The following is a 230,686-nucleotide window of genomic DNA, read 5'->3' as shown; positions in this document are numbered from 1 at the left end:
CTTGTTATATAGCGCCACCTCATTTACTAGATTAACTAACCAGCCGTAATTAGGGTCATCAGGTGTTACCTCCTTAGCTCTATACATAGCGTTAATTAAATAAGGTCCGATTAACCATTGAATTATATTAAGAAGAGCAACAAAAATTAGAGACGCGACTATAACGAAAGGAGCAAACGATCCATAGAAGTAACCTAGTACGCCATACACAAGAGCGAATCCGGCGACAAAAACGGCTAGACTTAATAGAATCATCCCGAGTTTAAGCTTAATTGATATAATGTTCATAGATATCAAATAGTTATTATGGAAGGGGGAATAAAAAGATTTTCAAGATATCGTTTAATCGATAGTTTAAAATACCTGAGTCATCACCCTATGTAGTATCGTAAGATCTGTTATATTGTCGGTAAAAGACTAATTTAAAGATGCTCATAATCAAACTGGTATCGCGGTCCCCTCACTTCTAGGATCTGCCGCTCCTATATGCATTCCTTTCTTGCTCTTCAATGCTTGGACTATACCCACTTGGGGAGAGAAAGGCTCCAGTTTAGTAGATGGTGTACCTAGTCTACTCTCGGCTATCACTTTGTTACCAGTGAACATGAACCTGGGAGCGTTAACCGCTTCATCTATTTCCATCATGTAATCGACGTAGTATTCAAAAACCTCAGAGTGAATTTGAGGCCTCAGATCAGCCCCTGCACATCCTATAATGATCTCTTCATCTCTGCCCTCAGCGTAAAGTATAGACAGGGTATGTAAGGGTCTCTTCCTACCTTCTGGCTTATTTCTACCTTCTGTGAAGTTATCTCCCCTGTTGTTAAAAACTATGTCCTTGACCATTATCCCAGATCCAAATGACTGAAAAACGCTCTGTATCATTCCAATTTTATTCTCTTCATCAGCTACTACAAAGAACGTCGTGTCGCCATCTGGTTTAACCTTTGCCTCCATTCCAACATCCATTAACCTTTGCGTTAGGAAGCTCTTTTCCAACAGGAAATGCGGAACAGGATAGTACTTTGGGTCGGCTACGTACTGATCTCTATCTTCATAGGCAAGGGAGGATATCCTAACGTGCTCGTTTATCCTTCTAACGTCGTTATAAGGTAACTTGTTTATATCTGTCATATCCACCATTTTCAATATCTCCAAAGTTGTAATTCCCTGAGTGTTAGGAGGGAATTCGTAAACCGTGTAGTCCTTGTAATCAGTCTTCAGTAAGTTAACCTTCTCTGCTTTGAACTGACTAAAGTCTTCCAATTCCATCGGCGATCCCTTCTCCCTTAGTCCTTTAACTAACTCTTCAGCTAGTTCACCTTCATAGAACGATCTAGGATCTCTAGCTATCTTTTTAAGCACCTCAGCAAGGCCTCTAGTCTTTATCAAGTCTCCGAACCTCTTATCTCCGTATAATTGCTGCCATTCAGGACTAAGTTTTTCCGAACTAACGATAGCATGATGTAGGGCTCTCCCTACGTAAAACCCGTTTACAGCTAGGTTTATAGCAGGATCTAATAATTTCCTCAAATCCATCGTGGTGTAGTCCTCTATCATTCTCCAAAGGTCAACCAAACCAGGGACTACTATTGACCTAGGGCTCCTCTTCTCTATCCTATCACTTCCGATGTTCTTTGGCGCCCATCCTGTCGAATTGAAACTCAAGAGCCCTTCTGGAGTTCTCGCAATTAGGAGACCGTCTCCCCCCAGCCCACTGGTGTGAGGAACAACCACGGAGAGGACTGCGCTTATTGCTATAGCTGCATCAAACGCGTTTCCTCCCTCCTCTAAGATTTTAGCACCTACATGACTTGCGACATAGTTTTGAGAAGCTACTATTTTTTTACCCGCGGCCGCTGGCATATCTCCTTAATATCAAGACGGAAAATAAACTTTAGATATCTTGTGCAAATATCTAACGATTTCCTCAAGACCATGATAAGAGGTACGTGTAAGCCATATGAAGGAAATCAAGTAGTTTGTTTAAGTGAGGACGTTCCTATCAAAGATGATCCAGAAATCTTGGTTGAGGTGGATAGAGAGGACAATAACGTCCTCCTTAGACACATAATTCTTGATGACGAAGAAAACTCTCTTTATGTAGAGCACTTCATTGATAGAGACTTTCTTAATGTGTTAGAGAGGACCAATCGTGTTATTATTCTCTTTGTGAACGAGAGGGGAGAAGTTCTTAAAAGGATTGCAGTCACATTAACATCTGAAGATGTACAGACATTGAGGAGAGAGATGAGACTTGGAATTGAATGAGTTACAATCCAGACTTAAGGACATGTACTTCCAAAAGGATAAGGAGAGAGGGATTTATGCAACCTTCACATGGCTGACTGAAGAGGTGGGAGAACTTGCAGAGGCTCTCCTTCAAGGCGACAATAAATCTATCGAGGAGGAGTTAGCAGATGTTATTGCCTGGACAATTTCAGTTGCTAACCTAACTGGTGTTAACGTAGAGGAGGCTTTAAAGAAGAAGTATGGATTGTGACACTATGTTACGGGACGATTTTCTGACAAAGTTAAAGGAGTCACTCCTGGATTCTAAAAGGAGGTTCTATAGGAACCTTGTATATATTGAGAAACGGGATTATTTAGACGACCTGAGGTCTGTCCTTTCGATTTATAATGAGACCCTTAATGGGGATACACGAGCTTACGCATTTCATCCTTGGGTTACTGGATCAAAGGAGAGGTTCAACTCTATAAAAGGCTTGTTAGGAAACGTAGAGGACATAGACTACTCTAGTTCTGAGTACTATTTGGGCAAAACGTACGACTTAGTGGTGATGGATCTAGTTGATAATTTTCAGCCGAATTATCTGGGCCGTCTTACGGACTTAGTTAGAGGTGGAGGACTAGTAGTTATGTATACTGACGACTTAACTAAGAATAAGATCTTTAGGAACTCGATAGCTAGGAACGGTGAGGTGTATGATTATTATGAGCGAAGATTTAGGAGGAAACTAAGAGAGCATCAAGGTATCTTTATTATAGACGAGAGTTACACATCAATCCCCTTTACGGGAGAGGTTAGGCCTACGACGGAGAAGAGACCTTTGAAGAGCATTTATTTTCCGAAGGAGATACATGATCTATGCCTCACGGACGAACAGGATAAGGTGCTTGAGGAGTTCAGGATAATGTATCGAGGAGGTAAAAGAATACTAGTTTTAACTGCCCCTAGAGGGAGGGGCAAGAGTGCAGTAACTGGTCTAGGGATAGCCGCTTTCATAGCTGATTCTGATAGAGAGAGAAGAATAGTTATTACAGCCCCTTCATTAGCCTCGGTCTCTCAAATAATGGAGTTCGCGAAGAGAGGTCTCGATGTCATGAATATCCCAAACGAAGTAGAGAAATCAGACATGGGGATAATTAGGTCAGTTAGGGGTGATAGGTTCTCTATCGTTTACGTCTCTCCTGAAACTGCTGTTGGTGAGGATGGGGACATTTTAGTTGTGGATGAGGCGGCCGCAATTGGGATCAACCTTTTAGCTCAATACTTAAACAGATGGAGGAAGGTAGTCTTAGTTTCCACCGTTTATGGCTATGAGGGATCTGGAAAGGCCTTCCTTAAGTACCTTAAAAGCGTTCTGGAGCAGAAGAACGCTTGGACTAGATGGCTTACGATGAGCAAACCTCTTAGGTACGCAGAAGGAGATCCAATAGAGAGTTGGTTATACGACTCTCTTCTTCTTAACGCTGAGATAACTAAGCCTAAGACTCTGGATACCGCTGAGTATCTAACGCTTGATAAGGAATCTCTGTTCCTCGATGACGCTCAACTCTCTCAAGCTTATGGTATTTTGATTTCAGCTCACTACAGGAACAACCCAGACGATCTTATGATAATGGCCGATGGACCTCATCACATCCTTAAGGGCATTAGGACAAATGAAGGCTTCATTTCGGTAGCGCAAATATCCATAGAAGGTAACTTATCTGGCTCTATGATAGACCTAGCTTTAAAGGGAGGTACTTTCGATGGGGATCTCATCCCAGACAGGTTATTGAAGCATACCAGGATTAGAGAAGTAGGATCAATGCTCGGATGGAGAGTAGTAAGGATAGCTACAGTACCAGAACTTCAAGATAAAGGGTTCGGAAGTTATCTGCTAAGAATGATAGTCGAGGACGCTAAGAATCTAAAAGTCGACTGGATAGGTTCCTCATTTATGGGAGATCCAAAAGTGCTTAGATTCTGGACTAGAAACGGCTTCGTTCCAGTTCACGTCTCCCCAAGAAGAAATGAGAAATTTGGTGATTTTCCTGTTGTCGTTATAAGGCCGCTCTCGGAAATAGCTGAAAAGATAGTTAGCATAGCCTCCTTCATCTTTAAGGAGAAACTGCTTAACACTCTCCATGATGTTTACTTTAACATGACACCCGAAATGAGTATGTTGCTCTTAGAGGCCTCTAAATCCTTTAAAGAGGTCAAATTGAGTATGATACACTTGGCCAAACTGGCCGCATTCCTTCAGGGAACGAGCCCTTACGAGTCTTCCGCAGATTCGATTCATCTCCTTACCCTAAAGTACTTTTGGGACGGTAGAAGGGAATGGAAATTAGACGAGGAATTAGAGAAAGTCCTGATAGCTAAAGTTTTGCAAGGCATGCCATGGTCATACCTTAACTCCACAGTGGGAAAGAGTAGAACTAACTCCATTGAAGCTATCCACGAAGCAATTAATCTCCTCGCAAAAAGATATTATAACTTAGATGACAGTTCTTACTTAGGCGTTTCGTTGAGCTCATTAAATGATGAGTTCACAACACGATGACAGGTGAATTGATGCATCTCAACTGATTTAATACACGATAGCCAAGGAGTTGAGGATAATCGCAACGACTGTTAGTAAGGAAAATAACTGATGTAAACCAATTGTTATGCCTGGTTTGCCCGGGTTCTTATTGATTGACCTATAAACCAGAAGACCAACAGCTACCTCAGCCACTGTAAATGCTAAAGTTAACCAAAAATGTAGATAAATCACAGCAATTACAAATATTAAAGCGAGAAGACCGTGTATTGCCCAAGCCCATTGCAACTTGCCTTGAGGCTTCTTAACTTGGCCTATTGGCTTTGTCATTCTTCTCAATCCAGTCACTACACCTCCCATGAATATGACGAAGTAAAGGAAATGCGGAGGTATTATAGCCTGTTCTAGGAACTGGACTATATTTACGTTATATCCTAAGCCTTGCAGAAAGATGAGAAGATAGGTTACAAAAGTGGTGTAAGCAGCTATATCATGAAGGCCCTGAAAGATTGAGGGTAGTTTACCGGCTAACACATAAAGTGTAGCCATACCCAAAAGTGCAGTAAACACTACAGACACGAATCCTATCACGGTGATGACCGAAGGAGAAAGAATAAGGAAAGCTAATGATAAGAGACCTACAATTGTTGCGCTGATCCTGTGTAACGCCTCTGGATCTCCTTTCAAGGCAATCTGATGAATATCTCTCGTGTAAGGCCACTTCGTTCCTAAAGACAAACCGTAGCCATATCCTTCAACTATTCCACCGAGTATAACGGTTAAACCTGCTAGTCCAGACGCTACTATTCCGAGTTGTGAGTATATCATGATTTACTCAATGAAATGTGGGGCTAAAATAGTTTGATGAGAATCGTGTTAATATTGAACCTCTCTTTTTCTACCTGGAGCTGGTTTCCTTGGAAGTAGATATCAAAAGTTACTCATAAAGAGTTTGTTTTCTCCCTTTCAGATCTGCAATGAGAGGTAAAAGGAATAGTCCAACATCGTTCTCTTCCGTTACAGGTATTGAAACACTTATCTGAAAAAGTTTACTAATTTCTTTATTTATTTTATATTCTCTCTGAGTTAAGTTAATAATGAGGCCATATTTTCTAAAAAATCTTTCACTGTATTCCAGCGTGACACGAACGTTGAAAGGATCAGTAACGAAGATTGGTAATGAATCAACGTCTAAGCCTATAATTGGGTTTTCTGGAACGGCACAGGAAAAATTATCTATGACCACATAATCCCACCTTTCTTTGTACGCTGATATTAGTTTCGACTTGATGCTATCTTCATCCAACTCTTCTATCCTAAAGGGCCTTTTAAATAACTTGAGGAAACATAGTTGTCCTTGACAAGCGAAGTCCCCATCCAGGCCTATCTTCCTCCAAAGCCCACAACTCGGGGTTTTATCAACGAGTAAGGTTCTGCCCTCTTTCGATAGCTCTTTAGCCAACGCCAACGATATAGTGGTCTTACCTATGCCCTCCTTTATACCTAAAACGCTAATTTTAATCAATATAATAAGGTTTAAGGTTACTAATATAAAATATCTTGCATCTTCACTCTAAGCCTAAATCAGAGAGACAGAGAAAGTCACTGAGTACTGTGGTGAGATTTTATAATCTATCGAGGAGAAATACCACGAGATGATCATGGATACCTTTATATCTAAAGTTTGGAAGTTAATCGATCTTCAATTTCCTCTCCTGATGGAGGATCTTAACTCCTTTCTTCTAAAGGAGGGAAACATCTCACAAGAGGATTATGAGAAGGTTAAGAAAGTAATAGCGTCAGTAAAACTATCCTACTACTCGGGAGATTTCAATAAATTACGTATGTCTCTAAAAGATGGATTAAATCAGTTAAAAAGTGTTCAAGTAAAGAAACCCTTTCCACCTGAGATGAAAATTAGGTTTGATTCAGTTATTAAGACCATTTCAGAACTTGTAGAAGGAGACAAAGCGGTCACATAAAATACTTATCTGTTCATGAGTCTAAAAGTTTTCCATCTAGCCCAGGTAAAATATAAAGAGATACTATTTTTCCTTTAAGCCTATTTGAAACTTTTCGAGGATAACTCCCTTTAAGCTTTCATGAAAAGAGTCAAAAAAATTAGGGAAATTTTTTAAACTTTTAGGATCGAAAGGCTTATAGGGAGATTATGAAGCTAAACCGTGGAGCTATTTCTTTAAAAGAAACGTACGGGCAGGCAATGGCAGTTACGGCACCCCTAGGAAGTGTAGTTTCAACTACAACTGCAGCTATAGCATACGCTGGTTACTCTGTTGTATTTACTACCTTACTGGCACTTCTTGGCAGTGCCCTGTGGATATACACTCTCACAAGTTACACGAAGAAGATAGCCTCTCCTGGAGGATTTTATACGTTTGGTTCGAGCGCTTGGCGAAAGAAGTCCGTCTCTTTCTTTGAGGCTCTAACCGAGGTGTTCGCTTACTCGCTTCTTAACGCTGTGAATGCCCTAGCTATATATCTTCTAGTTAATACTGGGCTAAAGGTTATCGGAATCAGCTCGCCTTGGTGGTTAGCTCCATTAACTATAGCGTTGGGGTTAATCTATCCCACCCTAATATCCTTGACCGATATAAAGAAGGTTTTAGGTTATGTAGTGACAATCAGTGCTACGGCAGAAGCTGCCCTGCTTGTGGTGCTTTTCGTGATCTCCCTTTTCAGACCTTTTTATCCCGAGTACTTTACCCCGCATGACGTGAGCGCGAGCAATGTAGCGCTCGCTTTCGTACTCTCAATGGTTAGCATTTCGGGAGCTGGCGCAGCCTCTTATCTGGGTGAAGAGACAAAAAAACCAACTAAGAACATAACTCAAGGCATGTGGTTAGCTCTAGCAATAGGAGGTGTAGCTATGTTTTTAGGTACTTATGCGTTGGTATCTCTTTGGAACGGATCGCTCTCCGATCTAGCGAACTCAAATCAACCTATTATTTATGAAATGTATAGATTCGGAACCATCCCTATGATCGCAGTTCTAATTCTAGCCGTAAATAGCCTTCTAGCATCAAACATAGGGACTACAATAGGGTCCTCTAGGATACTTTTTAACCTAGCTAGAGAAGATGCGGCACCTACTTTCTTAAAGCACAGTATGAAAAACGGTGAACCGGTAGTTGCCACTTTACTTATTGGAGGGCTATCTGCTCTATTTTCTGCGATATTCACTATGGGTTTAGGAATCTCTAGTGCTTTTACTGACGTGGCAGCCATATCGGGAATCTTCTGGCTAGCCGGCAGAATAATAGATGGAATAGGAGTTCCCTTCTTCTATTATAGGATCAATCAATTGTCATGGAACACGATCTTAATACCTTTGATAGCTACAGCTATCAATAGTTCTGGAGTAATTCTATCTCTACCATTACCTGATATGTTCTCAACTGCCATGTTGATAGGTCTAGTTTCTGTAACAGCTGTATGGTACATAGCTAAAGGCAGGAAGGGCAAGCCAGGATCTCTAGTTGTGGACGAAAATAACCAGGTTATAACAATTGAAGAGTATATGAATGCCTTAAAGAAGAAAATCCCAACTTAAATAAACTTAAATAATTTTATTCTGCATTTAAATATTTGTTTGTAAGTAGGCTTCCTAGTACTAGCATAAATAAGGAGAATATTGCTAGATATAACAAATAATTCCAAGACGGATCATTATACAGTAAAATTTCTCTGTTTAACTCTGCTGCGTAAGTTAACGGGTTCCCATCACTTATTATCTTTAGCCAGCTAGGGAAGAAGGCCTCAGGGAAGAGCGCAGTGCTAGAAAACATAAGAGGTAAATTAATTAAATTAGAGATCACGCCTGGAGCCTGCCAATCAGCAGTCTTTAATGTAAAGAGCGAGTAAAGGGAAGAAAAGCCAATACCAACAAATGCGAGTGAAACGAAAAGCACAGCTATAGAAAGAGGCGTAATGTTTATTCTAACGCCTAAGATGAAACTTGCGATTAGTAATATGGGAACTTGCAAAAGGCCTCTCGTCATTCCGCCTAGAGTTTTAGAGAGGAACACATAATACTTTGGAGTAGGCGTTATTAGTACTCGTTTCAGATATCCGAATCGTTTATCTTGAATTAAGCTCATTGAACTAAACATTCCGACGAAAAGCATGGATATTGACAACTCGCCAGGGAGGATAAATGCGATGTAGTTAGTTGTATGAAAGAAGCTTGTAAGTACTTGAGAAGGTACTCCAGAGAAGCTACTTCCGAAGAACACTAGCCACATGACTGGCTGTGAGATTAGCATTATCCACATGTATACGCTCCTAAATATTCTCTTAACTTCCCTCATGTAAAGGGCATAGAGTTGGTCTATCATCTTCTCGCCCTCCTTATCATAGCGTAGAATTTCCTGGGATCGAAGTCCTGTTCGTCCATTGTCCCTCCCGTTAGATTAATGAAGACCGTGTCTAGACTAGACTTGTTTATCTTTATTCCCTTTATGTTGTTATCTCCGATCTGTTTAATGATATCAACTATTTTGTACTCAGCGTTGTCGACCTTAATCCTTATCTTATTATTTGTAATAGTAGCGTTATCGATATTTAATTTCATGTTTCCTTCTTTGAGTTCTATCTCTATGATGTCACCCCCAAACTTAGCTTTCAGTTCGTCCGGACTTCCTAACGCTATTATTTTACCTTTATTGATTATTCCAATTTTGGTGCAAAGAAAATCTGCCTCCTCCATATAGTGAGTGCTAAGTAAAATTGTCACTTGGTAGTCCTTGTTTATCTCCCTCACTAAGTTCCATAATGAAGCTCGAGTGTTAACGTCAAGGCCTATTGTAGGTTCGTCCATGAAAATCACCTCTGGGGAATTAAGTAACGCCATGGTTATCTCTAATTTTTTCCTCATTCCTGTAGAGAACTTTCCTGTTCTTCTGTCTTTAAATTCTAAAATCTCAAAATATTTCAACAGTTCTATTGCTCTCTCTTTCCAGTTCTTAACTCCAGTAAGTCTGGCTTGAATCTCTAAATTTTCCCAGGCAGAAAGCTCATCATCCAATATGACTTCTGAGGAGAGCCAACCTATTCTAGATTTGACTTCTTTTGGGTTCTTCCTAACGCTGAAACCAGATACTATTGCATCTCCGTCTGTAGGAGGCGTGAGTCCTGTCAACATTTTTATCGTTGTGGTTTTGCCAGCTCCATTGGGTCCTAGTAGGCCGAAAATCTCTCCCTTCTCTACTTGGAAGGAAATTCGATCAACAGCTACAAAGTCCCCGTATTTCTTTGTGAGGTTCCGAGTCTCTATCGAGTACATAAAAGCAATATCGGTTTATAGATAAAAAAGATATATCTCTTTTCTACTTAACGACTAAAACAGGAATACTTGACTTATTGACCAGAGAGCTGGATACGCTACCTAATACCACTTTCTTCAAGCCCGTTAACCCTCTACTCCCTGTAACTATTAGATCACACTCGATCTTGTTGCAATAATCTATGATGGAACTCGCAACGTCTGAGCCCTCCAAGACTTTTGAAACTACCTTGTAACCTTGTATCTCCCGCTTTATTTGTTCTAATGACTCCTCCGCTTTCTTTTCACTTTCTAAAACCACTTGTTCAGGACTTCTAGGGATTTCCTTAATTATCGATATGAGATGTAGCTCATCCACTTCCCTCATTATTTTTAGCGTGAACAAAACTGCCTTTTTAGCGTAGTCAGAACCGTCATACGCCAGAACTATTTTCATTTCAAGTGGATATTTAGCTGTATCAGTATAAGAATATTTTATCATTATAGTTAAAAAGAATTCAAATTGATGGATTGCTGTTTTAGGAAAGCACTTTACTTTGTGACGACACCTCTATTGGAGTTAGGTTAACGTCGTATCCTTTATAGTACCAAAGGATTGACGCGATTGCCCCAAGAGCCCATAGCCCAGTATTGTACAATACGTAAACTACTGGGGAGTTAGAGAAACTAAGGAAGTATACGGAGATAGAGTTAAGCGTTATAGGGAACACCCTTACTAGCCCTATTAAGAAAGCCCTGTTATTATTTGGTAAGATCAATGGTTCATAAATGGTTCGTACTGCCCATCCGAACTCACTGAAAGCCATGTTCAGCAGAAGAAGCCCATAAAACAACGTCATGTCATACGTGATTGAGTCTATCGTCAAAAGGATAGCTATCATAGTGACTGTACCTCCTAAAAAGGAGAACAGAGAGAACATCTTGCTCTTTACATAGTTTATTAAGAACCCAGCTAAGAAACCTGCTGCGCTGGCCCCAACGTTAGCGATCAACACTATGTAATTTTCCAAGCTAGGGAAGTAGAAATCTCCTATATAGTACGCCATCAGTCCATAGGTTAAGTATTGGGATATACCAATAGCAACTAGAAACCAGTATCTTGAAAAAAGGCTCACTTTCCTTACTTTCTCCTTTTCCTGAATGTCTTCTGTCTTCTCTCCTAGCTTTAAGATCTCAGCTTTAGCCTGCTCTATCTTCCCCTTTGAGTAAAGCCAACGAACTGACTCTGGAAGCCTGAACCTGACTAGAGCTAAGAACAACAGTCCAATTAGAGCGGTTAAGGACAGGGTCAATAGCTCCACTGACGGACCTAGGGAGGAGGATAGTATAACGACAGCTGAGGCTATCATAGCTCCCACGTTATCGAAGTTAGGAGCAAGTATAAGGATCTGCTCTCTTCTCCTTAACGGCATCATTTCGGCAGCATAAGATAACATAACAGGTACTTCCCCTTCTACACCTAGGACCCCCAGGACTATCCCTACAGTGAGGGGAACTAACATCAGCGGAGAAGTTAGCGATGTCCTAGTTACTATCGATAATACAGATATAATCCCTATAATAAGAGCTCCAGCTCCATACATTGACATTGTGATCATGAAGGTTTTCTTCCTTCCATACCTCCTGTCTGATATACGAGGGAAAATGAGCGTTCCAGCTAGGGTGGCTAAGATTGGGGCTAAAATGAAGAAGACGTTATTGACAGACGGATATAATAGAGGTGCAATGGTGCCTATAGTTCCCCACATGAAGAATCCTAAGATAAGAGAAGTGAAGAGTAGAGTGTGAGTTTTGGTCCATTCTACTTTATCGACTTTATCCAGGATATCCATATTTTCCCTTAATATAACAAGGTTATAAATATGGTTATTATCAGGTTAGAGAACACTTATATTTCTTCGTAAAATTTAACTAGTTCAATAGTTCGGCTCAAGTAACGATAGCTTTGAACGTATGATCTAGAACTTTAAATGCGGAGTCATGAGAAAGGTTTTATAGATATCTAAACCATCATTTTTAAGGAGACGTTTTAACTTTATAAGAGGCATGTTCTCATATTTTCGAATCCGGACTAACTCAGATATCATTTTAAAACACTTTGCCCTATAGGGAAGTGTTATGACAGAAAGCCGGGGGAGATTGAGTTGGAGTCGTATAAGGTGTTGGTAACTAGGAAGTTGCCTGGGCCCTGGATTGACTCGCTTAAGGAAATAGCAGAGGTTGAGGTATGGGATGGGAGCGAATCGCCGCCTAGAACTTGGATCATGTCAAGGATCAAAGATAAGGACGGAGTTTTAGTAACTTTGAGCGAGAGGATTGATAAGGAGATCATAGACGTTTCAAGCAAATTGAAAGTCATAAGCACATATAGCGTAGGCTTTGATCACATTGACGTGCATTACGCTAAGAGTAAAGGAATCAAGGTAACCTACACTCCAGAGGTCTTAACTGACGCTACCGCGGATCTCATTTTCGGATTAATTATCACGGTAGCTAGGAGGATAGTCGAGGGAGACAATTTAATAAGATCGGGTAAGTGGAACGTTCCTTGGAACCCTGAGTTCATGTTGGGTAAGGAGGTTAGTCATAGCGTACTTGGAATAATAGGCATGGGTAGAATAGGTAGAGCTGTGTTGAAAAGGGCGAAGGGTTTCGACATGAACGTCATCTATTATAGTAGGAGGCCTCATGATGTTGAGGCCAAGTTCGTAGACTTAGATACTTTATTGGCTAACTCTGACTTCGTTGTAATTACGGTTGATCTAAATAGCGAGACATATCATTTCATTGACTATGCTAAAATTTCAAAGATGAAAAGGACGGCGTTCATTATAAACGCGTCCAGAGGAGCGGTGATAAAACAAGACGATTTAGTGAGAGCTCTGTCGGAAGGAAAGATAGCAGGAGCAGCACTAGACGTGTTTGAGCAGGAACCATTACCTCAGACAAATCCGTTGACTAAATTCCCCAACGTAGTGTTAACACCTCATCTGGGAAGTGCAACCCGAGAAACTAGAGAAAAAATGGCCATGATAGCTGTCACCAACCTGGTGAAGTGCCTGAAGGGAGAGAGTCCACTTTATGAAGTCAAATGAGTTAGTGAACCTTTTCCTCGATTCTAAAAAGGGATACTTCAGATATCTTGCCTTCATCGAAGGCCCAATTGAATACTCTCTTGAGGTTTTACGCGAATATCTGAAAGTTAACAATAACCCGTCAACTGGTTACTTCTTTCACCCTTGGATTGAGGGTAGTAAGCAGAGGTTAAAGGGCTTCCTAAACTATCTCCCTCAAATAGTTGATATTGACTATTCCTCCTCTCAGAAGTATTTGGGTTCAACATTTGACTTGGTCATAATAGACGCAATGGACGATTTTAGACCGTCCTACATAGCTAGAGCAATCGAAACGGTTAGAGGAGGAGGTTTAGCGTTAATATATTCTGATAACATCGACAAGGGTAAATTGTATAAATCCACAATAACGAGAGACGGTAAAGTTAGTAACTTATTTGAAAACATGTTTAGAGAAGAAATAAAGAAACATAGAGGGGTGATATATTACCATAATGATATACATGTAAAGCCCTTCTCTAGCCAGGAGGTTTCAAGGCCAAGAAGATCTAGGTCAGGTAAGCATCCAGAAGTCGCCAAGCTATGTGTTACGGATGATCAAGTAAAGGTCCTAGACGAAATAGATTTCATTTTAGAGGAAGGAAAGAGGTTATTCATTGTTACAGCGCCACGTGGTAGAGGGAAGAGCGCTTCGGTTGGGCTATCGCTTCCGGTTATTATCTCATTAAGTAAATATCCTCTCTCTATCGTTGTGACCTCGCTTAATTATTGGTCTGGAGCTGAAATTATGAAATTCGCTGAGATGGCTCTCAGAGCGATGAAGAAAAGGTTTAGGAGGAACGTGTCTAGGGATGGGAAAATTCTCTCGCTGGAAATTGGTGAGAGTTGGATCAGATGGCTCCCTCCGGACCTGGCCAAAGATTATCATGGGAACATCATCGTTATGGATGAGGCGGCAGCCTTAGGTAAGGAGTTTATAGACTATGTACTCAGGAGATGGGAGAAAGCGGTTTTGGTTACTACTGTCCACGGTTATGAGGGCTCTGGAAAGATCTTCCTAAAGGTACTAGAAGCTTATGAAAAGGAGAGAAACGCTCAAAGGTTAAACCTGGAGTTCCCTATAAGGTATAGCAAAGGGGATCCAGTAGAAAAGTTCCTCTATGACGTTTTCCTGCTTAACGTTAACGTAGAGAGCGGAGATTTCCAAGGGAGAATTATCGAGGTAACTCCGGAATCGCTTTTTAATGTTAGGGAGAAGCTGATGAGAGTTTACGGTATCCTAGTCACGGCTCACTATAGGAACACGCCAGACGACCTTATGGTTTTAGGAGATGCGACCTTTCAAAGGATATTTTTAGCTGAAAATGACGTCGGCGTAGCTCAGGTGGTTGAAGAAGGAGGACTTTCTGATGAAAAAGTTGATTCTCTTTCTGCTGGGGAAGAGAACTTAGGTCATTTGATCCCCCAGAGGTTAGTGAAGTACTCTAGGTTAAGAGAGTTCGGCAAGCTCAGAGGCTGGAGAGTGATGAGGATAGCAGTGGTCCCCGATCTTCAGAACAGGGGAATAGGTTCTAGAATTCTATCTGAAATCGAAAAGGAGGCAATCCGAGAGGGGATAGACTGGATAGGTTCCTCTTTCCTGGCCAACTATAACGTTGTTAAGTTTTGGACAAAGAACGGATTCATTCCGGTCTATATGTCCACAAAGAAAAACGAGAGCTTAGGAGGTTATTCAGTGATAGTTGCGAAAGCGCTAAGCCCTGAGGCTACAGGTTTAATTAGAAACGCGTCAATCTTTTTTAAAGATAAACTATTGAGAACACTACATCAGGTTTACTTCAACGTAGATCCACTTGTTATTACGAGATTACTAAAATCCACACCTTCAATCGATGAGAGATTTACCATTCCTGATCTTTATATCAGGAAGATCAACTCCTACTTAGATGGCACTTTACCTTATAACGCAGTAGCTGAGGCAGTTCACATGCTAGGTGAGAAGTACTTTAAGGAATTGAAGTTCACGGTAGATGACGCCCTTTTGGCTGGGTTAGTCTCTCGAACTTTTCAGGGTAAGAGCTGGTATCACGCGGGCGTCTCTTTAGGGAAAAAGAGTGCCGAGGTAGAGGAAACATTAAGGCAAGCTATACGCTCAATCTTGAATAAATATCAATTAAATTAGCTTATTTTTGAAAGATTCTTGATATATACCTATTAAAAAGTTTAATCTTATATCAAGTTTTTTAAGTTGTATAGAGATGTAAGAGGGATCAAATTGAGGAGAAACCTTTCCATATTATATACGGCCTTAACGCTTTCATTGATGACGATAGCTGCTAGGTCTACAAACAATATGGTGACTACTACAGTAGGACCCTTATCAAAATACGAACTAGGGTTCTCAAATTCTCTTGTCGGTGTAGTTACAGGCTTGATGTTCGTTGCAACCCTATTCGCCACGTCATATCTTAATCCTAGCCTCAAGTCATCTACAAGAAGAAAGGTTTTCATAGTCTCCAACTTGGCTATTCTTGCGTTACTTCCGCTCTTTTATCTATCTAACAGCTTTACCATATGGATTTTCTCAGCATTGATTGGTCTAGCGTTTGGGTTAGTAATGCCAAATCTAATCACTGCTGCCTCTTTAGTGGAAGATAGAAAAACTGCAGAAAGGCTGCTAGCTATTTACTCTGCTAGCCTTAGCGTAAGCCTAATACTTGGTCCTCTTTATGAGACCTTGATTTTAAGTAAGTTTCAATACAATTTCGTATTTCTGGCTTTCATTCCGATTGCGGTTATAGCATTCATACTATCGTGGACAGTAAGGTTTCCCGATACGGATAAGGAGATAAGCGGTTCGAGAGCTTTAAGAAACAAAGGATTATCGTCCTCGATACTTGCGATTACTACTTACAACGTCCCTTTCGCAGCTATTACCGCTTTCCTCACTATACTAGCTATTGAGAGGTTCCACGTCCCTAACGATCTGGCATATTCAGCGTACATACCTTTCTTTACATTGTCCTTTTTAACGAGGCTGTACATGAGTATAAGACCTTTCAAATCCCTTAGGGTACCTATGCTCATCTCTGTCTTAATAACTATGATTACGTTAGCAGGTACAATAGTCTCTCCATCCTACTCAGCGTTTCTGTTATTGATGGCACTACTAGGGATACCTCACGGATCCGTCTTTCCTATGTCAACCATAATGATCCAAAGGGCGACATCTAAGGAGGAGAGGAACGCTGTCAATTCGTATTTTCTGGCGTATAACAATTTCCTCTTCATAGCAGTTCCAGCCGTAGTTGGCTATCTCTCTGAAATAATCGGATTACCGTTAACCTTCAGCTTACTAACTGTGCCTGTAGTTATAACCAGTGTCGTCTTCTTCATGAAGTTTTGGAACGATGAAATTCTTACAGCTCAAAGTCTTAAATAAAAGGCTCTTGATGCGTGATAAAACTTAAGTGCCTTCTTTTAAATTCAACTATGATTCAAAGGCACCCCTTTGTAGAGTAAAGGTCAAGTTGTAAGCCTCTGCCTGGAAAAGTTATATAAATATCTAAACCTGGTAACCCTCATGTTAAGGCCGTTAATAGCTATAGACCTGAACAGTAGGATAGGAAACGCTAAAATATTTAATTTCGTCAAATATGTTCTAAAAATTTTCGGAATTGCTGATGTGGTCTTTATAATGGATGACAACAGCATTGTGGAATTTGATAACTCTAGGATATTTCCTATATCCGACGCTGAGTCCGTGGTTTCTCTAGTAGATAACCTTAAGGCATTGTCGGAGGAGAAGGCTAACCTGGATTTAAGAAGCGTAATAAAGGTGAAAAGGGAACTGGGTAGAAGTGTACTCATAGTCGTCTCGGACAGGAAAATAGCGCAGAGTGACGAACTTATCTTTAACTATAACGGGAAAAAAATTAAAAAAATTATTCATAATCTACCGTATCGGCAGTACTCTTAATAAAAGTACCATCCGCGAGTTCCCTGAAGGCCTCCCTGATTTCGTACTCGTAGTTCATTACTATCGGTCCGTACCAAGCTATGGGCTCTTCCAAAGGTCTTCCAGAGAGAACTAGTATTCTTAAAGGTTTTTCCTTGGCTCTAATAGATATAAGTTCTCCGTCTCTGCCGTATACGGCTAGTTCTCCTTCCCTTATGAGTTTTTGTCCGCTGGGATCAGCTATCCCTTCTCCTGAGAAGGCGTATACTAGCGAGGTGTAGCCTTGTTTGATGTTATGCATGAAAGTAGTCTCAGGAGGTATATATACGTCCAGGTATTGAGCGTCCACTAATGTGTCCTTAATCGGACCCACAAGATCTCCAGCAGTTCCAACGACTACCTTTACTCTGACCCCGTTATCTAGCACAGTCTCTGGTATTCCGTCTTTTCTAAGATTTCTATACTTAGGTTTAATCATTTTCTTCTCTCTAGGAATGTTAAGCCATAGCTGGAATCCTCTCATTTCACCGTCAGGACTAACCTCTGGCATCTCCTGGTGATATATTCCTGACCCTGCAGTCATCCATTGTATATCTCCCGTATCTATCACTCCCTTATTTCCTGTGCTATCTTCATGTTTTACTCTACCCTTTAACATGTAAGTAACAGTTTCGATTCCCCTATGAGGGTGCCAAGGAAATCCAGCCACATAGTCTTTAGGATCTTTTGAGCCAAAGAAATCAAGAAGTAGGAAAGGATCGGTTAATTCTGTTGTACTGGGCCCACCAAAAACTCTATACAGCTTTACCCCAGCTCCGTCTATGGTATAACGCCCCCTGATTATTTCAAGGGCTTTTCTAATCTTACTTGTACCTGGAAAGGTCATAACATCAATATTTACTTGGTTAAATAAAAACCTTTCTAGATTTTGGGCATTGTAAATCTAATATAAAAGATATTTAACTATGAGTTAATACCGATTTCATTGAACTATATTATCAAAATTAAAGAAAAATCAAAAAGGGAAACATGTTATTTTATTCTAAGTTGCGGTTCACCATTGCGGAAGACGTTAGGAAAATGGCAGCAACTCTAAACACTAGCTTAGCTATGGGAATAGATTTGAGTAAAATCGAGTTCATAAGGAGCAGCGGCTCTCGATCCAGAGCTTACGCTAGGACCTTTTCCTTGCCGAGCCAATGGAGATTCGTTTTAAATACTGAAAAATTCTATATTGTAGAAGTAATATCGGAAAGATTCGATAACTTAACATGTTATGATAAAGTCTATGTAGTGACTCACGAGTTGATGCACATACCAAGAGGTATGACAGGGGGACTTAGGAATCACAGCTTTAAAGGGTTTAAAAGGATAAGGTCAATGCTGTCTAAGACTGATGTCTCTGACCTTTGCTAGTTTAAATGTGAGCGTGACTCGAGTTTATATTTTTAAAAGGGCAATTCTCGTGATCGAGTGTGGACAGCGTTAAGCTCTCGGCGGCATTGATTGCGTTAACTTTTATCTTGGCTACAGCGTTGCTTTTAAACATGAGATCATTATTTTTAACCTCAACTACTCAATTAATAGAATTGAAAAACTCTATCAGCGACGTTAAGATAGAGGTTACGCTTTCTCAAAGCAATCTGACTATGTCTATAACCAATCCGTTTAACATCTCAATGTATGCATATAACGCTAAAGGCGATTACGTTACCCTAGAGAGGCCAGTTAAAATCGATCCTATGAGCACAGGGAACTTAACCTTTATTATTAATAATACAACTGGGTTCTTCTCGCTAGAGAAGACTAACAGGGAAAACATTACTTTATTTCTAGGATTAGGAAAAGTTAACTTCACCCAGAGCGTGAATATCTAGATGAAGTATAAAATCACCACCTTATATTACATTCTAGCGACTGTAGTTACCGTGATTCCGTTACCTTGGTGGTACTACAATGCTGGAGACATAATTAGGGTGGAGGACTCTCCTTTCCAAATTTTGATAACGTTTCTAGGTGATAGGTTGATATTGTCCGACGTGATTACTTTCTTATTGACAGGGTTTAGAATTTATGTCTTTGTAATTCTAATAAGCTACGCAGTACAAGCAGCCAGAGGTAATCCTAAAATCTATTCAACTATGTTTTGGTTACCCGTGCTGTATCTTCTAGATCCTGTAATATTATATGTATTATTTAATTTTATTCCACAACTTTTTGATGTACCAATGAACTACCCTCTCTTCTTTTTCGGTACTGAAACTATTAGCTCTAACATTAAAGGTGAGCAAGTCAAAATAGAGTTCGTCATGTACCCCACATATGTGTACTGGCTCTCATTAGCTACAGCACTGCTTTATCCGTTTTCAAGAATTGAGATCAAGAGAAGGAAGTAGCAAATTCACTTAACTCATTTTTAATTTTTAGATTTTCTATAATATCTCTGTATGAGAGGGTGTCTTTACTAAAAATTGCAGGCAAGCAAGTTACTCTAAGTAACATTCTTTCGAGGTGCAACATAATAATTTGGAATTTCCGCTAACATTATTGAGATTAAAATAAAGAAATATGGATACTTAAAACAGAGAAATTTACGTTAATTTTGACCGTATATAATTATTTAATTATGTTAATAGATTTTACGGACTCGCAGTATTGTATTGTGCTCCTTTCTCAATTGTCAGCTTTAGCCCTACAGATTAATATAGAGAATTTAGCACTGTAATCTCTTATTAATCAATAAGAATATATTACTGTAATACAATATATATTAACGAGAAAACTCAAAGTTATTAAACCACGTCATGTTTATTAAAAAGCTTCTACAATTGCCTTCTATGAAATTTCATTCGCTTAAAGATTTACAGTTATATTTAGAAGAAGGGGATCCAGTGTTCAGAATGCTAGAAGCTAAGATAATATCCATTGAAGAAAACAGAGCTATCGTACAGGTTCCATACAAACATGAGATAACTAGGAGAGGCGGGGTTCTTAACGGAGGGATGATAATGACCGTTATGGACTTCACCGGAGGTATAGTTGTAGCTAGCGTTAACGATGGTGATGACCAGGTGACACAAGAGTTAAAGGTGAATTTCCTGGAGCCTATGTATAAAGGCCCTTTCATCTGTCAAGCCAAGATAATAAGAAAGGGAAATACTGCAGTTGTAGTTGATATAGAGTTTACCGACAGCGAGAATAAGTTGGGAGCAAAGGGATTAGGAACTTGGTACATCATAAGGGGAAGGAAAATAAAGCTAGCCTAGTTTTGATTGACGGCCCACTTTTTACCCCAGTCTCCCATCATTTTAAAAACTCCCTCCAGTTCCTTACCCTTGGCCGTTAAAACGTATTCTACTTTGAAAGGTCGGGTGCTAACTATCCTCCTTTCTACGATCCCAGTCTCCTCCATAAACTTTAGCGTCGACGAAAGGGTCTTCGAACTCAGCCCAGATTCCTTTAGAAGTTGATTGAATCCCTTTGGACCTTCAAAGAGATATCTTAAAACCAGCAATCTGGCCTCAGTCCCTATAATCTTTATTGTCTCTACTATAGGACATACGGTTTTGTTTTGTTCATCACGTGAAACTGACTCCATCTACTTACCCATATGAAATCTGCTATCTTATATAGTTTATCGTTTACAGTTGGTTTAGAAAATAAAAGGTAATATATTGAGATATCAGTTGAGGGTTCTGCCAAGTATGAGATCGAATCCATGTCCTTTATCCTAACATCTCTTGCCTCCTCTTGGATGGAGAAATTGTTTCCCTTAAAGGCCGACACATTAATCCTAGGTGTGGCATTAAGTGATTAGCACGTGCAATTTCCATGCTTGGATCCTAGAGATACACGTCCCCAGATCAGGATTTTGTTTATGTATTAAAATTTTCACGTGTTCATTAAAAAAAGATCGTAGTCAACAGCTATATTTAAACGAGATAGACTAAGTTTTAGGTAAACGTTCTTTTTATGAAATCTAGAGATCCAGGATTTTCTAGTGAGGATGTGTCCCCCAAGTCCTTCCCTAGTATCGCGTTTCTGATAAGCCTTCTCATGATCTTTGCGTTCCTTGTTTTAGGCAGCTCTGGTACTAGCTTTACTGAGGAGGGAGCTATAGCCTTACCAAGTTTACGCTCTAAGAATTCTAGCAACTCGGCTTCCAGTCCTTCCTTTAGTCCTTTTGGTATTGCGAAGCAAACTATCCTCTCCCCTTTTAGCGGGTCAGGTATCCCCACACACGCGCTTTCTATAACATAAGGATGTGAATTAAGTACAAACTCTATCTCCCCTGGACCGATCCTCTTCCCTGAAGTCTTTATTACATCATCACTTCTCCCAATTATAAAGAAGTACCCGTCTTCATCTCTCATGGCTAGATCTCCGTGTACCCAAACTTCTTCCCACTTGGACCAGTACGTGGATATGTATCTCTCAGGATCCATCCAGAACCCTCTGGTCATTCCTGGCCATACGCTTAGTATTACTAACTCCCCTTCCTTAAAGGGAGGCGAAGATTTACCTTCCTCATCGAAGATATCAGCCCTTATTCCGGGAGATTGCCCATTAAAGGAGGAAGGTTTCATTTCCTTTATTACGTAGTTTCCAAGGATCCCTCCGGATATCTCGGTTCCACCTGAGTAGTTTATTAACGGCGCGTCTGAAGCCTGTAAAATCCATTTCCAACTCTCTGGGTCAATCGGTTCGCCTGTATTACCCACAATCCTCACGTTGACTTTCATATCTGGGCTAGCGGACCTAAGGTTTCTTATTAAGCTAGCCGAGAGCCCAAGAATTTTAACGTTTGTTGTGTTTATCAATCCGTCAATGGCCTCCGGTGAAGCGTACCCATCAAGTAATGATATTTTAGCCCTGAGCAGAAGAGATCCGAACAAAAGCCAAGGTCCCATCATCCAGCCCATATCTGAAATCCACGTAACCGTCTCATCCTTCCTAACGTCAAAGTGAAAATACATATCGGCTGCAGCCTTTATCGGAAATCCGCCATGGACGTGAACGCATCCCTTAGGTTTTCCTGTAGTACCTGAAGTGTAAATTATCATGAGAGGACTTTCAGACTCCGTGATCTCATATCCGTCTCCTCCCTCCTTTATAACCTCCTTAAAATCGTAATAGTCCTTTAACTCATGGTAATTTTTAATTGCAATCTTTATGACGTTGAGCTCATCGACGTTCCTAAAGGACTCAATCGTTTTCCCCTTTCGGGTGTAATTATCTACAGTGAATATTGCCTTGGCACCGCTGTCGTTAACTCTAACCCTTATTGGTTCGATTCCATAACCTGAGAACAGAGGAACAACAACCATTCCAGCTCTAACTATGCCTAGAATTATGGGGACGATTTCAGCAGTCATAGGCATGTACACTGCGACTCTATCTCCCCTAGTTAATCCCACTCTCTTGAGCCAACTTGATATTGACTTAGACCAGCTGAGCACTTGATGACTTGACAACTCCTTAACTTCTCCCTCTTCATTCATTGATGCTACCATGGTTCGAGAGGAATCCTCGAGTTGGTCCGTTACATTAAGCTTCGAACCTACGAACCATTTGGACCACTTTTTCCCAAGAGAAAGATCTAAGATCTTGTAAGGCCTGTCCCTGAAATTGAGTCGAATCTCATTTAGAAATTCTTCCCAAAAAACTTCCGGCTTACTCCAGGTTGACTCCTCAAATTGCGATAAGCTCTGTCCCCTCTCTATGGTCCATCTACCTATGTTGCTCTCCTCTAACCAATCCTTGTCGGGTTTCCAGCTCATCTTAGCTTCCTCCTTGACCTGAGTGCCAACCAAGCGGTTAAAGATTTCTCGATAGAGTTATGAAACTTTAACTCTAAGTGGGATATCGTATTCAAGAATTTCAACGTTTTTACCAATATCAGGCACCCCATCTACTATCGCCAATAGACCTCCTTTAGCGTTTCTGAATCTAACTAACCCTATAACCAATGGACTTTCCAGTTTGTTCCCCTCATCGTCATAGTAGATAACTGTAAAGCTATCTAAATAAGGTTCGCTAACCTCAACGTAGCTATCGTTTTGCCTAAAGCAATCCTCACAGTACATCCTAGGTGGGACGTAGACTCTTCCACACTTGGGACACTTCCTCCCCAAGATCTTACCCTTTTTCAACCCAAGTAAGAACTCTTCACCATCCATACCTAGAGTGTACACGTACTTCTCTACCTCCATTACGTCCTTCCATGTCAGCAGTTCGCTTTCCTTTCCTCTTTTATCCCAACTCGTCTAGATCACCTCGAAGCACTCTATGTCATTTATGCTACCTTCCCTTTCGTTCTCTGGCTTCCATTTAGCCTTAACTCTCTTGCCAAATATGTTCATGCTCTTAACATCATCAAACGAACAGCAAATTCTATGGAACAGACCAGGGTAAACGTAATCTTTGGCTGAAGAAGGAAGTAACCTGATAGTACCAACTATTTCCGGCTCTTCCAGTCTGTCTCTAGTCCACGAGATGAAACTAGCCACGGCTGTCATAACTATTCCCTCATCTTTGACCTCCACCCACTTTGAAGTGGGATAAAAGCAATCCTCACAGTACATCCTAGGTGGGACGTAGACTCTTCCACACTTGGGACACTTCCTCCCCAAGATCTTACCCTTTTTCAACCCAAGTAAGAACTGGCTCAAGGCCTGACCAGCAGTGTAGGAATACTTGGCCTCAGGCTTGTACTCTACAACAGGGTGTTGCTTAATTTCTCCTTCTTTTAACGAATGAACCATGCCCTTCAACCTCAATTCCTCATGATTATCACTGTCGAAGCCTGCATAAGATCACCCCAAGCTTGAGCTAAACCTGTATGAACTGGCCTTTTCACTTGCATCTTTCCTGCAGTTCCTTTAAGTTGCCAGTAGATACTTATTACCTTCATTAAACCGGCGGCAGCGATCGGATTTCCTACACCTAAAAGACCTCCCGAGGGACTACTTGGTATATCGCCATCGACATCAAAGAAGCCTTCCTTAAGTAAAAGTGGGGCCTCTCCTCTCTTGGCCAACAGTAAGCCCTCTATGTGATGTAACTCTTTATAATCAAAGGGATCGTAAGGTTCAATAACGTCTATCTCTTTCTGCGGTCTTTCTATTCCGGCCATTGTGTAAGCCATCCTAGCAGCGTTCTCTAGATATCTAGGATAAGCTAACTCCCTATCTGGCCAACTGGTGTTATCTAATGTCCAGCCCACTCCCTCTATCCAGACCGGTGTGTCCGTGTATCTCCTGGCGATGTCCCCCTCAACGAACACCATCGCTGCTGCCCCGTCACTTACAGGACTCACGTCCAAAAGCTGAACTGGCCACACTAGAACTTCACTTTTAAGAACGTCGTCCACGGTGATCTGTCCTCCCAGTTGTGCGTACGGATTATTGATTGCATTTCGCTTGTTTTTAACTGACACTAGCGCTATCTCCTCTTTGCTTACCTTATTCACATACATGTATCGATGCATTTCCATGGCGAATATCCAGATTAGGTTGGGGTTTAGCGGCTTCTCTGTTATTGGATCCCAAATATATCTAAATACAGCCTGAGGATGAGGTCTTCCTGGGCTCATCTTTTCCTCCGCTACCGCTAGAACATTCTTACAGAGCCCGCTTGCGACGTGATACCAACCCGATATTGCAGTCATAACACCTGTTGCCCCTCCAACGTAGACTCTACTTGTGGGCTTCCTTATCCCACCTGAGCCGTGAGATAAGTACTCTCCCTTCATGTGTACCCCATCAAACGCATCAGGAGCGCTACCGATAACCACGCAATCTATATCCCTAAGTTCCAAACCTGCCTCGTCTAATGCTTTCCTTGAGGCCTCCCAAGCTAACTCCTGCGGCGTCTCTAAAGTTCTCCTTCTGAATTCAGTCAAGCCTGCTCCGATCGCAGCCACTCTTCTAAACTTAAGGTTGGTTCTCATCTGCTTAACACCACCGTACCCCCAGTGAAAGTTGGAATCCCTCTCCAACTACCAACTATGGCCGATTCGGCTCCCTCCCTTAAGTACTCCACCGCGTCAAGGACCAAGGACAATCCAGCCGCCTCCAGCGGATAGCCTTTGGCCAAGTGCCCTCCAAACGGATTAACTGGCAGGTAACTGCCTTGATGGAAGTAACCTTCTTTCAACTTTTCAGCCACCTCGTTGATTCCTAAAGCCTCCAGATGTTCTAGTTCCTTGTAACTATACCTATCATCTACGAAGATTCCAGAGACTTTTAAAGGAGATTCAATGTTGGCCATGTCATAGGCTATCGATGAGGCCACTCTCATGTAATTGGCCTCGCCTAACGCGGCCAACTCAAAGTTAGAACTATCTGTGGCGTATCCTATCCCTTTTATCGCTATAGGTGTATCGTTGAACTTTCGTGAGAAAGAATCTGAGGCTAAGATAACCACTATCCCTGCGTCGACTGGTCTAGCTATGTCCACGTCGGTGAACGGATAAACGATAACTTCTTGAGACATCACGTCCTCTTTAGACAGCCTAGAGGAGAAAGGTGCCCTTGAAGTTTTCAATCCATTACCCTTGTTCTTAATTACCACAGACGCTAGGTCTTCTCTACTTATTCCAGTCCTACGCATGTACTTTACAGCGTCAAGAGCTGCTATGAAATGGTAGTTCACCACTTTTCTCCCTCTTAAGTAGATCGGGTCCATAGCAAGTTCTACTATCTTATTGAAAGTAAGAATATCGCTTGGCTTAGCGTGCGATTCGACTACGACCACATCAGCTATCCCAGTTTTTATCAACATCACACCGTGAGCCAATCCCTCTATTCCGTCTCCTGCAACCGTCATAGTAGGTCTCATAGAACCCCCTATAGGGTCAGGGGCGAACTCGTCTGAGATAGATATGCCTTCCCAGAAATCTTCTTGGCACGAGATGAACGCGTCAACTTGTTCTCTCGGGTTCATCGCTCCAGCGTCCTGGAAGGCTCTCGTTGCTGCCTCAAACATCATCTCTCTGAACGAGTGATCGTGCACGTTAGGTGAGAATCCGAACCAGCCCACACCTACTATATCAACTCCTACCACATTATCACAATCATTATTTATATTTAAAAACTATATAAATTTTTCTAACTTTGTGAACACAATAAAAATAGGATAGAAAAAATTTAAACTATTCTATCGCATTATATGTATTATTAATCATCTCACGTAAATGCCTAGATAGGATTAGGCGCTGAACTTCATCCGTTCCTTCTCCTATTCTGGTAAGCCTCACGTCTCTGTATGCCCTCTCTGTCCTTGTCGATTTAGCGTAACCCATACCCCCCATTATTTGAACCATTCTGTCAACTACGTTGTTTGCAATTTTAGAGGAGACGAGCTTTAATGCGGCGATTAGGGGTTCAGCCATCTCCCAGTTATTTTCAAACGCTTTACATGTGACATCTAAGAGCGATTTTACCGACTCTAGATCAGCTATAGAATCTGAGAACATCCATTGAACTCCCTCATGTTCTAGGAGCTTCTTCCCGAAGGCAGTCCTCTCTTCTGCCCAACCGTAAGCCTCCTCCGTAGCTCCCAGTGCGAGACCTATTGCGATGGCCGAGATCGCAATCCTACCAATTGATAGGGCGTACTTTGTAACTTGCCAACCTCCAATGAGATCCGCTTCACATTCATTTAACCTAATCTTTGCAGTCCCTGTACCTCTGTTGCCTGAAACCTCGATCTTCTCCCTTTCAACGCAGTCTTGCTCTCTAACTAAGAACGTGCCTATTTTTTCACTTGTCTTCGCAGCGACTAGAAACACATCAGCGTACATCCCTTGAGTAATCCACATTTTCTCTCCGCTAACTCTCCACACTCCGCTTACCTTCTCAGCTCTGGTTTTCATTGATCTGGTATCGGAACCGCAACAAGGCTCACTTAGAGCAAAAGAGCCTATTTTCTTCCCTTTGGCTAAATCATCTATTAAGTCGTCTAAATCGTGACCGAAAGTCCTTAGTGGGGAATTCACTAACTCCCCCTGAACGTCCTGAATCAGCGCAACAGATCCGCTAACCTTAGCTATCTCCTCTAGACATAACATAGAATCGTAGACGCTTGCTCCGCTATATAACGGGTCTAAGATCCCTAAATCTCCCATTTTAGTTATGAGATGCCTGGGGTAGTAATCCTCCCTATCTATTTTCTCAGCTAGAACCTGGATCTCCTTCCTCGCAAAATCTTGAACACTCGAAATGAGCACTCTGTCCATGATTAATAATTACAGATTAACAACTATTTAAATGTATATTACATTAGTTATAAAAAATTACTGAAATAGTTCCCTTTATAACCTGGTGTTGAGCAATTTAATCATGAATTTCGTTGAAAGGTTAGGAATTAAGAAAGAGGAAGAACGTATGGGATACGTAAAGATGTCTATGCAGACCGGATCCGATCACATGAACATTCATGGTACGGTACACGGGGCTGTGATCTTCTCCTTGATAGACGCAGCCTTCGAGGTCATAAGTAATCAAGAGAGAAAAGCTTTTGCGTTAAACGTCGAAGTGAATTATAGGAGAGTAGTGAAACCGGGAGATTTACTTCTAGCTGAGGCTTGGCCTGAGTCCACGGGTAGAACCACTTCAGTTTATAGAATTAAGGTGACTAATTCCGAAGGTAAAGTTGTGGCTCTGGCTACTGCTCTATCCTTTAATGATGAGAAAAATTGAACACTTGAAGTGTAAACTTACGCCAGCGCATTATGACAAAATTTACGTAAGGACTTTCTCTCACTGAAATAGTCTCTTTGAGATTATCAACTTCATTACGTTCATAGCCCCTTCAGCCCCAACAAGATAGGACATAGCCCCTCTGAAGCCCATCTCAACAAGGGCGTCCTTGGAGTAGCCGTAAGCCCCCATCCACATCATCACGCTCTTGGTTATCTCAAAGGCTACCTGAGGTGCGGTTAACTTGCTCATAGCGGCTAACATGGCGGTCTCATCAGAATTAGGCGACCTGTCCATCATCCATGCAGCTTTATAGTTCAACAGCTTCGCCATCTCAAGTTTTGTTTTAAGCTCTGCTGCCTCAAACGCGATCGCTTCGAAATCCTTAAGTTTAGTTGAGAAAACCTCTCTTTGTTTTATATATTCTAGCCCAATTTCTAATATAGCCTCGGCCGCCCCTATACAGGCTCCAGCTACTAACACTCTGGCGTGATTGAATCCGTCCATCGCATAATAAAACCCCTTATTCAATTCTCCTACAAGGTTCTCTTCCGGGATCTGGGCATTTGAGAAGGTTATAATACCTGAGGAGATGCCTGCTCTTCCCATGTTCTCTATTTTAGAGACCTCTACACCAGGGGACGAAGTAGGTACGTAAAACATTGATATTCCTCTATGCTTAGCCTCTAGGTTAGTCTTAGCTAAAGTGAGATGTCCGCCTCCCCAATGGAGGGCCTCAAGTACTCCGCTTATGTATATCTTTTGTCCTCCTAGGACGAATTTAGTTCCCTCCTTTTTTGCAGTTGTTCTAATACCAGCCACATCACTTCCTCCTGACGGTTCAGTTGATGCGATACCTAAGAACCAATCCCCTGCCGTTACTCTAGGGAGTATATCCTCCCTGAGATTTTTAGAACCGTATTTATCTAGCACATATCCCCAACCGCTTTCCAGAAGGAAAAGGACAGCGGTTGCCATACTGAAGTCTGCCCTTGCGATCTCTTCAGACGCTATTGTGGAGAGAAGAAAGCTAGCTCCTTGTCCGCCCACATCTTGAGACGTTGTCATAGCCCAAATTCCAAGGGAGGAGGCCTTTTTTACGAACTCATGAGGTATTCCTTCCTTGTCTATCTTGCTCACTATAGGTCTGAGTTCTCTGGACAGGAAACTTCTCAAGTTGTCCCTGAAAATTAGTTCATCCTCTGAAAACGAGAAGTCCATATAAATAGATTGTTTATAGATTTATAAAACTATCTTTATGATTTATAGTTTTGGAAGAAATTTTAAAGCTAGAAGAAGTCTCACGTCACTACATGTTATTGCTATGATACTATACGAAGAGGCTCTTGAAAGGATGACGGAGGTTTCCTATCAAACGTTAAGACGGTTTCGAGCTTTAGTATGGAACAAGATCTTGAGGATAACATGAAACTTCGCTAACGAGTAAGAAGCCCTAGTTAAAAGGCTAAAAGAATTATGTGAATTTTTATTTATGGGTCTAGTATCAACTTCGCAGTTCATGGTTTAAGCGAAGGCGTTTAGGTCAGTTCTGAACGCGTAAACTTTTGGAGTGATCTTGGATCACGTAATTAACGCAGGCTGTGGCCCGAAGCTTGAGCGTTCTGCTCTACTTTCCCTTTTATCAAGATAATATACTAAGATAATTTCGAGAAAAACAATTGAGACTAGATTTATATTATTCATGACAGATTATATATTTATGAGCTTATCTTCAAAGATAATAGAGGAGGATTCAAGATACTTAATGCAATCCTTCAGTAGATGGTATCCGCTAGTTATAGATCACGCGAAAGGTTCCATAGTATATGATGTAGAGGGGAGGGAATACATTGACATGAACGCAGGGATTGGGGTAATGGCATTAGGTCACGGAAACGAGAAGGTTATCAACGCGGTTCAGGAGCAGATGAGGAAGTTCTTCCATTATAGTCTAACAGATTTCTATTACGATTTGGCCGTGAGGGTAGCACGTAAACTGGTATCTTTTTTCCCATTCCAAGGAAAGGTCTTTTATACTAACAGCGGTACTGAGAGCGTTGAGGCCAGTCTTAAGATAGCGAGAGGGCATACTGGAAGGCAATACATCATAGGCTTCACCAATTCGTTCCACGGAAGGACTTTCGGTTCCATGTCTTTCACCTCTAGCAAGTACGTTCAAAGATCTATATTCTCCCCTCTACTTCCTTCTACTCTTCTCGTGCCTTATCCGGACAGGCATAATCCCCTATGTCAGGGAGACTGCAGCTCCGCCATTCTTGGGTACATTGAAGACTGGGTTTTTAAGAAGATTGTGGATCCAAACGACGTTGCGGCCTTTCTTATTGAACCTATCCAGGGCGAAGGGGGAGTAGTTGTCCCACCGAAACAGTTCTTGCAAGGGCTTGAGAAGATATCGAGGGATAATGAAATCCTCCTTATTCTGGATGAGGTTCAAACTGGAATAGGGAGAACTGGAAGGATGTTCGCCTATGAGCATTTCGATGTAAAACCGGACTTAGTCTGCTTAGCGAAAGCTCTAGGAGGTGGTTTACCTCTGGGCGCAGTGGTAGGTAGGAGCGAGGTTATGGATCTACCTAGAGGATCTCACGCCAACACTTTCGGGGGTAACGCTCTGGCTTTGGCCGCCGCTGAGGTAGTGTTGGAAGAAGTTCCAAGGATCTTAAGTGGGGTGGAACGTAACGGTAAGCTCATATTTGACAACTTAGCCTCATCTAACTCTCTTTATCTTGAAGAGGTTAGGGGCAGGGGACTAATGATAGGAGCCGATTTGAGGAAAGACGGTAAACCGTTCGAGGAGGGATTGGAAAAGGTTCTACACAAGTCCTTCTTAAGGGGAGTTCTTGCCATAGGGGCTGGGGAATCAACAGTGAGATTACTTCCACCTTTGATAATAGAGGAGGAGTTAGCACAAAAGGGTAGCTCTATTATAGCCCAGGAGATAAGTAAGTTGTGAGATCATGGTTTTCCCCTTCAAAGGGCTAGAGGACTTCAAGATAGACCTAAGTCAGGACCATGAGATTTTGAGAAGGTCTTTGAGGGAGTTCTTGGAGAGAGAAGTCAAGGATAAGGTAGAAGAAGGAGAGAGAAAAGGAGACCTTTTGGAAGTAAGAGAGAAGATTAAAGAACTAGGGCTTAATGGTTTAGACGTTTCAGAGGAGTATGGAGGAGCGAGTGGAGATTACTTATCTCTCTTGGTGGCCACTGAGGAGATGAGCAGGGTCTGGCCTTCACTCTCTACCTTTTTCCTGATAAACTGGATGTTCACAAGTGCCATATTGAGGTTCGGAAGCGAAGATCTCAAAGAGAGATACGTTGTCCCTGTAGCTCGAGGGGAGCGGATAGCTGCCTTTGCAAACACCGAACCCGGTGCAGGAACTGACGTGGCAGGGATCACTTCTGTAGCGAAGGAAATAAATGGAAATTATGTGATTAATGGAAGGAAAATATTCATAACTAATGGGGATCTAGCGGACTACATAATACTCACAGCTCGAACTTCACCTATTTCTGAACCTAGATGGAAGGGTATAACCATGTTTATTATAGAGAGAAACTATGAAGGGTTTAAGGTAGAAGGACGTATAGACACAACTGGACTTAAGGCCTCTCACACAACAGAGATCTCACTAAATGAGGTTAAGGTTCCAAAAGAGAACGTGGTTGGGAAAGTGGGGGAAGGTTTCAAGTACGCCGTATCATCCTTCGACTACGCCAGAACGATAGTTGCGGCTCAAGCTCTAGGAATAGCTCAAGCGGCGTTAGAGAAGATGATAAGCTATTCCTTAGAGAGGAAGAGTTTTGGACAAAGCATAGCTTCTTTCCAAATGGTTCAGCAAAAGGTGTCTGAATCTATGGCTGATGTGATCACTTCCCGACTGCTCGTGTATTGGGCCGGAACTCTCTTTAAGAACAAAATGGAGAACGAATACGTAATGGCGGCTTCTTTGGCTAAGTTCTTCGCTACGGAGTCTGCCGAAAAAGTAGTTTTAAGAGCTATGACGGCTCACGGAGGCTATGGAGTTACCACATCCACAGGCTTAGAGAGGATGTTAAGGGACGTACAGATACTCAAGACTTACGAAGGAACTAACGATATACAGAGAATCTCTGCAGCTAGACATTTCTACAGAAAATTCATGGGGATAAACTTATGATAGGTAAGCCGGTGAGAAGGGTTGAAGATCCCAGATTCATATCCGGCAGAGGAAGATTCGTGGACGATATCTCCCTTCCAGGAGAACTTTTCCTGGGAGTTATCAGATCTCCCTATCCTAGGGCTAAGTTTAAGATAGCTAAGGTCCCTGCAGGAATTGAGGTAATAACCCAGGAAGACCTTAAAACCGAACCCTTACCGAACTTTTTTTATGAGGGCGCACCAAAGGAGTTTCCTTTAGCTGTTAGGGAGGTAAGATACGTTGGCGAGCCCTTAGCTTTGGTAGTGGCAAAGGATAGATATGAAGTAGAGGACATAAAGGAGAGGGTGGAGGTGGAATACGAGCCTCTTCCACCAATCGAATCAGCACATAATGCGCTTGAAGATAAGGAATTAGTTCATGAGGAGTTAGGTACAAACGTAGTGTATAAGGACACGTTTGAGTACGGTCGTATAAGCGGTAACTACAAGGTCGTGCAGAAGATCTTCAGGGTAAACAGAATATCCCCCATGCCAATCGAGACTAATGGCGTAATAGCTGACTACTCTCCTGCAAACGGGAGTCTAACAATTTATGCCAACACGCAAGTTCCCCAGGTCTTTAGAACGGCCCTAAGCATTGTTTTCGGAATACCAAAAAGCAGGATAAGGGTTATTGTACCGGACTCAGGAGGAGGATTCGGAGGTAAGATATTTTTAAAACCCTTAGTTCTAGCTACCATGGCGTCCATATACGTTGAAAGACCAGTGAAGTACATTGAAACTAGGACGGAACACGTTACGTCAGCTGTCCAAGGACCCGATAGGGAATATCAGGTATCAATGATGTACAGGGATGGAGAAATTTTAGGAATGGAAGTGAGCCTTCTAGAGAACTTTGGGGCATATATGCACACTTATCAACCGCTTCCAATCCTGAGACAGATATACCATCTAACTGGAGCGTATAACGTGAGTTACCTTAAGTTTGACGTAACTGGTGTCCTCACGAACATGCCACCCACTGGTCCCTATAGAGGTTTGGGGATCCCACCAGCAGTTCTAGTTTTGGAGAATATGGTAAGCTCTTTGTCAAGGAAAGAGGGATATAATCAGTTCGACTTTAGGAAACGGAATTTCATTAAGACGTTACCCTTCACGACTATAACCGGAGCCATTTATGATAGCGGAGATTACGCTAAGTCCATAGAAGTCCTTAGGGAAGCCCTAGGAGATAAGGACGCTGGGTCCGGATTGGGAGTAGCCTTTGCCCTAGAGCCAGGTTCCTCCTTAGCCTTCCAAACTTTAGTAGTTAAGAAGCCCAGGACACCTTATTACGAGGGCGTCTACATGAAGATGGATAGTAGCGGAGACGTCACTGTCTGGTTAAGCACTAACTCAATGGGAACCGGACACGAGACTTCTGTTACTCAAGTCGTATCTGATGTGCTGGGCATTTCTATGAACAAGATTAACGTTGTTTTAGGGGATACCGACGGACCTCCTGGCACTGGATTTTACGGTAGCCGCTTCTCAGTCGTATCCATAAGTGCAGTTTACAAAGCCGCAATAAAGTTAAAGGATAGAATAAGGCAACTAGTCTCCCAAATCCTAGACGTCGAGTTAGATAACGTGGAGCTGAGGAACGGAGTAGTTAAGGTAGGGACTAAGACCTTCACACTTGAAGAGATCGCGAACTTAGTTTACAACAAGTTTCACACTCCATTGGAGGACATGGGCATAGAATCTACAGAGGTCTTCAATTCGCCTAACGTAAACGTGGCCGACGATTCAAGGAAAGTTAACTTCTCCAGCACTTATGGAGTTAACGCCCACGGTGCAATAATAGATGTTGACCCTGACACTGGATTCATAAAGATTAGAAAGTACGTTATAGTTAGCGATTGTGGTAACATTATTAACCCAATCATAGTCGATGGGCAGCTCATGGGTGGCTCCGCTATGGGTATAGGGGCTGCACTTTACGAAGTCATAAGGTACGTCTCTGGTTCGCCTCAACAGACCAATCTAAGCGACTATTGGATGCCGACAGCCAAGGAGATACCCAGGATGGAGATAAAGCACTTGGTCTCGCCATCTCCTTTTACACCTCTTGGAACTAAAGGCGTGGCGGAAGGAGGAGCTACAGTCCCTTACGCTGTCATAGTTAATGCGCTTGAGGATGCCCTTGGGGTCACATTGGACCACATAGAGGTTCCAATAACTCCTGAGTTCGTTTTAAAGTACGTAGATAGAAGCAGGCTCGTTAAAACGATGTAAAATGAGCCCTAATTTAAATAAAGACGATAGCTTACTAGTTTTTCAGTAATATTTTAAATTGAGTTGTATAAGTATAAAACATGGAGCTCGCTTCGATTTTCTCGGAGTTCGTTACCTCAACTACGTTCTCAGATCTTTCAGACAAGGCCATTCATGAGGCCAAAAGGAGGGTTTTGGACTCGTTGGGAGTTGCCTTTGCGTCGAAGAACTCTCCTCCAGCACGAGTTGTTAGATCCCTCTTTCCCAGTTTTAAAGGAGACGGTCTCTTGTTGGGTGGAGGGAACGTGTCTCCAGACCTAGCAGCGTTTTACAACACTCTCCTCATCAGGTATTTGGATTTTAATGACACTTACCTTTCTTTGGAACCCCTTCATCCATCTGACATGATAGGAGGGCTACTGGCAGTCAATCCGAATCTGAGCGGTAAGGAATTAATAAGAGCTATAGTCCTTGGGTATGAAGTTTCAACAAGACTTTGCGACTCTTTTTCCTTGAGGAAAAGGGGCTTCGATCACGTAAATTTCTTACAAGTCGGTGCTACAGTAGCTCTATCTTCAGCATTAGGTCTGAATAAGGAGCAGATAATAAACGCTATCTCAATGACTCTCGTGCCTCATATAGCCTTAAGGGAGACAAGATCGGGAAGCCTAAGTATGTGGAAGGCGGGAGCGGCAGCGGAGGCCGTAAGGAACTCTGTATTTGCCACAACGTTGGCCAAAGCAGGGTTCACCGGACCGTCTACACCCTTCTCAGGAAAGATGGGGTTCAAGAGCGTTATAGCTCCGGAGATGTTAGAGGAGCCCTTTACTAACATGGGGACAGAGAAGATATTGGAAACGTACATAAAGAGGTATCCTGTAGAGTATCACGCTCAGGCCGCTGTTGAGGCGGCGCTCACGCTAAGATCTAAAATAAGGGGAGATATAACTAAGATAGAGGTCGAGACATATGAGGCAGGAAAGACCATATTAGCGGATGAAGAGAAGTGGTTCCCTCAAAATAAAGAGACTGCTGACCACAGCCTACCATTCATAGTCTCAACGGCCTTAATCACAGGTAAACTGTGGCTAGACTCTTATGATCTTATAAAAGACAAGAAAGTGATCGAGACTATGAAGAAAGTTGAGGTCATAGAGAACGAAGTTTACACTAAAGTTTACCCGAGCGAGTTGCCCACTAGAATCACCGTTAAGACAACTTATGGTTCGTTCTCAGAAGAGGTCAGAGTACCTAGGGGTCATTTTAAGAATCCCATGAGCGACGCCGAATTAGAAGAGAAGGTGAGGAAACTAGGCTTGGATGACAGTTTAATAAGTAGGGTCTGGAACCTCGAAAACCTTGAGGTGAAAAACGTTGTCTCTTGGTAAGGAGTTCATGATCATACCAGGCGTATTCAACCCGTTCACTGCCCTACTTGCAGAGAGAGTTGGTTTTAAGGCAATCTACCTATCAGGAGGAGCTTTAACCTCATCATTAGGGTTACCTGACATAGGAATAATAGATCTAATGGAACTAGTGGACATGGTCAGGAGAATAAGGGAGGTGACTTCAATACCGATGATAGTAGATGCGGACACAGGTTTCGGAGAGGCCATAAACGTTTACAGGACAGTCTCCTTGTTGGAGAGAGCTGGGGCCGACGCGATACAAATCGAGGACCAAAGGATGCCTAAGAAGTGCGGTCATTTGGAAGGTAAAGAAGTGATATCTGATAAGGAAATGGTGTCCAAAATTAGGGCTGCGGTGAGAGCAAGGAAGAAAGCCAAAATAATAGCGAGAGTAGACTCTAGAGCAATCTTAGGTCTTCGAGATAGCATAGAGAGGGCTAAAGCTTATCTAGAGGCTGGGGCGGACATAATATTTCCCGAAGCGTTACAGAGCGAGGAGGAGTTTAGGGAGTTCGCGAAAGAGGTTCACGCTCCGCTCCTAGCTAATATGACAGAGTTTGGGAAAACACCCTTGATTACAGCGGAAGAGTTTAGGAACATGGGCTACACTTACGTCATATTTCCAGTAACGATATTTAGAGTCGCGGCAAGGGCTATGGAGGATGCCCTTAAGGTACTTATGAAGGAAGGGACGCAGAAAAACCTAATGGACAAGATGATGACGAGAAAGGAACAATATGAGGTAATTAATTATGATTATTATGAAAGGTTAGATAAGGAGCTGGCATAACTTTTATTATAATCGAAATGTATTATATCAAATATGACAAGTATTGTAAAGAATCTGATAAGTAAAAATCTCTTTACCTTAGAGAAGGGAACGCCTACAGTTAAGGCTATTGAGGTCATGGCTTCGCACAATATAGGATCAGTCGTTATAACTCATAAAGGAGAGTTGGCTGGCATAATAACAGAGAGGGATATCATAAGAGGAATAGCGAGGGGAATAGACGTTAACCAGCCAGTAGAGGAGTTTGGAACTATGAAGAACTTAGTCGTGATAGGGGAGGATGAGACTATCTATAACGCGGTCAAGAAGATGGCTGAAAGGAACCTTCGTCATTTAATCGTTGTTGATAAGTATGGTAAACTAAAGGGCGTTATATCCGTGAGGGATATCATAAGAGAGAGTCACGTGCTGGCCGCGATATCGAACATTGAGAGAGAGGAATTCTTAGGGAGTGATTAATATGAGCCAGATAAGCCGTGGTTTAGAAAACGTATTCATTAAGACAACTTCTCTTACCTATATTGATGGGGAAAACGGGATATTAAGGTACGGAGGTTACGATATAGAGGACCTGGTGGAACACACAAGCTTTGAGGAAGTTATTCACTTGATGTTATATGGGGACTTACCTACTAAGTCACAACTTCAAAAGTTGAAGTCCTCCATTGATGAATCTTATGAGGTACCACAACAGGTAATAGACATGATTTACTCCCTACCTAAGGACTCTGACGCGATAGGTATGATGGAAACTGCGTTCTCCGCTCTTTCCTCGTTGTACGGATCTCCGTGGAATAAGAACAACAATAGAGAGAACGCAATAAAACTAATAGGGAGGGCATCAACAGTAGTGGCTAACGTTCTAAGGGCCAAGGAAGGTAAAAAACCAATAATACCGGAACCTTCAGAGAGCTTCGCTAAGAGCTTTCTGAAGTCATCCTTGTCAAGGACGCCATCTAACGAGGAAGTGAAGGCCATGGACGCTTCACTCATCCTCTACGCAGATCATGAGGTACCAGCTTCTACCACAGCAGCCTTAGTAACATCGTCTACGTTATCTGACATGTACTCGTGTGTGGTAGCAGCTTTAGCGGCTTTAAAGGGACCTTTACATGGAGGGGCAGCGGAGGAAGCGTTCAAACAATTCGTCGAGATAGGAGAACCGCAAAACGCAGAGACGTGGTTTAGGAACAAGATTACGGAGCAGAAATCCAGGTTGATGGGATTCGGGCATAGGGTGTATAAAACTTATGATCCGAGGGCAAAAATCTTCAAGAAGTACGCGAAGCTTCTATCTGAGAACAACGATAACGCCAGGAAATACTTCTCGATAGCCCAAAGCGTTGAGGATTTGGGGATCAAGACGTTCAGTGAGAAGCGCATTTATCCTAATACGGATTTCTACTCAGGGGTCGTGTTCTACTCTCTAGGCTTTCCAATTTACATGTTCACCTCCCTGTTCGCTCTTTCAAGGACGTTAGGTTGGGTTGCCCACGTGATAGAATATGTGGAGGATCAACACAGACTCATTAGACCAAGGGCTTTATATATAGGTCCATTAAAGAGAGAGATAGTTCCTATTGAGTTAAGGGGTTAATTTTCAATTCATCCCATTCAAAATCTGTGCAGTTTTTATTGATAATCAGCTTTGATCATGCGTCTGGTCACAAACTCTATATATTTTAGTGATGAAGCGATATCAATGCCGAAAAAAACTAGACTTAATTTATCCGTTTACGACAGAGTTAAACGAGCATCTCTAGCTCTTATACTTTTTTCAACGTTTCTCGGCATGTCCTTTGAAATTCAACAAACAATTTTTTACTTTATCCCCCTCTCAATTTCATACTTAGCATTACTAATATTCGGATGGTTGAATAGAAATTCGTTCTCACAATTGGATGAGAAGTTCAGTTTATCTGTAAAACTTTATTACGTTATGATAGTAGGCATTATAATTTCAATTTTATCAGAAGTTGTCACTTACCTTAAAGTGGACATCGAACTTTTCTCTATTTTGCAAATTGTGGGAACGCTTCTGATCCTAAGCTACCTTTTCGATTACTCTCTTGAAGTGATTAGATTGGGGGACGACTTCAACTCAAGGGGTTTAAAAATAGCCTCATTAATTATTGCACTTTCTATCCCGGTTTATCTTATTATTGGTGCTATACCTTTCGCCTTACTTATAACGTCAGGTGGAATGTATGAGTACATAGAATTAACAAAAATAATCACTCTTTATAAAAGAAAATAAAGTTATAGCCTGTATGCGAACCTAGTTTTAGACGACAGAATCATTATCAGGGATATTATCAGTATCAACGTAGGTACGTATAGTCTTGGTAACGGGGCGAAGTAATCTAAGTAAGCAGTAGCTAGGGCCATGTAATATAGGGCAATTGAGAGAATAAGTAGAACTATTCCTAAGGCTAACCATCCCTTCAAATAGACGTAATGTACAAACAACTCCTGCCAGTCAGCCTTGCTCGTCTCGACCAATATAGCTTCCCCTTTCATGAAGGCCAGGCTCTTCTTCGAGCCCATCATTGCGAAACCATTCATCTTGCTGAACCCTAGTTCCTTAGCCTCTTGATTTCCTTTTTCTATATTGTACTTAAGTATGTCAGCCAGTTTCTCATCGACGCTTACTTTCTCAATCACTTCCCCCTTATCATTTACTTTAATGTGACCTAGGTATCCCTTAATTTTCATTTAAGCTAACACCTCTTGGAAAGCCTCTAATACTTTGTTCCAGTTTGTCTTAAGGGCATCAACGAAAACAACGTAATTTCCCATGAACGCTATCCCTAGGTCGTCTAAAATCATAGCGAATCCCAACAGATCTCCCATGTCCAGCTTTTCGGCTTCATCCTTACCTATCCTATAGTTCTCAGCAAGGAAATCAGCCAACTTCTTCAGGTCCACCTTGATGTCCTCCCCAGCCACCTTTCTCATTTCGTTGCCGTTGATCAAGTAAGCCGCTTTGAATCCAGGTATCTGATCAAACTTCATATCTATTCATTTATATTATTAAGTCTTTTTAACCTTTAAACTTTTCTTAGTTAACATAATGTACCTTTTTAATTGTAGTTTAAAAAAATAGTTTTTATATAAAGAAATCTAATAAAATATACAACCGGTAGAGCAGACATACGCTCCTAAAAAGGACAAAGCCATTAGATAGGAAAAGGCGTAATTTAGAGTCCCATAAAACAGGAGTCCTCCTAGCGCAGCTATTGCAATGAAAATTACGTTCAATAAACCTAGTAACCGTAATCCCCTTCTGTTTTCCTTGGCCGTAGCGGCGTAGAGAGCAAGGCCGAAGAACGCCGTAAGCATCACGAAACTTATATGAGCGGAAAGGATAAACGATTGCCAGCTAGCAGCGATTGGAAACTTATCGTATAGCAACGCAGCTACTCCTGCGATGAAAGCGCCTGTCATAAAAACTGTTTCGACAACTGCCAAGTTCATCGTTACTCTAGACTTAGGCCCTACGTTAATTATAGACATGACTAACCATGAATATGTTGAAAATAAGGTTTTAAAAATTTTTATGTTATCTTTCATCTAGATAGACAGTAGAACAGAACGGCCGAGCCAGAGAATAACGTACCTACAAAGCCTATAGCCATTCCTAGAGCGTAGGAAGGATCTATAAAGCCTCCGAAGTAGAACAGGCCCTCAAAAGCTGCAATGAGGACGAATATTACGTTAATAAAAGACAATACTTTGAGGCCTAGTTCGTTAGTCCTCATTGCGGCAGCTAGAATCAGGACATTAAGTATGGCTATCGTTATGGCTCCATAAATGTGTGCTGTTATGGCAGAGCCTTCTAAACCTAAGTTGAAGATAGGGATTGACATTCCCGCCGAGTAAAGACCTATTAACGTTAGAATCTCTAACATTGAGAGGCCTGTAACGTAATTATGACGAGAAGCTATGTCCATCAGTTTGTACACTCTGTTCTCTAAACTCATCTCCCCTCATTATTAACATATTCTTTAATCTAATAAAGTTTTCATAAACATTTCCGTGAATTTAATCTTAAAACCATGATGATTTAAAAAATTTATGAATTAAATCTTCTGAACACAAGGATAAACAATCCGGACATTAAGATAATGTATACTGCAACAGCAATCTCTATTGCGGAACCTACACCAAGCAATAAACTAGAAAATATGTTCATGGGTATCGACAACACGATGAAAAACAAGACCCCAATTACTGTCAACAAAACTACGAATTTGGTGTTCATTATATTCACCTAATGGGGGACGTGTTCCATAGCATGTTATAAGCTATAAAAATGGCATAAGCTGCGGTTCCTCCGAATATCATCCCAAGTATCATTAATCCTAACTTTGTCATTTCTTACACCTAACTAGAAAATGTGTTCCCCTCGTTATTAAGCTTTGAATAGCATTCAGAAGGAGTTTGCCCTTTGCTGAGTAACATCTTCGGACATCCAGTCTGTTCATTAAATGAGGATAAATAGGCGAAGCTAGCTAGGTCTGACGGTTGTCCCATAATTACTGGAGCCTTTAGGTTCATCTCAGTAGCGTAGAGGTAATCAGTATCTTGGTCCCAGTAGAGCTCAACGTAAGGTAAAGGTCTCAAGGTAGGTCCTGTAAGCACTGCAGCTCCTCTCCACGGATCATATGTAGATCCATGGCAGTCACAGTGTATTACAGATGCGGCGTTCGCGCTCTGAGCAGCTTGATAGGCTACTGGAGGCAAGAAATTGGGCACTGTACCTCCTGGAGTGAGATACTTAGGAGGATAGAAATGAATTTCTGGTGGCTGACAACCTAGATGTTGACAGATCGCACTGTAAGCTACTATGGATTTGTTAGGTCCAACTCCCCCAGGAAAGGTGTAGGTAGTACCGTTCTCTGGTATTACTACAGTAGTTGGAGGGATAGATACCGGGTTATCGTTGGCGTCACCCATGTTCAAGAGGAAGGTTATGTCCCCCTCCATAGGATATTGGAAAAGAAGTATCGATGGATCGTTCACCGTTAGTTTGCTAGCCTCTATTGGATTCCCATCAGAATCTACTATTATTATCCAGGGGAAGTTTTTCAGATAAACAGGTGGTTGATTTAGGTAAGATATTACAGGAACCGCGCTAGCTACAGCCAGAACACCTATGCCTATTAAAATTCCTTTAAGGAAAGATCTTCTTCCCTTATCTAAGGGTCCCACCTTCTCCTCAGCGTAGTTGTAGAGGTAATCTCTACCCTTCTCCGCGAACTTCCTCTCATCGAACCTCGTTTTAGGGTCCTTCATCCTTCTTATCAGTCTTGTGGCGAAAACGAAGTCCTCTCTCTTAAGAACGAAGTGCCTACCCATAACCATCACAATTAATTATTTACAAGCTTGTAAGGTTTAAATATTTTGTTATAATGGATCTTATCAAATTTATCTCTATCACTCTTTTTCATAAAAACTAAATAAAAAAACATTATAATCAATGAAATAACATCCTCTACTTTTAGTTAATTTACGTTTATGTTAAAACTATTTTTAAAACATAAAAAGGTAAGCTAGTTAAACTTAAATTAAGTTAAAATAGAAAAGTTAAAAAGGGGGTCTATCCTTCATTTTAAATGATAAAAGGGTGTTAAAGATTGGCTGATTTCAGAGAGAGGATATTTCACCACGCTGAGCTGGCATGGTTCATAGTAATGTTAATATTGGTAGCTGTTTTTTTCTCGTGGTCAGTTCTGGAGGTAACAAAAGGTGAGAGCACTAGCATAAGATACGGTTTACCATTATTTTCTGGTCTACCTCCCCAAGCTCAGGAGGCTGTAAAGATCTTCAATAGTTCTCCCCCATCCAATAGGACCTCTGAGGTAATAAATGGAATTCTCGTAGTCAATATGACGGCTGTTCAAAACGGTACTTTTAACGATGTGTTTCACCCGAACGTAATTGTAGCCCAGCCTGGCGAACCTATAACAATAATCCTTAACTCTCCTCAGGTGATTACGGGTTTCTTCATAAGACTTCCTGACGGAGTTATAAACCTTAACGCAATTCCTGAGGAACCTAGTTACGTTTACTTCGTCGCCCCAACCCATCCAGGGAATTACACCTGGAGAGAGCCAGAGTACGCTGGATACGATTTCTCATATATGACTGGAACCTTGGAGGTGGTGTAATTGAGTATGGAGATAAAAAAGGAAATTAAAATCATATTTAGTTCTCTTGGAAGTGTTTTTTCTCCCTCTAAAATTAAGGCATTCCTTTTCCCTAACTCAACTGTAGGAATTATATGGCAATATTTTGGGGGATCTCTAGCTTGGCTAATAATAGTTGGTATGGCCGCTATGAACCTTAGGACTTACCTAACGTTTCCATCAAATTCACCTGAGATAGGCGTAACTTACTATACCTTCCTAACGTTGCACGGATGGTCAGCTATGTTGGGCTTAGTTCCTATGGCAGCCTTAACTGTGATAGAGTACTCTATGTTGAAGGACGGTATGAGCATTAGGAGGACCAAGTTAATGAGCTCCATGTTCTGGTTAGCTAACTTAACATTGGCTTTTGCACTGTTGGGAGGTCCAGATATGGGCTGGTATATGTATCCTCCGTTAGCTGTGGAGGACAACTCCAACTTCCACGCTTTCCTTAACTATCACGGTCCCATGATGGGGATAGCCTATCTAGCTTTGGCAATAAGTTCAATCGCTCAGACCGTAGCTACGGTTAACTTAGTTAGCGACGCTTATGCCACAAAACCTAAGGGACAGAAGTTAGGTATATTCTCAGCTTATGGCGTGGCCTTTGCGGTTATTATAGCCTTAACTCTACCGGCTTTAACAGCCGCAGAGCTTTGGTACACTCTAAACATACTAGCAGGTGTTCCTATTAACACCCTATTGTGGCTTGTTCTATTCTGGTTCTACGGTCACCCTGTCGTTTATTACGTGCCATTTCCGCTGTTCGGGGCGCTTTACTACTTCGTTCCCAAGTTCTCGGGTAGACCGCTATTTAGTGAGAAGTGGGCCAGATGGAACATTTATCTCCTTGCCATAGGTTCTATGTTGATTTGGGTTCATCACATTCAAACGTTCCCCGTTCCAGTTCCCGTTAGGCTTTGGATAAACCTATCTACATTAGTTTTAGCCTCCGGATCAGGGCTGACTGTGCTGAACTTAGGTCTAACCGTTCTAACTAGTAAGGGATACAACTACAAAGATCCGGTAGGTATGGCTACGTTAGTAGCTTTGATCGGTTTCATTCTAGGAGGTGTACAGGCTGTACCCTTACCAATGTTCCCGATCAACCCGATAGTTCATAACACTTACTATGTAGTTGGACACTTCCATTTGGTGATATGGACACTCATCCTTATAGGTTTCACGGCGGTCGCACTTGACGCTTTACGATCAGTGAGAGCGGGATTCAATTTCAGTCCTACCACTTCCAAAATGATAAACGCAGGGATACTTCTTTGGACCATACCGTTTGTAACCGCAGGATACTTGATGACGGTTGAGGGTTATCTAGGTATGTTAAGGAGAGTTATAGCCTATCCTTTGATGTTCCAACCTTACAACTTAGCCATATCTATATTGGCTGAAATTGGAATAGCTGGGTTAGTAATGGCTCTAGGTTCTGCCCTAGTTGAATTCTTAACTTACAGAGCGGGAGGAGCTGTTAGCGTCTCAGGTTCTTCAACTCCTTCGCTTTCCATGTCTTATCAGAATGAGTCCAAAAATATAGAAAATTTTAAACTAATGCTTAATAACAGTGTTTATGGGAAAAGTTCACAAATAAAGAGGTTGAGCTGAATGACTGAAACTCAACAAAAAAGGAAGGGATTGATAGATCAAATCCTAGATAGAGTAGGTGTCACCGAGGCTCCTTTCTTTAAGACCCCTGACTACATGTATAACATTTCCTACTGGCTAGGCGCTATGGTTTCAGGAGCTTTCATTTACACTGTTATAACAGGACTCTTCTTGCTTCTCTATTATATGCCTGCAAATCCTTACGTTCAGACTCAGACCATTATAACCTCCGTTCCGTACGGTTCAGTAATCCTGTTTAGCCATTTATATGGAGCTTACATTATGATAATTTTAGCGTATATACACATGTTTAGGAATTTCTATAAAGGCGCTTACAAGAAACCTAGGGAACTTCAGTGGGTCACAGGGGTTCTTCTTCTCGCACTAACTATGGGAGCGTCCTTCTTCGGTTACAGCTTAGTGAGCGACGTTTTAGGAGTTAACGCAATAAACATAGGCGAAAGCTTACTTGTGGGAACAGGATTCCCAGGCGCATCAACTATAGCGAACTGGTTGTTTGGACCAGGTGGTGACGCGGCTACAGCAAGTAATCCTCTCGTTAAGTCCCAACTTTTCGATAGACTCTTAGGTTGGCACATAATAATGGTATTCCTAATAGGAGTCCTCTTCGGCGTTCACTTCCTCATGTCAGAGAGATATGGGATGACTCCGTCCTTTAAGGAGAAGCCTAAGGTTCCAGCTTATTACACTAAGGAGGAGTGGTCTAAATTTAATGAATGGTGGCCAAGGAACGTAGTTTACATGTTATCAATCGTTTTGATGACATGGGGCATAATTCTCTTCATTCCCGATTTACTTGCTAACATAAACGGACTTCCCATTGTGATAAATCCCTATCCTGCCCCGGAGCCAGGTACCGCAGCCGCGCTGTCTACCCAACCCTATCCTCCATGGTTCTTCCTTTTCCTTTATAAGTTTGTGGACTTTGAGCTACCTAACGGACAGGCGATGAGCCCTTCGTTAGCTCTATCTGTTCTCACCATCCTGCTCTTGGTGATAATCCTAATGCCGTTCTTTGAGAACAGCGAGTATATGTTCCTAAAGAACAGAAAGTTCTGGACATGGCTTATGACAGTGGCGTGGGTTTCATTGATAGAGCTCAGCGTATGGGGTTACTTAGCTCCTGGCGTTCCAGCTCCAACAAGTCAGCAGGCAATAATATTAGGTATTCCAGGCGTAATTATTGGCGTAATTATTCTTTCTGTAGGAAGACAAAAAAGCACAAAGTCTTCACCTTCTCTTAATACACCTCAAACCGTGCCAAAAATTGGACCAACCTCGATTCTAGGTACAGCAGTAGTTTCTCTCCTCTTCGCGGGAAACTTTGGGATTTGGTTAATGCACCCCGCTATGATAAACTTGATAACAATGATTCCATTAGGAGGATTAGCTGCCTTCATGATTTACAGAATGGCGTCGGGCTTAAGAGTTAAGGTGTCAAAGCCCTCAGGAGTAATGAGTTGGGAGGAGGTTAAGTTTAGGAAAACTATTGCTTTGTTTGCTATCCCAGCCATATTCGTGGTGACAGCCATACAGACGGCGATCATGTGGAAGTTGCCTAGCGTGGGTCCTCAGGCAACTTATGCGGGGATGGACTTGGGCATTCTATTGTTCCTGTGGGGAATCGCTATTCAACTCTACCACTACATTGTGTACGTAAGGTGAGGAAATGAAATTAAAGTCAAAGATTTTTTTCCTCTCCTCTTCTTTTGTGATCATCGTGTTGACTGTTAACCCTTATACTTTGAGTTTACTTCCTAGAGATCCTGTAGTGTTGATGGTATCACACTACACGCTTTATCTTGCTGGCGTTATAGCCGGATACTCTTTGTTCAGGTTTAGCAAGCTCTTTATAATACCTGCGGTAATACCTCCAATAATTTTCCACTTACCTTACTTTTTTGTCGAATCTGGGATTAATCTGGGGTGGACTTTCATAGACTACCTTTCTATGGTCGTAGGAGGGGTACTCCTAGGAGGGGCTTTAAGGAAGGCAGGAACGTTCACAAAGGCCTTGCTGTTCGTCCTATATATGGTAGGGGACACTACTTTAGCTGTACTGTTAATACTCGGGTTTCCTGTCTATTCACCACCTGTAATACAGTTCTCACCTTATACTCCGGATCAGCTTGTCATAGTTTCCTATGTGATGTTCGGAGTGATGAACGTGATATTGTTTGTTGTGGTTGGATACACTTTAAGGAAACTCTTAAGCTAACACAGAAAGGAAATAATTAAAAAGTTTCAACGTACTCTCACTTTATGGATCTCCTCTTAGTCAACCATAGAGACCCTCGACATCCGCAAGCTGGTGGAGCTGAACAGGTGCTCCTAGAGGTGGGAAAGAGGCTTGCAAAGCACATGTCGGTAACTTGGTTAGCCGAATCTGTACCAGGTTTACCAGGCGAGGAGGAGATCGATGGTATATTAGTGAAGAGAAGGGGAAATAGGGGCTCTCTACATCTCCACTCACTGATGGAAGCTAAAAGACATGAAGTTGTTATAGATAGTGTGGCTCACGCGGTTCCCTTCTTCTCTTATAAGGTTAACAAGAGAACGATAGCGTTAATTCATCACGTTCACCAAGGGGTTTTAGACCTTGAGGCGGGTAAACTATCTCCTATACTGAAGTGGTTGGAGAGAAGAGTAAAAGGGTATAATAACTTTATTGCAATCTCAAACACTACAAAAAGGGACTTAATTAAACTAGGTGTAAAGGCAGAGATCAGAGTTATCTATAATGGGGTCGACCATCAGAAGTACAAGCCAGGACCTAAGGGAGAACCGACGGTATTGTGGATAGGCAGGTTAAAGAGATACAAGAACCCTCTAGACGTATATGAGATCGCTAGAGATTTGGACTTTGAGTTCCTCTTGGCTGGTGGAGGAGAGCTGGAAAGTGAGATAAGAAGGCTAAATGAACCTAACGTAAAATTTTTAGGAAGAGTGAGTGAGGACGAGAAGGTAAGGCTCTATCAGAGATCTTGGGTTCTCATCTCTACCTCATATATCGAGGGGTGGGGAATGACAATAGTTGAGGCTAACTCATGTGGAACTCCTGTAGTAGCTTACGCCACCGGATCCGTTCCCGAGATCGTTAAGGAGGGTATTAACGGTTACCTCGTCCGTTATAAGGATGTGAAAGCTATGAGAGAGGCGATAGTTAGAACGATCTCACAGGGAGAGAGACTCTTCAAATCGTCTTACTCCGAGTCGCTTAATTACAATTGGGATAGATCTGCAGAAGAGTACAGGAGCTATGTAGAGGCTTTAGCCAGACGATAATCTAGCATGATCAAGCTCATTTCATAATTTAATTTAAGTTCTGTTTAAAATCTTTTACTAAAAATAACCTAGAGAAGATAAAGATTTATCATAACCTAGAAGTCCACAGAGATGCTAAAGTTTGCATTTTACGCTCAGCGTTAAGTTAGCGCGTTCCTATTTACTTTTAGGATAGTTCCTCTTTTAAAGTGGAGGCTACCTGATTAATCGCTACCCTACCAGCTTTAAACCAGTCGTAAAAGCTGATAAATCCATGTATCATTCCTTTATATCTAACGCAAACCGATTCGTTACCTGCCTCCTTTAGAGCTTGTGAGTAGGTTTCTCCTTGATCGCGAAGAGGATCGTATTCGGCCGTTATGACAAGCGAAGGGGGTAGATCATTTAACTTTCCCAATGCAGGAGAGGCGAGAGGATTAACGGCCTCCCTTCCTGAAGAGAAGTAGAGCGAACCGAACCAACTCATCAATTTCCTCGTGAGGAAGTAACCCTCTGCGAATTCATGTACTGATGGGGAGTTATCTACCATGTTAACTGCTGGATATAACAGGACCTGAAATTTGACAAGTTTAGTTTTGTTATCTCTATCCATTTGTGATACTACAGCAGCTAAGTTCCCACCGGCGCTATCCCCCATAACGGCTACTTTGGAGATTCCCATTTCCTTTGCTATCCAGACTAAGGAATCCCAAGCGTCATTAACAGCCGTAGGAAACTTGTGCTCTGGGGCTAACCTATAACCAATTGAGATTACAGGAATTTCCGATTCCTTGGCTATCAGTCTAGATAATCCATCGTAGCTCTCCACGTCACCAAAAACGAACCCACCACCGTGATAGAAAACTATTATCGAATCGGTTCGTTTAGGGAGGTAGAGCCTTGCGCGTATTCGATCATCCCTGGTTGGTATCTCTAGGTCCATAACCTTCTCAATTTCTACCTTTTTTCCAGAGAAAGCAGAGTTCCAATTCCTTCTGAGCTCCTCCACGCTAGTTGGAGGGTTCAACGTAGGGAGTCGGGAGAGGAAATCCCTCACCTTGGGATCTAAAGGCATAACGTATCTAGTTTTAAAAAAATAAAATCTTTAATTAAAGGCTTGAGAGTTACGTTTTTGATTAGCTCTGAGTTGCTGTAGTCTGCACTGGAACGGTCAATGGTGGGACTATGGTCGAATAGCTTATCGAATATCCGTTGGATTCTTGGAGGGATAACTGAAGCTCAACATATGAAGGGAAGGTAAATTGCCCCTGATCAGGCAATCCCTGGGGAGGCAATCGAGTTTGGAAAAATTCTGAGGTTACAGGGATAACAAGTTCAGTTTGATAATTTTCGACGCTTAAAGGTGGAATAACTATTGGATTTTCTAGGGTATCGTTAGCGGCTCCAAAAACGGGTCCGGGAAAACTACTAGTCCCTGAGACTGATGATGTGGAAAACACCAATTGCACCAAAGCGTTTACCTGGATACTATCTATTACCAACGTACTATTACCGGGATTAGCTATGGATAGGTTTGTAACAAGCACTAAGGGTGTCGTAATTGATATGAAGGATGGAGATACGGACGGCTCATTAGTTATATACATATTATTATTTCCTTCATTATTTAGGGATAAAACAACTGGTGGCATACCGAAATCCCCTATATGAACTTCATCAGCACTCCATGTAAGCTTCGTTTATCAAAGTCCTAGCCAACTCTTCATTAATCTTAACGTTTACTCTGTAATTTTCATGAATGACTAATACCTCCATATTAGTGTCCTTACTATTCTCCAAATCAAAAGTTAGGAATTGTACGGTACTGAACTCCTCTCCTTGCTCTCTACCACTCTCAGGCTCCCCTTTTATTAACTTGTTACCAACCTTCATGAAGACGCTATCATATATCTTTGGTAGAGTCTTGAAGACCTTTCTTAAATCTTCCTCGTTTTCAGCATATATGTAGAGGCTCGCCTTTATCTTACCGTCGCACGGAAGAATGCTCTCATAGATCTTTATCTCCCTCATTATCTCCTCTGGCTTGCTAAGTCTATCAAGGTAAACCATCTCCTGGATCTGTTGCAACACGGTGTCTTTATTTTCAAAGAGTATAGACATCCTTTCTCCTAGTTCTATCCTCCTGCTTTTCTTAAGCTGGGCAGATCTTCTGACCCTTTCAAGTCTAACCTTCTCATACTCGTACCAGGGTAGTATTTCACTTACTTGGATCATTTTTAATCGCCTCTTTCAAGAGCGAAATAGGGTGAACAGGCTTCTTACCTGACGCTTTCTCTATCTGAAGACCAGCGAGTGGACACTCGGTAGCAAATATCTCTGCGTCTTTGTGGGCGAACGCATCCATCATCTTGGCTCCCACGACCTTAGCCTTATCGTAATTCCTTAGTCCCCAACCTCCATCTATTCCAGAGCATCCCATGTTTGATATCTCCACGTTGAGTCTTAGGCTCCTCATAGCCTGGACGCCAGGTACTCCTACCTTAAGGTATTTTAGATGACAGGGAGGATGATAGAAGACCTTCTTCTCCATCTCCCCGCTCCAGTTAACCTTCCCCTCTTTCTTAAGTTTCATAAGGTATTCCATTACGTCATAGACCTTTATCTGTTCCTTATCCAAGATGTATTGATATTCCTTTGTAAGCATTAGAGTACAGGTGGGGATGGGTGATACTACGTCATATCCCATCTCTACGTACTTCTTAAGTATGTTGTAATTCCTCTCTGCGGTCTTCTTGAGTCTCTCAGCATCTCCTACATCTAACATTGGAGCTCCGCAACAGGAAAAGTTATCAGTTCTGACCTCAATGTTGAGTTTATTGAAAACTTCAACTACATCCTTACCTATCTCAGGGTAGAAGTTTTCAACTAGGCAAGTGTGGAAAAGGACAACCTTTGCAACTGGATCCTTTATCTCACGAGGTTTAACTTCCTTAAGGAAACCTCTATCATCTATTCTAAGAGATGGGGCTTCCTTGCTGATCCCCATGAGTTCCTTTCCGTTGTCTAGGAACTTCTTAGCTATGGGTCTCACAAGGGATGCGCTATCAAGCATCTCAAACAGTCTATCCCTTAAGGAGAGACCTTTCTTGCTCTTATAGTAGAGCCACGCCCAGGACATCAGATGAGGGAAGTCCATGTTAAACTCGTGTGGAGGAGTGTAGGGACAGTTGACGAAACACATGTTGCAATGGAAACAGTCTGAGGCTATGTCGAATAGATCCTCAAGGACTAACTTAGCTGGCCCCTTCTTATCAGTGTACTCAAACATTTTAGGAAATGCAGGACAATAATTGAAACATAATCTACAACCGTGACAAACTGAAGCTTGTCTAATGAACTCAGATTGCAATTTTTCTGAATCAAAAAAAAGTGGATTTTCCTTATTTAATGTAAACAATTTAACTCCCTTTAATCATCTTGAGCGCGTTGGTGAACTTCTCAGCGTGGCTTTTCTCAGCCCTAGCTAACGTCTCGAACCACTCACCTGCCTCGTCAAATCCCTCTTCTCTAGCCGTCTTTGCAAAGCCTGGATACATTTGTGTCCATTCATAAGTCTCTCCTGCAATAGCGGATTCTAACATTTGCTCAATAGTTCCTATCGGTTTGTCCGTAGCTGGGTCGACCGAACCTCCTTGCCTAATGAAGTCTAAGTGTCCGAAGGCGTGAGCAGTCTCTCCTTCTGCTATACTTCTTAAAAGATTAGCTAATTCTGGATATCCCTCCTCGTCGGCCTTTTTCGCGAAGTATAAGTATCTCCTGTTAGCCATGGCTTCACCCATGAAGCCATGCTTGAAGTTCTCCTCCGTTTTTGTTCCTTTTAAGCTCTTCATAGTCTCTAAATGTAGTAGTTGAATGTAGTATAAAAAAGTTTCGAATACATTATTCATTGTATTTAGGAGTAACTTTAATTTAACAGGGTTTAAGGCCAAGCATCTTGCTGATTATCCGGTGACTTCATAGACAGTCCCACGAAAGAAGCTAAGGTCAGCAGCAATATCCCTATGTAAAGCGGCGCGTCAGGTGACTCACTGAAGTAAGTGATCTTTCCTAATGTACCCTCTATCATAATCACTATCCCTAACACAGCAAGTAACGAGCAGGAACAGATTTGCTTCACTTTCATTGTATCACAAGTAAATATAGGTTATCAAATCTTATAAATTTTGCTATATTTGTTAGAAAACTGACAAATAGAAATACAATCATGATGTCAAATGACAAAAAATATATTTTTATATATAAAAGTCCACGTGATGCATAAAACGTATACAAAAATTGAGGTAAAATGGTAGGCTATTGGAGGATGTCCTCTGGTAACGCCGGAGTCTTATTCAACTTCTTCCCAGTGGCGTCCTCTAAAGCTCTAATTATTGCTGCGGGGCCAACTATAAGGGCTGCCTCACCTACACCTTTACTCTTAGTTAGGTATGCAGAGGGGTGATACTTTTCAGCGAAATAGCTCTTGAATTTCGGTGCCTCAACCGCTGTAGGAACGTAATAGTCAGCATAAGTTACTGCGAGCTGTCCGTTTTCGTTGATTGTAGCTAGCTCGTATAAAGCTTGTCCAACAGCCTGAGTACCTCCACCGTGTATTTGTCCCTCTGCCAAGGCTGGATTTATAACCCTACCTATATCATCGTATGCTCTGTACTCGATTACCCTAGCTATACCGTAATCGTCAACCTCTACTATTGCCATGTGTACACCGTAAGGAAATGTAACGTCACCTTCAAGAACTACGCTAGCTGACAGTCCAGGTTCCTTTCCGCCGTAAGCCTCCCTAGCAATAACGTCCCAGCTCACTTTTCTTCCCTCCTTCTTATGTATGAACTCTCCGTTTCTGTAATCTATCTCCTCAACGTCAGCGTTCATGACCCTCGCAGCCACTCTCCTCATCTTATCAAGGACTTGTTTACTTGACGATATGGCAGCGCTACCTGCAGTAGCTAAAGTCCGGGAACCGTAAGTACCCAACCCTATAGGGACGGTGTCACTATCTCCCCAAGTAACCTTTATCCTTTCGATTGGGATTTGCAGCTCGTCCGCAACCAACTGGGCTATTGCGGTTTCAGTTCCTTGGCCATGTGGCGTCCCACCTATAGACACGATTACGCTCCCATCGCGGTTTATCCTCGTTTCTGCGAACTCGTAAGGTCCAAAACCACATATTTCGAGGTAATATGCCAATCCCACGCCTACCTTCCTACCCTTAGCTCTCTCCTGGGAGGCCCACCTCTTCATTTCATGATACTCCAAGACCTTAACACCTTCCTTGAGTAGAGTTTGATAATCCCCTGAGTCATACTTCAAGCCGAACGGGTTAGTGTAAGGTATCTGATCTTCCCTTATCAGGTTCCTCATTCTGACCTCCACATCATCCATTTTTAGCTCGTCCGCTACGGTGCTCATGATACGCTCTATTATGAAGGTAGCTTCAGGTCTGCTCGCCCCCCTATACATAGTTATCGGAATAGTGTTAGTGTAGATGGCCTGACTTTTTATCATCAAGTCTCTGACCTTGTATGGGCCGGGTATCATGGGCGGTATTATTGTAGGTTGTATGCCCTCAGTATAAGTAAGGTAAGCCCCCAACTCTACATCCAACGTTCCCTTAATCGCAGTTAGCGTGCCATCGCTCTTGAATCCGATCTCCCCTTTGAACACGTTATGCCTCGAATTAGTTGCCATCATTTCTTCAGTCCTGGTTGCGGTCCATCTAACTGCCCTGCCTAGTCGAATTGACGCAGCTATAACCGCGAGCTCCTCAGGCAATATGTGAGCCTTGCTTCCAAAACCTCCACCAACGTCAGGCATTATAACCCTTATTTTACTCTCAGGAATACCGAAGATTCTGCTGAATTCTGCTCTAGCGAAGTGAGGTATTTGTGTAGAGTACCATATAGTCAAGTTACCGTCATAGTGTGACACTATCCCTCTGGGCTCCATAGGAGAGGGTATAAGTCGTTCGTTGCTTATCTCCACCTCAACTCTCCTATCGGAGGAAGCTAACGCCTTATCTGCGTCTCCGGCGTTGAAGTTACCTACGAAGCCGTAGTTAGTTCCGAGCTCCTTGTGTACTAATATTTTATCCTTTTTAGCCTCTTGTAAATCAATCACAGCATCCAAAGGCTCCAGATCCACTGAGACCGCTTCAACTGCATCCCTAGCAGTGTACTTATCTTGAGCTAAAACCATAGCGATAGGTTCACCGTTATACTTTGTCTCTCCTTGGGCGAACCTCCACAGAGGTATCTTCCACGGTCTAGGATCTACATAAGTGGTCCAAGGGCCTATACCCTCCTTGATCAGCTGATTAATTTCCTCTCCGGTCAGTACTGCAACCACGCCTCTTATCTTTAACGCGTCTTCCTTGTTCACTTTCTTTATTCTCCCGTGAGGTACGTTACTTCTAACGAAGCCCGCATAAAGGGAGTTAACCTTTATGTCATCGACGTACGTGCTTCTCCCCGTAACGAACTTGTCGTCGTAAAGCCTTTTGATCGATTTACCTGCGTAACTCATGCCCTCATCCTCCTTGAAGCGTCTAGTATAGCGTTAACTATGTTCTGATATCCTGTGCATCTGCAGATGTTACCGTGAATCATATCTCTAACCTTCTCCTCTGATAGATCTCGCTCATGAGATAGAATGAAGTGGGCTTGCACAATCATCCCTGCAGTGCAATATCCGCACTGAAGTGCGAAGTTGTCCTTGAAAGCTTGCTGAATGGGGTTGAGTTTCGAGTCACTGGACAGTCCTTCAATGGTCAATATCTCTTTTCCGTTAGCTTGTATGGCCAACATTGTGCACGACTTGACTGACCTGCCATTAACTAGAACTGTACAAGCTCCGCAAGTGGTAGTATCGCATCCTATCTTCGTTCCAGTGAGGTTAAGGTTGTCCCTTAAAAAGTCCACTAGAAGCGTCCTTGGCTCTACCTCGTCTTCGTACTCCACTCCGTTTACTTTAACCTTTATCTTAACTTTCTCTCCGGGTTTAGCTAGCGTTTCTCATCTCCTCCAATGAGTTTTTAAGTAACCTTTTCATGACTTCTTTTCTGTAATTTGAGGATCCTCTTGAATCAGATGGCGGATTAATCCCCTTTACTGAAGCTTCAACAGCCTTAGAGATGTCAGAGTCCGTTAACTTGGTGTCCTTTATCTCGTTCTCTGCCTCCCTGGATCGATAGGGCTTGTCCCCAACACCGGTAAAGGCTATCCTAGCGTCCTTAACCATTCCAGAATCAATTTTAATTGCTAGAGCTAGACCTACTAAGGCGTAGTCTCCTGCCCTCCTAACGATTTTTTTGTAAACCTGCTTGTAACCCTTAAGAGCCTTGACCTTCACCCGTTCAAGTATTTCAGACGGATCTAACGAGGTGGTAAAGGGCCCCTTAAAGAAATCCTCAGCTTTCTCTTCTCTTAACCCTCTCCTTGATCTTATTATCATCGTGGCATCTAAGGCTGTAAACACCGCAGGGTAATCAGATGACGGATCGGCATTACTCAAACTACCACCAACTGTACCTACGTTCCTCACCTGTACGTCTCCCACTTTCGAGGCCGCGTTCTGAATTATTTCTAATCCGGATATTCTTTTTGACGCAAGCTCCCAGTGCTTGGTAGTGGACCCAATAGTAGTCTCTTCTCCCTCCTTAATGAAAGAAAGTTCCGCGAGCTCTCCTATGTCAACCAAGTATTTGGGCTTGAGTATCCTTAGCTTCAACATGGGAATTAGACTCTGACCCCCTGCTAAAATCTTGGCATCGTTCCCCTCCATAAACTCAAGTGCTTCCCCTACGTTCTGGGGTTTATAGTAGCCGATTTGTGCAGGATACATCTATATCTTATTTAAACTTTTGTTAATAAGGAGATATATTCATGATCTTGATAGTTGTAATATAAGGTAAACTAAAGAAAACGTGGAAATCTTCCGATTATATAGAGTAAACCAAGATCAGAAAGGCTTAAATTTTATATGTTTTGTCAGGTATATTTCAATACTTATCTAAGTCAATCATATAATTAACCTCTTTTGGTTAAATTATATATGAGCTACGTTCCTCCAGGAGAGTCTGACGTTAATTAGAAAGAGGATACTTATTAAGGGAACGTGAGAAGCACCATCCTAAGAACTATGTCAAATAAGTGACGCTAATTATTTCCTTAAGATCGAGGGTTCACTTTTGGATGGAAATGCAGAGCTACACATTAGAGGAGTTGGAGCTAGAGAACAAAGAAGGATTTAGAACAATACTGGATGAAGGCAACATAGTCTTCAGGAGGTTGCACGAGAAGGGTGACAGTTCTCTAACCTGATGAAAGCCTTGCAGGCGGGGAGGAGGTCAGAACTTCATTTTAGATATGACCTTAAACGGAGAGACCATTCCAGTAAGGGAGGCCGCTACTAGATGATTAGGTAAATTCGGAGACAAGGAGGCCTATTCCCTCTCTGTGATGATTAAGGACAAGTATCCTAGTGTCAGATCTTCCGCTGTAGAAGCTTTAGCTGACACTGGAAGCGTAAGAGCTATACCTGTACTTCAATCTGTCGTAAATGACGAGGAAGGGAGGATAAGGGCTATGGCCTTAAGGAAACTTACCCCAGGGAGGTAGAAGAGAGAAGTTAGCGCTTCTCTATGACTTCCTGTAATAATTTTTCTATCTTCTCATTTTCTAAAATTGATATCGATTTATCGTTAGCATATATGGAGAACCTCTCCCCTATGATAACTCTCGGTGTTTTAAAGAAGAACACCTTCTTGTTGCAGCTGCTCTCTTCACAAATCTCGATTCCCTCCAGACGAATTCCTTTCCTCGTTAACTGGAAAGGTATACCTTTGCTCTCAAGCAAATCTTTGATTCTCCTGAGAGTAGCGTTCTCAACTACAGGGCTATCCATAGGTAACAACTCATTTAAGGTCGTCTCTATCCGGCTCACTTCCTTTTTAAATTCGTCTAATTTGTTCAATAAATTCAAGGCAATAGCTCCTTTAGGAGTCAGATAAAGTTTCCTATCTCCCCTTTCTTCAATAAGGCCCCATTGATTTAGAAGATACAAATATTTTTTCAGTAAGTCGAAACTTATTTTAGCTCCTATCATCAAGTTAGTTCTCATAACTCCTTCTTTGCAAAGACTCAGCATGTCTCTAACTATATCGTAAGTTGTTCTCTTATTTCCCATTGTCTCTCACGGTATTACTTTCCTTAAAGGAGGGCTAGATAATAAATTTTTGCCATAATTCTCTATAATGATATATAAAAAGTACTGCCATTAAATTCAGGAAATGCTTTCTCAAGAACGAATAACTTGTCAACTTATATTCAAATTATTTCTCGAGGAGTTTGAAATTTATTAGAATATCTGTTTAACTAGATACGTTAATTCAATCAAGCGATAGGTATATTACACTCTGAACAGGCTTAAGAAAACCAGTACTCCCACCATCATTAGGACCGAGTCCTGAAGCTTTATTTCACCGTTCATGATTAGTAAATATGCTAACACACCAACAAAGAAGGAGATTTCAATCAAAGGCATGAGAGAGGTTAGCGCTATGCCTTCTATACCTGATGCGATACCAATTATGGAGAGAAGGAGTGTAGAGCTCATAAGGTTTTCGTTAATTATCCCTAAGAGCAGATCTCTCATCACCGTCTCTCCCCTAGACCTTAGAGCTGAAGATATTTCCTGTAGGTTAGACATTAAAGGTACAATGAGAATGGCAACGTAATATGGCGGTATGTGAAGAGATGAAGATATTGAAAAGATCCCCTGAAGTAACCATTGAGAGGAGAACCATATAGCTAACCCACCGATAAGCAGTGCAGGAATCGGCTTGGGGTCCCTTAGGACATTTTTACTAGCTTTTTTGACACTAAAAACTAGGAAAACCGCTAACAAAACTAATCCCCAGTATACGTTTAAAGACCCTGATATTCCCATAAGTCCCATAAGCAACGAAATTATTAAAATAAAGAAATAATCACTCCTCCTTCCTATGCTAAAGTCCCTTCTCCATCTCAAGAAGTAGAGAAACCCATAAAATGAGACCCCTATTACGTAAAGGGATATTACGCTGCCCAACACTGTCGAGAGTGCAACGTAATAGTTTGACCTGAGAGACGCTTCCAGCGTTACTATTAACTCTGGTATAATTGAAACCAAGGCTATCATGTAGGGCGAACTAACCTTGGCTCCGCGATAGATCAGCTCTACGCCCAGAAAAAACAGAGGTAAAGACATTAACTCGCTCAGTAACACATTAAAATTTTTGTAGTGATTCCCTATAAGCTTTATAGTACTCATTTTTGATTATTTAAAACTTCTAAGTCGGGCGGTCTAACCTGGAGTATGAAAAAGTTTGTCTTCCAAGGTTTTGGATCAAACGGTTTTCATTCAACTGAATGATAAAACTCCATCGAGAACGTGCTGTTAAGCGTAGCTTACACTTACGCTTTCCGAAGATATTATTTAGCGTTGCAAATTAAAACTTCTATCTGCCCTGTTTCCTCACGATCTAAACGCCATCTCTTTTGCACCATTCAATGATCTCCTCACTGATCTTCTTTAAGTCATCAGGTCTCAACTCCTTACCTAAAATGAACTCCGCCGTAGACTCTATGAGCGATTTAATTTCCTCTTTTGAACAAGAGCACACTCTACTTCTGTCGCTCTCGCCGGCCTCATTTAGTGCTGATAGCCCTTGGTCAATGAATTTAGTCAGGAAGTTCCTTATCAGAGCCTTCCTATAGAACTCACTCTCCATATAAATTGTTTAAATATATAGGTAATAAACCTTAATATTATAAGTCACGTAATAGAATTTATGGAAGTTGCTAAGTTATCGGAAGATGATCTTAAGCTAGGTTTCACTTTTGATCATAACAAATGCATAGTGTGTGGTGCATGTGTGGACGCCTGTAATAAGGCGTATGGAGGTAATTGGAGAGCACTTCCAACTTTCGAGACTGAGGGAGCTAAGACGGCCCTATCTATATCCTGTAATCACTGCGATAATCCTGTCTGTCTGAGCTCATGTCCAGCCAACGCTATAACAAAGGACAAAAACGGTATCGTAAAGATAAATTCCGAGAAGTGCATAGGTTGCGGATATTGTCAGTGGGCCTGTCCTTATGAGGCCTTGCACTTCTCTAAGGATGGTACTATGAGCAAGTGCCACCTCTGCTTCGACAGATTAGGTAAGGGATTACCTTACTGTGTTGAAGCCTGTCCTACTGGAGCTCTAACTTTCGGTTGGCTTAAGGAGCCTGACGGGAACGTTAGCTATCTAGCTCCCGCTTCAATAACCAAACCTAGGCTAAAGGTAATACCCCCGCACGTACAGATCAAGGCCACACCTATAAAGCGAAAAGCTGAGAAGAACTCTATCGGTCTCATCTCCTTCACTTTGGGAAGCGAGTTGGCCTTAACTTACACGCTGTTTAAACTTCCCTTCTTTCAGATAATTTCTTTAGTTCTTTTAGCCTCTACCTTAATCCTGTCCCTAGGACACGCTCGAGTTTCAGCCAAAGCTTTAAGGGTAGTGTTGAACCTTTCGACATCGTGGTTAAGCAGGGAAGTCCTTTTTGGAGGCCTATCGATCTTAGCTCTCCTCTTCAACATAATCATACGAGACGCCTATTTCGTTGCGTTACCCTTACTAGCTTTAACGGTGATATCATCTATCATGATCTACGTCCTACCTTCTAGACCATCTTGGTATCACATAGATACGCCTGTCTCATTTATAGGAACTAGCTTTACAGTGGTCCCTCCGTTAGCCTATTTATTCATCCATAGCTACTTACTCTTAGCATTAGGCGGAGCCTTTGCACTAATTGAGATGTTAACTGCGAGGATGAAGCTAAGGATGGGATTCAAGGACAAGAGGTTACTAAACCTGCTGTATCTGGCACTGCTGGTAGTCGGAGCTTTCTTCATTCCATTAACTCTGTTGGCTTCTGTGATCGCCCTTATCTCGGAAGTCATACATAGAAGAGAGTTCTATCAAAAGGTGGTATATTACGGCGTTCCAACTGTTTAAACTTTTCAGTAACAACCTTTATTAGACTATCAAATTTAATTACATATTGGGTGGAACAATCGCTTGAGATACGATTCCATGGTAGAGGAGGACAAGGAGTTGTCACAGCCTCGAACTTACTCGCTGAGGCGGCGGGTTATGAGGGTTTGTTCGCCTCAGCTTTCCCTATTTACGGCGCTGAAAGAAGAGGAGCCGAGATAGAGTCCTATTGTAGGATCTCTGAGTCTCAAATTAGGGAGACCTCGCCTATTGAGGAGCCCGATGTTGTTGTAATTCTTGATCCAACAATTTTGAAAATATCTGACCCACTTAAGGGATTAAAGGCTAACGGTAAGGTCGTGTTAAATTGGAAAGGATCACCCCCAAGAGTTAAAGGAGATCTACATGTGGTAGACGCAACAGGTATTGCAATTAACCTGAAGCTAGTGAAGTCCGGTTGGCCTCTAGTTAACGTAATAATGTTAGGGGCTCTGGTTAAAGTGATCGGATTACTTTCCTTGGACTCACTGAAGAAAGCTATAGACTCTGAGTTTAATGGAAATGTTGCAGAGTTGAACAAGAAGGCGGTAGAAGAGGCTTATCATGAGGTGAGAAAGGTTGAGCAGCTTGTCGTTTGAGTACCAGTTCTTCCCAGTCTCGCATCCGGCTGAAGGGGCTGGTGGCAAAACTGGAAATTGGAGGGTTGTTAAGCCTATAGTAAGTGAAAGGTGTATTGCGTGTAATGCTTGTTTCCTTTGGTGCCCGGAGGGAACTATTCAGGTTAGAGGAAAGAGGGCCGAAGTCAATTATGAGTACTGTAAGGGATGTGGAGTATGCGCTAACGTTTGCCCTGTAAAAGCAATATCTATGGTGAGCGAAACATGATGAAGATCATGTCAGGAAACGAGGCCGTAGCGTTAGCTGTGAAGTTTAGTAGAGTAGGTGTGGTTGGGATATATCCTATCACTCCTCAAACCACTATAATTGAGGAACTAGCTGAGATGAGAGCTAGAGGAGAGATAGACACCGATATAGTTAGGGTAGAGAGCGAACATTCGGCAATGGGCGTAACTTTGGGAGCTGCGGTAGCTGGCACAAGGGCTTTCACCGCTACCTCCTCCCAAGGTCTCCTTTACATGCATGAGATGATATGGTGGACTGCGGGGAGCAGAGCTCCTGTAGTGATGGTAGTTGCTACCAGGGCGGTAGGAGCGCCTTGGAACATTTGGAACGAAAATACAGACTTCATGAGTGAAAGAGATAGTGGTTGGATAATGTCGTTCGCCTCAAGTCCGCAGGAAGCTCTCGATCTAACTCTTCAGGCCTTCAGGATATCGGAGGACCCGAGGGTTTTTGTTCCCATGATGGTTGGTATGGATGGGTTCATACTATCTCATACTAAGACGAACGTATATGTTCCATCTCAAGAAGACGTTGACCAGTTCATTCCTCCCAGAAGGCAACCGTATGTCATAGATCCGGAAACTCAGGAAAGTATGGGTAACATTTTTCAACCGGTTCATTACATGAAGTTAAGGCAATCAATTAACGATGCCATTCAAGGCTCCATCGATGTAATTAAGGAGGTAGGTAGGGAATATGAGAAAGTTAACCCTCTATCGGACTATAAAACGCTCAACGTCCAGTATAAACTGGAGGACGCCGATTACGCGATAGTGACTATGGGAGCTTGGTCACTAGACGCAATGGAAGCCATAGATAAGCTGAGAGAGAAAGGGGTTAAAGTGGGTCTTTACAGGATCAGGTATATAAGACCTTGGGCAGAGCAAGAGATAAGGAGATCACTAGAGGATAAGAGAGCTATCTTAGTGTTTGATAGGGCAACCTCATTAGGTAGAGCCGGTCCTCTTTACCTAGAGATGAAGGCGACTCTACAAAGCCCAATGAAAGGCGTTATAGCAGGACTCGGAGGAGTTTCTATGAGCAAGAAGGACTTCTATGAGGTCATATCGAACTTTATTGAAGAGGTTAAATTTGGTAACCCGAATAAGGTCGAGTGGTATTATCCAGGTGAGGTGAAATACGTTGAGCTTGGGACTCCAAGATCTGCGTACTAACTCGCTACTTCCTGGGACATCAGCGTGTCCCGGATGTCCTGAGAACATGGCTATGAGAATGGTAGGCATGGCCTTGGGTAAGAACGTAGCCATGATTGTGGTAGCTGGTTGCTCTTCAGTGATCCAAGGTATAGGGCCTAAAAACGCTTACGGCTATCCTGTGCTTAACATAGCCTTCGCCGCAGGCCCCGCTGCGGCATCAGGTATGTGGAGAGCTTACAAACAAAGAAACAAAGACGTTACGGTTGTGGTTTGGGCCGGCGATGGAGGAACTGCAGATATCGGTTTCGCTTCTCTTAGTGGAGCCGCTGAGAGAAACGAGGACTTCATTTACCTTTGTGTAGATAACGAGGCTTACATGAACTCAGGGGGACAGAGAAGTGGTTCCACCCCTCACGGCGCTATCACTACTACAACCCCTGAAGGAAAGAGGGGGAACAAGAAGGAGCTACTCTTTCTAATGCTAGATCATAACGTTCCGTTTGTTGCCACCGCATCTGTGGGCTATCCTCAAGATCTAATTGATAAATTAAAAAGGGCTAAAGACGTCAATGGTTTTAGATACATTCAGATTCTTACGCCAGATCCTTACGGTTGGTTATTCGATCCGTCAAAGACAGCTGAGGTTGCTAAGTTGGCAGTTCAAACTTGTTATTGGCCGCTTATAGAGGTAGTTGAAGGTAAGGTGAAAGTGAGCAACGAGTCTCTTCATTGTCTGAAGAAGGAGACCAGGAGGCCCTTGAAGGATTTCCTTTCCGTTCAAGGGAGGTATAGGAGGATCTCTGAGAAGGACTATGAGGAGCTAGAGAAATACGTAGATAGCCTATGGGATAGAATTAAGTCGATGTCGTAGTTTTCTAGAGAAAAATTAGTTTAGAAAGGTTTATTAACACGTCGTAAGTTTTTTTCGGATGATAAGAGGTTTAAAAACGAATAGAACGAAGTGATAAGATGACTTTACTAAAAGAAGTTACCGCAGCATTAAAGGAGAACAGACCCTTGTTCGCTTTTATGCTTATAAAACAATACGTTGAAGACCATCAGTTACTAGATGAGTCAGAGGAGTGTCTTAACCTAGTGAAGGCCGTGAAAGTGATGCCGTGGCTGAACGATGAGTCTTGGAGGTATTTCGTACCCTCTCTCCCAGAGGAAGAAATAAAGCTCTTAGCTCTTAGGATTCAGAACTGTATTAAAGTTGAATAGCACGGTTTTAACAACTATATCTTAGCCTAAAGCTTTACTAAGTTCATGAGTTATATACAGATATGTCTTTAAGTTTATTTTGTACCTACAACATATATAATAGTAATGGACAGAGCAGGAAGAGACGTTTTGTTACTGCTCGTATGGGGCGACCTCTTAATAAATTACGTGGAGACCATGGTAGTCCCAGCTATACCTACAATTCAAAACGATTTCTCAATTAGTTCTACCTTAGCCTCATGGATAACTTCCGCATTTATTATAGTTGGGGCGGTAGTTTCCCCGATCTTCGGCAAGTTAGCTGACATGTTTGGGAGGAAGAAGATCTACCTGATATCTTTAGCTGGGTATTTAGTGGCAGTAGGTATTGCAGGTTTCTCTCCAACAATTTACACTTTAATAGGGGCGCGAGCGGTTCAGGGAATAGGTTATGGGATATTTCCTGTTGGGTTAGCAATTATAACAGACGTGTTGTCACCTGAAGAGGTTGCGACAGCTCAAGGACTTCTGTCTGGATCCGTAGGCATAGGCACGGCTCTGGGATTGATTGTGGGTTCATATATAGATCAGAACTTCGGCTGGCAGTACGCTTTTCATACAGCTTTCGTTCTCTCACTTATCTTTTTCATTGTCGTTTTGTTAAAGCTAAATGATACTGGAGTCAGGGCCGCACGATCTGTAGATTACGTCGGTACATCCCTTTTGACCATTAGTACTCTACTCGTCTTAATCTATATAACCGAGGGACCCTCTATGGGCTGGTTAAACTTTGAGAACTTATCCTTCCTGGTTTTAGGATTGCTTCTAATGGCTGGGTTTATTTTTGTTGAATTGAAGGTGAAAGATCCCTTAGTTGATATGAAGCTTATGAAAATAAGGAACGTGATGGTAGCTAACCTAGTCGGAGTGGTGAGCAGTATAGCCTTAATGATAATGTACTTCGGGATTATATATTACGCTCAGTTGCCACCACCCTTCGGGTTAGGGTTGGATATACTTTCCGCCGGTCTAACCCTAGCTCCTGCAACTGTTGTGATGTTAGTTGTAGGGCCCATCGTAGGTAAGCTGACCGGAGATGCAGGGCCTAAACCTCTCCTTTTATTTGGTTCACTCCTTTCCATCTTTGGGTTTTCCCTCTTAATAATTAACAGGGGATCCCCTCAAGATCTGGTTCTTGACGTAATAGTTGCAGGTACCGGGATGATCTCAATAATTATACCCCTCATTAACATGATAGCAGTGAGTCTCCCTGAAACGTCTAGAGGAATAGGCTTAGGGGTTAATACACTCTTGAGAAATTTAGGCGCCTCTATAGGCCCAGTTCTAGCTACTTCAATAATGACGTCGTACAAGAACCCATACGTTCTAATGCTAGGTAATAGGATCCTTGACGTTTCGTTTTATCCAGGAGGGGAGGCGTTTGATGTGATGTTTGAAGTAGCGATAATTGTGATATTAACAAACCTGGGCATCTCCTTGTTTACCCAAAATTATAAGTTGAAAGGAAGGGGGAGAAACGTTAGCTTATAAGAGATACCTTTGTGCTTTAAGGATTTTTAAAAGAAATTTTTCAACGTCTTTAATTTTGAAAGAAGAGGAGGTTTAACCGATAGGTATTAGATCCAACTATAGGTTATCAAGTTTAGTAGGTAAGGTATTAAATCTACTCGTATTAAAAGATAATAGAACAGTTTTTAGTCTTTTAGATTCTCAACGATTTAATGAAAGTACTCAAGTACCTGATACCCTATATAGTATTTGGCTCACTACAATACAGGTTTACTAAAGACGGATTGTACTTCGCTTCTCCCTTCGTTTTTATGGCACTGAGGTACTTCATTGCTGGGGCCGTATTACTACCTTTAGCAAGGAAGATAGTTCTAAACAAGGAGACCATAACGCTAACTATCCTAACTACGGCCAGCTCAGCTCTTTGGGCTTTGGGGCTTTTATATGTGGCTCCCTCAGAGTCGGCCGTGCTAAGCTATACGATGCCACTCTTCTCAATACCTATAGCGCTTGTTTTACTCTCTGAGAGACCTAAACTATTTGAGGTTCTTGGGGCGTCTATTGGATTTGGAGGAGTTGTTATATATGGCTTTTCTCTCTCAGGTCACATGTCCCTTCTAGGGGGAATCCTCACCGTGTTAAACGCCGTCTTCTGGGCTTCATTCACGGTTTACTACAGGAAGATGAAGAGTATGGATCCCGCAGTAGTTAACGCGTCTCAACTTCTCTTGGGCTCTGCTATATTCCTAGCTCTTTCACCAATAGGATTCAGGTTCGATCCAAGTGTGACGTTCATTGAGGACTTATTGTTTTCAGCGATATTAGGTGGTAGCGTGCTTTTCTACCTGTGGAACTTGATGCTCAGGCTCGAGAGGGTGGGAAAGGTAACTGTTATGGCCTTTTCAATTCCAATTATTAGCTCCATTGAGGACCAGCTTACTGGAGAGATCGAGTTGAACCGCGACAGCTACTTAGGGATGACAACTATGTTATTAGGAATATTGTTATCAAGAAAAGACGAGATGGTCTTCAAACCTAAGTTGAGAACTCATGTCGTTAAGACGTAAAAGTAGTGTAAAGTATTAAGAAATATAAACTATAATCCCATCTTTATTAAAAAGTTATTCATCTATAGTGAAATTTATAGGTCAATTTACATGTTCTACTTCTAAGGTTTTAAAATCTCTAAACTTAGTTTTCCTATCGTGGAACTCTACTTAGGAGTCGATAATTTAGCCAAAGGAAGAACGAGGTGATGAGAGGAAGACCTATAAATATTGTATCCACGACGCCCTTCATCAAGTCGTTGCTAACCTCACCGCTCAGAATAGGATCGTAATATGCTACAATAGAAGCTATGGATATACAACACGTGCTTCCTCCAATAATTCCTATCACAGGTATGGCTAACTTTGTTACGTTCCTAAACTTTTTCGTTTCCAACAGATTTCCTAAAACTAAAAGGCCAATGACAATCCCCATTAGAATGGCGAAAAAACTCAGATCTATGTAGGCGCCTGCACCTATTGAAATTGATGGGGAGAAGAGCAACTCGATCAGGTTTGAGGGATTTACTGAATCCATAGGTGCGTAGGTTAGGGCAAGTAGAGAAGGTGATGAAACGCCTAGTATCGCATTAAGAAGTAAACTATAAGCTAGGTAATGAGCAACAATATAAGGAGAGAAGATCATCCATGAACGTTTTTCTTTCAATTTGGATGTCATTGTCCTAAGGGGATATTTCAGGATAAGGTAACCGATCCCAAGCCAGAAAGCTAGACCTCCTCCCAATTGAGCTAAATATTGATCTGGGAAGTTAGGGGAGTACATGTAAAAGAAAAGCCCTAGAATAGATAAGATTAAGTAAAAAAGGGGATAGACTTTCACGTTTAATCCCTGTAGTACTCTTTATATACTACAAAAATTAGTGATGAAAAGAGTAAAATCATTAATCCCACTAGTAGGCCTAGGCTAAATTGATACAGTAAAACTTGTGAAAAATACTGAGAAATGGAGTAAGCTAACGCTATTCCTGAAACGACTAGAACTGTAATTACCACCTTAGTTACATCTGTTTTCCTCATCTGTTTCTCTTGAACCGTTTCAGAGTATCTGAACCTAATTGAGAAGAAGATCAAGGAGCCCATAAACACTCCGAAAACTCCAGAGGCGCTAATGTACATCAGCCTCCATAAGTTCTCAACGTAACTCGAGATGGGAGACTGAGCTAGATAAGATAGCGATCCGAAATCTCCTATCCATAAAAACACTAAGCTCATTATAATTATCGTAAATATCCAAGCGGTTATATCTAAAGGTCTCAGTTTCACGGTCTCACCCTGTCGAGTTTGTGACTATCATAATTCCCTTCATAGTGTAATGCCCAGGTCCGCAAAATTCGGCACACCATATATTGTACGTTCCAGGTTGATTAACTATGACATACAAATCGTAAGTGTAGCCAGGAATTGCCTGCATCTTCAAACCTAGCTGTACAATGTAAAAAGCGTGAATTACGTCATCTGATGTGAGCTCAAAAACGTAAGGTTTTCCTGCCTGAATGACTACCTTGTTGTAGGAGACCGTTCCGTTTGGGTAGATGAACTCCCAAACGTACTGTTTTGCGATGACCTTTATTGGGACGGCGGTCTCATTTGAAGGAATAAAGGAGCCGTGGGTTATGTCACCTAAGTATTGGAACGAAAGAGCCCCTAAAAAGACCAGGATCGCTATAGCGAACACTATAGTTGAGATTTCAGCTACTCTCTCGGCTTTCATCTAGATTCACCCTTTAAAGTGTAAATTAAGACGAGGTAAGAGAAAAGCAACATATTAATTCCAGCCATGAAACCTAATTGAAATTGGTCCAGGAAGAGGTTTGTTAGAGTCAACATCTTCACAGTATTGTAAACTATTAGACCTAATGTTATCAAAATGCTTATATCAACGCCGACTGAGACCTGTCTAGGTATTACTATCTCAGTTCCTTGAGTTACGCTCTTACTGAACCCCAGTCTTTTCCCAATATTGAAAGAGTCGGTTGAACTTGATCCCCTGTTCTGAAGGTACCTTAAAAGAGGGAAGACCGTGATAAATATCAGGAGGAAGATTAAAGAGTCTACCTCGACTCCTATAGTTCCTATATCTCTTCCTGGAGTCAAGTAAGCCCACACGCTGTTCACTACGAAAGAGACGATGAAACCTGTGCCTAGAGCAACGGAAGCGGGCCTCATAACTGGATGAGAACTTCTGTGTCCAAAAACGTGCTCGTCTATGAAAGGGAAGAGGAGGGTCACTGCTCCCCATCCAAGGAAAATTAGCGAAGCCATTGATGGAGGTACAGATTTGTAGAAGAAGTAAATGAAGAGGAAATACCAATCTGGTATAGGTGGAGTCTGTGCCGCTAACGCTGGATTATATTCTGGCATGATATATTTTATTTGGTCACCATCAATTGATATTTGAAACGGGAGGGCAGAACTTATTAAAAATATGGCCCCAAAAGTCATTAAAAGTGTGACAAGGATTATACCAAACGTTCTAGTGAGAGGCTGTAGCTTCCAATTTGGATCATATCTCAGTTTCTCAGGATAGTTGTCTATGAGTTCCGACCTGTCCTTCTCTTTAGATAATGGAGGTGTTATTCCATGCTTCTCGAAAATGTAAAGATGAAGACCCAACACCAACGCTATTAAAGCTCCAACTATCCAATGGAAGATGAAGAACCGATCCACCAACGGGTCTACCCCGCTAGCTATACCAGGGAGTTGAGGAAGAAGTGTGAAAGCTGCAATCAAGTTGCTTAGTCCGAAAGGCATGTATGTGAAAAGGTTCAGTCCTGTTGTCGTTGCGGTCCACGATATCAGGTTATATGGTAGAGAGTACCCAAGGAAAGCCTCAGTTAAGGTAAGCGCAGCTAGAAGCGTCCCCACCATCCACATCACCTCCCTGGGCCTCCTATACGCTCCTACAATGAAGTTCCTAGTCATATGCACTAAGAGTAGGAAAACCATCGCGTAAGCCCCCCAACTGTGAAGACTGAAAAGGAGAGCTCCCAAAGGCACGTTGGAGATTAAATAAACTGTAGAAGCGTAGGGATCAGCTGGTACGTAGTATAAAGCTATAAGCATACCAGTCAACACTTCAAATAGAAAGGCGCCGAGAACGAAGGATCCCAGCCAGAAATCTAACCTATATGCGTATCTAGGAGCTTGTCTAATGGTGTGTCCGTATATGCCCGTTCTCTCGTCGAGCCACTCTAAAACCCTATCTAGCCAAGTTCTCTCTTCCTCTTCCATTAACTCACCCTAACGCAAGCCGGATTTGTTGGTAAAGAGTAACTATACCTAGGGTCATAGATCAGGTTATCCTTTGGCCTTCTCCTAGGTACCGCTTCTGAGAAATACGGAGCGTTATTTCCTATAGCGTATATGTCTCCAGAGCTCTCGTCGTATTCGAGCAAGACCATGGGAAGAGGTCTTGGAGCAGGTCCCCCAACAACGACTCCACCTTGATCGAGCTGATACATAGATCCGTGACATGGGCAGTGAAGGACTGAAGTAGAAGGGTTAAGGCCAGGATCGCTTGAACTGGGCACTAGGGCTTGAGCTGGTAACTGGCAACCCAAATGGACACACACAGCTGAGAACGCACATATAGATCTCTTGGGTCCTACGCCAACTACGTTCTTGAACTGAGCGTTTATCCTGAACTGATTATAATAGGGGTTCTTGAACTCTACGTCCTTCATGTTATTTAGTTTACTAAAATCCACTAGGAAGCAAGGTTCGTCTGTAAGCGGATATGAAAAGAAATAAACAGGACAACTAGAATTTAGCTGGTTGATGTTAGCTATCCTATATTTAGGAAAACCCTCCAAGCCTTGAGAGTTGTTAGCTACAAGATATTTAGGGGATATTGACTTCAGTTCACCATAATAGTACCCCATGTAATCTAGGACTGGGGTAATGAGAGGTGAGACCGCAATCACCCCTCCTAGCACTAATGTTAACCTAAGGAAGTCTCTCCTATCCAACACACTCCACTAAAATAATTACACGATAAAGCGACCTATATCTATTTTATTAAAACATTAGTATATCTTATTTTTTAATAAAAAATAATTAATCATTATAAATTTTATCCAACAACGTATGGAGAGCTCACGTTCTGTGAAACGATCAAGTTGACCCACATTCCAGACTCTGCATGACCTGATATCCCGCAGGCCAGCCAATATGTACCTTGTGGAGGATCATTCAAAAATCCTATCGCAGATTGTCCAGAGGATATACCCTGTATTGTGTAGGCTGAAGAGGACGTACCCACATATAGTAATATTTTACCGTCACTTGCTAAGTCTGCAGCGTTAGGAGTAGGCGTGTCATTCATCACCAAGAGAACGTTGTGTTGAAGCGACTCCTGGTTAGTGAACTTTATCTCTATGTTATCTCCGAAAGGCACATAAATGGTCATCTGGCCGAATGAGGTTCCATTGAAGTTAAAAGGGGTAGCTGAGGAGAGCGCAACTAGACTGATTACAACGGTTTTGTTAGATGAAATAAAGGGAAGAGTTATCTTACTAGGACCAGTAGTGGTGGTTTCGTTTGACATAGAAGGAGAAGATAACATATGGAATTGAAGTATTGATATAATTGCTGCCGAGAGGACCACGATCGCAACTATGAACGCTACCACATACGAAAACACAGGCGATACGGCCTTTCGCATTTTTATCATGATTATCTAGTTTCACATTTTATAAATGTTTTTTATAAGAGTTCCAAGAAATGTGAGCTTTACGAAACTAATATGGCTAAGACGTGCGTGAAGATTAGGGACCTTGAGGCCGATCTAGCTTAGATATCAACCAAAGGGCTTAGCTTTCCCCTTCTATTAAGGCTATTATTTTTCAATCCTAAGCGATAGATCACATCGCTGATAAGGCTTACTTAACTATAACTATAGTCCAAGAGTATCACATCGTAATAGAGACCGTTTTCATATTGTTTGAGGACTTTGTTTGAGGCGGTTCAAATCTGTTCTATACGTATTTACTTGAAAAAAGATGTTAAGCTTATTAAATCCTTTTACTTTATTAAACAACGAAATTCTTAAAAAATTATGATCAAGTATAATATCAATCATAAAGTATATAAAAGTTTTCCTTAGTTTTTATGCATTTAATGCTAACTTAACGAAAAGTATATATGTAAACATTAATTCCTGTTAAAGTAGTAATTAATGAGAGTATGGACGAAGAGAAAAAAAGAGCTGGATTTAAGGAAACTATAAAGATTGCCTTTACAACTACTAGTGCTCATGACATAGGGATCATGTATATTGTTATAGGAATAGTGAGCTTAATTACCGGTTCACTTTACGCCGCCCTTATAAGGGATCAGTTGACCTTGAACAATTTGGGGGCAGAAGAATATTATAATGCCGTCTCGTTGCACGGCATATTTATGATTTTCTTTATGGTGATGCCTATTTCCACCGGTTTCGCCAACTACCTTATACCTAGGATGATAGGAGCTAAAGACCTCTACTGGCCTAAAGTGAACGCATTGTCTTTCTGGATTTTAGTGCCCGCGGTGACTATGAGCATAATAGCCCCCCTCTTTGGTCCCATAAACACAGGATGGTATATGTACGCTCCTCTTAGCACTGACCTTCAAGTTAACGGAGGTTTCGGTGTGACTTTGATAGAAGTAGCTCTAATGATAGCAGGAGTTTCTTCCACTCTCACTGGTATAAATTTCATAATGACTATATTGAGGCTTAGGAAGGTTCCTTTCTTTAAGATGTCCTTATTCACTTGGTCCTTCTTCGCCACAGCTATACTATTGATGGTAGCGTTACCTCCTCTTACAGCAGGCCTAGCGATGGCCTTCTTAGAGAGAATGTGGAACTTACCCTTCTTTAATGCAGCTTTAGGTGGAAATCCATTGCTCTGGCAAAACGTCTTCTGGTTCTTCGGTCATCCTGAAGTTTACATATTAGTGTTGCCCGCAATGGGACTAGTAGGAGAGATACTTCCAAGGGCTGTGGGTAGACAAATATACGGATACAAGGCGTTAGCTCTTTCGTCCATGGCTATAGCTTTCCTATCCGTTCTAGGTGTTTGGATGCATCACATGTTCACTGCACTAGACAGTGACGTAGTGAGAGAGATAGCTGCCGCCACTACTATGGCAATAGCTATACCTTCAGGGGTGAAAGTTGTGAATTGGACAATAACGTTTTACGGCGGTAAAGTAAAATTCTCAGCCCTAACGATTGGCATGATAGGCTTCATTTCACTTTTCTTGGTAGGCGGCATTACTGGAGTTTTCTTCCCGCTCATCCCAGTGGATCTAGCGTTTAATGGAACGTATTTGGTCGTAGGACACTTCCACTACATGGTGTTCGCAATATTAGTAGGACTCTTGAGCGGTCTAGTGTATTATTTCCCTTATTTTACAGGAAAATGGTTTGATCATGAGTTAGCTAGGACCTCAATGTTTATGATTGTAGTGGGAGCCTTCGTTGTCGCTACCGGAATGAGCATCGATGGGGTCTTAGGGATGCCTAGAAGGTACGCTGTAGTGCCCTCTCCTATCTATCAACCTTTCCAAAATTTGGTTACAGTTGGTGGTGTAGTGGAAGGGATAGGGGCCCTCCTATTGTTCGGGACTTTAATATACGCTTGGTTGAGAGGTCCCTTAGTGAGAACCATGGATCCTTGGAACTCGGAGCAATTGATCGGAATCCCAGACTTTGTGATAAGGCCTATAGCTCTCCCACTTTCTTTCGGGAAGGAAATGGACGGGTCTATCCCGGAGCACAGGCACGGATCTTTCTTCCCCTCTGTGTTTGGCCTCTTATTATGCTTCCCTCCTTTAGGTTTCATGCTGATGTTGGCAGGGATCGTCACTCCTGGTATCCTCATGGTCCTAACGTTTATAGGTGTTGGGATGGCGTGGCTATATAACGATTACTTCAGGCAACCAAGGCCCGTCTCTGGATTTGGAAACATGGGTTTAGGAAAGGTTTTGAGCTCCTCCCCTCCGAGCACAGCGGAAGCCTCGTTGGGAGGCGTAGATAACCCAGTAACACAACAGACCGGGCTAGAGATATCTAGAAAAGCTAAAACTCCCGTCCTTTTCTTCATAATTGCGGAGATATTCTTGTTTGGAAGCTTTATCGGGGGGTACATATATGACATAAATGAAACTCCTACTGTTGCAACTTTACCAAGGTTGGCGGTGGATTGGTATCCATTACCTTTAATCATGACAGTTATTTTGTTATCTAGCTCTATACCCGCACATCTTGCTTACCATAACTTCATGAAAGGCAGGATGAGAGCGTTCAAGTATTTTGGGGTTCTGACAGCAGTAATGGGTTTCTCGTTCCTCATGGGACAACTCTACGAGTTCACTCACATAGTTAAGTTCTCTCCTCAATATGACGTCTACACTGCCTTCTTCTTCACTATTGTGTCCTTGCACGCTTTTCACGTGATTATGGGCTTAGTTATTTGGGCTATAACCCTGCTCAGGACTAGGATAACGATACCCTTCCAACTGTCGACGGCCTCCTCTTTCTACTGGCACTTTGTTGACGCAGTATGGGTAATAGTGTTTACGATGTTCTATTTGCAGTTACCGATATATCATCCGTGAGTTTATGAGAAGGGTAAAACTTTTCCTTATATTTCTTTTCACATTTATTTTGCTAAATCCAGTGTTTGAGCGAGTTTACGGAGAGAACGCTACAGCTTTCATGGCCTCTCACTATGTCCTCTTCGCGTTAGGGTTTTGGTTAGGTCTATCTTTTAGAAGCTTGAAGCATAGATTGATAAGGACGATCGTAGGTTCAGCTATAGCCGTTTTAGTTCACACGCCAACCGTTTTTGATGCCTCTGCATACTATGAGATATTAAGGATAGTCTTGGAACTAGCTCTATTCTCCTCTGGTTATCTAATTGGCTCTTCCCTATCTTTCGGCTGGGATAGGTACGCTTACTCTCTGTTAGGCGGATGGATGATAGGCGATACGTCGTTATCTATAGCTTTCATGATCGGGGATCCTAATTACTCCTATCCTCTATCACCTTTTCAGACGTGGCAGATAAAGGATGCTGGGATGTTCATGTTTCTCTTCATGAACTTAGTTGCGTTTTTCATTGTTATGAGGATATTTGTTTCTTATGTAGAGAGAACCTAGAGTTTTCCTTCAAGTAAGGTCTTAAAGGAAATGTAAATAACACCAGCTAATATCAAGTTCATTACGACTATCATAGAGATCCCAGCCAGAGGTAAAGAGTCAGGTGGATAAGGAGAGACCCCATTTCTATTGCTATATAGGGGACTTGCGATTACGAACAAGATGCTTAGCACAGTATCACCTATCATGTAGAGGGCAAATAACGTAACCTTTACCCACTGTGCTACGCTGTGTAAAGCCGAACCTAACAAAAACCCACCTAGAAATATTGATATCTCTAAAAGAATCCTGAATTGAATAAATGAAGCTCCCAACGAGAAAGGTACTGGTAGATGCCAGAAGGTTATAGGTAAGATGCCTAAAACCAGGTTATACCAAGCCGATCTTAGTAACGTATATCCTAATAAGGAACCGGAGGCAATCAAAGCGTAGTGCGATAACATATAAAGAACTGGGGATTCAAACTCCAACCTCTCAACGAAAGGATTAATAAACGAAACTGCTAATAAGATTGAAATTATAATAAGTTTAACGTTCACATGAAAAATTATATGGACGCGTTAAAAACGTTGTTATTAGAAGGGCAAACGCATTTATAAGACTGGGCGAAGTAGGTTGGGCAATATTTATTTTGCACCTCATTTTTAATAGATACTTTTATTAAAGTAGTTGAGTTAGCTGTAAACTTTTATATATAGTATTTATAGAATTAGTTACTTTCTCAAAGATTACTTAGTTCGTCATATTATAACCTAACTAAAAAGATGGCTGCTAAAAAGAGATTAGATCAAGGTAAGGATGTTAGATATGTCTGCCAAAGCGAAGAGCCCTATTAATACTAAACTAGGTAAGAGTACTGATCTCTTTATGAGGAAGGCAGACCCTATTATAGCCACGACCTTAAGACCAGCCATTACTAACACAAACAAGAACGGATTTCCCTGGAAAGTATGTAAGAAAGCGTTTTGCTCGGCGTAACCGTTCTCAATTCCTATAAAAGTGGTTAGGATATCCATGAGTCCTAGCCCGCTTAAGATCGGCACGAGTAATCTTTGAATCATAAGATATCATCATAGTTTAATATTAAAAGTTACATATGTTTAACTTCAGTGATATATAGTAAAAAAATCATTAAAAAACATATTAGTACACTAATATGTTCATCTTAACATAAAGTTTATTACCCTATTTTTGTTAATTGATATAATAATGGTGAAAAAGTTTGAACTCAGGTCTTAGAGTAGGAGAGGTAATAGCGATAATCCTAATCGCTGGTGCTCTCTCTTTAGGATTTCTGGGAGGAAATCCATCGGCTCAGATCCCTCAAGTTCCATCTCTATCGGTTATAGACCATTATACTGGTTTAAACTGGGTAGTTCAGAGCTCCTATAAAGGTGTGGCGGATAGCGCTCCAACTCCTTTTCTGCAAAGCTTCGGCTCGGATGTTATCTCATACTCGAACATGAGCGATAACCAGGGAGATACGCTTGTGATATTTCAGGCTTACTTCCCTTCAAGTCAAAGCGCTCTTAATTATCTTAACTCAGTCTCTCCTGTAGCTCCTCAGTTGGTTAATAATGTGTGGGTCTCTGTCTACTCATTGGGTCAAGTGGAGATAGTTTATATGGTTAGTGGATCTCATTTAGTTCAAATATCTTATGTGGGGAGCTCTGAGAGTCTCCCGAACACGTCTTCTCTCGAGAATCTAGCAAGTTATATACTTTAAATTTTTGTTAGAAAATTAAATAAAAATCTTTCTTTTAAGCTTGAGCTATTGTACCTGGCTGAACGAATTGATAGACCACGACCATGATGTAGACTTGGTAGTCTCTCTGATAGAGCGGATACATCGAGATTTGAACGGGCTGGAAATATTCCATAAAAACTCCAGGTAATGGTTTCCCAAGGTCTATAGACGAGGGTGAGATATTAGCGGTAAACGGAGCTATTACAGTGTATCCCTGAACCTGTAGACCTTCTATGAACATGTTGGCTATTAAAGAATTGTACGTTTTATTGGTCCACGCCATGGTATAGGAAATGGATACTATAAACTTATGAATATCATTACTACTACTTAATTCCTCTAATTATGGATGGTATGTAGGACCATCCCACCCGCTTTTAGACGCTTTCACTCAAGCAGGAATATTTGTAAAGAAAAATGAAAAATGAAAAAGAACGGCAATAGCACATTTCAGCTACGATAATCCAGTAGTAAATGGTTTAGCATATTAGTAGGAATAATAATGCTAATCATATGTGCAAAAGCGTATTAAAAACGAAAATCTTTTATGAATTTCAAAGAATTGTAGAGATCATTAACTGAGATTTACCTAAATAGAAGAAGATTAAACGGTTTTTCAAATGGGGAAAAACTATTATATTGTGGGAAATAATATGATACTATGGGATATGTGGTTAAAGTTGATGATAGAGGTAGGATAAAATTACCTAAGAAGTTAGCTAATGCCAGCTCAGTTATAGTTATTGATACAGAAACGTTTTTCGTAGGAATACCAGTACCTAAAGATCCATTAGCTGCAACAGCCGATATTATTAAAACTGATTTAAGCGTAAAGGAATTGAAAGAATTAGCTGAAAAAGAGGCTGAAAAAGACGCCTTAGAGAGAGCTAAGAGGAGACAGTGAATTTTAATGTTAATTGAAAGTGATATTTTGATAGCTCATCTTAAGACTGAAGACAGATTAAAGGAAATATCAGAAAGGGTTCTTTCAAAAATCGTTAAAGGCAAGCTTAATGTAATAGCTAGCAGAGAAACTATCCATGAAATATATTATGTTTTAAAAAACATGAACCTTCCTATAAATGACGTATTAAACAAAATAGGCGCATTAACTACAATACCAAATATTGAATGGGTACCAACTACAATTGAGACTGACCTTTTAGCATTGGCATTAATGGCTCAATATAAACTCACATCGATCTTTGATACATATCACGCTGCAACTTGCCTACTTTATGACAAGCAAAAAACAATTATATCAACTGACCACATTTATGATAAAATCCCAGGAATTAAGAGAATTGATCCTAACAATTTAGTATAAAGAAGAATATTTAATCATTCATTTAATTCCTCAATCTTCCTCAATGCTTCTTTTAAATTTTTAACCCTATCCCTTAACCTCTGGATAAAAAATCATACCTATCAAGAAGTATAGGATCCACATAACCCCTCTTAGCACCAATATAGTCCAAGTCATAAATATCACCGATATGCACAGCAGGATAACCAACCCTCATTATAGCAAAACCAAATATTTTAGGATTGGGCTTTACTGAATTAACTTCAAAAGGTAAGGCTAGTTGCCCTGACTTAAACATCTCGACCTTAAGTAGAGAATAATTATCACTTCATCAAAATCTTAATTACTTGAGTCACTTCATATCATTAATATATTAAATTTAGTCAAAAATTAGAAACTTTCTGTTTTTATATTTCTAATTATATCGATAAAAATAGTTAGATCTATTAACCAGAGCCCTTCAAATTGTTATTTAATGATAAATGTAGGATTATATTACAAAGTAAAACCGGGGTATGAAGAAGAATTTGAAAAAATCTTCACACAAGTATTAACATTCAAACAATGTAGAGGGATTCAACGATGCTAAACTCTATAAAAACGTTAATGATAACCGCGAATATTTAGTGTATTCAGAATGGGAATCCATAGAAACATTCAAAAAATTTATGCTAAGTAGACAATTCACACAAACAACTGAGTATGGAAAACAATACTAGAAGGAATGCCTAGACACAAAATACTAAAAGAAATAAATGAAAAAGGAAAAATAATATTTTATAATATTTTTCAAAGAAACTTAATACGACGTTAAAAACCTTATCCAAACAGAGAAAAGGCCTCATTCTAGTTGAGTAGCTTTAAGATGTGAGAACCTACGATTTTGACCTTTACATATTCATCATTGCGTTCTTTAGACTACTAAATAACTATTAAGTAGTTAAAATTTGGAGATACTAATTTATGTATCTCTACTAATATTATGGTAATGTCAGTAGTTGCATGTTTTAAAGTAGTCCCAGATGACACCTCAATAAGGGTTGTGGGAGGCAAAATTGATACCAATGTACAGCTGAAGGTGAGCACTTATGATAAGAACGCAATAGAGGAGGCCGTGAGGGTGAAGGAGAAAACGGGATGGAAGGCTATAGGTATAACAGTCGGGAACACGGACAGAAAAAGCATAAGGGACGCACTATCCATGGGACTAGATGAAGTAATTGCAGTTAATTCAGGTTACTTAGACGTTCCGGCCACCGCAGAGGCGATTGCTGAGGCCATAAAGAACAGGTCACCAAATCTCGTAATAACTGCTGAGACAACCACTGACAGTAGTACTTCGGCCTTACCTCTCTACTTGGCGCAACAGTTAGGATTTAATGCAATCTCATACGTTAGATCAATCTCGATTAATGGGGATAAGATAACGGCTGAAAGAAGTGTTGGAGACGTAGAGATTGTGGAGGCTCCTCTTCCAGTTGTCATATCGGTTACGGGTGAAATAAACACTCCTAGGACCCCCTCAGTCAAGCAGATTATGGAATCAGCGAAGAAACCTGTGACACAAGTGAACACCTCTGCTAGGCCTTTATCTGAGATTATTGAGTTGACGCCCTATTCGGTTTCAAGGAAGAGGATAGTAATTGAGAAACCTATGGAACAAGCTATAGATCAATTGATAAACTACCTTAAGGGAGACGGTGTATTATGAAGATATTAGTCGTGTCTGAGGATCCTGAGTACTTCCGCTCAGCTTCAGCTCTAGCCCAAAAGCTATCTGATGACGTAGAGGGGATTCACCCTTCGGAGAGTTCATACGTGAAGAAGCTTTATCTGCCTAAATTAGATGGGTTCTGGGAGCTCTCCCTTGTGGATGTAGCTTTTAAGATAAACCCTAACCTAGTGATAGCGGGAGGAACAAAGAGAGATAAAACGTTCGCCTTCTCGCTCGCTGGCAAGATGAAAAGTTCAGTTGCCTCAGACGTTTTCGACGTTAGATTGGACAACGATGGCCTTATAGTGAAGAGACCGGTTTACAGCGGAGTTGGAATAGCAACTATAAGGTTAAAGTTACCTTCCGTAATAACTATTCAAAAGAACACTCTTGAGCCAAAGACGTTTAACACTCTGATAGAAAAAGTCACTCTTACCAATTCTAACGTTATACTTAAGGAAAGGAAAGCAGTTCAGCAGACGGTTAGTCTAGATAAGGCGAAAATTATCGTCTCGGTTGGCAGAGGTATGGGTTCAAAGGAAAACGTTAAGTACGCTGAGGAGCTCGCATCAGTCTTAAAAGGAGCTGTAGGAGGAAGTAGGCCCGTTACTGCGGAGATGGGTTGGCTGCCTGAGGATAGACAAATTGGTTTATCTGGAAATAAGGTTAAACCTCAACTTTACCTAGCTCTAGGAATTTCAGGCCAACCCCAGCACATAGCGGGAATAAGGGATTCCAAGATAATAGTTGCGGTAAATAAGGACAAGAACGCTCCAATATCTGAGAATTGTGATTATCTCGTTGTAGGGGATGCGATAGAGTTCTGTAAGATTATGACTAAGAGGCTGTCAAAATGAGTTATGACGCAGACGTTATAGTGGTTGGAGGGGGTCTAGCTGGACTATCTGCCGCTATACAGGCTAACAGAGAGGGGCTGTCCACTCTAGTTCTCGAGAGAGGAGAGTATTCAGGAGCTAAGAACGTTAGTGGAGGGAGGATGTACGTTCACGCGCTTAAGGAGCTGGTAAATATTGAAGATGCCCCGTTTGAGAAACCTATTACAAAGGAAACGTACGTGATATCATGCGGAACTAGGAGAGTAACGTTCTCCTTCAGTGATCCAGAGTCCAGGAATAGCTACTCTGTTCTAAGGGCTAAGTTTGATCCATGGTTGGCGAAGAAGGCTGAGGAAGAGGGGGTAATTATCTCGTACGAGACCCTAGTGAGTGGAGCAATGAGAGATAACGGGATAACACTAAGGACGAATCGAGGTGACCTGAGGGCTAAGATAGTTATAGAGGCTGATGGCGTTACTGCAGGAGTTTCGAGGTATCTAGGGCTAAGAAACCTGTCGCCCGATTCGCTTATGCTAGGGGTAAAGGAGGTGATAAAACCTGACGTTATATCTGACGAAGGAGAGGCTAAGGTCCTAGTAGGATTCGTTGATGGGTTACTAGGCGGGGCGTTCAGTTATGTAAATAAAGACACCATATCATTGGGGGCGACAGTAAAGGTTAACTCTTTACAAAGTGAAAGAGTGTTAGCTAGAGATCTAGTTGAGCTAGTGAGAGAGAAGCTAGGGATAGAGGGTGACATACTTGAATACTCAGCTCACCTTATTCCATACTATGGATACGATAAACTCCCTCCAGTTTACGCGCCTAACCTCTTGATAACGGGAGATGCTGCAGGCCTATTGATAAATGACGGTTTCGTAATAAGAGGGATGGACTTGGCCATAGGCTCCGGAATGATAGCAGGTAGGGCCGCTAAGAAGATTTTAGATCAGGGAGATCCGACTAAAACTCAGGTATATGAGGAAATGCTTAACGACTCCTTCGTAATGAAAGACATGATTATTGCAAGAAGGGCGTTTAGTCTAATGAACAACGAAAGGCTATTCAATGCATATCCTGAAATCCTTTGCAGCGTTTTATCAAGGATGTTCACAGTTTCAGGAAATAGACAGAGATTACTTAACGTTTTAATTGAGGAGATCAAAAAAAGGGATCTAACCCTAACGGAAACGGTGAAAGATTTAATGGAGGTGCTATAACGTGGATCTACTTAAGAGGTTATCATTAAACAAATACAGGGTCGATAGAGAATCTCACATAAAGGTAAACCTGGACATATGTAGAACATGCAAGGAGAAGCCTTGTATAAAAGTGTGTCCAGCCGGCACTTACGAACGATCTGGGGATGTGATAGAAGTACACTATGAGAGATGTCTTGAGTGTGGAGCTGCACTAGTGGCCTGTCCGTTTGATGCGATAAGTTTCAAGTTCCCAGAGGGTGGAGTAAGCTTCAGATACGGGTAATCTACATTTTCCAGTAACCATTTTGTAAAGTTAACTATAGCTTTGAATATTTTCAATAAGTCTAAAGGACTTAATGCACTAGATGATTATAAACTCTTAAAAGATATTTGAAAAGTGCAGAATATCCATCGTTAAAATTGAAAATAGAACGGTCTCATCAAGATTCTGAACTAAGTATAACATCAAGTTCTTGTGGCTGTTAGCCACCTTTAAGGCTCACCTATGTTTACGGGAAACTCATCGCTACACATTCTTAGTCCTGCATTTGCAATTAGGACTTTAAATTCCCTTCTGAGTCCTCATCCCTGTATCTGGAGGACTTTGGTTAAATACTAAATTATTTTCATTTTTACTAATATTTAACATCTCTATATTGAAACCCTTACTGATGGATAGATAGGCCTGACTTTTAGTCCTGGTAATCAAGAGGAGTGTTAACTAATTTAAGCACTCATACTTTGTTTGAGATCAGGAAACTGGTCACAACTCTGGTTAAAGGACCTAAAATGTAGAAGCCGAGTCGCTCTCCATTTGATCTTTGACGATCACAAGTATAAGGGTTAGTTTTGCTACATGTGACTACCTGACCTTGTTAATCAACTTTACTACAGATGTTTTAAGATGGCTTCAAAGTTGTGTTAACGTTCACCCGCAGAATAACGACCTAGAAGTAGCGGCTGGATAAGTAATCTGAGATAGCTAGTGTATTAAGTCCGCATATTGATAACTTCTTTAGGTAACCAGGAAAAGGTGTGGAGTTTCATAGATCGTTTTTAAACAGTAATCTTAAGGAGATAACGAATTCTCTTTATGCCTTCTTAATTAACACTCCCGGTAAGAAAGTTAAGAACACACCAAGTAGAGTCACTGCAGATCCTACCACTTCAGATATGGTTGGAACTTCGTTCAAGATCAAGTACGAGAAAAAGTATGAAGACACAGGAACCAGTAACACGAACGTGCTAGCCTTTATAGGCCCTATAGACTTAACCGCATTAAACCACAGGATGAACCCTAAGGCTTGAGACGTGATGGAAACTAGGAGAGCTAGTCCAATCCCCTCAATGCTAGGATCTATCCTGAAATCCGTTAAGGAAATAGGCAAAATAAACAATGTAGAGAAAAGTGACATGTAAGAGTTTAACGCCAACACGTCTTTCTCCCTTAAGTATATACGATAGTAGAGTGTGCCTAAAGCCCATATGAAACCTCCCAATAGGGCTATCAAACTACCTATGTTGAACCCTGTGATTCCTACCGTGCTCAGGACTCCTAGAAAAGCTACTAATGTTCCGAGAACTTGTAACGCATTCAATTTCTCCTTTAGGATTAAACTTGATAGGACCAGAACAAAGACTGGTTGAGTGTAAATTAAGGTTGAAGCTAGCCCAGGGTTGGAAGCGTATTGAATCCCTAGATTTAGGAGGATCAAGAAAATCCCTATGTTAAGTAAGGCAGAGATAGACTCCTTAACTCCATACTCTAACTTCCTAACGTAAAGGTATAAAATGGTACCCCCTACCACAACCCTAATTAAGGCGATTACAAGGGGTGACATGAAAATCAAGGTAAGCTTGATTATTGGGAAAGCCGATCCCCAAAAGACTATCAACATAATTAAACCGATATATTGCTTAGATAACACAACGATGATATGGATAACGTGCTTAAAAATCTCTCCTCCCTGGCGATCTTAGATAATATAAGTGAGTTCTCTAGATTTCCTTTCATGAAATCTATAGTGCTTCACGGGAAAGGATCATCTCCTCACAAGGTGGAGTGGCTATCTAATCCACTTAGGACTTTTGGGCAGGTCGATACGCCAGACTTTGATTACGACGTAGAGGAAGGCTTGAGGATCGTACTAAGTAAGGAATTCGATTTGATAGCTGGTCACTCTAGGGGAGGTACTGTAGCTCTTTTGGCCGGAGCCAAGAAAGGATTACCTGTTATAGCTGTCTCGGCTCCTACAGATAGGCTACTTCAGTTGGAACATTTATCTAAGTTTCCAACGGAGAGTGAGCAAGGAAAGCTCTACAAGTATCTCTCTACGTTTCCGAATGAGAGATTAATAGAGACCTCACCCATAACTTACGCTAAGGATCTGAGAAACGTGCTTTTAATCCACGGTGAAAAAGACGAGGTGGTACCAAAGATCCACTCGGAAGTTTTGTGCGAAAAGGTAAAGGAAAGTGGAAACAGATGTGACTTAGTTGTTCTAGAGATGAGACATTCCCCTCCTAAGCATTTATATAATAAAATTGAAAGGATAGTTCTTGAGTGGGTGAAAAGACTCAATGAACGGTAACACCAGATGAAAAAATATAACCGTTTATAAATATCTGTGACTCGGTTTCGTGATTATGGAATCTGCAGTGGTAGTGGTTGTAGGGGCTGATAAGCCTGGTATAGTAGCTGGAATATCTTCAAAATTAGCTGAGAATAACGTGAACATAGTCGACATCTCTCAAACCGTGCTAAGAGGAGTGTTCGCCATGATCATGGTAGTGGATCTAGACACGTCAAACGTTTCAATAGGAAAGCTGCGCGGGGAGTTACAAAAGAGGGGAAAGGAGTTAGGAGTTGAGGTTCTTGTGTTTCATGGGGAAGTATTTAAGTACATGGAGAGGATATAAATGAAGTATACGGCAGAGGAGATAACAGAAGTCATTAACATGCTTACACATGAGGACCTGGACATCAGATCTGTAACGTTAAGCGTAAACACGCTGTTCGCGTTATCTGATAACCCGGACAGAGCCTACTCTAAACTGCTTTCATTAGACGGGATCTTCTCGCGTTTCTCGGAGGTAGTTGATTACGTTCAAGATAAGTTAGGCGTAAGAATAGTAACTAAGAGAGTTTCCGTTTCTCCGGTTCAATATTTCCTTGAGGCTTATCCAGACGTCAATCACGCCATAAAATTGGGGGGAATAATGGACGATCTAGCGTTAAGATCTGGGATAGATTACATAGGTGGTTTCTCAGGCTATGCGGATCGTGGGTTAAGTAGAGGAACGTACGTTTTACTCGAAAGCTTCTCGAAGACTTTCAACTCCACATCTAGACTTTCAGGAATGTTAAACGCAGCCTCCACCCAAGAGGGGCTTAACATCGACGCGGTGAAGCTGTTTACGGATCAAATTATGAATATGACCCCTAACGCCTCAGCTAGGGTGGCCATTATGGCCAACTCTCCACAGGATTCCCCGTTCGTTCCCTCAGCCCATCATGGAAGAGGAGTTCCAAACTCTTTGATCAACATAGCAGTTAGCGGTCCCGGTGTGATAACTGGTGTAATAAGGAGAGCCAAACCTTCAAGCTTTCAAGAGCTTTATGAGTTAGTTAAGAAGGCATCGTTCAAGGTTACCAGGTTAGGAGAGTTAGTTGGTCGCACAGTTTCTGAGGAGCTTGGAGTTCCTATGGGCTCGGTAGACCTATCGTTGGCTCCCTCACCCACAGTGGGTGACAGTGTGGCTGAGATAATTGAGAGTATGGGGGTGTTAAAGGTGGGAAGTCACGGTTCCATTACCGCCTTAGCCCTATTGATGGACGCGGTAAAGAAAGGCGGTTCAATGGCGACCAATCTAGTCGGTGGTCTAAGTAGCGCCTTCATTCCCGTAAGTGAAGACTCGATCATGGCGACAAGGATGAAACAAGGTTACTTGGAGATTAACGACTTGGTGGCCATGTCAGTTGTGTGCAACAGCGGTATAGACATGGTTGGTGTAAGCAAAAAGGAGCCCAAAGACAAGGTTACTGCTCTGATCCTAGACGTACTATCCATAGGCTTAATCCTGGGAAAGATATTGGGGGTTAGGATCATTCCTTTGGATGGGAATCCAGGGGATGAGGTCGATTTAGGAGGGATTTTAGGCAAGGTAGTTATAGCGAAATTAAAGCAAGGCGAAGTTACTGACTTCGTTTCAAGGTCCGGCTTTATACCCACACCAATAAAGAGATTAGAGTACGGCTAATCTAAGTTATGCAAACCTTTACCTCTTTCATACAAAAAACCCTTATTATCTCAGGGCCCCACCTCAATATCATGTTGCAAGACATTCTTCAAAGATACAAGAAAGTTTGGGCGCTTAACTACTCTCAATCCCTTCTAGCTTGGGACATTGAGACTTACATGCCTGAAGATGACGCAACGCTTAGAGGAGAGGCCTATGCCCAACTTTCGACTCTGGTCAGAGACCTGATTATGAATCTCAAGGAAGAAGTTAACTCTATAAGGGAGGAGGACCTGGACGATTTAGGAAGGGGAGTACTCAGACTACTCAAGAGATCAATAAGGTATTACACTGCGGTTCCAAAGGAGATCACAGAAGAGTTAGAAAGACTTACTTCCCAAAGTGCAGTAGTGTGGCGAGAATCAAAGAGGAGGGGAGACTTCGCCTCGTTCAAGCCTTACTTAGAGAAAGTTGTAGAACTTGAGAGACAGATAGCTGAGAGGTTAGGGTATGAAGGGCATCCGTACAACGCGTTAGTTGACCTTTATGAGGAGGGTATTACAGTAAAGGACTTGGATAACATTTTTTCATCTCTCCTTCCGGGACTTAAGAGGGACTTAGATAAGATAAGCTCAGAGGGGTACTTCACATCTCCTCACCCTTTAACTAAACTACCTTACGAAAGGGGCGTTATGGAGGATGTAAACCGTGAGATATTGAAGTTGCTTGAAATGCCATCAACTTCATTTAGGATGGACGTTTCTGCACATCCTTTCACAATAAGGATATCTTCAAAAGACGTCCGAATAACCACGCGATATGAGGGTATAGACTTCAGAAGCACCATTTTTTCAGTTGTACATGAGTCTGGACACGCTATGTACGAGCTTATGATAGACCCTTCATATGAGATGACTCCAGTTGCTACGGGAGCTTCAACGGGAATTCACGAGTCCCAATCTAGATTTTGGGAGAACATCGTGGGGAGGAGTAGAGAGTTCACTAAGCTAATTTATCCAATGATTAAATCTAAACTAAACATTACTGAAGATGAAGAGTCCCTATACAGGTACTTCAACTTAGTAAGCCCAGGCCTGATAAGAGTGGACGCTGATGAAGTTACATATAATTTTCATGTTGCTCTAAGATATGAGATAGAGAAGGACCTGATCTCTGGAAAGATATCCGTGAGCGATCTCCCTTCAATATGGGACGATTTTATGGATAAATACCTTGGATTGAGGCCTAAAAACGTCAGCGAGGGGGTGCTACAGGACATACATTGGTCCCAGGGCAGTTTCGGATACTTTCCGACTTACACCCTTGGAAACATTTTAGCGGCTACTATAGCAGGGTTTATAAGTGATCTACCGCTAAGGATTAAGTCTAAAGACTTTAAATCGATCAGATCTTTCCTGGCGGACAGAATATGTAAGTTCGGTGCAGTTTATCCTCCTAAGATTCTTCTAACTAAGGCATTCGGGGAGGTTTACGATCCCAAGAGACTATTAGATTACATTGAAAAGAAGTACTTAACCTTTTAAGACCACAGAACTTCATCAATTTATTAACGAGAGCTTCTACGAGCTCCATATTTCATTGTAACACACTATCTTTCTCTGAGCGAATATTTTCCTCTATCTAGAAAGTTTTATATACTTACTATAAAATTGATTTTAGAATCTTTACGTAAATAATATGACTTTGGAAAAAGTTTTTAAACCAACATGTAGTTAATGTTATATGGGACTCTTTAAGAAGGAAAAAATGTATAAAGTAAATGGTGATTTACAGGAGATTGTAAACAAATTCGTACAATACCTTCAGATGGACGGATGGAAAGTTCAATCTAAAGTTGAAGGGGATAAGGCAGTAATTCAAGCACAAAAGGGAGGTATATTAAGAGATGTGATAGCCGCAGACAGAGCGTTAACTTTCACTTTTGAAAAGAACCAGGAGGGGATAAAGGTGACAGCAGGAGTAGGCAAATGGTTACAGAATTTGGCGGTAACCGCAGTGGAAGTCATTTTGCTATCAGAGCTGTTCTTAGTTGTGGACGTACCAGAGATGCTATGGAACTCTCACGTTGAAGACAAATTGCTCAAGGAGCTTGATAACATAGTGGGTATATCAACGTAACTTTTTTGTATTAATAAGTTATAACTTACTTCTAGGACAGTTATAATATGAAATCACTAAAGTACTCAATACCTTTAGCTTTAGCTATATGGTGGGTGCCTATTATTGACGGAGTGATAGTAGGTGCTGTTACGGGCTTCTCGGAGAGGAGAAGGGACAGCGCCATTGCATCTTCTTTTATTGCCTCACTTATCGCTTCCTCTCTGTATGTCTACCTAGCTTTCAAAGTTCTTACTGTTCCCCTCTTAGGTAACCTCCTACCGATCCTTTCAATAATATTTTCAATTGTGGGGATAGCAGTTAGCGCGTTAGTGTCGTACGTCGTATCAGGTAGAACTGCGATCTCAGTTGTTACCCCTGATGGAGCGGAAATGGAGTTTTACGCCAACAATAACGAGGAGATAGAGCAGAGATTGAGCTCTTTAACTAACGGCTGTGGGGATCCCTCATACAACGTCATAGATGAAAACAACATGGAAGTCACAAGGGAGTGCAACGGCTATCAACTGCAGTACAAAGTGTCGAAGGAGGGGAGAGGTTATAGGGTTAATATCAAAGTTAAGACAAAATTTAATTAGTTCTCCCTCCACTTGGCTAGCTTTATTGCTAGAAATAGAAAGAAGGGACATTCTACTAAAAATAGAACAACAGAGAGCAAATAGAAAGGGGAGAGTCCAGTCAACCCTTGTTCAACTATTGAGGCTGGGGTAGATGGGATAATCAAGGAGAGGTACTTCACTGAACCTTGAAGCTCGGTAAAGGGGTAATATATTGGTGGCAATATCGTTAGGATCGTTCCTAAAACCCCTGATACAGCCCAAGAGTGCCTCGTGTATGGTATTAGAGTCCCTATGATGAATCCTAACCCCGTCATTGAGTAGTTAAGATAAATCGACACCATCAAGCTAAGGAAAGCCGTAACAGGACTTAGTATATGTAACCACAGACCTAGAGCTAAGTAAGCGACGACTCCAACTGATGAGAAGATGAGGTTTGCACTAGCCAAACCTAGCATGTACTCAAGGGGACCTATCTTAGTGGCAACAAGCATGTCATGTAATTTCATCTCCTTTCTTAGCATGACGACGTCCGACAAACTAATGATTGAGTTAGTTACTATAACGGAGATCAAACCTCCTACGACCGCGTAAGGGAGAAGTAATCCCCTAGAGAGTACGTAGACCAGGAAGAGTATCGATAGCGGGGTTATCAAATAGCTAAAAACGTAAGTGAATCCTCTTTTCAAAAAGGAGTAGCCGTAAAACCAGGCGAAGGTTAATACGAACTTAAGGTTCAATTTCCAACCTCTCCATAAAGTATGAACAAGTCCTCAAGGGAAACCGGTTTAATAATGGCTTTTCCTATGACTTCCTTCGCCCTATTTTCGTCCAGATAGGAAATTTGAGTCTTTCCTATTATCTTCTCTCCCACCCCTTCAACTCTAACTTTTCCCTTTAGGGGAGCCAGGAGATCCTCCTTACTGCCTTTCGCTATAACTCTTCCCTTACCTAACATTACAATATCGTCAGAGAGCTCCTCTGCTTCCTCCATGTAATGAGTAGTTAATATAACTCTAGAAGAGATATTCCTTATTATTGACCAAACCTCTAACCTTGAAATGGGATCTAAACCTGTTGTAGGTTCATCTAGGAATATTATTTCCGCATTAGAGGCTAAGGCCATAGCCACGAACACCTTCCTTTTCATTCCACCTGAAAGGTCATCACAAGGCTTATCTCTAACTTCCCATAGGCCTATCTCTTTAAGTGCTCTTCTGGCCTCCTCTAGGGACGTGGATATGGACATACCCCTCGCTGTCAAAAACATGGTTATGTGCTCAAGGGGGCTAGCGAAACCTATCGGCTTAGCCTCCTGAGGAATAGAAACTATGAGAGATCGAAGTTTCTTAGCCTCCTTGACCACATCTATACCTAATATCCTAGCGCTTCCAGACGAAGGAAGTAACTGAGTAGAGAGTATTCTCATCATCGTGGTCTTACCAGCTCCGTTTCTACCAAGGACTGAGAGAACCTTGGCTGAGGAGCTAAAAGACACAGAGTCTAATGCTACCGTTCCGTCTTTGTAAACCTTAGACAGACCATTAACATCTATCATAAGAACCACTTGTAACATGAGGTTAAATAATCAATTTAACTTCTCGCTAAAAGGTAAAAAATAGTCGACAGGGATCTTCATCCTGACGAAATAAAAATTAGCTCACTATGTTGGGGAGAATTAATCAAATTAGAACACATATATTTAAATACTTAAATTGCTTAAACATACTAATGAAAACCTATTTCACTATAAAACAAACATCCACTTGTCCAACAAATTACGGATTGTATGAGTGCAGTATAACTTCAGGAGAAGAAAATTGCAAATTGTTAGCCTGCGTATTACCTAGGCTAGCCACCCCTCTAAATTTTGAGGGAACAAGGGAAGAAATGCGTCCTCTATTTTAAGGGACTTTATTTTTATAAGTAAAAAATTATGGTTTGTAATTCTTTCCTATTACTTTCAGTGCAGCTATCATAACCCCGAGACCCCTTTGGACGTCCGGGTCTTTCATCGAGCTTATTAATTTACCAAGTGTTATATTCTCTGGATTTGACATAATTTTCTTAACTTCTTCTCCAGACCAAACTTCTAGTAAGGAGCTCAAGGGAGGACTCATGATCTTATTAAGGAACTCTAAACCTTTAGGTAAGAACTCTAAGACTAACGAAAGGGTTGTAGCTAGGTTAGTTATCGCGTCGTCGTTCAGAGCATCTCTAAGTGACTTGAGAGCGTAGGACATGTTCACTAATACGTCTAACGTTCCACTGTTCTTAAGCTCCGTCAACCTGTTCAATATTTCATTCAACTCAGGAGCTTTAGCTATGATCTCCTTGAGTCCGTCAGTGGACTTAGGGTTCATTGAGCTGAGTATTTCCATCAAGTTACTCAAGGTGCTACCTAGGTTAGTTATCGCGTCGTCGTTCAGAGCATCTCTAAGTGACTTGAGAGCGTAGGACATGTTCACTAATACGTCTAACGTTCCACTGTCTCTAAGTGCCTTTAGACGAAGTAATAGGTCCCTTAACCCATCCAAGTTATCTAGAACCTGCTCTATGTCGCTTTGCTTCCCTTTCATATTTCCAGCAAGTAACGTTAGACCTGATAGCATATCAGCTATACTTTGAATCGCGTCATCGTTAAGGGCATCCCTTAACGATTTAGCTCCATAACTGAAGTTTATCAAAACATCTAGTGCACCGCTCTCTTTCAGCCGAGCTACCTTTTCTAGCACTTCGTTCAAAGTGGAGAGGTGGTCCACAAGGTTCGCTAGTTCGTCTAATTTCTTCTCATCTAATTTAGTAAATATCTTATCTAGATTTAATTCAACTGTCAATCTCTCACCATACTGTTATTATTTGGCTTCCTTCAACTTCAAGGGAAAACGACGTTATACCGACTATGTCATCTACGAGATCACTGTACTTGTCCTTATCCAGGCCGTGGATCTTACTTGCGTATGAACAGGCTAAGATCTTCAGTTTTCCGGACTTCTTAGCCTTCTTGAAATGTTCGAAAACGTTCTCCCCTTGTTCCTTTATCACCTTTGACGTTTCTCCGCTAACTTTCAACTCAGGATCTTTAAGGAAAGCCTTAACTCCATCCATTGTGGCAAAAATTACGACTTCATTATCAAGCGAGGCCGCTATTAAAGCGTGCATCCCAGCGTAAGCTACTCTATCCAGTTCATTAGACCCCAAAATAATTCCTAGTTTCATGAGTCATCCCTATACTATTGCCTTAGCTGTTACAGTCCAGTACATTTTGTTATACATTAGTTTACCCCACCAGTGGACGTACGACGGTGGTGGAGGAACTGGCGGTGCGGCGTAGTTGAACCTGATGTAAGTTCCTGAGTCCAAACCGGTCGCTATGTAGCAGAACACAGAGCCGTCATAGGTTTTCTTAAGACCGTTTCCCCTTATCTCGTTAGTTACGTTGTTAGCTATGATGTACGATTCAAAGTCAGCAGTGGATCCGGCCTTAGAAATCGGTATATCTGTCGTGTCACCTATCACGAAAACGTTAGAGTGATCCTTCATTCTCAGCGTGAATTTATCAGTAGGTACCCAATTCCTTTTGTCTCCTATACCTGAGTCGCCAATTACTTTAGCTCCAGTGTGAGGCGGTACGCCTATAGCTAGGTCGAACTTTATCTTCTCGCCTTCTTGAGACTCCATGATCTTTTCCTTAGCGTTCACGTTAGTTACATTAAACGGTGATATTATCTTAATACCTCTCTCCTGGAATATCTTTATCATAACGTCGTTAGTGGTTTTAATACCGAATATTCCAGGCACAGGATATGTATAAACGATCTCTGTCTTGTCCCTTATACCTCTCCTCTTAAGGTAGTCGTCTAACATCAAGGTTATCTCCATTGGGGCTACAGGGCACTTATGGGGTAGTTTAGCAACGTTTATCACCACTGTGCCACCTGAGAACTGATCTAAGGCCTCCCTCAGCTTCAACGCACTCTCGAAATCCCAGGGCGAGTAAACAGCGTCGTGATAACCTGGAACTTCATCCCATCGTAAGTGGGAACCCGTCGCAATAACTAAGAAATCATAATGATGAGAAATCCCGTCGGCAGTAACGACTGAGTGATTTGCCGGATCTATTTTAGTTACTTCACCTTTCTGTCCATGTAGGAACTTGATCTTATGATCCAATAGCTCCCTCTCGTTCCTTACTAGTTCAACTGGATCTTGAACGTTGAAAGGTACCAGAGCTTGTCCTGGTTGATACGTATGTTTTTCATTCTTATCTAATACTACTACCTCGGCCTCTCCCTTTTCCATCTCCTCAGGCATCATCCTTGCAATCCTATTAGCAACTATAGTCCCTGCTATACCACCGCCTACAACTATTACTCTCTTCATTTGGATATCACCACCACGAACTTACCATCCTTTTGACTCTCCGAGACAACCTTATACCCTTTCTTCGTTACGAAAGCCACAACGTCTTTCTTCGTCGCCTCATCTCCCAATATAGCCTCAACCGCTTCTCCTGGACTTATCTCCTCTAGAACTCCTGACAGTTCTCCGAGGGGTCCAGCACACGATTGCCCGGTAAGATCTAACTTTTTATATATCTTTAAGGACATTTTTATCATTATATACATCTTAGCCTAGCTTATAAACTTTTATTTAAAAGTGTTTATTATGGTTTATTCAATACAAAGTTGATAAATAAGTTAAAAAGTCATATCGTGCTATGCGACTTAAAAGCTATTTCAATTCGATAAACTATGTATGGATTTAGGTTCGTTAACGTTGGATTCAAACGACGTTGTTAGAAAGTGCGTCTCAATCCTGGGTATAAGAGGTTCAGGCAAGTCGAACACTGCTAAGATATTCGCTGAAGAGTTGATCAACGCCGGGGTTCCAGTTATAATAATAGACCCAGACGGAGAGTACAAGGGACTGAAAGTTACAACATTTGATAAGTTTTCTGAGGACCCTGAAGAGATCGTAAACCTAGTTCATCTTGGGAGAAGCGTTGATCTGGATGTGAACGAGTGGAATGAGGAGGTCTTTAAGTTCCTGACAAGCCTAATGAATTATCTCTGGGATGTCTCTAAGGTGAGGAAGAAAGACCTATTCATCTTAGTTGAAGAGGCTCATGAGTTCATCCCCCAAGGTGAGAGAACCCCCCTTAGCGATATCTTGACTAGGATAGCTTTAAGAGGAAGAAAAAGGGGTTTGGGAATGATTTTAGTTAGCCAAAGATCAGCTAAGGTGAACAAGGACGTGCTTAGCCAAAGCGAGATTTACTTCTTGCACAAGGTAGTTCATCCGGTAGACATCAAAGTGTACAAGGAGATATTGCCTCTGAAGACTAAGGACGTAGAGAACGAAATCAAGTCATTGACAACTGGCGAAGCTATATTCTACAAAGATGGCGAGTTAAGAAAAATAAGAGTGAGAAAATTTGATGATCAATTTATAGTTGCAAATGATTTAGATAAAGTTGAAATTTAAAATCATCTCTCTACTGGTACTCCCACCATGTTACCCCATTCCGCCCAAGAACCGTCATACAGTCTGACCCTGGGGAACCCCAAGAGGTATTTGAGATAAAACCAAACTAGAGAAGCTCTGGCCCCGGTCCTGCAATATACTACAGTATCCGTTTTCTCGATTTTCAGGTTAAGCCTATTTGGAGGAATGAGCTCCTCAGTGACCTCGTCAAAGAAGACATTCCACGGGACGTTTATCGCGCCTGGGATGTGACCTGTGGTCTGGCTTTCCTCATTAGGATGCTCTGGTGAAGTCCCAACATCTCCATAATATTCCTCTCTATACCTTACGTCAAGGAGCTGAAACCCGTCAGCTTCTTTCAGTCGTTTTAGAATTTCCCACACCATTACCCTGTCACTCCAATCTGGGGTATTAGCTTCATATTTAGTGGTAGCTCTCCTCCTCATCTCTCTCTCCTTGGGCAGCCCCTTTACTTCCCATAGAGTCTTACCTCCGTTTAATACGTATAGCTCTTTATGTCCAAAGGCTTTCAACACCCAGAATGCGTAAAACGCATATCTATTGTTAAGGTCGCTGTATAAGACCAATCTATCCTCATTAGATATCCCAACGCTACCAAGGCCACTTTCTAAATCCTCCTTTGATGCGAAGTCTCTTTTAATAGGATGTCTGAGAAGTCTCCAAGGGAGCATTATCGCGTTTGGAATGTGCCAGTCAATGTAGGAGTCCGTATAAAAGCATACCTCAACTACAGTAAAGTTTTCATTTTTTTCGAGGTCTTCGTAAGATAGTAGAAGTGACATTTGCTAATTGCTTGATATATATAGTAAATAAAAGATTCGGTCATTTTCGCAAGTTAATTAAATCATAATAAAATTGAAATTAATTTACTTTAATTCGTTTAGGAAAAGTTTAAGCCAAATAACGATGGGCAGGAAAAGATTTCAAAATCGGCGCGTCAATGTCCTCGCATTGAACACTTTGTGTAATTTTCCCTAGCGTAAAACGTCGAAACTAATATATTCAATTAACTGCATGTTTCTAAAGATGCCCATTCCAAAACTTTCGTCATTACCCTATTTCGAGAAGTGGTTGATATTGGGTATCATACTCGGAATTGTGGCTGGCCTGGCGTCAGTAACCTTCTATCTCTCCCTCAAGCTATTTGAGTTCCTGTTTATCGAAAAGTTAGTAGGTATGGCGATTCCGCATCCAGTCGGAGAAGGGGGTTCTATCAACTTTTCATTTCAACCTGGGAGATATCTGCTAATTCCTGTTTCCCTCATGATAGGTGGGCTGATTTCAGGTTTAGTTGTTTATACGTTCGCCCCAGAGGCAGAGGGCCACGGTACGGACGCTGCAATAAAGGCGTATCACTATCTTCAAGGTAAGGTCCGGTGGATTGTAATTCCGGTTAAGATATTCTCTTCCGCGGTGACCATAGGTTCGGGAGGGAGCGCTGGAAGGGAAGGTCCCACAGCTCAGTTCTCATCAGGAGTGGGTTCACTCATCGCTGACATCCTAAAGCTATCTCCAGAGGACAGACGTAGGGCACTGGCAGTAGGTATAGGTGCAGGAATAGGAACTATATTTAAGACCCCAATTGGGGGTGCAATCTTAGCGGCTGAGATACTTTACAAGAGGGACCTGGAACCCGAGCTAATTTTCCCAGGGCTCGTAGCCTCTGCTATAGGATATTCAATCTTTGGTTCAATATTTGGATTTACTCCTATATTTGGTTACTATACGGGTACATTTTCACCTTTAAGATTACCTCTTTACGCTATATTGGGTCTAATTTCAGGACTTATGGCTATCTTGTACGTCAAATCGTTTTATTCATTTTTTTCGCTTTTCAAAAAAATTCCGATCCCCAATCATGTGAAGCCCATGATCGGTGGAGGAATAGCGGGTTTAATAATGCTAGCAGCCCCAGAGACTTTAGGTACAGGTTACGGTTGGATAAACTTAGTCGAGTTTCAACGTTTCTCATCGCTCTACTCTCCTGTATTTCCGCTCATTCTACTTCTCGTCCTATTACCTTTCATAAAGATAGTAACGACGTCTCTGTCTATAGGGTCCGGAGGGAGTGGAGGAGTGTTCGCCCCTGGACTTTTCATAGGGGCGTTTCTAGGAGCAGATGTAGGTTTGGCCTTCCACTATGTTTTCCCCGATATAGTTCCAAATATTGCAGCTTTTGTAATAATAGGAATGATGTCATTCTTTGCAGCTGCAGGGAAAGTTCCGCTCTCTGTTATAGTTATGGTTACTGAGATGACATCGAGTTTGCAACTACTACCAGGTGCAATGATAGCGGTTGCAATCTCCTATTTAGTTTCAGGAAACTACACAATATATAGAAGTCAAGTCCCAACAAGGAAGGACTCCCCAGCTCACAGAAGTGAGTATGAGACTCCAGTAATGGTGAGATTGAAAGTAAGTGAATGCGAAATAAGCGATATAAAAGTTAAGGCTTCAGACACTGTGAGAACCGCATTATCTATTATGAGAGAAAATAACGTCTTGAGCGTTCCAGTGATCGATGATGGCTCTAGATTCCTAGGTATTATATATTTCCAGGACATCTCGGAAACCGATCCGGATGAGAAGGTGAACAAGTTCGTGATCAGGGGATCTCCTTACGTCACTCCAAACTCCACTCTTGAGCATGCGTGGGAAATAATGGCAATTAACAAAAGCAGATGGGTCCCTGTTGTCGAGAACGGTAGATTCATCGGAGTGGTGACGCTAGAGTCGTTGTTAGCAACGTATGATAACGAGGTAAAGAAAATCCATTAAGATAACTGCACTATTCATGTCATCACAAAACATATGGAACTTTTCTGCTACGAATAGCTTTTAATCTAAGTTCTCTTATAAATTTTGACTATAATGAATGAAATTAACGCCCTTTATTTGATCTTTGGCTCAATTACGCTTTCCCTCTCCTTAATTTACTTCTTATTGAACTCGTTCCTAGCTCTAAACTTAAGGGAGCCTAAGAGAATTAAGGTAAGTAGTCTCTCCGATGTTACCGTTTTAATTCCTGTATATCAAGAGAGGGCAGACATTTTCGAGAACGTGGTCTCCTCGGTCTCAAGGCAAGGTGTAAAGTTCATAGTGGTAGGAGACGGATCAGACGAACCCTATAGGTCAATTACGACCAGATATGGGGGCGAATTCGTTTATCTAGAGAAAAGAGGAGGTAAAAGGAACGCGCTTTCGAAAGGTATTTCATACGTCCAAAGTAAGTTTGTCCTTCTCCTTGATAGCGACACCGTTTTACCAAGAGATGGCATACACAACATGTTAACTTTGATGACTGAAGACGTGGCGGGAGTGAGCGTAAACGTTAGGAACGTGAAGACGGGAACTACGTATTATATGGCCGAACTTATAGAGAGATTAAAAGAAGCGACAATGAGAGCTGTAAACAGATCTGGGTACGCTGTCTTACTTAACGGTAAATGCTCTATGTATAGAACTGAAGTCGTTAAGGACTTCATGAGAAGTGAAGAGTTCAAGAACCCGAAATTTATGGGCAGGAGATCAATTATAGGAGACGATAAACAGCTAACCAATTACGTTATATCAAGGGGATATAAAGCTGTAGTGGACTTCAATACGGTTGTGCTAACGTATCCTCCCGAAACGATAAGGAAGCTTTACAGACAGTTAACTAGGTGGTCAAGGGCAAACTACTACTTCTTCTTCAGGGAGCTCTATGATGGAACGATGTTAAAGAGGGGCCCAATCTACATTTATAACTTTATTTACACAACAATTCTACCCTTCCTCATTCTCGGAATTACGGTTTTCGATACTATATTTTTGGGTAGAAAGGTGATGGATCTTAATCCAGCGGATTATGAGATGGCGATAGTGTACGGAGGTCACTTTCTCCTTCATCTGCCTTCTCTGCTAGCAAAAAAGATAATCTTCGCTCTAATTTTTGGACAGAGCACATTTCCCTTCAGCGCACACGCTCACGTCAACTACTTCCCGCGAATAAGGTTCACTTACTCGGTCATTCTCATTCACCTAGCAAGCGACCTTACGGCCATTCCTTTCATTTACGCTTTGTGGAAACTTCTACATGACGAGAAACTTAAGACCTTGACGGTGGGGTCTTTAGCCCTTCTTATACAAATGATAGTCAGCATTTACGCTCTCATTACAGTATGGAAGCAGGATACCTGGTTAACAAGGTAATTTGCTTATACAATACAAGCTTTTTGATAAACTGGTTTTATATCCTAAACCTTTCAATTTGAAGTTATGCCAGAAATAGGTGAAAAGGCACCGGACGTGGAACTTGTAGACACAGACCTTAAGAAGGTGAAGATATCAGATTTCAAAGGGAAGGCTGTAGTCTTGGCCTTCTATCCAGGAGCTTTCACATCTGTCTGCACTAAGGAGATGTGTACGTTTAGGGACTCTATGGCCAAGTTTAACGAAGTTGATGCGGTAGTGCTAGGAATAAGTGTGGATCCTCCATTTAGTAATAAAGCGTTCAAAGAGGCAAATAAACTAAACTTCACGATCTTAAGTGACTACAAAAGAGAGGCCGTTAAGGCCTTCGGAATAGATATGGAGTTCCCACTGCTTCCTGGTTACATCTTAGCTAAAAGAGCAGTGTTCGTTCTAGACAAGGAAGGGAAGATAGTCTATAAGTGGGTTGGAAAGGAATTAGGAAACGAACCAAACTATAAGGAGATAGAGGAAGTTGTAAGAAAAATCAGGTAATTTTTTAACCTGATCCGTTTTTAACCTGATCCGGTTCCGCAACCGCATAAACCGAACTCATCTATTTCTAAATTACAAATTGGACAGACGTATCCCGTAGACCCAGTTTCATAGCACATCTTCCCGAACTGAGATAAATGAGGGTTCATAAGGCTCTGCATCTCATCTGAACTAACACTCACTAACTTTATTCTCCATATTGCCTTGTCCTCCTTTATTAGGCTGAACTGCATCAATCTGATTTCCCCTTGGTCCGAAGATGAGTCATATCTGATGTAAGTTTTACTCATAATATCGTAATTATCTTTGGTATTATTAAACTTTCTTATAATTGCTTGAAAAGTTTTAACTATCTCCAGGCAATTATAAAGTATAAACTTTTTAAGTGTGAAGCCTTTTATCAGAGTTAAATGAAAATTTTATGATTAATTTAAAAATTTAACACTTATATATTATATAATTTTAGTTTCTTTAATAAATTATCTAATTATAATAAATAATATTATAGAATTTATTTCTAATCTAGTTTAGATGTCATCTTCGCTATTAAGTAATACTTAAATAGTTCGAAAGCTCTTCTTTCCTCTCATGTCTGGAGATAAAGGTATGAAAAAAGAAATTAGTTTATCCTCGTTGATAATAATAGGTCTAGCATCTGCTGTAGCGACTGCAATATTCTTTAGTCCGTTGCAAATGTCAGCTGTGGCAGGTCCAGCAAGCCTCGTCTCGTGGATAGTAGCTATCCTATTCTACATAACGATCTCAATTACGTATATTGAGTTATCTCAAACATATCCTGAGGCGGGTGGGCCATCTAGATATTCCATTTATAGTCACGGCTCTGTTACAAATCTTATAAATGCCATGGCCGACTTACTCTGGTACCTTTTCATTCCTCCGATAGAGGCTTTCGCGACCATTGAGGGGCTAGATTACGTCTTCCCTTCGCTCCTAAACTTACGGGGTTTCCCTACTCTAGAGGGCGCAATAATTGGGGTAATACTAATGTTCGGTTACATTCCATTTAATTACTATGGAGTGAAAACTTTTTCAAAAGTGACCTCGAGTTTCGGTACGATAAAATACATCATATATATACTTCCAGCTTTCCTACTCCTGGTAAGTTTCTTTGACGTAAGGAACTTGACGTCCTATGGATTTATTCCTTTTGGCGTTTCAGGAATTTTCGCTGCCATGCCTTACGCTATGTTTGCCTTTGGTGGGGCTAGAGTGATTCCGGATTTCGCAGAGGAGGTGAAAAAGAGATCCTACTTGGTGTATGCTCTCATAGCTACAGTTATTGGCGAAGGAATAGTTTATCTGCTATTTGATTTTACCTTTCTAACTAACTTGAATTGGACTAAACTAGGTTTAATACCGGGTGAATGGTCATCGTTAAACAGTTTGGTAGGCAATCCTTTCATAGTCCTGGCTAGTCACTTACATTCCGGTCCTGGAGAAGTTGCGTTAATATTACTCTTAATAGGTGGCATAATAGGACCCTTTCTGACAGGTTACGTATATATGGGTGGCGGAGCCAGAGTGTTATTGGCGTCAGCAAGATCTGGGTTTCTTCATGAGAAATTTAAGGCTTTGCATAGCAAATACGCTATACCATATTGGGGTCTTATAGTGTTTGCAGTTATCGGAGCGTTAATTGCGTTCCTGTTCGCTCCAGTCCCTAGCATTTACGGGCTGATCGACGACGCTACGGTTGCAGGATACATAGGTTTCTCAACTAATCCTGTTGCAATGATGGTTCTCAGGAAACAGGGCGTAACTAAGTGGAAAATAAAGGGCGGTTCAGTGGTTTCTCCGATAGCCTTCGCCGCTTCCTCTCTGATAGTGTTCTGGAGTGGGTGGCCCGCAGTACCTTATTCTGTGATAATCCTAGCTGGAATAACAGCTATATTGGGCTTTCTAGGAAAGGTTAAGGAAGGGCTAAAAGAGTCATTATGGTACGTTGGATATATCGCTTTCCTTACTTTTATGACATATATAGGATCTGACGGAGCGCTCAACTTGATCCCGTACCTCCAGGCAACCCTCTTAACAGTAATTCTCTCACTAGCGTTGTTTTATCCATTAGGGATATATCAAGGTCTAAAGGAAAGGAATTACCTGTACCATAATGAAGTCTTCGAACACAAAGATTAACTTCCAATAGAGATCTATAGGCGGAGATCTATAAGATTGGTCTCTTTTTTGAATGCCTTCCCCACAATCCCTTAAATCTCTCCTCTTGCCAAACGTCTCCCCTTTCGTGATAGCCTCTCTCCTCCCAATAACCATCAACGTAATCCTTTATGAGCTCCATTGAGGTTACCCACTTGGCGCTCTTCCAACCATACAGTGTGGGAAAGAACGGTCTAGCTGGAAATCCCTGTTCCAAAGTTAGTGGTTTTCCATTCATATATAGAACTAGAATGGAATCCTCTCTTTTCACCTCCTCTAAGGGTACTGTAGTCGTGTATCCGTCAAGAGAGTAGAATAACACCCATTTCGCTTCCGGTTTAGGAACGCTCCTGCTCAGTAGCGTGGAGAGCCTTATCCCTTTCCAGTCCACGTTTAGTACGCTCCAGCCAGTTACGCAATGGAAGTCCCTTTTGTAATCAACGTTAATCATTGAAATGAGATCTTTATAATCGTAACTCATTTCCCTCTCTACTAATCCCGACACTTTGAACCTGTAGTCGTTTAAGTCCACTTCGGGCACTCCCAGCGCCGCATAATAGATGAACCTCTTGACGGCCCTTTGACCTGATGGTAACTGAGCTTGATTTTCCATAAGGTCAGATTGTTTTTGGGTTTTTTAAGGATATGTTAGCTTTTTCAAAACAGCTTTTATGTAAGATCCTCTTAGATCTTCTAGTACAACCATATACTTATTAAGCGAAATAATATTTATAGAGACTATTTATATAAATATTGGCTTTAATGTTCAGATATCTAATACTAAGATATTCAAGTAAAAATTATTTATACTTTATTAACTAAAACTTTAAATAAGGTTTTTAGTAAGTTTACACGGTGATAATTTTGGCAGAGAAGCAATTAAATTCGGGAAACTCAACAAGGATGGAGTATCTGTTTCCAATTAGATTTGCAGTAGGTTGGATGTTCTTGGACGGAGGATTGAGAAAGGCCGTTTTAAAGCCCGCTAAGTTAGATCCTAACTCATCATCTTTCGTTGGAGGTAAACTCGTCAATTTTCTGCCTCATTCGGGACCGTTCAAGTCCCTTTTGCTTATGACGCTTGAGAACAGATCGCTAGACGTTTCTTTCCTTACAGCATTTAGTTACATTGAGATAATAGCTGGCTTACTCCTCGTTCTAGGTTTACTAACCAGGTTAGCAGCTTTAGCCTCTCTGTTCATGTCCGTAGGTTTTGCCCCAGCTTACTGGTTAGGATCTACATGCGAAGACGAGTGGCAGATAGGAGCTCTATTGACCGCAGGTTCGATAGTTCTAATGCTCACTGCTAGCGGAAGGGTTATGGGATTGGACAAGTTCCTCTACGAGAGGCTAGGAGATAGACCTATCTCCAAAAAAGTTCCAATATTAAATATGATTAAACTCTGGTGATGAAAATGGATAAGACGGTTGTTTTAGCTATATTGGCTGGAGTATTCATTGTAGCGTGGATTTTAGGAACTGGACAATGGGCTTATGGTAACGTTGTAGGACCTTTAGTTAACTACTCGAAGCTCCCGAAGTTAGAAATCACTTACGTCAACGCCGAGAGCTTAGGAAACAAGACTCTGTTAATTATGAATATAACGGACGTGAATGGTCCCGACGCTTATCCGGCTTCTGCTCCTCTCATGGAGATCTACAACTCCTCATGGCACCTCTATCTGAACTCGTCTCAGATAGCTAATTTCACGGTGAAAGTCATTCAGGCTCCCTGGAATGAGAACAAGAAGGATTATGTGAACTGGTACACTGGATTTGCAGTGGTGTTAGGTAGCGAGGCCCAATTCCAGTTGCTCATTCCCATTCATCTATCTCCAGGGAATTACACAGTGAAGTTATACACTCCTGCAATTAGCGAAGATTCTATGGCTAGCCACACGTTCTACGTTTAAAGGCTTAACTCAACGGTTTTTATATAAAGTTAATAGATATTTATTCATGAGAAAAAACATAGTCGTAATAAGCCTGATAGTTCTTGTCGTAGGGCTGGTATTAGGAGTTAGCGGTTTCCTAATCGCTAAAGGCTCGATAGATATAATTTCTTTCAATTTATCACCTGGTCAAGAGAAAACGATTGAGTTAAGGAGCGGTGAAAACACGGTAAACGTCGGTTATAACTCTTCACTTCCTCCTAAGATATTAATCGAGGGTACAGTTAGTAACATAACTTACTTATCGAACGGACAGGCTTTCATAGTGAGTGGGACCTCACCAAGCGTTAATGTGGAGAACAACCTAACCGAGCCAATATCCGTAACGATTGTCTCTACCGAGATATCTAAATCCCTAGTTTTAGCTAGCCTAGCGTTTTTAATAGGTTTGATAGTTTTCTTTGTAGGTATTGGCATAACCATTTACGGCCTAGTTAGAAGATGAAAGGTGTAATAACGCTTTGCTTTGAAACTAGATCTAATTACAAGTTTTACAGTTTAATTGTTTCTAACAAATATTTATAGTCAGAAAAGGACATCAAAGATTATGATACAGAACGTTGAGATAAGGGCTGTCTCAAAAGATAAGGCCATGATGTGTTTGGGCAATCCCTATTTTATAATGGGGGCTACAGGACATATAGCTGCTCTTAAAGTATACGATAAGATAACAGGAGACTTTGTTTATCCTTCACAAGGTAAGTCTCTTACTAACAAGTTCTATGTGGCATACCTGTTCGGCTCTAAATCGGTATTCCTAGCCCAGTCAATAGTTAAAACGGGAGGAGGAGTCAAGGCCGTGACGGGATACTTTGAGGGGCCTATTTACTCTGGTGCAGGGGTGAGCTACAAAGGAGTGACCCTAGACGAATCCGAAAGCTTTGAGATGCTATTCGCGTTTTCCTCAAACGACAGCACGCTAAGAATAATACTTTCCACCAATCAAAACTTGAACGTAAAATCAAAAGTGACAGGCACTGAGTTATCCAAGCTATTGGGGCACATCATTAACGATCATATTTTCCCCGCGCTTAAGCAGTATGTAGGCGACCAAGCGCAAGAGAAAGGGAGTTCGGAATCAGGCTGATCAAGGTTAAAGGGCCGTTCAACCGTTGCTCACTTACAATCTCCTTGATTGTCTAGAAGTCTAGGTCTAAAGTTAAGTGGCACCTTCACTAATTCTTTAAGTTACGATTCGTTTTTGAAGCAAAGAGTCGAGCGACACTGAACTTGTTGAACTCATTCAATCACCCTTCAGTTCTCTATCACATCTAGCCTTGTGTACACAGTAAGAGCATTGCCAACTCATATCCGAGTATTTCTTCGCCTCTGGTTCAGGAACGTTTCTCTCATTTAAGGCCCTATGAAGTGACTCAACCCTCTGTAAGGTTTTATTGTATAGATCTTGATCGAAACTAATCTGAAACTCCTCCGCGTCAAAATCCGCTCTGTCAATATAGAAGAGAACGCCTTTAGATTTAGGGAAGGCCCTCATGTAAAGATTAAGTTGCGCTCTGTGATCTAATCTAGGTAAATATCCCCTTTCTACCTTACTTCTCAGGTCACTCACCGTCTTGACTTCCACAAGATAACGCTCATTAGTGAACTCAACTATAATTAGGTCATCTGCCCTACCGGAGATCACGATCTCATTGTTTGTTGGATGAGGGATCCTAACAGGCACCTCTGTAAAGATCTTAATACCAGGTTCTCTCTTCAAGATGTCCGCAACAAGCTCATGGATCGTTTCACCGAGTAGGGTAAATCTAGCTGCTTCCGCCCCACTCGCTGTTGGATAGAGCCTATCGTAATATTGCCTTCTTAAACAATTCCATATTTGAGATGGCCAATACTCTCCCTCAAATTGTTTTAGACGGTCGTCATCAGCTAGATGCTTGTAAAGGATCTCTTTTATAACCACATATTTTATTAAGATTTAGCAAACTAAAAATACTTTATCATACTTCAAGAGGATTGTCTTTTATTACTTAGAGGATTAACATTAATACATGCCGTTTCTAAACGAGAGGACCTTCCAACGTTATCTTCAAGAAGGTAAGGAGGAGGAATTCCACAAGCTATTTGACGAAGGAATAAAAAGGGTTGAGGAGAAATTAGGACTAGAGTACCCTATACTTTTAGCGGATAAGGAGATTAAAACTACCACGAAAAGGGTAGTTAAGAGCCCCATAGACACCTCTCTCACCTTAGGTGTTTTCCAAGAAGATAACGGCCAACTGTTGGAGGAAGCGATTAAGGTGGCTAAGGAAAGCTTCAGCTACTGGAAGGACTCGGATTGGAGGGACAGAGTAGAGTTCGCGATTAAGGCAGCTAACGAAATGAGGAGGATGAAATACGAGTTAGCAGCCACAATCACGTTTGAGAACGGCAAGAATAGATTTGAGGCCATAGCGGAAGTGGACGAGACGATAGATTATCTGAATTATTATGCTCAAATCTTAGAGGAAAATAGAGGTTACGTAAAGGAGATGGAAGGTAGGATAGTTAGAGGTGAGAAGGGAGTTTCTGTTATGAGACCCTATGGTGCATGGTTGATCATTTCTCCATTCAATTTTCCGTTGGCTATCACCGCTACAATGACCCTGGGGGCATTGATGACAGGGAACACTGTTGTAGTTAAGCCCTCTTCGGACACTCCCCTCTCAGCGTATAAGTTAGTTTCGATACTTAGAAAGGCGGGGTTTCCATCAGACGTTGTTAATTACTTAACTGTGCCAGGTGAGGTCGTATCAATGGTTATTGAGAGGAACTTGGATATGGCAGGTTTCGCGTTTACAGGCTCTAGAGAAGTAGGACATACCCTCCTGAAGAAGTTCATAAATCTCAAACCTAGACCTGCGGTCATGGAGCTTGGGGGGAAGAACGCTACTGTAATAACCGCTAAGGCCGATCTTAGGAAGGCCGTAGAGGGAACTTATAGAGCCGCCTTCGGTTTTGGGGGACAGAAATGCAGCGCTACCTCGAGGGTTTTCGTCGAGAGCCCGGTATTCAAAGAATTCCTGTCCATATTGAAAGCTAGGATTGAGGCTACTGCAATTGGAGATCCCAGGCTGAAGTCAACTTTCCTAGGTCCTTTAATTAATAAGTCAGCAGTAGATAAGTTCAGGAGATTTGTAGATCAAGCCCAAAGCGAAGGAGGGAAGATACTGATAGGAGGAAGAGTGAGGGAAGACTCCAGGACATACTTGGTTGAACCTACAGTTGTAGTTGATTTGCCCTATACCAGCTCGTTGTGGAAGATTGAACTTTTCGTACCCATAATCCTAGTGAAGGAGATTTCTAATCTTAAGGAGGGTATAAAACTTGCTAACGACATTGATTATGGGCTCACGGCTGGGATATTTTCTAATGATGAGGATGAGATAGAAGAGTTCTTCAGAGAGATTGAAGCTGGAGTAGTTTACGCTAACAGAGAATCAGGATCTACAACTGGAGCTATGCCAGGCGTTCAACCTTTTGGAGGTTGGAAGGATTCTGGATGGACAGGGAAGAACGCAGGGGGACCGTATTATCTGTTATCGTTCCTTAGAGAGCAGGCAAGAACAATTTACTAATCGGTAGCTCCAGTGAGAAGTGGAACTATCTTTAACGTAATAACGTACTCTCTCCACAAGGTAGATAGCTGATCATCTTTTGGAGACTCAAGTGAAATAGCAACGTTAAGTTTACGTAGAAGGGATAAAAGGCACTGATCACTAATCTCTATACCAGCTATGGCATTGAACGAAGCTAGTCGATCCATGTACCTTTTAATTCTCTCCTTGACTTCGTAAGCTTTCCAGCAAGGGATTCTCTTTGAAACGTATAGTAAAATTATTCCGGACTCCATTAAATCTATGTGGCTACCTTCGGATATTCTTACTCTAGTCCCCCTTTCTATGATCTCAAAACCTTTTGGTGGTATTCCATGTTCAGCAAGCAGTTGACCCAGTAAATCCATTCTGTCCATTTTAAGATAAAATATAATGATGTGTTATATATGAATGTTCAATATCTTTTCGAGTTGATAATGTAAAATAAAACGAAGAGCTTTGAGTTCAAGGTTTTAGCTTAGAACGATGCAAGATTAGGCACGCCTCACAAGGTAAACTAAAAGATTAGAGTAGCTTTTGACTGAGAGCTCTTCAGGGCGAACTCCGATACTCCTCCTACCTTTACCTTATAAATGAACTGATCCTCATGAACGTCCTTCACTCTCATTCCGAACTCGCAAGCCGTTATCTCAAGGTCCTCTCCAGCTAACTCAAATAGATTATCAAGGTAGTACTTTAACGTTTTAGTTCCCTTGAGAGATATCTTTTCAGATTCGGCAGTAAGAGCTCTCAATGCGTCCATTGTGAAGAACATATATATCTTGTTTCCCCCAGAGGCGTAACCTATTGCGGTGATCACACCCATCATGACCTTCTCCTCATCTCCGGATATCATCATAAAGGAGTACATGTCACTCATTGTTTCACCTCCTTAGATTTCACAAAGTTAACTAAAGAGATCCAAAACATAATTAAACCCACGTATACAACAGTGTAACATATCCATGTAGTTGCGCTAAGGTAGCCTTGAAGTTGATCAGGAGGGACGTAGACGAGGAAGTTCGCTTGGTGTAACGCTATATTATTAGCTTCAGTTAGATAGACTTTACTGAACTGATACCAACCAATAGCAAACAACGAAAGGATCAACGGCGCTATAACCTTTCTAATGGGATAAGAGGTAGATTTCTGCTTAGATTTACCCACTTCTTCCACTTAACCTCACCTCATAATCTCTCCTGGACTTTAACGGCTAGGAAAACGCCAGCTAACATGCCACCCAAGAAGATGTAACCGTCATACCCAAGCTGACCGAAGTTTGTCCACATAAGACCGACATTGCATCCCAAAGCCATCCTTACACCTATACCTACCAGCATACCACCGATAAACCCTATCGCTAACCTTTTCCTGTCCTTTGGGATCCTTATCTTGAAGTCCCCACTCAGGTATGACGCTGCGAAGGCTCCTACACAAAGCATGACAACCATAAGGGTACTTGGGTCAACTATAGGTAATGAGCTATTAAACCAAGGAGTATTTGTAAATAGATTTATTCCTGGAATCATTAAGAGATATTCAAAGAATCTACCTCCATCGGAAGACGTGATTACTAGATAATTGAAAGTGTATCCAGCTCCCACTATAAAAACAAGGATCATATCTAGCGCTAGTATTACCGTAGAGAGGTTGGTTCCATAAGCCTTCTTAAGGAGGAACATGTCCTTCACCTCCTGTTTTAGCCTCAAGTTAGACGGTATAGAGGTAGGTCCAGGAAGAGGTAAAGAGTTCGTTCCTTGTATTTTCACTCCAGGTAACCCTAAACTTCCTCCACTAGATTTACCCCACTTGCTTCTAGTTCTCATTTGTAAGTAAATTCCCAGAAAGAGTAACGGTAGGGCTACTATCATTGTCGTGATGTAAACAGACATATTTGATACGGAATGAAAGAGTACGTAAGGTAAGTACTCTACATATCCCCCAGCGCTTGTAGAAAATATCCCGTTCTCCATAGTGAAGGATTGAAAAGGCCATATAGCTATCGCGAAGATGTAAGTCCCTATCATCATCCCAAACAACTCAATCCAGTTCTGAACGTACCCACTACTTGCTCTATAAAGCATGGATAAGTTGCATCCTCCTGCTAGGGCTGCTCCAAAGCCAAAAATGAAGGATCCAACTAAGATGTACCATCCTGCAAAGTAGTTGTTAAAGTATTGATCTACGGCGGGCACTACACCAAAGGCTACTAAGAGACCGGTTCCTAATGCTGTTAGCCCGAACAGAATCAGGAGCGCTCCAAACCTCTCGAAGCTCTTGGTTGTAAAGATAGAGGTCATAGCGTTTACGAAACAGTAGTTTCCTCTCTGAGCTACCCATCCAAGTATGAATCCGCTCAGGCCAAACAACCCAAATATTAATGCCCAAGATAAGGGAAAAACTGGTTGAAGGATCATGGAGGGGGTGGTCAACTTCTACCCCACCTTTTGTATCCTAAATTTGTACACGTCTCCATCTTTAATTACTATATAAGGATAGCCTAAGTTTTTGCATAAGGAAGGTAGAGTTACGTCTACGGCAGGTTGATGGTCTGTTAAAACCTCTAACACTTGTCCCGCTTTCATCTTCTTAAGTTTCTTGCTAGCCGTCATCTCAGGCACAGGACACGACTCTCCTATGACGTCTACTCTTTCATCTGGTTCCCTGATCTTTAAGGGTTCGGATGACATTATATCACCAATTATCATTATATCCTTACATTCTTTTAAGTTATGTTCTTTTTTAAACTGTTTTTTTAATAGCTTAAAAATTTAATAAATTAGGAGATAAAGGACCACAACTAGGTAAATTATAGATCCTAGGGCGAACCAAAGTTTGCCGCTTCTTATGATCTTAATTCTCTTTTCGATGAGGTAATCTATGGAAATGGTTCCGGCTCCTTTAATCAAAATATAAAGGTCCAGCAACATAAGAAGGAGATTTATTCCATATTCGTCCGCTCCGGTCCAATAAGCCGAAAGAAAATAGATAAGATTAGTGTAGAAAGCCACGCTTGAAGCCAGTTTAGACATCAAACCCAGCAACGTAAGCACTCCGAAGCTTATCTCACCTATCATCACGAGCACACCCACAGTGTATAAGTGAGGGAAAACCGCGTAGTAGAGAAAGGCTCTGATAGGGGAACCCTCCGCCAGATACTGTACTGTGAAACCTATAAACGATGTGGAACCTGGATTGAGGAAGCCCGGATTAAGTAGTTTATTTAGTACACCAGCGTTAATCCATATCGAACTTACCGCGAGCCTAATGATTAATTTCTCTATATTTTGCTCACTTCTCAGGGGTCTCAACTGTCATCGCCCTCTTAACAAGTTTAGAGGATATTACCGTTACCTGCCATATTCCGATCGTAAGAAGGACTATGCCTGTTAAAGTTGGGGACAGTAGCAGAAAGGCTTGAAGCACTCCTCCGGTCCACGCTCCAGCAATGAAAGCTCCATACTTCCACGTCAATCCTTTAGTCAATGTTGGAAAACTGCCCGAGATCAAGTAGAGCAGCGAGTTGATAGCTGTGGGAGTTAAACAGCAAATACCAGCTACTGTGCCAATAGAAGGTATTGAGGCAGTCAGGAAGCCAGCCGAGGTGTTCAAAGCACTCATCCTAAACGATTTAGGAACCATCCACTTATAAGTGGAACTAGAGACGTAGATCAAGGACATAACGTAGTAAGAAAATATCAGCGAAAGAGTAAGCGCTACATCGTTAATAACGCCTAATACTAGGAGTGGATAATTTAGGACTAATGGTCCCAGCATAGGCATTCCCTCCCCTTGATATGAAATAGTAGTTAATTGTAAGAAATATGAACTAACGTTTATGTTAGGAACCATAAGGAGACCTGAAACTATTAAAAAGCTAATGAAGTAAGCTGGTACGTAGGCTATGACAATCGCCCTTCCGATCTCATCCTTCATGGTTGCCTTGAGCACAGACCTCAATCTCATTGGACCGTGAATCAAGATGAACCTACCTTTCCTAGATTTATATAACAGCAAACCGAGTAGAATTGAAAAAAATATATAAACTAAAACGAAAACAAGAAAAGGCTCAATAAAGGAGATCTGTCCCGTGTCAGCTAAGGGAGAGTACCAGAGAGAGACGATCCTGATTCCATTAACTACTATCGGAATGAAAACGGTGGCGTTAAAAAATAGGAAAATGTAGAAAAAGGGGTTAATTGGCTTCATAAGGTATCACTTAACAATGTAGGCCAGTTACAGGAGGTAGCATAACGTTGTTCACCAAATAAGCCCCCAAACTTTGGGTTATAGGAATTACGATAGAAGGTGCAGTTGTCAATGGTAGAGTGTATGAGAGGGATAGGGTAGATAACGAGATGAGAGCTATCATCCCGCCTGTACTAACGCTCCCGTGCATCACGACGTAGGCGTAGCTTCCTCCAGGTGTAATCTCGATGTCAGCTAATCCAGCAGGGGAGATCTCAGGTAAACTGATTTCCTTTACGACCTGGAAGTTGGAGGTGGAGATAACCACCACAGTGTTGTTATTGCTAGGGGCCTCTAAGTAATATTTCCCGTCGGGCGTGAAGACTCCACGTTGAGGGACCAATCCGCTTGGCATTTGAACCATTCCCATTAGTTGAAGGTTAGGTAGTGAGTAAAATCCGACCGAATTGTTGCCTACAAACTCCACGGCTACCATTGTGCCTTGGTCGTTCGGACTTAACATGTAAGGTTGTGATCCTAAAGAAGTTGGTTTAACGTTAATTAAGGATCCATTAGCCGCACTAATGATATCTATACTGTTGTTGAACCTCATTGGGATAAGAAGTTCGGTTCCATCAGGGGTCCATCTCACATCACAAGGATAGTATGTCTTACCTACGCTAGATACGAAGTCCTTACTCCACACTGTCTGAAGACTCTGAACGTTTATAACTTCAACAACTCCAGAAGGTCCATCAGCTATGGCAGCGTATTCACCGTTAGGTGAGATCGAAACTCCTATGAAGCCAACCGACTTACCCACTTCAAACGTTTTAACGACTTTAAAGTTTGTAGTATTCACCACGTAAACGGTGCCGTTATTTAGTGGCATAAAAACGTATTTTAGACTAACACCTAAAGGAACTTCCTCCCAGTAGTAGACCTGGGTAGGTACGCTAGTTGAGATATTTACCAACCTTTGGAACCCAAGGAAGCTTTGCGATGAACTAAACGGATTGAGAACTTGAGCTATCCCTTTCTGTGTGAAAGCTAGGAAATAGAAATTGTTATTGGTCGTAGTGCTAGTGCTTGTACTATTTGTACTAGTCGTGGTGGTCGTAGTAGTCGTAGTAGTAGATGGGGAACTGCTCCTTAGCATTATGTAAGCCGCACCAATGCCGACAAGTAAAATAACAATGATGCCTATTATTAGTAAAAATTTGTAGTTCATATCATATCATTTAACATGAATCTTGAACCTTTTTAAAAATAACGTATTTATAACTAGTTTCTATCTTTTGTTTAATTTTTGTTAAATAGTTATAACTAGGTCCACTTTGTCTGTTATTGCCTTATAAAAGTCGGGGAAACATCCTATCTTACAGCTACTCACTAGTTTATCAGCTAGGTTCCTCATATAAACGCATTGATCGCAAGCTTGAAGGTACAGTCCTGACTCAGATAGCTTGTCTAATCTTTGTCCTAGAGGATTATCTTTCATGGGAATGTAGACGTTATCATGGATGAAGAACATTCCAACCACTTCAACTCCATGCCTCTTCTCCTCCATTTGGGGAACTATCATCTGGCCTAAAATGTAGGAACCTAAATTAGATTCGACAATGTAAGCTACTCTCTTCATGATAACACCTCGCTTAATGAGCTTCCGATCCTCTCTATGACTTCGTTAATCTGCAATCCCTTAACTCCCCTTAGTACTTCTCTCCAATTAGATTTGTTTAATGTACCATCTTCCTTGGCTTCAAGGAGCGCCTCCAAGGTAATGACAACCAACGGACATTCAGAAGATTTGTATCTGTAATCGTTCCCTCTCTTGTAGACTTCAAACCATCTCCCATCTCCTATTTCCACTCTCTTAACTAAGCTGAATCCCTTCTCGTTTAATGCGTACAGGCGTCTTGCGAGATAGTCTGAGGCATATTTCCTCTGAACCACGCATCCACAAGAGTCAGTTTTTACCATTTTAATCAATTTGTAACCGCTTTGTTAATTTATAAATCTTTTGCATACAACGAATCAAATGAAAATTTGTTCAACCGTTTAATTATCTGTTAATTTCATTACTCTAACTGACCTACAAACATCATAAAAAATACTTATATATGCGATAAACTAATTAATCATGTGGGAATTTCAGTTACTTTGAGGGCAAAGAACTATCAAGAGTTACTCAACGTCGAGAGATATAAGAGGCTATACATGCTGTCTGACGTGAGGAGACTGAACTGGGGCTATTCAGCTAAACTTAGGCTAGGTAAGATATCTTTTCCGGTTCTAATTAAGACTGGAAAGGGTGGAATCCACATTTTGGAGGAGACCGGTAAGTTCAGAGTAAGCTTGGTGTTTAACGATCACGAAACCCTAGAAGTGAACGTAAACGTCGAGTCCTCTAATGAGTTGATAAGATCAAGTTTAGAGGAGGGAATAACTAGGAATCTCAAGGAGTACGCTGAGTCGATCTGTAATAAATCTGAAAAGGAGAACACGGACATATCCTCACTTGTCTTCATGATGAAACCTTTAGTTAGGAGAGTTTTAGATGTGAGAGGTGAGGAGTGTCCAGTTCCAGAGATAGCTGCAAAGAAGGAGTTATCCAAGATGAGACCAGGAGAGGAACTCGAGATCCTAGTAGATCATCCTGCAGCTGTGAACATAACTTTACCTGAAGTGGCTAGGCTAATGAAATGTAGGTATGAGATATACAACATGGGTGACTACGTTTCGTTCGTTATGCTTAAGCTAGGAGATCCTAGTATTGATGAAATGTACGAATTAGGCTTAACAAAATGGGAGTTAATTCCACAACTTATCAAAGATATAGGGTTTATAGCCTTCTTATACTCAAAGTTTGATAGAATTGTTAAACAAGTTCCAATAGAGGAACTCAGAGAAGATCACTTTAGATTCGAAGGTTTAACTTGCGTCTCATCCGCCTCGATAGGTGGAAAGTGGTTAGCTGTGGGCTTAGTAAGCGACGAAAAGATTCTAGGTCTCATGTTAGATATGAACGGTCAGAGACTCTTTAACGAGGAGGCGAGGGCGAAGCTGGGTAAGATAAAGGGCCTAGGCCACGTGTTCTATCTTAAATCAACCTAGAGTTCTTTCCTGTAAACTAAGTATCTCAATCGATTCTTTCGATTGGTTTCCAGAGATGTAAATAACAATGATGTAGTCCTTGTAGGTAGAGTAAAGAGATACGGTATCGTTTGAGGAAACGTAAAATCCAGTGTTATTTAGCTTAGTTACATTAAAATCAAGATCTTTATATATTCCCATAATAGTCGTGACTATATTGGATAGATTATCGCTATCATACTTGAAAAGGAACACTGAAAGGTTAGAATCCGAACTCCTATAAGAGGAGTAGTAAAAGGCCTGTGCGTGACTAGCTAATGTCTTAAGAATGGGAGACAATCCATTGTAGTTGTAAACTTTAGCTTGAGCTACGACTGTCCAATCCCCCCCGAGGTGATTATCTAACGAGGAGGTAGGTATGTAAACTGAACTCTGTCCTTGCATAACTGTGGAGATCATAAGGATTATTGAAACTATAGCCAACGTCAAGGCAATCAAGATAAATATCTTAAATTTCATGTTCGGTCTTATATTCGACGATTTTAAATTATTTTTCCGTATGTTATCCTTTTTCCCAGGTATCGGATATATAGGAGAAATTATTAAATTAGATTAATTATTAAGTATTATGAAAAGACGCTCTCAATTGTATGTTCCTAGCGTTAATAAGAGAATGATAGAAAAGAGCGTTGAAATACCTGCAGACTCTATAGTCTTTGACTTAGAGGACTCGGTACCTTTGGAGGATAAGGAGAAAGCTAGGGAAAACCTAAGGAACTCACTCTCTACGTATTCTTGGAAAGGTAAGGAACTATGCGTTAGGATAAACCAGGTTACGATAAAAGACGGTATTAAGGACCTTCTCTTACTGTCTGAGATAGATGTTAACCTCATCTTGGTACCAAAGGCAGAGGGAAGACTAGACTTCATTTATAAGGCAACAGGTAAAAAGGTGGAACCCATAGTGGAGACCCCGAGAGGAGTAGTTGAGATGGAGGACTTGGTCAGATCTGAAGGTGTCGAAGCTATATCTTATGGAGCTGCCGATCTAGCTCTCCACTCGGAGGGTAAAATAAGTGGATACGAGGGGAACGTCTACCTAATGACGAGGTTAGTTATGACCGCGAGGGCTTATGACGTGGATCCTATAGATAAGGTGTACTTCGACCTAAAGAATCAAGACGGCTTTAGAAGAGAGGCGGAATATGCGAAATCTTTAGGATTCGCTGGGAAACAGGTAATTCACCCATCTCAGGTCTTGATAGCCAATGAGGTATTTTCTTTAACTGAGGATGAGATGAAGTTTTATAGGGAGATTGTGGAGAGTTATGAGAAGGCGTTAAAGGAAGGGAAGGGTGCCATCAGGTTAAGAGATCAGCTAGTTGATCAGGTTCATTATAAGATAGCGAAGAGGAAGTTAAGCGATTACTCTTGACATAGCGTTAAAAGATAGGAATGAACTCCTCTTCGGATACCTCAATCTCCTCCCCTGTGATCCCTAACTCCGGTATTGCAGGTATCTTCACCCCGTACCTAGCTAGCGTGGCTCCCACCCTGACTAAGGCCGTCCTCCAGGCCTCCTCCTTCTCCTTGAGCTCAGGTATGTAAAACCCGGCCCCTCTAGCTAAGTCCTCCATCCTCTCGTTGACTTCCTCAAACCAAGGAGGTAACCTCCAGAACTCCTTAGGGGGTTTGTAGGTTATTAGGGAGAGGAAGACGAACCCAGCCCTCACCTGTTTGGTCACAAGCTTCCTCTGCTCGTCCGTCATCCTCGACGCCCCGTCAGTCATTATTAAGTGGGTGAAAGCGTAGTGTCTAGTCTCATCCACCGCTGTGTTCCTGAAGGCCTTCCTCATCTCCTCAATCTTAGATCCCTTAGACATGGTGGTGAAGACCGTCGTCGCTGCGGCCTCACCCATCATGAAGGAGGTGAAAAGCACGTCCAAGGTGTACTTACTATATGCCTCCAAATACGCTCTCCAATACCTCGCCCCGTTGTACCACGTCCACTCAACATTAAGCATGGCTTTCCTCTCAAGGTCATCCATTGGCTTAAACTGAAACGGGAAGCCCCTCATCATAGAATCTATCGAAAGTCCGCACACCATATTATGCCTGTTCTCGTCGTAGGTAATCGTGGTTAGGATTCCTCTCACTGCCGTGTCTAAGTGATGCTCGAACCCTTTTATTACGGCGTAAGCGAAAACGGGAGTGGCGTTATCGAAGTTGGAGAGTAGAGACCACCAGTAGGCGATGGCCAGCCTCTGCTTCCTATCCAAACCTGAGGCAATCTCCTTAATCTTGTTCCAATCTATGTCCTCCTCGTCCCACTGCTCCCTCTTCGCCCTCCTGTACAGTTGCCACGCCCTCTCATTATCAAAACTCCACTTGGGTGGATATACGTTAGGAGTTGGATAGAGTGGGTCTTGTAAATAATCAATGTCAGACATGCAACCTCGTTAATATAATATATAGACTAAATATATAAATGTTCTTTATAACAATTAAATCCTAGATCCTCCATTTAGGTATTTATAGAAATTATACTTTTAGGATTTCCAAACCGGTTTCCTTTTCTCTATGAAGGCTTTCATTCCCTCCTTACCGTCATCTGAGACCAGCGCCATGTAGAAGTTTCTCCTCTCAAGGTCCAGGCCCTGTTGTAGTGTAGTCTCAAGGGCTTTGTTAACAGCCTCCTTTCCCAATTCGACGGAAAATCCAGACTTGTGGGCTATCTCCTTAGCCATTCTTTTAACTTCGCTCATGAGAGCCTCGTCTGGAACTACCTTTGTCACTAACCCCATTCTGTAAGCTTCCCAGGCTGAGATGAGCTTTCCTGTCAATACGAGTTCCATGGCTCGATATTTTCCCACAGATCTTGTCAGTCTTTGAGTGCCTCCCGCTCCGGGTATTATCCCAAGGTTTATCTCCGGTTGGCCTAGTCTGGCGCTCTCTGCGCTCACTATTAGGTCGCATGCCATGGCTAGCTCTAGTCCTCCTCCAGCTGTCGTCCCATTAAGGGCCGCAATGATCGGTTTCCTGAAGCTCCTCATGGCATCCCATAGAGGCATATGACCTTCTCTCACTACACTCTCAAGGGGCATGTTCATCATCTCCCTAACGTCGGCTCCAGCTGAGAAAGCCTTGCCGTTACCCGTAATGATGACAGCTTTTACGCTGTTCCTAAGAGTTGAGAGAGCCTGGACAATATCGTATACCATTTCCATGTTGATGGCGTTCAACTTGTCCGGCCTGTTCAACTTAATAATACCTATATCGTTCTCTTGCTCAAGTATTATAGTGTTCAATCCTATTCACCCCTAAAACTTGGTTTCCTCTTCTCTATGAACGCCTTTACTCCTTCATTGAAATCTGCTGTAGAACCTAGGTAACCTTGAAGTGCCGACTCGTAATCTAGGAACTCCTCTAAGTCGGGGAACAGAGCCCTATTTATTAGTTTCTTTGAGGCGACGTAAGATTTGAATGGGCCAGAAGAGATCTGTTCTGCTATTTTTACGGCCTCCGATAAGGGATCATCTACTACCTTGACTACTCCTTCCCTTTCTAGATCCTGAGCGCTCATCTCACCTCCTAGGAGGAGCCTATCTAGAAACCTCGTTCCTCCTAACCTAGTCAGGATAAGGGTGAGTCCTGTGTCCGGGGCCAAGCCAATACTGTGAAACGCAGTAACGAACTTTGAACTCGGAGATGCCAATCTCACGTCACACGCAAGTGACAAGCTTATACCGGCACCGGCTGTCACCCCATTTATCGCCGCAATGTATATCTTTTGGGCAAACCTTATCTCCCTCAAGATGGGATAAAAAGAGGCTCTGAGGTCTTCCGTTAGGTCGGACGAGATCGAGCCTAGGTCCGCCCCTACTGAGAAAGCCCTACCTTCCCCCGATAAGATGGCAACCCTTTTGCTCTGATCGGAGTTGAAGTCTCTCAGGGTTTTCAGCAACTCTTGTCTTAGCTCAAGGTTCAGAGCGTTGAGTTTCTCTGGCCTACTTAACTTCACGAGAACCACTGATCCACGATCTTCTAGTTGTACTAAGGACATCGATATACTAGTAGAAAATTATATATATAAGACTTCAACATGAGCAGAGACTTCTTCTGTACTCTGTTGACTAGCTGAATTATATGATTAAGCGTAGTTTAAATTAAATCTATGATAGATATAATAAAGTAAATTATGTAAATATATAGTTGCTTATATTTGTAATTCCTAAGTGCAGTAGAAGTTTTTCTAATAATAAAAATAACAGATGATGTTTACGTCGGTTCCAAGCTCCCGATGATCGATCTTGCTTAATGAAAGTTCTTCTGATCAATAGTTAACAACATACATAGGTTTTAAGTTATATAAATTATCAAGAAAACATATATAGTTCCAATGAAAAATTATCGTAATGAAAAGGAGAGTAGGAATTATAGGAGTTGGCATGTCTAAGTTCGGAAGGAGGGACGATGTATCTGTTAGGGAGCTTTCCTGGGAGGCCATCAAAGAGGCTTTCTTAGATGCGGGGGTCTCACAGAGGGATATAGACCTCGTTGTTGCGGGGAGTACTGCTTATCGTGGTGCTGAGCTCTACCCAGCACCTCCAATTTCAGAGTACTCTTCGCTAGTAGGCAAGACACCTATGAGAGTGGAGGCAGCCTGCGCTACCGGATCCGCCGCAGCGTTCACCGCCATTAATTCGATAGCTTCAGGAATGAGTGATGTAGTTCTAGCAATCGGTTTCGATAAGATGACGGAAGTGAACACTTCCACCTCTCTTGCGATAGGAGGTAGAGGAGGTAACTATCAATGGGAGTTTCACATGTATGGTACTACTTTTCCCTCTTACTACGCCCTTTACGCCACTAGGCATATGGCGGTCTACGGAACTAAAGAAGAGGACATGGCGCTTGCGTCGGTTAAGGCTCATAAGTACGCCTCAATGAACGAAAAGGCCCACTTAAGGAATAGGGTCACAGTGGAGGACGTGCTCAAGTCCAGGATCATATCGTGGCCAATAAAACTTCTGGATTCCTCGCCAATAAGTGACGGAGCTGCAGCTGTCGTTTTCGCCTCAGAGGAAAAAATAAGAGAGCTTAAAGTGGACTCGCCTGTTTGGGTGGAGGGTATAGGTTACGGGAGCGACACGTCCGCCATAGCTAGAAGAGGAGAGTGGACCGGATTAAGAGCAGCGAGGGACGCCGCCAATATGGCCTTTACTATGAGTAAAAGGTCACCTCAGGATATAGAATACGCCACAGTTCACGATTGCTTCACGATAGCCGAGATCATGGCCTATGAGGACTTAGGGTTTGTAGAGAAGGGGAAGGGAGCGGAACTTTTAAGGGAGGGACAAACGGAGAAGGACGGTAAAGTCGCTGTCAACCTCTTTGGTGGATTGAAAGCTAAGGGGCATCCTTTGGGGGCTACTGGCTTATCAATGATATACGAAGTTACGAAGCAGTTAAGGGAGGAGGCGGGTTCACTTCAACACAGCTTCAAGAAATACGTTGCGTTGACTCACAACGTCGGAGGAACAGGGCATTACGCATACGTCACTGTACTTTCGAGGTGATCTCATGGAAGGTATCCCTCTTGAGTTAAGGTACACATTATCAGAGAGGGGATACGAAAAGTTTTGGGAGGGCTTAACTAGAAGCGAGATTTGGACTACACGCTGTCAAAGATGTGGTACGATCTATTATCCTCCTCAACTGGATTGTACAGTTTGTATGAACTCGAAACTAGACTGGATTAGGCTCTCAAATGAGGGAAAACTTATGACCTACACCGTAGTTAAGGCTAAACCACAAGGTTTTGAAAACGAACAGGATTACGTTATAGGCATAGTGAGAACTAAAGAAGGGGTGGATTTGATGTGCTGGATCAAGGGCATTCCTAAAATAGGAGCATCCGTGGTTCTATCGAGTGATGGAAGAAGGGTTATAGGTGAGGTTCATGATTTATGACGAAACGGACCCAAGATCTCTAACGAAAGAGGAAATAGAGCAAGTCCAGCAGTTTAGGTTAAGGAGAGTGATAAAGAGGGTTTACGAAGCTAGTCCGTTCTACAGGAGAATGTTTAAGGAGAGGGGATTGACCCCTGAGGATGTGAGAGGTAAAGACGATCTAAAAAAGTTACCTTTCACAACTAAGACGGACCTAAGAGAGAAAGCGTATCCATATGGCGGGGAGTTCCTTACAGTTGGCATAGAACAGCTTGTTGGATGGCACATGACCAGCGGTACTACCGGAGTTCCCACAGTCGGTGCATACACTCAGGCCGACATTGATCTGTGGGCTAACTTGGTTGCTAGAAGCTTAAGGACTGCAGGGGTAACCAAAGGGGACATAATAGCTAACATTTACGGATACGGTCTGTTCACAGGAGGTATTGGTCTGCATCTAGGAGCTCAAAGGATAGGCGCTAAGGTCATACCTTGGAGTACGGGAAGGACCGAGGCGTTAGTGAAGACAATAAAGGACTTTCGCGCTACGGTTATAACTGGAACTCCCTCTTATGAGCTAGTTGTGGCTGAGAAGATGAGGGAGGCAGGTCTAGATCCTGAGAAGGATATAGAGCTAAGGCTTGCAATTCCAGGTGCAGAAGCTATGACTCCCGAGATGCTTAGGAGGATTGAGAAGGAATTAGGTCTGACTAAAAGAGGAGGTGGTGCTAGAGAAATTTACGGCCTCACCGAGGCTATAGGACCAGGGGTAGCTCAGGAATGCCCTTTTGACTCTCACGATTACATGCATGTTTGGACCGATCATTTCCTGATCGAGATCATAGATCCAGAGACAGGTGAGGTATTGGGTGAGGGGGAGGAAGGAGAGCTCGTGATCACTCATTTGACCAGGGAGGGTATGCCTCTCCTAAGATACAGGACGAGAGACATAACCAAGCTAGTTGAGAGTGAGGACGACATACCCTATCCTAGAGTATCTGTAATGAAGGGTAGGTCGGACGATGTCATATTTTACAAGGGCGTTAAGCTATATCCGACAGCGGTCAATGAGGTGTTAATGAAATACTCTGAGGTGTCGGAGTATCAAATGGTAGTAACCAAGGAACCTCAGAAGTTTCTCCTCCTTATCGAGACTAGTTCTCCCTCAGAGGACCTCAGAAAGAGGATCATCAACGAAATAAAGAACGTAACCTTCGTGAGTCCAGAGGTGGACTTCGTTTCGGTTGGGACATTGCCCAGGTTTGAGGGGAAGGCTAAGAGAGTGGTGTTGAAGTGAAGATCTACGTAGTGGGATCAGGCACAATGGGAAGCGGAATAGGTCAAGTCTTCGCAATGCGAGGCTATGACGTAACTCTCTTTGATATTAAGGAAGAGGCATTAAGAAGAGCCATTGAGAACATAAAGTGGTCATTAAATAAATTGAAAGAGAAGGACAGTACGATAGACGTTGATGAAGTGATGAAGAGGATTTCAGTCTCTACTAGCCTGGTCGATTCGGCCGACTCTTACTTGGTTATAGAGGCTGTATTTGAGGATATCAATGTAAAAGCTGACGTTTTGATGAAAGTGTCAAAGTTGAACGATAGCATCATAGCGAGCAATACCAGCTCTCTCCCAATTTCTGAACTTTCTAAATACGTGAGGGAGCCAGAGAGGTTTCTAGGTATGCATTTCTTCAATCCACCCGTTCTCATGAAACTAGTCGAAGTGATAAGAGGAGATCACACCTCAGACAGATGGTTCAACCAGGCTATAGAACTAGTTAGGTCAATAAATAAGTTTCCGTTACCTGTAAGGAAGGACGTGTTCGGGTTCGTAGTGAATAGAGTTCTCTTTAAGCTTTTCATCTCAGCATGTTCGATGCTATCAAACTTCACCCCTGAGGAGATAGATTATGTTGCTATGAATGAACTTGGAATGCCTTTAGGACTCATAATGTTACTTGACTATACTGGTTTGGACGTAAACTACGACATATCAAAGGAGGCATTGAAAAGAGGTTTTGATTTCAATTGTCCGGTTCTTGCGGAAATGGTTAAGCAGGGTAAGCTAGGTAGAAAATCAGGGAAAGGGTTTTATGATTGGAGTAAGGGTAAGCCCGAGGTTAGAGCCAATAGAGGACCTGATCCAAAGATCCTCATTAAGGACGCTGTAGAGGAGGCTAGATGGCTTATCTCACAAGGTGTAGTCAACGAGAACGAACTGGAGACTGGGATAAAGTTAGGGCTTGGCCTACATAATGGAATCCTTGAACTTGGGAAAAAATTCGGTTTATAAAATTAATTACAATGTTATCCTCTTTATTTCACTCACATTCAGGAACTCCTTAGCGATCAGCGCGTCTATCTCCCCGTCGTTCCCCTGACTCTGTATAATGAAGGTTTTATACATCATTTCTTTTGGAACAAATTCAGAATATCTCCTTGTAGATGGTAAGGTCATCACGGCTACGTTGTCTTTTGAGGGCGGAGCGTTTAGCTCCTCCGTTCTGATGAGTTTTGATGTGATCTTAGCGTTAGTTAAGGATTTTAAAGCCGTCTCCTGGACAACCGGATTAAGCTGCTCAAGCTGTGCTCTCGTTAGTTTCCCTTTTCCTAAGAAGGGAGAGATTAAAGTATCAAGGCCATTAGGCAACTTCTCTCCATTTAAGGCTCTCTCAACTACGCCCATAGCTCCACAGTCGGTGTGAGGTAGTATGATTATCTCATCCGCTTTTTTAATTAGAGCTTTCGTTTCCTTCAGAGAATTGATATTAGCTCCAGCATTTCTGATGAAGACGGTTTCCCCGTCATTATAGTTCTTTTCTAAAAACTTGTTTAATCTCCTATCCATACAGGATATGACTATTCTCATAAGAAAAGTATTCTATTAGACCTTTTTATTTTTATTATTTAAATAAACTTATACTTTACAGGTTATATTAAAACACAGAGGAGCAGATCTCCCGTGGGACTGAATATTAGGATATTATCCAGTTTAATATTGAGGAGTGTCTTTTGTAGGATAAACTTAAAATTACTGAGATTGATCTCTCGTTAATCGGAAATGGATGAAAAGAAGACCCTCTTTCTAAGGGAGTCCTCCGGTTTAGTGAGAGAAGTAAGTCCATGGTCATCCATGTTCGCTACCTTCGGATTGGTCACCGGGGGAGTCCCAATTTTAATATTAAGCTGGCTTTTTACCGCACCAGGTGCTAATTGGCCTCTGGCCTTTCTCATAACGCTCTTCCCTACTTTGGGCACCGCATACCTGTTTTATTTAGCTGGCATAGCGATGCCCAGATCGGGTGGGGATTACGTGTTCAATAGCAGGGCGGTTCATCCAGTGGTAGGGTTTGTGAACTACTTTGGTCTCTTTGTAGGGTTCGGTCTCTCCTTAGGATATTACAGTTACCTTGGGGCACAATGGTTCGGCTACTTGTTCTCTGGACTGGGTCTAGCGTATCATAGCCAGGTTCTCATTAACGTAGGTTCCTGGTTTTCTGGAACTGCTGGCAGCGTTTCAGTGGGCTTAATAATTGTGTTACTTTCCTCAGTTCTAGCTTCGCTTCCAAGAGCCCAATGGAGATTCGTGTTAGTTTCAGGAGTGATAACTTTCATATCAACAATAATCATGTTCGTAAGTCTTTTGCAGATTACCCCATCCAGTTTCGCCCATGCGCTCTCTTCTTATACTGGAGTTTCAAACGCTTACTCTCAGGTCATATCTGACGCCGAATCTAACGGATTGAAGACGTTTAATCCAATTTACGCCACCTTTCTTGCAGGACCAGTGATATGGTACTATTATACGTGGTACAACCTTCCGCTGTCTTGGGCCGGCGAGATGAAACAGGTAAGGAAGAACGTCCTCTATGCTACCGTCGTTTCGATTCTAATAATTGCTTTATACTACATTTTATTCACGTTTATTAATCTTCGCGCTTTCGGTTCTAACTTTCTAACTTCCTGGAGTTACATAAGCTTCTCAGGAGCGAACGACACGGTGTATAACCAACTTCAAAGTATAGGAGATTTCACTCCTTTCTTCGCTTTCATTGTTACTCATAGTCTTCCTCTTTACCTGATAATGTTTCTGGCTCTATGGCTCCCTAACTTTTACAGCAATCCTCCTTTAGTAACAGGGATGGTCAGGTATCTGTTCTCATGGTCCTTTGACAGGGTTTTACCAGAGTGGTTGGCTGACGTTAACGAGAGAGCAAGAGCCCCTATAAAGGCCACCCTTGTGGTCACTGCAATAGGGATTGCGGGGGTATTACTTTACGTATTCAACACTCCGGTCTCATTAGTAGATGTGACCGTAATTTTTGAAATTGGTTACGGAGTCTTTGCATTATCTGCGGCATTAATGCCTTACCTGAGGAAGAACGTATATAACGGAACTTTTCCAGAGAAGAGGAAGGTTGCAGGAGTGCCAGTGGTGACCATAGTTGGAAGCTTGGTTTTCGCTTTCATAGTTTTCTTGTTAGCCTATACCTGGAACAACCCTGTAGTTCTTCCCATAAACATTGATACAATCGTTTCCTTAGTCTTAATCTACGGGATGGGACTCGCCATATACGCCATATCCTCCATGCTGTCTAAAAAGAAGGGTCTAGACATGAACGTTATATTTCAAGAGATCCCCCCGGAGTAATTTATATTAAATTATTAATTTATCTATAAAAAATCAACAACAAGAAATTTCAGTAAAATTTTTATTTTAGTTCAACTATTGAAGAATTGTGAAGTGATGGAGTCCCCCAACTATCCTGGAGTTGATAAAACGAAGTCATGGTATACTGTGCTGACGCCTTTAGTCTTCTTGGAGAGGATGAGGAAGTACTTCAAGGATAAAACTGCCCTAGTTTATAAAGAGAAGAGGCTCTCCTATCAGGACTTTTATAAGGACGTAATGATTCAAGCCAACTCTCTTTTAAAGCTGGGGCTTCAAAGGGAAGGAAAGGTTTCAATAATATCTAGCAATAGACCGGAATTCTTGGAGTTGTACTATAGCGTTCCTTACGCGAATGGCGTTTTAGTTCCGATAAACCCTAAACTTTCACCAAAAGAGATAGCTTACATTATTAATCATTCTGAGTCAGAGGTCGTAATTGTAGAGGAATCGTTCTTAGCTAACTTGGCTGAAATAAGGAAGGAGATAAAAGCTAAGTTAGTTCTAATTGAGAATAATGAAAATCCAATAGCAAATGAGTCAGCCAAAAAGGACGTGACGACTTTTAAGGAATTCTTGGGATTAGGATCCTTCTCAGAGATTCCAATACCTGTTAAGGAGGAGTACTCCCTTATTGGGATCTATTACACATCAGGCACCACTGGACTACCAAAGGGAGTCATGCTCCACCATAGAGGAGCTTTCCTTAACGCAGTAATGGAGGCTTTAGAACACCAGCTTGATTTAAACTCGGTTTACCTTTGGACATTAAACATGTTTCACGCAGCTGCTTGGGGCTTCGCCTGGGCTACTGTTGCTGTCGGAGCTACTAACGTGTACTTAGATAAGGTGGAGCCTAAGACCGTATATGACGTGATTCGCAATGAGAGAGTAAGTCACATGAGCGGACCTCCTGCTCTGTTCATAGACTTGGTAAATTACATGAAGGAAAACGATCTAAAGTTTAATAGGAAAATCCATATGATCGTAGCAGGCTCACCACCAGCTCCTGTCACTCTTAGGACAGTTCAAGAGTTAGGAGGTTACATGTGTCACGTTTACGGTCTAACTGAGACATACGGTCCCCACTCAATCTGCGAATGGAAGGAAGAGTGGAACTCCTTGCCAATAGGGGAACAAGCCAAGTTAAAGTCCAGACAGGGTGTCCCCTACGTCGGTTTCGAAATGGACGTTTTGGATCCTCATGACGAGCCGGTTCCTAGGGACGGCAGAACCATAGGGGAGGTGGTGATGAGGGGCAATAACGTAGCTCTTGGTTACTACAAAGATCCAAAGAGGACTGAGGAGTCCTTCAGGGGAGGTTGGTTCCATTCGGGTGATGCGGCGGTAGTTCATCCTGATGGTTACGTAGAGGTTATAGATCGTTTTAAAGATCTAATCTTCACTCCAGAAGGAAGAGTATCAAGCGTTTTAGTTGAGAAGACCCTGATGGAAATTCCAGGAGTAAAGAGGGTGGCAGTGTACGGGATCCCAGAGGAGAAGGGCGAGAAGGTCGTAGCCAGGATAGAGACTCAAGAAGGAGTGAAGCTAACTCCCAGTGAGGTAATTGACTTCTGCAAGAGCATATTAGCAGAGTTTGAATGTCCTAAAGTAGTGGAGTTCGATAGAATCCCCATGACGTCCACAGGAAAGGTTCAAAAGTATCTTTTGAGGAAGCAAGCCACCGAATCTAAGAAGTTATGATTCCTATACCTCGTAGGAGTGACCCCATCGTAAATAATTAATAAATACGCTCCATCTCTATTTGTGGACGCGAGAGAAGCCTATTCCATAAAGGTAATATCTGAAATCAGATTGGAGAGACTGGGCCTGCTATATGGGGAAACAAGGATTAAAGATAACGACTACGTGACAACTGTTTATCTTAAAGACAAACCTATTTTAGAAGGGAAGATAAGTCTACCTAAATTCATAGGAGACGATCTGTATTACGTTAAGAGCGAGGGATCGAGTGCACTAATGAGACAATCTCTATATGGAGAACCTCAGAAAGTCGTAGAGTTAGGAAAGGTACTGAAGTACGAACCTCATGGAAAAGGCTTATTAATATTAGGAGAGGATCCACTGACAAAGGCCGAAAAGGACGCTCCTTTAGTTACGAGTAAGAGAAAGTACAGATTCGATGGTAGGGGACTTTTGAGAACCAGAACCTCTCTTTACTTGTTCGATAATAAACTCAGGAAGGTGATTGAAGGAGATTTTGACGTCACTGACTTCTCTACAAACGGGAAGAGGATCGTGGTTTCAACCTCTCAACCTGATGATGATGTCGGTCTTAACGCTCTCTATGAACTGAATCTCGATAATGGGGAGATGAAAAGGATTACAGAAAAGGAAGGGAGTATCGTTGCGCTGACAATGAACGAGAACGGAGAGGTAGCAATGTTAGGTCACGATAGGGGTAAATTACCTTGGGCAATTAGGGAAGTTATACTTCCCGAAGAGGGGAAGAGATTCGTTTGCGGCAATACTTGCGGTTCTACTGTCCTGACCGATATCTTCGACGGAGCTAAGGAGAGACTTATCTTTCGAGGGGACGAGATCTTAACTCTAGGTCAAATTGGGGGAGAGGTTAACATTTACAGGATTTCAGATGGAAAAACAGAGAAATTAACACATGGACAGCACGTCGTTAGACTTTTTGATTACGATGGCGAATCCTTAGTTTACTCTTTAACCAGACCTGACAAGCCCTCTCTCTTAGTTCGTAAAGACGAAATATACGATCCTAATCCAAACTTTAAAGGAGCTATCCCTGAAAAAGTAGCCTCTTCAATAGAGGGATGGGGAATAATAACTGGGGACAATCCGACCATCCTTTTCATTCATGGAGGCCCACACACGGCCTACGGGTACTCCTTCTTTATCGAGTTTCAATTCTTTGCTCAGAACGGATTTAACGTAATCTTTGCTAACCCATCAGGTAGTCAAGGATATGGAGAAGACTTCGCTAGAAGATGTGTTGGAGATTGGGGAGGAAGAGATATGCAAGAGCTGCTACAATTCGTTCAAGACGTGAAGAAACAGTACAACTTGACTAAGAAAATTGGAGTCACTGGTGGATCATATGGTGGGTTCATGACCAATTGGATAGTAACTCAAACCGACGTTTTCTCAGCGGCTATTAGCGAGAGGAGCATCTCCAACCTGGTTAGCATGTGCGGAACGAGCGATATAGGATTCTGGTTTAACGCAATCGAATCTGGTATAGAGGATCCATGGACAGTTGAGTCGATGGACAAATTGATGAAGATGTCTCCTATATACCACGTGGGGAAAGTTAAAACTCCTACCATGTTAATTCACGGAGAGGAGGACTATAGATGTCCAATCGAACAGGCAGAACAGTTCTATGTAGCCCTCAGATCAAGAGGAGTTGAGGCTAAGCTGGTTAGATATCAAGGAGATGGACATGAACACGCTAGAAAGGGAAGGCCGGAAAACATGATTCATAGGCTTAGCGTCAAATTGGAGTGGTTCAATGCCCATCTTAAGTAGAGAGTTTAAAATCTACTAAATCGACAATCTACTATGACAAACGTAGCAATAATAGGAACTGGACATTCTAGGTTTGGATCTAGGACAGACGTTAATCTACAAGAGTTGGCCTGGGAAGCTGTAAAGCAAGCTCTCGAGGAAGCTAACGTGGAACAAAAGGACATAAAGTATTTCTCTGTAGGAAACGTAGGAACGTGGAGTGCTGAACCCTTACCTGCGGTAGTTATTGGAGAGTATTGTAACCTAGTTCCTAGCGGTACGATGAGAGTGGAGGCAGCCTGCGCTTCTGGAAGTGCTGCCTTGAGGGACGCCTACATGGCTGTGAAGTCGGGAGAGGTTGACATAGCTATGGCGGTGGGAGTTGAGCAAATGCATCAATCTCCAAATCCCACAGTAGTTGAAATGATAGGTAGGGCTGGTAACTACTTCTGGGAGTTCGAGAACTTCGGTCTGACCTTTCCTGGATATTATGCCCTTTACGCAACCGCGTACATGAACAAGTACGGCATGAGGGAGGAGGATTTAGGGAAGATAGCTATTAAAGCTCATCACTATGGCTCTTTAAATCCTTACGCTCACTTCCAAAAGGAAATCACAATGGAGGAATACCTTAAGTCAAGACAGGTAGCCTGGCCATTAAAGTTACTTGACTCCTCTCCAATAACCGACGGTTCAGCGGCGGTGGTCCTTGCGTCTGAGGAGGTCGCTATGAAGTATACTGACTCTCCGGTCTGGATTGAGGCTCAGGGAGTCGGATCAGGAACGGCTAATCTCTCGAGAAGGACTGATTTCACGAGCATTGACGCCGCTAGGGTAGCAGCAGATCAGGCATATAAGAGAGCTAATATTGATAGAGACTCCCCATCGAAGATGATAGATGTGGCGGACGTGCATGACTGCTTCACCATAGCCGAGGTTATAGCTTACGAGGATCTAAAGTTCGCTAAGAGAGGGGAAGGGGTTATTTTAGCTAGGGAGGATCAAACTTACGTAGGGGGTAAAATTCCTGTTAACGTCGATGGAGGACTTAAGGCTAAGGGTCATCCAATAGGAGCCACGGGAGTGAGTATGGCGGTCTCACTCACTAGGCAGCTCCTCTACCGTGCACCTAATAAGGCTATGCAAGCTGAGATCAGAAATGGCAGGGCATTGGCTCACAACGTAGGGGGAACAGGTCATTACGCTTACGTAACTCTATTCTCTACAAGGAGGCCTGGACTATGATCTCAGACGTTAGAGAGGCCAAACAAAGGGAAATAAAGGAAGCTCTAAAGCAACTAGACTCGCTCACTAAAATGACAGGTTTACCGATCTATCCGGAGCCTAAGACTGGCAATCCCTTGTGGTCTGACGTTAGGGAATTAGATTTAAGATATCAGATACCTGTTAAGAGGATCTATAAGTTCTTCGAAAAGATGACTGAGGGTAAGGTTATGGCGACGAAGTGCCCCAAATGCGGTCAGGTATTCTTCCCCCCACAGGACGACTGTCCAAGTTGCAGAATCTCTAACTTAGACTGGGTTGAAATTCAGGGAGAAGGTGAAGTGATAACTTATACAGTGATATCAGTTAAGCCTCCCTCATTCAGTCACTACTCAGACTACGTAGTTGGAATAGCATCTTTCAAAGGAACTAGCGTTACTGCATGGATAGACGGGCCTAAGGACAAGCTGAGAGTAGGAGCTAAGGTTAGACTTGAAGTGGAGAGGAGGGAAGAGGAGGGCTATATCACTTATAAACTAGTACTAGTTTAATTAGTTTAAATTTTTTTGACATTAAAAAGTAGAGGAAAGTTCCTCACCGACTCACGATATCAGTTTTATTTCTTAATTTATTGTTACTATTATAATTAAGATAGTAGAACCGCCCTACCTATGACCTTCCCTTGGATTATATCTGAGTAAGCTCTATTGACTTCGTTTAAAGGATAGCTCTTAAAGAAAGGTTTAATCACACCCTCATGAATCAGCTTTACGGCCTCCATCACCTCAGACCTAGTATATGAGGCCGAACCTATTATTCTCTGTTCCCTCATAATAGTCAAAGCCGGTCTGATTAATGAGATCTCGCTACCAGACACGTTCCCAACAAGAATTAACGATCCCTCTCTCCTCAGTGCTTTTAAACTGTCGTTTATGGTATCCTTCCCTACCAACTCTATCACGGCGTCAACGTCTCTTATCTCGCTTATCTTATACACGACCTGATCTGAAAACTTTGAGACAGTTTCCCGTTTAGTTGGAGAGGTCAGTGAGATAACCTTGGCTCCAATATGCTTAAGATACTGTATAGTGTGAATCCCCACACCCCCTCCTGCACCTGTAACCAGAACAGTGTCTCCTTTTCTTATTTTACCGACCTTAGCCGAATGGATTGCGGTAGCTACAGGGCAAACTGCCGCGGCGTACTTCTCGTATTGAGAATCAGGTAACCTAAATAAATCACTTGATATAACGACCTTTGAGTAACCTCCAGGTCTCCATTCTCCTAATAGCTTCCCCTTCACGCATAGGTTATCCTTCCCTTCTCTGCAGTATTTGCACTCACCACAAGTCTCCATGCCGAAAACTCCAACTGAGTTACCTTGTGATTCCCCAAAAATCTCATGGCCTAAAATCAGAGGCGGAACTAGGTTCTTAAATCCCCCTTTCCATACAACTAGGTCTCTTCCACAGATACCTGAAGCCTTAACTTCAACAGGATTGCCTTCCCCTACATCAATGTCCTCTATTGTAAACGGCTCTCCAAATTTCCTTAAAACTGCGGCTTTAGTCATCAAAGTTACTCACCCTTGAATTTTGGCTTTCTCCTTTCAACGAATGCTCTAACTCCTTCCTCAAAATCCTTCGTGCTGAACAGCAACCCGAATAAACTCGATTCGTATGATGTTCCCGCCCATATGTTAGTTTCCTGCCCTATACGGTAAGCCAACTTAGCTGAGGCTAAAGCTAAGGGAGACTTCTCAGCTACATTCTCTGCTAGCTTTTTCACCTCATCTTCTAGAGATTCAGGTTTAACTACTTTATCTACTATTCCAAATTGAAGCGCCTCATCGGCGTTTATTCTTCTCCCTGTGAGGATTATCTCAAGCCCTCTCCCTCCAGTTATCCTTGAGAGTCTTTGGGTGGCTCCACCTCCTGGAATGAGACCTAAGTTGATCTCAGGCTGACCAACTTCTGCTGTCGATGAGGCTATCCTAATGTCGCATGCGAGAGCTAACTCCAATCCTCCACCTAGCGCTAAACCGTTGATCGCAGCAATCACAGGTTTAGTTAGAAATTGTATCTTCATGAAGACTTCATGGAATTTCTTCGACGCTAACATAGCCTTCATTGGAGTTAACGAATTGAACTCAACGACGTCCGCTCCGGCACTAAACGTCTTGCCTTGTCCAGTTAATACAACGACTCTAACCTTCTCGTTTTCCTCTAGATCGTCTAAACCTTTACTAATTTCCTTAATCATAACTGAGTTAATCGCGTTATATCTGGAGGGTCTGTTGAGAATAATCCAACCGATTGGTGGATCCACTCTGATCGTTATTGTGGTGAAAGTTCTCTCCTCAGTCCCATAGTTGAAGAAGCCTTTACCAGTTTTCTTCCCGAGCTCATTCTCCCTCAACATGGTTTTTAAAACATCACTTGGTTCAAAGTGATCCATGTTGGTGTTGCTCTTCATCTCTTCTAGAGCATTCACAATCAGATCTATGCCCAGCTCATCAGCGTAAGTAAGAACCCCCTTAGGTAGACCTAGACCTAATACACATCCCTTTTCTGCATCCTCCTTATTTATTACGTTTTCGCTTAGTAAATTTGCAATTTCGTTAACTGCAGGCGCTATCAAGTAAAGACCTAATTTCTTTGTAGTTTTAGGAAGGTTCGGTCTGATGAACTTTCCAGGGGCAGGATATGAATAATATCCAGAACCGGACTTCACCCCTAGCTTCCCTTGATTGACAAGCCTCTCCATTGATGAGCATTGAAACATCTTAAATCCCCTGCTGCTTACCGCTTTCCAGACGCTGTACCCTATGTCCAGGCCTGTGTAGTCGGCCAAGATGAAAACTCCCATTGGAAAACCTAGGTCCTCTATTGCCGAGGAGTCTATTTCCTCTACGCTAGCTTTCCCTCTCTCTAAGATATAACACGCTCCCTCCATGATCCTCAATAGCACTCGGTTAACGAAAAAACCTGGTATGTCCTTCACTATTATCGTTTCTTTGTCCAAAGATCTGGCAAAGTTTATTGCGGATCTTACTGTTTCCTCTGAAGTATCAACTCCCTTAATTATCTCGACTAAAGGCATGAGTACTGGTGGATTAAAGAAGTGAATCCCAACTAGCCTGGATTTATTTCTCACCCCATCAGCTATCTCAGAGACAGGAAGAGAACTTGTGTTAGTAGCTAGGACTGCGTTTGGAGAGGCGTATCTCTCGGCGTTAGAGAAAATCTTCCTCTTCAGTTCCAAGTCCTCTTTTACCGCCTCGATCACGAAGTCTGCGTCTTTAAGAGCTTTAGCCTGGTCAACCTCTAGGTTTATCCTAGAAAGGATGTTCTGTAAGTCCTCCCTCAGAGACCCCGATTCCTTTAGTTTAGATAGGCTCCACTTTATCTTCTCTAAGGCTTGATTTAGGATCTCTATTGATACATCGTTCATCCATACTTGGTTACCTGCTATAGCGGCGAGTTCAGCTATTCCGTGTCCCATTACACCAGAACCTACGACAGTTACCTTCAATGTCAGGACCTCACGTCATATCGAGACTCTTTCCTATGATTTTCCTCACTAGATCCCTAACTACCATTATCCTTTGAATGTCGTTAGCTCCCTCATAGATGGTGGTTATCATAGCGTCTCTCAAATACCTTTCAACTCCAGTTTGAACTTCAACTCCAGCTCCCCCATGTATTTTTATCGCCAAAGAGGAAACCTGCTCCGCCACTTCCGTTGAGATCATTTTAGCTAATGAGGCTGCAGTCACAGCCAAGTTATGATTTTTCTCAGCTAGCGTGGCCGCCCAATAAGTTAATAACCTAGCTGACTCTAGGTGAGCTAGCATGTCCGCTAGCTTAAAAGCTACTCCTTCAAACGCAATTAAAGGTCTCTCAAAAGCCTGTCTCTGAAAAGAGTAGTTGAACGCCCTCTCGAAGGCTCCCTGCGCTATTCCGACTGCCTGGGCCGCAACACCCACTCTCCCTCTGTCATAAGTGGTGACCGCAACTTTGAATCCCTCTCCCACTTTTCCTAACACGTTCTCTTCCGGAACTTCCACGTTATCTAATATAACCTCGTTAGGTTGCTCCCCTCTCAATCCCATTACGTTTATTTTACTTCCTATCTTCACTCCAGGCCAATCTCTTTCAACTATGAAGAAAGTTATTCCCTTCCATCTTTCCTCCCTGCTGGGAGGTGGGCTAGTCCTAGCTGAAACGACTAAGAACGCGGCCTTGTCCGAGCCTGTAATAAAATATTTCCTTCCGTTTATTATCCACTTACCGTTTTCCTTTTTTGCAGTGGTCTTTATTCCAGCTACATCACTTCCTGCTCCTGGTTCAGTGTTAGCGTGAGCTGCAAACACTTCACCCCTAGCTACTTTAGTCACATATTTCCTTTTCTGATCCTCGGTTCCGAAAATTAGTACTGGCGTGGTAAATAGATGATTCGCACCAATTCTAACCATAAAAGCGGGAGAAACTCTAGACAACTCTTCATTTGCAATAGTAGTCATTAACATATCTCCACCCTGACCACCGTAAGCCTCAGGGATACCTACCCCCATGAGACCCATCTCCTTAGCCTTCTGATAGAGCTCCTCCGGGATTTCGTTCGTTCTCTCTATCTTCATAACGTTAGGCAGAATCTCCTTCTCTGCAAACTCGCGTACGGCCCTCCTAAACAGCTCGTGATCTTCTGAAATCTTTATTTCAAAATCTTGAAAACTTTCGAAAGGAAACAAATTGGGTCGAGTACAGATATATCGAAGAAAATATAAAATTTAGCTCTACATATTCTAATGTAAGTAGAAAACTTTAACCAAGTGGTTCATATATGATAATGTTCTATACATAGGAAATATTTATAACTAAACTTAAATGTTAAGAAAAAATATTATACGCATGGGATTCTATAACTATAATTTAACAATAGATAAGTTACTTGATTACGGTGCATCTGTGTACCCTGACAGGGAGATAGTTTATAGAGACAGAAGGAGATATAGTTTCTCCTTATTTAGCGAAAATGTAAAGTCCTTCGCCCAATCTCTTATAAAGATAGGAGTCAAACCTGGGGACAAAGTTGCGGTTGTAGATTGGGATACTGACGTTTACATGACCGCCTATTACTCCGTCCCTATGATAGGAGCGGTTTTGCACACCGTGAACGTAAGATATCCTCCTGAACTTATTCTTAAGACGGTGCTTCACGCTGAGGACAGTTGGGTTATAATTAGGGACGAGTTCGTACCCCTGCTAGAGAAGGGGAAGAATTTACTCTCGAGATTCAAGGGGGTTATAACTTATAATGACGATAAAGAAAAGATTAAGACAAGCTTCCCCACGTATGATTTTTGGGAATTACAGGAGAGCGGAGAACGTCTTTCGCAACAAGAGATCAAGGAGGACATGCAGGCTACAGTTTTCTACACTTCAGGAACTACTGGTGATCCTAAGGGTGTATGGTTTACACATCGTGACCTGGTTCTACACTCCATGAGCGTAGCCTTAACGACTTCAAAGCCCCCTCTTAGGTCATCACAGGAGGATAACTTTATGATTTTAGTACCGATGTTTCATGTACATCAGTGGGGTTTCCCTTACGTAACTATGTTAGTTGGGTCAAACTACGTTTTGCCTGGTAGATATGATCCGGCAATGGAAATTGAACTAATGAAGAGGGAGCATGTAACTTTCTCCGCTATGGTACCTACAATACTTTACATGATTCTCTCTCATCCGAATGCCCAGAAGAATCAGGATCTGTTCAAGGGCTGGAAAGTTATGATAGGGGGCGCCGCACTTCCAAGCGGATTAGCCCATTTGGCGAGAAAAATGGGAATAAACATCGCTGTAGGTTACGGCATGTCAGAGACTGCACCGGTCCTTACCGTTGGATATTACAACTCCCTAGTGGAAAGGCTAAATGAGGAGGAGAGATTTTTGGAGCAGATCAAGACCGGCGTTCCTATACCGTTAGCTCAGATAAGAGTGGTTGATGAGAGAGGCCAAGACGTCCCTAGAGACGAGAAGACCGTGGGTGAGATAGTAGCTAGAGCCCCCTGGTTAACCAGGTCTTATTACAAGGATGAGGAGAGAACTAACAAGTTGTGGAAAGACTCCTGGCTTCACACTGGTGATCTAGCGGTCGTGGACAAATACGGTTACATCAGGATCGTAGACAGAGATAAGGACGCAATTAAGAGCGGAGGTGAGTTCATCCCCTCGTTAATACTTGAGGATATAATATCGACTCATCCTAAAGTTGGTGAGGTCGCCATAGTTGGGGTGAAAGATGAAAAATGGGGCGAGAGGCCCGTTGCGTTCATAGTTCCAAAGGGAGAAGTGAAAGAAGAAGAGATCGTAGAGTTCTTAATGGAAAAAGTCGAGGAGGGTAAACTGCAAAAGTGGTGGATACCAGATAAGGTCGTTTTCTTGAAGGAGTTCCCTAAAACCTCCACGAACAAGATAGATAAAAAGACTTTGAGGACTCAGGTATAGCGTTCAGGCCTTAGATACGCGAACGTTAGAAACAAGTGCGAACGGATAGATCCCCGGTAAAGGTGCATCCCACCAAGCTATGCTATACCTTTCCTTTGAGAGTGCCTGAACGTTAGAGATTATGTTACCAAGTTTGTCTGCTATTCTAACTCTTCCAACAACTCCAACAGGTTTTCCGTTTTTTATTAACGTGACTGCGTCTCTTCCTACTGTCGAGAACTGCCCTTCAGCTCTATTCTGAAACCTAGTGTACCAGTTATTGTTGAATAATATTACATTACCATCTAGCAAGGAGGACTCTGAGGTCTCGCCCTGAGGAACCTCTAATGTCCAAGGTCTGGGGTAGACCCAACCCGCATTACCTGTTGTCTCCATGTTAAGGGCCCTTCCTACTTCTATATTTAGAATAGGGCTGACGTATTTACCTTTGTCAATAACGACTGTCCTTCTAGTTGGCACCGCCTCATCATCGAATTCCCAGGAGTTCAGTTCATCGTTTTTGGGGTTATCTATCAGTGAGAACTTCTCGCTACCCACGTCTTCTCCAACCTTCTTCGAGGACAGGAAACTATTTCCAGTGAGGATACTGTACCCTGAGGCCGAGTAAGCAACGCTGGCCATTAAGTTTGCCATAACCAATGGAGAAAGGACAACGTCATAGTTACCGTCATTTATCTCAGCGTTTCCTGTTATTGAAGCGTAATCCTCAGCCCTCTCTATTGCCTGTCTCACCTTCCTTTCATCATAAACCGAAGAGGCGAAAGCCCATTGGCCCGAGTAATTACCGTTTTTAGCTCTGAAATATCCTTGGAACCATGTCCTCTTCTCCTTACCTTTAAAACCATAAGTGGTTTCCAAAGTCTTCGTTATCAGGGTGGCCGTTACTGTGCCGTAAAGAGGATAACGTGAGTGAATTATAGGGAGCAGTATAGACGAGTCTTCGATCAGCTTCACAATACCGTTATCCACCTTGGAGAACTCGTAATCTCCAGATCTCTCTGCTAACGTAGGAACGATCCTTGATTCAGGAAGTTCATCTATAAGATTGAACGTATTGACTTCGTCTAATGAAGTTACCCTACTAATGATGAACTTGTTGCCCTTTCTCAAAAGGACGTTATAGCTTCTATCATGAAGTCTCTGAATCGTTTCTATCTTACTCTCGACCACCTTAATTATCAGAGTTTGACTTGAGATCTCTTGGATAGCATAGGGCTTTAATCTGCTTTGCTCCATTCATATCACCTTTATCATAACGTTTCTTAACCGCATGTTAGGCCCTCCCATAGACACCGGAATTCCCTGGTCTGGATCTCCTTTACCGCAAGTACCAGGAAAGAGCTCAAAAGAATCATCAACCGCATCTATCGCCATCAAGAACTCTGTGGTCTTACCCTCAAGTACAGGATATAGAACGGGATCTCCAATTTCACCGTTCTTGATCTGAAATGCCTCCAAGCCTATGTACCTTTGACCCATCCTCATGTCATCGATATTCCACTCCATATAAGTCTTAAGATAGATCCCTTCCTTTACGTCCTCTATGAGTTCACGGAAGTTCATGTCTCCCGGAACGAAAAAGGTGTTTGACATCCTTATGAGAGGCTCCCTATCGAATGATGAGGCTCTGCTCGAGCCGTTACTGGGAAGGTTACTCTTTCTCGATGTGAACCTGTTTTGGAGAAGTTCGTTAACTTCTCCGCCTTTAATTAGTAGCTTCCGCCTGGCCCTCACCCCTTCATCGTCTATCAAGTAATAGCCCATACCTCCCTGAATTGTAGGATCGTCAGCCACATTAACCGCTGGATTTCCGATCTGCTTTAAACTCAGATAGCTTAAGTAGCTAGAGCCTGCCTGAGCGAACTCTCTTCCCATTACTCTGTCAGCTTCAAAAGGATGACCCACAGATTCGTGGGCCATAATTCCACTCAGAATAGGGCTCAACACGACGTCTCTCTTACCGGGGCTAATGCCCTTGCCCTTCTGTAGCACATGATCCAAGGCCTTCACTCTCTCGGTTAGATGTTCCGTGACCCTAAGTTCCTTTATCTGCTCTATCCCACCACTACCTCCAATTTCGTGCCACGCTGTTATAGTCCTTCCATTTCCTGACATAACGATGTTGTAAGTTACTTGTACCCTAGGTATCCTTCCCACCACTCTCGCTCCATTCACCAGGACTTCCTTGGACTCGACGCTCTCCGCATAAGTTAAAACCATGTTTTGCAACTTAGATGAGATCTTCTGCGATAACACCTCTTTTGATATGTCCTTGAGGAGAGATATCTTCTCTTCCACTCCCATTGAGTCTAGTGGCTCCCTCTCTTGAACTTCGTAGTTTCCACTCACTGGTTGAACATCCAACAGATCTTTAGACCATCCCTCTATTCTTTCAGGACTGGGAGTCAACTTATCAGCTTCCTGTGATGAAACGAAGAACAGACCCTGGTTAAAGTATCTAACTGCGTATCCTCTCTCCACTTCCTCATAGACTCCTAGCAGCTCGCCGTTCATAAGCGAAATGACTCTGGACCTTATCTCCTGGTGTCTTACCTCAACGTATTTGAATGGAAACCTTCTTGCTATCTCCTCTAGATCATCTGTTTTGCCCATAGCATATAACCTGCGGATGTAGATAATGAAATCTATCATTATTGCAGTATGTATGCAGAGTATTATGCTCATCCTTTCAGTAAACTTTGAGGGCTAACGTTAAGCTAAAGGAGGACAAGGGGTCCTGATTCCCGTTATGCCAGTTTTAGAAGATTCTTGGAGGATCAACATATGGGGAAAACATGCATATTATAATAAATTCATAAAAAAGTGATTTTTATATATCACTAAGCTTAGAAAATAATTTAACCAAGACTGTTGAAAAATTATTATATGAGAATAGTTATCTTGGGGGCCAAGGGAGGAATAGGGAAATCTACGATCGGTTTGCTCATCGCGAAGATCTTGCTAAGCCTAGGAATGAAGATACTTATAATTGACAGAGATATGACAGGTTACATTTCCTGGTTAGCAGGTATAAAGGGGAAAGGTCTGTTGGCTAGCGTAATTGATAACGAAGAGAGCCAATACTTCACAAAAATAAACGTTAGGAAGGGAACTCTTTACGTTCTGAAGTTTTACGGTGACGGACCTAGATTAACCAAGGACGTTCATCTCTTCTCAAGGCAAGATATAGCTAAGAGGGTTAAAGAAAAATATGAGGAAGTGTTGTCTACTCCTCACGATCACGTTATTTATGACAATATGAGCATGATAGAGCCCAACGAGGTTGAGATAAGTCTTGAAATCGGGCTATATCTATCGAAGTATCCAGAAGCCAAGTCCTATTGGATCTATGTTTCGGATTCGCTTCAAGTGAACTTAATTACGTTATCGGAATATGATGATTACCTTTGGGGTAAGTGGGCTAAAAACCTTAGGGTCTTAGGTAGATCTCTGATAATAAACATGGTCCCTGACAACTATGTAATACCCAAAGAGTTTGAGAAGGAGTCGGCTAGATTTGATACCGTTTTAACTGTTCCGTTCTATGAGAGTCTCTTTCAATTTGAAGGGAATATTGAAGAATTACCGGAGTTGGAAAACTTGAAGCCAATAGTGAAGGCAATAGAGAGAAAGGAAGTCGGAAAATAAGAAAGCCTAAGAGTCGTAAATATAGACTTCGTCTGACATCATGAAGCAATTCTGCCCATGACGTTGTAGGCTAAAACGAGAACTCGTTCTTAGGCTTCTCTCCTCTTTTTCTCCTCTCCTCTTCTAACTTTCTTAGTTCAATACGTCTAATTTTACCGCTTATTGTCTTGGGTAATTCATCAACGAACTCAATGATTCTAGGAACCTTGTAGGGTGATAGAACAACCCTTGCTTTCTCTCTGATCTCCTCCGCCAATTCTCTGCTAGGAGCGTACTCCTTTCTTATTACAACGAAAGCCTTAACTAACTGCCATCTGATAGGATCTGGAACCCCTACGACAGCTGCCTCCACAACTGCAGGATGCTCTAAAAGAGCACTCTCAACTTCAAACGGGCCAACTCTGTAGTCTGAGGTTTTTATCACGTCGTCACCACGACCTACAAAGAAGAAGTAGCCATCCTCATCCATGTAGGCCTTGTCTCCTGTATAGTAGTATCCTCCCTTAAATACCTCTTGATTTTTGCTTTGATCCGAATATCCTAAGAACAATCCTATGGGTCTAGGATTAAGTTTTATAGCAATGTAACCGGTTTCATGTGGCTTAGTTATAGCTACTCCATTTTCATCTAATAACACCACATCATACAAAGGATGAGGTATACCCATTGAACCAGGCTTAATCTTAAGGAAAGGGAAATTCCCTATGATAGCGGTAGTCTCTGTTTGACCGTAAAAGTCCCTAATGATTACACCAAATTTTTCCTTCCATAGTTTAATCACCTCAGGGTTAAGAGGCTCGCCTGCGCTCACAATAGATCTCAATCTATCCAACTTGTAAGCTCCTAGTTCTAGCCCTATGAATTGTCTCCACGCTGTGGGAGGTGCGCAAAAGCTAGAAACCCTTAAGTCCTCTACCTCTGTAAGATACCTCTTTGGGTCCAATTTACCTTCGTAGTTTATCGCAGCTACAGTAGCGCCCACTAAAAGAGGAGAGAAAAATGAGCTCCATGCGAACTTAGCCCAACCCGTAGCACTTAGGTTAAGATGAACGTCCTCCTCATTGATCCCCATGAAAGAGGCGGTCGTTATAGAGCCTAATGGGTACGAGGTCGCCGTATGTAGGACTCGCTTGGGCATCCCTGTGGTACCAGAAGTGAAGTAATTTAAGACAACGTCGTCCTTATACGTATCGGTAGGTTCGGCGTTAGTGGACTCCTCCTCAAAAGCGTTCCAACCCCATTTTTTATCATCGATTAGGAACTTCTTTACGGGCAGCGAGCCTAACGCTTGCTCCAAAACGGGAGCTCTTAATGAGTCGGCAACTACAGCATCTGGCTTGAGATCGGAGAACCTGTATTTAAGCTCAGATACGGTTAAATTAGTGGCGCTTGGCACCAATACAAGACCACCTTTAATAACGGCCAAAAACACGGCCCAGTGCATAGGGTGAACTTTTGTCATTAGATAAATCACGCTACCTTTATTAAGCCCATGTTTTCTAAACGTGTTAAGGACTTTGTTCGCTAAAACGTCCATCTCATAGTAGGTCAGCCTACTTTCGTCCTTACTGTCCATGTCCCTCCACACGAGCGCAGTTTTTGAAGCCCTCTCTTTAACATGAGTTTGCTCAAAGACGTCTCTTACCCAGTTGAACCTATATACGTTCAATTTATGAAGCTCATTAACTATTTCCTCTATTTTCTCCCTATTGAGGTCCTTTTGCGCTTTGACTAGCTTCTTGAAGAAATCTTGAATCATACATTATCTTTGAAAAAACTCCTATTTATTCTAAATTGTTATTTGAGATAACAAACCGTTAACATTTTTAATATAAAAAATTTTTTATTGAAATACCTATCTACTTTTCCTTATCGTTAGGACGATAATGGCAGCCAACACGTCAAACAGAGCCAGAGAGTACACGCCTGATGTAAACACCCCGGTGAGACTCTCTAAGTATCCAACTATTATCGGGCCAGCTATTCCTCCCAGGTTTCCCAAAGCGTTAATAAGCCCTATTGAGGCAGCGGCTGAGTCCTCGCTAAGGAATTCTGTAGGAATTGTCCAGAAAACTGGGATGAAACTGTATATACCAATAGCCGCTATAGTGAAGAACAGGAAAGACAATGCAGGAGAGCTTAATGTGGCTGCGCTGATAGCCAAACCTATGCCGGCTATTAAGAAAATAGATAAAGCGATTAACTTCCTTACACCAACTACGTCAGAGTATCTAGAAATGAAGATTAACGAAATTGATGCTATAACGTACGGGATCACGGAAAGGTAGCTTGCTGTAGAGGCTGACACGCCGAAGCTCTTAATTATTGAAGGCAGCCAAATAGTGTAACCATAGAGGGAAGTAACCCCTAGGAAGTAAACAAGAGCTAGCATTAGAACGTCCCTATCCCTTAACGCTTTCGTCCACGAGGCGTGTCTTACCAACTTCCTTTTCTCCTCCATCTCCACGTTCATTTTGTGTATGAACTCCTCCTTTTCGCCTTGTGTTAACCACTTAGCTTCTTTTGGGAAATCGGTTAAGAGGAACCAAATTATGGCTATGGAGATCAGGGCTAAAACTCCCTCAAAAATGAACAGATATCTCCATCCAGGATCGTCACCATATATTGAGAAAAAGGATCCGGCAATCAGACCTCCGATTATTCCTGAAACTGGTATAGCTGCGTTGAAAAGGCTATTCGCGAATCCTCTCTCGTCCTTTAGAAACCAAACACTAAGGTAGAAGATAACCCCCGCGTAAAAGGGAGACTCGGCTAGTCCAAGGGCGAATCTAAGAGCGTAAATCTCAGGTACGCTCTGTACGAACCCTGTCAGTATGGTAATGATCCCCCAAGCACCGAACGCAATCGAAAATACTCTCCTCACTCCTAACCTGTTTATTCCTAAATTGGAGAAGACTTGGGGTATTGCATAAGCTACAAAGAAGAGACTTGAGGCTACAGAGGCTATCAAATCCGCGCTATCTTTAGGTACACCTAGGTCTCTAAACATACCTGCAGATATGGCATAGGAGATGTTAACCCTATCCAGGAAATTTACAATATAAAGATAGAAGAGAACCGGAAGTAGTCTAATGGCCCTCTTTGATGAAGATAGGGTTTTGAAAGAAGGTCTACTCATTATTTGTTAATTAAGCTACGCAATAATAAACGTTGATAGAGTAGAACAGAAAATTTTGAGTTCATCAAGGGTTCAGGAGAATTGTATTCATTGTTTAACCATGTTATTAGTTCTAAGATCGACGATTGTAGCATGAGGAGAACAATGAACCTTTCCTCACATTACTTAGGAGCTCATGATCAGCTCTTAATCTACAATCTTAAAAACCATAGAATTAATATCAGTTTATGAGTTTAACTCAAAAAGCTAGAAGAATGAGAGAATTAGGCGATGAGTATGAGTCGCTCCTCAATGAGATCCTAAACGCCCTTTTTAAGTTCATTCCCAGCTGCGTGGCGCTAAACATGGACGATTCGCTAATGCCCGTCTATTCCGTATCAGCGCTAAAAACGAACGGTCTTCTCGCCTTTCCTTACAAGTGTGGTGGTAAACCAGGATATGTGATAATTAAGGAGGACGGGACGTTAGTGTTTGAGGATATGGAGGGAAACACTATGGAGATCGCTAAAGGACTCTAGCGCATCACCTAATAGTCACTTAAGAAGTTGACAAATTTCAGATACAGAGACTTATGCCTCCACTTAATCATCTCTACGATATCTTTCAGACCATCAATAATGTTTTCTGGATCGCTTATTACGTTTTCCCCGAAAGGCGAGATTAGGAAAACCTTTCCCTGTTTAAGCACTATTTGCATAATAGAAAATACTTGCCCGGTAGCCACCTCATAGGTTACCTCTTCGGCTATCCTCAATTCGTTGTCAAGCAGCTGAATGGTCACTGAAACCTGATTGTAACAGAACTCTATTTTGTTCCTCTCAACGTTGACTGATTTAACTCTCATAATAGTTTTAAAATATTTTAAATTTTAAACTTTTTTATACTTATCTACCAATTTTAGAGAACACCTTCGAATCATGAAAAACTTAAAGGCGATGTTATGACATGTAGTTCTATGAGGATCCTAGAACCTTTCCGGATTAGAGACGTTGAGGTAAGGAACAGGGTTGTCCTCTCCCCTATGATATCCAACCTCGGGACTCCCCAAGGTTACCCCACTGAAGAGCACATAGCGTACCTTTCAAGGAGGACTAGGTCAGCAGGTCTTATCATAACTGAGTACACCTACGTTAATAAAAGGGATGCGAGAGGTTCTCCAAACGAGTTAGGTCTCTACGATGATGAACTCGTTCCTAAGTTCTTCAGGCTAACAGACGCAATACACGGGAGGGGTTCAAAGGTTTTTGTTCAGTTAGTTCACGTAGGTAGGAAAACTAGAAGAAGCGTCATATGGGGAAACGATCCGATAGCACCTTCACCAATCCAGCTAATGGACCCTGTTAGGGAGATGACAGAGGATGACATACAGAGAGTAATAAACGACTTCGTTAAGGCTGGGGAGAGAGCTGAACGCGCAGGATTCGACGGTATCGAAATTCATGGAGCTCACGGTTACCTAGTTGCTCAGTTCCTTTCGCCAGCGACTAACAGAAGAGAGGACAGGTATAAAGACGGAGTCCTCTTCCTTGAGGACCTACTCAAAGAGATCAGATCTCGCGTGTCTATTCCAGTAGGTCTTAGGGTGAGTGTAACTGAGTTTGATGACACGGGCTTGAATCCAGAGCTGGTTTCTAAGATCATTTCTAGGGTGGAGAGTCAATTAGATTACGTTCACTTATCAGCAGGAAGGGACGGCCCATTAGGTGCATCGATGCCTATCTATTGGAGTAAACCAGCGTTTTTAGAGTACGCAAGGCACGTGCGAAGACCTAAGGTTCCAATGATGTTGGCCGGTTCTGTTACAACCCTTGATGAGGCTGAACAGGTCTTGGAACTAGCTGACGCGGTTGTTCTAGGGAGGCAGCTCCTGGCCGATCCCGAGTGGTTGCCGAAGAGCCTATCGGGGGATCCGATCAGGTTTTGCATTAGATGTAATCAACTATGTAGAGGCTTCGCCAGTAGGGAGGTGAGATGCGACGTGAACCCTGAGCTCGGATGGGAAACACTCTCCTCTAAGCCAGGATCTGGAGATGTGATAGTGATCGGTGGAGGGCTCATGGGATTAGAAGCCTCCAGAGTTTTAGCAAAGAGGGGATTTAGAGTGACTCTTCTGGAACAGAGCGATAAGTTAGGGGGACAGCTCAACTGGTTAATTGACCCATGGAAGAAGGAGTTCCTTTCTTTGTTAGAGTTCTACGAACGTGAACTAAGCAAACTTAAGGTAACGATTCAACTTAACACTAAGGGAAACAAAAAGGAAGGGTTGTGGGCGGTCCCTGAGAGAACTCAACCAACATTCAAGGATATAAAGGGGAGCGATATCTTGATAGACTCGAACTTGTACGCTTATCAAGATTACGCCTTTAAGTGGATCGAAAATAATTCAGTATCGATCACTGAAAGGAGCTTATCTGGTTTGGATAGAACAAGGAGGTATCTTCTAGAGAAGGTTTACGAAAGCAAGGGCATTAAGGTAGTTAAGGAAGGTAAGGGAAAGATAGAGTTTAGGGAGTTCTTGAGAGATCAACCGTCGATTGGACAATCCATATCAAGGGGATACTTCATGGGGTTAGATTATGAGGTTTGATTGAATAAGTAGCTCAATTTCAAGACAAGAATAGAAAAGTTTATATTGTATAAACAAACTTCCGTTTATGAACTGGAAATTAATTATTTTATCATTAGGAGTCTCCTTAACGTTTTGGGACATATTTAACGTTCCCTACATTATCAATAACGTCACCAGCCAATTTCACACTTCCGCCCTGCTCTCCAGTCTCATTTTATCCGCAGAGATGATAGGGTATGCATTAGGAGGGGTGATCAATGGTTTCATTTCTTCCATAGGTGGGAGAAAGATAGGTCTGCTCACTTCTATGAGTTTAGTCTCCATAGGTTCATTTATAGGACTCATAGCTCAATCGATTTCATGGATAATAGCTGCGGAGTTGATAATAGGGCTTGGGATAGAGGGAGAGCTGAGCGTTGTTCCAGCATATATATCAGAGACGGTAAGTGCTAACAACAGGGGTAAATCCGTGGGTTTAGTAACCGCATCAGGTTTCTTAACCACTCTTATAGTTGGTCCTATAGCTGTCCTTCTTAACGGAAACTGGCGTTTCCTGTTCCTAGCCGGTCTCCTAGTCTCATTAGTGGCGCTCTTTACCAGGCTAAGTCTTCCTGAGTCCCCTATGTGGATCTCTAAACGTGGTAAGTTGGAATGGGATTGGTGGGCAGCGATAATGATGATCACTTGGTTTCTAAGTTACTTTACAGGCTACGCATTGTTCTCAGATCCGACTTTTCAGATAATTGAATCCCACGGTTTCATAAACAGCTCGCTTTACTTCACTTACATCTTATATGGTGATCCTCTTGGAGTTGTTGTAGCTTCAATATTAAACGATAAAATTGAGAGGAAGTACAGCGTGTCTTTAGTTAACATATTAGGGGGATTATTACTTGGCCTTTGGTTCTTTACGGGTGGCATCTCTTTCCTTGCCTTGGGATTCCTAGAGATGTTCCTTCAAGGGTTCAAGTTTCCGGTAATGTACACCTACACCACTGAAACTTTTGGGACTAAGGTAAGAACTCTAGGCTACGGAATAGCGGATGGGATAGGCCATCTAGGAGGAGCAATAGGACCTTTAGTCTTCTCCCTCACCTTTATTCAAAACGAGTTGGCTTCGCTGTTAATAGTTGGTAGCGCATCAGTGGTAGCGGGTTTGATTGTGTTCACCCTTGGGATAAAGACGAACGGCCGGCCACTTGAAAAAATAAAAGGATGATGTGAAAAGGATATTTCTTTTCACCTTTTGCTTTAACTATGAAGCTATTTGTAGGGACGTCCGGTTGGGCATACCCCTGGAATAAAGGGAGGTCTTTAAGCTGGTACGTTAACAACACTCCTTTCAATTCAATTGAGTTGAACTCAAGTTTTTACAGGATACCCGATGAGGTTATGATAAAGCGATGGGCCACCTATAAACTAACCTGGTCAGTGAAGGTACATAGAAAGTTCACTCACGTGAAGAGATTAAAAGATGTCGATCTGAGCGATTTCTTCAACGTTTTTAAGCCACTCTCCCCTGCTTTCTATCTCTTTCAATTGCCTCCCAGCTTCAAAAGGAACGACGAGAACTTGGAAAGGATAAGTAAGGTTGCTAAGTGGCGCAATTGTATCTTCGAATTTAGAGACGAGTCATGGTTGAGCGATCCGCCAGAGGGCATCCCATTGGTATCAATAGACTCTCCAATTGGTAGTTACGTTTTTCCAGGTAGGGTAGTTTACCTAAGGATTCACGGTAGGAGTAGATGGTACTTTCACGAATATTCTGAAGGTGAGCTATTAGAGATAGCTGAGAGAGTAAAGGATCAAAATCCGGAAGAAGTTTACGTATTCTTCAACAACGACAAATTCATGTTGGAGAACGGTAAGACGTTCTTAAAAATAATGAAAGATAGGGGATTAGACTCTCTTGGGAATCAAGGGGGACAAGACGGTTGAGATTACAGCTATCGTGAAGAGAATTAAGAAAGAAAAGGCTAGACTGTAATGAAGATCCAAGAGCATAGTTATTACGGCATTTCCAACCGCTCCACCTACGGTGTTGCCTATTCCCCATATGTACGAGTTTGCAACGGTGTAGAAGCTCCTTGGGAACACCTGTCCTACATAGCCTAGCAATATAGGAAAGGCAGTGAAGGCTGAGAAAGTGAATACGGTGTAGGACGAAAGAGACACGTACACGTCGTTCGGATATGCTAAGAACACTCCAAAGGATATGACACTAATTACACTGCTTAAAATGAACGACATTCTACCTCCTACTCTCTCAGTTATCCAACCGAAAGCAGGCTGTCCTAGGACTGATCCAAGGAAACCAATGGTCAAGAAGAGACCTGTAAATGCCTTAGTTAAGTATACACTGTAAACGAAATCAGCTATGAATGTGGTTGTACCAGTAATGAACATGCTTCTCAAGAAAACTAGTGACCCCAAGATGATCAAGAAGGTGTAAAATCTCCCGTCGAGCTTCTCGCTTGCCTTCCTCATCACTGATACGCTCTCTTTCCTCACTCTCCTTAGTCCGATGTAAATGAGAAGGGCGGCAAAGATCATATAGATTGTAAAAACTCCAAGTCCTAACACCTCTCCCAAGGCTAGAATTAAGAAGGACACGATTGAGGGCATAAGTGCTCTCCCTAAGCTTCCTAAAGAACCGTTAACTCCTAGTGCTCTTCCAGATGACTTACCAAAGGTTCTAGAGAGAACTGCACCTCCTAGAGGGTGATAAAACGCTTGCCCTATACCGAGAAGGAGAGCTCCCAACGTTAAGGCTGGGATGGTTAGGGTCACGAAAGATAGTGCGAACAGTGCCATAGAGACTCCCTCCAAGAGGATACCCAAAGAGATGAGTTCTGAGTCTCTATCCATCTTGTCAGCCTTATCTCCTATAAAAGGAGACAGTAAGCCTGAAAGTAAAGTGTAAACTATTGATAGTATACCTAGAAACACAACGCTTACGTGTTTCTCAGTGGAGTAATAAACTATCAATAGAGGGAAAATTAGAAAGACGCCATCATTTGAGAAATGGGCCAATGATGTGAACGTTAACACCCTTAAGCGAAATGCCATAGTGATTAACAATGTTACCTATAACTTAAAATTTTTTAACAATGTCATCTTCAAAAATTTTCTTCTATAATATTATAATTAACATATATGACAGTCTCTAGTTAAACAAGGATTATCCTTATTAATTAAAACTAAATCTTATGACGTTTTTAAGAATACAAAAGTTTAATAAGCCATGAATTTCTTAATTATTATATAGAAGATTGGAGGGAAAAGTTCTTGTCATCCGAGAAAGGTCAGGAGTTCGTTTTAGACGTGAGGGGGGAGGAGTGCCCAATTCCTGAAATGAAGGCTGCAAAAGAGTTGCAGAAGATCTCTTCGGGCAGGCTCGTGGTGCTTACTGATCACGAACCTGCAATAGACGTTACCCTCCCTTCTCTTTGTAAGTCTTTAGGACTGAGATATGATGTTGTGAAGGAGGGAGAATTTGTAAAATTCGTAATCTATAAAGATCATACCCTTTCTAAGATCGAAGAGGTTGAAGGTGTGAGCGATACAGAAAGGATAACGTTGAACTCACTCTCAATTAGAGAAAAGATATCTGATCCAACGATACTTATGTCTTTCGTTCCACAAATTAAGGCGGTGGATAGCGTGGCTCCAGGGAGTTACATCATACACATGAAATGGTTCATCAGTTGGGAAACTCCTTTATTTGTGACATACAATCCGCTACCTAGGGGAGATATAGTTTACTATACAGCTTATCAGAAGCTTCCTCTCACAAGGATAAGTTTTGGATGGAGATTCGTTCTGAACAGATTAGGAAAAGAGGTAACCCTGGACATTACTGAGTGGTATAAGGGACCTTTCTCAGGGCAGGCCAAAAAGTCAATAAGGAAACACCTGGAGAAGGCTAAGGTCACACTGCCTAAAGTGATCACTTAGATCTACTTCTTCCTCCTTAGGAATCCAAATATCGTAACGAAAGCACCTATTATCAGAAGAGGTATGCCCATCAGTATCAATATTCCTATTAGATCACCGTATTTCAAGGTGTAATATATGTATGAGTATTGAACGTTAACGGGTTCGCTCCAATTGTTCCTTAGAACGATTTCTCCAGATCCGTTAGGTATTATGTAATACACTCCTGAGTTACTAGTTGAAGAGGAGTTAGGTGGAGCGCCAAGGACCTCTAATGGAGACTTAGATGAGTTATAATAAAGTACAAATATAGCTTTACTTGCGTTGTATGGAATTTCAATAGACGAGTTTGCATCTAAACTCTTGGATGTTATGTGAGAGTTCAGCTCGCTCGTTATTTGCTGAGAGGCCTGTGAATCTATGTAAGGGAACAATCCGAAAACTAGCACTAGCCCTACGACTAGCAGAACTATCCCTATTACTAGTAAAGGTTTCATGTTAGATTACTAAAATCGGGTGTATTAAATATCTTGTCGTCATATCTCACTCTAGGATTACTATAATTTTGAGGAAAACTAAAATTATCCTTCTTCTAGGTATTTGAAAATTGAGGCTGACAAATATAGTAATACTCCCGCTATTATGAAATTACCTGCATACCCTATGGACTTAGAAATGAAACCTGAGAGTAGTGAACCTAAAAAGAGCGATATGCCAACTAAAGTACTGTAAACTCCTAGAGTGGTTCCTTGTCTCCTCCCTCCAACTACCTTGAAAATTAGCGTGTTAGACGCAGCGTAAAATAATGAGTAGGCAATCCCAGCTGATAGCGGGTAGAAGACGAAACCTAATATTAATGCCGTAATAGGCATCATTAATGAGATTCCCATGACAATGTAACCGCTTCCTCTGAGAATTAGCGCTCTGAAAGACGTCTCCCTCTCGTCTTTATTCTCCAGATAATGACCTGTAAAATTGAAAGTAAATATCTGAAAGAGCATTCCCAACGTTATTATGGCTAACACTAAGCTCTTGTCTAGACCCTCGTTATATAAACTAGCCGGGTATAATGTATTGAATAATCCACTAGCAGTGTAAAATATTGCAATAGCTATATAAAGTAAAGGAACGTAATTTATAGGTTTCTTAGTTAGTCTGCTCAATCTAAACATCTTAAAGGAGGTCAGCCTAGGTAAATGGAGGAAAATCAAAGGAAGCATCTTTAACCTTACCGCAAAAGACTCAATGCTGTGCAACATCGATGTCCTTTCAAGCATAACTGACTTAGGGGTGTAAGCCAAAGACAGGACGAATGAGACTATTGAGAAAAGGGCCAAGACTGCATAAATTTGGGTAATTCTAATTATTAATACAAGAAATGTCGAGAGTATTAATCCAATGAGGTTACCTATTGAGGAGAGCATAGAAAGTAAAGAGAAACTGGAAGCCCACTTTCTCTTCTCGGTCGATTCCATGATGATCAAGTTCATCGGGGTACTATAGGCAGTAGAGAAGAAGGAAAACCCAGTGTATGCTAAATCGACCTCAGGAATATTCACGCTTTGCGATCCGAGTGCTAGAAACAGGGTACTTAGGCCAAAACCAGCCAGTATTATTTTCCTTCTATCAACCCTATCAGCTAAAAATCCCCAAATTATTGAAGCTGGTATCAAAACTACGTTTGCTAAAGTTATTGCGTAGGCGACCATTAAAGGACCTCCTCCTAGGTCTATGATGTTTAAAGTCACTAACGTTGACAAGGGGCCGTTAGCGACTCCGAAAGTTAGGGCCGACCACATCCATCTGTAAGATCTTTTAAGCAACTATGTTCCCTCTCGTGTTTAATCGAGATAAAATACACATTATTGAACTAGATTAAACGAAATGTGGTCGGATATAAATTTTACTAGATAAGTAAGATGTATAAACATGTAACCTAAGACAAAATTGTAACCTTCACCTCATCGTTTAATCTAGGACCGCCAAACCTGTTCCTAGGAGGTCTAAGGACGGAGTTTATGCTCCTTCCATTGATCATCAAATCGCTCTTATAGACAAATAGAACGTCATCGGGTAAATCAGCCTTAACGAACTTTACCAACATCTTCCCCCCTCTCCCTTCTAAGTATCCTTTACCCTCATATTTACCTGAGTAGACCACCCCCTCCCTCCTTCCGTAAATTTCTGAAAATTGTGAGTTGGTATAGTTGGGGTGAGAGGAGAACACTATTACGGGTCCAGACGCTACTTGGAGCTCTGGAGGAGACGGAAAGGGATCCACTTCAACTCTATCCACGTTGGCTACCTTATTCATCTTTACTATTCCCTTCGCCTTAAGCTCGTTCACTGAGACGCCTGTGGATCTAATTGCCCTATCTACTGCTTCCCATGGGTCCTCTTCAAGTAGACTATGAGTTAGCCCAAGTTCCTTTGATAGCCTCTTCATGAGTTCTACCTCAGTGATACCACGTTTAGGTCTGATCGGCTTATTGTAGATCAGATATGGGTGCCAGTAACTGTACACAACGTCTTCTTTTTCCAGGAAAGTAGGGGCAGGAATGACTACATTGGAGGACTTAGCGGTCTCTGACCAGAAAGGATCGTGTGTTATGACTGTTAACCTACCCTCTTCAGCAACCTCCTTAATTCTATCTCCACCGGGTAGAGTTAAGACGGGATTAGCGTTCCAAATGAATAACAGCTTGAACTTATCGATCTCGTATCCGACCTCTCCCATCCCTATAGTCTTAACACGGAATAAGTTGGTCCCCCTCAAATAATGAAAATCTATTCCCCATCCACCTGAATTAGAATAGAAAAACCCTCTCTTAATCCCTAAGACTGCAGGTATCATGGATATTAAACCGGCTGAATGACCTCCGTTCATAGATCTTCCTATGGCGAATCCGATTATCGTAAGAGGTTCATAGTAAGCGTACAATTCAGCGATCTCTCTTACTTGATCCTCTGTTAAGTTAGTAGCCTTGAGGAGGTCTTCCATTTTAAATTGATTTAGTCTAGATTTTAACTTATCTAAGTCTATGATGTCGGGCTTAGCGTATCCCTGTTCGATTAATATCTTCATTATAGCGATAGCCAAGTGAGCGTCGCTACCAGGCCTTATTATGTACCCCTTTTCGCTCCTCTTTAACGTCTCACTTACCCTAACGTCTATGGCTATCTTATACTTGTCCTTAAAAATCTTCCAGCCGTGTATGAAACTGAACACAGCCTCTGATCCCCAAAAGGCCACTGCGTTGAAATTCCTCATTTCCTCAGGGAGAGCTCCCATGCTTGTCTTATAATGGGCCTTTATCCCTTCATGGCCTTCCAGGCTGCAGATGGAATAATCGGTGCTCGTTGCCCCTATTACGTTCCATAACCTGGCTGGGTAATACCAAGTCAGCAGTCCTTGATTTCCGTCGTATTCTACATGCAATATCTGATCAGGATTCGTTTCCTTAATTCTTTTGGAAACGAAGGTTATCGCTTGGTCTATAGGTACCTCCTTTCCATCTATATAGGCTGAATCCACTCTGTTAATATCATTTCTCATCAGGTCAGTTCTGCCCCTTGAGCAGGTGAACCCCATAGTGGGGTCAAAGCTAAAGGGTTTATACTGTTCATCGAAAATACAAGTATCGTAACAGTCCCTGGTGCAGGCTATCATTGATCTCGTTAGTCTTCATAGCTTTTAAACGTTTAGTTTAGAGTAAATCCTATGGAAAAGGCAGAACTGTTGTTTCAAGCTTACCTATCCAGAAAGCAGATAGAACCGTTTGAATTAAAGGAGGAGGAAGCCAAAAATGTTGGGGAGAAGTTCTCTCAACTTCTCATCGAAAAGGAGGGGTTAGGAGGTTATAAGGTAACTAAATCTGGTATATGGGGGGTCCTAACGAAGCCTATGATAACGAAGGGCCCCCTCGAACTGTGGTTTGACACACATAAACTTGAGGTAGAGATAATAGCGTTTGCCGAAAACGGTAGGGTTAAGAAGACCTACATAGGATTGGAAATTCCAGCCACAAGATTCACAACGTGGGATCTACCAAAACATTATATGATAGCTGACGATGCCTTCGCAGGCAGGCTATTCATTGGGAAAGAGATAGAGCCCCCTTATGGACACTTTAAGTTGTTCTTAAACGGAGAGCTGATGGGTGAGGGATCTCCAGACTATAATCCTCTATCAGTAGTTAGGCCTAATCAGTCAGGTTACATATCTTGTGGAGCCTTTATAGGTCCTGTTAAGGTATCTAGAGGGGATCTTATCAGAGTTGAAGGAAAGAAAACTTTTCAAGTCAAGGCTGAGTGATTTTCAAAATATTGGCAATGTAAAAAACACGATAGCCCGTATAACGGAAAGATATTTATTTGGCGTAAAAGTTTTCACTTCTCTATGAAATATTATTGGTTCCTGCTGATAGCCTTTCTTATTATAGCTATATCCGTGAAATTGGTATCAGAACCAGGAATGCCTCTTAATATTCTCTTATTTAAAGTAATTAATTATCATCAAGTGTCTTCGCTAAACCCGATAATGGTTTTCCTCACTAAGTATGGGAGAGAATACGTGTGGATACCTCTGACTGCAGCACTCCTGATCTTCAGGAAGACCAGAAGGATAGCTATTACTCTAGCTGCGTCCTTTATCCTGGCTATCATAGTGGGCGAAATAGCTAAATACGCTGTAGCGCAGGGGAGACCATTCTTGTACGTTCATCCTGACTATCTGTTGGTCCCACCACCAACCGATTATAGCTTTCCTTCTGGGCACGCGTTAATAGTTAGTGACGGTGCGCTGGTCTTAATGAAGATGGCTCCTAGGTGGCTATGGATTATAATGTTGATTGAAGCTGTATTGGTATCTTATTCTAGAGTATATGTTGGGGTACACTGGCCTTATGACGTAATAGGTGGATGGCTTTTGGGTGGATGGACCGCCTTCTTCACCCTTGACGTGGAGAGGAGAGGAACTTTGGCCTTTGTAGAGAAGTTGCTTAAAGCATGATTATTTCAGTGAGTAGATACTAAGACTTTTTAAGCGTTGGTATTCACTAATTGATATGGTCTCACTCTCATGGAGGAACGTAATAGTATCAGGTATGGGAGTGCTTACAGATGGGTATAATTTATATTCCATATCCTTGGCCTCGTTTTTGATAGCCTCATCGATAAAGTTCACCAGCGATCAGTTGGGTCTTCTGGTTGCCGGTTCCTACTTTGGGGCCGCTCTGTCCGCTCTGATCTTCGGGATCTCAGCGGATAGGATAGGAAGGAAAAGAATTTATGGCCTTGACGTGACGTTAATGGCACTAGGCGCTGGATTACAGGCCTTCTCACAATCTTATGTGGAGCTCTTTTTGGCAAGGCTAATTTTAGGAATAGGGATAGGGGCAGATTACGTTCTCTCCCCAGTTATAGTTGCAGAGAACTCCGAAGGTAAAAGCAGAGGGAAGATGATGGTCATTACTTTCGCAGTAATGTGGGGGCTAGGGGCTGTACTCGCAGCCTTCGTTGAACAAGTGGGTTTACTTGTCGGTTTACCCTCGGCGTTGCTCTGGAGAATAGTCTTAGGATTTGGGGCTGTGCCAGCTATATCTGTTGTATTCCTAAGGAGAAGAATATACGAAACTATGATGTTCGTTTCTAGAGTTAAACCGGAACACGAGGACGTGAAGAAAATAGAGAGAGAGTTAGGAAAACCCATTTTGACGTCTAAAGATAGCACACCGTTCCTAAGGAGGCTCACGTCATCTGCGATTCTTATAGTAGCTGCTTCAGTATTATGGCTCTTATACGATATGTATTCCTCAACTTTTGCGATATTCGGTCCTATAACGATCGCTTCAAACCTAGGGTTAACTCCAATAGACTTTACCTACGTAGCTCAGTTCCTAGCGGGGATTCCAGGGCAATTGATATGTATTTTCTTAATTGATAAAATCGGTAGGAAGCCGCTTATAGCTATAGGCTACGCCGGCGTAGCGATCTGGTTATTTGCGTACTCTCTTCTACTTTCCCATCCCGCTTTATTTGGGCTAAGAGGGAGTGAGCTTAGCACATCTCAACTTGTAGGAGAAGCAGCTCTCCTAGGCTTCTCGTTCTACATGCTGAATTACTTCTTCTCGGCTATCGGACCAGCCTCAATTATTGGTTCGGCCATGGTAACCCCTGAGATAGTCCCTACAAAAGTTAGGGCAACCAGTCAGGCTATAAGCGTTAGCGTAGACAGGTTAGCCACCGCATTAAACGTTACAGCGTTCCCGCTCTTACTTTCTCATCTGGGTCTTAGTATAATGGTCGGATTTTATGCGGGAATAGCACTAATTTCAACTGTAATTGCTCTCCTAGTCATTCCAGAGTCAAAGGGTCGTGATTTAGAGAGAGTAGTTAAGGAGTCCGACCTACAGAAAGGGTTATAAACATTATTCGTTTTAAGTCAACATTATGGAACCGTTTTATTTCAAAAGTTATGAAAAAGTGGTAGGACAGGCTAGAAACGTAAATGACCTAGAGACGGAGTTGATTAGGCTTTCAAAAGAGGATCCTGCTTGTGTGGAATATCATCTCAAGGAGGGACACATAGTTGCGTGGCTGAACTACATAGGAGAGAAGGGTTTGGCTGAAATCCTTAAGGGAGTGAGTAATCCGAAGGAGGCTTTATCTAGAATTGTAGAATTTAAGGCGATTCAAAGATCTAGATCCAGAACAAAAAAGTTCGGAAGGAGGGCTAACATCTGAGCTTTTTAGCCACTTCGGTCACCCTTTTTCCCATAAACTTAGCTATGTTTTTCTCACTTTCATCTAGTTCCTTTAAGCTGCCCAAATGACTAGGGCCGTAAGGTGACCCACCAGAACTCGTTGTGGCAATCTCTTTTATTCCATATCCCAGGGGAACTATAATCATGCCGTGATGATAAGCGTAAGTGCTCATAGCCAAGATTGTAGTTTCGTGTCCTCCATGAATTGTAGAAGCCTCAGTAAAGAAGCCCACAGGCTTACCGTACAGTCCTCCCTTAAGCCAGATATCTCTAGTTTGATCTAAGAAGAACTTCATTTGACCTGTCATATTACCGTATCTTGTGGGAGATCCTATGACCAGTCCATCGGCCCACTCAAGATCATTCATGCTTACCTCCGGTATTCTTTGAATCTTGTTCCAATCAACATTGAACTTTTCCACCACTTCCTTAGGGAACAGTTCTGGTACTCTAGCTAGTTTGACTTCAGCTCCCTCAGCCTTAGCCCCTTCCGCTATATATGAGGCTAGATCTACTATGGTTCCATAACCATAGAATAGAACAAGGATTTTTGGACAGGACATTATAATTGCGATGGTAAAGTTAGCCTAAAAAATTAACTAGGTATAAACTTTAAATCAAAAGGTTAAGTAACAAATAATCAAAGACCTAACTAATAGGAGAAACTATTTAAATGGTATCAATGATACCTATGTGATAAACATGTTAAAGGTGTTAGCTGCCCCAGGTCCTGTTTCCTATCCTATGATTGCCGCGACCATGAGGAATCACGATATCCTGATAGATTTCGGAAAGGAAGGTAAGGCTGACGTGATCCTTGACTCTACCGTCTCACTCGTAAGGAGAGGTCTAAGATTAGACTATATAACAATTAAGGGTTTGATGGTTGTCTCCCCTGATATAGGTAACAGGATGGGAGTTTGGAGGAAAGGGAGTGCAGCGGATGTGTTAACTAGAGCTCTATTGGATAAGAAGGGCCTCAAGAGTCAACTAGTTTACTCTGATGATATGGGGAAACTTAAAGAGATGCTTCAAAACGGAGAGGTTGACTCAATAGTGGTGGCCTCGGTCATAAGCAAAGGAAAGACCTTTGAGGAGCTTTTAGGAATCCCTGGGAGTTGTGGAGTTCATGTGAATGGAGATCGTGAAGGTTTCATCTCAGCCTATCAGGAAGGGATAGACATTATGAAACAAGATCCCCAAGGTTCTGCAGAATACGTAATGAAGAGACTTCCAGTTCAAGTTAATCCCAAGATGATATCCGATCTACCTAAGGTCGTAACATTACTCATAGAAAGAACATCGGACTACTCCGACTTTGAGCAACTTGTCAAAAGGTACATTTAAGATAATCAGTTTTATAGATATATCTAAGACAATTTCTAACTAAAAATAAATTTTTATTTATAGTCTGTAAATAGGTAACCATGAGCATAAAAGGTACACTCAATCAAAACAATTCCATACTAGTTGTATGGGATGTCCAAAACGGATTAGTTAAAGGGATATTCAATAGAGATGAGTTCTTAAGGGCTTTGGAAAGAACACTTAACTTTGCCAGGAACCACAGAATACCTGTAGTGTTCACCAGAATTACCCCCTATCCTGAGGGTTTTGAGCCTTTCGCCATGAGAGCCACGTCTAGGCAATTCAAAATGTCACAAGAGGACCTTGAGCTCTACTTAAAGCCGTCTGAGCACGACATCGTTATTCCAAAGAACACGTGGAGCATTTTTGTAGGGACTAACTTCGAATTGCTCCTGAGAAACTCTGGGAGAAACGTTATCTTGTTCACTGGGATAGCGACAGAAATAGGAGTGGAGACTAGCGCAAGGCACGCTTTCGCCTTAGGGTTCCTCCCGGTTATAGTCAGCGATGCAGTATCATCGTTTAACAAGGAAGGACATGAGAGGTCACTAATGAACATGAAAGCGTTCTTCCCGGTCATATCCTCAGATGAGTTAGAAAAAACTCTATGAGAACAAAAACCTTTTTCAATACTTTGTAAGTTCAGGACATCTTTAAAACCTTGATCTATTTATCAAATAATATGTATGTCTTCAGTATCGATCAATCATCAACTAACATGGTAAGGTCGGTAGGAAGGAAAGCTGCGTACCTAGGTGAACTCACTAGGCAAGGGATAAGGGTTCCTTGGGGTTTTGTGATAACGAGGTCCGCCTTTAGAAGATTTATGGAGTTAAATAAGGATAAAATAAGCGAAATATTGAGAGGAGTAGATCTAGATGATCCAAGGGATCTATCAAAGAGATACGAAACGATAAGGGATATAGTGCTTCAAACAGAGTTGCCTCTTGATATCTCACTGGAGATCGAGCACTTTTCACGTGAGTTGTCTACGGACTTAGTTGCAGTAAGGCCTACCATCACTTCAGATATATCCGGTCCAAGCTTTGCTGGAAGGATAGACACTTTCCTCTATGTGAACAAGGTTGACCTTCCACTTTACATTAAGCAGGCGTGGGCTAGTTTCTTTAACCCTAAGTCATTAGTCTATACTATTTCGCAGGGTAGTCCTGTAGAGATAGCCGTACTCGTTCAAGAGATGATAGATCCCGAAAGTGCGGGCACGGTCTTCACCATTCATCCAATCACCGGAAATCCTAATTGGGTTATAATAGAGTCTTCTTGGGGTTTAGGTCAAGCCGTTACACGAGGCTTAGTCACTCCCGATAGATTCGAGCTGCCTAAAAGAGATAGGGTGATAGCTCAAAAAAGCTTAGGTAATAAACACGTGATGTTAAAATTTGATAGAAAAACGGGAGGTATAAGGGAAATTCCCCTAGGAAGTAAAGCGTTAGAACAGAGTCTAAGCGACGATAAAGTCATTGAGTTGACTAACTTGGCGTTAAGGATTGAGCAGTTTTTCGGAAAGCATGTTAACCTAGAGTGGGCGTTACAGGACAAAAAATTGTATATTTTAGAGGTTAGAGGAGTCAAAACTCTCTGGGAGGAAATCTAAATTATCTGACCTTTTCAACTATGACCTGGACAACCGAGATGTTTCCCTTTTTTACGTTATGCCATCCCTCGTTTAATGCAGCCTTCACTTCGTCCGGAGATTCAGCTAACTTAAAATATCCTCCAAACGCCTTTACCGTTTCACCAATGTTATATCTCTTAAAATCCGCTCCTGGAAATACCTTTTTAGCTTTAGCTAGTCCCTCTGGAAAAACCTCCTCTACGGCCTCGGCAGAAGCTAACCATCCGCCGTTATCATAGATAACCACCATTACAGGCAATGAATAGGACGCCGCGACGTAATAGAACGCCTCAGGCACCCCAAAAATGAATGATCCGTCCCCTGTGGTTATTATGACGTCCCTATCTGATCCCATTTTAATTCCTAATCCAGCTCCCAAAGCCCATCCCAGATATCCTTCGGCTAAGTCGCCAAAATATTGGCCGAACTCAAAATCGCCATATCTCGGGTTAAATGGATACTCGTTCACTATCGTAGAGTGGAGCTGAGATACGTACCAGGAGAGGAGTCTTGGATGAACCTTTTGAGAGCTCTGAAATCTAGTTACCTCTACCGTCTTCTCCTCTCTCTGTCTTCTCACTCTCTCCTCAATCTCCTCAGTCCACCTATCTTTTCCCTTTATTTGGAGTTCATCTAAGGCCAATGGAGTTGATTGTATGCAGACGTCACATCTGAACCCATAATACGGTATGTAGGAATGTGAAGGTTCTACGTCAATCTTTATTACTGGACTGTTAACCTTCACTCTTTTAGGTATCCAGGGAACTTCGGATTCCACTACTATTAGTAGATCGGCCTCCCTCAAATCCAGTCTGTCTAGTGCTAATTTTCCCTTAGACGGATAATTCACAACCTCTCCAACATAATTTAAAACCGGAGCACCTAATTTTTCGGCAAATCTTTGTAGAGCGTCATACCACTCTCTTCTCCTCCCTGCTCTCCATGCGATTATTACGGGCTTTTCAGATTCGCTGATTAACCTCTCAGCCTCCCCGATTGACTTCCTTGAGGGTCCCGGCTCGTAAGGACTCATCGTAACTTGATTAGATCTCGCCTCTTTGATGCTTACTTCCCTAGGCACTGTTAAGTAAACGGGTCCTCTAGGTTCACTAAGCGCTATCTGAACTGCCCTACTTAGAGCTGTAGAAGTTTGACACGGATCTCTTATCTCGAAGTCCCACTTTGTATATTGTCTCCCTAGTTCTCCTTGGTCTTTAGCCTCTTGAGTCCAGTGAATTCTCAAATTCCTACTAGCGGGACTCCCTTCCTCAGTGTACGGAGATCTCCCTGCTAATACCAAGAGCGGTACTCTACTAGTGAACGCGTTACTTATGACACCTAACGCGTTTAAAGTGCCAGGTATCGTATGTACCGCTACTACGCCGAGCTTTCCTGCGAGGGAGTATCCTAAAGCCATCGAAGCGGCTGTTATCTCATGGGGAACTACGACGAAATCTGGAAGAGATGGATCTCTAACTTTCTCCTCAATGAAGGCGGCGTAATCCGTGCCCGAAACCATGAAAATCTTATCTACTCCTCTTTCCTTCAACCCGTGTAGAATTACTCCCGCACTTGTCCTTATCGTAGTCTGTTCCATGACTTATTTATAATGATCAAATAGTTAAATCCATCCCTTTTTCATCTCCCTTCCTATATCTGATCTCGAATAACCCTATGATTCCGGCTAAAAATTGAGCTATAGTGACTTAATAACGTAGTTGTGGTTAACTTTATAAAAATGAAAGATTCAAACTCGTAATGATTAACTTCAGAATAGCACCGAAAACGGTCAGATCTTTTTTCAAAGGATATGGTTGGCCCTCCTATAATTACAGGCCTCTCTATCTTCAGGCGATAGATTTCTTCACTAAGAATCTAGGAATGATAATCCCAACTATTATAGCCTTGATAATCTCAATAATAATAGCCTTCGTTCTAAACGGATTAACGTCTCTGTTAGCTTTCGCTGGATTGTCATTTGGTGTAATTCACGTTACGGCTTTTATAATAGGATTTATATCAGGCGTAATATATTCTTTTCTAATATTGGTTGAAGCGTATGAGGCAGGAGCGGTAGTAAGCGGAGGGGTACCTGACCTAGGTTTAGCATGGCAGAGTACACTAAATACTAAGGAGAAACTGTTACCGTCTGCACTAATAGTAGGGTTGATATACGGTTTGTTCTCTACCTTTTTCGTGCCGGGCGCAATCCTTATAGAAGGACTTCTCCTCATCATAATATACGTTATAGCCTCAGCCATAGTTAACGGATATAAGGCGGGAATCGGAGAAGCGATAGATTGGTACTCGAAGTCCTTCTCCAAGGACGGAGCGTCTGCGGTTGTGCTTCTCCTAGGTGCTATATTATCACTGATTCCTATCCTCAATCTATTCGTTATACCCTACACGGAGATATTAGCGACGTTAATGATAAGAAAGTATTAAGTAGGGACGAGTTTCCCCTCTCTGTCCAACTGTTTTAGAAATTTGACGTTTTCCTTTATTTCGCTTTCATCGAACTTTAGCTCTCCTGCATAGCCCTCAAATTTAGAGCAATCGTAGGTAGTACCCGAGTACCTTAATAGACTCCTGATCTCAGCAGGGAGGGCCAGTTTGGCAAAGATCGTTGGAATTGGGATCTTCACTCCTCCATTGAGCGATTCTGCCATGATCTCAAAAAACTTAGAGACTTTGACGCTTCCACACTCTGTAGCGTAAAGATATCTCCTTCCTGTTACCTTTCCCAACTTGTGAATGGCCTTACCAATCGACCAGGCGTTTACGGTAGCCATATCTAAGTTTAGTTCAGGTATGATCCTAAGTTTAGAAAGTCTATACATTGTAACAAATTGAATGTGGGCAGCGTATCTACCGTAGACTAAAGTAGGCCTCAATATCGTAACGTCACCTCCTTTCTCAATTGCGAGTCTCATTATTTCCTTCTCTCCATTACACTTGCTTCTCTCGAACTGTGTAGTAGCTAAGCTATCTTTACAATGTTCTGGTTCCTCCTTGACGTTCTTCCCAGTTGCCCCTGTGGAAGTGGCTCCACTCAAGTGAATGAACGTTTTCCCAAAGTTAAAACTCAACTCCGCCAATCTTTTAGGCACTTCCACGTTAGCTAATTTCAATCTGTCTTCCGATCCCTTTATTTCTCCTATAAAGTTTACAACAGTGTCCGAGCCTTTGACGTGTTTCTCAATTTCTGAAGATAGGGGATCTAGCTTTACTAAATTTACCTTATTATTTAGGATTTTTATGTACTCTTCCTTAACTGGGTTTAGATTCCTATATGTTACGGTAACATCTTCTCCCAGTTCACTCAACGTTAGAGCCACATGTGTTGAGATGAAGCCCAATCCTAATAGGAGGAATCTCATAAAAGAGAGAGGCTAGGTATTTTTAAATATCTATGCCAATAAAGCTAGAGTTCTAGAGCCGAGCTTAGCTTAACTCTCTGCCTTTAACTACTCAATGACATAATTTATTAAATATGTGATCCAGCATCAATCTATGGAGGGCTTCGATCTGGAGAAGGAAATGAAGGAGCTTAATTTGACCACTTCGAAAGAGTCAAGGGAAGACTTCCTAAGCTACAAGGTCAAACCCGGCGTTATTGTCTATCCTAGAACAGAGGAGGAGATAGTAAAGGTCGTAGATTACGCTAACAGGAAAAGGATTCCAATCGTCACGTGGGGGGCGGGCACAAGCCTAACCGGTGCGGTCTCGTGCGAGGGTTGCATCCTTATTGACATGAAGTACATGTCTTCAATCTTGGAGATAAATGACGTAGATTGGTATGTGAGAACCCAACCTGGAGTGAACCTTGAGTATTTAAACAAGAAGTTGATGGAGAGAGGGTTCTTCTTACCTCCAGATCCGGCGTCCTTCTTTCTATGCTCTGTAGGGGGTGCTGTAGCTAACTCCTCTGGAGGTATGAGGGGTGTAAAGTATGGGACTTTCAGAGATTGGGTGCTAGCGCTGAAAGTAGTGTTACCCACTGGCGAGATAGTTAAGATAGGGGAACCATTAAGGAAAAATAGAGCAGGTTACGATTTGACTCACCTATTCGTAGGTAGCGAAGGGACTCTTGGCGTGATAACAGAGATCTGGTTTCGCATTGTTCCACTACCTAAACGAAAGCTAATTCCTTTGCTCGTATCGATGCCAAGTTTGGACTCAACGGCTGGCGTCATTTCGGACATCAGGAAATCGGGGATAATGCCGGAGATAGCTGAATTTATGGATTCTGAAGTTTTGAAAACTCTAAACGTCCATTTGAATGCCGGGCTAAAGGAATCTGAGGGAGGGATGCTCATTCTATTGATTGAGGATCAGGACTTGGAAAGTATCAGAAATATAATCAGGAAGTGGGACGGAGATCTAACCGAGCTTAGCGATAAGGAGTGGGAGAGAGTTTACTCATTAAGGGCCCAAGCCGCTATAGCCCTTAAGGCTTCGGCGAAGGAAATGCTAGTCGAGGACATAGTTGTCCCTGTATCGAAACTCATGGATGCTATTCGTAAGTTAAAGGAGCTTGAAGGGAAGTTTAACGTAAGGATGCCTGTTATAGCCCACATAGGCGATGGAAACCTACATCCTAACATACTCCTAGAAGAGAAAGAGGTCGCATTAGAGCTGTTTGAAAAAGTGGGCGAAATAGCTATAGAACTAGGTGGATCGATATCAGGAGAGCACGGAATAGGGGTTCAAAAAACTAAACTGATGGCAATCCAGTTGGCGAAACATAACGGAGTCAAGGTCCTAGAAATCATGAAAAGGATAAAAGAGATCATTGATCCCAACGACATAATGAACCCTGGTAAATACGTAGAGCGCGCTTACAACGAATCAATGAGAAACTAAGCCGTTATCTTTTAAAGATCCTGACTTTGAAGATGTTAAGGTTTAAGCTCAATAAAAACATGTTAGCTGGAAACGTTTTCTTTTTCAGAGAATGCGAGCATAAAGTTTGACTTTTTCACATTAAGCTAAGCACGTTTAGCTATATCATATACCCTGCCTTATTGGAGAACGCGTTTTATAAAGAGACGCATCTGGTTAGACTCTAAGGGAAAATTAATGATCGTATTCGAGAAAGGGAGGATTTCCTCTCCTGATGAATTTCGAGAGGTTTTAAAAATCGAAGAAAGCCCATAGGCATATTTAAAGTGGATTAAAGTTCGCTCCTTACGATTATCTTGAACCGTAAAGGTACGCAAGACACTAGATCGTGTCCTAAGATTAGGCTACTAGCTTAGCCTTTTTAGTCCAGATCGAGGCACGTTTTAAAATTGGTTCTATGGGTAAACGGAAAGTTCTAGCTATTGATCGTAGAGCTAAAGAAATAGGGAAAGCAAATGTTCCTATCAACCGCTTACGGCTTCATGGAGAGTCCTCACAAATTTAACTAAATATGGACTAATGGATCATCGTTTTCATGAGCTAATAAGTTTGGACTGAGGTACTTGTGATACCTAATAGAGTTAACATAAAAATGGTAAAAAATAAATCAACGTATATAAAAAAGATTACCTGTTTCTGATCTTTCTGACCAAGTACACTATCAGCGAAATTAGGAGGAGGAGCGCAGCGACTGGAATTAGAGCTATGTTAGTTAAAAAGAAGGAATTGGACCCTCCATCGAGGAGAAATGGAATCACAATGAACATGAGTTGATGAAGTGAGAGGAACCTAAATGACATAGTTAGGAGCATAACTAGGACTCTTGATGTGACTCTATTCATTTTAAGGAGTAAGCTCATAGGTGCAATAAGAAAGATGACAATTAAACTTTTTCCTATGTGTTAGGAACGTATACCATACTACCGAAAGACATTAAGCGAAATGCTAGGGGATCATGTCCAAATTAACAGTAAGGATGAGCTCGTCAAGCTTCCTTTCATGAAGAGAAAGAAGATGAGGAATAAAGCCGCCTGTATGATTCTTGATAAGATTGAAAGTCATTGCTTTAAAACGAGTAGTCTCACTGAACTCATCCCTCAGAATCCCAGGAACTAAAAAAGTTCTTATCCTTATATCTCAGAATGCCTGATATGAGGGCAATACTCTATGAAAGAAGGGGGATAGATAACTTAGAGTTGAGGGAAGTTCCAGAACCTCGTGTAGGAGATAACGAAGTGAAATTGAGAGTATTGAAAGCATCAATCAATCCTGTGGATTTGATGAGCGTCGAGGTCCTATCGGTATCACCAATTCCTCATATACCTGGATCGGAGTTCTTCGGGGTTGTCGAAGAGGTAGGTAAAGGGGTGACTCACGTCTCTCCAGGGGACAGGGTTGCGGTTTACACTAGACTCTTTGACGGAAGCTGCGAGAGCTGCCTCAGAGGCAGGCAGACGTATTGCGTTAACGGGAAAAGAATAGGTGTGGAAACCCAAGGAGGTTACGCGGAAGAAATAGTTGTGCCGGCTAGAAACGTTATGCGATCGTCTTTACGAGACGAAATATTGGCAAGTTTACCCATCGCTATCTTGACTCCTTACCATGCGTTGAAGATAGCACAGGTAAACCCTCAAGACCTGGTTGTTGTGTTGGGCGCTTCTGGTAACACAGGTATGTTTCTCATACAATTGGCTAAAATGATGGGGGCCACTGTAGTCGCAGTTTCTACTAAGGCCTGGGTAAAGGATTTCAATCCCGATATAGTGGTGGATTACGTAAACGCGGAGGAGGTAATTAAGGAGTTCACCCAGGGTAAGATGGCTTCAGTGGTTGTAAACTCGTTAGGACAGGAGTACTGGGACTTAGCTTTTAAACTGGTTGGCAATTACGGAAGGATCATCACGTATGGAGCTATCACAGGAGGAAAGGCTCAGCTGGATGTAAACAAGCTCTATCTTAAACACGTGACGTTGTTAGGAACTAATAGAGGAGATATGGGAGACTTCATAGAACTACTTACTTTGGCTAGCAAGTTGAAGGTGAGGACATGGAGGACGTTCAGGCTAGAAGATATCAAAGAGGCGTTCCTATCGTTTAAGGAAGGTAGAAGAGACGGGAGAATATTCCTCTCTCCTTAGTTACAAGTTGATCTAGACTTTTCATAATATTCCCTCGCCTTTCTAACCTCTTCTAGATAATTCACGATAGGCTTGGGATATCCGTCCACCTTTAATGCGTAAACGTTGTGAATGTCAGCTGGAGACAGATCTCTCAGTTCAGGTACCCATTCCTTAATGTAGACTGCCTCAGGGTCAAACTTCTTCTGTTGAAGCCAGGGATTAAAAATTCTAAACATCCTATCAACACCTGTAGAGGCCACCCATTGCCAGTTCCCGTTATTCACTGACGGATCGTAATCGACTAACTTTGTGGCAAAGTACTTTTCTCCCCATCGCCAGTCAACATGAAGCACCTTAACCAGGAAGAACGCGGTAATCATTCGAGTTCTATTATGCATGAAACCTGTGTTATTTAACTCCCTCATACCTGCGTCAACTATGGGATATCCTGTTTTGCCTTGGGTCCACGCACTAAACAGGTTAGTATCGTTAACCCATGGTACGCAGTCGTACTCTCTTTTATACGCGTGACCAAAAACGTATGGATTGTAATACGCCAAAAGCGTAAAGAAGTCTCTCCAGTAAAGCTGTCTCCTTATCTCCTCGTTCACTGAATAGTAAACCTCTCTAGGTGACAAAACACCGAACTTAAGGTAAGGAGAAAGTCTTGTAGTTCCTGGCAAACCAGGAAAGTTCCTCAATGAGTAGTCTATCGTTTGCGCTCTATTTAATGTGTCCAAAGCCGCTCTTCTACCACCCTTAAAGCTAGACCTCTGAAAATGTAGGTTCTCTAAGAGTTTAACGTCAGTAATATCTTTCATCTCCCCATAGTTTTTGAGGTTGTTTACTTCGGGCCGCCTGACAGGTTTATCTTTCACGTCGACGTAAAATCTTGTGAAGACGGAGTAAGGTTTCCCTTCTTTTAAAAAGAATCTCTTCTTCGTTAGGAGCAGATCTTCACACGTTACGAGCTTCCCTTTAACTTTCTCCTTGATCCTCTCATCTCTTTGCCTACTGAAAGGAGTGTAATCCTCATTCATGTAAACCGCATCAGCGTTAATCTTAGGTATTATCTCCTCGGGAAATCCCTTTAGTAAATGGAGCCTAGAGCCCATAGTTTTAAGATCCTGATCCAACTCAAGGAGAGAGTCTATCATGAATCCTATTGCGAAAGGGGACTTGTAAGGGTTATCTTCAACCTGTCTAGGATCTATAATGAATAACGGTACAACCTCATCGCACTCTCTTAAGGCCTTAATTAAACAGGTGTTGTCCTCAAGTCTAAGGTCCCTCCTAAATAGGAATAAGCAAATCACATGATTGCTAAAGCGAACTGATTAAAAGGATGTGTTCTCTAAACTCTAACTTGAAGATATTCATATTACCCTTTAATGGTTATGAAAACCATGAACCTTTCTTATCTCAATTACTACCCTGTATTGGACTACGACGTTAAGGACGGAAGGTTGGCATACGTCGTCCTAAAGGACTCGCCTAGAGTTTACATTCACGGATTAGGCGAAATTGAAATCAAAGAACCAGAATCGGTCCACTGGGTTCGTTCGAGATTAGGTGTAGTTGCAGATCAAGGTGGAGCCGAAATAAGGTCTATCTACTTGATAGATGACGTCCCTTATCCTCTCCTCTCTGACGGACATGACAACTTTGATCCGGTTTTCATAACCGAAGATAAGTTCTATTTTCTCTCCAACAGGGATAAAGAAACGATACATCTGTATCTTTACGAAGATGGTCAAATAACGAAGATCAGCAAAGGGAGCTCCCCAGTGTCCGATGTGTGCGTCTCCCCAGGAGGGAGATGGATAGCTTATTCCTCCGGGATATATGACAATGACCTAATCCTCCTCGATACCAAGTTAGAGGAGGAATTCACTCTTTCATTCAGTAACTCTGAGCAATACCCAAGCTCATCTCAATGTTTTTACGGTAACAGTCTCCTGTTCTTGAGCAATCATAGGGGATTCCTAGATATCGGGAAGCTCTCATTGAAAGATCGCGAGATCACTTGGATCGTGACAGACGATAAAGATAAGTATGAGGCTCTGATGTGGAGAGACAGGCTAGTTTATACGGTGGATAACCAAGGAGACATCTCACTCTATGTAGACGGCAAGGTTCTGGTTAAGGAAGGGGTTTCACAAAGTTTGAAAACGGATAAGGACCTGTTCTTCCTTAACAGCACCTATAGTAGAGCGAGTGATATTTACAAATATTCCGAAAAGATTGAAAGATTGACCGACTCTATGAGAGACGTGAGGGGAGAGTTTGTAAAACCTAAGATTGTGACTTATCGTTCTATAGGGGAGAATATTGACGCTCTATTATATGAGAGAGGAGGAGAGGATAAAGGCGTAGTGTACGTACACGGAGGTCCAGATTACGAATGTCTTAATCATTATTCGGCTGAAGTTCAAATGCTATTGGATTCTGGTTTTAAAGTCATATGTCCAAACTATAGAGGGTCGACCGGAAGAGGAAGAAGGTTTAATCATCTTAACGATAAGGATCTAGGTGGAGGAGATCTCTTAGATGTTATAGAGTCGGTTAAATTGCTGGGAACACAAAAGGTAGCGGTTACTGGGGCAAGCTATGGCGGATATCTAACTATGATGGCTGTGACTAAGTTCCCCGATCTATGGTGCGCCGCTGCAGCTGTAGTACCCTTCGTAAACTGGTTCACGGAGAAGAAGACAGAGAGGGAAGTGCTAAGACAGTACGACGAAATAAAGATAGGAAACGATGAGAGTCTCTTGAGGGATAGGTCTCCGATATTTTTCATTGACAAGATAAAAAGCCCCTTGCTTATTCTGGCTGGCGAGAACGATCCAAGGTGTCCTGCTGAGGAAACGATGCAGGTGGCTGAGAGGATGAAGGAGTTGGGTAAAGATCTAGAGTACAAGATTTATCAGGGGGAGGGACACGGTTTTTACAAGAGGGAGAACTTAATAGACTCTATAGTGAGGGTCGTAGAATTTTTAAATAAAAATTGTCAAAAATAATCTTAAAGGGAAAAAAGAAATTATTAATCTTATCTCCTTCTCAGAACTACGACTAATATTGCCACTATGATGATGACTATTATTACTCCAGCTACGATCTCTAATGTGGTGTTGCTGGAGGTAGTAGTGGTTGTGGGTGGTTTAGTCGTAGTAACAACCTGTGATGGCGTAACGTTAAGGGATTTATAACTAAATAGCTCCCTTGTACCGTTATCCCACATTACCTTACTCACTACCTCATATATACCAGGTTTTAGCCCAGTAGTGTTGATAGTTCCCATATAAGTTCCAGGAGCTATCATAGACATCTTAACTGGTGAAGTGGCGTTACCGTAACCTTCTCCTGATACGTTAAGGTACTTGAGCCACATCACTGCCGTTCCGTTCACTGGGTTCGGTACTAAGGAGGACGTTACGTTGTTCCATGTATAATACTGAAATTCGGAAGTTACGTTTACGCTCTTTCCTTCAGTTACGTTTTGCATGAATATGAGCGGGTTAATCCTGAAATAGTATGGATTATAGGTCACCGTGACGGTCTTTGCCTCGCTGTTAAAGCTGGAGAACATATACGGCCCTGAAGATATCTCCGGGGCTAAGGTCGAGTGATAAAGCGTGACTACGTTAACTGGAGCTATAGCGTGAGCAGGCATTATTGGATATTCTGTGAGGACCAGATATTCGTTCACATAGGATGAGGAGTTAAGATAGAACACTATTTGGTAAGGATTTGTTACGTTTGTCCAAACTAGAGATGGTATGGTACCGAAGAGATCCGTGTTTATGAAACCCTCATTAGATAAAAACGTGTAATTCAACGTAACCCCATCGAAAGTGTTAGTTCCCATCATTCCAGGAAGATCATAATACCACACTGTGAAATTAACATCGTACGCGGTTAGTGGTACTCCATCTATCCAGGTATCGTTATGGACTAAGTTAACCGTGATTATTGATCCGTTGACTATCTTGTCACCATTAGGTAGTGTCATAGTTACCTGTTTCTGGACTTGCCAAGATGAGGCTACCCATGGTATTACCTGGGTTGGGTTGTTCAAAGGAGAAATGCCAAGGCTATCGTACATATCATCCAATGTATTGAAAGCGTAAAGTGAGACGCTTGCGTATATGTTAATGTGTCTAGGTAAGTCGCTTGAGATGGAGGAGAATATGAACGTCCCGTTTAATGCCTGATTAGTAGGATGTACATCCATGATGTTTATGGCGTACTCGGGAGTCCCGCTTGCAAGATATATGTAGTTTGCCCAATTGGGCAGATATACAGCTTGAATAGCGTTAGACCAGGTATATATTACGTAGGGGAGTTGCTGTTGTAGCAACAAATCAGCCTGTTTGGTGTAGTTCTCCTCCTGAGCTAAGGTTGGTGCGTTAAGGGCGTTCTGAAGAACCTGATCTATGGTAGAGTTTGAGAAGCCTCCAACGTTTCCTGGCGAAGTGTATATTCCGTTCATCCATGAGTTGGGAAACGGACCTAAATTGATCCATCCGAATGTGGTCATGTTGAAATCGTTAAATGGAGGAGTCGTAGCCTGTGTTATCAGAGCAGAGAAAGTCTCAGAAACAGGTGTTATAGATAAGTTGATGGCTGCAGCGGAACTGGCTAACAACTCAGCGAATCTCTTTAGTGTTTCAGGAGGATATGTATAGTAAAAGGTTAACTTCAACGGTTTGCCATTATAATACCACTGTCCATTCACGTGGGTTACACCTGGGACTTTCTCCAAATACATTACGGCTCTAGTCAAATTATAGGACTCGTACTGGTTGTAGTAAGCCTCCGCCTGAGGGTTAAACCATTGTGTGTACACTTGTAATGAAGGATTGACGAAATAAGGTTCGTCCGTTCCTAAAACACCGTTGTCTAAAACGTAAGATGTGACGTTCTCAGGATTTATCAGAGAGCTTATTGCATATCTGAAATATATATTCGAGGTTAGATTGTTACCGAATGCAAAGGCTATCTGCCCAAAGCTCTCCTGTGGGGCTATCGCTAAGAAAGCTGTTTGGTTGTACGGGGCGGTCTTAAGCTCCTCTATCTCTGATACGTGAGTTAACGTTATAAAATCTACCTTGCCGTCTAAAAGGGCGTTGAACTCGTCCGTATGAGTACTATATGCGTAAGTGTAAACGATTGTCCCTACCCAAGGTTCGTTATAAATTGCTTGAGAAGGAGTGAGAATCGGAGCGTTGAAATTCGCTATGGCGAAGCTAGATACTTCTATTGGTAGTGCAGTTATAATTACAAAGACTAAAAATAATGCTGCTAATATGTATAATTTATCATTCATACTCATATCTCCCTTTACAATAGGGTACGTTAATAATTTAAACTTTTCCATAAGTAGTGAATAACTTTATGAAGTTCTTTTAAAGAAATTAAAAGATTCGATCCGTGTAATTACTTAACAAACGATAATTTAAGTAGTATTAAGAAATACAAAAGTTAAAAAATATTCCATTTTTATAAGATAATCTTCTAAAAACAACGGTTTCCTAAAATTTCTATCTACAAACTAATGTCTATTTCAAGTTAATTAAAACTATAATAGCGTGCCTTTCGCCACTGACTATGGAGTAACCTCCTCCTACTATGTGTTCATGAACTGTTACGATAGAGTTAATGCTCACGTTTACCTTATTAAACACTTGAGTGAGAGTAGAGAGCGAGTTTCCTGCCAAGATTATTCCTTCCTCTGAGGTGCTCATAGTGAGGTTGTTAACCACTGGTATCCTCAACGCCACGAGATATTTCCCCTCGCCGTATCCAACTGAGTTGACGATACCCACTTCATACTTTAATTTAATGAAATGTATACCAGAATCGTTATATGTACCAAACAAAGTTAAAACTAAACCATCATCTCGTGAGGAGTAGTTAAATCCTCCGAATAGCCAGCCTAACGGTGAGTACGAGGACGTGATAATTGCTCCCTCATTTTGAAACGGTGAATTAAATCCAGTTCCGTTATAAACTGCAAATGTAAAATTAAAAAGATGGGCGCCAGCTATGAATGACTTATCTTGGCCGGATGAAATTGTAAATATCCCAGTGCCTACGCTGAGAGGACTATAAAATGAACGAGGGAGCGATGCAGTTAGATCAGAAATGTTTGATGTAAGTTTTAGCAGAAACGGAATTTGAAAGGTGCTCGTACCTTCCATCTCTAGAGAAGATCCACCTATTAACCAAAATCCCTGGTCCCAAGATACTGCTAAGACTTGCCCAGGAGTGTAGAACCTCGGGATTTGCGAAGTGAAGTTCTTAACTCCTTCACTGGTAAGGAGAACCACTTCAGGTTCAAGGAAAGTTGAATTTCCTGATTTGATATATTTAGCGCCTCCCATTAAAAAGGCAGATCCGTTATATGCTATTGAGTATATAGATCCGTTCAAAAAATATTTACTCACGTTGAAATATATATAAGAAAGATTGTTAAGAAATAGAAGCCCAGCCATTCCTACTGATGTGTTCCCATTAACTCCAACGCCGGCAAAGGCGACAGTGGAGTTATTAACTTTCACTACCTGGTTTATACTATATAAACCAGCCATCTCAACGATCCTTGTGCCAGAATTGAAATGAGCTTCCAGAGTAAATACACCTATGATAATGAGCACGACGGCTATTCCTACAAGGAGAGGATTAAACGATGTCTTATGTTTCATTATTAGATCGTGAAAACGTAGTCTAATATTTAGATTTTTCCCAGATATGAATAGGGTTTAAATGCTAAAATTTAATTCTCTAAATTTATATATAGGACTTTTTTATTAAAAATAAGATCGTTATTGACATTATTGTTTAAGAATCTAGAACATTAACCTTCTTTTTAAAACGTTTTAACTTTTTTTACTCCGAGAATAGTATCTAACTAATCTAAAATGTTTAAAATCTTCACTGTTCAAAATTAACATTTCAGAAACTTTTCTAAAGAGAATAACATAAAGTTTTTTAAAACTGAGGATAGACATTTCATACGATAATTAATGACTTTAGTTAGGTATCTTGCCAAAAGAATAGTTGAAAGATTGATACTACTCTTGGGTGTAGTTATCTTTAACTTCGTCATATTTCAAGTTCTTCCTACAATATACGGGATTAATCCCGCTGAGCTTTATGTGCCCTTAACTTACAAGGGATTACCAAGGAGTGAACTCGTTCAGGCCTTAGATAGGCAATTCGGGCTAAATCTTCCCTTGGATGAGAGATTCTTCGTTTACATGAAATCGTTGCTGACCTTTCATCTAGGTATATCAATGAGTTATCAAGAACCAGTAATTACGTTAATTGAGCAAAGGTTTCCTGTAACTGCTCTCTTGGTTATTCCTAGCTTAATCCTGAGTACTATTTTGGCGCTCGTACTTGGTTTGTACTCTATTTCTAGACAAGGTAAAATAGGTGATGTGGCCGTTAGCTTCACATCGATAATGACATATTTCATACCCGCCTTTTGGTTGGGGGAAATAGTTCTCTACTTCTTCGGTTTCTATTTGAGGATATTTCCAACCAACTTAGCCGAGGCGATAACTGCTAACGGGCACTCCCTAGAGGGGTTCGTATATTGGATAAATCTAATGAAGTTCCTTACGCTACCTATCCTTTTCATTACTGTGATAAGTTACGGAGTTAGGAACATTCTCTTTCGGAATAACGGAGTGGAACTTATGGGTAGCAACTTCGTTAATTATCTTAGAGCTAGAGGAATTGACGAAAGGAAAATACTCTACAAACACGTAACAAGAAACGCGATAATACCCGTAGTTACTAGAGTAGGGATAGACATAGCTTTCTTATTTGCCGGTGTAGTGTTCATTGAGGACATATTTAATATACCTGGGTTGGGAAGATTGTTAGTAAGAGCTGCAGAGAATCTGGACGTACCTCTTTTAGGAGGCGACTTTTACGTCATTACGTTGTTTGCAGTCGTTATACTTCTCGTTTTAGATTTGATTTATCCGCTTATTGATCCCAGGGTGAAGTACGAATGAATAAAACTGTGAAAGATCTTTTGCAGAGGAAAACGTTCATCTTCTCAATAGTAGTTATCCTGTTCTTCGCGCTAATTGCGCTACTAGCTCCCGTCCTTACCTCGTATAACAATCCTTATCAAGTTTCACAACAATTCGTAGCAGCACCTTATGCGGTACCCTCTTGGGCAACAATATTCCCTCAATACCACGGATTACCTCCAAACGTTAAGGTTGAGTTACAGCCTAACGAACCTATATCACGGTTTAACACCACTTTTTATAAAGTGACAATTCCTGCTGGTGGAGAGGTGAACGTAACCTATAACTTGCTCTGGAACTGGTCCTCACCTTATAATATTGATCTGTCCACAACTGTTGTTACCCCCAACACGAACGACTTTCAGATTAACCTGTTCGTAAACGAGTTCAATATTATGAGTTTCTCCCCATTACCTATCCCTCCGCAGGTTTTCATTGCTCCCGGAAAGGCAAATGCCATAATTTTCTCCTCACAAGAGGCGACCTCAACCAACTCTCCTTACGTTTCGTCCCTTCCATCTCAAGACGCTTTCTTAGCATCTATAGAATTACCTAAGACTCTCCTTCCTAGGCCTGGGGTCTATCATATAGTCCTCTCCTTTCAAAATACTGGAAATAAACCAGAGACCTTCTTGGTTTCCAATTTAGGTTACTCTTCATTAGGATTAACTTATGGAAAGTTAGGAACTGATGACAGCGGAGGAAGCGTCTTCGCTGAATTCGTCTATGGGGCTAGGTTTGACCTTTATTTAGCTCTTATAGCTTCAGCCCTGATAATAGGCATAGGGTTGATAGTGGGTTTATTAGCTGGATATATAGGAGGATTTACCGACTTGGTTTTAAATGCCTTTACGGACTTCTTTTTACTAATCCCTGGATTACCTCTACTCATAGTGTTAATATCTATCCTTGACCTCACAGGGGCGATAGTTAACGTAAATAAGGCAGTGATAATTCTTCTCATCATCTCATTGTTATCCTGGCCTGGGACTGCCAAAATAATAAGAGGACAGACGTTATCCCTTAGGAACAGAACGTTCGTTGAGGCCTCCAAGGCACTAGGTGAGGGAAAGGCTAGAATACTCTTCAGACACATAGTACCTAACCTCATGGGCATACTATTCGCCCAACTCTCCTATGATGTCCCAGGCGTAATTTTGGCAGAGTCCGGTCTTGACTTTCTAGGATTAGGGATAACGGGTTTCCCCACGTGGGGGAATATGCTAGGGTTCGCCACAAACAATCTTTCTTTCGTTAACGGTTTCGCATGGTGGTGGGTGCTTCCTCCTGGGATCGGAATAATACTCCTAAGTACAGCCTTCTATTACTTTGGTTCCGCAATGCTGGACGTTTTAAGTCCATACAAGCTCAGAGGTGAGTAGGTTGATATTCGAAGAGTCGACAGATAATTTACTTTATGTTGATTCATTAAAAACTTACTACAAAACCAAGACTGGATACGTAAAGGCTGTAGACGACGTCTCTTTGTTCCTTGACAGGTCAAAAGTTATTGGCGTTGCTGGAGAATCTGGATGTGGTAAATCTACATTGGTTACCACTATATTTAGGGTAGTACCAAAGAACGCTCACATTATGTCCGGATCGATTAAGTTCAAAGGGCAAGACATCCTTTCTATGGATATAAAGAGGTTTAGAAAGGAGATAGTTTGGAAGGAGATAGCTTACATACCTCAAGCATCAATGGACGTTTTAGACCCAGTCTACAAGGTTAAGGATCAGATGTTAGAGACGATATTAACTCACGAAGACGTCTCTAAGGCAGAGGCGATGGAAAGGATTTATAAGGCCTTGGAGAACGTGGGAGTCCCTCACGAGAAAGCAGACATGTTTCCGTACGAACTTTCTGGAGGTCAAAGACAGAGGATAGTAATAGCCATGTCCTTGTTACTTAACCCCTCTATGATAGTTTCCGACGAAGCGACAACAGCACTGGACGTCATAACCCAAGCTAAGATCCTGGAACTTATGAAATCCCTACAAGAAAGTAGAAAGTTCAGCATGATGTTTGTGACTCACGATCTATCCCTCTTGGCTAACGTAAGCGATTCGATAGCGATAATGTACGCAGGGAAATTAGTAGAGTTCGGGGATGTGGAGAAGGTGTTCAGTAACCCGTTACATCCATATACCCAACTTCTTATAAGGGCGATACCTAACATCGCAATGAGAAAGAAGAAGAGACTTGTGGCCATTCCAGGTTATCCTCCTGATTTGGAGAATCCACCGAAGGGTTGTAGGTTCGCCCCAAGATGTCCCTTAGCTATGCCGATTTGTAACGAAAGGGAGCCGGAGCTTTCTAGAGCTGAGGGATTCCATTACGTGGCCTGCCACGCGGTGAGTAAAAAATGATAGAAGCTAAGAGCTTGAAAGTGTATTTCAAATCAAGAGACGTTGTAGTAAAGGCCCTCGACGACGTTAGTGTCCAGGTTAGGGATAAAGAGATAGTTGGGATAGTTGGAGAATCTGGGAGCGGTAAGACCACGCTCGGAAGAACTATATTGAACCTTCAGAAACCTCTCTCTGGGGAGGTTCTATGGAATGGTAAGAACGTGTTCAAGCTAAAGGGTAAGGAAGAGAAGGAGTTTAGGAGACAGAATCAAATAATTTACCAGAACCCATATGAGGCTGTAGATATCAGGCTAAAAGTTTACGATATTGTCGCAGAGGGCATAAGGGTACACGGTCTTGCTGACACTAGGGAAGAGGAGAGAGAGATGGTCTTGAGGACCCTAAAGGAGGTGGGATTGACACCAGAAGAGGACTACGCGAACTCCTTACCCAATCAACTATCTGGGGGTCAACTTCAGAGGGTCGCTATCGCACGAGCACTCGTATTGAATCCTTCCTTCATCGTTGCCGACGAGCCTGTCTCTATGCTTGACATGTCTATAAGAGCAGGAGTTCTGGAGATCTTCGAGAGGTTAAGGAACGAAAAGGGGATGGGAATCATGATGATAACTCACGACATATCTACCTTGGGATACATTGCGGACAGGGTGTACGTTATGTATCAAGGTAAGGTGATAGAGTATGGAACAATGGATAGCGTTTTGGAGAAGCCCCTTCATCCATATACTCAAGCCCTAATAACCGCAGTTCCTATCCCAGATCCCTCAGGTAGATCTACCTTGTTTTCAGTGAAGGTCAAAGAGGAATCCGAACCCTACAATGGGAAAGGATGTAAGTATTACCCTAAATGTCCCCTAGCTATGACTGCGTGCAAGGAGAAAGAGCCTCAATTAATTGGTGTCTCTAGTGACCACTACGTCTCCTGCTTCTTATACTGAAGAGAGGGGTCTAACCACCCTGAGGGAATTGGTTTTCTCCTTAGCGTTCGTGCTAATAGGCTTCACTATATCTTGGCTTTCAGATCCTCTTTTATTTAGTGCAATAATTCCAATCTCAATTTTTATTTTATTTTTTCGAGAATGGAAACTAATAGTCGGACTTAAAGAACTGGAAAGAAAGGGAGTTCTGCGCTTCGAACCAAAGTTCAAAACGAACAGAAAGGAAGCTAACAGAACTTTGAGCTTGGTGATTTTCATAATCGCTGCCCCCATGGTCTTATCGTTCTTCCTACCTCCTCTACCTTGGCTCAGTTTAACAATGGTTTTCATAATGGGCTGGCCTGCGTCTAATATACTAGAGTTTATTTTGCAGAAAATAATAGAAAAGAAAACTAAAATGGTGTTAAGAAAATTTTACAATTGGACATCCATTCATGGAGAGGAAATGATGAGAGATTATGGATGGGTCTTAAAGGAGAGGGCTTAGCTTGCGATAAGTTGAGTTAAGACTTATAGAGGTCATTGTCTTGGGAACATTTATTACGATCTCGAATGAAATGCGAATATGATAAGATGTCCAAGATGCGGTTACGAAAATCCAGACGAGGTTAACTTTTGCGAAAGGTGTAGATATCCTCTCTCCTCCAACTTAACCGTTTCGACCAAATGTCCAAGATGCGGTTACGAGAACGCACCAAACGCGGAAGTTTGCGAAAGGTGTAGATATCCTCTAAGGGTGTCCAGCTTCAAAGTGGAAAACGAGGAAAAACCGAGTAAGGAACCGTATTTAAGGGTAAAGGACGGAGCGCTCTATCTCACTATAGGGGTGTTTTTCCTGATTTTATCGATGCCCTCAATAAACTTCGTTATCCAGAACGTTCTTAGTTTCGTGTCTGTAATATTCTTAGGTTTAGGAACAGGAAGTTATTCGCTAGGCTTCAGATTACTTGGAGAAAAGGGCTTCAAGGGCCCATCTATATCATCTTTCCTTTTGCTTCCCGGCTTTTTACTACTATTGTCAGGAATAGGGGTAGTTGAACTTAATGTAACTAAGTTGAACTTATCAGACCTCTCTAGGAACCCCTTAGCTGTGGCGCTAATTGATCTCGGATTCCTCCTCTTTCTCATAGGTGGAATAGGAATAACGGTTGGTGTGTATAGACTATCCAAGATACTAAATAGACAGGGTCTAAGGTTAGGCTCAATAGTTTCGTTGGTTGGCTTTGTTTCCTTTATCCTGTTCCCTGAACTTGGTTTCCTCCTGATAGGAGGTCAGTTCTTAATTTTCTTGGAGCTAAGAACGATATTAAATGAGATGGAGAGGAAGGTCACTTGAACTTTACAGCGAGCATGCTGACTCCTCCCCAAGGTAAGTCGTAACCCAATATCTCCGCCGACTCCGGGTTTGAAAATCCTAGGGTTACGTAAAGGGGATTAAGTAAACCCTCGGGTTGGGCCTCCACCCACTCTTTCGTCCTTGGGAGTTCTAGAATTTCTTTAAATTTTCTCCTTGCTATTAGGTCCATTAAGATCTGATCAAATTTAGACTGCTTAGGTTTTACATTAAGGGAAAATAGATCCAATCTGTGAGTTGGTGAGCCCGTACCAAGTAGGATTACCTTTCTACCCTCGGAAGCCCTAGAAATTATCTCGCCTAATTTATAGTGTTCTTCAGGAGTACCTTCAGTTATTGAGACCGTAACTACCTTAATTCCTGGAAAAACGAAGCTCAAAGGGATCCAGGCTCCGTGATCTAATCCCCACGACGTGTCACCCTCGATTTCAACCCCTGATTCCCTTCCGAGATTGATAATTCGTTGGGCCAACTCCACATCGTTCTCAGCGGAGTAACAGAACTTGTACAGTTCGTCTGGAAATCCGTAGTAGTCCTGAATACACTCGAGCTTCTCTTGGGTCTCCACGAGATGTTTTCCACTCCATGATATGAAGTGAGGACTAACTACCACTATAGTATCGGGCTTTATCTCTTTCCTTACGTCCTCTCCGATTTTTCTCATCAGGTCCTTCCATGGGACGTTCTCAGTTAATATCGTTGGGGATCCGTGAGATACGAATAGGCCTAACATGAACTACACTTTAATAGATAAAGTAACTTTACAAACTTATAACACTTTTCCCTCAAACTCTACATAGAAAAGGATAATAATTATTTGCCCTAACTCAATCCTGCCATGAAGGTAGTTTTCCTCATAATGTCTGGAGACGAAAAATTAGGTCTAGCCTTAAGGATGGCATACAATTCGGCTAAAAACAAGAGATATGACGATATCAAGCTACTCTTCTTTGGACCTAGTCAAAAGAGTTTGACCACTCTTCAAGGAGATCTAAAGAACATGTTTGAGCAGTTGCTGAAAGACGGAGTGGTTGACTCAGCGTGTGTAGGAGTTGCTGAGAACATGGGTTTAAAGGACTCGCTCTTGCAGATGGGACTGAGACTAACTCCCATGGGCGAAACGTTGTCAAAGTACGTAAATCAGGGTTACGAGGTTATAACTTTCTAAAAGAGTGCCAAAATTCCGAAGATCAGGACAAAGGCTAGACTAGACCAATATAATATAGATTCTTTTCTAGAATTTTTTAGATCTCCCATTATTTTTTTGTCTCGTGAGATTATGCCCTGGATTATACCTGGCCCAATTAAGGCGAACACTAATGCGACTAAAAGATTCAGAACCGCGTTTGTTAGCTCTTCCATTGGAACAAGTGAGATGGCCAAGGCTGCCGGAACACTTTCAATTAAATATATTAGATTGACCTTATTACCTTTAATCCCTAAAGCTTCTGCAACGCCCCAAGCGCTTCCCAAAGATATCACAACTAGAGCTAGGAAGGCCGCCGCTACCAATCCTATACTGAAGAAAGCTGGTGACAGAGGTCCGGCTACAGAGCTTAACGAATGGGATAAGGACATTGGAGAAAGGAAGTCGGTGCTGGGATCGGCCCCTGCCATAGACATCTCGACGAGAACCATTAGGATTTCTGTGGCGAAAGCTCCCAATGCTGTCTCCATTCTCACCTTGCTTAACGCCTTCCTCTTAGACATTACCTCCTTCTTAATGGAGAACTTGATTGCGGTTGCAGAGGTTTGAAAGAATAGCATGAAGGGCATTACCACGGCTCCTACGTTGGCCGCCAAAAGAAAGACGAAGGTGGGGGATGGTGAGAAGAAGAAAACTGGGTAGGGCTTTATTCCGCTCTCTACTAAAACTAATGAGAATCCTATAAACAAAAGCGGTGAGATTATTAACAAAACCTTCTCAGCCTGCTCGTACTTACGTCCTAACACAATGAGTAAATGAAGTACGAAAATTAGAGGGACGGATAGGATCGTAGGCACTCCAAAAATGGCCAATCCTACCGCTGCCCCAGCATATTCAACAGCGTAAGTTAGCACATCGGTCAGAGCCATAGGTAGGGCCATCAAAGTTGAAATCTTAGTGGAATACCTTTCCCTAATTATCTCCCCCAATCCCTTCCCGGTTGCAATCCCTATCCTTCCTGAAACCTCCTGAATGAAGTAGAGTGGGATCGCAAGTAGGAGGAGAAACCAGACCAGAGAGTACTTCAAGACTGCCCCAGTCTCAGCTGCACCTATTGTACTTGAGGCGTCCATGTCCGCCATCATAACCAACCACGCTGGACCGAACATCGCTAGGTAATTTGTCAAATTACGCCAGCTCGTAATAGATTTACGCCTCATCGTAATGTAAAATTACTTTATCATATAAAAAGTTTACCCTAAAGATTAAGATACGGACGAAGACTTATGATCGTAACCTTTGGAAGTCAGGAAGCCTCTATCTGGAAAGTGCCAAGTAGTCTTCATCCCTTAAGTCCCATGTTAGAGCCTTCGCCAGCTCCTCCACATGTGGTTTAGTTGAAGCTTTGGGAATAGGGATGGCCTTCTTGGACACGTAGTTCAACGCGACTTGAATCGGTGTCGCATTATAATTCTTAGCAATTTCTTGGAGCCTCTTGTCTTTCGTGACTTCTCCCCTTCCCAAAGGGCTGTATGCTATCACCTTTATTCCGTTCTTTTCTAGGAAGGGAATTAACCTTGACTCCGGGTCCCTTTTTAGGTAGCTGTACTCTATCTCGTTGGCCTCAATATCATGTTTCCTAGAGGCTTCTAAGGCCTCCTGAACTAACTCTACATCGAAGTTACTTATTCCGATGCAGTTTACTAGTCCATCATCAACCAATTTTTCCATGGCCCTGATCGTTTCCCTCAATGGGACGCTAGGAGAGGGCCAGTGAATGAGGTAGAGGTCTACGCTCTTCAAGTTTAGTCTCCTCAAGCTAGCTGTAGCAGATTTGATCACGTCGTCAAAGGAGAGATGATTGTTCCAAACCTTAGTTATTACTACATATTCCTCTCTATCTATGTCCCTCAGAGCCTGACCTACTAACTCTTCGGTGTGTCCTCCTCCATACATCTCAGCGGTGTCAAAAACGTTAATTCCCTTCTCAAATACGAAACGTAATAGATCTACCCAGTAATTATCTCTTGTTTTATCAGCTGACCAATATCCTCCTCCTATCTTCCAAGTACCGAACCCAATTTTTGATATCTTTTTATCGCAAAGATTCATAGTATCATTGTGAAACCTTTGTACTTATTAGTTTTCCTAAATAGCGATAATTGATAAAATTCCTGGATCTAAATAGAGGATTAAAGAAGGATAATCAACCTTAGTTTGATGCGACCGATTTAGATTACCAACAGGAAGCTAGGAGTTGGCTCGAGAAGGTGCTTACTCAACCTTCGAATTTGATCAGGGACGTTGTCCATAGGTAATGTAGAGACGTTAAATAGATATTCTAGAAATGGGAAAATCGTAACTATACCTTTGAACCGAGTCGCTAACGATTTAGCTTGCTCCGCAAAGGAAGGTAAAGGTGGTATCATGTTTATTACAACACCGTCAACACCTTTTTGATCAAGCCTCATGACTTCAAGCGTAGCCTCTATGCTGAGCCTGTTGAAATCAGTTACGTAAATCCTCTTATAGCTCACGTTCCTAGGGATCGCTTCATAAATCAACTCCGCTAAATTATTTGACCTACCGTTTAAAGCAAGTTTAGAGTCAACTACAATCACGTGAGAGCCTCTAACAGCCTCGTTTAAAATTTTCGTCAGTCTCCCTCTTAACTCAGAGTCATTGAAAACTAAGTCTAACCTATCATCTATCATCCCGCACGGTTCTAACATCTTTATGACCCTGATTTTGCCCTTGTTTACTCTTATCTCCTTCCAAAGACCGCTCGAAGATCTGTCGGAAAAGATGCAAATCAGTCCCTTATCGTTCACCTCGAGCAATCTAGAGCTCCACCCTAAGTCGTCCAAGTCTATAAGCGATACGTTAAAACCATCATATGCCAAAGAGAGTGAAAGCAGTGATGATAACGTAGATCTACCAGCTCCACCTTTAACACCAGTCATTTCTACCAGTAACATTATATCTCTCTAATCTAATTGTCAAAATTTAAAGTTTCGTAAGAGAAACTCTAAGAAGTGTAAATCGAGTACGGAGCACTTTTCATGATGTGCGACTCACTAACTTTATCTTCCTTAGCGTGTGAGTAAACTTTTAGATTGGATTTAACTTTAATTAGTCCATATCTTCCTGTATAATATGAAATCGTGGATAATTGGGATATTAATCATCTTGGTTATCATAGTAGGTTATTTCGGTTACCAGTACCTAACTACAGGACAGGTTACCGTTTTAGCTGAGGACGCGCCAGGCATCACTGTAACTTTGATAATAACTTCAATTATGATACACCAAGTTAACGGATCTTGGATAACCTTGACAAACAGTACCATCAAGTACGTTTTCAGCTCTAACTTGACGCTACTTACCTCCGAGAGGATTCCTGCAGGCAAATATAATGAAATTTTCATTTATGTCAGTAACGCCACAGCTTCAATATTGGGATTGCCAGTTAAGATACCTAGTAACGTGATAAAGATTCACTTCGTGGAAAACAAGGATTTAATAGTGGGTCCAGGAGAGAACGCACAGATTATAATAAGCTTCCCTCACGTGTCAATCTCCTCGGGTTCACTAATAATCTCTCCCTCCGTTACTGCAGAAGCCATAAATTAGATTGGCTGTTTATTTGAAGCTTTTACGCGTTGAGGAATCACTGAGATTTATAAAATTCCCCACTTATCTATAATGAGCAAAAATGGCCAAAGTTGGTTTCATAGGCGCAGGAAAAATTGGACAAACCATAGCTTATTCGGCAATGGTGAGCGGTGCGGTTGATGAGGCTGTGATATACGATATAATCCCTGAACTTCCAGAAAAGTACGAACATGAACTTAGACACGCCTTCGCCACAAGGGGGATTAAGCTTGAGGTTTTAGGAACTAACTCTCTAGATGACGTTTCTGGGATGGACATCATTGTAATCTCAGCTGGTAAACCAAGGAAACCGGGAATGAGTAGAAGGGACCTTTTCGTAGATAATGCAAAGATAATGATAGACCTAGGCAATAAGTTACCTGCCAAGAACCCAGGAGCTATTTACCTGATGGTTGCAAATCCCGTTGATATGATGGCATCGGTTTTCATGAAGTACTCTAAACAGTTTACGATCAGTGCTGGGGATCAGGTTGAGACAATGAGGATGAGATCTTTTATTGCAAAGAAGTTGAAGTTGCCAGTTAGCGCAGTGGACGGTTTCGTTGGAGGGGAACATGGGGAGGACGCAGTGGTATTGTGGAGCACTGTGAAGATCAAGGGACAGCCTGTAGATAAATATAATGTAAACAAAGACGAGGTTACCGATTACGTCAAAAAGATTCCTGGAGAGATAATCAGAGTGATAGGAGGAACTACCTGGGGTCCGGGAACCATTATTGCTGATATCATCAAGGCTTTTGCCTTAAATGAAAACAGGGTGATGAGCATTGCCACCCCTAGAGAGTATGAGAAAGAGATCATCCACGTAAGCGCTCCTACCGTCGTAGGATCAAGTATAGGCCCGTCTCTCGAAACTCTCCTAGATGAGAAGGATAGATGGAGTCTAAACGCATCAATGAAAGACTTCTACGAAGTTTATAAGGATAACTTAAAGCAACTGGAGCAAACAATGAAAGCTTAAATCGAGCATCTTTTTCCCTTTTTCACTTATTTAATATCTTGTATGTCTTCTGTAAAGATAGGTACACAAAAGTTGAAAGTAAGAGAACTCAAGCCCAGAAGTAGGGCAGATGTAACCGTAAAGGTAGTCAGTTTAGGAGAGAAGAGGAGCGTAATAGGAAAGGACGGTTCATCCCATCAGGTCATGGACGTCCTTGTGGGAGATGAGACCGGTTCTATACTCATGAGCGTGTGGGACTCTAATATACCAAAGATTTCTCAAGGGAAGTTCTTCACAATTGAGGATGGGTTTGTATCCGTTCACAGAGGATCCATGAGACTTTCCTTGGGAAGAAGTGGAAGGCTAATCGAAACTCAGGGGACCTTTGAAGCTAACACGCAAAATAACGTCTCGAACAAGGTTGTAGAGGATAACTACAGAAGATTTAGATAAAATTTTTTACGTACTTAATTCAGATTTTCTTAAGGTTTCTGGACCTATTGTAAGACCTATGAAAGCTAAGGCTGCCCCTACGCCTAGGACAACGTTAGCTGATTGAGATACAGAAGTGAACGCTGAAAGTTGGGATATTAAGAGTTGAGTGAATCCAGCTACTATGAAGGCTCCGTTATATGAGAAACCGACACCTGTAGCTCTGCTGAAGGTCTTAAACCTCTCAGCCAAATAGGCCGGAGAGATCGCCGAGGCTAAATTCATACCAAAACCGAAAGCCATCATTGAGCTCAATGTGGGTGATCCAAACATGTAGAACCATGTGGCAGTAATTACGCCCACCAGAACGCCAATTAGCCCTATTGTCCTCCTTCCTATAAGATCAGATAAGAAACCAGAAATTATCATAGCAGGTATTCCAATAACGTTCATTATTAAGGCTAAAAACCCGTAAGTTTGAGGAGAGAGATGAAGAGCTTGGCCAAGGTAAGTGGGGATAAATTGGGGCCCTGCGTAGATCATTACCCAAAATCCTATCATTACTAGAATAGTTTGCCAGAGCGGACTTAAACCCTTCAATGGATAGTCCTTCTTGGCCTCTACGTAAATCTTTGGTTCAGTGACCTTCACCCTTATGAGAAGTGCTAGGACTGCTGGTACCACACCGATGAAAAAGATATACCTCCACCCTTCTACTATAAAGTCAGGTGACCTCGCTAACGTAGTGAATAGGACGTCGACCAGTACAAACCCTAGCAGAGTTCCAGACTGCATTATTCCGGAAAACGTTCCTCTCCACCTTGGAACGCTCTCCATGGCCAAAGTGAATGAGCTTGAGACGTCCCCGCCTATGAAAACTCCTTGGAGTATTCTAAGAAGCGAAAATAGCAGAGGTGCTAATATTCCGACTTGAGCGTAAGTTGGTAACAAGCCTGTTAATCCTATAGAGAGTGAGTAACCTAAGACTGTAGCTATCAGGGCCTTTTTCCTTCCCCTGATGTCCGCAATGAAGCCGAACAGGAATCCACCTAATGGCCTTGTTACTATAGTAAAGACTACGGGAAGTACAGCCCCTAATAATCCTAGCGTTGGATAAAATACCTTCTCAAGAACTGCTGCAGTGATTACTACAGCCCCCAAGTCATATGAGTCCATAACCCACGATAAATAGGCTCCGACGTAATTAGATCTCATATCTCAGAAATCAAGAACGTAATTTAAAAAGTTAATCAAAAAATAGGTAAACAAATGTAAAAAATCAGGACCTTCTTCTCAGTAGAACTACCGCTGCTACAATTATGATTACTACAATAACTATCGCTACGTACAGTAGATCGGAGCTTGAGCTAGAATTGGCGCTTGGAGGAGATGTAACTGAAGTGCTTGTGTTAGTTGTTGTAACGCTTGTGTTGGTCTTGGTAGTGTTTGTCTGTGTTGTGCTCGTGGATGTGGTAACGTGCTGAGGAGGTTGGACTTCAAGGACCTTAGTGATGTTTGAAACAGAGACCTGTCCTTTTTGAGTGATAGAATAAGTTACAGCGCTCATGGTTAGCTGGGATGAGTTCAAAGGAGTGAACTTTGCGGAAAAGTTCTCCTGTTGCATAGGGGCCAACGTAAAATTGAACTCTCTGCTAAGGATAGACGTTGATCCTTGCTCTATAGTCAATATAAGATAACCTGAGCCTGAATAATTACCTTCGTTCCTAATATTAACTAACACGGAGTAAGTTAAGTTACTGTTTAGTGTAGTTACTTGAGAATTATTATAACTTATTTCCACTGTGGTAACGGGTTTAAACACCAGAGGTAGGAACACAATGGTAACGTTAACTGAGCTGTTAGTAACGACTATAGTACCCTCTTGAGTTTTTGGTAAGAACCCCGTTATATTGTTGATTAAATAGGTAAAATTACCGCTGGTCTCTTGAAATTCGATGTATTTCGATGTGGACTCTTTGGTAACCCCGTTAAGAGTAACAGACCAAGGCGATCCTTGAGGCAATCCGACTTCCACAAAAGATACGTTGTAGGTCTTAGCGTTTGAGACTCCAACGTACACAGGATAGGAGAACGTCTCACTGAAGTTCGGCTCAGCGCTGACGTGGACTAAGAGAGTATAGACTCCTGTAGAGTTTGGAGTCCACAAAACGGAGAAGGAAACCTTAGTCCCTCTATCTAACGTTCCAAAGGACGTTTCTGAATAAATTACCTTACCATTTAAAAGCATTGTATTATTTACTATAACGTTAGAGTTGATATTTCCTTGATTGTAAACGGACACACCTACCTCATAGGTGTTACCTGGTTCAAGCTCGCTCACCTGAGACCCTGTACTTTGTTGAATAAGCTCTTCATTAACCTTTATACTCAAATAGGGAAGGGAAAAGTTAACATCGATAGTTAGCGATCTGTTAACTAGAACGTATCCCTGATATGGAGTTGGTATATAGTTATTAACATTAGGTATACTATAATACAAATAAGATAAACCTGTAATTTTAAATGTAATAATATTTGTATTGGAAGAATTTGTTAGATTTCCAAGCTTTACCGTCCATTGAGTACCCTGCGGAAGGCCAGTCTCATTGAAAGTTACCGTGTATACGTCATTTGAAGAGCTGTTAGGGACTACGTTGTTCGGTGAGGAATTAACGTTAAGCTGATAAATAGCTGATATGGAAATTAATAGCGTGAGAAAAGTTAGCAGCCATACTTTTTGTTTCATAGTCTCAAAGGGATTTTGGGTACTACTATTAAAGTTTTTACGTAATAATAAACTCTATTAGCTATGGACTCTAATTGTTTTAATTCGATTAGAATTTCAATAGCTAATTTATGGTTAGACCAGACTATTAAAAACTAATATATCAAATAATATAGGAAACAAACATAAAATCTTATAATACTAGACCATCGTGATAAAAATATATCCTAATAGTGCTTTAACCTGTCTTCAAATACATTCCACTTATTCGATGAAGCTCTACGTTTTAATTACTTCTGGGCAGAGTTTCATGAAGCCGCTCAATAATATCCTCCCGAGCCTCCGTATCCGTTATAACCGGACCCGTTGGAACCAGAACCACTACTGTAAGAACTGTTGTTTGAGCTTTTGGACGTCGTTTGAGTAACTTTTGAAGTGGACCTTTGATGGACGTGAGTTAGTGCAACGCCCATAAAGCTAGCTCCTACAATAATTACCACTAAGGTAATCGCAATAATAGCTAATTTTGCACCTCTCAAGCCGTTCATCTCACCGTTCATTTTAATACTAGTTTATAAATAGTTTTTCCCAAATCTGATAATTTAGAGCCGAGTTTATGTACATAGGATGACACTTAGGATGTATAACTGAATTTGGGAAAAAGTATTTTTAAAGTGAAGTCAATCGAAACTTATGAGCAGCACACTATTAAATAGACCTTTGAGATACGTTGGAGGTATTTTAATGATAGTGTGGGCCATACTTCACTTCTTTTTGTCAACTTCACTTCTGAAGAGATTGCCCATCGTAGGCGAGTTTTTCATTGTGGATTCCGTATTGATGATTATCGGCGGTATTATACTAATTGTTGGTGTTACCTCTCTTTACATCCCTACCTTAGTGCTCAATTGGGCTAACTATCTCCTACTTACAGAATCGAGGATATATCCTGCACCAGTTTTAGGAATCCCGTTACCTGCCATAAACCAATATGTTATAGGAAGTTTCATCCTTGATATAATAATAATAATTGTAACTACTGTAGTATACGTTACAAAAAGATGAGTTTTGGAGGATTTCTAATGTTGTCCCTACTTAAAATTACTTCCTCTCTTAAAACCGTATAGGCGAAACATCATACATAAAATACTAAGTTTATATTTCTGGAGTTTATTATTCACGCATGAAAGGTCTCTCTGTTAAAATAATAGCCGTGATAATAGTTGTGATTGTAGTGGTCGCTGCGGTTGCATTATTTGAGCTTTCATCCAAAACCTCTCCTTCTACAACCTCCACAACTACTGTGCCTCCCACGACCTCTAACGTTACACTCACTGTAGTAACCTTCTCTGGAGAGTCTGCCCAATTTATACAATATGCAGGTGAACTCTTCCATCAAGAGCATCCCAACGTTACGGTTCAAGTTATTACCTTCCCGTTCAGCGATTATATAGACAAAGAGCTTACCGTCCTAACGGGACACTCTTCTCAATACGATATAATAGGCTTCACTTCTACTTCTGCCCAGAGAGTGTCTCAATACCTTGCCCCTCTAAACGGATTGAATCTCTCTGAGGTTATACAGCCGCAGGAATACTTTGGCGGAGTGATTTACAACGTTTCAACTGGCCAAGAGGAAACAATAGGTGTGGTTTACGAAACTGCGGTTTACCTTATGGCATACAGAGAATCAATCTTTAGTAACCAGACTTTAGCTAAAGAGTTCGAGTCCCAATATCACATACCTTTCAATCCGAACATGTGGAATAATTGGACTGAGGTAATATGGGCCGACCAGTTCCTAAAATCGCATAACGTTACACAGTACGGATTTCTTATTGACGATCACGTATCTCATGGAATAATAGATGCCTTCCCTGCGGTTTTCGGATGGTTTTATATCAGAGACAGTTCAATTTCTAACGGCTCCACAGGTATCCCAGGCTTTAACGTAATGTTCACAGGGTTTATTCCGAACGGAGGAAAGTTACCAGTTCCTTCCTTTAACTCGAGCGCAGGCGTTCAGGCTCTGCAGACTTACGCTCAACTTGTAAACTACGAACCCAACCCTTCTCAGCTTCAAGTGAGTTACGACAATCTTCCGGAGCTCTTCCCTCAAGCACCTGGAGCATTCCTATTTACTAGTCAACTTTCCTATATCAACTCATCCATAGTTAAGGATGTCTACTTGGCTCCTCTACCTGGCGGTTACGCTGAAACGGGTACAGATTTCCTAGGAGTGAGCAAGTATTCGGCACACTCTCAGTTAGCTGAGGAATTTCTTCAGTTCTTAGTGTCACCTCAAGTTCAAGAGATAGCCTTCCTTAAGTTTGGAAAGTTCCCCTCAAACGCCCAAGCTTTCCAGGCTTTAATTCAGAACTCATCAATCTCACAGTATCAAAGGGAATGGCTGAATGCAACGTATCACGCTGCATTGAACGCTTGGGCTAACCCACCAAACATACCTCCCACTTACGTTTCGTTGATAACGGATTTCAATCAGCAAGTTTACTCTTATTTAATAGGACAGATAAGTGACCCTTCAGAGGCGCTCCAGACAGCTGCCCAACAGTGGTACAGCGCGACTCAATCCTATTACGGTGCCTAAGCTTGAGCGTTAGACTCAAGTCAGTTAGCAAGGAATACAGAAACATAAAGGCGTTAGACAACGTTAACCTTGAAATATCAAAGGGTGAGTTTTTTGTAATTTTGGGGCCATCTGGCTCAGGAAAGACAACTTTACTTAGAGTGATCGCCGGGTTGGAAGAAATTACGCAAGGGAACGTATTCATAGACGACGATGAGGTCACTAAATTACCTCCATCTAGAAGGAAGGTGGCTATGGTATTTCAAAATTATGCACTATATCCTCACAAATCAGTATTAGAAAACTTACTTATGCCAGTGGAGGGAGAGATGAAGAGAGATGAGGCGAGCAAGCTAGCGAAACACTTATCGACTCTCCTAGGTATCCAAGAGTATCTAACCTCCTATCCCTCTGAACTCTCTGGAGGGCAACAACAGAGAGTGGCCTTAGCTAGGGCATTAATGAAGAACCCTAAGGTCTTCCTTATGGATGAACCTCTTTCAAATCTAGATGCAATCCAAAGGGTTTCAGCAAGGAAATTGATTAAGGACATCCAAAGACAAAACCAAATTACTACAATCTACGTAACGCATGATCAGGTTGAGGCCATGGCTCTCGCTGATAGGGTTGCAATAATGAACAAGGGTAAAATAGTCCAGCTTGGTACACCAGAGGAAATTTATTCAAAGGTGGAAGATGAATTCGTTGCTTCCTTCTTCGGTAATCCTCCCATGTCAATCATTAACGGGCGAATACTCGATATACAAGGTCAGATAGGGGTAAGAGCCGAAGACGTGGAGTTAGGACAAGGCGAGTTAAGAGGGAGAATCACTGACGTGGAGTTTTGGGGTGACAGGTACCTTGTTTACGTCTCCTTAGGTGAGGAGGAAGTGAGAGCCTTCCATCCGGTTAGATTAAACGTTGGAGAAGAGATAAAGTTAAGGTTTAGGAAATTCTCAGGACCGTGGAAATCATGAGATATAGCTATCCGTACCTGATTTACATCTTTGCCTTCGGTGTCGTTCCTTTCGTGGGTGCCTTTGCTCTCCTTGGAGTAAACCTCAAGTCCGCCTTCTCGATTTTCTCTATCGTACCCGTAAGAGAGGTTATTATAAACACCTTGATATTTTCGTTTTTTACCGCTTTACTATCGGCCATAATTGGAACGTTGCTAGCTTTGTCTGTAGATATGATGAGGAGAGGGTCAAGACTCATTTCGCTCCTCACCATGCTCCCTTATACAGTTCCCTTTACTTCCTCAGCGTTGATCTGGACTATTAGTCTCTATGGAAAGTTTGGTTGGTTCTCGTACCTATTTCACGTTCCTTTCGATCCTCTCTATCTTAGCTCAACGTCAATTTGGGCTGTGACGGGAGTAAGCGTGTGGTCTTCAATACCCATCTCTTTCCTTGTAGTACTTTCATCACTTAAGGCCATTCCCAAGGAAGTTAAGGAAGCTTCTCTAGTAGATGGACTCTCCGTTTCTCAGTATTACGGAAAAGTAGCAATACCAATGATAGGGAAGGCCTTCTGGATATCTTTCCTCTTACAGTTTGTCCTGGCCATGGGAAACTTCGATTTACCTTACGTCTTAACCCAAGGTGGTCCTGGATATTCCTCAACGACTCTCCCCCTCTTAGTTTACACAGAGATGTTCTTATCAGGAAACTTTTCAGGTGGAGAAGTCATAGCTGCCATCCTAGGGGTTATGGCTAGTCTACCCGCACTAGCCTTAATATTTTTATTTCGTTCAAGGAGAAAGAAGTTCTTACCTTCAATTAATCTGAGGATACCAGACGGACTGTTTAAGGTTCTAGTTTATCTCTCTTCATCCGTTGTTCTTTTCTTACTTGATTTCCCGGTTTATTGGATGATCTTGGTGGCTTTCAGAGACTCCTCACTGGACTTTAGGGCTCCTCCAGTGTTAATTCCGACGTCACCGACGCTTAATTACTTTTTCTCTTCTTTAGAAGGGGCTGTCCCTTACCTAATTACGAGCGTAGTGGTCGGGATCTTGGCCTCTCTTCTAACTATATTTCTAGCCTTACCAGCCTCTTACGAAGCCAGTAGGAAAGGGCGCAACTGGATGTTATTCCTTTCCATTTACCTTTATTCATTACCTGCCGCGTCCTTTGTCATACCGCTTTACCTAGTGTTCGTATCTGCAAACCTCATAAACACGTGGTGGGCGCTGATCTTGTCCACCCCAATTTTCACAGCCACCTTTGCAACTTGGATATTCTTTAACTACTTCCTGGACTTCCCTAAGGCCTATGACGATGCGGCTTCCGTTTTCGGGATAAGGAGGAAATTAACCTGACTAGTGTTTCCATTATCAAAGGGGACAACTTTTACCGTATTTTTACTTTCATTCGTTTTCAATTGGCATCTTTTGTTTTATCCGCTTATTTTCGCCAACACGCCCTACAACATGAAATTGCCACCTGAAGGTGCACTCACTATAACAGTATACGCTTTGGACTCTATAGGGAACGAATCGCTTAACTGGGGCTTGTTGGCTTCCTCTGCGTTAGTTGCTGCGTTTCCGGTTATGATAGTGACTATGATAGCAATAGATAGGGTCTTAAGGTACGATCAGAGAAGCGGATTAAAGTTCGTTTGATGATAAGCAGTGAGATGACTAAACGCTACGGCAAGACTTTATACATTATATACTAAAATTAAAGAGCTAGAGTTCTATTTAAAAAAGAATGAGACGATATAAATAAATCTGAGAAATTTTCCAAAAAGACTCTTATATAGAGGAATATTTTGTATCTCAGTTTGATATAACATGACTGGAGAAATAAATAAGAAGATAGCAGAATTGACGGCTAGAGTAGATAGGTTGCCTACGATAGTTCTTCCAGTTTCCGTTATTTTATCTCTAGCCTTCGGCTACTTCATTGCCCTATACGATGTAATAGATATAGGCCTTGCTTTCTCTCCTACCTCCCTGCCTTACACCGGACTGACGGCCTCTGAGGCACCCACCGTAGTCTCTATGGGGCTTTTCGGATACATTCCTGGAGCCATAATTCTAGGGTATTTAGCTGATAGAATAGGGAGGAAGCCAACTCTAATTTTGACCGCGCTCCTAACGGGAGTAGGAAGTTTAGGGAACGCACTATCCTTTAACTTCTTGACTTTCTTGATCTTCAGATTCATTACAGGTATGGGAATTGGGGGAGATCTAATCTTAGTTCCAGTTTACCTAGTTGAAATGGTACCTGCAATAAAGAGAGCGACCTATTTCAACCTAGTTTACATTGCGGGATGGGCAGGGCTAGGCCTGGGTCCCTTCCTAGCTTCTCAAATAGTGCTAGCTAATCCAGCTATAGGATGGAGAATCGTTTTTGCTGTAGGAGCTACCCTAGCCTTCATAGTGCTAGTTATAAGGTCTCACGCCTCTGAGACGGTAAGGATGTTAGGTTTGAAAGGGAAGATCAACGAGGCTGAAAATTTAGTTCAAGAAATGGAAAGAAAGGCTCTAGAGAAGACGAAAGCACAAAAACTCCCAGAGCCAATAATCCATGAATATTCAATAAAAAATTCTAATCCGTTAGCTGTCTTCAAGAACCCTGTTTATAGGGTGAGGGTATTGGCCGTAATGCTTTCGATTTTCTTCTTCTATTTCGGAGAGTACCCTTACCTTACAGAATATCCATTATGGACGTCTAACTTCTTAGGCTACTCAGGCTCCCTAGGTAACCAGATAACCTTCCTATTCGGTTTAGCAGGAGTAGCGACTTTCTTAGGAGCGATCGGACTGAGGCTTGTGATCGAGAGAATACGAAGAGCTGTACTGGTTACGATCTCCTACTTCCTTGGGATGGTACTGGGGATAGTTTTTGCAGTGTATGGGGCCATAGTTAGGGATCTGCAAGTTGCGTTTTTGGGCATGCTTCTAACAAACTTCATAGGTGTTGGATGGTCTAATCAACTGAACTATCTAAACGGAACAGAAAATGTGCCCACTTACGCTAGGGCCACATCTTTTGCGTTCTCTGATGGCGTTGCACATCTAGGAGCTGCAATCTCCACTGCAATAATCTTCGATTTCATACCTTTGTTAGGAAATCTAGGGACGTGGGTAGTTTTCCAAATACCTATGGTCATCATGGGTATCATACTTATTGCGGTCTTACCTAACACGATAGGAGCTAGTCTGGAAAGCGTAAACGAAGCTAAAGCTGGAAATTAATTTTTTTATTTTTATTCTAAACTATTTTATTAAAATTCGTTCAAGACTTATGAGGTTAGAAAAGAAAAAGTAGCTAACCTTTATTTTAGGACGATGAAATATTAGGCAGTTTTCAAGGTTTTATGAGAAATATTTTTAACGTATATCTCTTTATATTAAGACATGCCATTAAAGAAAGAGCTGAGCTATCTTGACTTGTTAGTTCTCGGGATCTCTGGTGCAGTTGGCACCGGTGCTCTATTTAGTACGGCTGGTATGGCCGCTGAAGCAGGACCTGCGACAGTGATAGCCTGGATCCTAGGAGGGATATTTTACTTATTCGTAGGTCTAACGTATAGTGAAATCTCAATGAACATACCAGAGGCTGGAGGACCTTCTAGATACAGTTTATACTCCCATGGGATGCTTACTAACCTAATCAACGCTATGTCCGACCTAGTCTGGTACCTATTCATACCTCCGATTGAGGCTCTAGCTGTAGTTGAGGGACTTACGTTCTTCTTTCCAAATCTCCTGACGAGTAGTGGGACTCCAACCGTTTTAGGAGGAATCGTAGGGGTCGTTTTGCTACTTCTCTTCATTCCTTTCAATTATTTTGGTGTAAGAGCCTTCGGAAGATCAACCACCGCTTTCGGATCGATAAAACTCGTTCTTTACGTTGCGCTCGCATTGGGAGTTATGGGGGTGTTTTTCTCAGCTAGGAATTTCGTCAGTTACGGGGGAGTTGCTCCTTTTGGGTTAGCTGGGATGTTCTCCGCCATTCCGCTCGCTATGTTCGCCTTCGGGGGTATTAGAGTTATACCAGACTACGCTGAGGAGGCTAAGAACAAGAGAAAGCTCTCGTCTGCTATAATCCTTACTGTAATAGGCCAGACCTTAATTTATGTCCTTTTTGCAGTAGCCTTCATAGGAGGAATAAATTGGTCGGTTCACTCTTTAACTCCCGGGAACTGGACTGGCATAACGACAGCTCTTCCAGGAAATCCCTTTGTTGACCTGGCAAAAGGGAACTCCGCCCTCTTGATTTTAGCAATAGTTGTGGCGATAGTCGGTCCTTTTGTCACTGGCTACATATATTTAGGAGCTGGAAGTAGGGTTCTGTTCGCTATGGGCAGAACCGGAATAATATCAAAACTCATGAAACAATTGCACTCAACTTACTCTATTCCAGCCTGGGCGCTTCTGGCGTTCGGAATAGTTGGAGCTATCATAACTTTCCTAACCTCGCCCATACCAACGATTTATAGTTTAATCAGTGACGCTGTTGTGGCCGGTTATCTGGGCTTCGCTGTAAATCCTATAGCTATGACGGTTTTAAGGAAAAACTTCACTTACAGATTGAAAGGGGGAAGAGTCATATCTATAATAGCTTTCATCTCCGCTTCCCTCATAGCCTTTTGGAGTGGCTGGCCGTCAGTTCCCTACTCCGTTATCATAATAGCCGTAGCTGTAGCGCTATTTGGCTCTATCTATAAGGGGTTTAGGAACGTGTTCAATTCGCTATGGTACATCGCTTATATACTATTTATCACTATAATGACATATATAGGAAGTGATGGTGCCTTATCAATCATTAACTTCTATCAGGCCACCACTTTGGTTGCCCTAATTTCGGCAATATTGTTCTTCCCATGGGGCGTTAAGTCGGCAATTAGAGACGTTAAGATCCCCAAGGAACAGGAACTAGAGAACTTATAATGCGTTACATCAAAGCTTTTTTTCTTCATGTTATATACACCTTATGTACACTATACATTCTGGCCTATCTCATAACAAGTGGGATAACTCCCTCAAGCCTGTCATATCTATTAAACCTGGAGAGACTGTTATCGTTGAATCTAAAGACGCCTCAGACGGTCAGGTAACTCCATCGTCAGTTCCCTCAGATCTTAATAAGTTGGACATCTCAAGGATTCATCCACTTACTGGGCCGATAGAGATTGAGGGAGCGGAGCCCGGAGATGCCTTGGAGATTGAGATCATTGACTTTGAAACTAAGGGATGGGGTTGGACCGGAGTTTTACCTGGTTTTGGTTTCCTAGCAAACGAAAACTATACAGCCCCGATAGACTTGGCTGGTCCGGCTCTTAAAATATGGAAGGTAGGATCTAACGCAATCGCTAAGTTTGGAGACATTGAAATCAGTGTACCTCCTAGACCTTTCCCTGGAGTTATAGGAACAGCGTTATCAACTCGTGGGAGATTCAGTACGATCCCTCCTCGAGAGAACGGAGGAAACATGGATATTAAGCATTTAACTAAGGGCAGTAAAATATACTTGCCGGTTTTCGTCAAGGGTGGTTTGTTATCATTAGGGGACACACATGTAGCTCAAGGTGATGGAGAAGTGTGCGGAACAGCCATAGAGGCTCCAATGGACGTAAAGCTGAGGGTTTCCTTACATAAGGATAGTGAACTTAATCAACCACTATTTGAAACTTATTCCGTAAGAGACTCCGAATTTAAAGAATATCTAGCTTATCCAGGGATAGATTCGAATCTATGGGAAGCAGGGAAAAAGGCCATTAAGGGAATCATATCAGTTCTTTCCAGATTCATGTCTCCAGTTGAGGGTTACATGTTAGCTAGTGTGGCGGTGGACATGAGGATCAGCCAGGTCGTCGACGTACCAAATTGGATAGTAACTGCATATCTACCCAAGGATATATTCCCAGAGGACGTAAGGCCTAAATTACGTGTAGTCTAGTCTATATCGTAGGCGGTCTTTTGGATCGAAGCTGTTTTCCTATTAATATTGTCACATGTCTAAGGGATTTTTCCACTCTGATTTGCATTTATCTCCAAATACGTTCGTTGTCCAGTGCAATGAGGTTGTGTAACTTCCAAATCCTAGCGCTTTAGAGGAGAAGGCTTTTCTCGGTATCAAGTTAATTTTAAGGTAAGGATAGTGAGTTAATCTCATCTAATTTGGTTTTGTTATCCTCTATAAATAAGTAAAGAGCGGACCTAAACAACTCGCTTTGAGTGACTCCCCTCTCTTTTATGAACTTTTGAATCTGCTGAAACAACTCCTCAGGTATCTTCACGGTAACTATAACGTGCTTTCCCTCCCTTGAAGTGGGAACTAAGGGCATGTCATATTTTATTATTCTCTCTACTCTCTCCCTAATTGCGTTGGAGAGTCTACCCTTATCTCTCCTTATTATGTTCCAGGCCCTCTCAGCAGTTACCTTTTCTACTTTAAACGAGACTACCTTCATTTAGGGTAGAGTTTATTTCCAAGTTAATAAACTTTGTTAAAATATGACCTATTTTTGTGTAGATGTATTAAAAAGTTGACTATATAGATTTTTTAATAGAAGACATAAGAATTAATAAAATAAGATTAATTAAAGCTTGATGACCTTTGACTTTACCCAGACCACTTGTTTGGCTATCTCCTTAACGTCTATCATCTTTATATCGGCGTTTGAAACGACTGGCAGGTGTCTAATATTGTGTTCCATCATAAGGGGTAACGCTTTAGATAATGGCTCCTCTGCCGAAATAGGCTTTACCCATCTCGGTTGTATCCTATCCTCTAATAATCTCCTATCAGCTAAAGCCCTCGTAAGATCTCTAATTGATATCAATCCTACTCTGTCCAGCTCCTTTACAACTGTTGCTTTCAGCCCTCCGTTCTTTAGGGTATGATATGCTTCCCTATTGGTGACAATTTCTAAAATGGGTACGTTAAAGGAGAACCTACCAACCTTCTCCTTGGGATTTATCGGAAGTAATCCCTCAATATTTATAGGAGAAGTCATTGACGCGCTCCTCAATGCGTCTCTTATAGATAACATCCCGGTTAGTTTCCCTCTTTCAGTGACCGGTAGGTGTCCTATTTTTTTGGCTAGCATGATACTTAAAGCCTCATCTACCGTAGCGCTTCCTTCTATTGTTATAGCCTCCTTTGAATGTAGTACTACAGGATCGTTCTCCCTCCCATCAATCCACGCGTCTAAAATGTCGGACTCCGTAACTATTCTCACTCCTTTGAAGTTTAGGACAAGCGATCCTATCTCTTCTTTCGTCATTATCTCCGCAGCTCTCCTCACCGTCTCTTCCGGGTCAACCGTTATCAATCTCTTTGAAGCGTACCTCCTTACCCTAGATAATGTAACTTTAGCCCTTGAACTCACGCTTGTCTCATCACTCAATACTAGGATGCAGTCGTAGGGACAGGCTCTCTCGCAAGCCTTACATCCCGTGCAATCTTCTGGCCTCACCACCTCGGCTAATCTGCTTGATTCGTTAATCTCTATACACTGAGCTAATGCACATGCCCTTTGACACATGTAACAGCCCACGCATCTGTCCACGTCAATAAGAACCAAAGGTTCCATGTCATCACCTCAGAATGGCGGAGATGCGTTGAGAGGGTTATAAAGTAGGTTCCCTTGATATGGGTTATAGAACGGAAGGGTGTCCGTTGCAGGAGAAGACATCCAGTACGTTAGTAACATGAAGGTTATACCAAATCCCATAACCACATCATAGTAAGTCCACTTACTTACTCCATCACTATCTGCCAGCATCTTGGAAGCTCTCATTCCTAAATACGTTCCAAATGCTAGCACACCTTCCATAACTAATAATACCCACCAGGCTGCAGAAGCGTTCAAAGGATCGTTTCCTAACGAATGAAGTAGATTCCCCCAGAAGGTCGAGTATATCTCCTGGTTATGCATTCCCACCCCAGTTGGATTAAGGATCTCATGAATTAACAGGAGGACCGCAAATGATTGAAATTAGCAGGGACGGTAAGAGAGTTTACGTGACGAACTCCCTATATGGCACGTGGGATAATCAGTTTTACCCAGAAGGACTTAAGGGTTGGATGGTAAAGCTAAACGCTGACGGGGGGCTGACCGTTGATAAGGAATTCTTAGTAGACTTCGGTGAGGCAAGAGCTCACCAAGTTAGGTTAAGGGGTGGAGATGCTTCCTCTGATTCTTATTGCTATCCTTAGCGTAAGTTTAATTGAAGGATTAGATCCTTACAAGGGATTGCTTTTCTCCTATTACTTTTACGTCTTTAATAAGGTTTGGGAATCCTATCTAGTACCTATAGTATCAGGACTTTTATATTATGGCCTGGTTTTTTCCTAACAATCCTTTTGGTTAATTTCGATTATACTCAGTCCTTAAGATTGATTATATCCTATCTGCTTATAACTCATTCGTTATTTAAACTCTTCCTAGGGAGGATAATGCATTACACCGGAAATATGAGACCATCAATCCCTAACGTAGTGAAATGGTCATTTTTGAACTCATTAATACAAATGAATGCAACACTTCTCATAGGTCTCTGGATGCTATCCAAATTATCTTTTGTGATCGTTATCAATACAGTTATAATAGTGAGGGAAATTGCCCTCTATTTCTCTATAAAGAATAGTAATCTTTTATTAACGCTTACCAGATATAACCTTGACTACATCTATGTTGTCCTAGTCTTACTTGTTGCTATACTAGTTTTACTTTCACATCTTAACTTTAAAAACTCATTAAGGATATCTTTCCAACATTTTTATTAATTTTTATCCCCCTTGTTTTATTATTTATCTTAAATATCCTTTATAATTTTATATCTGACGTCTATTAAAGAGAAGCTATTAAACCACGTTCCTTTTTAAGGAAAAAGTAGTACATGATCGATGAGATGAGCCCTAATGACGATATCATCCCCCATAATATCTGAGGAGCGTAAAGGTAATAAATCATTAACTCGCTCACTAACGATGACCCAGCTATCCTTCCCATACCAGTAACCATACTGTATAATCCCATTTGCTTTCCCCTGCTTTTCTGATGAGCTAAGGAATTAGCTATGGTTTGTGAAAGGGGTGATACGATCATTTCAGCGGCTGTTATTATAACCATTTGTAAAATCGCGATATAATAATTAGTAACTAGAGAAACAATAAAGTAACCTATGCCATATATTATCATTCCTACAGATATAAGCCCAATTCTCTTATTTATCAACCTTCCTGTCAAATCTTGTAACGCCACTATAATTAGGCCGTTGACGCCGAATAAAAGACCTACTTGGAATTCTGTAAAATGTAAAACTGAATTATAATATGTTAAGAGTCCAAAACCTACTTGGCCTATTATCGTGAACGTTAGGAATGTTGGGATGAGGAAAATTAAGAAGTCTCTACTGAGGTTAAACGTTAGTCGACCTTCTCCCTTGAAGTCTGGCAAGAACTTTATCAAAGGTAAAGGTAGTAAGACCAAGACGCTAGCTGCTAAAAGAAGAGTCCTGAAACCATAGTCAGTAAAAATGAAACCTCCGACCAAAGGTCCTATTGCCCAACCCGCATTTATCCCAACTCTCTGCCTGCTGAATGCCTTAACTAATTCAGTCTTGCCCTTATATACATCACCCACTATCGTAGTGGAGGAGACGTTATATAAAGTGTTAAAGAAGGTTTGAATCAAAACTACGCTTGAGACAACTAAGGGAGCGTTTATTAGATAAGCCAATAGTAAAACCATTGAAGATGATATTGTAGAAATTACGATAGTCTTCTTTCTACCTAAGTAATCAGTAATTATTCCTCCGCTTATCGAGGCTAAAATGGTTACAATAGCCTGAATTAAGTAAAAAATTGAGATAAAGCTTAACGGAAATTCATATACATTATACAAAGCGAATCCGATGAAAGGCCATATAATTGAGCCTCCAAAAGATCTGAACCCGCCGATGAGAGCGATTTTATTTTCTAAATTCATTCTCGTTGTCATATTCCTAAGATTTAATAACGCTATTTCTCAAGAGTTAGTCCAAGTGACTTAAAACCCTAATAGATATAATTTGTCCTTTATAATATTTTTATTTAAAAAGAGATTTTTAGAACATTAAGCAACGGTGGGGGTACTGTCATTAAAAACTTTCTTAATTTGAGGAGGGGGAGAAACGTTTAGATTTAAATATTCTCTATATGCTTTTTAATGATATTTGAAGATTTAAAGTATAGAGCGGATGTTATTTGAAACTTATCATCATTAAGACTAACCTCCTATACGTCGTACGATTTATATATATACTACGCTTTAACGATCTTAACAAAGTTACTAACTTGAAATTTGGCTCTTTAGAACCAGGTCCTTGTAATTTGTCCTACAGCCAAACGCATTAGGGATAACGTTAATCCACTATCGTAACGCTAGCTTGTAATAAACCATACTAGACGTGAGAAGCTTCTAAAACCTCCAGTGTTCAATCTCTAAATCAAGGTTAACCAATTGTATTTAATTCCTTTTCGCTCGTTGGATGTTCTTTACACGCTGAAACGTGCGTAAGGTGAGATGCGAGGAGCTCCTTGAGAGGCTGTCTAACGCCAGGTTGGCTCTTTTTCCATTAAGTTCTTAACTCATTCCTGATAAGGACCTCTTCTAGATCTACACGAGTATAGGCTTATAATAACTCTTTAGACTATATCATATTATGAGAACTTTCCATAAGTACCTCATAATAGGAAGTGGCGTCTCAGGTTACCACGCTTTTGAGAAGTTACATGAGAGCAATCAAGACGTAGTTATGATAACAAACGACAAGGAGATTCCCTACGACAGGCCACCTTTATCTAAAGAGTATATGAGGGGGGAAATCGATAGGAGTTCCTTATTTTTCAAGCCTTATGAGGCGTATGGTGGAAAGGTGATTTTAGGCGTTATGGTGGAAAGGTTACAGAACTCAATCGCTTTCCTTAACAACGGAGATGAGATAGAGTTCGAGAAGGCCCTGATAGCTACGGGTGGGAGCCCCAGGAAGTTAGACCTTAAGGGGGAGAAGGTTAGATACCTAAGAACCCTTGAGGACGCTGATAACATAAAGAGACTGGCCTCCACAGCTAAAACCGCCCTGATAGTGGGTGCAGGGTTCATAGGTATGGAGGTGGCTTCTAGTCTAACTAAGCTAGGTATTAAGGTAGATGTAGTGGAGGTTAAGCCTTACATATGGAGTACCTTTGTTGATGAGAGAGTGTCCAGATACTTTCAAGGCTACTTTGAAAAAAGAGGGGTAAACTTCATTTTAAACGAATCTGTTAAGGGGGTTGAGGAACGCGAAAAAATTAGGGTTTACTTATCTGATGGAAGAGAATTAGTGAAGGACTTCGTCCTTATTGCTACCGGAATTGCACCGAACGTGGAGGTGGCCGAGAAGAGCGGAATAGCGACTAGGAACGGAATACTTGTAAACGAGAGGTTGGAGACCAATCAAACTAACGTTTACGCCTCGGGAGACGTCGCTAACATTGAAGTTAAAGGGAAGAGGAGAAGGATAGAGCATTGGAACAACGCCATGTATACCGGCGAATTGGCAGCTAGAAACATGATGGGGAGCGAGGAGAATTACGACTTCCTCTCCACGGTTTGGTCTGATATATTTGACTTACATATCGAATCTGCAGGGGAAACTTCAGGATATGACGAATACGTAGTGAAAGGAGATATGAGCAAAGACTCGTTCTCCGTAATCTACGTTAAGGACAAGGCAGCCATTGGATACGTAGCAGTGAACAGGCCTGAGGAAGAGTTAGATAGATTAAACTCTATGGTCAAGGACGGAGCTAGCATAAAGGACTGACAGAGTCAACTTCTTTTATACTCGTAAGGTCTCCTCCCGAACGAGTCTAGAACATCCATCTTACCACCGTTTCTCACGATAAAGTCTATTAGAGATTCGAGTCCCAGATAGTACGCCTTGTGGAGGAGAGTGAAACCGTTAATGTCCCTCATGTTTGGATCAGCACCTCTCTCTATGAGCAACTTTACCACTTCGTAATTCCCATTACAAAAGGCTAAATGAATGGGTAAGTTTCCCTCCTCGTCACGTTCATTTGGATCGAATCCCATATCCAATAAAGTCTTTACAATAGAGTACTCACCTTGAAAACAAGCTTCATGCAATGGATTTCTCCCGTTTCTAAAACACTTATGGAGATTTATTTTATCAAGCAGTTTAAACTTGTCCAATTTTCCTCGATCTATTTCCTGAAATATTTTGGAACATATTGATTTATCCATATATTAATTTTAACAGGGTTTTATTTAAACGTTATTTAGAAAGATTCTTAAACACGTGAGGAGCGTAATGTAAAAAAGAAATCAAGTTAAAAGGACTATCTAGCTTATCCTGAATTTACATTAAATTGTACTGGGGCGAGAGTGATTTGTTCCTTCATCTCGGGCGGCAGGGTGCCTATCTTCTTTATGTTAACCCAACTCCACTTAACCATCTGATTATCAGTTACCGGATCAACCGTTGGTGTAGTTACTTGATTTGCTCCAGGCTTCACCTCGAACGCCATAGCTATGAAAAGCTGACCTGGAGTAACTGTGTTAGAAATCCATGCTATACCGTCCAGTGATCCGAAGTCGTTATACACTTGAATTATATCACCGTTGCTTATGCCCTCATTTTGTGCATCTGTGGCGCTGATCTCTATGATGGGCATAGGCACCCTCTGAACTATTTCAGGTATCTGATAATCAGTCCAACCGGACTGGAATATTATGTTCCACCTTCCGTTGTTAGCCCAGTACTTATACTTACTCTTTAATTGAGTAGCGTATCCAAATATGCCTACGTAAGGCATGGGGAACGGTGTGAATCCGTTTATCACATGAGCTAGCAAAGTGTCCCAGGAGTAGCCAAACATGCTCTGTACGTCGTTTATGGATATGTATTTCACCTCTCTTGTTATAAGTGGGATACTAGTGTTACCTACGGTAATGGATTGGTTAGGATTAATTGTGACCGCCTCTACTCTGAATTTTCCGCTTATGGCAGGCTCAGCGTAGTTAACTAATCCCCATAATGTGAAACTTCCGTCTGAGTTTGTAGTTTTACCTAGGATTGGGAGTTGTACGCCTACTGTTCTAGCCATCTTAAGATCGTTTAGATCAATCTGTGACCATCCTGGTGGGAACGCATGAGGGACGAAGTACCCATATGGCCAAACGGAAGATGGGAAGTTGACCGGTCCGTTCGCGACGTAGTAACTCCACAGATCGTTGTAAATACTAAACCAATCGTAATCGTAATAGTTCTCCGAGTATGATGGAGCGACGGATAGGGGCTGAGAGTTCTGAATCATGTGTTTGGATAGGCTTTGCCATATAGTATTGAAAGCGTTATACAACCTCATAGCTTGTGGAGAGCTACCCTTTCCTTCTTGTTGGTACTTCTGATAGATAACATAGGCAATCATTGCGTAGGTCCAAATATCCGGCATAGACATACCTAAAGGAGAGTGATAGACGTCATCCAGCCTTAATCTCCTATCGTGTCCGTTCCACCTTATTTCGTAAGTTTCACCATGGTTAGAAGTGGCAGGCAAGAGTAGGTGTGCGGCGTTCTCGAACAGTCTGTTCTGATTCAAGATAATATCGTGTCCCAGCACGAATAGAGCACCGTTCGTAGATCCTAAACATCCTGTAACGGCATTAACGTAGTCCTGTGGGGACGGTACACTAGGTACTGTCTGACTCACAGCTGAAACGTTGTAAGAGGATGAGGGAGTGGTCATAGAGCTAGTAGGTACCCCTGCTCCCACACTGTTCTCCACGCACTCTTGTAGAAGCCTAGCTCTATTGTCTATAGTCAAACCAAGCTTACTACCGCTCATTGTTTGCTTATAAGGTACGGCGGTGAACACCCATAGTACCTTACCATATCCGCTATAGATCAGATAATCTATCACGGGGTTGAACTGATATATCTGTGGAACTAGTGTACTAGTGTATTGGTTGTAGAAGTTCTTTACGAAGTTAACTATATTGGCTGCGTTCACCTCCTGACCGTTAGCCTGAAGTTGCTGAGGAACGTAAGAGCTCATCTGTATCCATAGTTGTCTTCCCTGACTCAGATTTGAGGACCACGGAGGTGGTGGAGGAAGCGGAAAGGCTGCACCTCTCTGATGACCGAAGCCCGTGCTTGTACCACATCCGGGCCTACCAGATAGGGCTCCTGAAATTATAGCCAGGTTAGCTAAAGCGTATATAGGGGTGTAGTTTCCTGACCATATAATCCCTTTCTCAAATTCTATAAGGGTCCTCTTGTAGTACGTGTTTCCATTAGCCGTTTTTGGCTTCGCTATCAGGTCTCCCATCTGCTGGATTATGTTCTGTGGAACTCCAGTTATGCTCTCGGCTTCGGACAACCACTCGCTAAGTGACTTAGAGGTAAGGTAGTCAATGTAATATTGATAAGTTTGAGAATTGAAGGAGAAACCGTTTGATTTAGCTGAGGTATATAAGTTAATGAAATGATTAACAACGTCAGGGTAAGTGTAATAAATGTAAGCTGCCACAGCGTTAATTAGCTCAGCGTCGGTTCCAGGGTTGACCTGGACGTACAGCATGTAACCTCCTCCATTGTTACCTGTTTGATTAGTAATTCCGGCTTGAGCCTGCTCTACCGTTATGCCAAGCTTTGCTGCAGCCGCTCTTACCGTCTCGTTAGGCCTAGCTTCTACGACGATGATGTTTCCAGGTGGAGTTGGCTCTCCTGGGTCAAACCATTGTGCCTTTCTACTGGCCGTAGCGCCAGAGATGTTATCAAAAATGTGTTGGATGAAGTTGACCGTAGAAGTCGAGTATTCGTTTATTCCCCATAGCACTAACGTGTCTGCTATACTTATATCTAGCATACTTGCGGTGTCTGTGCCGTTTCCATTAGTTGCCTCCATTAGGGCATCTTCGGTCAGCGAGAACGCCACTTGATAGTGGAACCTAACAAAAGGAGTGGCTAAACCCATGTGAAGGAATAAACCAGGAGCCAGATTGCTGAACACACCTCCTCCTTGACCTCCTCCGTGATCTGATCTTATTGCCATAACCTGAACAGCTCCTGGCCCCACAGGATCAGGATAGTTGAATGTCTCATTGTCCATATAATATTTGGAAATGCCAGCCGCGACCTCTATGGCATAGCTCCAACTCACCGGCTGAAAGCTGTTGTTCCATCTCAAGAGAGGAGTTTGAATCCTCGATTTGTAAATAGAGAATCCTGAAGCGACGTCGGAGAACGGACTCCAGTTCCTTTGCGCGTTCCTTCCTCCTCTAGTTGAGTAAGTCCCTTCGTTCACTGGACATTCAGAACTAGGGACCTCTAATATGTAAACTGGTTCCCAAGCTCCTGTAGTAGTGTTATACTTAACGGTCTTTGTTACCATTCCCTCTCCAATCCATGGAGTCCCGTAATTAGCCCCTAGAGGGATTACTGGTGACGTGTAATCGGCCTGGAAGTTCGTTAGGTCCCTGTTGAACACTTTATCATTTAAGTTATATACGATAGCGTTCTGACCTTTTGCTGGACCGCCTTCCTTGTAGACCGGGAATACGAATATGTCGTATCCACAACCTACGTTACAGAACCTACAAGTAGCGTGGTATATCTCCGCGTCTGGGGGTGGTAAGGGAATCCTCTTATTAGAAACTGGACTAGAGTTACTAGACATAGCTAACCGAGAATGATTAAGGTTTTATCATTTAAAAATCTTAATATATATGGCAAGTTAATCATCTCTTATCATTTTCTACTTGTTTATGTATTTCTCATAAAATAGATATATTTCGCATAACTCTAACTATGACGTAGACGAGAACTAAGTTCATGACCACGAACATCGTCACACCTACAAGGGGAAGACTTGAAGGTCCCCACTTAAGGTAAGGGAAGTCGACGTTAGAGTATTCAGGAGATCCTATTATGAACAATATGCTTAGAAATGTATCACCTAACATGTAGAGGGCAAGGGAAGTTACTTTCACGGCTAGGCTCATCCTTGGTATATATGAGCCAGCTAATATTCCTCCTAGGAAGAGAGTTACCTCACATATCAATCTGATGGGGAGATCTGAGGCAGCTAACGCAAACGTAAGAGGGATATGCCAGAAGACCGCAACGAAACTACCTAAAGTTAACGCCAAGATAGAGCCCTTAAACATCTTGTAACCTATTATTGATCCGGCAAAGAACATAGCGTAATGATCAAGCATGAAAATGACCGGATTTACAGATTGAAGGTTCTCCACAAACGGGTTAATGAAAAGAACAAGGAGAACAACGGGAACAGCGAGAAACTTGCGATTTCCTCGAGCTCCATTGTATGATATCATGAAAATTATACCTCATAATAAAATAAAAAAGTTTTGTTTAAACTATTTAATCGGCTCTTAGATTTTTATGATCTTTAGAGCTATCGGTTGCCTTAATTGAGGAAGGGGAATCATCACTTGACATCAAACCGGGAGTTGGACCTGAGGCTATTCCTGTCGTCCCTGAAACCTCCCAGAAAGCGGAAGTTTTAACTCCTAACAATGAGAAAATTACTGGAATGGCATACATCACGAAACTGGCGCCCATTATCATAGCGAACATTGTCATCCAGTCCATGTAGGACAGGAACCTTACTGGATACGCTACCCATCTCCTTATCAATCCCTCATAACCTGCCACGCTCATGGTATAACCTAGAAGGAAGGCTCCTATAGTCCACATTATCACACCGCCAGATATCATACCAGATCCAAGACTTGTTAAAGTCGCTCCTCCCATTTTTGATTTAAGCATGTCAAGCACTATCGCTAAGTATCCCACAACTATTATAGTCCATATCATAAGATGAAAGTGACCAACTATATAATACGTGTTGTGAACTATAACGTCAAGCGGATTTATTGGTAGAATTAACGCTTGCAGTCCTGCCAAAATGAAACCTATTAAAGCTATTAAAGCTATAAGACCACTCGGGTCTTTCCAGTTATACGATTTGCCTGTCGCTATGGTTAGTCCTAAATTAAGTACGGTGAGACCGGAGCCTGAAGCTAAAATCAGGGTTGAGGGAGTTATGAAGACCCTTAAAACTACGGGAAGAGGCCAGGTCTGCAAATGGTGCACCCACACTAACATGCTGAACGTGAAAAGGAGAATTATGTTGTATCTAGCCCACTTATCGCTGTAGAGTGGTCTGCCAGAGAACTTTGGTATGTAATAATATAGACCGCCGAAAATAGCAAATGGCGCATAATAGACTACTGGATGACCCCAGAACCAGAACAGGACTACCCAGGTCAAGGGATTTACAGGAACAGAGGCCCAGAAGTACAGAACATACCACAATTCTGCTACCGCTAATGCGATCTCGGTGATGAAGATTAGGGCTCCACCGAAGGCCATACCGTAAGCTGCGAAGATTGGGATCTTGCCTTCCCTAGGTCTAGACTTATATCCATCTGTAAACATAGTTATTGACGCTATGACAGTTCCCAATGCGTTAATAAACATCATGAAATAGGCTAACCCAATCAGTTTAGTTGCTGTTGATGCAGGGAACGAACCGAAAAATATCCAACTGCCTAGTTGTAGAGACAGTGGTGGGTACATATACCAACCAGTGGTTGGACCTCCTATGAACGTTATTATCATCGGTATGTTTATCATAAAGAAAGCTAGGGTGAGCAACTTATACTTGCTCAATGACATGTTACTTTTATACAGCGAGAACGCAAATACGGACAGGGTTATATCCTCAACTATCATCATCATCGCTGCTTGTCCGTGAAACGTTACTAGGAAATAATAAAGAGGGGCTATCGCATATCCAGCAGCCTGATTGACGTGAGGACTCAATAGTATCGTTCTAAACCAGAGCGCAGCTATACCCATAGCGGCTAGCCAAGCTAGCCCTCCTGCAGTATATAACAAAGATATGCCTAATGTGGTTCTAGGACCCCTCACTTACATCACCCATAGAAAACCATACATGTACGAATGCCCTATTCCACAGTACTCAGCGCAGTGAAAAGTGTAATTGCCTGGAGTTGATGGAGCGAAGAAAAACGAATAGCTGTTTATCCCGGGAACTATATTAACGTTCTGCGGACCGTGAGGAAGTCTAATGTAAAATGCGTGAACTACGTTATTACTGTATAGAATCATCTCAACAGGTTGATTAGGCATCACTTTGATGTAAGGGAAACCGTTAACATAGGTGATGACCTGGTTTGAAACAGGTAATGAAATCTGAGTGCCGTTCGATGAATAAACTATTTCAGTCGCGTTTTGGGGAACCCATGCCCATTGTACACCTTCCATGTAAATTATAACTGTTCCGTTGGGTAGTGGCTTGGGAACTCCGCTTTCCAGAGGTAAACCATATCTGTAAGTTGCAGTACTCCCGGTAGCAATCCCAAAAAACGAATAACCAACGAAAGCTACTACGATCAAGAGCATCACGATAAACCAAATCTTCTCCCAATCTCTATGCTCTGACAACTTGGATCAATACATAAGAAATTATAAAAAGTTAAAAAGCTTTTCTCCTTTATTACGATATTAAGATCGTTTTATATATGTAATAAAAATCGTTAGAGAGCGTTTCTCCTCATTAACAGATAGAATACTATCCCCCCAATTACGGCAATTCCAGCTAAGCTGAACCCAAATATATCTTCAAACCCTATGCTTCCTACCGACGCGTACGTCGAAGCTAGATCCACAAACATTTCAGATCTAAAGTGAGAATAACAAAAACAAATAAAAACTTTTCTTTCATTATGACTCTTGTTATTTAATAAAAAACTTAGTCATGAAGTTTATATTTCTAAAATTTATATCTTAAAGTATAAAAAAATTAACTTTGGATGACATAATATGGAGTAGAGATTGAACTTGAGGAGACTATTACTCCCCACATTCCAGCAGCAGCATGACCGCTAATCCCGCATGCGAACCAGTAGATCCCAGCAGGCAATGTGGTCGAAGCAGAAGCGGTTTGGCCACTCGATATGCCTTGATTTAAGTAATTTGACGTAGTGGTGCCAGCTGCCAAAAGTATAGTCCCATCTTGACCCACATCGTCTCCTGGAGTTGCGGTAGTGTTTTGTACTATTAGGAAGTTATGCTCTAAACCTTCTTGATTAGTGAAATACACTAGTACAGTCCAACCTGCAGGGATGTAGAAGTGAAGCTGACCATCACTTGTCCCATTGAAATTGAAGGGTTGACCTGAGCTTGATGCTACCACATATAGGAAAACCGTTTTGTTAGCAGCGTTGTAAGGTAAGGGCTTTGCGTTAGGAGGTATTGATGTAGAAGGTGGAGTAGTGACGTTAGTGGTTGTTGGAGTTGTCACATTAGATGTTGTGACAGTTTCGTTTGATGTAATGGGAGGGAGGGTCTCAGTCACATTACCAACGTTTATAGGAGCTGAAGATCTAACGGCTACGTAGTAAACAGCGACAGCCACTAGAATGATGGCTATCACTATAGCCGCTATCATAGGGGTATCTAACTTAGCCATTGTGGATAAAATGTTTTTAAAATGTTTTTAAATCTTTTCGTCATAACAATAAGTTTAAAGATTTACGAAAGAAACGTTATGTTAACTGTAATTATGAACTTCTCCCCTTTACGGCCAGATAAGTCTCTATCTTTCTGGTCCATCTATTCATATCCCTTAGGTTTACTAGTAGAAGTGCAACTGAAGCCAACGGTAATCCGTAATAAGATAGCGCAAAAAAGATTGGAGAAGCGATAATCCCGAGTATGGAATAAATAGAGCCTGAAGCGATTCCAATCACGTAGAGAACTATTGATGGTAATGACAAACAACAGGAAGTTCCTGAAACTATAGCCAGAGTAGGTATTGCCGTTAGGGTTAGAAGTGATTTTTTAACATCCTTTATCAGTGTTCTTAGCTTTAATAACGTTACTACGTTAGCTCCGAGTAGGAGGGATAAAATGATTCCAACAAATAAGGAGTAAGGAGTGGTATCGCTCTCGAAGGGTCCTATAAAGGTCCAAAATCCAGGGGATGTGGAGACCCAATACAGAAAAAGCGGAGGAGAAGTGGGTACTGCCACGCCAAAGCCGAGCGAAAAGAAAGGGTAGAACAATATCTTTTGTCCTAGACCTTCAGTCAGTATAACGTTATAGAAAATTCCATAAAGAAGCACGTGAAAAAGAAGATAGGTTGACATTGTTAATAGGTAGGGAAGACCTTTCTTTACCTTTACGAACGTTGTGTAATAGAACGAAGTCGGTATTGTCAGACCAACTCCAATCCAAAAGGCAAATGACGAAATGACAGAGAACGGAATGAGAGCCTCAGTCTCGTAGGTAATAACGTAAGTAGTGAAGCTAATCAGATATAGAACAAATGCAACCAAGGTTTTCGGTCCTAACCTCATAAATATGGATTTGGTGAATCGTAAATATTATGTTTTTGTCTTAATTGGAGATTCTTAGCTCAGAGGTAAGACTTCGCCTGCACCTGGTAGTTACAACAATTTAAACTTTAGCTAATTATTTAAATATAAACTTAATTTAATAAATATTCTTTAAACAAATATGTTTGCCCAATCATATATGCTAATTTTTATTTAAGTAAAAACATCCTTTTTTATCGAGAGTGAAAATGAGCAAGGACAAAGATAAAGGCTCCGTTGATCCCAACAGGAGAGCGGTAGTTATAGGTGGAGCTGCAGCTGTAGCCGGCGTAGCCGCGGGCATAGTAATAGGTGGTAATGCCTTCCCTAGGCTTCTAAAGGAGACGGTCATAGAGAAACAGCCCGAGATAGTTACCAAAACGGAAACCGTTACTAAGACAGTTCAGGTTCAGCAAACTTACCAGAAGCAGCTGATAGCAAATTATAACTCTTTAAGTGTGGGAAAGCCAGTGACGACGTCTTACATGGGATACACCATTACTGTAGTAAGGACGGGCGTTAAATCAATAGGTGGTGTAGGTCCTAATGGTGATGTTGTAGCTTTCAGTAACGTTTGTGTCCATATGGGCGGACCAGTTCAGTACGATCCTACAACTAACTGTGGAGTGTGCCCCTATCATTACTCCCAATACGATTTCACTAGAGGAGGGATGCAGGTGATGGGTCATCCAAATCAGTTCCTTCCACAGATAATCTTGGAATACGACAGCAACACCGGTAACATATACGCTTTAGGGTTCAACAGGTTGCTTTACGGGGTATACGATAACATAGCTCAAGCCTCTCCCGAGAGCTCCTAACGGCCTGGAAAATCTGTAGGAGCGATTCTGGGCTAGTTTTAGCTATGAAACGGTCCGAGTTTCTTCACTATGAGATATTTGAAGAAAAAAATAATTTGAAAAGATAAAACTTTTTAATATCTCACATAAGTTTACTCTATATGACTAAAACGATTTACAGGTTGACCTTAGTCTTTCTTGGCTTAGGTCTCACATACATAGGAGAGACCAGGTTTAATGAAGTTATCTCGATTCTTGGTAGTATACTTTTCTGGAGTTCAATACTAGTCATTTCATTTTCAGCTCTTAATAAACCGATACTTGTTTTAAAGTCGAACAGGAGATTAAACTCATTCGTCTTGTTTTTCTCATATTTAATTGTTCACTTATTTGTTTATAGTATAGCTCTAGAGAAGCTATTAACAGACGTGTACGGTCAACTGTTCTCCATAAGTTCTCCATTTTTCACTCTTTCATATACCCAGTTCTACGGTAACGCTCTGCTCGCCTCCGTTTATAACTTAATTTTCAATCCTTCTTTAGTTATTGGCATACCGCCTATCTTCTACATAGAGTTATCACTTTACGCTGTGATCATGGGCTTGATCGTTGCTACCTTGGTATCGTCTACAATACTGAGAGTTAAGAACCTGTTTGGGCTCCTTAAGAGAATGAGGGTAGTCCTCCTGGCTCCCCTCTTAGGAGTGTTAGGAGGAGGGAGTTGCTGCATTTCGTTACCTTTACTAATTAGCGGTGTAGTACCTGAAGCCGGAGTTATCCTATCCTATCCGTTCGGAGATTTTGCTTTGCTCCTGGCATACGTTCTCTTACCTCCCATAACTGCAATAGGATTGTTCTTCCATTTTAGGACTTTAATGCCAAGACCTCCCAAAGAGATGAGGATAAGCCCTAAAACGGGCTCTATAGAAAGGGGAAAAGCTTAATAATTAAGAATAACGTTTCTCACTTTAGGTGAATAAAATGAATAAATTGGGAAAAGCAATCTTAACCTTAATTTTCGCTGGTACTGCAGCAATGATCGTCTTCGATGTTTACAACTTCATGGTAGTGTACGCTCCGATTCACTAACGTATCACTGGACGAAACTCCATAACACCACACTCACGCTATTCATAGCCATTCCTAACGCAGCGTATTCAGGTTGAAGAGTGATACCTAGTATTGGATAAAGAGCCCCGGCAGCTATGGGCACCAAAATAGCGTTATAAGTTAGAGCCCACGCTATGTTCTCCTTTATTTTCCTAACGGTCCTGCCGGTCTGTCCAATTAATGACCTTATTGAGCTGATGTTAGGGACTATTATATCTCCAGCGTATTTAGCTAAATCCGTGCCTGTAGAAACCGCTATGCCTACGTCTGCTGCCTTAATTGCCTGAGCGTCGTTCACTCCGTCCCCCACAAACGCCACGGGTCCAGATTTTTTCAATTCGTTAATTAACTCCACCTTATCTTCAGGACTTAAGCCCTTCCTTAGTTCCACTCCAAGTTCGCGAGATATCCTATCAGCGAAGTTGCTAGAGTCACCAGTGGCTATGATAACCTTATATCTTTCCTTCAGTTCATCAATCAGGTCCTTTACGCCTTCCCTCAACTCATCAGTTAACCAGATATCTGCCGCCACTTTCCATCCAACACATATCGATATGTCCCCTTGAGGTTGCCCCTCACAATTATTCCTTATTAACTCTCGTTTACCTATCAGCACTTCAGACCCATCTACTTTTCCGTAAATCCCTCCATCCAGCTCCGTGTAACTCTCAACCTTATGTTCTCCTTTATACAGCGATGATATGGTCTTACTCACAGGATGATTACTCATGCTTTCTAAGGCTGAAGCTTTTTGAAGTGCACCTGGCAAGTACTCTACATACCTCTCAAGTTTTATGTCGCCCTTAGTTAGTGTACCGGTTTTGTCGAACACAAAAGTTTTCACTTCTTTTAATCTCTCCAAACTCTCTCCGTTTCTTATTACTATACCTTTCTTGAGCAATTTCCTAATACCTACCATTACAGCCATTGGGGTAGCTAGGCCGAAACCGCACGGACAAGCCGAAGCCAGAACGGCTATCGCTATAAGCGTGGAGAAGTACAAAGGTTGATGAAGGGGATAGAACCATATGAGGAAGGTTAGTATAGATAGAGCTATTATTGAAGGGACGAATATCGAGGATATCCTATCGACCAAATTCTGAATAGGGAGTCTAACTACCTCAGCTTCTCTCAACGCTTCTACCACCTGAGATATGTACGTTCTGTCCCCTGCTCTAGTTACGTAGACCTTTAAGTAACCGGTAATCAGGGTGGAACCTCCTATTACAGGATCGCCCCTGACTCTCTTCACCGGCTCAGTTTCACCTGTATAGATGGACTGGTCAACGAAGCCTTCACCGAACTCTACCACTCCGTCTGCAGGTATCAGCTCTCCTGACTTAACTACTACTAAGTCGCCCACTTTAAGGTTCTTAGAGTCCACAACTTCTCCGTTTTCCTTAGTTGCTTTAATCGTTTTCAACTCGATAACTTCGCTGCTGGATCTCTCCTTTATGTAAGCTTCTAACGCTTTTCCCGCTAAGATAAACGTAATTAGAAAGGATGCTGCGTCAAAGAAGTATCCAGAATGAATAAAGAGAAATGAAACGAAGCTGTAAAACCATGCTGTGAGAGAGGATAGCGATACCAGAACGTCCATGTTAGTAGTCCTATTCTTAATTGCCCTGAACGCACCGCGATGAAAAATTGATCCTGAATAGAAGACGACTGGTATAGAAAATATCAGCTGAAGCAACGGGACTTGAATTAAAGTTAAAGGAGAAACAACAGCTGCTATCAAAAGCTTCATCAAGAGCTCCCTAAGGTAACTAGTCCTAGTCACCTTATCAGCGCTCACCTCTGCCAAATATCCATGCTTCTTGAGCTCCTCTACAACCTTATCAGAGGAGGTGGATAACGGGTTTAACTCTACGACAGCTAACCCTGAGGCAGAGTTCACCTTAGCAGATATCACTCCATCTATGTCCTCAAGGATTTCCCTTACCTTATGTCCCTCCTCCTCTCTCATTTTAACGTTTAATATAAGTTTTTGAGTAACTACGTCATATCCAGCTTTCCTTACGGCCTTCACTACATCAGCTAACTTTCCTCCTTCCATCTCGACTATCGCGTTCCCGCTAGCTAAGTTGACCTTAGTGTTCTTAACTCCGTTCACGCCAGAAATAGCTCTTGAGACTGTGACTTCGCAGGTTGCACAATGCATTCCTAGGATCTTGAGCTCCTGTTCCTTCTTGAGCCTCAGGCCTTCCTTAGTGTCCATGTGGCATCCCCTTTGGCCCACCCTTTAGGTAGGCCTCGGGATCCTTTTCAAACGCTGATTTACAATGAGAACTACAAAAGTAATACATCTTACCCTTATACATAGTCTTCAGGTTAGTGGTTTCGTTCACCTCCATTCCACATACCGGATCCATCATTTTACATCAATTTATTAAACGTGCTAAAGTTAAAATATCCATCGTTTACATTTACCATTGTTTCACGGATAAAGATAAAATTGTGTCACATCGATGTTAAAAGTAACGGTGAGAAAGTGACAAACGAAAACGAATTAACGGAATTAGAATACAAAGTTCTGAGTTACCTCAGAGAGGACTCTAGAATGAGCGCAAGCAAGATAGCTAAGGAGCTAGGAGTGAGTAGGACGTCTGTAGCTAAGGCAATCCAATCCCTTCGAGAGAAGGGAGTTAAGTTCACTGTTGAGTACTATGAAAAGGACAAGTTAACCGTGTTCTCGATAAGTGAGAACTGCCCTAATGGTTTCGCGTGCTATAAACTGATCGATGGAAAATATCTCGTGATAATGGAGGCGAGAATGGAACAAATGGTTGACTTGTTGTCTAAACTTAAAAGTTCAAGCTATTACGTGTCAGTTGGTAAAGAGGGATTCACTAAAGTTAAGAGATCTAAGCTGGTGTGCGACTATTGTGGAGGAGAAATCAAAGGTGAACCTATCCTATTGAAAAGAGGGAAAAAGATATACTACACGTGCTGTAAAGCATGTAGCTCTGAAATGGAGAAGAAACTTAATGTAGTAAGCTAACTATCTAGAGAACCTCATTGCTAGGAGGGATAGTGAGGTCACTCCTATCTTGAGCGAGCTCTCATCAACTGTAAACTTTGAGCTGTGATTTGGATACACTATGTTTTCCCTTTCGTTTCTAGTTCCTAGGAAGATAAAGGAGCCCTTAGCCCTCTGGAGGAACCTGGAGAAATCCTCACCTCCTAACACTGGAGGAACGTCTCTTACTTCAACTCCAGGGATCTGAGCTAGAACTTCCTTCACCTCTCTGGTAGTCTCAGGATCGTTTACTGTTACTGGGTATGGATTTTCCTTGAATTCGATCCTGCACTGAGCGCCGTAGGCTTCACATATCCCTTTCACGACGTCTTGAAAGGACCTTATGACTGCCTCCCTAACGTTGTCGTTTAGAGTCCTTATCGTTCCCTCCATCATTGCTCTGTCAGGTATTATGTTATCTTTCGTTCCAGAGTGAACGCTAGTAACAGATAAGACGAAAGGTTCTAATGGGTTGACCTGCCTAGATCTGATACCTTGAATTGCGTTAATGATCAGGGCTGATATGTAAACTGGGTCTATAGTTTCGTGAGGAGCGGATCCGTGTCCGCCTCTCCCAACTATCTCAACCTTAAAAGAGTCTGGTCTGGCCATTAGTGGTCCTTCTCTAGTAGCTAAAACCCCACTAGGGTAACCTGACATGACGTGTAATCCGAACACGTAATCCACTCCGTTCATCACGCCCGCCTCTATCATTGGAAGGGCTCCGCCTCTCCCCCCATCTTCCTCGGCAGGTTGAAAGAGAAGCCTCACCTCTCCAATTTCGTCTAGATGTTTAGTTAATATTGAAGCAACTCCCAATAACATCGCTGTGTGGGCGTCATGTCCACAAGCGTGCATAACCCCAGGAACTTTAGAGGAGAAAGGAAGTCCCGTTTCCTCATTTAAGGGAAGGGCATCCATATCCGCCCTTAGAGCTAACACCCCCTTTCTTTTCCCCCTTATCACTCCCATGACCGCAGTTTTTAGTCCTACGTTCTCATGAACCTCCACTCCTAACCCCCTAAGGAAGTCCGAGACAAGTCCTGCGGTCCTATGTTCTTGATAAGAGAGCTCAGGATAGGCATGGATCGTTCTCCTCAGTTCTATGACCTTTGACTCAATCTTTTTCGCCTCCTCTAAGATCTGATATGGTTCCATAACGAATTTAATATATAGGAGGATAAAAAGGTTCGATTCGACTTCGTTCAAGGGTTCCTCAGTTTCGCTTTAAGCTGAGAAACAGTTTCGTTAAAGAAGAGTCAAGTTTGAATAAAAAGTTCAATTCAATAATTTATTTGTAAACAATGAAGTTCGAACTTCGAACCACAACTACAACTAAAAACTATCATTATCTTATTTATTTTCATGATACAATCTTAGCGTATGAGACAAATAGATGCGTTAAAGTCTCCCAGGTTCTCTCAGATTTCGACCTTTGCAAGATTGCCAACGTGCGGAGATGAGAGGCCAGAGGCTATCTTTATGGGAATACCCTTTGACGATGCGACCACTTATAGGCCAGGAGCCAGATTCGGACCAATGGGGGTGAGAGACGGATCGAGACTCCTGAGGCCATACAATCCCTTTCAGAAAGTCTACCCATTAGATGAGCTAAACGTGTGTGACGGGGGAGACGTAGATGTTATTCCTGGCCATATAGAGGAGACTATGGAGAGGATAGAGGAAACTCTAACTGAGTACATGAAGAGGTCAACACTCTTCCTCGTAGGTGGAGACCATTCAATTACACTTCCGATTCTCAGGACAGTAAAAAGGGTTCATGGTAAAGTGAACCTCATTCACTTCGATTCCCACTATGATTTTTGGGACTCTCATTGGGGGAAGAAGTATGATCACGGTACTTGGCTGAGGAGATCCTTAGAGGAGGGCCTATTGAACAGAGTGATCCAGATAGGGATAAGAGGTTCTCTCTTCTCCCACGAGGACGTAGAGGATGGCAAAAGGCTAGGTATCTCCTCGTTCACCATAAGGGAAGTTAAACTTGACCTAAACAGAGTGATCCAGGAGATCTCGACCTTAAAGGGTCCTACATACATTTCCTTTGACATAGACGTTGTAGATCCAGCGTTCGCTCCAGGAACTGGAACTCCAGAGGTAGGAGGGTTGTCCTCCTTCGAGGCCCTAGAGATCATTAGGTCTTTGAACGTTCAGCTTGTAGGATTTGACGTAGTTGAGATCTCACCTCCCTACGACGTTAGTGAGCTAACCTCCATGCTTGGGGCGAACATAATATATGAAGCCATGAGTTTAAAGGCGAGATTGAAAAATGGAGAGACTAGCTAAGCAAGAAATAAGGGAGAGAATATGGAAGCTTATGGAAGAGAAGGGAATAGCTTCCTTTCCTAGACCTGTCAAAGGAAGGATACCAAATTTCAAGGGGAGCGTTAAAGCGTCTAACAATCTCACTCAGACTAGGGAGTATAAAGAGGCTAAGGTTGTGAAGTCCAACCCAGACGCGCCTCAATCTCCTTTTAGGGAGAGAGCTCTTAGTGACAAGAAGATCCTCTTGGTTCCTACCCCAAGGCTCAAAGGAGAGTTCTTCCTTTTTTCTGAGAAGGCCTGGGGGAACCCTAGAGAGGCTTCCAAGATCGTTAACTTCTCCAGATACGGAGAGAACGTTCGGCTGGATGACATACCGGTAATAGATTTGGTAGTCGTCGGCTCGGTAGCTGTCTCTCCAAGGGGGAACAGGGTCGGAAAGGGTGAAGGCTACAGTGAACTTGAATACGCAATTCTCAGAGAACAGGGAAAAGTTAAGGAAACCACTCCAGTGGCCACAACCGTTCATTCAATCCAGATAGTTCCAGATGTCCCTTCTGAACCTTTTGACGTACCTGTAGACATAATAGCTACCGAAAGTTCCTTAATCAAGACGGATGGATTAGAGAAACCTAAAGGGCTAATTCTAGAGTATCTCACACGTGAAAAGGTGAACGATACACCATATCTAATGGAGTACTTGAGGAGAACTAACAGGTTACACCTAATAACATAAGGTCTCTAGGATTCGTTTACTTGCTGCAGCACGCGATGAGTTGGCCTTCCGTCTATTATAGACTTTCCATATGACGTCGTTTCCTTGAACGCTCGGCTTTTAATGAACTCTCTAAAAGTCTCTAAGTTATCCCATTCGCTGTAAATTAAGTATTCTTGTGGATCTGCAACGTTCTTATATAACTTTGCGTCTCTAAAACCAGGTAACGATTCTTTTAACGTTTTTAGAACTGATAGAAAAGTCTCTTCGAACTCTTTCTCATGGCCTTTCTTCACCTTATAGTAGAAGCCAACGTTTATCATGATTTGTAAAAAAGGAATAAACGTTTAAAAAATTATTCTTCCTTTTCAGTGGGCTTCTTATAGACTACGTAGTGGTACAGAGAGATCGACTCCCCTAACATAAGAAACACTAGACCTAAGTCAACACCGAAGAGATTTGAGGCGTATCCTGTAGGAGGAATAGTCCACATCTGCGCAACTATAACCACAACCAGGACAAATAATATGCTCATAATGACTTCTGCCAACCTCTTCTTTTTCTCATTCGAGATCATGACGGAAGTATTCACCTCGGACACGGGGCGATTAGGAACGCTCCTACTAACGTTTTTGTTAAGCACCAAACTACCCATCGATCTTGCCCCTAAGAAGAAGAGAGAGCCTAGGAACATCGCGATTGAAAACGTTAATGGACTAGGATAATCTATCAACTGCACCACAGCTCCAGAAAAGAGCAACGAGATAACTACGAAAAGAATCGAGGTCATAGGAGAGATGGCAGAAGAGGGCCTAACTTTTTGTTCCATAGGATTGAGAAACGTTAAACCTAGGGCTACAATTATAGCAGGTACTAAATATGCAATTACCTGATCCTTAACGCTCACCTGGACTCCTGGAGCCAGATCGCCCCATAGAGAAGTTTGTATTAGATAAGTTATCATAAGGATCCCGATTCCCGAGAACACTTTCCTCCTTAAGGGATGCAATTCATCAGTTCTATCTAAAAACGGCACTATTAGTAGATAAATCAAGGGTATTATAACGCCTATCATTAGGAATACCACGACATCGCTAGTGAAATCGGCTATCTTGTAGAGGAAGAGGAAGAACCATGGTGGATAGGTTGTGATGTGTGCGGCGGCTGGGCTATTAGGAGGTGGTGCGGGTTTCGGATTCATGAAAGGGTTGAAGTACTGCGGTAAACCATTCAAGTAAGCCAAGGCGTTAGGGATAGCTAAGATGAAACCCCAGGTCATGAAGACCAAGGAGGACATGTATACGAAGTTTCTCGGCCACCAAGGATTGAACTTTGACCATTCCTCCTTAGTGTAAACTGCTGGGGCCTTTGGCTTCACCTTTCTGGAAGGCATCATTCCGTAATGTTCCGCTAAGAAGAAATGGAACACGAAAAGCAAACCTATAAGCGCGACTAAAATTATGTGTAAAGCTAAGACCCTGGTGTAATCTCCGGTGTCGTAATTCCCAAATATTATAGGAATGAGGAAGGACAATTGCGGTATAGAAGTTACTATACCAGCACCTACGTCAACGGCACTTACAGCAAGGGCATCACCAATTAGGCTATATCCTAAAAACGACGCGCCCAAAGTTAGAACTAACATCAGAACTCCTAGAATCCATAACAACTCTCTGGGTTTCTTATAAGCTCCTACAAAATAATTCCTGAACATGTGAACGTATGCTAAAATTATCATCGCGTAGGAACCATAGAGGTGGCTGTAAAGTACTACGGAGCCATAAGGTACTTGATTGATTATGGCCTCAGTAGATTGATAACCTGCTGCAGCATTGTAGTAAAGAAGGAGTATCAGTCCTGATATAACTGTGTAAATAAAAGACGCAGCTACCAACGCCCCTAACCATTCGTTAGCGTGGAACATATAGTCTGGAGTTTTGAAAAAAGGCAGATCGTCTAAACCTAGCCTCTCGGCGAACCAGTTTGAGACTCTTTTACCTAAACTCATACGATCACCTTTTCACTTATACGAAATTAAGTGTTTGACCTTAGACTTATGATTAAGAGAAAGGATTAGTGTTTGCCTGAACCTGAGTTTTATCTCCAACACTGCTTCCGTACTGAGAGGTGTCCAGGTCTTTAGTTGGGTCTTGCGAGGGAATGCCATCAGAGCCTTCAGGATAAGTTGCAACTCCTAAGGCGCCTGTTGCATAAAGGTAATCTGTGGAGCTATCATACTCCAAAAGGATAGTGGGCAAAGGTCTCTGCGTTGGCCCTGTCAGTACGGCTGCTCCTTTGTACGGATCGTAAGTGGAACCATGACAATCACAATGAATTAAAGCTGGAACATTAGCCTGTTTTGCTGCAAGTAGAGCTTGAGCAGTCAGCGTATCTGGCTCAGGTGCAGTTAACTGTGAAGGTGATACATTACCAGGTGGATAGAAGTGAATGTATGGAGGAGTACAACCTAGATGCTGACAAATGGCTGAGTAAGACACGATAGAGTTGTGAGGGCCTACTCCTCCAGGGAACTTGTACGTTTTCCCGGTTTGAGGAACGACCACATCTATTGGTGAGATAGAAATAGGATTACCATCTTTATCCCCTAAGTTGAGGAGAAAATTAGGTTCTCCAGTAAGCGGATATTCGTAGAGCGTTATAATAGGACTGTTGACAGGTATTAATGAGGCTTTCAATGGATTTCCTGAGGAATCAAGTAAAAGCGATTTCGGGAATCCTGAGGCTTGCTCAACTGGTGGTACCAGAACCCTCAGTCCTGGAATTATACCAACTACAGTGGCTGCAGCAACACCTATCACGATACCCTTTAAGAAATTTCTTCTACCTTCATCTACTCCTCCTACGTTTTTACTTACATAGTTGAACAGATACTCTTCACCCTTGGTTGTAAATTCCCTGCTGTTGAACTTAGTTTTGGGGTTCCGCATAGCTTTAAGGAGTTTCTGCACGAAATAAAGGTCGGATGACCTAAGCACTCTCACCTCGTTATTGCCTATTCTTACTTTTAAGGGCATTGAGCTTCACATTGTTATTATGAGATCTAGCTTATATTAAGATTTGATCGTTGGACTGTTTATCAATTTATATAGAAAGAAGTCCTATCTCTACGCGGCTTAGGAAGGGTTTAAAAAATTTAAAAATTTATTAGCCTAATTATTTGCCTAATTCTATACGAGAGACTTCGTTCTCCACCCTTGACGTTCATAAGGATCGTGCCAACCATGGGATATATCATGTATAATAAAAGGTGATAGCCATTCACTCCTAAAAATGCTGTTGTAACTACCATAAAATATCCTAAACCGGCGTAGGGGTTTCCACTTAAAGCTATTACTGTTGATAGATAAATTGAAAAAGCTAAGGACAGGACAAAAATAGGTAATGAATAAGGATTTGTCAGAACTATTCCAAAAACTGACGGCATGACCATGTTCATTATGATTTCCATGAATCTGTTATCATTTACTAGAAAATAAATTGGAAGAAAAGAAAACAGTGAAGGAACCGCAACTAGATAGGATATCGTTGCCCTTCTTAACGAAAGAGATCTTGAGCTCCATATTACCGTGTAAGCTAAGAACCCCAACAAGGAGATCTCGAAAATGAGGAGATAATTAGTTATTATCTCAACATGAGATATATCTACAAGTAAACCCTCGATTAAGAGAAACACTACCATAAACGCTGTAGGTAAGTTAAGTAGAGAAAGGGCTGAAGCGCGAAGAAAGCTCTCTATAATCCCTAAAATTCCAACAATGGAAATTATTACCTCATATGCTATCCAAAGTGGGGAGAGATAATAATTGGCGATCAGAGTGAAGAGGGGTGATACTAATAGCAGGATACCTATGGGAAGCAGTGCCCTTATCTTTGTCCATGACAGTATCGAAAACAACACTATAGCTAGGTATCCTAGATATAGACCTATCTCGCCCACTTTCGTTAAAACGTTCTGAAACGGAATGTCTATTGGAAGGTAAGAAATTGAGGACACAAATTGAAGTATGAATTGAAAAATAGAGGCAAGACTCAAAAAAACTAAAGTTAGCTTTGTTACGTCATCCCTTAAAGAACTCATCTCCTGAACACCACATAAAGTGCTATTAGAACTATTATCGCAACTATCGCACCTACTATTGTTACGTCTAGAGTAACGTTACCAACGCTAGAGGATGAAGTTGATGTAGTGTTGGTAGTTGTGGTGGTGGTAGTGGTAGTAGTTGTGGTGGTGGTAGTGGTAGTAGGGGCGGAATTAGACAGCGTGAACTGAAGGAACCCTGAGGTTATGGACTTATCAAATAGTGTCTCACCTAATTTACCCTGCCACACTGCGAAAGCTACATAGTATGTATTACCTACAGAAAAGTTAGGCATCCATCTAGAGTAGGACTGAGGTACTTGTAAAGGTCTCACGTATTCAACTGTCCAGAAACCGTCAGAGTAAGTAGCTCCAGTCTTCACGAAGAACAACGATCCGTTAAGACCAGATGAGGTGACCGGGGAATACCATATACCCGCTGTGTCGACCTCATACATGTCAGTGTTGTTAGTGTAAAGCGGAACTGCAAAGCCTTGGTTTCCAGGATCGGTATATGAAAGACCTGTTAGGGATTCGTTATTCCAAAGATTTGCGCTGAATGCAGGGTCATAGGTTTTGTTGTTCCAAGTTGCTCCAGACACCCACATCCATATATTCGCAGCACCTCCCTGCTGTTGCAATGAGCCTCCTGCGTCCTTTAATGTAAAACCGTCAAACACTTGACCCGGAAACTTGCCTCCTATGTTCATACAGTCAGTGGTTGGAGGTATTACCGTCCCCATATACCACATTATCGCAGCTCTATCTGGGTAATACCAGCTATTGTTAACGTAATAGCCGTAAAACATTCCATTGTTGTAGAGGAGATCCTCCATCCCCCTGAGAGAATGGTATAGAATGATACTTCCGTTAGGTAGAACTTGGATCTGAGTCATATTGGGTGTAGGAAGAAGTATGCCAGAGTAGTTTAATACCAACCTCCCGGTAACTTGTTTGCCGTTCACTATTGCAAAGTAGTTGCCATAACTCGTGTTAAGAGAATACGTAGTTCCTGGAGTTAACAAGATCTCCCTGAAAAGGCCCGGACCACTAGCAGATGGATATAAGGACGCTGCGGCTGCAGACCATGCTCCAAACGCCGGATCAGAGGCTTGCCATCTCATTAATATCATGAGATCGGTCCCGTTCCAAGCGGTCTTTACTAAAACGTAGTGAGTTAAACCTGAGGTTGGGGCCTGTGGTATATTAGCAGTTAAAGATATGTTATCCCAAGGAATTTTAGACCAAAAGCTTTCGTTTCCTGGGGCGTTAAGATTCGCAGAGCCTGTGATCTTATAAGCAACGAGCTGGGGGGTGGTTTGTGCCATTGGAATGCTGACAAATCCCATAATTACTGAGGCGACAAGTATTGCTATACTTAATATCATTAAGGCCTTTCTATTACCCACTCGACGCATCATTAATATCACAAAATAAAGAACTACGGTAGCAATAATAAACTTATGAAGTTGGACTGATGAGATGCTAGGATAGCCTCAAGAACTTCACTTTTATTTCGTCAAAGAGTAAAGTGAAAAGGAGAGTTATCGTTAAGACAATTAAGGCAAACCACAAAGGTATAGGCGTAACTAGGATCCCAAGGAAGGAAATCAACGTCACAACTATGATGTCAGCAATTGAGGAGACGATTAGCGGTTTACTAGGTAATGAGCTCCACAACCTTCCTCTTTCTCTTATCAGATATATTGTGAACTGACCGGAAAACACCAACATATCGAATGTTACGGTATGGATCTCGTTGTGGCTGAAACCCATGACCAGTGATAACCAAAGTATGAAAAACGATTCCACGATAACCAATGACGCTATCACTAGTGATGATTTGACAATTCTCCCAACATCCCATCTTTCCGGACTCATAGAATATCTCACGTTGTCTGTGGCTATAGACATAGTGACGAAATCGTTAAAGAACAAAAGAAGGATCACGTCAAACGGCGTAGTTACGAAGAACCTCGTTAGAAAGAAAGAAATAGTTAAGAATATTACTATTTGTAAAGTTTTAGTTATTTTGTTCATTGTATAGGTAAGCATCCTTTGATAGATCTTCCTTCCTGTCTTTATTGCCTCCACTATATCCGTCAATCCTTCGTGAGTTAGTACCATGCTAGCCGAGGCCTTAGCCACGTCAGTCGAGTTAGATACAGCTATGCCAACTTCGGCTTGCTTTAGAGCTGGCGCGTCGTTTACTCCATCACCTGTCATACCCACTATGTGTCCATTTGATTGCAATGACCTTACGATGGTGTATTTATCCTCTGGAAAGACTTCGGCGAACACTTGGCATTCTTCAATGGACTTCTCCCTTTCCTGGTCATTCATCATTATCTCCCTCATGTTGCACACCTTATCACCTATGCCGACCTCTTTTGCAATTTCCACGGCAATGGAAGTGTTATCTCCAGTAACCATCTTAGGTTTGACTCCTAGTTCCTTTATCTCATGAATGAATGTGGAACTATCCTGCCTTGGTCTGTCATACAAAGGTAAGATACCTACTACATTTAACTTATCCTTCCCCATAGCTACTGCAATAACCCTGAAACCCTTAGCAGACAGGGATTTAACTTGCTGATCGAACCAATCCTTATCCACGTTAGCTAATTCCCTGATCACTTGAGGAGCGCCTTTGATAACTAACATCTCTCCATCAGGCGTCGAAATCAGAGCCTCTGTTCTCTTCTTTGTTGGATCGAACGGTTCGAAGTGGATTCTTTTAAACTTTGGAACTATTCCCATCGCTTTAGAACACTCTATGACCGCTAAGTCTATCGGATCTTGACTGGCTTCGTCTGAGGCTAACGTAGATAATGAAACGACATCTTCCTTAGTATAGCCTTTACAAGGGATTGGATCTCCCACTCTCAACCTGTTCTCCGTTAATGTTCCCGTTTTATCTAAGTTGAGAACGTCCATACTAGCTATGTCCTCAGATGCGCTCAGTCTGGTAACTAATATTCCCTTTCTAGACAACTCCTCAGCTCCTAATGCCATGGCTATGGTGAACGTAGCGGGGAGAGCTACTGGAACTGAGGCTATGAGAACGACTAAGGAAAAGGGCAAAGTCTCGCTGACGTTTATGCCATTAATTATTGCAAACACAGTTAAGGCAACTACTAGGACGACGTCTATAGCTACAAGGTACCTCACTATCTTCATAATGATGTCCTGGATATGTGATTTGGACTTCGCCTCCTGTACTAGCTGAGTGGTCTTACCGAAGTAGGTCTTATCTCCCGTTGCGATCACGATTCCTTTAGCCTCTCCACGTCTTATGATAGAACCAGAATAGAGAGCCTCTAAGAATTTCCTTTCCACTGGTTGAGACTCTCCGGTAAGTACTGACTGATCTACCAAAACTTGGCCTTCTATTATCTTTAGGTCGGCTGGAACTATGTCACCGATCTTTACGGTAACTAGATCTCCAGGTACGAGATATCTAGCAGGAGTTAAATTCCACTTACCATCTCTCTTAACTTTAGCCATTATGTTTAACCTACTTTTTAGGAGTTCTACTGCGTTCTCTGCTCTATGTTCCTGAATGAAACTAATAATTGAGTTGAAAACTAAAAGGAAAAGGATAATATCCATATCCAGGTATCTTTTAAGAATAAACGTCAATAAGGCAGTAACTTCAAGCATCCAGGGAACTGGAGCCCAGAACTTCAGGATAAAGCTTTCAATAGGACTTCTTCTCTTTTCTTTCACTTCGTTAAAACCGTACTCTTTAAGCCTAGACTCGGCCTCGACAGTACTTAATCCGTCTAAGCTGGAATTCAGATTGTTAAGTAGCTTAATTACCTCGTCGTTGTCATTTCCCATAGTGTTAGTCTAATTAGCGTCATTTATGTGTCTTTCTGTTTTAGGGAATTCGTAATTCACTATAAGAATTTTATTAAATATAGACTTAATCTGGAAGTTTCTAAAAAGTAAATTTTTACTTCTTAAAAACCATAGAAATACACAGATAAAATAATCTCTCAGAATTTGCTTGGCTAGTCAAAGTTCAGTACTTCAAATTAATAAAGGCTTCATCTGTATTATTCAGGAGAGCTAAAGGCTTCGCTGGTAAAACGTTCAACATGATATCTCGCTCTCCTTCAGCTCTTTCTCTCTTTCTGTGCTTTCCAGACCTGAAATTCTCAAATAGGTGGCGTTCTCTATAACGTTCCTCTCCATCGCAATTATTAGCTCCTTCCACGCATCCCTAGGTCTTTCCTTCTCTAATTGAACCTTCGATTCCTTAGCCACCTTCTTCAGGTAACTAACACATAGAGATCTTATGGAACAACTTTTACATGCGTATTCGTCTCTCTCAAGATCCATAAGTAAAAGCTCTTTATCTTCAGTGACGTATAATATCTTCTCTTTCAATTCGACCTTATCTTTCTTAATCTCAAAGGGGATGGCAGCTTTAAATGCGAGACCGTTTTTTGTAACGAGTCCCATCTCACGTATTTTATTCAGTGTAAAGTAGAAATAACTTTTACTTATGTCAATCCTTTGATGTGTTGAAAGGATCTTGATATATCTTTCGGTCTCTATTCTTTCAAATTTCTCTTTACGTAATAAAACAACGTTTTTTTCTATAATAGGCCTATCAATCTTAGAAATATTTAGATAACACATGTTCCCAATGAACTTATTCTAGATAGGGAAAAAAAGTTTTATAGTATAAACTAAAAGAATTTTAAAAAACATGTTTAACTTGGTTAAGTTCCCATCAATAGGTACGTTTCCTTTTTAGCATTAACGTAAAATTAAGCCTTTTTCCTAAAGTAATTAACTCTGTTAAAAGATATAAAGGGACAAATCTTAAGTCATATCCTTAACTTTTAGAAACAACACATCTTTTATGATTGAAATTTCGTTGAAGGGGAGAGGAGGTCAAGGGGTTGTTACCGCTGGTGAGCTACTCACTAAATCAGTCATCGCTAAGGGAAAATATGCACAGTCCATACCTTTCTTTGGAGGGGAGAGGAGAGGCGCTCCAGTGAGTAGTGAGGTTAGAATATCTGACGAACCTATTCCTCTTCACAGGAGAGTGTACAACCCGGACGTCGTCGTTGTATTTGATACCACCCTCATCCCATTAATCAACCCACTCGAGGGATTAAAAGATAACGGAATTCTCTTAATAAATTCTGACAATCCTAAGAAGTATTGGAAAAACACGTATTACGTAAACGCAACTGAGATAGCGAGATCGTTAGGCCTGGTAGTAGCTGGATGGAGTGTTGTTAACACCGCTATGTTAGGTGCGTTAGCAGAAATGACAAAGGTTGTTGAACCTGAACTCCTGGAGACTTCGGTTATGGAAGAGTTTCCAGGGAAGCTGGGCGAGTTGAACGCAAAGGCAGTGTTTCTAGGCACTAAGGAGGTGAAATCTCTTGATTAACGTGCCTAATGAGATCCCATTAGCTCGACCTAGAGTTGGATCTGCAGGATCCACAGGTACGTGGAGGATACTCAAACCGGTGATCCACTACGAAAAGTGCACTAGATGTAGACTATGTTATTTCTATTGCGTTGAAAACACCATTGATCTAGAGAAGAACCTTTACCCCGTAATAGATTACGACTACTGTAAGGGTTGTGGAGTATGTGCGCAAGTTTGCCCTGTAGCAGCAATAGAAATGATTAAAGAGGTGAAATGAATGCAAAGCACGTCCGTTAAAAACGTAATCAAGGCTATGGTAGGTAACCACGCGGTAGCTTACGCCGTAATGCAGGCCAGACCTCAAGTTTTAGCAGTTTACCCTATTACGCCACAAACTACAATGTTAGAGAAGTTATCAGAGTATGTAGATTCTGGAAAGCTGAAGGCTAGGATGATCAGGGTGGAGAGCGAACATTCCGCGATGGCTTCTATATTTGGCGCAGCTCTCAGTGGGGCCAGGGTCTTCACAGCAACTGCGTCTCAGGGTTTACTTTACATGACGGAAATGATATATTGGGTAGGAGGGCAGAGAGTTCCACTGGTCGCAGCTGTAGCGACTAGAGCGATAGCTTCCCCCTGGTCAATTCTAGATGACCACCAGGACTTTATGAGCAAGAGGGATGCAATTTGGGTTCAGATGATGGCTGAGAACGTCCAGGAGGCGTACGACTTGACTCTTCAAGCGTTTAAAATCTCAGAAGATCGGAATGTACTCCTCCCGGTGATGATAGGCTTTGACGGATTCATACTTACTCATACAATGGAGAGAGTAGAGGTCCTAGACGATGAAACGGTTAACTCTTTCATCCCGCCTAGAGAGTTCAACCTTATAGATTTCGCTGATCCCGTTGGAATAGGACAGGTAGCTAACCCTGATGACTACATTTTCTTCAGGCATGAAGCTAAGAAAGCCATGGAGAGGGCAAAGATAGTAATTGAGGCGGTTGGAAAGGAGTTCCAAAGCGTCGCTAATAGAAAGTACGGTCTGATCGATTGCTATCTATGTGACGATGCAGATTACTTGGTGATCTCGATGGGTGCCTGGACAGGAGATGCTAGAGTCGCCGTTAGCAGGGTAAGGGAGAAGGGGATCAAAGCTGGATTAGTTAAGATCACGACATTCAGACCCTTCCCAAAGGAAAAGGTTAAGGATATTGTTAGAAAAGTTAGAGGGGTGATAGTTATGGATAGGGCGTTTTCCTATGGGTCAGGAGGAATATTGGCCCAGGAAGTTAAGTCTGCATGCTACGGTCTAGATGTACCAGTTTATAGCGTTGTAGGAGGATTGGGAGGAAAGGACGTAAGGCCAGTACATATAGAGAAGGTCATTGAGGAAGCGCACGCCAACGGATTAGAAGATGAGAGGTGGTTAATATGAACGCTATGTTGAGAGGAAACGCGGCTTGTCCAGGCTGTCCCATTCCAAGGGAGCTAGATGCCCTTCTGGAGATGACAGGAGAAAAGACCGTTCTGGTGATACCAGCTTCGTGTACTACAGTGATAATGGGCGACACTAGAGGAATGCCTTCTAGGGTGCCTGTAATCCATAGCGCTTTCGCTGCGGCCCCCGCAATAGCCTCCGGAGTAAAAAGTGCATTAGACTCAAGGGGAGAGAAAGCAACTGTAGTGGTTTGGGCTGGAGATGGAGGAACTGGTGACATAGGTTTCGCCTCTTTGAGTGGCGCCGCAGAAAGGAACGAGGACATACTATACGTTTGCTATGATAATGAGGCTTATATGAACACTGGAGTTCAGAGATCCGGTTTAACTCCTTATGGAGCGTGGACAACTACCACCCCCTCAGGGAAAAGGGAAAGAAAGAAACCGCTTCCCCAACTCATTGCAGAACATAACGTACCTTACGTCGCCACAGCGTCTATAGCTTACCTCTTTGACTATCAAGCCAAAGTTAGGAAAAGTAAAGATATCAAAGGTTTTAGATACATACACCTTCTCTCACCGTGTCCTCCAGGATGGAGATTTGACTCAAGCCTCACAATTGAGATCGCTAAGTTAGCAGTAGATACAGGGATATGGCCTCTTTATGAGATAGAGAGAGGAAAGCTAAGGTTAACAAGCATTAGTAAGACCCTCATAGATAAGAAGAAGAGGAGACCGGTCACTGATTACTTAAAAATACAGGGTAGATTCAATAATCTAACACAGGATGAAATTAAATTTATTCAGGACAGCGTAGATGAGATGTGGGAGGAGTTGGCTAAGACACTGCCTTGAGGAGCCTCTATCGATATCAGCTTTTAAGGTCGCTGTCAGTTAGATTAATCGAATCTATGAGATCTAAATAACAGGACGGATCCCTCTCCCATAAGTCACCCGTTGCGGCTAATGCTCTCCCTCTGAGCCCTCCGTTACACACTTCGAAGAACCTGCATGATGAACATTTAACGAACGATCTCCTCTCCTTTAATTTCTTCAACATTGGACCGGGTTCGTCCCATATCCTTTTCAAGTTCTTGATCTCACCAAGAGGGATAGGAGTGAATTGGTCAGGAAACACGACTCCCTCAGGGGATACATCAGCTATTCTCTCCCCAGACTTATTCCCTCCGTTTCTCCTTAACAGATCCAATACTCTCACGCTCCTTGTCAACGAGTAGATAAGGATTCCATCAACTGGATTATCCGCAGTTAAGACTTCCCATTCTCCATCTTTAGAGTAGTCAATTATTTTTTTAATTACCTCTAGTCTCGTTTTGTTATCAACGTCTAATTTTCTATCAGCCCTTCCAGCGTAGGCCAGATGATAAAAACAAACTCTGTCTATGCCCTCCTTTTTCATCAAATCGAACAAGAAGTCTACGTAGTTATAGTTCTCCTTTGTGATAGTGAATCTTAACCCAGTCTTTACGCCCATCTCCTTTGAAATTCTAAGTCCTTTGATGGACTTAGAAAACGCTCCGTAAACTCCTCTAAACGCGTCGTGAACCTTCTCAGGACCGTCTAAGCTAACTCCTATGTAATCAACGTATTTCCTTAGTTCTTCGAGTCTTTCCCTAGTTAACATTGTACCGTTCGTGGAGAGCTCGACTCTTAT

The 230,686-nt window shown here is 41.9% G+C and carries 240 protein-coding genes and 3 pseudogenes (2 of these 243 only partly in view); 121 read left to right on the top strand and 122 right to left on the bottom strand.

Annotation, left to right across the window (positions count from 1 at the left end; translation table 11 throughout):
- Nucleotides 1-288: the 5' portion of a zinc metalloprotease HtpX gene (htpX, locus tag MCUP_RS08620; RefSeq protein ID WP_048057637.1), read on the bottom strand. It extends 672 nt beyond the left edge of the window; the window shows 288 of its 960 coding nt (coding positions 1-288); the start codon lies at nt 286-288; the stop codon falls past the left edge of the window.
- A gap of 150 nt (nt 289-438) precedes the next feature.
- Entirely contained in the window at nt 439-1,866 is a 1,428-nt protein-coding gene (locus MCUP_RS08615) for a gamma-glutamyltransferase family protein (protein ID WP_013738428.1), read from the bottom strand.
- Nucleotides 1,867-1,908: 42 nt separating this feature from the next.
- Between MCUP_RS08615 and MCUP_RS08610 the strand changes: the two genes are divergently transcribed.
- Genes MCUP_RS08610 through MCUP_RS08600 form a run of 3 tightly spaced genes read left to right on the top strand, consistent with a single transcriptional unit; the run spans nt 1,909 to nt 4,793 of the window.
- Nucleotides 1,909-2,271 carry a hypothetical protein gene (locus MCUP_RS08610; RefSeq protein WP_013738427.1) on the top strand — a complete coding sequence of 121 codons (363 nt, stop codon included), beginning with the start codon at nt 1,909-1,911 and terminating at the stop codon, nt 2,269-2,271.
- On the top strand, nt 2,258-2,503 hold the full coding sequence (locus MCUP_RS08605) for a MazG nucleotide pyrophosphohydrolase domain-containing protein (RefSeq protein ID WP_048057636.1): 246 nt from the start codon (nt 2,258-2,260) through the stop codon (nt 2,501-2,503). The genes MCUP_RS08610 and MCUP_RS08605 overlap by 14 nt, the downstream gene beginning before the upstream one ends.
- A 4-nt stretch (nt 2,504-2,507) precedes the next feature.
- Complete coding sequence (locus MCUP_RS08600; protein ID WP_013738425.1) at nt 2,508-4,793, top strand: tRNA(Met) cytidine acetyltransferase TmcA; 2,286 nt, start codon at nt 2,508-2,510, stop codon at nt 4,791-4,793.
- 27 nt (nt 4,794-4,820) lie between these two features.
- On the opposite strand, the gene MCUP_RS08595 is transcribed toward MCUP_RS08600, so the two are convergent.
- Entirely contained in the window at nt 4,821-5,600 is a 780-nt protein-coding gene (locus MCUP_RS08595) for a hypothetical protein (protein ID WP_013738424.1), read from the bottom strand.
- 109 nt (nt 5,601-5,709) lie between these two features.
- Nucleotides 5,710-6,297, bottom strand: a complete 588-nt coding sequence (locus tag MCUP_RS08590; protein ID WP_013738423.1) for a nucleotide-binding protein — start codon at nt 6,295-6,297, stop codon at nt 5,710-5,712.
- Between the two features lie 136 nt (nt 6,298-6,433).
- Here MCUP_RS08590 and MCUP_RS08585 point away from each other — a divergent pair, with 136 nt between their 5' ends.
- Nucleotides 6,434-6,754 carry a hypothetical protein gene (locus MCUP_RS08585; protein WP_148230932.1) on the top strand — a complete coding sequence of 107 codons (321 nt, stop codon included), beginning with the start codon at nt 6,434-6,436 and terminating at the stop codon, nt 6,752-6,754.
- 188 nt (nt 6,755-6,942) lie between these two features.
- Nucleotides 6,943-8,343: an APC family permease gene (locus MCUP_RS08580; protein WP_048057635.1), complete on the top strand. Its 1,401-nt coding sequence runs from the start codon at nt 6,943-6,945 to the stop codon at nt 8,341-8,343.
- Between the two features lie 16 nt (nt 8,344-8,359).
- Here the strand turns inward: MCUP_RS08580 and MCUP_RS08575 are convergent, their stop codons facing one another.
- The 4 genes from MCUP_RS08575 to MCUP_RS08560 form a co-directional block, all read right to left on the bottom strand.
- Nucleotides 8,360-9,127, bottom strand: coding sequence for an ABC transporter permease (locus tag MCUP_RS08575; RefSeq protein ID WP_013738420.1), 768 nt, complete (start codon nt 9,125-9,127; stop codon nt 8,360-8,362).
- Nucleotides 9,124-10,074: a daunorubicin resistance protein DrrA family ABC transporter ATP-binding protein gene (locus MCUP_RS08570; protein WP_013738419.1), complete on the bottom strand. Its 951-nt coding sequence runs from the start codon at nt 10,072-10,074 to the stop codon at nt 9,124-9,126. The genes MCUP_RS08575 and MCUP_RS08570 overlap by 4 nt, the downstream gene beginning before the upstream one ends.
- A 43-nt stretch (nt 10,075-10,117) precedes the next feature.
- The gene (locus tag MCUP_RS08565) at nt 10,118-10,510 is read right to left on the bottom strand and encodes a universal stress protein (RefSeq protein WP_048057788.1); all 393 of its coding nucleotides are present in this window, start codon (nt 10,508-10,510) and stop codon (nt 10,118-10,120) included.
- Between the two features lie 82 nt (nt 10,511-10,592).
- The gene (locus MCUP_RS08560) at nt 10,593-11,906 is read right to left on the bottom strand and encodes an MFS transporter (protein ID WP_048057634.1); all 1,314 of its coding nucleotides are present in this window, start codon (nt 11,904-11,906) and stop codon (nt 10,593-10,595) included.
- A gap of 312 nt (nt 11,907-12,218) precedes the next feature.
- On the opposite strand from MCUP_RS08560, the gene MCUP_RS08555 reads away from it, so the two are divergent.
- The 4 genes from MCUP_RS08555 to MCUP_RS08540 all read left to right on the top strand — a co-directional run bounded on the left by MCUP_RS08555 (nt 12,219) and on the right by MCUP_RS08540 (nt 17,127).
- Nucleotides 12,219-13,169, top strand: a complete 951-nt coding sequence (locus MCUP_RS08555; protein WP_013738415.1) for a 2-hydroxyacid dehydrogenase — start codon at nt 12,219-12,221, stop codon at nt 13,167-13,169.
- A complete protein-coding gene (locus MCUP_RS08550) occupies nt 13,156-15,330 on the top strand; it encodes a tRNA(Met) cytidine acetyltransferase TmcA (protein WP_013738414.1) in 2,175 nt (724 codons plus the stop codon). Before MCUP_RS08555 ends, MCUP_RS08550 begins: the two co-directional genes overlap by 14 nt.
- Before the next feature lie 141 nt (nt 15,331-15,471).
- Nucleotides 15,472-16,590, top strand: coding sequence for an MFS transporter (locus tag MCUP_RS08545; protein ID WP_048057787.1), 1,119 nt, complete (start codon nt 15,472-15,474; stop codon nt 16,588-16,590).
- 141 nt (nt 16,591-16,731) lie between these two features.
- Nucleotides 16,732-17,127: a hypothetical protein gene (locus MCUP_RS08540; RefSeq protein WP_013738411.1), complete on the top strand. Its 396-nt coding sequence runs from the start codon at nt 16,732-16,734 to the stop codon at nt 17,125-17,127.
- Here MCUP_RS08540 and MCUP_RS08535 read toward each other — a convergent pair.
- Nucleotides 17,093-17,992: a pirin family protein gene (locus MCUP_RS08535; RefSeq protein ID WP_013738410.1), complete on the bottom strand. Its 900-nt coding sequence runs from the start codon at nt 17,990-17,992 to the stop codon at nt 17,093-17,095. The genes MCUP_RS08540 and MCUP_RS08535 overlap by 35 nt on opposite strands.
- 143 nt (nt 17,993-18,135) lie before the next feature.
- Here MCUP_RS08535 and MCUP_RS08530 point away from each other — a divergent pair, with 143 nt between their 5' ends.
- The 4 genes from MCUP_RS08530 (at nt 18,136) to MCUP_RS08515 (ending at nt 20,372) form a co-directional block, all read left to right on the top strand.
- On the top strand, nt 18,136-18,522 hold the full coding sequence (locus MCUP_RS08530) for a putative metallopeptidase (RefSeq protein ID WP_013738409.1): 387 nt from the start codon (nt 18,136-18,138) through the stop codon (nt 18,520-18,522).
- A 59-nt stretch (nt 18,523-18,581) separates the two neighbouring features.
- Nucleotides 18,582-18,983: a hypothetical protein gene (locus tag MCUP_RS08525; RefSeq protein ID WP_048057633.1), complete on the top strand. Its 402-nt coding sequence runs from the start codon at nt 18,582-18,584 to the stop codon at nt 18,981-18,983.
- Nucleotides 18,984-19,502 (top strand): hypothetical protein, encoded by a 519-nt coding sequence (locus MCUP_RS08520; protein WP_013738406.1) that lies wholly within the window; start codon nt 18,984-18,986, stop codon nt 19,500-19,502.
- 441 nt (nt 19,503-19,943) lie between these two features.
- Entirely contained in the window at nt 19,944-20,372 is a 429-nt protein-coding gene (locus tag MCUP_RS08515; RefSeq protein WP_048057786.1) for a PaaI family thioesterase, read from the top strand.
- Here MCUP_RS08515 and MCUP_RS08510 read toward each other — a convergent pair.
- From MCUP_RS08510 to MCUP_RS08480, 8 genes are all read right to left on the bottom strand, one after another.
- The gene (locus MCUP_RS08510) at nt 20,369-20,704 is read right to left on the bottom strand and encodes a winged helix-turn-helix transcriptional regulator (protein ID WP_013738404.1); all 336 of its coding nucleotides are present in this window, start codon (nt 20,702-20,704) and stop codon (nt 20,369-20,371) included. The genes MCUP_RS08515 and MCUP_RS08510 overlap by 4 nt on opposite strands.
- Nucleotides 20,656-20,892 (bottom strand): hypothetical protein, encoded by a 237-nt coding sequence (locus MCUP_RS09970; RefSeq protein ID WP_013738403.1) that lies wholly within the window; start codon nt 20,890-20,892, stop codon nt 20,656-20,658. Before MCUP_RS09970 ends, MCUP_RS08510 begins: the two co-directional genes overlap by 49 nt.
- A 167-nt stretch (nt 20,893-21,059) precedes the next feature.
- Nucleotides 21,060-22,886, bottom strand: a complete 1,827-nt coding sequence (locus tag MCUP_RS08505) for an AMP-binding protein (protein WP_048057785.1) — start codon at nt 22,884-22,886, stop codon at nt 21,060-21,062.
- Nucleotides 22,887-22,943: 57 nt separating this feature from the next.
- Nucleotides 22,944-23,318, bottom strand: a complete 375-nt coding sequence (locus MCUP_RS08500) for a Zn-ribbon domain-containing OB-fold protein (RefSeq protein ID WP_013738401.1) — start codon at nt 23,316-23,318, stop codon at nt 22,944-22,946.
- A gap of 54 nt (nt 23,319-23,372) precedes the next feature.
- Nucleotides 23,373-23,870 (bottom strand): Zn-ribbon domain-containing OB-fold protein, encoded by a 498-nt coding sequence (locus MCUP_RS08495; RefSeq protein ID WP_013738400.1) that lies wholly within the window; start codon nt 23,868-23,870, stop codon nt 23,373-23,375.
- Between the two features lie 11 nt (nt 23,871-23,881).
- A complete protein-coding gene (locus tag MCUP_RS08490) occupies nt 23,882-25,057 on the bottom strand; it encodes a thiolase domain-containing protein (protein WP_013738399.1) in 1,176 nt (391 codons plus the stop codon).
- A complete protein-coding gene (locus MCUP_RS08485) occupies nt 25,054-26,172 on the bottom strand; it encodes a thiolase domain-containing protein (RefSeq protein WP_013738398.1) in 1,119 nt (372 codons plus the stop codon). The genes MCUP_RS08490 and MCUP_RS08485 overlap by 4 nt, the downstream gene beginning before the upstream one ends.
- A gap of 88 nt (nt 26,173-26,260) precedes the next feature.
- Nucleotides 26,261-27,346 (bottom strand): acyl-CoA dehydrogenase family protein, encoded by a 1,086-nt coding sequence (locus MCUP_RS08480; protein ID WP_013738397.1) that lies wholly within the window; start codon nt 27,344-27,346, stop codon nt 26,261-26,263.
- Nucleotides 27,347-27,449: 103 nt separating this feature from the next.
- Between MCUP_RS08480 and MCUP_RS08475 the strand changes: the two genes are divergently transcribed.
- Entirely contained in the window at nt 27,450-27,809 is a 360-nt protein-coding gene (locus MCUP_RS08475) for a PaaI family thioesterase (RefSeq protein ID WP_013738396.1), read from the top strand.
- 60 nt (nt 27,810-27,869) lie between these two features.
- On the opposite strand, the gene MCUP_RS08470 is transcribed toward MCUP_RS08475, so the two are convergent.
- Nucleotides 27,870-29,030 carry an acyl-CoA dehydrogenase family protein gene (locus MCUP_RS08470; RefSeq protein ID WP_013738395.1) on the bottom strand — a complete coding sequence of 387 codons (1,161 nt, stop codon included), beginning with the start codon at nt 29,028-29,030 and terminating at the stop codon, nt 27,870-27,872.
- A gap of 499 nt (nt 29,031-29,529) precedes the next feature.
- Between MCUP_RS08470 and MCUP_RS08465 the strand changes: the two genes are divergently transcribed.
- From MCUP_RS08465 to MCUP_RS08430, 8 genes are all read left to right on the top strand, one after another.
- On the top strand, nt 29,530-30,783 hold the full coding sequence (locus MCUP_RS08465) for an acetyl ornithine aminotransferase family protein (protein ID WP_013738393.1): 1,254 nt from the start codon (nt 29,530-29,532) through the stop codon (nt 30,781-30,783).
- Nucleotides 30,784-30,787: 4 nt separating this feature from the next.
- Nucleotides 30,788-31,984 (top strand): acyl-CoA dehydrogenase family protein, encoded by a 1,197-nt coding sequence (locus tag MCUP_RS08460; RefSeq protein WP_013738392.1) that lies wholly within the window; start codon nt 30,788-30,790, stop codon nt 31,982-31,984.
- Complete coding sequence (locus tag MCUP_RS08455; protein ID WP_013738391.1) at nt 31,981-34,242, top strand: xanthine dehydrogenase family protein molybdopterin-binding subunit; 2,262 nt, start codon at nt 31,981-31,983, stop codon at nt 34,240-34,242. Before MCUP_RS08460 ends, MCUP_RS08455 begins: the two co-directional genes overlap by 4 nt.
- Before the next feature lie 80 nt (nt 34,243-34,322).
- Nucleotides 34,323-35,609, top strand: coding sequence for an MmgE/PrpD family protein (locus MCUP_RS08450; RefSeq protein ID WP_013738390.1), 1,287 nt, complete (start codon nt 34,323-34,325; stop codon nt 35,607-35,609).
- 7 nt (nt 35,610-35,616) lie between these two features.
- Nucleotides 35,617-36,420: a methylisocitrate lyase gene (gene prpB, locus MCUP_RS08445; RefSeq protein ID WP_193363711.1), complete on the top strand. Its 804-nt coding sequence runs from the start codon at nt 35,617-35,619 to the stop codon at nt 36,418-36,420.
- Between the two features lie 33 nt (nt 36,421-36,453).
- Nucleotides 36,454-36,879 (top strand): CBS domain-containing protein, encoded by a 426-nt coding sequence (locus tag MCUP_RS08440; RefSeq protein ID WP_013738388.1) that lies wholly within the window; start codon nt 36,454-36,456, stop codon nt 36,877-36,879.
- A gap of 1 nt (nt 36,880) precedes the next feature.
- A complete protein-coding gene (gltA, locus tag MCUP_RS08435; RefSeq protein WP_013738387.1) occupies nt 36,881-38,017 on the top strand; it encodes a citrate synthase in 1,137 nt (378 codons plus the stop codon).
- 195 nt (nt 38,018-38,212) lie between these two features.
- On the top strand, nt 38,213-38,677 hold the full coding sequence (locus MCUP_RS08430) for a hypothetical protein (RefSeq protein ID WP_237697988.1): 465 nt from the start codon (nt 38,213-38,215) through the stop codon (nt 38,675-38,677).
- A 2-nt stretch (nt 38,678-38,679) separates the two neighbouring features.
- On the opposite strand, the gene MCUP_RS08425 is transcribed toward MCUP_RS08430, so the two are convergent.
- The 6 genes from MCUP_RS08425 to MCUP_RS08405 form a co-directional block, all read right to left on the bottom strand.
- Entirely contained in the window at nt 38,680-39,135 is a 456-nt protein-coding gene (locus MCUP_RS08425; RefSeq protein WP_013738385.1) for a hypothetical protein, read from the bottom strand.
- The gene (locus tag MCUP_RS08420; protein WP_013738384.1) at nt 39,136-39,435 is read right to left on the bottom strand and encodes a hypothetical protein; all 300 of its coding nucleotides are present in this window, start codon (nt 39,433-39,435) and stop codon (nt 39,136-39,138) included.
- 108 nt (nt 39,436-39,543) lie between these two features.
- Nucleotides 39,544-39,936, bottom strand: coding sequence for a hypothetical protein (locus MCUP_RS08415; protein ID WP_013738383.1), 393 nt, complete (start codon nt 39,934-39,936; stop codon nt 39,544-39,546).
- 53 nt (nt 39,937-39,989) lie between these two features.
- The gene (locus tag MCUP_RS08410) at nt 39,990-40,403 is read right to left on the bottom strand and encodes a hypothetical protein (protein WP_048057631.1); all 414 of its coding nucleotides are present in this window, start codon (nt 40,401-40,403) and stop codon (nt 39,990-39,992) included.
- A 92-nt stretch (nt 40,404-40,495) separates the two neighbouring features.
- A complete protein-coding gene (locus tag MCUP_RS09920) occupies nt 40,496-40,684 on the bottom strand; it encodes a hypothetical protein (protein ID WP_083808597.1) in 189 nt (62 codons plus the stop codon).
- Between the two features lie 122 nt (nt 40,685-40,806).
- Nucleotides 40,807-41,781 (bottom strand): Rieske 2Fe-2S domain-containing protein, encoded by a 975-nt coding sequence (locus tag MCUP_RS08405; RefSeq protein WP_013738381.1) that lies wholly within the window; start codon nt 41,779-41,781, stop codon nt 40,807-40,809.
- Between the two features lie 335 nt (nt 41,782-42,116).
- Between MCUP_RS08405 and soxA (MCUP_RS08400) the strand changes: the two genes are divergently transcribed.
- The 5 genes from soxA (MCUP_RS08400) to MCUP_RS08380 are packed head-to-tail and all read left to right on the top strand — an operon-like array spanning nt 42,117 to nt 47,537.
- Nucleotides 42,117-42,593, top strand: coding sequence for a proton pump complex quinol oxidase subunit SoxA (soxA, locus tag MCUP_RS08400; protein WP_193363710.1), 477 nt, complete (start codon nt 42,117-42,119; stop codon nt 42,591-42,593).
- A 6-nt stretch (nt 42,594-42,599) separates the two neighbouring features.
- Nucleotides 42,600-44,231, top strand: a complete 1,632-nt coding sequence (soxB, locus tag MCUP_RS08395; protein ID WP_013738379.1) for a proton pump complex quinol oxidase subunit SoxB — start codon at nt 42,600-42,602, stop codon at nt 44,229-44,231.
- Nucleotides 44,232-45,917, top strand: coding sequence for a proton pump complex cytochrome B SoxC (gene soxC, locus MCUP_RS08390; protein ID WP_013738378.1), 1,686 nt, complete (start codon nt 44,232-44,234; stop codon nt 45,915-45,917). It abuts the gene before it with no gap.
- Nucleotides 45,918-45,921: 4 nt separating this feature from the next.
- Nucleotides 45,922-46,470 carry a DUF1404 domain-containing protein gene (locus tag MCUP_RS08385; protein ID WP_013738377.1) on the top strand — a complete coding sequence of 183 codons (549 nt, stop codon included), beginning with the start codon at nt 45,922-45,924 and terminating at the stop codon, nt 46,468-46,470.
- A 44-nt stretch (nt 46,471-46,514) separates the two neighbouring features.
- Nucleotides 46,515-47,537, top strand: a complete 1,023-nt coding sequence (locus tag MCUP_RS08380; protein WP_048057630.1) for a glycosyltransferase family 4 protein — start codon at nt 46,515-46,517, stop codon at nt 47,535-47,537.
- Nucleotides 47,538-47,703: 166 nt separating this feature from the next.
- Here the strand turns inward: MCUP_RS08380 and MCUP_RS08375 are convergent, their stop codons facing one another.
- The 9 genes from MCUP_RS08375 to cutB form a co-directional block, all read right to left on the bottom strand.
- Nucleotides 47,704-48,591, bottom strand: coding sequence for an alpha/beta hydrolase (locus tag MCUP_RS08375; protein WP_013738375.1), 888 nt, complete (start codon nt 48,589-48,591; stop codon nt 47,704-47,706).
- A gap of 61 nt (nt 48,592-48,652) precedes the next feature.
- Nucleotides 48,653-49,168, bottom strand: a complete 516-nt coding sequence (locus MCUP_RS08370; RefSeq protein ID WP_148230931.1) for a hypothetical protein — start codon at nt 49,166-49,168, stop codon at nt 48,653-48,655.
- Between the two features lie 25 nt (nt 49,169-49,193).
- Nucleotides 49,194-49,751: a DUF3501 family protein gene (locus MCUP_RS08365; protein WP_013738374.1), complete on the bottom strand. Its 558-nt coding sequence runs from the start codon at nt 49,749-49,751 to the stop codon at nt 49,194-49,196.
- The gene (locus MCUP_RS08360; protein ID WP_048057628.1) at nt 49,735-50,934 is read right to left on the bottom strand and encodes a heterodisulfide reductase-related iron-sulfur binding cluster; all 1,200 of its coding nucleotides are present in this window, start codon (nt 50,932-50,934) and stop codon (nt 49,735-49,737) included. The genes MCUP_RS08365 and MCUP_RS08360 overlap by 17 nt, the downstream gene beginning before the upstream one ends.
- A gap of 1 nt (nt 50,935) precedes the next feature.
- Entirely contained in the window at nt 50,936-51,367 is a 432-nt protein-coding gene (locus MCUP_RS08355) for a rubrerythrin family protein (protein ID WP_013738372.1), read from the bottom strand.
- 89 nt (nt 51,368-51,456) lie between these two features.
- Nucleotides 51,457-51,660 carry a hypothetical protein gene (locus MCUP_RS09965; RefSeq protein ID WP_148230930.1) on the bottom strand — a complete coding sequence of 68 codons (204 nt, stop codon included), beginning with the start codon at nt 51,658-51,660 and terminating at the stop codon, nt 51,457-51,459.
- 170 nt (nt 51,661-51,830) lie between these two features.
- Nucleotides 51,831-54,059: a glyceraldehyde dehydrogenase subunit alpha gene (gene cutA, locus MCUP_RS08350; protein WP_013738370.1), complete on the bottom strand. Its 2,229-nt coding sequence runs from the start codon at nt 54,057-54,059 to the stop codon at nt 51,831-51,833.
- The gene (locus MCUP_RS08345; RefSeq protein WP_048057627.1) at nt 54,056-54,514 is read right to left on the bottom strand and encodes a 2Fe-2S iron-sulfur cluster-binding protein; all 459 of its coding nucleotides are present in this window, start codon (nt 54,512-54,514) and stop codon (nt 54,056-54,058) included. The genes cutA and MCUP_RS08345 overlap by 4 nt, the downstream gene beginning before the upstream one ends.
- Before the next feature lie 19 nt (nt 54,515-54,533).
- Nucleotides 54,534-55,376: a glyceraldehyde dehydrogenase subunit beta gene (gene cutB / locus MCUP_RS08340; RefSeq protein WP_048057626.1), complete on the bottom strand. Its 843-nt coding sequence runs from the start codon at nt 55,374-55,376 to the stop codon at nt 54,534-54,536.
- Between the two features lie 356 nt (nt 55,377-55,732).
- Here cutB and MCUP_RS10200 point away from each other — a divergent pair, with 356 nt between their 5' ends.
- Together MCUP_RS10200 and MCUP_RS09915 are read left to right on the top strand one after the other, a co-directional pair.
- A complete protein-coding gene (locus tag MCUP_RS10200) occupies nt 55,733-55,855 on the top strand; it encodes a hypothetical protein (RefSeq protein ID WP_258167321.1) in 123 nt (40 codons plus the stop codon).
- A 108-nt stretch (nt 55,856-55,963) separates the two neighbouring features.
- A pseudogene (locus tag MCUP_RS09915) lies at nt 55,964-56,152 on the top strand (HEAT repeat domain-containing protein); the annotation flags it as partial.
- 10 nt (nt 56,153-56,162) lie between these two features.
- Here MCUP_RS09915 and MCUP_RS08335 read toward each other — a convergent pair.
- The 3 genes from MCUP_RS08335 to MCUP_RS08325 form a co-directional block, all read right to left on the bottom strand.
- Nucleotides 56,163-56,720, bottom strand: a complete 558-nt coding sequence (locus MCUP_RS08335) for a winged helix-turn-helix domain-containing protein (protein WP_013738365.1) — start codon at nt 56,718-56,720, stop codon at nt 56,163-56,165.
- 222 nt (nt 56,721-56,942) lie between these two features.
- Nucleotides 56,943-57,800 carry a calcium:cation antiporter family protein gene (locus tag MCUP_RS08330; RefSeq protein WP_048057784.1) on the bottom strand — a complete coding sequence of 286 codons (858 nt, stop codon included), beginning with the start codon at nt 57,798-57,800 and terminating at the stop codon, nt 56,943-56,945.
- Nucleotides 57,801-58,056: 256 nt separating this feature from the next.
- A complete protein-coding gene (locus MCUP_RS08325; RefSeq protein ID WP_013738363.1) occupies nt 58,057-58,305 on the bottom strand; it encodes a hypothetical protein in 249 nt (82 codons plus the stop codon).
- A 60-nt stretch (nt 58,306-58,365) separates the two neighbouring features.
- Between MCUP_RS08325 and MCUP_RS08320 the strand changes: the two genes are divergently transcribed.
- The 8 genes from MCUP_RS08320 (at nt 58,366) to MCUP_RS08285 (ending at nt 65,419) form a co-directional block, all read left to right on the top strand.
- Entirely contained in the window at nt 58,366-59,583 is a 1,218-nt protein-coding gene (locus MCUP_RS08320; RefSeq protein ID WP_013738362.1) for a 4Fe-4S dicluster domain-containing protein, read from the top strand.
- A 50-nt stretch (nt 59,584-59,633) separates the two neighbouring features.
- Complete coding sequence (locus MCUP_RS08315; protein ID WP_048057625.1) at nt 59,634-60,200, top strand: 2-oxoacid:acceptor oxidoreductase subunit gamma family protein; 567 nt, start codon at nt 59,634-59,636, stop codon at nt 60,198-60,200.
- A complete protein-coding gene (locus tag MCUP_RS08310) occupies nt 60,181-60,447 on the top strand; it encodes a 4Fe-4S dicluster-binding protein (RefSeq protein ID WP_013738360.1) in 267 nt (88 codons plus the stop codon). The genes MCUP_RS08315 and MCUP_RS08310 overlap by 20 nt, the downstream gene beginning before the upstream one ends.
- A complete protein-coding gene (locus MCUP_RS08305) occupies nt 60,444-61,640 on the top strand; it encodes a transketolase C-terminal domain-containing protein (RefSeq protein WP_013738359.1) in 1,197 nt (398 codons plus the stop codon). The genes MCUP_RS08310 and MCUP_RS08305 overlap by 4 nt, the downstream gene beginning before the upstream one ends.
- Nucleotides 61,609-62,493, top strand: coding sequence for a pyruvate synthase subunit PorB (gene porB, locus MCUP_RS08300; RefSeq protein WP_048057624.1), 885 nt, complete (start codon nt 61,609-61,611; stop codon nt 62,491-62,493). The genes MCUP_RS08305 and porB overlap by 32 nt, the downstream gene beginning before the upstream one ends.
- 98 nt (nt 62,494-62,591) lie before the next feature.
- On the top strand, nt 62,592-62,843 hold the full coding sequence (locus tag MCUP_RS08295) for a hypothetical protein (protein ID WP_013738357.1): 252 nt from the start codon (nt 62,592-62,594) through the stop codon (nt 62,841-62,843).
- 105 nt (nt 62,844-62,948) lie between these two features.
- Nucleotides 62,949-64,373: an MFS transporter gene (locus tag MCUP_RS08290; RefSeq protein WP_013738356.1), complete on the top strand. Its 1,425-nt coding sequence runs from the start codon at nt 62,949-62,951 to the stop codon at nt 64,371-64,373.
- A 191-nt stretch (nt 64,374-64,564) separates the two neighbouring features.
- The gene (locus MCUP_RS08285) at nt 64,565-65,419 is read left to right on the top strand and encodes a DMT family transporter (RefSeq protein ID WP_048057623.1); all 855 of its coding nucleotides are present in this window, start codon (nt 64,565-64,567) and stop codon (nt 65,417-65,419) included.
- A gap of 133 nt (nt 65,420-65,552) precedes the next feature.
- On the opposite strand, the gene MCUP_RS08280 is transcribed toward MCUP_RS08285, so the two are convergent.
- The 6 genes from MCUP_RS08280 to MCUP_RS08255 form a co-directional block, all read right to left on the bottom strand.
- Nucleotides 65,553-66,239, bottom strand: coding sequence for a hypothetical protein (locus MCUP_RS08280; protein WP_013738354.1), 687 nt, complete (start codon nt 66,237-66,239; stop codon nt 65,553-65,555).
- A 2-nt stretch (nt 66,240-66,241) separates the two neighbouring features.
- Entirely contained in the window at nt 66,242-66,682 is a 441-nt protein-coding gene (locus MCUP_RS08275; protein WP_013738353.1) for a cytochrome c oxidase subunit II, read from the bottom strand.
- Nucleotides 66,683-66,686: 4 nt separating this feature from the next.
- Nucleotides 66,687-67,130 (bottom strand): cytochrome c oxidase subunit II, encoded by a 444-nt coding sequence (locus MCUP_RS08270; protein WP_013738352.1) that lies wholly within the window; start codon nt 67,128-67,130, stop codon nt 66,687-66,689.
- Nucleotides 67,127-68,650: a cytochrome b gene (locus tag MCUP_RS08265; RefSeq protein WP_013738351.1), complete on the bottom strand. Its 1,524-nt coding sequence runs from the start codon at nt 68,648-68,650 to the stop codon at nt 67,127-67,129. The genes MCUP_RS08270 and MCUP_RS08265 overlap by 4 nt, the downstream gene beginning before the upstream one ends.
- On the bottom strand, nt 68,650-69,390 hold the full coding sequence (locus MCUP_RS08260) for a Rieske 2Fe-2S domain-containing protein (RefSeq protein ID WP_048057622.1): 741 nt from the start codon (nt 69,388-69,390) through the stop codon (nt 68,650-68,652). The genes MCUP_RS08265 and MCUP_RS08260 overlap by 1 nt, the downstream gene beginning before the upstream one ends.
- 101 nt (nt 69,391-69,491) lie before the next feature.
- Nucleotides 69,492-70,082 (bottom strand): sulfocyanin, encoded by a 591-nt coding sequence (locus MCUP_RS08255; RefSeq protein WP_013738349.1) that lies wholly within the window; start codon nt 70,080-70,082, stop codon nt 69,492-69,494.
- Nucleotides 70,083-70,603: 521 nt separating this feature from the next.
- Here MCUP_RS08255 and MCUP_RS08250 point away from each other — a divergent pair.
- Both MCUP_RS08250 and MCUP_RS08245 read left to right on the top strand, forming a co-directional pair.
- Nucleotides 70,604-73,021 (top strand): cbb3-type cytochrome c oxidase subunit I, encoded by a 2,418-nt coding sequence (locus MCUP_RS08250; RefSeq protein ID WP_013738348.1) that lies wholly within the window; start codon nt 70,604-70,606, stop codon nt 73,019-73,021.
- Nucleotides 73,022-73,025: 4 nt separating this feature from the next.
- Nucleotides 73,026-73,565, top strand: a complete 540-nt coding sequence (locus MCUP_RS08245; protein ID WP_013738347.1) for a DUF1404 family protein — start codon at nt 73,026-73,028, stop codon at nt 73,563-73,565.
- On the opposite strand, the gene MCUP_RS08240 is transcribed toward MCUP_RS08245, so the two are convergent.
- Nucleotides 73,562-74,104 carry a DUF1404 domain-containing protein gene (locus tag MCUP_RS08240; RefSeq protein ID WP_052296644.1) on the bottom strand — a complete coding sequence of 181 codons (543 nt, stop codon included), beginning with the start codon at nt 74,102-74,104 and terminating at the stop codon, nt 73,562-73,564. The two genes, MCUP_RS08245 and MCUP_RS08240, sit on opposite strands and share 4 nt — an antisense overlap.
- A 243-nt stretch (nt 74,105-74,347) precedes the next feature.
- A complete protein-coding gene (locus tag MCUP_RS08235; RefSeq protein WP_013738345.1) occupies nt 74,348-74,626 on the bottom strand; it encodes a DUF5658 family protein in 279 nt (92 codons plus the stop codon).
- Nucleotides 74,627-74,787: 161 nt separating this feature from the next.
- Between MCUP_RS08235 and MCUP_RS08230 the strand changes: the two genes are divergently transcribed.
- Nucleotides 74,788-75,291, top strand: a complete 504-nt coding sequence (locus tag MCUP_RS08230) for a type 2 periplasmic-binding domain-containing protein (RefSeq protein WP_013738344.1) — start codon at nt 74,788-74,790, stop codon at nt 75,289-75,291.
- Between the two features lie 34 nt (nt 75,292-75,325).
- On the opposite strand, the gene MCUP_RS08225 is transcribed toward MCUP_RS08230, so the two are convergent.
- The gene (locus tag MCUP_RS08225) at nt 75,326-75,595 is read right to left on the bottom strand and encodes a hypothetical protein (protein ID WP_048057620.1); all 270 of its coding nucleotides are present in this window, start codon (nt 75,593-75,595) and stop codon (nt 75,326-75,328) included.
- Between the two features lie 378 nt (nt 75,596-75,973).
- On the opposite strand from MCUP_RS08225, the gene MCUP_RS08220 reads away from it, so the two are divergent.
- On the top strand, nt 75,974-76,216 hold the full coding sequence (locus tag MCUP_RS08220; protein WP_013738342.1) for a hypothetical protein: 243 nt from the start codon (nt 75,974-75,976) through the stop codon (nt 76,214-76,216).
- A 6-nt stretch (nt 76,217-76,222) separates the two neighbouring features.
- Nucleotides 76,223-76,639 (top strand): type II toxin-antitoxin system VapC family toxin, encoded by a 417-nt coding sequence (locus tag MCUP_RS08215; RefSeq protein WP_013738341.1) that lies wholly within the window; start codon nt 76,223-76,225, stop codon nt 76,637-76,639.
- A 73-nt stretch (nt 76,640-76,712) separates the two neighbouring features.
- Here the strand turns inward: MCUP_RS08215 and MCUP_RS08210 are convergent, their stop codons facing one another.
- Complete coding sequence (locus MCUP_RS08210) at nt 76,713-76,916, bottom strand: HAD family hydrolase (RefSeq protein WP_048057619.1); 204 nt, start codon at nt 76,914-76,916, stop codon at nt 76,713-76,715.
- Between the two features lie 177 nt (nt 76,917-77,093).
- Here MCUP_RS08210 and MCUP_RS09910 point away from each other — a divergent pair.
- The 5 genes and pseudogenes from MCUP_RS09910 (at nt 77,094) to MCUP_RS08190 (ending at nt 80,653) form a co-directional block, all read left to right on the top strand.
- Nucleotides 77,094-77,432, top strand: a pseudogene (locus tag MCUP_RS09910) (antibiotic biosynthesis monooxygenase family protein).
- A gap of 174 nt (nt 77,433-77,606) precedes the next feature.
- The gene (locus tag MCUP_RS08205; protein ID WP_048057618.1) at nt 77,607-78,329 is read left to right on the top strand and encodes an adenine nucleotide alpha hydrolase family protein; all 723 of its coding nucleotides are present in this window, start codon (nt 77,607-77,609) and stop codon (nt 78,327-78,329) included.
- Nucleotides 78,326-79,189, top strand: coding sequence for an electron transfer flavoprotein subunit alpha/FixB family protein (locus MCUP_RS08200; RefSeq protein ID WP_013738338.1), 864 nt, complete (start codon nt 78,326-78,328; stop codon nt 79,187-79,189). Before MCUP_RS08205 ends, MCUP_RS08200 begins: the two co-directional genes overlap by 4 nt.
- Complete coding sequence (locus MCUP_RS08195; protein ID WP_013738337.1) at nt 79,186-80,388, top strand: FAD-dependent oxidoreductase; 1,203 nt, start codon at nt 79,186-79,188, stop codon at nt 80,386-80,388. The genes MCUP_RS08200 and MCUP_RS08195 overlap by 4 nt, the downstream gene beginning before the upstream one ends.
- A 1-nt stretch (nt 80,389) precedes the next feature.
- Complete coding sequence (locus MCUP_RS08190; RefSeq protein WP_013738336.1) at nt 80,390-80,653, top strand: ferredoxin family protein; 264 nt, start codon at nt 80,390-80,392, stop codon at nt 80,651-80,653.
- Nucleotides 80,654-81,461: 808 nt separating this feature from the next.
- Here MCUP_RS08190 and MCUP_RS08185 read toward each other — a convergent pair.
- Nucleotides 81,462-82,298, bottom strand: coding sequence for a DMT family transporter (locus MCUP_RS08185; protein ID WP_148230928.1), 837 nt, complete (start codon nt 82,296-82,298; stop codon nt 81,462-81,464).
- 9 nt (nt 82,299-82,307) lie between these two features.
- Here MCUP_RS08185 and MCUP_RS08180 point away from each other — a divergent pair, with 9 nt between their 5' ends.
- From MCUP_RS08180 to MCUP_RS08155, 6 genes are all read left to right on the top strand, one after another.
- A complete protein-coding gene (locus MCUP_RS08180; RefSeq protein ID WP_013738334.1) occupies nt 82,308-82,961 on the top strand; it encodes an alpha/beta hydrolase family protein in 654 nt (217 codons plus the stop codon).
- Between the two features lie 55 nt (nt 82,962-83,016).
- Nucleotides 83,017-83,289 (top strand): ACT domain-containing protein, encoded by a 273-nt coding sequence (locus MCUP_RS08175; RefSeq protein ID WP_013738333.1) that lies wholly within the window; start codon nt 83,017-83,019, stop codon nt 83,287-83,289.
- Nucleotides 83,290-84,630, top strand: a complete 1,341-nt coding sequence (locus tag MCUP_RS08170) for a DUF711 family protein (RefSeq protein ID WP_013738332.1) — start codon at nt 83,290-83,292, stop codon at nt 84,628-84,630. It abuts the gene before it with no gap.
- Nucleotides 84,631-84,701: 71 nt separating this feature from the next.
- Entirely contained in the window at nt 84,702-86,153 is a 1,452-nt protein-coding gene (locus MCUP_RS08165; RefSeq protein ID WP_013738331.1) for a carboxypeptidase M32, read from the top strand.
- Between the two features lie 199 nt (nt 86,154-86,352).
- Nucleotides 86,353-86,748: a hypothetical protein gene (locus MCUP_RS08160; protein ID WP_013738330.1), complete on the top strand. Its 396-nt coding sequence runs from the start codon at nt 86,353-86,355 to the stop codon at nt 86,746-86,748.
- 47 nt (nt 86,749-86,795) lie between these two features.
- Complete coding sequence (locus MCUP_RS08155) at nt 86,796-87,326, top strand: hypothetical protein (protein ID WP_013738329.1); 531 nt, start codon at nt 86,796-86,798, stop codon at nt 87,324-87,326.
- Here MCUP_RS08155 and MCUP_RS08150 read toward each other — a convergent pair.
- From MCUP_RS08150 to MCUP_RS08125, 6 genes are all read right to left on the bottom strand, one after another.
- Complete coding sequence (locus MCUP_RS08150) at nt 87,323-88,045, bottom strand: ABC transporter permease (RefSeq protein WP_013738328.1); 723 nt, start codon at nt 88,043-88,045, stop codon at nt 87,323-87,325. The two genes, MCUP_RS08155 and MCUP_RS08150, sit on opposite strands and share 4 nt — an antisense overlap.
- Complete coding sequence (locus tag MCUP_RS08145; protein ID WP_013738327.1) at nt 88,042-88,863, bottom strand: ABC transporter ATP-binding protein; 822 nt, start codon at nt 88,861-88,863, stop codon at nt 88,042-88,044. The genes MCUP_RS08150 and MCUP_RS08145 overlap by 4 nt, the downstream gene beginning before the upstream one ends.
- A gap of 376 nt (nt 88,864-89,239) precedes the next feature.
- Nucleotides 89,240-90,142, bottom strand: a complete 903-nt coding sequence (locus MCUP_RS08140) for a helical membrane plugin domain-containing protein (protein WP_013738326.1) — start codon at nt 90,140-90,142, stop codon at nt 89,240-89,242.
- Between the two features lie 4 nt (nt 90,143-90,146).
- Entirely contained in the window at nt 90,147-90,524 is a 378-nt protein-coding gene (locus tag MCUP_RS08135; RefSeq protein WP_013738325.1) for a DsrE family protein, read from the bottom strand.
- Between the two features lie 9 nt (nt 90,525-90,533).
- The gene (locus MCUP_RS08130) at nt 90,534-91,688 is read right to left on the bottom strand and encodes an NAD(P)/FAD-dependent oxidoreductase (protein ID WP_013738324.1); all 1,155 of its coding nucleotides are present in this window, start codon (nt 91,686-91,688) and stop codon (nt 90,534-90,536) included.
- Entirely contained in the window at nt 91,685-91,915 is a 231-nt protein-coding gene (locus MCUP_RS08125) for a sulfurtransferase TusA family protein (protein WP_013738323.1), read from the bottom strand. The genes MCUP_RS08130 and MCUP_RS08125 overlap by 4 nt, the downstream gene beginning before the upstream one ends.
- A 148-nt stretch (nt 91,916-92,063) precedes the next feature.
- Here MCUP_RS08125 and MCUP_RS08120 point away from each other — a divergent pair, with 148 nt between their 5' ends.
- A complete protein-coding gene (locus MCUP_RS08120) occupies nt 92,064-92,792 on the top strand; it encodes an ATP-binding protein (protein WP_013738322.1) in 729 nt (242 codons plus the stop codon).
- Nucleotides 92,793-92,794: 2 nt separating this feature from the next.
- On the opposite strand, the gene MCUP_RS08115 is transcribed toward MCUP_RS08120, so the two are convergent.
- On the bottom strand, nt 92,795-93,595 hold the full coding sequence (locus tag MCUP_RS08115) for a sulfurtransferase (protein ID WP_048057616.1): 801 nt from the start codon (nt 93,593-93,595) through the stop codon (nt 92,795-92,797).
- 244 nt (nt 93,596-93,839) lie between these two features.
- On the opposite strand from MCUP_RS08115, the gene MCUP_RS08110 reads away from it, so the two are divergent.
- From MCUP_RS08110 to MCUP_RS08100, 3 genes are all read left to right on the top strand, one after another.
- A complete protein-coding gene (locus MCUP_RS08110) occupies nt 93,840-95,591 on the top strand; it encodes a chloride channel protein (RefSeq protein ID WP_048057780.1) in 1,752 nt (583 codons plus the stop codon).
- A 93-nt stretch (nt 95,592-95,684) separates the two neighbouring features.
- Nucleotides 95,685-97,004: a glycosyltransferase family 2 protein gene (locus MCUP_RS08105; RefSeq protein ID WP_013738319.1), complete on the top strand. Its 1,320-nt coding sequence runs from the start codon at nt 95,685-95,687 to the stop codon at nt 97,002-97,004.
- Between the two features lie 66 nt (nt 97,005-97,070).
- Entirely contained in the window at nt 97,071-97,538 is a 468-nt protein-coding gene (locus tag MCUP_RS08100; protein WP_013738318.1) for a peroxiredoxin, read from the top strand.
- A 20-nt stretch (nt 97,539-97,558) separates the two neighbouring features.
- On the opposite strand, the gene MCUP_RS08095 is transcribed toward MCUP_RS08100, so the two are convergent.
- Complete coding sequence (locus tag MCUP_RS08095) at nt 97,559-97,828, bottom strand: hypothetical protein (protein WP_048057614.1); 270 nt, start codon at nt 97,826-97,828, stop codon at nt 97,559-97,561.
- Nucleotides 97,829-98,126: 298 nt separating this feature from the next.
- On the opposite strand from MCUP_RS08095, the gene MCUP_RS08090 reads away from it, so the two are divergent.
- Nucleotides 98,127-99,695 carry an APC family permease gene (locus MCUP_RS08090; RefSeq protein WP_148230927.1) on the top strand — a complete coding sequence of 523 codons (1,569 nt, stop codon included), beginning with the start codon at nt 98,127-98,129 and terminating at the stop codon, nt 99,693-99,695.
- Nucleotides 99,696-99,723: 28 nt separating this feature from the next.
- Here the strand turns inward: MCUP_RS08090 and MCUP_RS08085 are convergent, their stop codons facing one another.
- Nucleotides 99,724-100,326: a sulfite oxidase-like oxidoreductase gene (locus tag MCUP_RS08085; protein ID WP_013738315.1), complete on the bottom strand. Its 603-nt coding sequence runs from the start codon at nt 100,324-100,326 to the stop codon at nt 99,724-99,726.
- Nucleotides 100,327-100,577: 251 nt separating this feature from the next.
- Here MCUP_RS08085 and doxD point away from each other — a divergent pair, with 251 nt between their 5' ends.
- The 4 genes from doxD to MCUP_RS08065 all read left to right on the top strand — a co-directional run bounded on the left by doxD (nt 100,578) and on the right by MCUP_RS08065 (nt 102,752).
- A complete protein-coding gene (gene doxD / locus MCUP_RS08080) occupies nt 100,578-101,123 on the top strand; it encodes a thiosulfate:quinone oxidoreductase large subunit (RefSeq protein ID WP_013738314.1) in 546 nt (181 codons plus the stop codon).
- A gap of 5 nt (nt 101,124-101,128) precedes the next feature.
- Nucleotides 101,129-101,626, top strand: a complete 498-nt coding sequence (gene doxA / locus MCUP_RS08075; RefSeq protein ID WP_013738313.1) for a thiosulfate:quinone oxidoreductase small subunit — start codon at nt 101,129-101,131, stop codon at nt 101,624-101,626.
- A 46-nt stretch (nt 101,627-101,672) separates the two neighbouring features.
- Nucleotides 101,673-102,110 carry a hypothetical protein gene (locus MCUP_RS08070; RefSeq protein ID WP_013738312.1) on the top strand — a complete coding sequence of 146 codons (438 nt, stop codon included), beginning with the start codon at nt 101,673-101,675 and terminating at the stop codon, nt 102,108-102,110.
- A 102-nt stretch (nt 102,111-102,212) separates the two neighbouring features.
- The gene (locus MCUP_RS08065) at nt 102,213-102,752 is read left to right on the top strand and encodes a hypothetical protein (protein ID WP_013738311.1); all 540 of its coding nucleotides are present in this window, start codon (nt 102,213-102,215) and stop codon (nt 102,750-102,752) included.
- Nucleotides 102,753-102,908: 156 nt separating this feature from the next.
- Here MCUP_RS08065 and MCUP_RS08060 read toward each other — a convergent pair whose 3' ends face one another.
- Nucleotides 102,909-103,586 carry a PD-(D/E)XK nuclease family protein gene (locus MCUP_RS08060; RefSeq protein ID WP_013738310.1) on the bottom strand — a complete coding sequence of 226 codons (678 nt, stop codon included), beginning with the start codon at nt 103,584-103,586 and terminating at the stop codon, nt 102,909-102,911.
- Between the two features lie 88 nt (nt 103,587-103,674).
- Between MCUP_RS08060 and MCUP_RS08055 the strand changes: the two genes are divergently transcribed.
- Nucleotides 103,675-105,240: an aldehyde dehydrogenase family protein gene (locus MCUP_RS08055; RefSeq protein ID WP_013738309.1), complete on the top strand. Its 1,566-nt coding sequence runs from the start codon at nt 103,675-103,677 to the stop codon at nt 105,238-105,240.
- Here the strand turns inward: MCUP_RS08055 and MCUP_RS08050 are convergent.
- The 10 genes from MCUP_RS08050 to MCUP_RS08005 form a co-directional block, all read right to left on the bottom strand.
- Nucleotides 105,237-105,635: a hypothetical protein gene (locus tag MCUP_RS08050; RefSeq protein WP_013738308.1), complete on the bottom strand. Its 399-nt coding sequence runs from the start codon at nt 105,633-105,635 to the stop codon at nt 105,237-105,239. The genes MCUP_RS08055 and MCUP_RS08050 overlap by 4 nt on opposite strands.
- Before the next feature lie 140 nt (nt 105,636-105,775).
- Complete coding sequence (locus tag MCUP_RS08045) at nt 105,776-106,138, bottom strand: DsrE family protein (protein WP_013738307.1); 363 nt, start codon at nt 106,136-106,138, stop codon at nt 105,776-105,778.
- Complete coding sequence (locus MCUP_RS08040; RefSeq protein WP_013738306.1) at nt 106,135-106,434, bottom strand: hypothetical protein; 300 nt, start codon at nt 106,432-106,434, stop codon at nt 106,135-106,137. The genes MCUP_RS08045 and MCUP_RS08040 overlap by 4 nt, the downstream gene beginning before the upstream one ends.
- Nucleotides 106,435-106,445: 11 nt before the next feature.
- The gene (locus MCUP_RS08035) at nt 106,446-107,675 is read right to left on the bottom strand and encodes a YeeE/YedE family protein (RefSeq protein ID WP_013738305.1); all 1,230 of its coding nucleotides are present in this window, start codon (nt 107,673-107,675) and stop codon (nt 106,446-106,448) included.
- An 18-nt stretch (nt 107,676-107,693) separates the two neighbouring features.
- Entirely contained in the window at nt 107,694-107,948 is a 255-nt protein-coding gene (locus tag MCUP_RS08030; RefSeq protein WP_013738304.1) for a sulfurtransferase TusA family protein, read from the bottom strand.
- A gap of 81 nt (nt 107,949-108,029) precedes the next feature.
- Entirely contained in the window at nt 108,030-108,569 is a 540-nt protein-coding gene (locus MCUP_RS08025; RefSeq protein WP_013738303.1) for a TQO small subunit DoxD, read from the bottom strand.
- Nucleotides 108,550-109,467, bottom strand: coding sequence for a hypothetical protein (locus tag MCUP_RS08020; RefSeq protein ID WP_013738302.1), 918 nt, complete (start codon nt 109,465-109,467; stop codon nt 108,550-108,552). The genes MCUP_RS08025 and MCUP_RS08020 overlap by 20 nt, the downstream gene beginning before the upstream one ends.
- A 10-nt stretch (nt 109,468-109,477) precedes the next feature.
- Complete coding sequence (locus MCUP_RS08015; RefSeq protein WP_013738301.1) at nt 109,478-110,677, bottom strand: YncE family protein; 1,200 nt, start codon at nt 110,675-110,677, stop codon at nt 109,478-109,480.
- A gap of 81 nt (nt 110,678-110,758) precedes the next feature.
- Nucleotides 110,759-111,088 (bottom strand): DsrE family protein, encoded by a 330-nt coding sequence (locus tag MCUP_RS08010; protein WP_013738300.1) that lies wholly within the window; start codon nt 111,086-111,088, stop codon nt 110,759-110,761.
- A complete protein-coding gene (locus tag MCUP_RS08005) occupies nt 111,085-111,429 on the bottom strand; it encodes a hypothetical protein (protein WP_013738299.1) in 345 nt (114 codons plus the stop codon). Before MCUP_RS08005 ends, MCUP_RS08010 begins: the two co-directional genes overlap by 4 nt.
- A 162-nt stretch (nt 111,430-111,591) precedes the next feature.
- On the opposite strand from MCUP_RS08005, the gene MCUP_RS08000 reads away from it, so the two are divergent.
- Nucleotides 111,592-112,563, top strand: coding sequence for a sulfurtransferase TusA family protein (locus MCUP_RS08000; RefSeq protein ID WP_148230926.1), 972 nt, complete (start codon nt 111,592-111,594; stop codon nt 112,561-112,563).
- Here the strand turns inward: MCUP_RS08000 and MCUP_RS07995 are convergent.
- Complete coding sequence (locus MCUP_RS07995) at nt 112,555-113,061, bottom strand: hypothetical protein (protein WP_013738297.1); 507 nt, start codon at nt 113,059-113,061, stop codon at nt 112,555-112,557. The genes MCUP_RS08000 and MCUP_RS07995 overlap by 9 nt on opposite strands.
- A gap of 109 nt (nt 113,062-113,170) precedes the next feature.
- Between MCUP_RS07995 and MCUP_RS07990 the strand changes: the two genes are divergently transcribed.
- The gene (locus MCUP_RS07990; RefSeq protein WP_048057612.1) at nt 113,171-113,977 is read left to right on the top strand and encodes an HpcH/HpaI aldolase/citrate lyase family protein; all 807 of its coding nucleotides are present in this window, start codon (nt 113,171-113,173) and stop codon (nt 113,975-113,977) included.
- A gap of 7 nt (nt 113,978-113,984) precedes the next feature.
- Here MCUP_RS07990 and MCUP_RS07985 read toward each other — a convergent pair whose 3' ends face one another.
- The 3 genes from MCUP_RS07985 to MCUP_RS07975 form a co-directional block, all read right to left on the bottom strand.
- Complete coding sequence (locus MCUP_RS07985; RefSeq protein ID WP_013738295.1) at nt 113,985-114,992, bottom strand: hypothetical protein; 1,008 nt, start codon at nt 114,990-114,992, stop codon at nt 113,985-113,987.
- Between the two features lie 99 nt (nt 114,993-115,091).
- A complete protein-coding gene (locus MCUP_RS07980; protein ID WP_013738294.1) occupies nt 115,092-115,850 on the bottom strand; it encodes an enoyl-CoA hydratase/isomerase family protein in 759 nt (252 codons plus the stop codon).
- A gap of 2 nt (nt 115,851-115,852) precedes the next feature.
- Nucleotides 115,853-116,605, bottom strand: a complete 753-nt coding sequence (locus MCUP_RS07975) for an enoyl-CoA hydratase-related protein (protein WP_048057611.1) — start codon at nt 116,603-116,605, stop codon at nt 115,853-115,855.
- Nucleotides 116,606-116,957: 352 nt separating this feature from the next.
- Between MCUP_RS07975 and MCUP_RS07970 the strand changes: the two genes are divergently transcribed.
- From MCUP_RS07970 to MCUP_RS07955, 4 genes are read left to right on the top strand one after another with little or no spacing between them, the layout of a single operon-like run.
- Complete coding sequence (locus tag MCUP_RS07970) at nt 116,958-118,121, top strand: thiolase domain-containing protein (protein WP_013738292.1); 1,164 nt, start codon at nt 116,958-116,960, stop codon at nt 118,119-118,121.
- Nucleotides 118,122-118,125: 4 nt separating this feature from the next.
- A complete protein-coding gene (locus MCUP_RS07965; RefSeq protein WP_013738291.1) occupies nt 118,126-118,515 on the top strand; it encodes a Zn-ribbon domain-containing OB-fold protein in 390 nt (129 codons plus the stop codon).
- Entirely contained in the window at nt 118,505-119,791 is a 1,287-nt protein-coding gene (locus MCUP_RS07960; RefSeq protein ID WP_013738290.1) for a phenylacetate--CoA ligase family protein, read from the top strand. The genes MCUP_RS07965 and MCUP_RS07960 overlap by 11 nt, the downstream gene beginning before the upstream one ends.
- Nucleotides 119,788-120,792: a 3-hydroxyacyl-CoA dehydrogenase family protein gene (locus MCUP_RS07955; RefSeq protein ID WP_083808578.1), complete on the top strand. Its 1,005-nt coding sequence runs from the start codon at nt 119,788-119,790 to the stop codon at nt 120,790-120,792. The genes MCUP_RS07960 and MCUP_RS07955 overlap by 4 nt, the downstream gene beginning before the upstream one ends.
- A 6-nt stretch (nt 120,793-120,798) precedes the next feature.
- On the opposite strand, the gene MCUP_RS07950 is transcribed toward MCUP_RS07955, so the two are convergent.
- Nucleotides 120,799-121,368, bottom strand: a complete 570-nt coding sequence (locus MCUP_RS07950; RefSeq protein ID WP_048057610.1) for a carbonic anhydrase — start codon at nt 121,366-121,368, stop codon at nt 120,799-120,801.
- Between the two features lie 192 nt (nt 121,369-121,560).
- Here MCUP_RS07950 and MCUP_RS07945 point away from each other — a divergent pair, with 192 nt between their 5' ends.
- The 5 genes from MCUP_RS07945 (at nt 121,561) to MCUP_RS07925 (ending at nt 128,441) form a co-directional block, all read left to right on the top strand.
- On the top strand, nt 121,561-123,150 hold the full coding sequence (locus tag MCUP_RS07945; RefSeq protein ID WP_013738287.1) for an APC family permease: 1,590 nt from the start codon (nt 121,561-121,563) through the stop codon (nt 123,148-123,150).
- Nucleotides 123,151-123,246: 96 nt separating this feature from the next.
- Nucleotides 123,247-124,872 carry an AMP-binding protein gene (locus MCUP_RS07940; RefSeq protein ID WP_048057609.1) on the top strand — a complete coding sequence of 542 codons (1,626 nt, stop codon included), beginning with the start codon at nt 123,247-123,249 and terminating at the stop codon, nt 124,870-124,872.
- A gap of 63 nt (nt 124,873-124,935) precedes the next feature.
- Nucleotides 124,936-126,687: a S9 family peptidase gene (locus tag MCUP_RS07935; protein ID WP_013738285.1), complete on the top strand. Its 1,752-nt coding sequence runs from the start codon at nt 124,936-124,938 to the stop codon at nt 126,685-126,687.
- A 33-nt stretch (nt 126,688-126,720) separates the two neighbouring features.
- The gene (locus tag MCUP_RS07930; protein WP_013738284.1) at nt 126,721-127,911 is read left to right on the top strand and encodes a thiolase family protein; all 1,191 of its coding nucleotides are present in this window, start codon (nt 126,721-126,723) and stop codon (nt 127,909-127,911) included.
- Entirely contained in the window at nt 127,908-128,441 is a 534-nt protein-coding gene (locus MCUP_RS07925) for a Zn-ribbon domain-containing OB-fold protein (protein ID WP_013738283.1), read from the top strand. The genes MCUP_RS07930 and MCUP_RS07925 overlap by 4 nt, the downstream gene beginning before the upstream one ends.
- Nucleotides 128,442-128,536: 95 nt before the next feature.
- On the opposite strand, the gene MCUP_RS07920 is transcribed toward MCUP_RS07925, so the two are convergent.
- The 3 genes from MCUP_RS07920 to MCUP_RS07910 are packed head-to-tail and all read right to left on the bottom strand — an operon-like array spanning nt 128,537 to nt 132,643.
- Nucleotides 128,537-129,463 carry a zinc-binding dehydrogenase gene (locus MCUP_RS07920; RefSeq protein ID WP_013738282.1) on the bottom strand — a complete coding sequence of 309 codons (927 nt, stop codon included), beginning with the start codon at nt 129,461-129,463 and terminating at the stop codon, nt 128,537-128,539.
- A gap of 5 nt (nt 129,464-129,468) precedes the next feature.
- Nucleotides 129,469-131,424 carry a 3-hydroxyacyl-CoA dehydrogenase/enoyl-CoA hydratase family protein gene (locus MCUP_RS07915; protein WP_013738281.1) on the bottom strand — a complete coding sequence of 652 codons (1,956 nt, stop codon included), beginning with the start codon at nt 131,422-131,424 and terminating at the stop codon, nt 129,469-129,471.
- A 10-nt stretch (nt 131,425-131,434) separates the two neighbouring features.
- Nucleotides 131,435-132,643: an acyl-CoA dehydrogenase family protein gene (locus MCUP_RS07910; protein WP_013738280.1), complete on the bottom strand. Its 1,209-nt coding sequence runs from the start codon at nt 132,641-132,643 to the stop codon at nt 131,435-131,437.
- 154 nt (nt 132,644-132,797) lie between these two features.
- On the opposite strand from MCUP_RS07910, the gene MCUP_RS07905 reads away from it, so the two are divergent.
- Nucleotides 132,798-134,402, top strand: a complete 1,605-nt coding sequence (locus MCUP_RS07905; protein WP_148230974.1) for a long-chain-fatty-acid--CoA ligase — start codon at nt 132,798-132,800, stop codon at nt 134,400-134,402.
- Nucleotides 134,403-134,405: 3 nt separating this feature from the next.
- On the opposite strand, the gene MCUP_RS07900 is transcribed toward MCUP_RS07905, so the two are convergent.
- Together MCUP_RS07900 and MCUP_RS07895 are read right to left on the bottom strand one after the other, a co-directional pair.
- On the bottom strand, nt 134,406-135,638 hold the full coding sequence (locus MCUP_RS07900; RefSeq protein ID WP_013738278.1) for a TldD/PmbA family protein: 1,233 nt from the start codon (nt 135,636-135,638) through the stop codon (nt 134,406-134,408).
- The gene (locus tag MCUP_RS07895) at nt 135,639-137,015 is read right to left on the bottom strand and encodes a TldD/PmbA family protein (protein ID WP_013738277.1); all 1,377 of its coding nucleotides are present in this window, start codon (nt 137,013-137,015) and stop codon (nt 135,639-135,641) included.
- Nucleotides 137,016-137,288: 273 nt separating this feature from the next.
- Between MCUP_RS07895 and MCUP_RS07890 the strand changes: the two genes are divergently transcribed.
- On the top strand, nt 137,289-138,050 hold the full coding sequence (locus tag MCUP_RS07890) for an AAA family ATPase (protein WP_013738276.1): 762 nt from the start codon (nt 137,289-137,291) through the stop codon (nt 138,048-138,050).
- Nucleotides 138,051-138,120: 70 nt separating this feature from the next.
- On the opposite strand, the gene MCUP_RS07885 is transcribed toward MCUP_RS07890, so the two are convergent.
- Both MCUP_RS07885 and MCUP_RS07880 read right to left on the bottom strand, forming a co-directional pair.
- Nucleotides 138,121-139,809 (bottom strand): acyl--CoA ligase, encoded by a 1,689-nt coding sequence (locus MCUP_RS07885; RefSeq protein ID WP_013738275.1) that lies wholly within the window; start codon nt 139,807-139,809, stop codon nt 138,121-138,123.
- Nucleotides 139,810-139,905: 96 nt separating this feature from the next.
- Complete coding sequence (locus tag MCUP_RS07880) at nt 139,906-141,189, bottom strand: MFS transporter (RefSeq protein WP_013738274.1); 1,284 nt, start codon at nt 141,187-141,189, stop codon at nt 139,906-139,908.
- A gap of 227 nt (nt 141,190-141,416) precedes the next feature.
- Between MCUP_RS07880 and MCUP_RS07875 the strand changes: the two genes are divergently transcribed.
- Nucleotides 141,417-141,707: a hypothetical protein gene (locus MCUP_RS07875; protein ID WP_013738273.1), complete on the top strand. Its 291-nt coding sequence runs from the start codon at nt 141,417-141,419 to the stop codon at nt 141,705-141,707.
- Between the two features lie 8 nt (nt 141,708-141,715).
- Here MCUP_RS07875 and MCUP_RS07870 read toward each other — a convergent pair whose 3' ends face one another.
- Nucleotides 141,716-142,033 (bottom strand): hypothetical protein, encoded by a 318-nt coding sequence (locus tag MCUP_RS07870; RefSeq protein ID WP_013738272.1) that lies wholly within the window; start codon nt 142,031-142,033, stop codon nt 141,716-141,718.
- Nucleotides 142,034-142,144: 111 nt separating this feature from the next.
- On the opposite strand from MCUP_RS07870, the gene MCUP_RS07865 reads away from it, so the two are divergent.
- From MCUP_RS07865 to MCUP_RS07855, 3 genes are all read left to right on the top strand, one after another.
- Nucleotides 142,145-143,776: an FAD-dependent oxidoreductase gene (locus tag MCUP_RS07865; protein WP_013738271.1), complete on the top strand. Its 1,632-nt coding sequence runs from the start codon at nt 142,145-142,147 to the stop codon at nt 143,774-143,776.
- Nucleotides 143,777-143,843: 67 nt separating this feature from the next.
- Nucleotides 143,844-144,977: an MFS transporter gene (locus tag MCUP_RS07860; protein ID WP_013738270.1), complete on the top strand. Its 1,134-nt coding sequence runs from the start codon at nt 143,844-143,846 to the stop codon at nt 144,975-144,977.
- Between the two features lie 38 nt (nt 144,978-145,015).
- The gene (locus MCUP_RS07855; RefSeq protein ID WP_013738269.1) at nt 145,016-145,696 is read left to right on the top strand and encodes a DUF72 domain-containing protein; all 681 of its coding nucleotides are present in this window, start codon (nt 145,016-145,018) and stop codon (nt 145,694-145,696) included.
- Here the strand turns inward: MCUP_RS07855 and MCUP_RS07850 are convergent.
- Nucleotides 145,658-146,827: an MFS transporter gene (locus MCUP_RS07850; RefSeq protein ID WP_048057607.1), complete on the bottom strand. Its 1,170-nt coding sequence runs from the start codon at nt 146,825-146,827 to the stop codon at nt 145,658-145,660. The genes MCUP_RS07855 and MCUP_RS07850 overlap by 39 nt on opposite strands.
- Nucleotides 146,828-147,046: 219 nt before the next feature.
- Between MCUP_RS07850 and MCUP_RS10245 the strand changes: the two genes are divergently transcribed.
- Nucleotides 147,047-147,715 carry a sulfurtransferase TusA family protein gene (locus tag MCUP_RS10245; RefSeq protein ID WP_013738267.1) on the top strand — a complete coding sequence of 223 codons (669 nt, stop codon included), beginning with the start codon at nt 147,047-147,049 and terminating at the stop codon, nt 147,713-147,715.
- Nucleotides 147,716-147,717: 2 nt separating this feature from the next.
- On the opposite strand, the gene MCUP_RS07840 is transcribed toward MCUP_RS10245, so the two are convergent.
- The 3 genes from MCUP_RS07840 to MCUP_RS07830 all read right to left on the bottom strand — a co-directional run bounded on the left by MCUP_RS07840 (nt 147,718) and on the right by MCUP_RS07830 (nt 151,364).
- The gene (locus MCUP_RS07840) at nt 147,718-148,191 is read right to left on the bottom strand and encodes a hypothetical protein (protein ID WP_013738266.1); all 474 of its coding nucleotides are present in this window, start codon (nt 148,189-148,191) and stop codon (nt 147,718-147,720) included.
- A gap of 84 nt (nt 148,192-148,275) precedes the next feature.
- Nucleotides 148,276-149,493: an MFS transporter gene (locus MCUP_RS07835; RefSeq protein ID WP_373419060.1), complete on the bottom strand. Its 1,218-nt coding sequence runs from the start codon at nt 149,491-149,493 to the stop codon at nt 148,276-148,278.
- Between the two features lie 137 nt (nt 149,494-149,630).
- Nucleotides 149,631-151,364, bottom strand: a complete 1,734-nt coding sequence (locus tag MCUP_RS07830; protein ID WP_048057606.1) for a molybdopterin-dependent oxidoreductase — start codon at nt 151,362-151,364, stop codon at nt 149,631-149,633.
- Between the two features lie 51 nt (nt 151,365-151,415).
- On the opposite strand from MCUP_RS07830, the gene MCUP_RS07825 reads away from it, so the two are divergent.
- The 4 genes from MCUP_RS07825 (at nt 151,416) to MCUP_RS07810 (ending at nt 154,438) form a co-directional block, all read left to right on the top strand.
- Complete coding sequence (locus MCUP_RS07825; RefSeq protein ID WP_013738263.1) at nt 151,416-152,009, top strand: hypothetical protein; 594 nt, start codon at nt 151,416-151,418, stop codon at nt 152,007-152,009.
- 84 nt (nt 152,010-152,093) lie between these two features.
- Complete coding sequence (gene sepP / locus MCUP_RS07820) at nt 152,094-152,705, top strand: undecaprenyl-diphosphatase SepP (RefSeq protein WP_013738262.1); 612 nt, start codon at nt 152,094-152,096, stop codon at nt 152,703-152,705.
- Nucleotides 152,706-152,760: 55 nt separating this feature from the next.
- Nucleotides 152,761-154,119: an MFS transporter gene (locus MCUP_RS07815; protein ID WP_013738261.1), complete on the top strand. Its 1,359-nt coding sequence runs from the start codon at nt 152,761-152,763 to the stop codon at nt 154,117-154,119.
- Between the two features lie 25 nt (nt 154,120-154,144).
- Complete coding sequence (locus tag MCUP_RS07810; protein ID WP_013738260.1) at nt 154,145-154,438, top strand: hypothetical protein; 294 nt, start codon at nt 154,145-154,147, stop codon at nt 154,436-154,438.
- On the opposite strand, the gene wrbA is transcribed toward MCUP_RS07810, so the two are convergent.
- Nucleotides 154,428-155,021: an NAD(P)H:quinone oxidoreductase gene (wrbA, locus tag MCUP_RS07805; RefSeq protein ID WP_013738259.1), complete on the bottom strand. Its 594-nt coding sequence runs from the start codon at nt 155,019-155,021 to the stop codon at nt 154,428-154,430. The two genes, MCUP_RS07810 and wrbA, sit on opposite strands and share 11 nt — an antisense overlap.
- A gap of 139 nt (nt 155,022-155,160) precedes the next feature.
- Between wrbA and MCUP_RS07800 the strand changes: the two genes are divergently transcribed.
- From MCUP_RS07800 to MCUP_RS07790, 3 genes are all read left to right on the top strand, one after another.
- Nucleotides 155,161-155,805 (top strand): DUF3834 domain-containing protein, encoded by a 645-nt coding sequence (locus MCUP_RS07800; RefSeq protein ID WP_013738258.1) that lies wholly within the window; start codon nt 155,161-155,163, stop codon nt 155,803-155,805.
- Nucleotides 155,806-155,885: 80 nt separating this feature from the next.
- Complete coding sequence (locus tag MCUP_RS07795) at nt 155,886-156,437, top strand: cysteine hydrolase family protein (protein WP_013738257.1); 552 nt, start codon at nt 155,886-155,888, stop codon at nt 156,435-156,437.
- 71 nt (nt 156,438-156,508) lie between these two features.
- A complete protein-coding gene (locus tag MCUP_RS07790) occupies nt 156,509-157,441 on the top strand; it encodes a PEP/pyruvate-binding domain-containing protein (protein ID WP_048057605.1) in 933 nt (310 codons plus the stop codon).
- Between the two features lies 1 nt (nt 157,442).
- Here MCUP_RS07790 and MCUP_RS07785 read toward each other — a convergent pair whose 3' ends face one another.
- Entirely contained in the window at nt 157,443-159,059 is a 1,617-nt protein-coding gene (locus MCUP_RS07785; RefSeq protein ID WP_013738255.1) for a thiamine pyrophosphate-requiring protein, read from the bottom strand.
- Between the two features lie 161 nt (nt 159,060-159,220).
- On the opposite strand from MCUP_RS07785, the gene MCUP_RS07780 reads away from it, so the two are divergent.
- Complete coding sequence (locus tag MCUP_RS07780; RefSeq protein WP_013738254.1) at nt 159,221-159,907, top strand: hypothetical protein; 687 nt, start codon at nt 159,221-159,223, stop codon at nt 159,905-159,907.
- Here MCUP_RS07780 and MCUP_RS07775 read toward each other — a convergent pair.
- Nucleotides 159,904-160,842, bottom strand: a complete 939-nt coding sequence (locus MCUP_RS07775; RefSeq protein ID WP_013738253.1) for an NAD-dependent epimerase/dehydratase family protein — start codon at nt 160,840-160,842, stop codon at nt 159,904-159,906. The two genes, MCUP_RS07780 and MCUP_RS07775, sit on opposite strands and share 4 nt — an antisense overlap.
- Nucleotides 160,843-160,975: 133 nt before the next feature.
- Here MCUP_RS07775 and MCUP_RS07770 point away from each other — a divergent pair, with 133 nt between their 5' ends.
- Nucleotides 160,976-162,328, top strand: coding sequence for an FAD-binding oxidoreductase (locus MCUP_RS07770; RefSeq protein WP_013738252.1), 1,353 nt, complete (start codon nt 160,976-160,978; stop codon nt 162,326-162,328).
- A 665-nt stretch (nt 162,329-162,993) separates the two neighbouring features.
- Here the strand turns inward: MCUP_RS07770 and MCUP_RS07765 are convergent.
- Nucleotides 162,994-163,227, bottom strand: coding sequence for a hypothetical protein (locus MCUP_RS07765; protein ID WP_048057604.1), 234 nt, complete (start codon nt 163,225-163,227; stop codon nt 162,994-162,996).
- A gap of 282 nt (nt 163,228-163,509) precedes the next feature.
- On the opposite strand from MCUP_RS07765, the gene MCUP_RS07760 reads away from it, so the two are divergent.
- Nucleotides 163,510-164,505, top strand: a complete 996-nt coding sequence (locus MCUP_RS07760; protein WP_013738250.1) for an alcohol dehydrogenase catalytic domain-containing protein — start codon at nt 163,510-163,512, stop codon at nt 164,503-164,505.
- Here the strand turns inward: MCUP_RS07760 and MCUP_RS07755 are convergent.
- Nucleotides 164,502-165,803 (bottom strand): cryptochrome/photolyase family protein, encoded by a 1,302-nt coding sequence (locus MCUP_RS07755; RefSeq protein WP_013738249.1) that lies wholly within the window; start codon nt 165,801-165,803, stop codon nt 164,502-164,504. The genes MCUP_RS07760 and MCUP_RS07755 overlap by 4 nt on opposite strands.
- Before the next feature lie 90 nt (nt 165,804-165,893).
- On the opposite strand from MCUP_RS07755, the gene MCUP_RS07750 reads away from it, so the two are divergent.
- Entirely contained in the window at nt 165,894-167,507 is a 1,614-nt protein-coding gene (locus MCUP_RS07750) for a S9 family peptidase (RefSeq protein ID WP_013738248.1), read from the top strand.
- Between the two features lie 29 nt (nt 167,508-167,536).
- On the opposite strand, the gene MCUP_RS07745 is transcribed toward MCUP_RS07750, so the two are convergent.
- Together MCUP_RS07745 and MCUP_RS07740 are read right to left on the bottom strand one after the other, a co-directional pair.
- Nucleotides 167,537-169,816, bottom strand: coding sequence for an ABC transporter substrate-binding protein (locus MCUP_RS07745; RefSeq protein ID WP_013738247.1), 2,280 nt, complete (start codon nt 169,814-169,816; stop codon nt 167,537-167,539).
- Nucleotides 169,817-170,048: 232 nt separating this feature from the next.
- Complete coding sequence (locus MCUP_RS07740; RefSeq protein WP_013738246.1) at nt 170,049-171,194, bottom strand: hypothetical protein; 1,146 nt, start codon at nt 171,192-171,194, stop codon at nt 170,049-170,051.
- 321 nt (nt 171,195-171,515) lie between these two features.
- Here MCUP_RS07740 and MCUP_RS07735 point away from each other — a divergent pair, with 321 nt between their 5' ends.
- From MCUP_RS07735 to MCUP_RS07710, 6 genes are all read left to right on the top strand, one after another.
- Complete coding sequence (locus MCUP_RS07735; RefSeq protein WP_048057603.1) at nt 171,516-172,517, top strand: ABC transporter permease; 1,002 nt, start codon at nt 171,516-171,518, stop codon at nt 172,515-172,517.
- Nucleotides 172,514-173,920, top strand: a complete 1,407-nt coding sequence (locus tag MCUP_RS07730; protein WP_013738244.1) for an ABC transporter permease — start codon at nt 172,514-172,516, stop codon at nt 173,918-173,920. The genes MCUP_RS07735 and MCUP_RS07730 overlap by 4 nt, the downstream gene beginning before the upstream one ends.
- A gap of 1 nt (nt 173,921) precedes the next feature.
- Nucleotides 173,922-174,908, top strand: a complete 987-nt coding sequence (locus tag MCUP_RS07725) for an ABC transporter ATP-binding protein (protein WP_013738243.1) — start codon at nt 173,922-173,924, stop codon at nt 174,906-174,908.
- Nucleotides 174,905-175,846 (top strand): ABC transporter ATP-binding protein, encoded by a 942-nt coding sequence (locus tag MCUP_RS07720; RefSeq protein ID WP_013738242.1) that lies wholly within the window; start codon nt 174,905-174,907, stop codon nt 175,844-175,846. Before MCUP_RS07725 ends, MCUP_RS07720 begins: the two co-directional genes overlap by 4 nt.
- Complete coding sequence (locus tag MCUP_RS07715; RefSeq protein WP_048057601.1) at nt 175,815-176,333, top strand: hypothetical protein; 519 nt, start codon at nt 175,815-175,817, stop codon at nt 176,331-176,333. Before MCUP_RS07720 ends, MCUP_RS07715 begins: the two co-directional genes overlap by 32 nt.
- A gap of 78 nt (nt 176,334-176,411) precedes the next feature.
- Nucleotides 176,412-177,182 carry a zinc ribbon domain-containing protein gene (locus MCUP_RS07710; protein WP_013738240.1) on the top strand — a complete coding sequence of 257 codons (771 nt, stop codon included), beginning with the start codon at nt 176,412-176,414 and terminating at the stop codon, nt 177,180-177,182.
- Here the strand turns inward: MCUP_RS07710 and MCUP_RS07705 are convergent.
- Complete coding sequence (locus tag MCUP_RS07705; RefSeq protein ID WP_013738239.1) at nt 177,175-177,933, bottom strand: dioxygenase family protein; 759 nt, start codon at nt 177,931-177,933, stop codon at nt 177,175-177,177. The genes MCUP_RS07710 and MCUP_RS07705 overlap by 8 nt on opposite strands.
- Nucleotides 177,934-178,038: 105 nt before the next feature.
- Here MCUP_RS07705 and MCUP_RS07700 point away from each other — a divergent pair, with 105 nt between their 5' ends.
- Nucleotides 178,039-178,368, top strand: a complete 330-nt coding sequence (locus tag MCUP_RS07700; RefSeq protein ID WP_013738238.1) for a DsrE family protein — start codon at nt 178,039-178,041, stop codon at nt 178,366-178,368.
- On the opposite strand, the gene MCUP_RS07695 is transcribed toward MCUP_RS07700, so the two are convergent.
- From MCUP_RS07695 to MCUP_RS07685, 3 genes are all read right to left on the bottom strand, one after another.
- Nucleotides 178,365-179,567, bottom strand: a complete 1,203-nt coding sequence (locus MCUP_RS07695) for an NRAMP family divalent metal transporter (protein WP_048057600.1) — start codon at nt 179,565-179,567, stop codon at nt 178,365-178,367. The two genes, MCUP_RS07700 and MCUP_RS07695, sit on opposite strands and share 4 nt — an antisense overlap.
- Nucleotides 179,568-179,664: 97 nt before the next feature.
- Nucleotides 179,665-180,459: an aldo/keto reductase gene (locus MCUP_RS07690; protein ID WP_013738236.1), complete on the bottom strand. Its 795-nt coding sequence runs from the start codon at nt 180,457-180,459 to the stop codon at nt 179,665-179,667.
- A gap of 119 nt (nt 180,460-180,578) precedes the next feature.
- Nucleotides 180,579-181,325, bottom strand: coding sequence for a hypothetical protein (locus MCUP_RS07685; RefSeq protein ID WP_013738235.1), 747 nt, complete (start codon nt 181,323-181,325; stop codon nt 180,579-180,581).
- A gap of 178 nt (nt 181,326-181,503) precedes the next feature.
- Here MCUP_RS07685 and MCUP_RS07680 point away from each other — a divergent pair, with 178 nt between their 5' ends.
- From MCUP_RS07680 to MCUP_RS07670, 3 genes are all read left to right on the top strand, one after another.
- Nucleotides 181,504-181,980, top strand: a complete 477-nt coding sequence (locus tag MCUP_RS07680; RefSeq protein ID WP_013738234.1) for a DUF4382 domain-containing protein — start codon at nt 181,504-181,506, stop codon at nt 181,978-181,980.
- Between the two features lie 82 nt (nt 181,981-182,062).
- Nucleotides 182,063-182,983, top strand: coding sequence for a lactate/malate dehydrogenase family protein (locus MCUP_RS07675; RefSeq protein ID WP_013738233.1), 921 nt, complete (start codon nt 182,063-182,065; stop codon nt 182,981-182,983).
- A gap of 42 nt (nt 182,984-183,025) precedes the next feature.
- Nucleotides 183,026-183,415, top strand: a complete 390-nt coding sequence (locus MCUP_RS07670) for a single stranded DNA-binding domain-containing protein (protein ID WP_013738232.1) — start codon at nt 183,026-183,028, stop codon at nt 183,413-183,415.
- A 6-nt stretch (nt 183,416-183,421) separates the two neighbouring features.
- Here the strand turns inward: MCUP_RS07670 and MCUP_RS07665 are convergent, their stop codons facing one another.
- The 3 genes from MCUP_RS07665 to MCUP_RS07655 form a co-directional block, all read right to left on the bottom strand.
- The gene (locus tag MCUP_RS07665; protein ID WP_013738231.1) at nt 183,422-184,609 is read right to left on the bottom strand and encodes an MFS transporter; all 1,188 of its coding nucleotides are present in this window, start codon (nt 184,607-184,609) and stop codon (nt 183,422-183,424) included.
- Between the two features lie 64 nt (nt 184,610-184,673).
- Nucleotides 184,674-186,140 (bottom strand): CARDB domain-containing protein, encoded by a 1,467-nt coding sequence (locus MCUP_RS07660; protein WP_013738230.1) that lies wholly within the window; start codon nt 186,138-186,140, stop codon nt 184,674-184,676.
- 299 nt (nt 186,141-186,439) lie between these two features.
- Nucleotides 186,440-186,667 carry a hypothetical protein gene (locus MCUP_RS07655; protein WP_148230923.1) on the bottom strand — a complete coding sequence of 76 codons (228 nt, stop codon included), beginning with the start codon at nt 186,665-186,667 and terminating at the stop codon, nt 186,440-186,442.
- Nucleotides 186,668-186,812: 145 nt separating this feature from the next.
- Here MCUP_RS07655 and MCUP_RS07650 point away from each other — a divergent pair, with 145 nt between their 5' ends.
- The 8 genes from MCUP_RS07650 to MCUP_RS07620 all read left to right on the top strand — a co-directional run bounded on the left by MCUP_RS07650 (nt 186,813) and on the right by MCUP_RS07620 (nt 195,617).
- Complete coding sequence (locus tag MCUP_RS07650) at nt 186,813-187,184, top strand: hypothetical protein (protein WP_148230922.1); 372 nt, start codon at nt 186,813-186,815, stop codon at nt 187,182-187,184.
- 118 nt (nt 187,185-187,302) lie between these two features.
- Complete coding sequence (locus MCUP_RS07645) at nt 187,303-188,727, top strand: extracellular solute-binding protein (protein ID WP_013738228.1); 1,425 nt, start codon at nt 187,303-187,305, stop codon at nt 188,725-188,727.
- Nucleotides 188,728-188,729: 2 nt separating this feature from the next.
- Nucleotides 188,730-189,683, top strand: a complete 954-nt coding sequence (locus tag MCUP_RS07640; protein WP_013738227.1) for an ABC transporter ATP-binding protein — start codon at nt 188,730-188,732, stop codon at nt 189,681-189,683.
- Nucleotides 189,680-191,026 (top strand): ABC transporter permease subunit, encoded by a 1,347-nt coding sequence (locus MCUP_RS07635; RefSeq protein ID WP_013738226.1) that lies wholly within the window; start codon nt 189,680-189,682, stop codon nt 191,024-191,026. Before MCUP_RS07640 ends, MCUP_RS07635 begins: the two co-directional genes overlap by 4 nt.
- A 111-nt stretch (nt 191,027-191,137) precedes the next feature.
- On the top strand, nt 191,138-191,329 hold the full coding sequence (locus MCUP_RS10240; protein WP_013738225.1) for a hypothetical protein: 192 nt from the start codon (nt 191,138-191,140) through the stop codon (nt 191,327-191,329).
- A 171-nt stretch (nt 191,330-191,500) separates the two neighbouring features.
- Nucleotides 191,501-192,910, top strand: coding sequence for an MFS transporter (locus MCUP_RS07630; protein ID WP_013738224.1), 1,410 nt, complete (start codon nt 191,501-191,503; stop codon nt 192,908-192,910).
- 162 nt (nt 192,911-193,072) lie between these two features.
- Complete coding sequence (locus MCUP_RS07625; RefSeq protein ID WP_013738223.1) at nt 193,073-194,608, top strand: APC family permease; 1,536 nt, start codon at nt 193,073-193,075, stop codon at nt 194,606-194,608.
- Nucleotides 194,609-194,651: 43 nt separating this feature from the next.
- On the top strand, nt 194,652-195,617 hold the full coding sequence (locus MCUP_RS07620; protein ID WP_013738222.1) for an acetamidase/formamidase family protein: 966 nt from the start codon (nt 194,652-194,654) through the stop codon (nt 195,615-195,617).
- Between the two features lie 51 nt (nt 195,618-195,668).
- Here MCUP_RS07620 and MCUP_RS10195 read toward each other — a convergent pair whose 3' ends face one another.
- The 4 genes from MCUP_RS10195 to MCUP_RS07605 form a co-directional block, all read right to left on the bottom strand.
- Nucleotides 195,669-195,797 carry a hypothetical protein gene (locus MCUP_RS10195; protein WP_258167320.1) on the bottom strand — a complete coding sequence of 43 codons (129 nt, stop codon included), beginning with the start codon at nt 195,795-195,797 and terminating at the stop codon, nt 195,669-195,671.
- Nucleotides 195,798-195,804: 7 nt separating this feature from the next.
- Complete coding sequence (locus MCUP_RS07615) at nt 195,805-196,131, bottom strand: ribbon-helix-helix domain-containing protein (RefSeq protein ID WP_013738220.1); 327 nt, start codon at nt 196,129-196,131, stop codon at nt 195,805-195,807.
- 129 nt (nt 196,132-196,260) lie between these two features.
- Nucleotides 196,261-197,256, bottom strand: coding sequence for a CBS domain-containing protein (locus tag MCUP_RS07610; protein WP_013738219.1), 996 nt, complete (start codon nt 197,254-197,256; stop codon nt 196,261-196,263).
- A 9-nt stretch (nt 197,257-197,265) separates the two neighbouring features.
- On the bottom strand, nt 197,266-197,601 hold the full coding sequence (locus MCUP_RS07605; protein WP_048057598.1) for a hypothetical protein: 336 nt from the start codon (nt 197,599-197,601) through the stop codon (nt 197,266-197,268).
- A 26-nt stretch (nt 197,602-197,627) separates the two neighbouring features.
- Here MCUP_RS07605 and MCUP_RS07600 point away from each other — a divergent pair.
- Nucleotides 197,628-197,882: pseudogene (locus tag MCUP_RS07600) on the top strand (selenium-binding protein SBP56-related protein); the annotation flags it as partial.
- 634 nt (nt 197,883-198,516) lie between these two features.
- On the opposite strand, the gene MCUP_RS07590 reads toward MCUP_RS07600, so the two are convergent.
- A complete protein-coding gene (locus tag MCUP_RS07590) occupies nt 198,517-199,656 on the bottom strand; it encodes an MFS transporter (RefSeq protein ID WP_048057597.1) in 1,140 nt (379 codons plus the stop codon).
- A gap of 715 nt (nt 199,657-200,371) precedes the next feature.
- On the opposite strand from MCUP_RS07590, the gene MCUP_RS07585 reads away from it, so the two are divergent.
- The gene (locus tag MCUP_RS07585; protein WP_013738214.1) at nt 200,372-201,514 is read left to right on the top strand and encodes an NAD(P)/FAD-dependent oxidoreductase; all 1,143 of its coding nucleotides are present in this window, start codon (nt 200,372-200,374) and stop codon (nt 201,512-201,514) included.
- A gap of 5 nt (nt 201,515-201,519) precedes the next feature.
- Here MCUP_RS07585 and MCUP_RS09780 read toward each other — a convergent pair whose 3' ends face one another.
- From MCUP_RS09780 to MCUP_RS07550, 8 genes are all read right to left on the bottom strand, one after another.
- Nucleotides 201,520-201,954 carry an ankyrin repeat domain-containing protein gene (locus tag MCUP_RS09780; protein ID WP_052296643.1) on the bottom strand — a complete coding sequence of 145 codons (435 nt, stop codon included), beginning with the start codon at nt 201,952-201,954 and terminating at the stop codon, nt 201,520-201,522.
- Nucleotides 201,955-202,058: 104 nt separating this feature from the next.
- A complete protein-coding gene (locus MCUP_RS07575; RefSeq protein WP_013738212.1) occupies nt 202,059-205,391 on the bottom strand; it encodes a molybdopterin dinucleotide binding domain-containing protein in 3,333 nt (1,110 codons plus the stop codon).
- Between the two features lie 97 nt (nt 205,392-205,488).
- Nucleotides 205,489-206,052, bottom strand: a complete 564-nt coding sequence (locus tag MCUP_RS07570) for a DUF1404 domain-containing protein (protein ID WP_048057596.1) — start codon at nt 206,050-206,052, stop codon at nt 205,489-205,491.
- 46 nt (nt 206,053-206,098) lie between these two features.
- Nucleotides 206,099-207,673 carry a proton pump complex quinol oxidase subunit SoxB gene (soxB, locus tag MCUP_RS07565; RefSeq protein ID WP_013738210.1) on the bottom strand — a complete coding sequence of 525 codons (1,575 nt, stop codon included), beginning with the start codon at nt 207,671-207,673 and terminating at the stop codon, nt 206,099-206,101.
- Nucleotides 207,674-208,210: a proton pump complex quinol oxidase subunit SoxA gene (gene soxA, locus MCUP_RS07560; protein ID WP_148230921.1), complete on the bottom strand. Its 537-nt coding sequence runs from the start codon at nt 208,208-208,210 to the stop codon at nt 207,674-207,676.
- 92 nt (nt 208,211-208,302) lie between these two features.
- Nucleotides 208,303-208,434 (bottom strand): hypothetical protein, encoded by a 132-nt coding sequence (locus MCUP_RS10190; protein ID WP_258167319.1) that lies wholly within the window; start codon nt 208,432-208,434, stop codon nt 208,303-208,305.
- Between the two features lie 134 nt (nt 208,435-208,568).
- A complete protein-coding gene (locus MCUP_RS07555; protein ID WP_048057595.1) occupies nt 208,569-209,237 on the bottom strand; it encodes a sulfocyanin-like copper-binding protein in 669 nt (222 codons plus the stop codon).
- Between the two features lie 91 nt (nt 209,238-209,328).
- Nucleotides 209,329-210,126 (bottom strand): hypothetical protein, encoded by a 798-nt coding sequence (locus MCUP_RS07550; RefSeq protein WP_048057594.1) that lies wholly within the window; start codon nt 210,124-210,126, stop codon nt 209,329-209,331.
- Nucleotides 210,127-210,353: 227 nt separating this feature from the next.
- On the opposite strand from MCUP_RS07550, the gene MCUP_RS07545 reads away from it, so the two are divergent.
- Entirely contained in the window at nt 210,354-210,965 is a 612-nt protein-coding gene (locus MCUP_RS07545; RefSeq protein WP_013738205.1) for an arsenate reductase (azurin) small subunit, read from the top strand.
- 140 nt (nt 210,966-211,105) lie between these two features.
- Entirely contained in the window at nt 211,106-211,888 is a 783-nt protein-coding gene (locus MCUP_RS07540; protein ID WP_013738204.1) for a hypothetical protein, read from the top strand.
- A 149-nt stretch (nt 211,889-212,037) separates the two neighbouring features.
- Here the strand turns inward: MCUP_RS07540 and MCUP_RS07535 are convergent, their stop codons facing one another.
- A complete protein-coding gene (locus MCUP_RS07535) occupies nt 212,038-214,275 on the bottom strand; it encodes a heavy metal translocating P-type ATPase (protein WP_013738203.1) in 2,238 nt (745 codons plus the stop codon).
- Nucleotides 214,265-214,432 (bottom strand): YHS domain-containing protein, encoded by a 168-nt coding sequence (locus tag MCUP_RS09905; protein ID WP_013738202.1) that lies wholly within the window; start codon nt 214,430-214,432, stop codon nt 214,265-214,267. Before MCUP_RS09905 ends, MCUP_RS07535 begins: the two co-directional genes overlap by 11 nt.
- A gap of 116 nt (nt 214,433-214,548) precedes the next feature.
- Here MCUP_RS09905 and MCUP_RS07530 point away from each other — a divergent pair, with 116 nt between their 5' ends.
- Nucleotides 214,549-215,058, top strand: a complete 510-nt coding sequence (locus MCUP_RS07530) for a TRASH domain-containing protein (protein ID WP_013738201.1) — start codon at nt 214,549-214,551, stop codon at nt 215,056-215,058.
- Here MCUP_RS07530 and cpsA read toward each other — a convergent pair whose 3' ends face one another.
- Nucleotides 215,059-216,234 carry a carboxypeptidase CpsA gene (gene cpsA / locus MCUP_RS07525; protein WP_013738200.1) on the bottom strand — a complete coding sequence of 392 codons (1,176 nt, stop codon included), beginning with the start codon at nt 216,232-216,234 and terminating at the stop codon, nt 215,059-215,061. It abuts the gene before it with no gap.
- Between the two features lie 225 nt (nt 216,235-216,459).
- On the opposite strand from cpsA, the gene speB reads away from it, so the two are divergent.
- Nucleotides 216,460-217,380, top strand: coding sequence for an agmatinase (gene speB, locus MCUP_RS07520; protein ID WP_013738199.1), 921 nt, complete (start codon nt 216,460-216,462; stop codon nt 217,378-217,380).
- Nucleotides 217,364-218,092, top strand: a complete 729-nt coding sequence (locus MCUP_RS07515; RefSeq protein ID WP_013738198.1) for a 5-formyltetrahydrofolate cyclo-ligase — start codon at nt 217,364-217,366, stop codon at nt 218,090-218,092. Before speB ends, MCUP_RS07515 begins: the two co-directional genes overlap by 17 nt.
- A 5-nt stretch (nt 218,093-218,097) precedes the next feature.
- Here MCUP_RS07515 and MCUP_RS07510 read toward each other — a convergent pair whose 3' ends face one another.
- The 7 genes from MCUP_RS07510 to MCUP_RS07480 form a co-directional block, all read right to left on the bottom strand.
- A complete protein-coding gene (locus tag MCUP_RS07510) occupies nt 218,098-218,394 on the bottom strand; it encodes an antibiotic biosynthesis monooxygenase family protein (RefSeq protein ID WP_013738197.1) in 297 nt (98 codons plus the stop codon).
- A 32-nt stretch (nt 218,395-218,426) separates the two neighbouring features.
- Nucleotides 218,427-220,079, bottom strand: coding sequence for a proton pump complex cytochrome B SoxC (soxC, locus tag MCUP_RS07505; RefSeq protein ID WP_013738196.1), 1,653 nt, complete (start codon nt 220,077-220,079; stop codon nt 218,427-218,429).
- Nucleotides 220,080-220,131: 52 nt separating this feature from the next.
- Entirely contained in the window at nt 220,132-221,106 is a 975-nt protein-coding gene (gene soxL2 / locus MCUP_RS07500; RefSeq protein ID WP_013738195.1) for a Rieske iron-sulfur protein SoxL2, read from the bottom strand.
- 119 nt (nt 221,107-221,225) lie between these two features.
- Nucleotides 221,226-222,170: a cytochrome b558/566 subunit B gene (gene cbsB / locus MCUP_RS07495; protein WP_013738194.1), complete on the bottom strand. Its 945-nt coding sequence runs from the start codon at nt 222,168-222,170 to the stop codon at nt 221,226-221,228.
- Nucleotides 222,167-223,591: a cytochrome b558/566 subunit A gene (gene cbsA / locus MCUP_RS07490; RefSeq protein ID WP_013738193.1), complete on the bottom strand. Its 1,425-nt coding sequence runs from the start codon at nt 223,589-223,591 to the stop codon at nt 222,167-222,169. Before cbsA ends, cbsB begins: the two co-directional genes overlap by 4 nt.
- Nucleotides 223,592-223,655: 64 nt before the next feature.
- Nucleotides 223,656-226,013, bottom strand: coding sequence for a plasma-membrane proton-efflux P-type ATPase (locus tag MCUP_RS07485; protein ID WP_013738192.1), 2,358 nt, complete (start codon nt 226,011-226,013; stop codon nt 223,656-223,658).
- A 255-nt stretch (nt 226,014-226,268) separates the two neighbouring features.
- Nucleotides 226,269-226,640 (bottom strand): hypothetical protein, encoded by a 372-nt coding sequence (locus tag MCUP_RS07480; RefSeq protein WP_237697984.1) that lies wholly within the window; start codon nt 226,638-226,640, stop codon nt 226,269-226,271.
- Nucleotides 226,641-227,046: 406 nt separating this feature from the next.
- Between MCUP_RS07480 and MCUP_RS07475 the strand changes: the two genes are divergently transcribed.
- From MCUP_RS07475 to MCUP_RS07460, 4 genes are read left to right on the top strand one after another with little or no spacing between them, the layout of a single operon-like run.
- Nucleotides 227,047-227,589: a 2-oxoacid:acceptor oxidoreductase subunit gamma family protein gene (locus MCUP_RS07475; protein ID WP_048057593.1), complete on the top strand. Its 543-nt coding sequence runs from the start codon at nt 227,047-227,049 to the stop codon at nt 227,587-227,589.
- Nucleotides 227,582-227,848 (top strand): 4Fe-4S binding protein, encoded by a 267-nt coding sequence (locus MCUP_RS07470; RefSeq protein WP_013738189.1) that lies wholly within the window; start codon nt 227,582-227,584, stop codon nt 227,846-227,848. The genes MCUP_RS07475 and MCUP_RS07470 overlap by 8 nt, the downstream gene beginning before the upstream one ends.
- On the top strand, nt 227,849-229,009 hold the full coding sequence (locus MCUP_RS07465) for a transketolase C-terminal domain-containing protein (protein WP_013738188.1): 1,161 nt from the start codon (nt 227,849-227,851) through the stop codon (nt 229,007-229,009).
- Nucleotides 229,006-229,866 (top strand): 3-methyl-2-oxobutanoate dehydrogenase subunit beta, encoded by an 861-nt coding sequence (locus MCUP_RS07460; protein ID WP_013738187.1) that lies wholly within the window; start codon nt 229,006-229,008, stop codon nt 229,864-229,866. Before MCUP_RS07465 ends, MCUP_RS07460 begins: the two co-directional genes overlap by 4 nt.
- Nucleotides 229,867-229,882: 16 nt before the next feature.
- Here the strand turns inward: MCUP_RS07460 and MCUP_RS07455 are convergent, their stop codons facing one another.
- Nucleotides 229,883-230,686, bottom strand: partial view of a radical SAM protein gene (locus MCUP_RS07455; protein WP_013738186.1) — the 3' portion only. The gene runs 306 nt beyond the window's last position; the window shows 804 of its 1,110 coding nt (coding positions 307-1,110); its start codon lies beyond the right edge, outside the window — the gene reads right to left on this strand; it ends in the stop codon at nt 229,883-229,885.

Source organism: Metallosphaera cuprina Ar-4, assembly GCF_000204925.1.
GTDB lineage: Archaea > Thermoproteota > Thermoprotei_A > Sulfolobales > Sulfolobaceae > Metallosphaera > Metallosphaera cuprina.
This window is presented reverse-complemented; position numbering and strand designations above follow the sequence as displayed.

Bases quoted from the DNA above. Each gene is read 5' to 3' on its own strand.
- MCUP_RS08615 (WP_013738428.1), bottom strand. From the start codon at position 1,866: ATGCCAGCGGCCGCGGGTAAAAAAATAGTAGCTTCTCAAAACTATGTC.
- MCUP_RS08600 (WP_013738425.1), top strand. From the start codon at position 2,508: ATGTTACGGGACGATTTTCTGACAAAGTTAAAGGAGTCACTCCTGGAT.
- MCUP_RS08595 (WP_013738424.1), bottom strand. From the start codon at position 5,600: ATGATATACTCACAACTCGGAATAGTAGCGTCTGGACTAGCAGGTTTA.
- MCUP_RS08585 (WP_148230932.1), top strand. From the start codon at position 6,434: ATGGATACCTTTATATCTAAAGTTTGGAAGTTAATCGATCTTCAATTT.
- MCUP_RS08580 (WP_048057635.1), top strand. From the start codon at position 6,943: ATGAAGCTAAACCGTGGAGCTATTTCTTTAAAAGAAACGTACGGGCAG.
- MCUP_RS08575 (WP_013738420.1), bottom strand. From the start codon at position 9,127: ATGATAGACCAACTCTATGCCCTTTACATGAGGGAAGTTAAGAGAATA.
- MCUP_RS08570 (WP_013738419.1), bottom strand. From the start codon at position 10,074: ATGTACTCGATAGAGACTCGGAACCTCACAAAGAAATACGGGGACTTT.
- MCUP_RS08565 (WP_048057788.1), bottom strand. From the start codon at position 10,510: ATGAAAATAGTTCTGGCGTATGACGGTTCTGACTACGCTAAAAAGGCA.
- MCUP_RS08560 (WP_048057634.1), bottom strand. From the start codon at position 11,906: ATGGATATCCTGGATAAAGTCGATAAAGTAGAATGGACCAAAACTCAC.
- MCUP_RS08550 (WP_013738414.1), top strand. From the start codon at position 13,156: ATGAAGTCAAATGAGTTAGTGAACCTTTTCCTCGATTCTAAAAAGGGA.
- MCUP_RS08545 (WP_048057787.1), top strand. From the start codon at position 15,472: ATGACGATAGCTGCTAGGTCTACAAACAATATGGTGACTACTACAGTA.
- MCUP_RS08540 (WP_013738411.1), top strand. From the start codon at position 16,732: ATGTTAAGGCCGTTAATAGCTATAGACCTGAACAGTAGGATAGGAAAC.
- MCUP_RS08535 (WP_013738410.1), bottom strand. From the start codon at position 17,992: ATGACCTTTCCAGGTACAAGTAAGATTAGAAAAGCCCTTGAAATAATC.
- MCUP_RS08530 (WP_013738409.1), top strand. From the start codon at position 18,136: ATGTTATTTTATTCTAAGTTGCGGTTCACCATTGCGGAAGACGTTAGG.
- MCUP_RS08520 (WP_013738406.1), top strand. From the start codon at position 18,984: ATGAAGTATAAAATCACCACCTTATATTACATTCTAGCGACTGTAGTT.
- MCUP_RS08515 (WP_048057786.1), top strand. From the start codon at position 19,944: ATGAAATTTCATTCGCTTAAAGATTTACAGTTATATTTAGAAGAAGGG.
- MCUP_RS08510 (WP_013738404.1), bottom strand. From the start codon at position 20,704: ATGGAGTCAGTTTCACGTGATGAACAAAACAAAACCGTATGTCCTATA.
- MCUP_RS08505 (WP_048057785.1), bottom strand. From the start codon at position 22,886: ATGAGCTGGAAACCCGACAAGGATTGGTTAGAGGAGAGCAACATAGGT.
- MCUP_RS08500 (WP_013738401.1), bottom strand. From the start codon at position 23,318: ATGGAGGTAGAGAAGTACGTGTACACTCTAGGTATGGATGGTGAAGAG.
- MCUP_RS08495 (WP_013738400.1), bottom strand. From the start codon at position 23,870: ATGGTTCATTCGTTAAAAGAAGGAGAAATTAAGCAACACCCTGTTGTA.
- MCUP_RS08490 (WP_013738399.1), bottom strand. From the start codon at position 25,057: ATGAGAACCAACCTTAAGTTTAGAAGAGTGGCTGCGATCGGAGCAGGC.
- MCUP_RS08480 (WP_013738397.1), bottom strand. From the start codon at position 27,346: ATGGACAGAGTGCTCATTTCGAGTGTTCAAGATTTTGCGAGGAAGGAG.
- MCUP_RS08475 (WP_013738396.1), top strand. From the start codon at position 27,450: ATGAATTTCGTTGAAAGGTTAGGAATTAAGAAAGAGGAAGAACGTATG.
- MCUP_RS08470 (WP_013738395.1), bottom strand. From the start codon at position 29,030: ATGGACTTCTCGTTTTCAGAGGATGAACTAATTTTCAGGGACAACTTG.
- MCUP_RS08465 (WP_013738393.1), top strand. From the start codon at position 29,530: ATGAGCTTATCTTCAAAGATAATAGAGGAGGATTCAAGATACTTAATG.
- MCUP_RS08460 (WP_013738392.1), top strand. From the start codon at position 30,788: ATGGTTTTCCCCTTCAAAGGGCTAGAGGACTTCAAGATAGACCTAAGT.
- MCUP_RS08455 (WP_013738391.1), top strand. From the start codon at position 31,981: ATGATAGGTAAGCCGGTGAGAAGGGTTGAAGATCCCAGATTCATATCC.
- MCUP_RS08450 (WP_013738390.1), top strand. From the start codon at position 34,323: ATGGAGCTCGCTTCGATTTTCTCGGAGTTCGTTACCTCAACTACGTTC.
- prpB (WP_193363711.1), top strand. From the start codon at position 35,617: ATGATCATACCAGGCGTATTCAACCCGTTCACTGCCCTACTTGCAGAG.
- MCUP_RS08440 (WP_013738388.1), top strand. From the start codon at position 36,454: ATGACAAGTATTGTAAAGAATCTGATAAGTAAAAATCTCTTTACCTTA.
- gltA (WP_013738387.1), top strand. From the start codon at position 36,881: ATGAGCCAGATAAGCCGTGGTTTAGAAAACGTATTCATTAAGACAACT.
- MCUP_RS08430 (WP_237697988.1), top strand. From the start codon at position 38,213: ATGTCCTTTGAAATTCAACAAACAATTTTTTACTTTATCCCCCTCTCA.
- MCUP_RS08425 (WP_013738385.1), bottom strand. From the start codon at position 39,135: ATGAAAATTAAGGGATACCTAGGTCACATTAAAGTAAATGATAAGGGG.
- MCUP_RS08420 (WP_013738384.1), bottom strand. From the start codon at position 39,435: ATGAAGTTTGATCAGATACCTGGATTCAAAGCGGCTTACTTGATCAAC.
- MCUP_RS08415 (WP_013738383.1), bottom strand. From the start codon at position 39,936: ATGTCTATAATTAACGTAGGGCCTAAGTCTAGAGTAACGATGAACTTG.
- MCUP_RS08410 (WP_048057631.1), bottom strand. From the start codon at position 40,403: ATGAGTTTAGAGAACAGAGTGTACAAACTGATGGACATAGCTTCTCGT.
- MCUP_RS09920 (WP_083808597.1), bottom strand. From the start codon at position 40,684: ATGAACACCAAATTCGTAGTTTTGTTGACAGTAATTGGGGTCTTGTTT.
- MCUP_RS08405 (WP_013738381.1), bottom strand. From the start codon at position 41,781: ATGGGTAGGCACTTCGTTCTTAAGAGAGAGGACTTCGTTTTCGCCACA.
- soxA (WP_193363710.1), top strand. From the start codon at position 42,117: ATGTTAATATTGGTAGCTGTTTTTTTCTCGTGGTCAGTTCTGGAGGTA.
- soxB (WP_013738379.1), top strand. From the start codon at position 42,600: ATGGAGATAAAAAAGGAAATTAAAATCATATTTAGTTCTCTTGGAAGT.
- soxC (WP_013738378.1), top strand. From the start codon at position 44,232: ATGACTGAAACTCAACAAAAAAGGAAGGGATTGATAGATCAAATCCTA.
- MCUP_RS08385 (WP_013738377.1), top strand. From the start codon at position 45,922: ATGAAATTAAAGTCAAAGATTTTTTTCCTCTCCTCTTCTTTTGTGATC.
- MCUP_RS08380 (WP_048057630.1), top strand. From the start codon at position 46,515: ATGGATCTCCTCTTAGTCAACCATAGAGACCCTCGACATCCGCAAGCT.
- MCUP_RS08375 (WP_013738375.1), bottom strand. From the start codon at position 48,591: ATGCCTTTAGATCCCAAGGTGAGGGATTTCCTCTCCCGACTCCCTACG.
- MCUP_RS08370 (WP_148230931.1), bottom strand. From the start codon at position 49,168: ATGCCACCAGTTGTTTTATCCCTAAATAATGAAGGAAATAATAATATG.
- MCUP_RS08365 (WP_013738374.1), bottom strand. From the start codon at position 49,751: ATGATCCAAGTAAGTGAAATACTACCCTGGTACGAGTATGAGAAGGTT.
- MCUP_RS08355 (WP_013738372.1), bottom strand. From the start codon at position 51,367: ATGAAGAGCTTAAAAGGAACAAAAACGGAGGAGAACTTCAAGCATGGC.
- MCUP_RS09965 (WP_148230930.1), bottom strand. From the start codon at position 51,660: ATGAAAGTGAAGCAAATCTGTTCCTGCTCGTTACTTGCTGTGTTAGGG.
- cutA (WP_013738370.1), bottom strand. From the start codon at position 54,059: ATGAGTTACGCAGGTAAATCGATCAAAAGGCTTTACGACGACAAGTTC.
- cutB (WP_048057626.1), bottom strand. From the start codon at position 55,376: ATGTATCCTGCACAAATCGGCTACTATAAACCCCAGAACGTAGGGGAA.
- MCUP_RS10200 (WP_258167321.1), top strand. From the start codon at position 55,733: ATGCAGAGCTACACATTAGAGGAGTTGGAGCTAGAGAACAAAGAAGGA.
- MCUP_RS08335 (WP_013738365.1), bottom strand. From the start codon at position 56,720: ATGGGAAATAAGAGAACAACTTACGATATAGTTAGAGACATGCTGAGT.
- MCUP_RS08325 (WP_013738363.1), bottom strand. From the start codon at position 58,305: ATGGAGAGTGAGTTCTATAGGAAGGCTCTGATAAGGAACTTCCTGACT.
- MCUP_RS08320 (WP_013738362.1), top strand. From the start codon at position 58,366: ATGGAAGTTGCTAAGTTATCGGAAGATGATCTTAAGCTAGGTTTCACT.
- MCUP_RS08305 (WP_013738359.1), top strand. From the start codon at position 60,444: ATGATGAAGATCATGTCAGGAAACGAGGCCGTAGCGTTAGCTGTGAAG.
- MCUP_RS08295 (WP_013738357.1), top strand. From the start codon at position 62,592: ATGACTTTACTAAAAGAAGTTACCGCAGCATTAAAGGAGAACAGACCC.
- MCUP_RS08290 (WP_013738356.1), top strand. From the start codon at position 62,949: ATGGACAGAGCAGGAAGAGACGTTTTGTTACTGCTCGTATGGGGCGAC.
- MCUP_RS08285 (WP_048057623.1), top strand. From the start codon at position 64,565: ATGAAAGTACTCAAGTACCTGATACCCTATATAGTATTTGGCTCACTA.
- MCUP_RS08270 (WP_013738352.1), bottom strand. From the start codon at position 67,130: ATGAAAGCCGAGAGAGTAGCTGAAATCTCAACTATAGTGTTCGCTATA.
- MCUP_RS08265 (WP_013738351.1), bottom strand. From the start codon at position 68,650: ATGGAAGAGGAAGAGAGAACTTGGCTAGATAGGGTTTTAGAGTGGCTC.
- MCUP_RS08255 (WP_013738349.1), bottom strand. From the start codon at position 70,082: ATGCGAAAGGCCGTATCGCCTGTGTTTTCGTATGTGGTAGCGTTCATA.
- MCUP_RS08250 (WP_013738348.1), top strand. From the start codon at position 70,604: ATGGACGAAGAGAAAAAAAGAGCTGGATTTAAGGAAACTATAAAGATT.
- MCUP_RS08245 (WP_013738347.1), top strand. From the start codon at position 73,026: ATGAGAAGGGTAAAACTTTTCCTTATATTTCTTTTCACATTTATTTTG.
- MCUP_RS08235 (WP_013738345.1), bottom strand. From the start codon at position 74,626: ATGATTCAAAGATTACTCGTGCCGATCTTAAGCGGGCTAGGACTCATG.
- MCUP_RS08225 (WP_048057620.1), bottom strand. From the start codon at position 75,595: ATGGCGTGGACCAATAAAACGTACAATTCTTTAATAGCCAACATGTTC.
- MCUP_RS08220 (WP_013738342.1), top strand. From the start codon at position 75,974: ATGGGATATGTGGTTAAAGTTGATGATAGAGGTAGGATAAAATTACCT.
- MCUP_RS08215 (WP_013738341.1), top strand. From the start codon at position 76,223: ATGTTAATTGAAAGTGATATTTTGATAGCTCATCTTAAGACTGAAGAC.
- MCUP_RS08210 (WP_048057619.1), bottom strand. From the start codon at position 76,916: ATGTTTAAGTCAGGGCAACTAGCCTTACCTTTTGAAGTTAATTCAGTA.
- MCUP_RS08205 (WP_048057618.1), top strand. From the start codon at position 77,607: ATGTCAGTAGTTGCATGTTTTAAAGTAGTCCCAGATGACACCTCAATA.
- MCUP_RS08200 (WP_013738338.1), top strand. From the start codon at position 78,326: ATGAAGATATTAGTCGTGTCTGAGGATCCTGAGTACTTCCGCTCAGCT.
- MCUP_RS08195 (WP_013738337.1), top strand. From the start codon at position 79,186: ATGAGTTATGACGCAGACGTTATAGTGGTTGGAGGGGGTCTAGCTGGA.
- MCUP_RS08180 (WP_013738334.1), top strand. From the start codon at position 82,308: ATGGATAACGTGCTTAAAAATCTCTCCTCCCTGGCGATCTTAGATAAT.
- MCUP_RS08175 (WP_013738333.1), top strand. From the start codon at position 83,017: ATGGAATCTGCAGTGGTAGTGGTTGTAGGGGCTGATAAGCCTGGTATA.
- MCUP_RS08170 (WP_013738332.1), top strand. From the start codon at position 83,290: ATGAAGTATACGGCAGAGGAGATAACAGAAGTCATTAACATGCTTACA.
- MCUP_RS08165 (WP_013738331.1), top strand. From the start codon at position 84,702: ATGTTGCAAGACATTCTTCAAAGATACAAGAAAGTTTGGGCGCTTAAC.
- MCUP_RS08160 (WP_013738330.1), top strand. From the start codon at position 86,353: ATGGGACTCTTTAAGAAGGAAAAAATGTATAAAGTAAATGGTGATTTA.
- MCUP_RS08155 (WP_013738329.1), top strand. From the start codon at position 86,796: ATGAAATCACTAAAGTACTCAATACCTTTAGCTTTAGCTATATGGTGG.
- MCUP_RS08145 (WP_013738327.1), bottom strand. From the start codon at position 88,863: ATGATAGATGTTAATGGTCTGTCTAAGGTTTACAAAGACGGAACGGTA.
- MCUP_RS08135 (WP_013738325.1), bottom strand. From the start codon at position 90,524: ATGAAACTAGGAATTATTTTGGGGTCTAATGAACTGGATAGAGTAGCT.
- MCUP_RS08130 (WP_013738324.1), bottom strand. From the start codon at position 91,688: ATGAAGAGAGTAATAGTTGTAGGCGGTGGTATAGCAGGGACTATAGTT.
- MCUP_RS08125 (WP_013738323.1), bottom strand. From the start codon at position 91,915: ATGTCCTTAAAGATATATAAAAAGTTAGATCTTACCGGGCAATCGTGT.
- MCUP_RS08120 (WP_013738322.1), top strand. From the start codon at position 92,064: ATGGATTTAGGTTCGTTAACGTTGGATTCAAACGACGTTGTTAGAAAG.
- MCUP_RS08115 (WP_048057616.1), bottom strand. From the start codon at position 93,595: ATGTCACTTCTACTATCTTACGAAGACCTCGAAAAAAATGAAAACTTT.
- MCUP_RS08110 (WP_048057780.1), top strand. From the start codon at position 93,840: ATGCCCATTCCAAAACTTTCGTCATTACCCTATTTCGAGAAGTGGTTG.
- MCUP_RS08105 (WP_013738319.1), top strand. From the start codon at position 95,685: ATGAATGAAATTAACGCCCTTTATTTGATCTTTGGCTCAATTACGCTT.
- MCUP_RS08100 (WP_013738318.1), top strand. From the start codon at position 97,071: ATGCCAGAAATAGGTGAAAAGGCACCGGACGTGGAACTTGTAGACACA.
- MCUP_RS08095 (WP_048057614.1), bottom strand. From the start codon at position 97,828: ATGAGTAAAACTTACATCAGATATGACTCATCTTCGGACCAAGGGGAA.
- MCUP_RS08090 (WP_148230927.1), top strand. From the start codon at position 98,127: ATGTCTGGAGATAAAGGTATGAAAAAAGAAATTAGTTTATCCTCGTTG.
- MCUP_RS08085 (WP_013738315.1), bottom strand. From the start codon at position 100,326: ATGGAAAATCAAGCTCAGTTACCATCAGGTCAAAGGGCCGTCAAGAGG.
- doxA (WP_013738313.1), top strand. From the start codon at position 101,129: ATGGATAAGACGGTTGTTTTAGCTATATTGGCTGGAGTATTCATTGTA.
- MCUP_RS08070 (WP_013738312.1), top strand. From the start codon at position 101,673: ATGAGAAAAAACATAGTCGTAATAAGCCTGATAGTTCTTGTCGTAGGG.
- MCUP_RS08065 (WP_013738311.1), top strand. From the start codon at position 102,213: ATGATACAGAACGTTGAGATAAGGGCTGTCTCAAAAGATAAGGCCATG.
- MCUP_RS08055 (WP_013738309.1), top strand. From the start codon at position 103,675: ATGCCGTTTCTAAACGAGAGGACCTTCCAACGTTATCTTCAAGAAGGT.
- MCUP_RS08050 (WP_013738308.1), bottom strand. From the start codon at position 105,635: ATGGACAGAATGGATTTACTGGGTCAACTGCTTGCTGAACATGGAATA.
- MCUP_RS08045 (WP_013738307.1), bottom strand. From the start codon at position 106,138: ATGAGTGACATGTACTCCTTTATGATGATATCCGGAGATGAGGAGAAG.
- MCUP_RS08035 (WP_013738305.1), bottom strand. From the start codon at position 107,675: ATGATCCTTCAACCAGTTTTTCCCTTATCTTGGGCATTAATATTTGGG.
- MCUP_RS08030 (WP_013738304.1), bottom strand. From the start codon at position 107,948: ATGTCATCCGAACCCTTAAAGATCAGGGAACCAGATGAAAGAGTAGAC.
- MCUP_RS08020 (WP_013738302.1), bottom strand. From the start codon at position 109,467: ATGAAGCCAATTAACCCCTTTTTCTACATTTTCCTATTTTTTAACGCC.
- MCUP_RS08015 (WP_013738301.1), bottom strand. From the start codon at position 110,677: ATGAACTACAAATTTTTACTAATAATAGGCATCATTGTTATTTTACTT.
- MCUP_RS08010 (WP_013738300.1), bottom strand. From the start codon at position 111,088: ATGAAGAGAGTAGCTTACATTGTCGAATCTAATTTAGGTTCCTACATT.
- MCUP_RS08005 (WP_013738299.1), bottom strand. From the start codon at position 111,429: ATGGTAAAAACTGACTCTTGTGGATGCGTGGTTCAGAGGAAATATGCC.
- MCUP_RS07995 (WP_013738297.1), bottom strand. From the start codon at position 113,061: ATGAAATTTAAGATATTTATCTTGATTGCCTTGACGTTGGCTATAGTT.
- MCUP_RS07990 (WP_048057612.1), top strand. From the start codon at position 113,171: ATGAAAAGACGCTCTCAATTGTATGTTCCTAGCGTTAATAAGAGAATG.
- MCUP_RS07985 (WP_013738295.1), bottom strand. From the start codon at position 114,992: ATGTCTGACATTGATTATTTACAAGACCCACTCTATCCAACTCCTAAC.
- MCUP_RS07975 (WP_048057611.1), bottom strand. From the start codon at position 116,605: ATGTCCTTAGTACAACTAGAAGATCGTGGATCAGTGGTTCTCGTGAAG.
- MCUP_RS07970 (WP_013738292.1), top strand. From the start codon at position 116,958: ATGAAAAGGAGAGTAGGAATTATAGGAGTTGGCATGTCTAAGTTCGGA.
- MCUP_RS07965 (WP_013738291.1), top strand. From the start codon at position 118,126: ATGGAAGGTATCCCTCTTGAGTTAAGGTACACATTATCAGAGAGGGGA.
- MCUP_RS07960 (WP_013738290.1), top strand. From the start codon at position 118,505: ATGATTTATGACGAAACGGACCCAAGATCTCTAACGAAAGAGGAAATA.
- MCUP_RS07950 (WP_048057610.1), bottom strand. From the start codon at position 121,368: ATGAGAATAGTCATATCCTGTATGGATAGGAGATTAAACAAGTTTTTA.
- MCUP_RS07945 (WP_013738287.1), top strand. From the start codon at position 121,561: ATGGATGAAAAGAAGACCCTCTTTCTAAGGGAGTCCTCCGGTTTAGTG.
- MCUP_RS07940 (WP_048057609.1), top strand. From the start codon at position 123,247: ATGGAGTCCCCCAACTATCCTGGAGTTGATAAAACGAAGTCATGGTAT.
- MCUP_RS07930 (WP_013738284.1), top strand. From the start codon at position 126,721: ATGACAAACGTAGCAATAATAGGAACTGGACATTCTAGGTTTGGATCT.
- MCUP_RS07925 (WP_013738283.1), top strand. From the start codon at position 127,908: ATGATCTCAGACGTTAGAGAGGCCAAACAAAGGGAAATAAAGGAAGCT.
- MCUP_RS07920 (WP_013738282.1), bottom strand. From the start codon at position 129,463: ATGACTAAAGCCGCAGTTTTAAGGAAATTTGGAGAGCCGTTTACAATA.
- MCUP_RS07900 (WP_013738278.1), bottom strand. From the start codon at position 135,638: ATGGAGCAAAGCAGATTAAAGCCCTATGCTATCCAAGAGATCTCAAGT.
- MCUP_RS07895 (WP_013738277.1), bottom strand. From the start codon at position 137,015: ATGGGCAAAACAGATGATCTAGAGGAGATAGCAAGAAGGTTTCCATTC.
- MCUP_RS07890 (WP_013738276.1), top strand. From the start codon at position 137,289: ATGAGAATAGTTATCTTGGGGGCCAAGGGAGGAATAGGGAAATCTACG.
- MCUP_RS07885 (WP_013738275.1), bottom strand. From the start codon at position 139,809: ATGATTCAAGATTTCTTCAAGAAGCTAGTCAAAGCGCAAAAGGACCTC.
- MCUP_RS07880 (WP_013738274.1), bottom strand. From the start codon at position 141,189: ATGAGTAGACCTTCTTTCAAAACCCTATCTTCATCAAAGAGGGCCATT.
- MCUP_RS07875 (WP_013738273.1), top strand. From the start codon at position 141,417: ATGAGTTTAACTCAAAAAGCTAGAAGAATGAGAGAATTAGGCGATGAG.
- MCUP_RS07870 (WP_013738272.1), bottom strand. From the start codon at position 142,033: ATGAGAGTTAAATCAGTCAACGTTGAGAGGAACAAAATAGAGTTCTGT.
- MCUP_RS07865 (WP_013738271.1), top strand. From the start codon at position 142,145: ATGAGGATCCTAGAACCTTTCCGGATTAGAGACGTTGAGGTAAGGAAC.
- MCUP_RS07860 (WP_013738270.1), top strand. From the start codon at position 143,844: ATGAACTGGAAATTAATTATTTTATCATTAGGAGTCTCCTTAACGTTT.
- MCUP_RS07855 (WP_013738269.1), top strand. From the start codon at position 145,016: ATGAAGCTATTTGTAGGGACGTCCGGTTGGGCATACCCCTGGAATAAA.
- MCUP_RS07850 (WP_048057607.1), bottom strand. From the start codon at position 146,827: ATGGCATTTCGCTTAAGGGTGTTAACGTTCACATCATTGGCCCATTTC.
- MCUP_RS07840 (WP_013738266.1), bottom strand. From the start codon at position 148,191: ATGAAACCTTTACTAGTAATAGGGATAGTTCTGCTAGTCGTAGGGCTA.
- MCUP_RS07835 (WP_373419060.1), bottom strand. From the start codon at position 149,493: ATGTGGTCGGCCCTAACTTTCGGAGTCGCTAACGGCCCCTTGTCAACG.
- MCUP_RS07830 (WP_048057606.1), bottom strand. From the start codon at position 151,364: ATGATAGCCTGCACCAGGGACTGTTACGATACTTGTATTTTCGATGAA.
- MCUP_RS07825 (WP_013738263.1), top strand. From the start codon at position 151,416: ATGGAAAAGGCAGAACTGTTGTTTCAAGCTTACCTATCCAGAAAGCAG.
- sepP (WP_013738262.1), top strand. From the start codon at position 152,094: ATGAAATATTATTGGTTCCTGCTGATAGCCTTTCTTATTATAGCTATA.
- MCUP_RS07815 (WP_013738261.1), top strand. From the start codon at position 152,761: ATGGTCTCACTCTCATGGAGGAACGTAATAGTATCAGGTATGGGAGTG.
- MCUP_RS07810 (WP_013738260.1), top strand. From the start codon at position 154,145: ATGGAACCGTTTTATTTCAAAAGTTATGAAAAAGTGGTAGGACAGGCT.
- wrbA (WP_013738259.1), bottom strand. From the start codon at position 155,021: ATGTCCTGTCCAAAAATCCTTGTTCTATTCTATGGTTATGGAACCATA.
- MCUP_RS07800 (WP_013738258.1), top strand. From the start codon at position 155,161: ATGTTAAAGGTGTTAGCTGCCCCAGGTCCTGTTTCCTATCCTATGATT.
- MCUP_RS07795 (WP_013738257.1), top strand. From the start codon at position 155,886: ATGAGCATAAAAGGTACACTCAATCAAAACAATTCCATACTAGTTGTA.
- MCUP_RS07790 (WP_048057605.1), top strand. From the start codon at position 156,509: ATGTATGTCTTCAGTATCGATCAATCATCAACTAACATGGTAAGGTCG.
- MCUP_RS07785 (WP_013738255.1), bottom strand. From the start codon at position 159,059: ATGGAACAGACTACGATAAGGACAAGTGCGGGAGTAATTCTACACGGG.
- MCUP_RS07780 (WP_013738254.1), top strand. From the start codon at position 159,221: ATGATTAACTTCAGAATAGCACCGAAAACGGTCAGATCTTTTTTCAAA.
- MCUP_RS07775 (WP_013738253.1), bottom strand. From the start codon at position 160,842: ATGAGATTCCTCCTATTAGGATTGGGCTTCATCTCAACACATGTGGCT.
- MCUP_RS07770 (WP_013738252.1), top strand. From the start codon at position 160,976: ATGGAGGGCTTCGATCTGGAGAAGGAAATGAAGGAGCTTAATTTGACC.
- MCUP_RS07765 (WP_048057604.1), bottom strand. From the start codon at position 163,227: ATGAGCTTACTCCTTAAAATGAATAGAGTCACATCAAGAGTCCTAGTT.
- MCUP_RS07760 (WP_013738250.1), top strand. From the start codon at position 163,510: ATGCCTGATATGAGGGCAATACTCTATGAAAGAAGGGGGATAGATAAC.
- MCUP_RS07750 (WP_013738248.1), top strand. From the start codon at position 165,894: ATGAACCTTTCTTATCTCAATTACTACCCTGTATTGGACTACGACGTT.
- MCUP_RS07745 (WP_013738247.1), bottom strand. From the start codon at position 169,816: ATGAATGATAAATTATACATATTAGCAGCATTATTTTTAGTCTTTGTA.
- MCUP_RS07740 (WP_013738246.1), bottom strand. From the start codon at position 171,194: ATGAAACATAAGACATCGTTTAATCCTCTCCTTGTAGGAATAGCCGTC.
- MCUP_RS07735 (WP_048057603.1), top strand. From the start codon at position 171,516: ATGACTTTAGTTAGGTATCTTGCCAAAAGAATAGTTGAAAGATTGATA.
- MCUP_RS07730 (WP_013738244.1), top strand. From the start codon at position 172,514: ATGAATAAAACTGTGAAAGATCTTTTGCAGAGGAAAACGTTCATCTTC.
- MCUP_RS07720 (WP_013738242.1), top strand. From the start codon at position 174,905: ATGATAGAAGCTAAGAGCTTGAAAGTGTATTTCAAATCAAGAGACGTT.
- MCUP_RS07710 (WP_013738240.1), top strand. From the start codon at position 176,412: ATGATAAGATGTCCAAGATGCGGTTACGAAAATCCAGACGAGGTTAAC.
- MCUP_RS07705 (WP_013738239.1), bottom strand. From the start codon at position 177,933: ATGTTAGGCCTATTCGTATCTCACGGATCCCCAACGATATTAACTGAG.
- MCUP_RS07700 (WP_013738238.1), top strand. From the start codon at position 178,039: ATGAAGGTAGTTTTCCTCATAATGTCTGGAGACGAAAAATTAGGTCTA.
- MCUP_RS07695 (WP_048057600.1), bottom strand. From the start codon at position 179,567: ATGAGGCGTAAATCTATTACGAGCTGGCGTAATTTGACAAATTACCTA.
- MCUP_RS07690 (WP_013738236.1), bottom strand. From the start codon at position 180,459: ATGAATCTTTGCGATAAAAAGATATCAAAAATTGGGTTCGGTACTTGG.
- MCUP_RS07685 (WP_013738235.1), bottom strand. From the start codon at position 181,325: ATGTTACTGGTAGAAATGACTGGTGTTAAAGGTGGAGCTGGTAGATCT.
- MCUP_RS07680 (WP_013738234.1), top strand. From the start codon at position 181,504: ATGAAATCGTGGATAATTGGGATATTAATCATCTTGGTTATCATAGTA.
- MCUP_RS07675 (WP_013738233.1), top strand. From the start codon at position 182,063: ATGGCCAAAGTTGGTTTCATAGGCGCAGGAAAAATTGGACAAACCATA.
- MCUP_RS07670 (WP_013738232.1), top strand. From the start codon at position 183,026: ATGTCTTCTGTAAAGATAGGTACACAAAAGTTGAAAGTAAGAGAACTC.
- MCUP_RS07665 (WP_013738231.1), bottom strand. From the start codon at position 184,609: ATGAGATCTAATTACGTCGGAGCCTATTTATCGTGGGTTATGGACTCA.
- MCUP_RS07660 (WP_013738230.1), bottom strand. From the start codon at position 186,140: ATGAAACAAAAAGTATGGCTGCTAACTTTTCTCACGCTATTAATTTCC.
- MCUP_RS07655 (WP_148230923.1), bottom strand. From the start codon at position 186,667: ATGAACGGCTTGAGAGGTGCAAAATTAGCTATTATTGCGATTACCTTA.
- MCUP_RS07650 (WP_148230922.1), top strand. From the start codon at position 186,813: ATGAGCAGCACACTATTAAATAGACCTTTGAGATACGTTGGAGGTATT.
- MCUP_RS07645 (WP_013738228.1), top strand. From the start codon at position 187,303: ATGAAAGGTCTCTCTGTTAAAATAATAGCCGTGATAATAGTTGTGATT.
- MCUP_RS07635 (WP_013738226.1), top strand. From the start codon at position 189,680: ATGAGATATAGCTATCCGTACCTGATTTACATCTTTGCCTTCGGTGTC.
- MCUP_RS10240 (WP_013738225.1), top strand. From the start codon at position 191,138: ATGAAATTGCCACCTGAAGGTGCACTCACTATAACAGTATACGCTTTG.
- MCUP_RS07630 (WP_013738224.1), top strand. From the start codon at position 191,501: ATGACTGGAGAAATAAATAAGAAGATAGCAGAATTGACGGCTAGAGTA.
- MCUP_RS07625 (WP_013738223.1), top strand. From the start codon at position 193,073: ATGCCATTAAAGAAAGAGCTGAGCTATCTTGACTTGTTAGTTCTCGGG.
- MCUP_RS07620 (WP_013738222.1), top strand. From the start codon at position 194,652: ATGTACACTATACATTCTGGCCTATCTCATAACAAGTGGGATAACTCC.
- MCUP_RS07615 (WP_013738220.1), bottom strand. From the start codon at position 196,131: ATGAAGGTAGTCTCGTTTAAAGTAGAAAAGGTAACTGCTGAGAGGGCC.
- MCUP_RS07610 (WP_013738219.1), bottom strand. From the start codon at position 197,256: ATGGAACCTTTGGTTCTTATTGACGTGGACAGATGCGTGGGCTGTTAC.
- MCUP_RS07605 (WP_048057598.1), bottom strand. From the start codon at position 197,601: ATGCATAACCAGGAGATATACTCGACCTTCTGGGGGAATCTACTTCAT.
- MCUP_RS07590 (WP_048057597.1), bottom strand. From the start codon at position 199,656: ATGAATTTAGAAAATAAAATCGCTCTCATCGGCGGGTTCAGATCTTTT.
- MCUP_RS07585 (WP_013738214.1), top strand. From the start codon at position 200,372: ATGAGAACTTTCCATAAGTACCTCATAATAGGAAGTGGCGTCTCAGGT.
- MCUP_RS09780 (WP_052296643.1), bottom strand. From the start codon at position 201,954: ATGGATAAATCAATATGTTCCAAAATATTTCAGGAAATAGATCGAGGA.
- MCUP_RS07575 (WP_013738212.1), bottom strand. From the start codon at position 205,391: ATGTCTAGTAACTCTAGTCCAGTTTCTAATAAGAGGATTCCCTTACCA.
- MCUP_RS07570 (WP_048057596.1), bottom strand. From the start codon at position 206,052: ATGATATCATACAATGGAGCTCGAGGAAATCGCAAGTTTCTCGCTGTT.
- MCUP_RS07555 (WP_048057595.1), bottom strand. From the start codon at position 209,237: ATGGCTAAGTTAGATACCCCTATGATAGCGGCTATAGTGATAGCCATC.
- MCUP_RS07550 (WP_048057594.1), bottom strand. From the start codon at position 210,126: ATGAGGTTAGGACCGAAAACCTTGGTTGCATTTGTTCTATATCTGATT.
- MCUP_RS07545 (WP_013738205.1), top strand. From the start codon at position 210,354: ATGAGCAAGGACAAAGATAAAGGCTCCGTTGATCCCAACAGGAGAGCG.
- MCUP_RS07540 (WP_013738204.1), top strand. From the start codon at position 211,106: ATGACTAAAACGATTTACAGGTTGACCTTAGTCTTTCTTGGCTTAGGT.
- MCUP_RS07535 (WP_013738203.1), bottom strand. From the start codon at position 214,275: ATGGACACTAAGGAAGGCCTGAGGCTCAAGAAGGAACAGGAGCTCAAG.
- MCUP_RS09905 (WP_013738202.1), bottom strand. From the start codon at position 214,432: ATGATGGATCCGGTATGTGGAATGGAGGTGAACGAAACCACTAACCTG.
- cpsA (WP_013738200.1), bottom strand. From the start codon at position 216,234: ATGGAACCATATCAGATCTTAGAGGAGGCGAAAAAGATTGAGTCAAAG.
- speB (WP_013738199.1), top strand. From the start codon at position 216,460: ATGAGACAAATAGATGCGTTAAAGTCTCCCAGGTTCTCTCAGATTTCG.
- MCUP_RS07515 (WP_013738198.1), top strand. From the start codon at position 217,364: ATGGAGAGACTAGCTAAGCAAGAAATAAGGGAGAGAATATGGAAGCTT.
- MCUP_RS07510 (WP_013738197.1), bottom strand. From the start codon at position 218,394: ATGATAAACGTTGGCTTCTACTATAAGGTGAAGAAAGGCCATGAGAAA.
- soxC (WP_013738196.1), bottom strand. From the start codon at position 220,079: ATGAGTTTAGGTAAAAGAGTCTCAAACTGGTTCGCCGAGAGGCTAGGT.
- soxL2 (WP_013738195.1), bottom strand. From the start codon at position 221,106: ATGCCCTTAAAAGTAAGAATAGGCAATAACGAGGTGAGAGTGCTTAGG.
- cbsB (WP_013738194.1), bottom strand. From the start codon at position 222,170: ATGAGTTCTTTAAGGGATGACGTAACAAAGCTAACTTTAGTTTTTTTG.
- cbsA (WP_013738193.1), bottom strand. From the start codon at position 223,591: ATGATGCGTCGAGTGGGTAATAGAAAGGCCTTAATGATATTAAGTATA.
- MCUP_RS07485 (WP_013738192.1), bottom strand. From the start codon at position 226,013: ATGGGAAATGACAACGACGAGGTAATTAAGCTACTTAACAATCTGAAT.
- MCUP_RS07480 (WP_237697984.1), bottom strand. From the start codon at position 226,640: ATGGGACTCGTTACAAAAAACGGTCTCGCATTTAAAGCTGCCATCCCC.
- MCUP_RS07475 (WP_048057593.1), top strand. From the start codon at position 227,047: ATGATTGAAATTTCGTTGAAGGGGAGAGGAGGTCAAGGGGTTGTTACC.
- MCUP_RS07465 (WP_013738188.1), top strand. From the start codon at position 227,849: ATGCAAAGCACGTCCGTTAAAAACGTAATCAAGGCTATGGTAGGTAAC.
- MCUP_RS07460 (WP_013738187.1), top strand. From the start codon at position 229,006: ATGAACGCTATGTTGAGAGGAAACGCGGCTTGTCCAGGCTGTCCCATT.